This is a genomic window from Blastococcus sp. SYSU D01042 (genome assembly GCF_054050515.1).
On the sequence record NZ_JBJGZM010000004.1, the window covers coordinates 111735 to 339242 of the forward strand.

Genomic DNA, 227508 nt, shown 5'->3' on the forward strand with positions numbered 1-227508 from the left:
GGCGATCGTGGCCGCGGTCGAGGGCGGCGAGGTGCTCGAGCACGAGCCCCCGATCCCCGACGACGACGAGGACCCGGACGCCCAGCCCGACCCCGCGCTGCGCACGCTCTCGCTGGCCCGCTTCGGCATGGCCGAGGAGGCCGTGGCCGAGAACGTGGCCCGCCTGGCCGCCGCCGCCGAGCGGATCGCGGACCCCGCGTCGGTGCGCTCGGTGGCCAAGGGGCTGGACGAGGCGCAGAAGCAGGCCGTCGCGCAGGTCCTCGGCGCGGGCGTCAGCCTGCTCACCGGCGGCCCCGGCACCGGCAAGAGCCGTACGGTCGCGGCGATCGTCAAGCTGCTGCGGACCAAGGGCACCGAGGTGGCGCTGGCCGCGCCCACGGGCCGGGCGGCCAAGAGGCTGGAGGAGCTGACCGACCACCCGGCGGTGACCGTCCACCGGCTGCTCGGGGCGCAGGGCATGACCGGCGGCTTCTCCCGCAACGAGGAGTGGCCGCTGGACGCCGACGTGGTCGTCGTCGACGAGGCCTCGATGCTCGACGTCGAGCTGACCGCGGCCCTGCTGGAGGCGTGCTCGGACGGCACCCACCTGCTGCTGGTCGGCGACCCGGCGCAGCTGCCCTCCATCGGCCCCGGCCACGTGCTGGGGGACCTGATCGACTCGGGCGCCGTCCCGGTCACGGAGCTGACCACGCTGTACCGGCAGGCCGAGGGCGGGGCCATCGCCCGGCTGGCGACCGGGGTGCGCGGCGGCGAGCTGCCGCCGGTCGACTCCCCCGACCGCGAGGTCGTGGTGGTCCCGGCGACCGGCTCGGCCGAGGCCGCGCGGCGGGTGGTCCAGCTGGTCACCGACTCCATCCCGCGGGCGCTGGGCATCGAGGCCGGTGCGGTGCAGGTCGTGACGCCGGTGCACCGCGGGCCGGCCGGCACGATCGAGCTGAACAAGGCGCTCAAGGCGGTGCTCAACCCCGGCGAGGGCACGGTCTTCGGCTTCGACCCCGGCGACCGCGTCGTCGCCACCGCCAACCACCTCGACCTGGAGCCGATCGGCTTCGCGAACGGCGAGGTCGGCACCGTGACCAAGGCCGGCGACGGATCGCTGGACGTCGCGTTCGCCTCCGGGCCGGTCACCGTGAACGGCTCGGCGCTGTCGGACCTGCGGCACGGCTGGGCGATCACCGTGCACCGCGCGCAGGGTTCGGAGTGGCCCGGCGTCGTCGTCGTGCTGCCGCCCGAGGCCGGCGGGATGCTGTCCCGGCCGCTGGTCTACACCGCGCTGACCCGCGCGCAGAAGCACCTGTCGATCGTGCACGCCAGCGGGGCGGCGCTGTCGCGGGCGGTCCGCGAGGTCGACGTCCGCCCTCGCCGCACCCGGCTGGCCGCACTGCTGGCCGAGTACGCCGCGGCCCTGGCCGGCTGACTCCGCGAGATCTGCACACTCGGGGCTTTCAGGCCGCTGAAGACCCCGAGTGTGCAGATCTCGCGCCGGGCGGCCCAGGTGCTCAGCCGGGGAGGTCGTCCTCGTCGGCGGGCACGTCGGCCTCCTGCTCGAGGACGTCGGCCTCGTTCGCCTCGCGGTCGCCGACCGGGCGGAGCGGGCTGCCGGCCTCACCGGGGCGGGCGGCGAGCTGCTGCTCCAGGGCGTCGGCCTCGGGCACGGTGTCCGGCGGCGCCGTCGCCTCCCCCGCCACGGACACCGCCGGCGGGTCGACGAGCGCCTCCTGCTCGGCGCGGTCGGCGTCGTTCGCGGTGCCGGGATCGGTCACGTCGTCCTCCGTCGGGCTGGTGATCGGGTCGGCTCCATCCTGCCGTCCGGGCGAGGGTCCGGCAGGGCGGCGAGGTGGACGGCAGGAGGCGACGGCGTGACCGGTGGGCGTCCGCCGGGCACAATCGGCCCGATGGAGGCGTCACCCGATTACGAGTTCGCGCCGCTGCGGATCCCACCGGGCACGTCCCGGTCCGCGGCGGCGACCATGCTGAGCCTGCAGTCCGACGTCGGCGGGTGGGAGCTCGCCCGGCTGCAGCTGCACCCCGACGGCACGCGCAAGGTGATCCTGCGGCGCCGGTCGCGGCTCTCCTACCTGCCCGGCCCGGTCATCTAGGCCCCGGTCATCTAGGCCCCGGTCATCCAGGCCCCGGTCATCTAGGCGTAGTGCTCCGGGCGGCGCAGCCCGGACGGGAGCAGCGTGGCGGCGTCGCCGCGGGCGGCCTGCACCTGCGGCACGGTCAGGAACAGGCACGCCGAGAGGTCGGTGCCTCGGACGTCGGCGGCGCGCAGATCGGCGCCGAGCAGGTCCGCCGGGCCGAGGTCCACGCCCCGGAGGTCGGCACCGATCAGGTAGGCGCCCCGCAGGCTCGCCCCGCGCAACCGCATCCGGCGCAGGTCCCGGCCCATCAGGTCGGCCCCGCGCCGGTCCGGGCCCCCACCGCGGACGGCGTCGCTCACCCGTTGCAGCAGAGCCCCCACCGCCGCCCGGTGCGCGCCGATGTCCAGACCGCGCAGCGCGCCGGCGTCCAGCCCGGCCAGCCGCTGCGTCTCCGCGCGGGCCTCCTCGACCGCCGGGTGCAGCGCCGGCACCGGGAGCGCCGCGGCCTCGGCCAGGTACCAGAGGACCTCGTGCAGCTGGCGCACCACCGGCAGGACGGCGAACTGCGCCGCGGCCAGCTCCGGTGAGTCCCGCCAGCTGCGCCCGCCGAAGGTCTCCTGCGTGATCCGCTGCCCGGCGCCGAAGCAGTCAAAGACGGTGCAGCCCGGGAAGCCCTCGGGCCGCAGCCGGTCGTGGATGCCGCAGCGGAAGTCGTCCTGGAGGTGCCGGCAGGGCGTGCCCGCGGGCTTGTCGACCGCGAAGTCCGCCGACGCGCCGAACGCCGGCGCCACGCAGCACAGCCCCGCGCACCGCGAGCAGTCGGCCGAAAGCTCCTCCCGCGCCGGGACGATCGGGAGCTGGCGGGGCGTCATGACCGGTCCAGCCTAGGTCGACCCGCGTCAGGCGGGTCCGCGCGCGGAGTCCTTGGCCCCGGGCGCGGACCGGAGCACGCTCGCCCTCCCGACGCGCTCCACCCCGAGGAGGTCGCCGTGAACCTGCTGTTCGCCCTCTGGGACGGCGGGGGCACCGTCCCCGTCGAGCTCGGCGTGGTCCGCCGCGCGTCGGCCGCCGGGCACACCGCCACGGTCCTCGGCGACCCCAGCTTCGCCGCCGACGTCGCCGCCACCGGCGCGGAGTTCCGCAGCTGGGACCGCGCGCCGCACCGCCGCTCGTCGGCGCGCGAGGACGACTTCATCCGCGACTGGGAGGTCCGCACTCCCCCGGCGCTGCTCGCCCGGCTGTGCGAGCGGGTCATCACCGGCCCCGCCGCCGCCTACGCCGCCGATGTCCGTGCCGCCGTGCAGGACCGGCCCGCCGAGCTCGTCGTGGCCAGCGGGCCCCTCCTCGGCGCGCTGGCCGGCGCCGAGTCCGCGGGGGTACCGGGGGTGGCCCTGTGCTCCAACGTCTACTCCCGGCCGGCGCCCGGGCTCCCGCCGTTCGGTGCCGGCCTGGCCCCGGCGCGGGGCCGCGCCGGACGGCTCCGGGACCGCGCGCTCAACGGCCTCGCGGAGAGGATGTGGAACCGGCACCGGGCGCCGCTGGACGCCGCCCGCGCGGAGCTGGGCCTGGACCCGCTGACCGACGTGTGGTCGCAGTGGGACCGCGCCGCGCGGGTGCTCGTCCTGACCTCGCGCGCCTTCGACCTGCCCGCCCAGGTGCCGGAGAACGTCCGGTACGTGGGCCCGGTGCTCGACGACCCGCCGTGGACTGAGCCGTACGAACCGCCCGCGGGCGACGAGCCGCTGGTCGTCGTGGGCCTGTCCAGCACGTGGATGGGGCAGGCCGACGCGCTGCGCAGGATCGTCGCCGCGCTCGACACGCTCCCGGTGCGGGCGGTGGTGACGACGGGCCCGGCCGTGGACCCGGCGGAGATCCCCGGGACGGCGCGGGTCGACGTCCGGCGATCGGCTCCGCACGCCGTCCTCTTCCCGCAGGCGGCGGTCGTGGTCACCCACGCCGGGCACGGCACCCTGGTCAAGGCGCTGGCCGCGGGTGTGCCGACGCTGTGCCTGCCCATGGGGCGGGACCAGGGCGACAACGTCGTCCGCGCGGCCCGGCACGGGGCGGTCATCGGGCTGCGCCGCTCGGCGTCGCCGGCCCGCATCGCCGGCGCGGTCCGCCGCCTGCTGGAGGACCCGGCCTACCGGCGCGCCGCGCAGCCCCTGGGCGCACGACTGCGGGCCGACGCCGCAGGTCCGGCGCTGGTCGAGGAGCTAGAGGCGGCCGCGCGGAGCCGCGCGCGGCACCCCTAGGGCTTCAGGGGACGAGCACGACCTTGCCGACGGTGCCGCGGTCCCCCAAGCGGGCCAGCGCCTGCGGCGCCTGGTCCAGCGGCAGCTCCTCGCCCACCAGCGGGTCGAGGTACCCGTCGGTGACGCCGCGCAGCAGCTCCGCGTGCACCGCGGCGGCCAACGAGGGCTCGTGCTTGCGGTACAGCCCCCAGTGCAGCCCGACCACGCTGTAGTTCTTGACGAGGACGTGGTTGGCCGGGGCCTGCGGGTGCGTGCCGCTGGTGAAGCCGATGACCAGGAGCCGGCCCTCGAAGGCGATGCACCGGCGGGACTTGTCGAACACCTCGCCGCCGACCGGGTCGTAGACGACGTCGGCGCCGTGCCCGCCGGTGATCTCCTTGACCGCGGGGACGAAGTCCTCGGCGGTGTAGTCGATGACGTGGTCGGCCCCCAGCTCGCGGCAGATTGCGGTCTTGCGGGCTCCGCCGGCCGTGGCGATGACCCGCGCGCCGGCCGCCTTGCCGAGCTGGATCGCAGCCGAGCCGACGCCGCCGGCGCCGGCGTGGACCAGCAGCCACTCCCCCGGCTGCAGGTGCGCCCGGCGGTGCAGGCCGGCGTGGCCGGTGGCGTAGGTGACGTTGAGCGCGGCGGCTTTCGCATCGGACAGCTCCGCGGGAGCGGCGAAGGCACCGGCGTCCATCAGCGCGTACTCGGCGAAGGCGCCCGACCCGCCGACGGGCCCGCCGATGACCCGCTGCCCGGTCTCCACCACCTCGCCGCAGAGCTCGACTCCCGGCGTGTAGGGCAGCGGCGGCTTCTCCTGGTAGAGCCCCTGGGCCATGAGGATGTCGGGGAAGTTGAGGGCCGCGGCCTTCACCTTCACCAGCACCTGACCCTCGCCCGGGGTCGGGACGTCGACCTCGTCGAAGCTCATGACCTCCGCAGGATCGCCGAGCTCGTGGACCCGCCATGCGCGCATGCGGCGACCTTGCCAGACGCACCGTGACGGCCGTCACCTGGCCCCGGCCCCGGCGCGCAGGCCCCCGGTGGCCGTGGCAGGGTGCCGAGGACGACGTCGTCCAGCCGGTGAGGACCGCATGAGACAGCACCTGACGGACCCGTTGCGCTTCTTCGCGGCGTTCATCGCCCATCCCCGACAGGTCGGCGCCGTGCTGCCGACCTCGCGGACGGCGGTGCGCGACATGCTCGACCTGGCGGACGTGCCCGCCGCCGGCCTCGTGGTGGAGCTGGGCGCCGGCACCGGCGTGCAGACCGGCGAGATCCTGGCCCGGCTCGCGCCCGGTGCCCGCCTGGTGGCGGTCGAGATCGACCCGAAGCTGGCCGCCCTCCTGCGGGACCGCTACGCCGGCGACGACCGGCTGGAGGTCCTCGCCGACTCGGCGGAGAACGTCGAGGCCCACCTCGACGGGCAGCGGGCCGACGTGCTGGTGTCCGCCCTGCCGTTCACCTCGCTGGACGGCGACCTGCGGCGGCGCATCCTCGACGGGCTCCCGCGTCTGCTCGCCCCGCGCGGCGTGATGGTGGTGATCCAGTACTCGCCGCTCATGCTCGGCGAGTTCCGCAAGCGCTTCCGGTCGGTGCGCTGGCGGATCACCCCCTGGAACGTGCCGCCGGCCTTCCTCTACGCCTGCTCGCAGGAGGACCCGGCCTGATCAGGCTCCCGGCCCGAGCACCCGGGCCCGCAGGGCGTCGTTCATCGCTCGGAAGCCGGCCAGCGTGCCGCCGTCCAGGAACCCGCGCAGCGGCCGGACCAGCAGGCCGCTGAACGCCTCGCTCTGCACCAGGCGGGTGCCCTGCCGTGTCGGGGTCAGCTCGAAGCGGTGCCGGCCGTCGAACACCCCTGGCGCGCCGAGGTGCCCCAGCCACTCGAGGACCGCGCCGGGCACGACCTCGGTGACCGTCGGCCTGATCGGCAGCGCACGCCCGCCCGGCGGCTGCAGGCGCAGCGCGAGGCGCTCGCCGACCGCGACCGTGCCGGTCGCCGACGGGATGAACGGGTTCCACGCCGCGTAGCCGGGCAGGTCGGTCAGCCGCTCCCAGACGGCCTGCGGCGGCGCCGCGATCTCGATCTCCGCGCTGATCCGGTGCCGCACCGCCGCGCCCCGATCAGGTGGCCGAACCGGGGCGCAGCGCCCCGGGCACACCGGCGGTCTCGCCGCTGGGCGTCTTGGCCGCGGGCACGCCCTTGAACTTGTAGGGCACCGCGCCGATGCCCGGCTGCACGATGTAGGCCGCGCCCGGCTCGCCCGAGGTCCAGGCGGCGATCATCGCGTCGGCGACCTCCTCCGCGGAGAGGATCGGGAAGTTGTTGTCGAGGAAGGTCTGGCGGATGCCGTCGATGATCGCGGTGTCCGCGAACCCGGGGCAGATCGCGGTCATGGTGATGCCCTCGTCGACGACCCGCGCGGCCATGGAGCGGACGAAGGTGATCGCACCGCCCTTGGCCACGCTGTAGCCGGGGTCGGTGGCCAGGGGGGCGAGACCGGCCAGCGAGGCGGTCACGACGATCGAGCCGCCACCCGCCCGGCGCAGCGCCGGCAGGGCGGCCTCGGTGCCGTAGACGACGCCGAAGAGGTCGATGTCCACGACCTTGAGGAACTCGTCGACGTCGAGGGCCTGGCGCGACTTGCCGGCGATGCCGGCGTTGAGGAACGCGGCGTCCAGTCGGCCGTGGTCGGCCTCGACCTGGGCGACGACGGCGGCGTTGGCGGCGCGGTCGGCGACGTCGAGGACGACGAAGGGGCAGCCGAGCTCGTCGGCGACCTGCCGGTTGCGCTCGCTGTCCAGGTCGGCCAGGACGACGGTGACGTCCAGCGCCTTCAGCTTCGTGGCGAGGGCGCGGCCGAAGCCACCGGTACCTCCCGTGACGAGCGCGACGGATCCGGACTTCGGGGCAGGCGTGGTGGAGGTCACGGACGCATCAGATCACGCCGAGCGCAGGAAGCGGTCGAGCACCCGGACGCCGAATCGCAGGGACTCGACCGGCACCCGCTCGTCGATGCCGTGGAAGAGCGAGGCGAAGTCCAGGTCGGCGGGCAGCCGCAGCGGTGAGAAGCCGAAGCACCGCATGCCCAGGCGCTGGAAGCTCTTGGCGTCGGTGCCCCCGCTCATGGTGAAGGGCACCGGCCTCGCGCCGTCGTCCTCGGCCTTGAGGGCGGTCACCATCTGGTCGACCAGCGGGCCGTCGAACGTCGTCTCGACCGCCTGGTCGTGCACCAGCCACTCGCGCTGGACGCCCTCGCCGATCAGCGCGGCGAGCTGGCGCTCGAACTCCTCCTCCTCCCCGTAGAGGAAGCGCCCGTCGACGGTCGCGCTCGCCGTGCCCGGGATGACGTTGGCCTTGTAGCCGGCGTCGAGCATCGTCGGGTTGGCGGTGTTGCGCAGGGCCGCGCCGATCATCCGGCTGATGCTGCCGAGCCGGGCCAGGGCGAGCTCGGGCTCGGCCGGGTCGATCTCGATGCCGTAGGCGTCCTCGACCGCGGCCATGAACTCGCGCATCGGCGGGGTGAGGGTCAGCGGGAAGCGGTGGCTGCCGATGCGGGCGACCGCCTCGCACAGCCGGGTGACGGCGTTGTCGTCGTGCACGAAAGACCCGTGGCCGGGCTTGCCGCCCGCGGTCAGCCGCATCCAGGCCAGGCCCTTCTCGGCGGTCTGCACCAGGTAGAGGCGCAGGTCGTCGCGGACGGTGATGCTGAAGCCGCCGACCTCGCTGATCGCCTCGGTGCAGCCCTCGAGCAGGTCGGGGTGCTCGTCGACGAGGTGGTGGGCGCCCAGCACGCCGCCGGCCTCCTCGTCGGCGACGAAGGCCAGCACGATGTCGCGGTCGGGCTGCACGCCGGTGCGGGCCCAGTCGCGGACCAGCGCGAGCACCATCGCGTCCATGTCCTTCATGTCCACTGCGCCGCGCCCCCAGATGTAGCCGTCGCGCTCCTCGCCGGAGAACGGGTGCACGCTCCACTCGGCCGGGTCGGCGGGGACGACGTCGAGGTGCCCGTGCACCAGCAGCGCCGGCCGGCTGCGGTCGGCGCCCGGGATGCGCGCCACGAGGCTGGCCCGGCCGGGCTCGGACTCGACGATGGTGGAGTCGATGCCGACCTCGCCCAGGGTGCCGGCGACCCACTCGGCGGCCGCCCGCTCGCCCGCGCTCGTGGCGGTCGAGCCGGTGTTGGTGGTGTCGATCCGGATGAGGTCGGAGAGGAGCTCGGCGACCTCGTCCTGGGCCCGGGCCAGTGGCTGCGTCGCGTCGTCGCTCATGGGGTGATCGTGCCATCGGCGCCCGGCTCATCCCACAGGGTGAAACGATCCTGAACCGTCCGATGATCCGGGTCGTACAGGGGTCATGGGCATCGTGACGGCGCTGCGGGCGCGGGATCCTCGGGCGGCGGCGCACAGCGCGGCGCTGATCCTCGCCGCCAGCGCCGTCGTCCTCGCGCTGCTGCTCCTGCTCGAGCTCGGCCAGGGCGTGACCGCCGACGTCGGACTGCTCTCCACCTCCGTCCTCGGCCTGGCCGCGGCGGCCGCCGCCTGCCGGCTGACGCCGGCCCGGCTGCTCGACCGCTGGGCCGTCACCTCCCTCATCGCGCTGTCCGGCGTGGGGCTGATCTGCGTGCTGAACCTGGTCACCCGCGACACCTCGGCCGGCGCCCAGGCCTTCTACGCGCTCCCGGTGCTCTGGGCCGCCACGCACCTGCGCTCCCCCGCCGTCGTCCTGGTGACCACCTCGGCCCTCGTCGCGGACGGCGTGACGTTGTTCCTCCTGCTGCCCGTCGCCGACGCCGTCACGGACTTCGCCTTCTTCGGGACGGTGCTCGCTGTCATGGCGGTGCTGCTGGTCCGCCTCATCGGGGTCCAGGAGCGGCTGGTGGCCGCGCTGCGCGAGCAGCTCACCGTCGACTCGCTGACCGGCCTGACCACGCGCCGGGAGTTCGACCGCGTGCTGGCCGGGACGCTGCGGCGCCCGGTCCCGGGCGGGACCGCCCTGGTGCTCATCGACGTCGACTCGTTCAAGACGATCAACGACAGCCACGGCCACCCGGTCGGCGACGACGTCCTCGTGCACCTGGCGAGCGTGCTGCGCGGGCGCGTCCGGGCCGCGGACGCGGTGCTGTCGCGGCTGGGCGGCGACGAGCTCGCCGTCCTCATGCCGGGGTGCGGGCGGACGACGGCCGTCCAGCGGGCCGAGGAGCTCCTGGACGCCGTCCGGTCGACGCCGATGACGCTCGCCGACGGCCAGCTGCTGGCGCTGTCGATCAGCGTCGGAGTGGCCCACGTGCCGCAGCACTCGAGCGACCGGCGCGAGCTGTACACGGCCGCCGACGCGGCGCTGTACGAGGCCAAGCGGGCCGGCCGCGGGCGGGTCTCGGTCGCCGGGAACTGACCGGTGGGGGGTGCTCCGGAGGTCGGACCCGGTCCGGTAGTCTGGCTCCGCACTCGTCCGGGTGGCGGAATGGCAGACGCGCTAGCTTGAGGTGCTAGTGCCCTTTATCGGGCGTGGGGGTTCAAGTCCCCCCTCGGACACGTCAGTCGAACCCCCAGCGGCCTCGGGCCGGTGGGGGTTCTCCTGTTCGTGACCAGCCACGTCCGCTCGAGGCTTCGAGGACTGGCTCGTCCGTCTGGATCTCCCGGCCTCCACCGGGACCGCTGTTCGCCGTGGTGTGCCAGGGTCGAGCATGGCCGCTTCTCCCCCGCGTCGGGCTGCCGAGGTGGTCGCCGAGCTGGGGCGGCTGCTGCTCGGGACCCCCGTCCCGCTGTCGGTGCGGTGCTGGGACGGCTCGGCGTCCGTCGTCGACGGCGCACCGACCCTCGTCGTGCGCCACCCGCGGGCGCTGCGCCGGCTGGTCTACGCGCCGGGAGAGCTGGGCCTGGCGCGCGCCTACGTCAGCGGTGACCTCGACATCGAGGGGGACATCTACTCGGCGCTGAGCCTCCCCGACCGGATGCCGGCGCGCCCGGAGCTGCGCCTGGACCGGCGGGCTCTCGCCCGGCTGGCCGGCCCGCTCCTGCGTCTCGGGGTTCTCGGACCGCCCCCGGCACCGCCGCCGGAAGAGGCCCGACTGGCCGGGATCCGGCATTCGCTCGGGCGGGATCGGAGCGCCATCAGCCACCACTACGACGTCGGGAACGACTTCTACCGGCTGTTGCTGGGACCCTCGCTCGTGTACAGCTGTGCCTACTTCCCCGAGCCGACGGCCACGCTGGAGCAGGCGCAGGAGGCCAAGCTCGACGTCGTCTGCCGCAAGCTGGACCTGCAGCCCGGGATGCGGCTGCTCGACGTCGGCTGCGGGTGGGGCTCGCTCGCCCTGCACGCCGCAGCCAGGTACGGGGTATCGGTGACCGGGGTGACCATCTCCGCCGCCCAGGCCGAGCTGGCCACCCGGCGCGTGGCCGAGGCCGGCCTCTCCGAGCGCGTCGAGATCCGTCTGCAGGACTACCGCGAGGTCGTCGACGGACCCTTCGACGCGATCGCCTCGGTCGGGATGGCCGAGCACGTGGGCCTCGACCAGTTGCCGCTCTACGCCGCCAGGCTGCAGGCCCTGCTGCACCCAGGCGGTCGGCTGCTCAACCATGCCATCGCACGCGGCCCCGCGGCCGGCCCCGACCGTCCGGATCCCGGCTCCTTCCTCACGCGCTACGTCTTCCCGGACGGCGAGCTGCAGCCCCTGGCCACCCACGTCCGCGTGCTGGAGGAGGCGGGCCTCGAGGTCGTCGATGTCGAAGCGCTGCGCCGGCACTACGCGCTCACCTGCCGGGCGTGGGTGAGCAACCTCGAGGAGCAGTGGGACGAGGCCGTGCGGCTGTCCTCCCCCGGCCGGGCCCGGGTGTGGCGGCTGTACCTCGCCGGCTCGGCGCTGGCGTTCGACGGCCACCGGGTCGGGGTGAACCAGGTGCTGGCGATCAGACCGGGCCCCGGGCACGATCGCCTCCCGCTGACCCGGTCGTGAGGGCTCCGGGTCGGGCCTGCGGAGGCGGGATGTCCGCAGCCGGCTCAGCGTCCACGGATGTCGTGCACCGGCGCACGATGCGCTCGCCGCGGTGGCCCGCCGCCGGCGAGTGCCAGGCGGATCACGCGGTAGCGGTGCGGACGGTACGGCTCGAGCAGCTGGCGCATGCGCTGGTCGTCCGCCCGTCGCTCGCCCGCGAGCAGCCAGGCGACCATGGAGGGGATGCCGGCGTCGCCGGTGATGACCGTGTCCGGGAAGCCCCACGTGAACGCCGACAGGCAGCTCGTGGTCCACGGGCCCACCCCTCGCACGGCACCGAGTGCCGCCAGAGCGGTGGCCCTGTCGAGTATGGGGTTGCGGAGCAGCCGGTGAGCGCAGCGTGCAGCGGCGATGAGCCGCTCGGCGCGCTGACGCTCGATGCCCAGGCGGTGCAGCTCCCCGTAGGTCAGGCGGGCCACGGCCTCCGGTAGAGGTGGGACGACGAGGTCGTTCGCTCCCGGCGCGGGTGACCCCAGCGCGGAGACCAGGCGCGACCACTGCGCAGCCGCCGCGTGGCGTGCGATCCGCTGTTGGACGATGAACCAGGCGAGGTCGTGCCACAGGCTTCCCGACGCGGCGACGCGGTCCCCCCGGTAGCGGCTCCAGCGCGCCCGGAGCGGGCCGGCTGCGGGAGCGAAGCCGCTGACGTCGTCGAGGAGTCCCAGCATCCCCGGGGCCTGGCGGACCAGCCAGTCGGCTCCGTCGCCGTACGTGCCGACGACGGCCTCCGGGCGGCGACCGTCCCACGTCACCACGATCGTCCCCGGTCCTTCCGGGGTCGGGCTGGCCCGCGCGAACCGACCGGGCCTCATCTGCACGGCAGGGTCGCCGGCCAGCATGAGGAAGGGCGCCAGGGTGAGTCCGAGGTCGACGTCCCCGGTGGGGAGGACCAGCGCGGTCATCCGCGGCGGGTCCGGGGCGGGACGGCAGCGGCCGCCGGCGACGGCCGACGTGCGGACGCCGTCCGGCCCTGGACGACCTGGCGATCGTCCAGCAGGGCGTCACGGCCGACACGTCGCGGCACGGACCGGAGCCTAGTCGGGACGCACGGGCGCGTCAGGTCGATCCGGTTCAGGATGGCGCTGTGGCCCCCCTGCTCAGCGAGCTGACCGCCCGCACCCGGGCGGTGTTCCGCGCCCGTGTCTCCGGTGACCCGGACGGCGCGCCGGACTGGGTGCGCGACATCGCGCGAGTGGGGGCGGGGCCGGGCTGGTTCGAGCCCGACGGGATCGTCTGGCGGGTGCACGGTGACCTCTCGACCCTGGTCGGCGGCGTCGCGGCACTCCTCGGTCAGGGCGCGCACCCCCTGGCGCTGGCGGGAGTGCAACGGCACTCCGCCTACCGCGAGGACCCCTGGAAGCGGCTGGCCGGCACCGCCCGCTGGCTGGTCGTGACCACGTTCGGGTCCGCCGAGCTGGCCGAACGGGAGGCGGCGCGGGTCCGCGGCATGCACCGCACGGTCCGCGGCAGCACCGACGACGGGCGGCCCTACTCCGCGGGCGAGCCGGAGCTGCTGCGCTGGGTGCACCTGGCCTTCACCGACGCCTTCCTGGCCGCGCAGACCGCCGTCGGCCGGGACATGAGCCGTTTCGGCCCGCGTTGGGGCGATGCCTATGTCAGCGAGTGGTCCCGCAGCGCCCGGGCACTGGGGGCGACCGACCTCCCCACCACCGAGTCGGAGCTCGCCGAGGCCCTGGCGGGGTACGCCCCGGTGCTGGAACCGGTACCGGCGGACCTGCTGGCCTTCCTCGCCGCGCCGCCGGGTCTGAGCCTGCCCGAGCGGGTCGTCTACTCCGGGTTCTCCGGCGCCGCTGCGCTCCTGGTCTCCCCCACCATCGCATCTCTCGCCGGCGTCCCCGGTCGCTCCGGACGGACGCTCGCCGACCGCGGCCAGCTCACGGTGAGCCGACTCCAGCTGCGCGCGATGAGCCTGGCGTTGGGCGGGTCCAGCCCCTCTGAGCAAGCCGGTCGATGGCGCCTGGGACTGGGCCCAACACCCGACTGGGCCGACTGATCCGCTCCGCGTCACGTGCCTCTCGCCGGCTGAGCGTCCCCTTCCCCTGACGCCGTCAGGTCCCGCGTGGCGGTCCCGGCCGGGATCGTCAGCGGAGCTCGGCGGCCTCCTGTTCCACCGCCTCGGCGAGCAGGTCGAGGTCGCCGACGACCGACGGGTCGGCCACCAGCCCGAAGCCCAGCCGGTCGGCGACCGACAGCACCGCCACCCGCAGCGCGTGGTGCTGTGCGACCTCCACCAAGGGCTGGACGGCGCCGACCGGCTCGCCGAGCACCGTGACCGACCGGTGCGGGCCACGCACGTCGGACACGTTGAGCGCGAACGACCGCCCGCTGCGCTGCAGCCGCTGGGCCAGACCCGCCAGCCGAGGCGAGAACCGGGCCATCCTGTCTCCGAGCTCGTCCAGCTCCTGGGCATCGTGGCGAGCCTTCCGCAGAGCCGTCTCCCGGCGGACCACGGCGAGTCGCGCGATCGGATCCGGCTCGTCCACCGGCAGGTCCACCCGGAACCAGGAGTCGCGGTTGCCTGCCTGGTCACCGTCGTGGTGCAGGGTCACCGGCACCTTGACCCTCAGCCCGTGGACCGGCCCGTGCCGGTGCTCCAGCCAGCGGCGCAGCGCACCCGCCACCACGGCGAGCACGGCGTCGTTCAGCGTCGCCCCGGCCAGCCTGCCGGCGGCCTCGTGCAACGCCGACACCGAGGTCACGGCCAGGGCGACCGTGCGCTGGCGCCCCACCTCCGCGTCGAACGGGGAGCGTCGCAGCCCGGGCACGAGTTCACCGGTCAGCACCCCGGCGAGAGACGAGCGCTGGAGGTCCCCGCCGGGACTCCTCGATCTCGGCACTCCGGGGCCGTTCCCGCCGATTCCGGCGGTGGCCGGCGCGGGGTCCCAGAGCACGTCCTCGGCCAGGCGCATGACGGTCCCGCCGTCGGCCAGCGCGTGGTGCACCCGCCACACCAGCACCGCGCCGCCGCCCACCACCGGGCCCACCACGTCCATCCGCCACAACGGCCGGCTCCGGTCCAGGGGCTCGCGGAACAATCGCACCAGTTCGGAGCGCAGGCCGGCCTCGTCGAACGGACCGGCCGCATCGACGGCCCGGACGTGCGCGGCGACGTCGACCTCCGTCGAGCGCCACACCGGCGCGTCCGACGGTCCGCTCAGCCGCCAGGTCAGCCTCGGCGCCTGCGGCAGCCGGCGGGCGATCCCGGCGCGCAACTGCCGCAGGTCGGGCGAGCCCCCGCCCAGGTGGACGACCGTGGCGGTGTGCCCGACCAGCCTGGCGTCCTCGAGGTCGAGGATCGCCCGGTCCTCGACGGTCAGCGGGACCTCCATGGCGGCAGCCTGCCGAGGAGCGGCGGCTGCCGGCAAGCGCCTCCCGCGCAACCGGCACAGGGGGCGGCCGTGGCGTCGACCGCGGGCGATCGCCTTGACGCCGCGCGACCGCCGGGATGCGATGAGCACCCGGTCCGGGTCGGCAGGCGGAGGGGACAGCGTGCGCCGGGTGACGCACGTGTCGGCCTCCGACGGGGCCGGACGGGTCGGGCGGGTCGAGCAGGACGAGGTCCACGCCCTCCGCCCCGCTGACCAGCAGGGCTGAGGGGGCCAGGTGTCCGGACACGGCGACGACGCAGCGGGCGTGCCCGACCCCCGGGTCGAGGAGGTCGCCGACGGCGTCTTCGCCTACATCCAGCCCGACGGCAGCTGGTGGATCAACAACACCGGCTTCGTCGTCGGGAGCTCCCGGGTGTTCGCCGTCGACGCCTGCTCCACCGAACGGCGCACCCGCGGCCTCGTGCAGGCGATCGGGCGGGTGACCGCCGCCCCGGTGCGCACGCTGCTCAACACCCACCACCACGGCGACCACACGTTCGGCAACGGCTGGTTCCCCGAGGCGACGATCCTCGGCCACGAGGAGACCCGGCGGCTGGTGATCGGGCAGCAGCCCCCACCGGACGGCGTCTTCTTCGAGCCGGTCGAGTGGGGCGAGCTGCCCCCGGCCCCGCCCTTCGTCACCTACCGCGACGGCGTTGACGTCTGGGTCGACGACCGCCGGGTGGAGGTGCGGCACGTCGGGACGGCGGCGCACACCACCAACGACTCGATCGCCTGGCTGCCCGACGACGGCGTGCTGTTCACCGGCGACCTGGTCTTCGACGGGGGCACGCCCTTCCTGCTCGCCGGGTCGATCGCCGGAGCCCTCGAGGCTCTGGACCGGCTCCGGGCGCTGGCACCCCGGGTCGTCGTCCCGGGGCACGGCGGGGTGTGCGGGCCCGATGTCCTGGAGCGGACCGAGGGCTACCTGCGGTTCGTCCAGCGCACCGCCGAGCAGGCGCACGCTGCCGGGCTGTCCCCGCTGGAGGCCGCCCGCGAGACCGACCTGGGCGAGTACGCCGGGTGGCTCGACGCCGAGCGCATCGTCGGGAACCTGCACCGCGCCCTCCTGGAGGTCGATGGCGGCGGGCGTGGCGCTCCCCTGGACCAGCTCGCCGCGCTGCGCGACATGGTCACCTTCCACGGCGGCCCGCTCCGCTGCTACGCCTGACGGCTCCGGGCCACGACCCCCCGCGGCCACGACCTGGCGGTCCTGGCGCGCCTCACCACGCGGCTGTATGGTGAGTGGGCACTCACTCACGTCCAGGGATGCCCCGATGAACGCCACAGCGATACGCACGACGTCTCTGATCCGCCGCTTCGGGCCGCTCGTCGCGGTCGACGACCTCAGCATGGCCATCCCCTCGCACGGGGTGATCGGCCTCGTCGGGCCCAATGGGTCGGGGAAGTCCACCCTGATCCGGATGCTGCTCGGGCTGGTCGCACCGAGCAGTGGGAGCGCAGAGGTGCTGGGCCGGCCGGCGACCGACCCCTCCACCTACGCGGGCGCGGTCGGCGCGCTCATCGAGAGCCCCGCCTTCGTGCCCGGCCTCTCCGCGCGAGCCAACCTCATCTCCCTGGCCCTGCTCCGCGGCATCCCCCGAGGACGGGTCGACGAGGTGCTCGACATCGTCGGCCTCCTCGGGCGGGAGACCGAACCGGTCAAGCGCTACTCCCTCGGCATGAAGCAACGGCTCGGCATCGCCGCCGCCCTCCTCCCGGACCCCGCCCTGCTCATCCTCGACGAGCCGACCAACGGCCTGGACCCGGCGGGCATCGTCGAGATCCGCGCCCTCCTGCAGCGGCTGGGCGAGTCCGGCCGCACGGTGATCGTGTCCTCGCACCTGCTCTCGGAGATCGAGAGCGTCTGCACGCACCTGGTCGTCATCCGCTTCGGGGTGCTGCTCTTCAACGGCCCCATCGACGAGCTGCTCGACCGCGCCACCACCCACGTGGACATGGCGCCGGAACACGCCGAGGACCTCGGACGGCTCATGCAGGTCCTGATCGATGCGGGGTGGAGCGTCAGCCCGGACGAGGGGCGCCTCCGCGTGGTCGGCGAAGGGGATGCCGCCGCGTCGCTCAACCGTGCGGCCGCGCGGGCCGGCATCACGCTGCGCTCGCTGTCCGTGAGCCGGGACAGCCTCGAGTCGATCTTCCTCGAACTCACCGGCGGCGACGACGGCGAGTTGTCCAGATCGCGAGCGGCCGCATCGTCCGGCCGCCGCGACCCCGTCCAGGAGCCGGCCCGATGATCGCCGTCGTCCGGAGCGAGCTCGTGCGGCTCCGCCGGCCGGGGATCCTCCTCGGCTGGGCGGCCTTGACGGCGCTGTTCGCGGTGCTGATCAACGTCGTGATGTTCCAGGTGGTCGAACAGGGCGCGCAACCGGTCGAGAACGGACCGGGCGTCGCCTTCCCGAGCGCCGAGGAATTGCTGGGCGTCTCCGGCATCGTCTCCGGCCTGTCCGCGGCGGCGTCCTTCTTCGGCGTCGTGGCGCTGGCCTTCTGGGCGCTCGCGACGGCGTCGGACTACTCCAGCGGGCTGGTGCGCGTGCTCGCCGCGGCCGAGCCGCGGCGCTGGCGGCTCGTGGCCGGCAAGTGGCTCGCACTCGCCGTCATGACCGCCGGCGCGACGCTGGTCGCCCTCGTGGTGAACCTGATGACCGCCCCCGTCGCCGCCTCGGCCGGTGGGTTCGAGCCCACCGCGTGGGGCGAGGACCTGCTACCGATCGCGCTGAGCGCGACGGTGAACCTCTACCTCTCCCTTCTGGTCTGGGGCACCATCGGCCTGGCGCTGGCTGTCGTCACCCGCTCCGCCGGCGTGGCGATCGGTGCGGGCGTCGGCTACGTCCTGCTCCTGGAGGCGGTCATCACCGCCGCCCTCGCCTCGGTGGCCGAGTGGCTGCCCGGCACGACCATCAGCGCGCTGGCCGACGGCGGCACCGCCGAGCTCGGCTACCACGGCGCCCTAGGCTTGGGGCTCGCGTACATCGCGCTCGCCGCCGTCGTGTCCTTCGCCGTCTTCCGACGACGCGACATCACGGACTGACCCGCCGTTTCCGCACGGCATGCGACAGAGGGAGCCTTCGCCATGCCACGTGGCACCGACACCCGGGCCGCCCTCATCCGGGCGACCACGGAGCTGGTCGCGGAGGTCGGCTACCACGACGCCACCACCCGGGTCATCGCCGAGCGGGCCGGCGTCGCGGAGGGTTCCATCTACCGGCACTTCCCCGACAAGCGCGCTCTCTTCACGGCCGCCCTCCTCGAGGGCCAGCGGGAAGTGAGCGGCTGGATGGCCGGGCTGCCCGCGCTGGCGGGCAGCCGGCCGGTCGAGGAGGTCCTCGCCGACACGTTCCGCCAGCTGTCCCGCCTGCGCGAGAGCGTCGTGCCGCTGGAGCTGGCCATGGCGGCGATGCCGGAACTCCAGCGCCATCTGGCCGGCGACGAGCTCCGGCAGGCGATCGAGGGCCTCGGCGGGCCCCCGCACCTGCTGGCGGAGTACCTCCGCGCCGAGCAGGCCCTGGGGCGGGTCCGGCCCGATCTGGACCCCGTCCGCATGGCGATGATGCTGCTGGCGAGCCTCTTCGGGGTGCAGACCAGTCCGCTCGCCTCACCGGACGGCATCGACCAGGACGGCCTGCTCGAGCTCGTGGCACTCATGGTCCACGGACTGACGCCGCCCTGAGCGGCACCGCCGGGCTCGACGTCCTCCCCGCGGTCGCCCCGACCCAGCACTGCGTCCACGGGGGCGAGTGGCGCGGCCGGTCAGCCCGCGTCGGCGGGATCGGGCTGCGACGCGGTCAGCGCGGCACCGAACACGACGATCCACAGGACCACCGGGTAGACGATCCAGCGCTCGACGCCTCCCTCGCCGAGCCGGTCGAAGACCGCGAGGTCCCCGAGGAACGTGTAGCCGAGCAGGAAGGCCAGCGCCACGGCCCCGAGCAGCACGTGCACCGGGCGCAGCACCCGGACCGTCAGCCGGGCGGTCAGGATCGCCGCGAGCCCGCCGGAGAGGAACGTGGCGATCGAGACCAGCTGGTGGACGGCCATCACCGTGTTGCCCGGGAAGACCCCGACGCCGATCATCCCGATGCCCAGCGCCGCGACCGGGAGCACCGCCCGGAGGCCGGCGCGGGACCGGTGCAGCAGGAAGGCGGCGACCGCGATCAGCACACCGCAGACGATCATCGTGGTGTTGAAGATGGCCGCCGAGGGCTGCCGCACGAGGTCGTCGGGACGCATCGCCGCCAGGTCGCTGACGGTGTTGTCGTGCAGGTCGTAGGCGACCGGGTACAGGGCCTCGGCGGTCATGATGCCCAGGACGACCGCCGAGCCGGCGAGGAGCAGGAGCAGGCCCGCGATGCTGCGGTCCCGTGAGCGCGGAGCCACGCCGGCGGCGGAGCTGCGCGTACGCGTCGTGGTCATGGCGGGCGCTCCTGGTCGGTTGAGGTACCGGTGCGCGTCCACCGTGGCCGGTGCCGTCGCGCGGACGCAGAGCCGGACGTCCCCCGTCCACGGGACGTCCGGCGTCCACGCCGGAGCGCATCGCCGCACGCGATCAGCGGGGAGGCGTGCCCGACCGCTCGCCGTACATGGAGTCCAGGAGCTCCGCGTACCTCGCCTCGACGGCCTTCCGCTTCAGCTTCATGCTCGGGGTCAGCTCCCCGGCCTCGACCGTCAGGTCGTGGTCGAGGATCCGGAAGTCCTTGATCGTCTCCCAGCGGTTGAGCCGGGCGTTGAGCTCGTCGATGGAGTGCCGCACGTACTCGCCGACGGCCTCGTCCGCGACGAGAGCCGCGTAGTCGACCTGCGTCCGCCCCTGCGCCTCGGCCCAGCGGGCCAGCGCGTCGGCATCGAGGGCGATCAGCGCGGTCGCGTAGCGGCGACCCTCGCCGTGCACCACCATCTGGCTCGCCAGCGGGCAGACGGCCTTGAACGCGCTCTCGACGCCCTGCGGAGCGATGTACTTGCCGCCCGACGTCTTGATCAGGTCCTTCTTCCGGTCGGTGACCCGCAGCCTGCCCTCCGCGTCGAGCTCGCCGACATCGCCGGTGGCCAGCCAACCGTCCGGGTCCAGCGCCTCGGCGGTGGCGTCCGGCCGGCCGTGGTAGCCCCGCATGACCAGCGGGCCGCGGATCAGGATCTCGCCGTCGTCGGCGATCCGGACCTCGGTGCCGGCCAGCGGCGCCCCGACGAGTCCGGGGACGGGCCGGTCGAGATCGGCGACGCACGCGCCACCCGCGGTCTCGGTCAGCCCGTACCCCTCGAGGATCGGCATGCCGACCGCGCCGAACCACGCCGCGACGTCCGGGGAGAGCGCGGCGCTGCCCGAGACGAGGAAGCGGATCCGCCCGCCGAGCCGGGCCCGGATCCTCGACAGCACCAACCGGTCGGCCAGGGCGTGCTGCGCCCGCAGCACCGGTCCGGTGCGACGGCCGTCCAGCCGAGCCCGCCAGAACCGGCCTCCGACGGCGATCGCCCTGGTGTAGAGCCGCAGCCGGAGACCGCCCTCCCCCTGGACGGTCTGCTCGACGCCCGCGTGGACCTTCTCGAAGATCCGCGGCGGGCCGGCCATGAACGTGGAGCGGACGACGGGAAGGTTGGCCACGATGCGATCGATGCGGCCGTCGACGGCGGTGGGGAAGCCGATCTGCAGCTGCACCGCCTCCAGCATCTTGCCGAACGAGTGCGCCAGCGGGAGCCACAGGTACTGCAGGTCGTCAGCGCGGAGCGTGCCGAGGGCCTCGGCCGCGGCGGCGATGTAGGTCCAGCAGCGGTGCGGCAGTTCCACGCCCTTGGGTCGCCCCGTCGTGCCCGAGGTGTAGATGAGGGTGGCCAGGTGGTCGGGGCCGACGGCGGCCACCGCGTCGTCCACGGCGGCAGGGGACGTGCTGAGCAGTTCCGCGCCCAGGCCGCGGAGGTCGGCGAGGCCGATCACCCAGTCGCCGTCGGTCGAGCCGTCGAAGGTGACCACCCGCATCACGTCGGGCAGCCGGGCGCGCTGAGCACGCAGCTTGGCGACCTGGACGTCGTCCTCCGCGAAGACGATCCGCGACCCGCTGTCGGCGAGGATGAAGCCGACGTCCTCGGCGCTGCTGGAGGGGTAGACCGCCGTCGTCGCGCCACCGGCGCACATGATCGCCAGGTCGGCGTGGATCCACTCGATCCGGGTGGTGCCGGCGATGGCGACCCGGTCCTCGGGGTGGATCCCCAGCGCCAGCAGCCCGGCTGCCAGCGCCTGCACCGTCCCCGCGGTGTCGCGCCAGGTCTCCGACGTCCAGCCCGTCGCGGCGGGGAACCGGAACGCCTCTTCGTCCCCGCTGGCCGCGACCCGGTCGTAGAACAACCGGGCGACCGAGGCCGCAGGCGTCAGGTGGCTACCGGTCTCGGCAACTGCGCTGGTCGTGGCCATGTCACTCGCACCTCTGGTCGTCCCGGCCCAGCGGTCGGGTGCGTGCTCCTCCATCGTCGCCACCCGTGGCTGGAGGGACAACCCCCTGGCGCCCGCGGCGCAGCTGCCACGTGGCGCCCACGGGGTCCCGGAACCCCGGGCCCGGACGACGGCGCGGGGCTAGCGCTCCTCGCCCTTCCTGCGCCGCGCCAACCCCTGCCACAGGATCTGCGCGGCGGTGGCGAGGACCACGACGTTGAAGATCATCTGCGTGCTGACGACCAGGCGGGCGAGCTGCCCCGCGGCGTGGACGTCGCCGAACCCCACCGTCGTGAGCGTCGCCAGGGAGAAGTAGAGCGCGTCGGTCCGCGTCTCCAGACCGACGAACTGGCCCTCCCCGGCGTGCGCGACGGTGTGGTCCACGAGGGCGAAGACCAGGACTCCCCCGACGAGCGCGACCAGCAGCCGGCCCAGCCGGGCCCCTGGATCGCGGCTCCGAGCGGCGCGCAGGACCTCCCGCCCGACCGACCACACGGCCAGGCCCAGCACCGCCACGGTGGCTCCCGCTCGGACCAGGGTGGTGGGTTCGACCGTGGATCCGGAGATCGGGACCAGGTAGTAGGCGGCCAGGGCGAGCAGGACGGCCACCACCGGCCGCAGCAGCGGGTGCCGGGGCGCCGGCGCCGGTTCTCCGGCGGCGGCGCCGGTCAGGATGCGTCCGCGACTTCGAGGACGACCCGTGCCGGGCCTTCCAGGAGGTACACCCGGAACGGCGTCTCCGACTCCGTGCCGACCAGGGCCACCGTGACACCCTCGAACGTCCCGTCGAAGAAGACCTCCGTCACCACCTCCGTGCCGTCGCCGGACAGACGCTGCGGACCGGCGTACTCCTCGATGCCGGTGTCGGGCGGGTAGCCCACGCCCGTGATCGTGACCTGGAGCGCCGCGTCCCCGGCCAGGTCGACGACCTCGCCGCTGCCCTGCCGCGACGGCTGGTCGGTGTACCGGACGTCCCAGCCCGGCGTCCCCGCGCCGTCGAACTCGAACACGACCCGGTCGTAGCCCTCGTGCCGGCCGACGCGGATCTCCGTGACGTTCCCCAGCGCGTCGGCCGAGGCCTGCTGGGTGTCCGGCTGCGTGTTCGCCGGGAAGGGCGGCCGCGGCGAAGCGGTGCTGCCCCCGCCGTCCCCGTCCCCGCCGTCCCCTCCGTCCGACGGCGAGGGGGACGGCGTGGACTGCGAGGCGCCCGTCTGCGCCGCCCCGCCGCCGGGGTCGTCGCCGTCGTCACCGCAGCCGGTGAGCAGGCCGGTGAGCAGGAGCAGGGCGGTGAGCACGGTGCGGCGCATGTCCAGCTCCTCGTCAGCGGAGGACGGCGACCTTCAACGCACCCGAGGCCACCGGGTCGTCGAACAGGTCGTAGGCCTCGGGGGCCTGGTCGAAGCCGAAGCGGTGGGTGACCATGCGGCCCGCGTCGAGCTTCCCCGCCTGGAGCATCCGCAGCAGCATCGGCGTGGACACCGTGTCGACCAGCCCCGTGGTGATCGTGACGTCCCGGATCCACAGCTGCTCGAGGTGCAGCGTCGTGGGCTTGCCGTGCACGCCGATGTTGGCCACCCGGCCTCCCGGGCGCACGACGTCGACGGCGAGGTCGAATGCCGCAGGCACGCCGACGGCCTCGATCCCGACGTCGGCTCCGAGCCCGCCGGTGAGCTCGCGCACCGCCGCGACGACGTCGTCGTCGGGCGACAGCGCGAGGTCCGCACCGAACGCGGTCGCCGCGGCCCGCCGGGACTCCACCGGATCGACGACGACGATCCGCTGCGGCGTGTACAGGCCCGCGGTCATGACCGCGGCCAGCCCGATGGGGCCCGCCCCCACGACGACGACGGTGTCGCCGGGCCGCACCTGCCCGTTGAGCGCCCCCACCTCGTAGGAGGTGGGGAGGATGTCGGCCAGCATCAGCGCCGCCTCGTCGGCCACCCCCTCCGGCAGCCGGTGCACCGACCCGTCGGCGTAGGGCACCCGCACGGCCTCGGCCTGCACCCCGTGGATGGTGTGCCCCAGGAGCCAGCCGCCGCCGCCCTGGCACTGCCCGTAGCGCCCCTCGCGGCAGTAGGAGCAGCGACCGCACGCGGTGATGCACGAGACGAGGACCCGGTCCCCGGTCGTCACGGTCCGGACGCCGGGCCCGACCTCGGTCACGGTGCCGACGGCCTCGTGCCCCAGGATCGTCCCGGGCGGGAACTCCGGGACGTCGCCCCGCAGGATGTGCAGGTCGGTGCCGCAGATGGTGAAGCCGTCCACCTGCACGACGACGTCCTCCGGGTCCTGGATCCGCGGGGCGGGCACGTCCTCCCAGCTCCGCTTGCCCGGGCCGTAGCAGACCATCGCCTCCATGGCTGACCTCCCAGTCGTCGGTGCCCCCAGTCCAGCGCCGGCGCCACGGTGGACCCAGACGCCGAAGGTCCTGGCTGCAGGGGCCGCTGGGCCCGCGCGGCCGCAGCGGTCAGCGGGGCCCGTCCCACAGGTCGCTCGCGGCCGCCCACGGGTCCTCCGAATCACGCGCGGCTCGACGTCCAGCCGCACCACGGCGCGCCGGCCCACGTCGTAGCGCGGCCACCCGGGGTCCCGGTCGCGACGAAGTCGGCCCAGAACCGGTGCACGGTGTCCGCCAGCGCCTGCGGTGGGTCGTCACCACCGTCTTCCGCACTGCTGTGCCGTCTCCCGCCCTCCTGTCCCCTGCCGGCGGGTGGCGACCGGGGTGGGGCAGGCCGCCGAAGGTCCCCTCGAGAGGGGCCGCTCGGCCCGGGGCCACGCGGCTCCCACGACCTAGCGTCCGAGGGGTCCCCTCCCTGCGGCGTCCGGACGGCGATCGTGCACCCCCTCCCCCTCCTCCAGGTCGTGGCGCTGATCGGCGTCGCCGTGGCGCTGGTGGACGCCCTCCGCGACTCCGACGGCGACCTCGCCCTCCTGATGGCAGCAGTGGCGGCCGTGCAGCTCGCGGCGCTCGCCGCGGGCCTCCGCGGCCGGTCCGCCGTCGCGCTGCGCCGGGACCTCGCCACGTGGTTGCGGCGGCAGAGCACGGCCACCGGTGAGCCGCTCGACCGGCTCGCCGACCGCTGCGTCGCCGCCTACCGCGCCGGTCTGGTCGGCGAGCCGCGGGATCCGGCGTGACGTCCGCTCCCGCGACCACCTCCTCGGCGGTCCTCCCGCTCCGCCGGGGCGTCCCCGCCCCACCGGATCAGCTCGGCGGCAAGGGTGCGTCGCTCGACCGCCTGGTCCAGGCCGGATTCCCGGTGCCGCCCACGGCAGTCGTCACCGCGTCCACCTACCGGGCGGTCGCCGGACACCCCGACCTGCACGGGCTGCTGTCGCGGTTGCGGGCCGGCGAGGTCGTGCCCGCCGCCGAGGTGGACGCGGCCTTCCTGGCCGTCCCGGTGCCCGACGCCATCGCCGCGGAGATCGTCGGAGCCGTCACGGCGACCGGCGGCGACCAGCCCGTGGCCGTCCGCTCGTCGGCCACGGTGGAGGACATGGCCGGCGCGTCGTTCGCCGGCCAGTACCGCTCCAGCCTCGACATCGGCCCGGAGTCTGCCCTGCGCGCCGTCCGCCTGACGTGGGCCTCCCTGTGGCATCCCGCGCCGTGCGCCTACCGGCGCGCCTGGGGCATCCGCGAGGACGACATCGCCATGCCCGCCGTCCTGATGCGGATGGTGCCGGCGCGCTCCGCCGGGGTGGTGTTCACCGTCGACCCGGGCGGCGCAGCCGGCCGGATGCGGGTGGAGGCGGTCCCCGAGCTCGGCGAGTCCCTGGTCTCCGGTGCCCGGACACCCGACGTGTGGCTGCTCCCCCGCGACGGCTGGGCCGACGAGGTCGCGCCCGCGCAGGTCCGCGAGGCGGGGGCGCTGGCGCTGGAGGTGGAGCGGACGGAGGGCGGCCGGCCGCAGGACGTCGAGTGGGCCTGGGACGGCGATCGGACGTGGCTGGTGCAGGCGCGGCCGATCACGACGGGCCCGGCCCGGGCGGACGACGGCTGCGACACCGCGCCGGACGACGCGGAGCTCACCACCGCCGCGATCGGCGAGACCCTCCCCGGGGTGCTCCCGCCGCTGGTGTGGGACGTCTCCTCCTTCCTGGTGGAGGAGGCCTTCCGCGAGGTGCTCGGCCGCCTGTGGGGCCTGGGCGACGGGCGCGACGGCCCCCACGACCTGATCCGTCGGGTCCGCGGTCGCGCCGCGCTCGACCTCGACGCGCTGCGCGCTGCGGCGCGCCGCATCCCCGGCGGCTCGGAGGCCGAGCTGGAGCGGCAGTACTTCGGCGCCGCGCTGCCGGGCGCCGCCGACGGTTCCCCCGCACCGTGGTGGCGCACGGTCCCGCTGCAGCTGCGCGCCGGCACGGCCCGCCGCCGTTCCACGACCGAGGCCGGGGTCCTGCTCGCCGCCGTCCCGGCGCTGCTGGACGACCCGCCGCACCTCGCGGACCTGACCGACGCCCAGCTGCTGGCCTACCGGCGCCGGCTGGTCGACCTCGGGGCCCGGGCGATGACCGTGGAGCTGGCGGTCGCCTCCGCGGCGGTGGCGGCGTACCAGCAGCTCGAGGCGCGCCTCGCCGGGTACCTGGGCGAGGGAGGCGCGGCGGCCGTTGCGCAGCGGGTCACCGCGGGTGCCGGCGCCCGGCGGGGCCCGCGTCCCCTGGACAGCAGGTCGGTCTTCGCTGGTGCCACCTGGGCCGAGACCGGTGGGCTCCCGGAGCCGCGGCAGGGCACGGCCCGGCCCGACCCCGACGGGGCCCGCCGCGAGCTGGAGGAGGCGCTCACCGGTGAGCGGCGCTGGCGGCGGGTCCGGATCCTGACCGGTCAGCTGGTGGACGTCCGGCTGCACGTGCTGCGCCGCGAGATCGCCGACGCCGCCGAGGGGCTGGCGCGGCGGGAGGAGGTCAAGTCGGCGGTCCTCGCCGTCGGCGGGGAGGTGCGCCGCGTGCACCTCGAGCTGGGCGGACGGCTGACGGCCGGCGGAGTGCTCCCCGGGGCTGCGGACGTCGACCTGCTGCGGGACGCCGAGCTCGCGCCCGCCCTGGCCGGCGCGCCGCCCGCGCCGGCCGTGCTGGCCCGCCGGCGACGGTGGCTGGAACAGCGGGCGACGGATCCGCCGCTGCCGCTGCGCTTCACCGGGGCACCGGCCGCCCCCGCGCCCGTCGCGCCCACCGGGGCGCGGCTCACCGGGTGGGCCGCGGCGCCGGGGCGGCACACGGGGCGGGCCCGCACGCTCACGGCACCGGAGCCGGACCTCCTCGCGCCGGGTGAGATCCTCGTGGCCGCGGCGACCGACGCCGGCTGGTCCCCGGTGTTCCTCCGGGCGGGCGCCATCGTCGTCGAGCGCGGCGGGCCGCTGTCGCACGCGGCGATCGTCGCCCGGGAGCTCGGTCTGCCGGCCGTCCTGAACGTCGCCGGGGCGAGCGGGGCGCTGGACGGCCGCCTGGTCTCCGTCGACGGCGACGCGGGCACCGTCGAGGTCCAGCCCGAGGAGGACCGGTGAGGCGCCGTCGCGTCCGCGAGGACTGGTGGGCCGACGCCGACATCGACCGCGCGCAGATCTTCGTGCCGGCCATCATGGGCGCGGGACTCCTCGTCTCCGGGTTCACGCTCGTGCGCGACGCCCTGCACGGCCGCCGGCGGCGCGGCCGGACCCGCGCGACCGCGCTGGAGGCCGCCGCGGTGGCGGGCTTCGTCCGGACCGGGGAGCCGCCGGACACCGCGCTCGCCGCAGGACTGCGCCCGCGCGTGCACTACGTGCTGCTGGCCCTGGTCACCGGCGCGCTGGCCGTCTACGGGGCGCGCGGAGCGACCAAGAACTACGCCCCCGCGCGCGGCGGCATGTTCGAGGGGCTGGCGTGGATGTACGCGGCGCTGCTGCTGGTCGTCGCCGGCATGGCCGCGGTCGCGGTGCTCTCCACCGCCGCGGCCGTCACCTGGCCGTCCCCACCGCGGTGGCTGCGGCCGCTGCTGGCCAGCACTCCCCTGGGCCAGGTCCCCGAGGACGGAGGCCGACGTGGGGTCCTGATCCTCGGCTGGGCCGCGGTCCTCTCCGCCGTGGCGGCGACGCAGTTCGTCTTCACCACCGCCGGCGCGCCTCAGCTGCTCGCCGAGATCGACGACGAGATCTCCGCACCCGTGGACCCGGTCCTGCCGTGGGCGCAGCTGGGCACCGTGCCGGTGGCGATCGTGCTCTCCGTCGTCGTCGGCCTCGTGGGGCTGCGCTGCGTGACGTTCGCGCTCGGACAGCTGACCGTCGTGGTGGCGGCCCTGGTCGGCACCGCCGTGCTCGCTGATCGGCTCGAGCGCGCGTTCCCGCCCGACGGGGCGATGGCCGGCCTGACCGGGTCGCTGCCCAGCGCGCCGGTGCTCCAAGCCACGCTGTTCGCCGGCCTGCTGCCCCTGGCCGTCTTCGTCCGCACCCGACGCCGCGGCCCGGCGCTGGCCACCCTCGCTCTGACCGGTACGGGCGCCGTCGTGGTCGCCGTCGAGGTCGTGCGGGCCCGGCTGACCTGGCCCTCGGACGCCGTGGCCGGGGTCCTGGTGGGGCTGGCGCTGGTGCTGGCGACCTGGTGGGCGCTGGAGCAGCCGCGCCGGCACCGGCGCTGCTCGGCCTGCCCCTGGGAGGCTCCCGGCGATGCTGCGGCCGGACCGGGGCTGCTGCCGGTCACGCCGGCCGAGGAGCGCGCTCTGCGCCGCGCCGCCCGCTGGCTGATGGCCGCCACCGTGCTCGTGTTCCTCGGGCTGGCGGTGGTCGAGGGCCTGCCGGTCAGCCCGGAGGGCGAGGCCATCGGGCCGGCCCTGACGCGGCAGCTGCAGCTGGGCCTGCTCGGCCTGGCGGCGATCGCGGGGCTCGTGGCGCTGCGCTGGCACGCCACCGGCGCCGCGCTGGCCGCGCTGGCCGGGACCGTCCTGGCCGTCTTCGCGGCCACCACCTACCAGCCGTGGGTCAGCCTGCTGGTCGCCGCGGCGTTCCTGCTCCCGGCGTTCCTGATGTGGGTCGCCTGGCAGCACCGCCGCTCGATGCGCTCGGTGGTGGTCCTGGCGATGACCACGGCACTGCTGCTCGCGGGCACCTTCGCCGGGGCCACGGCGACCAGCGACTTCTTCTTCGGGCCGCTGCACCCCCGCTCGGCCACCCTCGCCCTGCCCGTCGACTCCGTCGAGTGGGCGTGGTCGGGCGGGGTCACCGCCCGGTCGGCCCAGGTGGTCGCGGGCCTGGATCGGCCCGGTGGGACGGCGCGCCTGGTGGTCGCACCCGCCGCCGGCGGCGACGTGGTGCGGTCGGCACCCGCGGAACCGTCGGACGAGGGGGTCGTGCGCCTCGAGGTGGGCGGCCTGGAACCCGGGACGAGGTACCGCTGGACCGTCGAGGTGGACGGTGTCCCGGACGGCTCCCGGGGACGCGGCCGCCTGACGACGGCGCCGGAGGGGCCCGCATCCTTCACCCTCGCCGTCGCCTCGTGCGCCCGCACCGGGTCCAGCGGCGCGGTCTTCGACGCCATCCGCGCCGTCGACCCGCTGCTGTTCCTGCACACCGGCGACCTGCACTACGCCAACATCGAGCGCGACGACCCGGCCGCCTTCGGCGATCGGTACGAGGACGTGGTCACCGCGCCGGCCCAGGCCGCCCTGTACCGCAGCGTGCCGGTCGACTACGTGTGGGACGACCACGACTACGGGCCGGAGAACGCCGATGCGTCGTCGCCCGCGCGGTCGGCCGCCCGGGAGGCCTACCGCACCTACGTCCCCCACCACGCGCTGGCCGAGGGGCCCGGCGGCGCCATCCACCGCGCCTTCACGCTCGGCCGGGTCCGCGTGGTGGTGACCGACACCCGCTCGGAGCGCACCGGTAGCACCATGCTGGGAGCCCGGCAGCTGGCCTGGCTGGAGGAGGAGCTGGTCACCGCGAGCCGCACCCACGCCCTCGTGCTGTGGGTGAACCCCACCCCGTGGATCGCCCCCGACTCCCCGGGAGCCGACACGTGGGGTGGCCACGCCGACGAGCGCCGCCGCATCGCGGACACGCTGGCCGCCGCGAGGGTGGACGACCTGGTGATGGTGAGCGGGGACGCCCACATGGTCGCCATCGACGACGGCAGCGGCACCGGCTACAGCACCGGGGGCGGCGCCGGCTTCCCGCTGCTCCAGGCCGCGGCCCTGGACTCGCGCGGCGACGTGAAGGGCGGCCCGTACAGCGAGGGCACCTTCCCCGGGGCCGGGCAGTTCGGCACCGTCACCGTCACCGACGACGGCGGGGCGAGCGTGCGTGTCGACCTCGCCGGCCGGACCTGGACCGGCGAGGTGCTGACCAGCCTCACGGTGACGCTGCCGGTCCCGGCTGCCTGACGAGGGCCTCGAACTGCGCCTCCAGCGCGGCGGTGAGCACGGCCAGGTCGGGCACGCGACCGGCGTCGGCGATCGCCGTCACGGTCAGCGTGCCGGCGTAGGACAGCGCGTCGAAGGCGACGGTCACGTTGCCGGCCTCCCCCACGGCGACCGGCCAGATCGCCTCGATCGTCCGTCCGCCCAGCGCCAGGGGCCGGTCAGGTCCGGGCACGTTGCTCACCAGGGTGTGGAAGCGGCGCTGGTGGCGGAGGTACCAGCGGTAGGCGCCCGCTGCGGCGAGCACCCGGAACAGCGGCCCCAGCAGGGCGGGCAGCGAGGGGCCGGTCGCCGCGTCCCGCGCGGCCCGCACCGTGCCGGCCAAGGAGCGCAGCCGCCCCGCCGGGTCCCCGGCCACCGGGACGGCGACCACCAGCGGGGTGGTGGCGTTGCCCAGCCGGTCGGCGCCCGCGGTCCGCCGCGCGGTGACCACCACCGTGACCAGGACCGGGTCGACCTCTTCCCCGCGCGCGGCCAGCAGGTCGCCCAGGGCCCCGGCGACCGCGACCAGCAGGGCGTCGTTGACCGTGCCGCCCGCGCGGTGCGCCGCGGCACGCAGCCGCGCCAGGTCCACCTGCACGGCGGCTGCACGGCTGCGTGCACCCGTGGGGGCGAGCAGCGAGCAGTCGGTGGCCCGCGGCGCACGCGTCCCGCCGGCCGAGCGCACGGCGTCCCGCAGCTCCCGCACGCCGGCCCGCCAGCGGCCCAGTGCCAGCCGGCGGCCGCACCAGGCATCGGCGACCAGGACGCGGTAGGACGGGCGCGGGGCGGGAGCCGCCGGCCGGGACGGGGGTGCCCCGTCCACCAGCGCCGCGAGCAGCGCCAGACCCCCGATGCCGTCGGCCAGGACGTGGGACAGCACCACGACGACGCCGGTCCGCCCGCCCGCCATCCCGGGGACCACGGTCGCAGCCCACCCCGGGCGGTCCGCGGGCAGCGGCTCGCTCACGGCCGAGGTGGCGAGATCGAGGAGCGCCTGCTCGTCCTCCGGCGGAGGGCAGGGCAGGAGCCGGACGTGCCCTGCGGGGTCGGCGTCCGGGTCGTCCACCCACACCGGCCGGCCGGCACCCGGGGGCGTGCGGACCAGCCGCTGGCGCAGCCGCCGCACCCGTCCCAGCCGGTCGGCGACCAGGAGTGCGACCTCGTCCGGCCCCGCTCCACCGGGAGCGAGCACGAGCACGGCGGCCAGCTGCATCGGCAGGCCGCGCCGGCCCAGGGAACGCACGGCCAGGTCGGCCGGCCCGGCGCGGTCGACGGCATCGCGATCATCTGCTGTCCCGGCCATGGCCTCTCCCGTGGTCGTCGGTCCCGGCGGTCATGATCGGTCCGATCCGCCGGAACCGGCCGCGGTTCCAACGTCCTGGCTACCGGAGTCCAGGGGCTCTGGGCCCGGTGCCGCTGTGCCGCGCACGCTTCTATGACGGTCCGGCGCCCGACCAGGGTGGTCGCGGCGCCCCCGCCGGGAGGTGGTCCCCGTGCCGGTCCGGCGTCGTCGACTCGTGATGGTCCTGCTGATCGCCCTGCTCACCGCGGGGCTCGTCCACATCCCGCCCGCGGCGGCCGCCCCGGTGTGCACGCAGGCCGACCCGGTGGTGCGCCGGCACTGCGAGCTCGGTGGGGCGAGCGGGTTCCTCGGAGCTCCGACCACCGCGGTGCTGCCCACCCCCGACCGGTCCGGCCTCTTCCAGTACTACACCGGCGGCGCCATCTACTGGACCGCCGCCACGGGCGCCCGCGAGGTGCACGGCGACATCCTGGCGAAGTGGGGCTCGCTGGGCTGGGAGCGGAGCTTCCTCGGCTACCCGGTCAGCGACGAACTCCCCACGCCCGACGGCGTAGGCCGCGGCTCCTTCTTCCAGGGCGGCTTCGTCTACTGGACCCCGGCCACGGGAGCGCACGAGGTGCACGGCGCCATCCTCGCGAAGTGGCGGTCGATGGGGCTGGAGCGCAGCGTGCTCGGCTACCCGGTCACCGACGAGTTCCCCATGCCCGACGGGATCGGCCGTTCGAGCTTCTTCCAGGGCGGGGCGATCTACTGGACCCCGGCGACCGGCGCGCACGAGGTGCACGGCTCCATCCTCGCGACGTGGGGGGCGATGGGCTGGGAGCGCAGCCGTCTCGGCTACCCCATCAGCGACGAGTACGACGTGAACGCCGGACGGCAGAGCGACTTCCAGGGCGGCTTCCTGCGCTGGACGGCGGCCACCGGGACCGTGCGCACCGCGGTGCTGGACCCCTACGACCGCTCGGGCACCTGGGTGTCCCGCTACGGGTTCAGCCGGGAGTTCGGCGGGCCGAACCCGCCGATCGCGCCATCGGCGGTCGACGCGATGGCGGCCGCCGGGGTGGACACCCTCTACCTGCAGGCAGCCTCCAAGGACCCGCGCTTCCCGGATCTCCTCAGCCCCGACCTGCTCGGCCAGTTCCTCACCCGCGCCCACGCGCGCGGCCTGCAGGTGGTGGCCTGGTACCTGCCGGAGCTCACCGACGTGGAGGCCGACCTGCGCCGGCTGCGGGCCGTGGTCGACTTCCGCGCCTCCGGGCAGGCCTTCGACGCCGTCGCGGTGGACATCGAGGACCTGACGGTGACCGACGTCGACCTCCGGAACGCCCGCCTCGTCGACCTCTCGACCCGCCTGGCCGCCTACGCGCCGACCACCACGCTCGGCGCCATCGTGCTCCCACCCGTGGTCACCGATGTGCTCAACACCGCGTACTGGCCGCGCTTCCCGTGGCGGCAGCTCGCGCCCCTGTACCAGGTGTGGCTGCCCATGGCGTACTGGAGCAACCGGACGGCGGCGTCGGGCTGGCGTGACGCCTACCGGTACACCAGCGAGAACATCGCCCGCGTGCGCGGCAACCTCGGGGAGCCGTGCGCCGCGGTGTCGGTCGTCGGGGGCTTCGGCGTCGGCATCCCCGCCGGCGACTACGCGTCCATGGCGCGGGCCGCGGCCGACCAGGGCGCCGTCGGCGTGTCGATCTGGGACTGGGGCACCACCCCGCCGGCGTCCTGGCCCCCGGTGCGGGACTACGCCGTCCGCGGCTGCTGAATGAGCCACCTCGACCTCGCCAGGGGCACGGGCCACAGCCATGCGGAAGCCCGATCAGGCCATGCCTCCACCGGTCCCGCCGCCGAAGAAGAAGCCCGGCGGGATGGTCACGGGGTCGTCCTGCTTGCCGCACCGACGGCACACGAGGTGGTCGGGCCCCTCGTACCTCTCGTCCGGCGGGTGCCGCCGGACCCACGAGTGCAGGCCCAGCAGACAGCGCACGTGCGGCCGCCGGCTCACCGGACGCGCTCCGCGGCCCGCATGCGGGCCAGTGACACCAGCGCCGCCACCACACCGATCGCAGCGCCGACGATCCCGACGACGAGCACCACGCGCGCGACGGTCCCCCAGCCGCCGGGCAGGTCGAACGGGAAGACCTGGAGGACCCGCGCAGACACGGCGACGCCGAACCCCGAGGTCACGACGAGGCCGGCCGGAGCCAGCCAGCCGGGGCCGCCGGCCAGCTGCACGAGGTGGACGGCGATGCCTGCGACCAGCGCGGCGTCGACCAGCCCGAGCACCCGAGGGGTGTCTCCGGTCAGGAGAGGCAGGGCGTCCCACCCGGGCCGGACGTGGATCGCCAGGAGCAGCAGCCCGTTCACGACGGCTCCCAGCAGGTGGCCCAGGGCGCGCCCGGCGGCGGTGGGCACGGGAGCGGTGCGGAGCTCGGTCATGGTTCCTCTCCGGATCGTCTGATCGACGTCGACGCTAGGAGTGGCCCGAGGCCCCAGCCCGGGGCGGAGGTCCGCCGGGACCGGGCCGGAAGGCCTCCGGTACCGGCAGCTCCCCGACGGCGCGACACCGGACGACATCTGGGCCGACCATCGAAGCGGCCTCCTCGAGGTCCGGCGCGGGTCGTTCCCCGGCGGGCTCGCAGGGCCCCTCGACCCGCGGGGGGAGAGCCGTCCGGCCGTAGCCGGGACACCGTCCGCCTCGCCAGGGTCACCGCATGGACCGAGCGAACGCCCTGGGCCGGCCCGGGGGCGCCGTCGGGCGCCACGGTGCGAGCGGGATGCGGGGTGACCCGGTGCCGCCGGCCCCCGCTCGGGGAGAGTCGACCGTCGTGCGCCCGGACAGCGACTGGGTGCTGCGCTACGAAGGGCTCGACCCCGCTGCCGAGCCGCTGCGCGAGGCCCTCTGCGCCCTGGGCAACGGCCGGTTCGTCACACGCGGGGCCGCACCGGAGTCACGCGCCGACGGCGTGCACTACCCCGGGACCTACGCCGCCGGCGTGTACGACCGGTCCGTCGACCAGGTCGCCGGTCACGTCCTCGAGCACGAGAGCATCGTCAACCTCCCCGACTGGCAGTCCCTCACGTTCCGCATCGACGACGGCCCGTGGCTCGACCTCGCGGCCTCGACGGTGGTGGAGCACGTGCAGGAACTCGACGTGCGCCGCGGGGTGCTCACCCGCCGGTTCGTGGTCGAGGACGCCGCCGGCCGGCGCACCAGGGTCAGCCAGCGGCGCCTGGTGTCCATGGCGGATCCCCTGCTGGCGGCGCTTGAGTGCACCGTGGTGGCGGAGAACTGGTCCGGGCGGCTGACCGTCCGGTCCGCGCTGGACGGGGACGTGGCCAACCGGGGTGTCGCCCGGTACCGGGGGTTGGCCGACCGTCACCTGTCCCTCGAGTCCGCGACCTACCGGGCCGGGATCCTCGGCCTCGTCGTCCGGACGCGGCAGTCGCACGTCCGGATCGCCCTGGCCGCCCGGCACCGCCTCCTCGTGGACGGCGTGGACCGGGCGACGGTTCACCGGTCGACCACCGGCGGCGCGCGGCCGGCCGTCGACCTCGTCGTCGACAGCGTGCCCGGCCGGGTGGTGACCGTGGAGAAGGTCGTCGCGCTGTGCACGTCGCGGGACCGGGGCATCGGGGAACCGGCCGAGGAGGCGGTACGGGCCGTCCGGGACGCGCCGGTGTTCGACGTCGTCCTCACCCGGCACGTGCAGGAGTGGTCCGACCTGTGGGAGCGGTGCGACGTGGAGGTCGAGGGGCAGGCCCGGACCTCCCTCGTCCTCCGGCTGCACGTCTTCCACCTGCTGCAGACCGTGTCCCGCCACAGCATCGACCTCGACGTCGGCCTGCCGGCGCGGGGACTGCACGGCGAGGCCTACCGCGGTCACGTGTTCTGGGACGAGGTGTTCGTCCTGCCCTTCCTGGTCCTGCGCCTGCCCGCCGTCGCCCGGGCCATGCTGATGTACCGCTGGCGGCGGCTCCCGCGCGCACGGGCCGCGGCACGGGCCGCCGGGCGTCGCGGCGCGCTGTACCCGTGGCAGAGCGGGTCCAGCGGCCGCGAGGAGTCGCCGACGGTCCACCTGAACCCCCGATCCGGGCGCTGGGTCCCGGACAACTCGGCTCTGCAGCGGCACATCGGCCTGGTGGTCGCCTACAACACGTGGCGGTACCACGAGGCCACCGGGGACACGGCCTTCCTGGTGGAGCACGGTGCCGAGATCATCCTGGAGGTCGCGGCCTACTGGGCGGACCTGGCGAGCTACGACCGGGTCGCCGACCGGTACGACCTGTGCGCCGTGATGGGGCCGGACGAGTACCACGACGCGCTGCCCGACGCCGAGCACCCGGGGTTGGACGACAACGCGTACACGAACGTGATGGCGTCCTGGACGCTGGCACGCGCGCTGGAGTGCCTGGCGATGCTGCCGCCCCGCCGCCGCACCGTTCTCCTGGCCCGGCTCGGCATCACCGAGCCGGACCTGCGCCGGTGGGAGCACGTGAGCCGCCGGCTGCGCCTGGTCTGGCACGCCGACGGGGTGCTCAGCCAGTTCCGCGGCTACGAGCAGCTGGACGAGTTCGACTGGACGGGCTACCGGGAGCGGTACGGCGACATCAGCCGGCTGGACCGCATCCTCGAGGCGGAGGGGGACTCGCCCAACCGGTACAAGCTCTCGAAGCAGGCCGACGTCCTGATGCTGTTCCACCTCTTGAGCGCCGACGAGTTCTACGCCGTGCTGGACCGGCTCGGCTACGGCCACGACCGGACCACGATCCCCCGGACCGTCGCCTACTACACGGCCCGGACGTGCCACGGGTCCACGCTCTCGCGCGTCGTGCACTCGTGGGTCCTCGCGCGCGGTGACCGCCCCCGGGCCTGGGCCTTCTTCCTGGAGGCGCTGGACAGCGACATCGCCGACGTCCAAGGCGGGACGACCGGTGAGGGGATCCACCTCGGCGCCATGGCCGGGACGGTCGACCTCCTGCAACGGGGATTCACCGGGCTCGAGACGCGGGACGGGGCGCTGGGCTTCGACCCCTACCTCCCGGAAGCCCTCACCGGCATGCGCTTCCGCCTGCAGTACCGGCAGCACGCGGAGCTCGCCGTGGAGATCACGCAGGGCACGCTGACCGTCGGCACCGACGGTCAGGTGCACCCCGACCTCCCGGTGCGCGTCCGCGACGAGGAGTTCCACCTCGAACCGGGCGGCGGCCTCCGGGTGGAGCTGCGCCGCCGACCCCGGCTCGTCGAGGAGGGCGCGGCATGGACCGCATGAGCCCCCTGGACGCCGCGTTCCTGCAGCTGGAGGACGCCCAGCCCGGAGCGTCTCTGGCCATCGGCTCGGTCGCGGTGTTCGACGGGCCGGCACCGGGCCCCGGGGAGGTGCGCAGCGCCATCGCAGGCCGGCTGCCGCTGATCCCCCGCTACCGGCAACGGGTGCGGGAGGTGCCGCTGGACCTCGGGCCGCCGGTCTGGGTCGACGCCGCCGACTTCGCCCTCGAGGACCACGTGCGCACGATGACCCTGCCCGCCCCCGGAGGCGACCGTGAGCTGGCCGAGCTGATGGGACGGTTCATGGCCGCGCGGCTGGACCGCAGCCGGCCCCTGTGGGAGTACTGGCTGGTCGACGGTCTGGCGGAGGGACGCTGGGCGCTCCTCTCCAAGGTCCACCACTGCATGGTCGACGGGGTGTCCGGCACCGATCTGTACCGGGTCGTGTTCGACCCGACGGCCGAGCCGGGGCCAGCCGTGCCGGACGACTGGCGCCCCGGACCGCTCCCCTCGACGGCCGGGCTCGCCCTGCTGGCCGTCCGTGACCTGGCGCAGCTGCCGGTGGGTGGAGCACGAGCCCTGGTGGGTGCCGCCCGGCACCCCGGGACGCTCGGCCGGACCGTGGCGAGCACGGTCCGCGGCACGGCCGGCCTGGCGAGGGCGCTGCTCCCGACGCGCGCGTCCTCCCTGACCGGCCCTCTCTCGGCCGGCCGTCGCTTCGCGGTCGCCCGGGGCACCGTCGCCGACGTCTCCGCCGTCCGGCACCGGCTCGGGGGCACGTTCAACGACGTGGTGATGGCCGCGGTGACCGGCGGGCTGCGGGAGCTGCTCCTCGCCCGCCGCGAGCAGCCCACGCCGCACCGCATCCGCTCCTTGGTCCCGGTGGACGTCCGGGCGCCCGGCGAGGCCGCCATCCGGGACAACCGGGTGTCGTGCATGCTCGCCGACCTGCCGGTGGACATCGCCGACCCGGAGCGACGCCTGGCCGCCGTCCGGGAGCTCTTCCGCGGGCTGAAGGCCGAGCACGAGGCCGAGGCCGGCGCGGTCCTGGTCCGGCTGGCCGGGCTCGAGCCCTTCCCGCTGGTCGCACCGGCGCTGCGACTGGTCTGGCACCTGCCGCAGCGCAGCATCACCACCGTCACCACCGATGTCCGCGGGCCGGCCGATCCGCTGTACGCGCTGGGCCGGCGCTGCGTCGAGATCCTCCCGTACGTGCCGATCGCCAGCCGGCTGCGCATCGGGATCGCCGTCTTCACCTACGCCGGGCGGCTGACCTTCGGCATCACCGGCGACGCCGAGGCGGCCCCCGACGTCGAGCTCCTGGCGCGGGCCATCGAGGGCGGCCTGGCCGAGCTGGTCGCGCTCGTCGGCCCCTCCCGTGGCGACGGGGACGCGGCGTCATGAGCCGGCGTCCCATGTCCGTCGAGGACTCGTTCTGGCTCACCCTCGACCGGCCGGAGAACCCGATGGCGGTCACCTCCCTGCTGTGGACCACCCGCGAGGTCGACCCGGACCGGTTCCGCGCTCTGGTCCGCACGCGGCTGCTCGGCCGCCACCCGGTGCTGCGGCAACGGCCCGTCGTGCACGGAGGTCTCCTCCGTCGGGCCGAGTGGGAGGACGACCCGCACTTCGACCTGGGCCGGCACGTGCTGGTCGGACCGGCCCCGGGTGGCGGGGACCGGGCGGCGCTGCGGCGGTTCGTGGGCGAGCAGCGCGGCCTCCTGCTCGGCCGGGCGCACCCGATGTGGCGGGTTCACCTGCTGCAGGGCTACGGGAGCGGCAGCGCCGTGGTCGTGCGCTTCCACCACTCGATCGCCGACGGCATCCGCTCGACGCAGGCGCTGCTGGGCCTGCTCGACCCACTGGATGCGCGACCGCGCGAGCTGGCTGCGCGCGTCGGCCGGGCCGGCCGGCCGCGCGTCGGCCGGCAGGCCGGGCCCGCGGCCCTGCTGCTCAACACGGCGGTGGCAGCGCTGACCGTGGGGTTGTGGACCAACCCGCGGACCGCGCTGGAGGGCCGCCCCGGAGGCGCCAAGGACGCCGCCTGGAGCGATCCGCTGCCGCTCCCGGCCCTCGAGGAGGTGGCGCACCGGACGGGCACGACGCTGAACGACGTCTGCACGGCGCTGGTGTGCGGTGCGCTGGCCCGTCACCTCGAGCGGGGAGGACGGGGACAGGTGCTACCGCCGGACGACGACCGGGTCGCCTGGATGGTGCCGGTCAACCGGGAGCGCCCGGGGACGCACGCCCCGCCGGGGCTGGGCAACCACTTCGCGCTCGTGCTCGTCCCGCTGCCGCACGGCCGGGCGGGTTTCCGCGACCGGCTGGCCGCCGTGCACCGGGCGACGACGCGCATCCGCGACTCGTGGGAGCCGGAGGTGACCTCCGTCCTCAGCCGGGCCATCGCCCTGAGCCCTCCTCCGGTCGGGACGGCGGTCAACCGGTTCTTCGGGGCCAAGGCCGTCGGTGTGCTCACCAACGTTCCCGGTCCCCGCACGGCGATGGCCCTGGCCGGGGTCCCCGTCGCCGGCGTGGTGGGCTGGGCGCCGACCAGCATGCGCCAGGCCCTGACGATCACGATCTTCAGCTATGCGGGCGGGGTGACGATCGGCTTCGGGACCGACCAGGCCGTGGTAGCGGATCCCGAGTCCCTGGTCGCTGCGCTGGAGACCGAGTTCTCCGCCGCGCTGGCGGAGGTCGGCGTCCCCGGTCCGTGACCGAGGGCTCCGGGGCGCGCGACCAAGGCCACTGTCGTTGCCGGTCCTGGGCGGCCGACGCTGGTCCCGCTGAGCGTGCTCCCGCACGCCGCTCGAGGCGCCCCCCCGAGGAGACGGACGTGCAGGCACGGGTCGGTAACCGGCCGGTCGTCGTCGGTGTCGACGGCTCCCGCCCCTCCCACGCGGCTGTGCCCGTGGCCGCGCGGGAAGCGCAGCTCCGCGGAGCCCCGCTGCGGCTGGTGGTGGCGCTCCCCGCGGGTGCCGGCGAGGACCTGCCGGCGCCCGAAGGGCTGGACGGGACGACGGTGCTCCGGGTCGCCGCCGACCTGGTGCTCGAGGGGCTCGAGGCCGAGGTCGCCCGCCACTTCCCCGGTCTGCCGGTGTCCTCCGCGCTGCTGGACGGGCCCGCGTCGGACGTGCTCGTGCGGGAGAGCGCCCACGCGCAGCTGATCACCGTCGGGTCGGCCTCGGCAGGCGCCCTCGAGGACGTGCTGCTCGGGTCGACCGCGGCGGCCCTGGCGCGCCGCGCCCGCTGCCCTCTGCTGGTCGTCCCCGTGCGTCCCACGACCGCCATCCCGGATGCCTCCGGCGTCGTGGTCGGCCTCCCGGGCGATGGCGGCGACGACGAGCTCCTCGCCTTCGCCGTGCGGGCGGCCGCCGACCGGGGCAGCGCGGTGACCGCGGTGCACACGTGGCGGCACACCGCGCCGGGCGTGCTGCACCTGGCTCTGGAGCCGCTGGGCTCCGCGGTCGCCGCCGAGCGTCGCGAGGAGGCCGTGCTCTACGACGTCATCGACCGCGCCGGGGACCTGCCGGTGCCGGTGCACCCGGTGGTCCGGCGCGCCGGTGCCGCCGAGACGCTGCTCGCCGCAGCCCTCACGGCGGAGCTGCTCGTCGTGGGGCACCGCCACGACGGCGGGGGGCACCTGCGGTCCGTGACCTCCGCCGTCCTGCACCGCTCCACGTGCCCGGTCGCCGTCCTCCCCCTGGGCGCTCCCACCGGTGACCGGGCCGGGGCCGGTCGGACGAGGCGCGGGGCGTCCGGGTCCGGCGTCACAGCAGGCCCCCCGCCCGCAGGTTGAGCGCGATCAGGCCGGCGACCAGGAGCGCTCCCCCGACCGTCCCGACGGCCAGCAGGACCCGTCGGGCACTCCAGCGCTGCACGCTGATGCGGGGGTGCTCGGGGAGGCGGCAGCGGAACTCGGCCACCAGGTCGCCATCCCTGGCCTCCACCATCCGACGCAGCTGCCGCGGCACGGTGAGCGAGCTGGTCGTGGCGAAGGCCTCCGCGAGCTCCAGCGGCGTGAAGCTGCGCAGGGCGCGGTCGAGCACCCGCTCCGGGCCGGCAGCGAGCGCGCAGACCAGGAGCACGTTGGCCAGGTCCACGGCCTGTCGCCAGCGCGAGGGCCGCAGCTCGCCGAAGGAGACGTCGACCAGCACGACGCGGTCCCCCTGGACCAGGACGTTGGACGGCTTCACGTCCCGGTGGGCCGCGCCTGCTGCCCACAGCTGCCGTACCTGGTGCAGCGCGTCGTCGACGATGGCGTCGCTCATGCCGGACTCCAGGATCTCGACCGCGTCCGGGACCAGCTCGGTGACGAGGAGGTACTCCTCCCCCGGCAGCACCTCCACCACCCCGACCGGCGCGGGGACGCGCACGCCGCCGTCGCGCAGCAGCCGCAGCATGTAGTCCTCGTGCTCGACCAGCCGGCGCACCGAGGAGAACGGTGCCTCGTCCTCGACGCGTCCGTAGCGCAGGACGCGGAACAGCTTGTACCAGCGGTCGGAGCGCAGGTGCGTGCGCGAGTACAGCTTGCCGAACAGCACGTCGTCCGGGCCGCCGGCGAGGTGGAGCCGGCACGGGGTCGAGCCGGCGGAGCCGTCCAGGCGGTAGGGCTCGATCGACGCCAGCTCGAGCCCGAGCTGGTCCCGGACAGCGGCGCGGATGCGCTCGGTCCGCTGCGCGTCCAGCGCCAGATGGGCCTTGACCCGCCGGCGGTAGGTGACCGGGAAGGCATCCTCCGGGGCGAGCACCGAGAAGACGACGACGGCGGCGCCGGAGCCGAGGACGGCACTGGCGGCGGCGGTGGAGGCGTCGTCCAGGCCGAGCGCGATGCGGGGGGCGGTGCAGGCGACGAGCAGGAGCACGACAGCTGCCCACCCCCAGCGACGGACCGGGCCGGACGGCGTGAGGACGTGCAGCGTGGCGACCGCCACGGTGGCCAGCACGACGTCGGGCCAGGCCGACAGGGCGAAGGCGGCGTCGGAACCGGTCAGCCCCTCCCGGACGGCCCGCACCAGCACGGCCTCCCCGGCGGCCACCTGCGCCACGGCGGCGACCACCGAGACGGTGCCCAGGTAGACCAGCAGGTGCCGCCACCGCGCCGTCCACACCAGCAGCAGAGCGGTGGGCACCCAGAGCGCCCGGTAGCCGAGCTCGGCGCCGAGCCTGGTCAGGTCGGCGGCCAGCCCTCCGTCACGCCCGTCGGGAGCCAGCAGATCGCTGACGGCGCGGTCGAGCGCCGGCAGCCCACCCGGCCGTCCGGACCACAGGACGAGCAGCACCGTGGCCGCCGCCATGGCCGCGCTCCAGGCCCACACCCGCGGTGGGACCGGCCGCCGCAGCAGCCGATCCCGGCCCGAGGGGCGCCGGCCGTCCCCGCCGTCCGGCCACGACGGCCGGCGGATGCCAGGACCCGGCAGCCCGGGGCGGAGATCCCTCACCTCCCCATCCTGGTGCCCCACGAGCCACCCGGCCCGGGACGCGGGGCCCTCCCCACCGGGTCCTTGGTCCTCGCGCCCCGGGTCCGTGGTCGGCAGACCCGGGGAGGGCCCAGCCGCTGCACTGTCCGGGTGACCACTCGCCTCGCTCCCGCTCCGCCGGCGGTCGACGCGGCCGCCCCGTCCACGGTCGGGCCCGCGCGTGTCGTGCGGCTGGGGACCGACCTCGTCCGCGTCGGCCTCGGCCTGACCGTCCTCGGCGTCGGGTTCCTGCTCACCCAGCAGGGCGAGCTCTCGGCGATCGAGCGCGACGCCTTCCGTCTCGTCAACGACCTGCCCGGGCTGGTCCTGCCGGCCGTCTGGGTCGTCATGCAGCTCGGCAACGTGGTCGCGGTACCGGTGGTCGCTGCCGTCGCGGCGCTGTTCCGACGATTCCGCACCGCCCGGGACCTGCTGGTGTCGGGGCTGCTGGCCTACGTCGCGGCCGACCTGGTGAAGTCGGTGGTCGGCCGCGAGCGGCCGGGCGGCCTCCCGGTCGGGGCCGTCCTCCACGAGGGCCCGATCGGCGGCATCGGCTTCGTCTCCGGCCACTCCGCCGTCGCGGCGGCCCTGGCCACGGCCGTCGCGCCCTACCTCTCCCGCCGCGGACGGCGGATCGTGTGGTCCCTGGCCTGGAGCGTGGCGCTGGCCCGCGTCTACGTCGGCGCCCACCTCCCGCTGGACATCCTCGGAGGCCTCGCGCTGGGGTGGGCCATCGGCTCTGCCGTGCACCTGCTGTTCGGGATACCGCGCCCGACCGTGCGCCCGAGCCGGGTCGAGACGCTGCTCGGCGCCGTCGGCCTGGGCGGCACCCGGGTGCGGCCGGCGCCCGTCCGCGCCCGCAGCTCCCACCCGTTCATCGGCGTCGCCCCCGACGGTGTCCTCCTGTACGTGAAGTACCTGGAGCCCGACCGTGCGGAGCGCGACTGGCTGCACCGGCTGTGGCGGCTGCTGTGGGTCCGCGACGTCAAGGACGACGACGCCCTCGCCCCGCTCGGGCACCAGGCCGAGCACGAGGCCGTCGCGGCCATGGCCGCGCGAGCCCGGGGGGTCCGGGTACCGCAGGTGATCGTGGCCACCGGCACCGACCGGCAGGCGGTCGTCGTCCAGGAGCACGTGGCCGGCCGTCCGCTGGACACCCTGGAGCCGGCCGAGGTGACGCCTGCCCTGCTGCGGGAGGTCTGGCACCAGGTGCGCCTGCTGCACGCCGCCCGCGTCGCGCACCACGATCTGGTGGCGTCCAGCGTCCTGGTCGACGAGGACGGCCGGCCGTGCCTGGTGGACTTCGGCAACGCCCGGACCGGCGCCGCGGACGACGCCATGGCTGACGACGTCGCCGAGCTGCTCGCCTCCCTCGCCGTCCGCCTGGACCCCCACCTGGTGCTGGACGGCGCAGTCGCCGTGCTCGGGGCGGAGGCGGTCGCCGCGGCGCTGCCCTCCCTCGCTCCGCTGACGCTGTCCGCGGAGACCCGCGAGCGGCTGCGCGACCAGCCGGACCGGCTGACCGCGCTGCGGGCAGCCGTGCGGACCCGGTTGGGCCTGCCCGATCCGGGCCGCCCGGCGTGGCCACGCCCCGGCACGGCGGCCGTGGCCGCGGTCGCGGCCGGCAGCGCCGCCGTCCTCGGGCTCCTCCTGGTCGAGTCCGGCGGCGCGGTGCTGGAGACGATCGAGCGCGGCGGCTGGCGCTGGCTCGGCGGTGCCGCGGTGCTCGCGGGGTTCGCCCGGGTGGCGGCCGCCGCATCCGCGCTCGCCACCGTCGACCGGCGGATCGCCGTCGGCCGCGTCCTGGGCCTCCGGTCGGTCCAGGACAGCGCCTCCCTGCTGCACGGTCGCGATGGCCGGCGCCGGGCCGCCGAGCGGTTCCTCGAGAGCGCCGGTGTGCTGCCGGAGGCGGCCGCGGTGGCGGTGCGGCGGGCCCGCGCCGGCACCGTGGCGGGCGCGGCCGTCGTTGTCGCCACCGCGCTCGCCCTGGGGCTCGCCCAGCCGGGGCTCGGCGACTGGCAGGCCCCCGCCGACGCCGTGCGCCCGGCGCTGATCGCCCTCGGCTCGGCCTGCCTCGTGGCGGCCGGCCAGGTGCTCGCCGGCCGGGGTGGTCGCGCGCGGGAGGAGCGGCAGCCGCGCGGGCGCCGTCCCGACGCCGCGCCCGGGCGCTGGGCCCTGCAGATCGGGTGGGCTGCGCTCGGGACCGCGCTGGAGGCGGCTGCGCTGGCCTGCGCGGTGCAGGCGGCCGGCGGACAGGCCGCCGTCCTCCCTGTGGCCGCCGGCTATGCCGCCCTGCGCCTGCTCTGGACCGCGGTCCCGCTCACCGCACTGCCCGGTGCTGCCGAGGCCGCACTCGTCGCCCTGCTGGTCGCGCTCGGCGTGCCGCTGGCCGACGCGTGCGCTGCCGTGCTGATCGCCCGGGCGCTCACCTTCTGGATCCCCGCGGCCCTGGGCGCCGTGACGGCCCGGCGGGGCCCGGCCTGGTGACGTGGATCCGACCGTTCGTCCACGGGTCGGAGGTCCCGCGCCGCGGCGGCGCCCCGGGACGAAGGGCTCACCGGCGCAGGACCTCGGGCCACCGCGCGGGGCCCGGGCACGTCGGAGGGTGGACGGGGCGGGCCGGAGGAGCCGGCCGGCGCACGAGGGAGCGAGTCATGCCCGAGCAGGTGGAGCACGCGGACCCCCGTGCCGAGGCGCGCGGCACGACGCCGGGACCGCGGTGAGCGCCGGCTCCGGCGCCCTGTCCCGGGCCGACGTCGCACCCACGGGCCTGACCGCCGCGGAAGCGGCGGCCCGCAGACCGCCGGACGGCAACCGGCTGCCGGTCGAGCGACCCCCCTCGCCCGTGCGCCTGCTGCTCGCCCAGCTGGTGCACTTCTTCGCGCTCCTGCTCTGGGCGGCGTCGGTGCTCGCGTTCTTCGGCGGCATGCCGCAGCTCGCGGTCGCCATCGCCGTCATCGTCGTCCTCAACGGCGTCTTCGCCTTCGTGCAGGAGTACCGCGCCGACCGGGCGGCCGAGGCACTCCGGGACCTGGTCCCACACCGCGTCACCGTGATCCGGGACGGGGCGCGCCAGGAGATCGACGCGGTCGACCTGGTGGTCGGCGACCTGGTGCTCCCCGAAGCCGGGGACCGGGTGGCCGCCGCCCTGCGGTTGCTCGACGTGCACGGCGTCCGGGTGGACGAGGCGATGCTCACCGGGGAGAGCGAGCCGGTGGGCAAGGACCCCGGCGACGACGTGGCGGCCGGCTGCTTCGTCGTGGAGGGCGAGGGCACCGCCGTCGTCACCGCGATCGCCGGGGACACCCGGCTGGCGTCCATCGCCTCGATGACCCGGTCGGTGGAGCGCGCCAAGACCCCCCTGGCCAGGGAGCTGGACCGGCTGGTCCGGACGATCACCGTGCTCGCCCTCGGCATCGGAGCCGTCTGCTTCCTCGCCGGCGTCCTGCTCGGCCTGCCGCTGAGCGACGGCTTCCTCTTCGCCGTGGGCGTCACGGTCGCGCTCGTGCCCGAGGGGCTCCTCCCCACGGTGACCCTCTCGCTGGCCCGCAGTGCCCAGCTGCTGGCCGGCCGGCACGCGCTGGTGCGCCGGCTGGAGTCGGTGGAGACGCTGGGTGCCACGACCTTCATCTGCACCGACAAGACCGGCACGCTGACCCAGAACCGGATGGCGGTGCTCGAGGTCTGGACCCCGGCCGGCAGGGTGCGCGTCCGCGGCGAGGGTTACCAACCGGTCGCCGAGGTCGACGGCCCGCCCGAGGCCGTCGGCGCCGGTCAGGTCCTCGCCCGCACCGCCGCCGTCTGCTCGACCGGGCACGTCCGCCAGGACGGGTCCACCTGGTCGGCGGTCGGTGACCCGATGGAGGCCGCCATCGACGCCCTCGCCCGCCGGCTGGGCGTGCCCGGCGCCGTGACGGGCGCGCCCGAGGCGGCGCGACGGTTCCCCTTCGATCCCCGACGGCGCCGGATGTCCGTCTGGGACGACGGGGTCCTCTCGCTCAAGGGCGCTCCCGACAGCGTGCTCCCCCTGTGCGCTCCGGATCCCGCCGCCGCGGAGGAGGCGGCACGCATGTCGGCGCGCGGGCTGCGCGTCCTGGCGGTCGCCCGGCGGACCGGTCCGCTGCCGGTCGATGCCGACGCCGACACCGCGGAGCGCGACCTCGAGCTGCTGGGCCTCATCGGCCTGGAGGACCCGCCGCGCCCGAGCGTGCACGACGCCCTGGCCGAGTGCCGCCGGGCCGGCATCGCGGTCGCCATGGTCACCGGGGACTCCGGCGCCACCGCCGAGGCGATCGCCCGGCAGACCGGCCTGTGGCGCGAGGGCAGCAGCCGGGTCGTGCACGGCGCCGACCTGCCGGAGGACGACGCTGCGCTGGGCGCGCTCCTCGATGCCGACGGCATGGTGCTCTGCCGGGTGCAGCCGGAGGACAAGCTGCGCATCGCCGGCGCGCTGCGCGCGCGAGGGCACGTGGTCGCCATGACCGGTGACGGGGTCAACGACGGGCCGGCGCTGCGTGCCGCCGACATCGGGGTCGCGATGGGCCTGACGGGCACCGACGTGGCGCGGCAGGCCGCGGACCTGGTGCTCCTGGACGACGACTTCGCGACGATCGTCGCCGCCGTCCGCCAGGGCCGGACGACGTTCGCGAACATCCGCCGCTTCCTCACCTACCACCTGACCGACAACGTGGCCGAGCTCGCGCCCTTCGTGGTCTTCACGGCCACGGGTGGCGCCGTGCCGCTGGCGCTCTCGGTGCTCCAGGTCCTCAGCCTGGACATCGCCACCGACCTGCTGCCGGCGCTCGCGCTGGGCGCCGAGCCGTCCTCGCCCCGGGTGCTGGACGGGCCGCCGCCGCGCCGGCGCCTGGTGGACGGCGGGTTGCTGCGCCGGGCGCTGGGGCTCCTCGGCCCGGTCGAGGCCACCGTGGCGATGGGGGCGTTCCTGACCGTGCTGCTGGGGGCGGGCTGGTCCTACGGGGAGGACGTCTCCTCCACGACGCTGGCGGGCGCCTCCGGAGCGGCGTTCACCGCCGTCGTCCTCGGGCAGTTCGCCAACGCCTTCGCGTGCCGGAGCACCAGCCGGGCGGCATGGCGGCTCCCGTGGCGCGGCAACCGGCTGCTCGTCTGGGCCGTGGGCGTCGAACTGCTCGTCCTGGTCGCCGTGCTGGCCGTCCCCGCCGTCGCGGACCTGCTGGGTCACCGTCCCCCGCCGCTGGCGGGCCTGCTGGTCGCGGTGCTGGCCATCCCGGCCGTGCTCCTCGCCGACGCGTTCGGCAAGCGCCTCGCCGGTCGCCGCCGGACCGGCCGCACGGCCTGACCGGCGCCGCAGAGCACCTGTCCGGCGCGCGCCGCGGTGTCCGCGGCAGCACCGGTCGGATCCCCCCTCGCCGGTGGAACGGCCGGTGGTCGGAGCCGGGCCGGCCGCGGGTCAGCACCACCAGCGCCACGGCGGCGACCTGCAGCACCCGGCGATGACGGCGTCGACCAGCAGGGTGTCCGTCACGAGGACCAGGTGCTCCAGCGCAGTGCCCGCCCGTGGACCGGCAAGTGCGACAACCCCGGAACAGCCGAGCAGAGCGGTCGCGGCCAATGGCGAGGGCGGGGCCCGGAGCCCGTAAGGCGCGGAGGCACGCTCCCGGATCTCCTCCTGCCCGCCCCTACGAGGCCACCACGACGGCGGTCGCAGGTCGTCACCGGCCGGACAGCCGCCCGGCCGGCCGGCTGTGCTCGGCGGGCCGGGCGGCGGAGGCGCCGCTCACGAGCGGCTCATGCCCCTCCCGTCGATCCGGTTGCGCCGAGGTCGTCGCCGCGGACGCCGACGGCCGGCTCGCTGCCGGCCGGGCCGCGGGGCTGCGGCACCTGCTGGACCGCCCACCCGGTCGGCGGAGGCACCGGCCGGGGTCGGTGCACGGCGAGCGCGACGAGGAGAGCACCGGCTCCCGCCAGCACGGCTCCGATGCCCAGCAGCAGTGCGGAGAACCAGGACAGCCCCGGCAGGGTCGCCCCGACCCGGACCTCGCCGGAGACACCCGCGCCGCCGTCGGCGCGCATCACCACGACTGTCCAGTCGCCCTCGGTGGGCCGCCAGTCCAGCACCTGGGTGCCGCTACCGCTGGACGACGCGGTCCACACGTCGGCATCCACCGGCGGCGTGGCCGGCGGTCCGCCGGCGACGTCGACCAGGCCGCGCAACACCTCGTCGTCCCCGTCGGCACGCACGGCGACGTCGCTCACCTCGCTGCGGCCCACTCCGTCCAGGTAGCGCGACACGTCCGCGGTGCGCCCGAGCCCGATGAAGAGCCCGTCGTCGGCACCGGCCGGGGTGACCTCGATGCGCGCCGTGCCCAGGAGCTGGTCGACCGCCCAGTCGAGACCATCGCCCTCGAGCCGGATCCCCTCGGTGGTGACGGCGTACCGCGCGCTGTCGAGGGCGGCGTCCGGGGACACCAGCCAGCCGTCCTCTCGCTGCGTCCGGTCCGCCCACAGCAGCGTGCTGCCACCGCCGAAGAAGCCGGTGGACGTCGCGAGCAGCAACGCGCCGGCGACGAGCGCGACGACCCGCCCGGCGGACCATCCGCCGGACGCCGCCTCGGTACCCACGCCTGCCGCACCCGTCGGAGCCGGACCGGCCGGCGCGGGCCCGGCCGGGACCGACCCGGGGTCGGCACCGCCCATGTCCATCCGGAACGGGGGGTAGGCATCGGTCATGAGGCCGGCGTAGGCGGCGACGCGCAGGGCCCACCGGTCCATGCCCAGCACGAAGTCGTAGAGGGGCCGCGGGTAGCGGCCGGTGAACAGCAGGACCACCCCGGCGACGAGGACGAGCAGGGACACCAGCCCGCCGAACCCCCAGTCGTCGTCCCAGATCCCGTCCGCGCCGGTCCCCAGCCAGAGGCCACCGCCCACGAAGACGGCCACCACGACGTAGTGGGGCAGGGCCAGCAGCCACCACTTGACCAGCACGAGCCCGCGGGAGAGCCGCTCCGGGTACGGCACGTCGAGGTGGGCCGGGTAGTCCGGCACCTCGGCGAGGGTGAAGGGCGGGTACCGGTCGGTGCCCAGAGCGCCGTAGCCGTAGTAGTGCACCCGCCAGGTCCAGCGGAGCACGCCGACGTTGTAGTCGAAGAGCGCTCGCGGATAGCGGCCGGTCAGCAGGATCGCGAAGAACGCGATGACGCCGACCACCGTGAAGCCCAGCCACAGGAAGGCCAGCACGACGTAGTGCGGGATCAGCAGCAGCCACTTGACCAGCCACAGCCCGCGCGACAGGGAGTCGTCCAGAGACGCGTCCACCCGCACGGGGTACGGCGTCCGGTTCTCGGTCACGCCGTCCTCCTCTCCGCGCCGATCGGGCGGCGAGGTGCTCGTCACCCCGCGGACCGGCGGTCAGGTCGAGCGTCGCCGTCCGAGCCCGGGACGGGTACGGCCGGGAGGCACACGAGGCGGGGACCTGCGTCGCCGGCGCACAGGGCCTTCCGGCGTCCCGGGGAGCGCGGAGGACGTTCGACCTCGGGCGGGGTGACCGCAGCCCCGGGTGCGGGACCGCCGGCGCGTCCGACGCTGGACCAGCGCCATCGCACCGAGGAGCAGTCATGCCGCCCACCAGCCCTCCCCCGCCATCGTCCGCCGGCCAGGCGGTCCGACCCACCCCCGCCGACGCGCTCGAGGATGCCGCCGACCTGGCGCGACTCGCCCCGTCGGTCCACAACACGCAGCCCTGGCGGCTGGTGCTGCACGGTGAGCGGCTGGAGCTGCACGCCGACCGCACCCGGCAGCTGCCGGCGCTCGATCCGGTCGGCCGCGCCCTCGCCCAGAGCGTCGGCGCCGCGCTCCTCAACGCCCGGGTCTCGCTGGCCGCGGCCGGATGGGCCGCCGTCGTCGAGCGGCTCCCGGATCCGGCCGACCCGGATCTCATGGCCGTGCTGCGACCCGTGGAGGGAGCACCGGACACCGCCCTCGCCGGCCTCGGCCAGGCAGCGCACCTCCGGCACACCAACCGCCGGGCGTTCGACGACGAGAGGCTCCCGGAGGACCTGCTGCGCCACCTCGCGGGCACGGTCGCGGCCGAGGGCGCCCAGCTGGTCCCCGTTCACCAGGAAGGGCACCGGCGGCTCGTGGCGCGGTTGACGCAGCAGGCCGACGCCGTCCAGAACGCCGATCCCGCGTACCGGGCCGAGGTGCGGCGCTGGACCACCCGTCTCCGCGGCAGCGGTGACGGCGTGCCCGCCGCGGTCGTCCCGCACGTCGACGGCCGTCAACGCGACGACGTACCGCTGCGCGACTTCGACAGCGCGGGGAGCGGGTCACTGCCCCCGGCGACGCACTCGACCTCGCGTCAGACGCTGGTCGTCCTCGCCACCCCCCGCGACGACCAGATCTCGTGGCTGCGGGCCGGCGAGGCGCTGGAGCGCCTGCTGCTCGAGCTCACCCTCCGCGGATGGGTCGCCAGTCCGGTGACCCAGGCGATCGAGGTGCCCCTCACGCGGACGCAGCTCCGCTCGGCGCTGACCTGGGACGCCCACCCTCAGATGCTGGTCCGCATCGGCCGTGCCGCGCCGACCCCCGCGCCCCCGCACCGCCGGCGGGACGACGTGGTGGAGAACAGCACCCGGCCGGCCGAGCCCGCGTCACCGCCGCTGCCCGGCCGACCGGGGTGGCCGAGCCCCTCGACGCCGCCCGACGAGGGGACGACGGCGAACCGCCCCGTCTCGGACGGCCGCGGGGGGACGACCTGGGCGTGACCGGTCCTCAGCAGCCCATCGCCGCGGACCCCTGCCGTCAGGACGAACGGCCCATGACGGCGCCGCGCCCGCGCGGGCCCGCCCGGCAGCTGCTGACCGGTCCCGTGGGGCGCACCCTCCTGACGCTGGTGGTCGTCGGCGCCGTCTTCGTCGGCGCGCTGCCGAGGACGGCCGACTACGCCGACGCCTGGGAGCTGGTCCGTGACCTCACCGGCGCGGAGACGGCGCTGGTGATCGGAGCGGCGCTGGTCAACCTGCTCACCTACGCACCCGTGTGGATGGCTGCGCTGCCGGGACTGCGGTTCGGGCAGGCCGTGCTCAGCGACCAGGCGTCGACGGCCGTGTCCAACACCGTGCCGGCCGGGTTCGCCCTCGGGGTCGGGACCAACGCCGCGATGTTCCACTCCTTCGGCTTCTCCGCCGCGCAGATCACGCGCGCCGTCGCGATCACCGGGATCTGGAACAACCTCGTCAAGCTCGGCCTCCCGGCGCTGGCCCTGGGCGGGGTGGCGCTGATCGCGGACGTGCCGCCCGGGCTCGCTGTCGCTGCGGGCGTCGGCAGCGTCCTGCTGCTCGTCGTGGTGGCCGCGCTGGTCGCCGTGGTCGCCCGGCAGGCGGCCGGCGCGATGGTCGCCCGGCTCGCCGAGCGGGCCGTCGGTGCGTTCGCCCGAGCGGCCGGCCGTCGTCCGCCGGCGGGGTGGCCGGAGCGCGCCGAGCGGTTCCGCAGCGGCTCCGTGCAGCTGGTGCGCGACCGGTGGGCCCGGCTCACCGCCGCCGTCGTGATCAGCCACGCGGCACTCTTCACCTTGCTGCTGGTCTGCCTGCACACCGTGGACGGCGGTGGTACCGAGGTGCACTGGCCGGCGGTGCTCGCGGTCTTCGCCGTGACCCGGCTGGTCACCGCGATACCCCTCACCCCGGGCGCCCTGGGCGTGGCGGAGCCCAGCTACGTGGCCGGGTTGACCACGGTCGGCATGAGCGCCACGAGCGCCGCGGCGGCCGTCCTGGTCTTCCGCCTGCTGACGTGGTTCGTCCCCATCCCGTGCGGATCGATCGCGTGGCTCGCCTGGCGGCACGGCGCCGGGCGGACCCGCAGCGGAGCTCCGTGACCGGCTCCGCAACGGCCCGGGCGTACCGCCGGCGGTGGCGCGACGCCCTCGTCGCCGCCGCCGCGGCCGTGGTCGCGGTGGGCTGCTCCGCGTCGGTGGCGTCCGGCCGCGTGGGCAGCGCCGAGGCCGCGGTCTTCCGGTTCCTCAACGGCTGGGCGGACGCGCTGCAGCAACCGCTCTGGCTGTTCCAGCTCCTCGGGGTCCTCGGCATGCCGCTCCTGGTCGCGGTCCCGGCGCTGGTGCTGCACAGGTGGCGGCTGGCGCTCGCGCTCTGCGCGCTCGTGCCCCTGAAACTGCTGCTGCACGGTGGACTGGTGAAGGCACTGGTGCAGCGGCCGCGGCCGGGCAGCACCATCGACGGGGCGATCCTCCGCGACGTCCCCTCCGCCGGCGTCGCGTACCCCTCCGGGCACGCGCTGATCGCCTTCGGCATCGCCGTCCTGCTGTGGCCGTACCTGCGCCATCGGTGGCGTCTCGTCGTCCTGGCACTGGCGCTCCTCAACTCGCTGGCGCGGGTCTACCTCGGCGCGCACGCACCGCTGGACGTGGTCGGTGGCGCAGCCCTGGGGGTGCTCCTGGGCGCGATGCTGTGCCTGCTGGCCGGTGTCCCCGCCGCTCAGGTGTGCAGCACGGCCGCGCCGCCGAACCGGCCGGCGGCGAGGTCGGTGAGGGCCAGCGGCGCGTCGTCCAGCGAGTAGGACGTCGTGGTGGCCCGCACGCCGAGGCGGATGGCGAGGCGGAGGAACTCCTCACCGTCGCGGCGGGTGTTCGCGGTGACGCTGCGCAACCGCCGTTCCCGGAAGAGCTCGGCGTCGTAGTCCAGCGCCGGGATGGACGACAACCAGATCCCCGCGACGGCGAGGGTCCCGCCGGCGTCGAGCGCCCGCAGCGCCGGCGGCACCAGCTCCCCGGCGGGCGCGAAGAGGATCGCACCGTCCAGGGGCTCCGGCGGGGCGTCGGCGGCGCCGCCCACGGAGTCGACGCCGAGCTGGTGCGCCAGGCGCCGGTCGTGCTCCCCGCGGGTCAGCACGTGCACCCGCAGGCCCTGCGCGAGCGCGACCTGCGCGGCGAGGTGGGCGCTGCCGCCGAAGCCGTAGATGCCCAGCCGGCCGCCTGGCGGGACCTCGGCGAGACGGAGCGCGCGGTAGCCGATGATGCCGGCGCACAGGAGCGGTGCGGCCTGCTCGTCGGGCAGCCCATCGGGCAGCCGGTAGGCGAACCGTTCGTCCACCAGGCAGGCATCGGCGTAGCCGCCGTCGAGGTCCCAGCCGGTGAACTGCGGCGCGGTGCAGAGGTTCTCGTCGCCGCGGCGGCAGAACCGGCACGTGCCGTCCGTGCGCCCCAACCACGGCACGCCCACCCGGTCCCCCAGCCGGAGGCGGGTCACCCCGATGCCGGTGGCCCCGACGCGGCCGACCACCTCGTGCCCCGGTGTGACCCCCTGCCCGTGCGGTGGCAGGTCGCCCTCGGCGAGGTGGAGGTCGGTGCGGCACACGCCGCAGCAGACGACGTCGACACGGACCTGTCCCGGGCCGGGTTCGGGCACCGGACGTTCGACCCGGACGAGGGGCCCGGCGTCGATGGGCGCCGGCGTGCCGACCACCCAGGCGCGCATCCGCCGGTCAGCCGGCTGCCGCGGCGGCCGGCTCCTCCGCCGGATGCCCCGCCGCACGCGGCGGCTCGGGCCGCACGACCATGACGGGGCACGGCGCGTGCACCGCGCAGTGCAGCGCGACCGACCCGAGCAGCATGCCCCCGATGCTGCTCCGGCTGTGGCTGCCGACGACGAGGAGGGCCGCACCGTCGGCCGCACGGGTCAGGACCTGGGCCGGCGCGCCCTCCTCCACGCGCAGCCGCGCCGAGGTCCCCTGGCCCAGCACCTCGGCGACGGTCTCCTCGGCGCGCTCCCTGACCTGCTGGCGGACCTCGGCCATCGGAGCCATGGCGGCGGCCTGCACCTCGCTCCAGTAGGCCACCGGCTGCAGCGCCGCCACGACGTCGAGCTCGGCACCCAGCCCGGCCGCCTCGTCGGCGGCCCGGGCCAGGGCGGCCCGGGACATCGCGGAGTCGTCGATCCCCACGACCACGCGGAGCGGCGGTTGCACCGCTCCCGGGTGGACGACGACGACCGCGGTCGGCGCATGTGCCACGCAGTGCAGAGCGACCGAACCGAGCAGGGTGCTGCGCACGCCGCCGCGTCCCCGGCTGCCCACCACCAGCAGGCGCGCCCCCTCCGCCCGGGACACCAGGTGCTGCGCCGGCGTTCCTGCGGCGACGACCACCTCGGCCTCGACCTCGGCGGCACCGGGCACGGCCGTGACGGCCGGGTCCTGGCGGGCCTCGGCCAGGAAGCCGCGGACGCGGGTCGCGGTGTCCTCCCGGACCTCGTCGAGCCGGCGCCGGTCCAGCAGGTAGGGATCGGCCCAGTAGAAGTCGACCGGGAAGGAGCTCACCAGCTCCAGCGTCGCCCCCGCCCGGGCGGCCGCGGGCAGGGCCCAGAGCAGGGCTGCGCGGGAGCCGGGAGAGCCGTCCACGCCGACCACCCATCGCGGCGGGTGGGCGCCCGCACCTGCGTGCCCTTCGCCCACCACAGGGGCCTGGTCCGTCGTCACCGTCGTCCTCGGCTCTCCGCCCGGGCACGCGCCGGGCCACGGGCCGACCCTGCCTGCCCGCACGCCTGGCGGATGCGGGCCGACGTCCCCGGTGCCGGGGACCTTCGGCCCCCGGCGGCCGGGCCCTCCAGCCGCCGCGCTGCGCAGCCTGCCGACCTAGCGTCGCCGGGGAGCCGGCAGCAGTGCCGGCCGGTCGGGAGGACACCCATGGGCACGACCCTGCGCCGCTCGCGACAACCCGTGGCCGCGGTGGGCGCCGCCGGCCGTCCCCCGCGCGCGTTCGTCCGCGGCGTGGCAGCCGCCGGGCTGTCCGACATCCCCCGGATCGCCGACGTCGTGACGGACGACGACATCGCCGACCTCCCGCAGCCCGTGCGCCGGTACCTGCACGCCATGGGCGTCGTGGGTCGGCCGCGCACCCGTTCGTTCCGGGCTCATCTGCGCGGCAGGTTCCGACGAGGCCCGGACGGACGCTGGATGCCGTGCGACGCCTGGCAGTTCAACGGCGTCGAGGAGATCGCGCGCCTGTTCCGCATGCGGCTGCTGGTCGCCGGCGCGGTACCCATGTGGGGCTGGGACACCTACCGCGGCGGTCACGGGCGCATGCGGGGGAAGCTGCTCGGCCTCGTCCCCGTGGCCGACGGCTCAGGCCCGGAGTTCGACAGCAGCGAGCTCGTCACCTGGCTCGACGACGCCGTCCTGATGGCCCCAGGCATGCTCCTGGACCCGCGCGTCTCCTGGACGGCGACGGGCGAGGACTCCTTCCGCGTCGCGCTGGCCGACGCCGGCCGCACGGTGGTCGCGGAGGTCCTGCTCGACGCCGACGGCCTCCCCCGCGACGTCCGCACCGAGGACCGCTGGGCCGATCTCCCGGGCGGCCTCGTGCGCGCCGTCTGGAGCACCCCCGTCCTGCACTGGGTCACCGTGGACGGCCGGCCCCGGCTGGGTCGCGCCTGCGCCGTCTGGCACCTGCCCGACGGCAGCACGCTGACTTACGGCGAGATGACCCTGGTCGACCTCGACCTGGACGTGCCACCCGGGAGGACCGACGGATGATCCGCGCGGTCACGACGACGATCGCGACGGCGGCTCTGGCCGCCCAGGTGCTGCACACCACCAGGAACTGGGGTGCGACGCCCGACGAGGTGGCACGGGTGCTCCCCGGTGACGAGCTGGTACCCGATCCGGCCGAGCAGACGACGCTCGCCGTGGATGTCGGCGCCCCTGCGGAGGCCGCCTGGCCGTGGCTGGTGCAGATCGGGAAGGGCCGCGGTGGCATGTACAGCTACGACTGGCTGGAGAACCTCATCGGTCTGGACATCCACTCCACCGACGAGATCCGCGAGGAGTGGCAGCACCTGGTCCCTGGGGACCGGGTCGTCGTGGTCCCCTCCGGCTACGGCCCGATGCCGGACGGGTACTCGTTCCCCGTGGCCCAGGTCCACCCCGGCCGCGCGCTCGTGCTGCGCCAGGCTCCTCCGGAGCACCCGTGGAACTCGGTGTGGTCCTTCCACCTCGTCCCGTCCGGCGTCGGCAGGTGCCGGCTGCTCTCCCGGTCCCGCACCGAGCCGCCGCAGGAGCTCGGGCTGCGCATCGCCACCCGCCTCATGGAGCCGGTCACCCTCGTCATGACCCGCCGGATGCTGCGCGGGATCGCCGAGCGCGCCGCACGCCCCACCGGCGGGCGCACGCCCGTGGCCGCCGTGACTAACGGCGAGCGGTGATCACGGCGGCATCGTCGTGCTCACCCTCGTCGTAGTCGCCGTCGACCGGCGCCGGTGCTCCGGCGTGCCGGTGCAGCGCACGGACGAGGGCGCGCACCTCGCGGACGGTCGCAGCGCTCTCCACGTCGGCCGCGTAGTCGTGCGCGGCCAGCTCCGACGAGATGGAGTCGGCTCGTTTCGCCGCGATCAGCAGGATCGCCCCCTGCATGGCAGCCAGACAGCTCAGCACCAGGTTCAGCAGGATGAACGGGTACGGGTCGAAGCCCGAACCGCGGTTGCCCAGCATCCAGCCCGCCAGGAAGAGCAGCGAGCCGAACACGAAGGTCCACGAGCCCATCCCGTTGCGCAGGCGGTCGGCCGCGCGTTCCCCGAGGGTCAGCTGGTCCCCGGACCGGACAGCCGGGTGACGCTGCCAGACGCCGGGCCGGGTGCGGTGACGCCGGTGCGGACGGCGCCTCACTCCTCGCACGGCTGCAACCTCCCTCGTTGTCAGCCGGCGGATGTCGCGGCTGCGGAACGAAGCGACGGCGACCCCGCCCAGGACCGCTGCCGTGCCGAGAGCGACCAGGACGCCCGACGTCACGCCCGCGCCCGCTGGCGGACGGTTTCCTCGGGCGCGTCCGTGGACGCGGGGTGCACGACCAGCACCGGGCAGGGAGCGTTCATCGCGCAGTGCAGGGCCACCGACCCCAGGAGCGCGGCCCGGACGGCCCCCCGCCCGCTGCTCCCGACGACCAGCAGCGCTGCCCCGCGGGCCCGCTCCACCAGCACGTCGGACGGTGCGCCCTGGACGACCTCCAGGTGCACCTCCGGTACGGGCGCGTCCTGCGGGCGGTCGGCCAGGACCGCCGTCACCTGCTCCTGGGCCTCTCTCCGCACGTCCTCGCGGATCTCGTCGGAAGACGGCACGAGGTCCGGGTAGAGGGCGGCCCAGTACGAGTCGAAGGCGAAGCAGGCGACCAGGTCGAGGTCGGCGCCCAGCCGGACGGCCTCGTCCACCGCCGCCACCAGAGCGGCACGTCCGGTCGGGGACCCGTCCACCCCGACGACCACGCGCGGGGCACCCGTTCCGGCAGGGGTCAGCTCCGCCGGGTCGGGGTGCACGACCACCACGGGGCAGGCGGCGTGCGTGGCCACGTGCAGCGCCGCGGAACCGAGGAGGGCGCTCCGGACTGCCCCGTGACCACGGCTGCCGACGACGACGAGCGCAGCACCCCGCGAGTGCCGCACCAGCTCCGGCGCCGCCGGCTCCACCGTGACGCACACCTCCAGCGGGACGTCCGCCGCCTCGGGTACGTCGCCGCTGACCGCGGCGACCGCGTCCAGGGCGCGGGCCAGCGTGGCCTCGCGCACCGTGAGCACGTCCGGGACCGCCAGCGGGGCGGCGGCCGCCCAGTGCAGCTCCGGTGCGCACCCGGTGAGGATCTCGAGCCCGGCGCCACGGACCGCCGCCGCGGCCAAGGCGTACCGGAGGGCCGCCTGCGCGCCGTCGGACCCGTCCACGCCCACCACGACCCGGGGTCGGGACGTGTCGCGCTGGTCGATCGTGGCCACGGATCCGCTCCTGTCGGTCAGGTCCCGGCTGGATGCCGGCGTCGCCTCGAGCGTGTCGTCCGATGTGCACCCCGTCGTCGGGCCGGACGTCCCGCCCAGCAGGGCCCTGCGTCGTGCGACCACCGGTCCGTCGACCCTGGGAGCCCACGGTGCCCCTGCCTAGCGTCGGCTGCGAGACCGGACCGAGGAGGAACCGTGCAGGTCAGAGACGTCATGACGCGCGATGTGGTCACCGTGGGACCGGACACCTCGGCGAAGTACGCCGGGGAGCTGCTGGCCGAGCGCGGTTTCGCGGCGCTGCCGGTGGTGGACGACGACGGCCGGCTGGTGGGCATCGTCGCCGAGGCCGACGTGCTCCGCGACCGGCTGCCGCGGGATCCGCGGCTCCACCTGCGCCGGGACGGGGAGCCGGAACAGGTGGTCCCCCTGCTCGTCCGCGGCGTGATGACCGCGCACGTCCGCTGCGTGGAGGACAGGTCCGACGTGGCCGACGTCGCGCGGCTGTTCGTCGACGAACGGCTGCGCAGCGCACCGGTCCTCGACGGGGAGCGCCTGGTCGGCATCGTCAGCCGCCGCGACCTGCTCCGCGTCCTCGTGCGGACCGACCGCCAGATCCGGCTGGACCTCCTGGACCTGGTCGAGCGGTACACCGAGGAGCCGGGGGCGTGGGACGTCACCGTCACCGAGGGGATCGCCACCATCCGCCGCACCCGCGGTCGGTCGCAGGACCGGCCGGGGGTCGAGGAGCGCGCCCTGACGGCTCTGGCCCGGACCGTGGGCGGCGTCGTCAGCGTCCACGTCGTGTCGCCCGCCCCGGCGGATGCCGTCGACCCGCTCCCCACCCACGGCTGACGGTCCGGTGACGCCGCACCGCGTGCTCGTCGCCGTGGCCAGCAGGCACGGCGCCACCCACGAGATCGCCGCAGCGCTGGCACGGGACCTGACGGGCAACCCGGCGGCCACGGGGCTGGACCTGCAGGCCTCCGTCGTCCCCGTCGAGCACCAGCCCGACCCGCACCGGTACGACGCCGTGGTGCTCGGCAGCGCTGTGTACAACGGCCACTGGCTCCCCGGCGCCCGGCAGTTCGCGACGGCGTCGGCCGCCGCCCTGCGCACCCGCCCGCTCTGGCTGTTCTCCAGCGGCCCCATCGGGCGACCGCCCTTCCCGGAGTCCGAGCCGTACGACATCGCCACGCTGACCGCCCTGCTCCACCCCCGTGCCTCGCGGGTGCTGCCCGGCCGGCTGGACCCGACCCTGCTCGGCTTCGCCGAACGAGCCGTCGTCACCGCGATGCGCGCGCCGGCCGGCGACGCCCGCGACTGGACGCAGGTGCGGGCGTGGGCCGACGAGATCGCCGCGGACCTGGCCGGGCAGCCGGTTGCGGGACCCGCCCCGGTGCCCACGGGCACGCCTCCGGTCGCCGGCTGAGCCTCCGGGGTGGACCGTTGTGCGCCATCCGGCGGAGGACGATCGGCAGGTTTCCCGGGACCTTCGGCCCCGTGCCGTGCCCTCGCCCGGGAGCGAGAGTCGGCGGCGCGCTGTCGCGCAGGAGCCACCGGCGCGAGGAGACACGAGGAAACGCATGCCCATGTCGGAGGAACCGGTGCTCGTCGCTCTCGCGGACGCCGAGTGCCGGCACCTGCTCGCTTCGGTGCCGATCGGGCGGCTCGCCTTCACCGTCGGCGCCCTGCCGACGATCCAGCCCGTGCACTTCACCGTGCGGGGGGACGAGGTGCTCATCCCCGCGCGCCGTGGCGGCAAGGTCGAGGCCGCGAGCCGGGGCGCGGTCGTCGCCTTCGAGGTGGACGAGTACGACGCCCACACCCGGTCGGGGTGGAGCGTGACCGTCGTCGGGCCCTCCCGGGTCCTGGGCGACGCCGTCGAGGTGGCCGCCCTCCAGCGGGCCGGCCTGGCGTCGTGGGCACCCGCCCCGGACGCCTGCGTGGTGGCGGTCCGCATCAGCAAGATCAGCGGGCGACGGGTGTCCCCGGCAGGGACGACGTCCGACGTCGCGACCCCATCGGCCGCTGTGCCCGGCGAGGTCGCAAGGTCGTGACGAGCGTCCCCCTCGTGCGCCACCGCCGGGTGGCGATCGGTTGACCGAGCAGGGCGACGGTGCGAGCGTCACGGGTGCACGGGAGGACGACACAGGGAACGGCGTGATGCACGGCGACTTCTCGCACGGTACGGCCCCTACACGGGACCTGCTGTCGGGCATGCGGCTGACCGAACTGCTCGACGAGGTGCAGGAACGGCTGCAGACCGTGGCCCGCACCCAGGAGCGGGTGCAGGGGCTGCTCGACGCCTTCATGAGCGTCTCCACCGGGCTGGACCTCGACTCGACCCTCCGCCGGATCGTGGAGGCCGCGATCGGCCTGGTCGACGCCCGCTACGGCGCGCTCGGTGTGCTCGGCGCGAACGGGGGTCTCTCCGCCTTCATCCACGTCGGGATGGACGACGACGTGGCGGCCCGCCTACCCCACCTCCCGGAAGGGAAAGGCGTGCTGGGTCAGGTCACCGCCGAGCCCTACCCGCTGCGGATCGCCGACCTGTCCACCCACCCGTCCTCCGTGGGCTTCCCCGAGGGGCACCCACCGATGCGCAGCTTCCTCGGCGTCCCCGTCCTCGTCCGCGGTGCGGTCTACGGCAACCTCTACCTCACCGAGAAGCGCGACGGGGACTTCACCGCCGAGGACGAGGCCGTGCTGACCGCCCTGGCCGGCGCTGCCGGCATCGCCATCGACAACGCCCGCCTGTTCGAGGAGGGCGAGGTCCGGCGGAGGTGGACGGCGGCGGCCGGGGACGTCCGCGAGCGCCTGCTCGGGGACGGTCCGCCGGGAGCGGCACTGGACCTCATCGTCGACCGCGTGCGGGAGCTGACCGACGCGGACGCCGTGTGGCTCCTCGTCGGGCCGGACCCGGTCGACGGTCGCTACGAGTTCCGCGCCCAGGCCGGGGCCGGTCTCGAGGACGTCGAGGGCAGCCGGATCCTCCCGTCGGAGGCTCCACTCCTGGCGGCCGTCGCCGAGACCCGGTCGGTCGTCGTCCTGGACATGAGCGGCTTGGCGTACGAGGGCCCCAATGCACACGTCGGTTGGGGTCCCTGCATCGCCGTGCCACTACCGGGGGGCCAGGCGGAGGATGCGCTGCTCGTCGCAGGGCGGCACGTCGGCGGGCAGCCGTTCGACCCGACGTTGTCCTCGCTCATGAGGACCTTCGCCGACCAGATGGCCGTGGCGCTGGACCTGGCCGCCCAGCAGCGCACCGCCCGCCGGCTCGACGTCTTCGAGGACCGCGACCGCATCGCCCAGGACCTGCACGACCTCGTCATCCAGCGGGTGTTCGCCGCGGGCCTGAGCCTGCAATCGGTGCTGCCGCGGGTCGCCGATCCGCAGGCCCAGCGGCGCATCCGCGACGTCATCCAGCAGCTGGACGGGACCGTCCGCGACATCCGGACGACGATCTTCGACCTCCACACCACGGAGGACGCCGGAGCCGGCAGCAGCCTGCGCCGCCGGGTGCTCGACATCGTCACCGAGACGGTCGGCAGCGACCTCTCCCCCACGGTGCGCATGTCCGGGGCCGTGGACAACCTGGTCACGGGCGAGCTCGCGGCGGACGTCGAGGCGGTGACCCGCGAGGCGGTCAGCAACGCCGCCCGGCACTCCGGGGCCGGGCACGTGACCGTCACCCTGGACGTGACGGACGAAGTGGTCCTCGAGGTCCTCGACGACGGCCGCGGCATCGATCCCCGTGCGGCGCGCAGCGGGCTGCGCAACGTCATCGGCCGTGCCGAACGACGTGGTGGCGGGGCCACGGTCGAGGCACTGCCCGAGGGCGGCACCCGGCTGCGCTGGTGGGCGCCCCTCGGCTGAGCGCGCCGATCAGCGCTGCGGCTGGGCCGCACCTGTCGACCCGCGCAGCTCGGTGGCCAGGACCGCGGCCTGGGTGCGGCGCTCCAGGCCGAGCTTGGCCAGCAGGTGCGACACGTAGTTCTTCACCGTCTTCTCGGCGAGGAACATGCGCTCGCCGATCTGCCGGTTGGTCAGGCCCTCCCCGATCAAGGCCAGGACGGTCCGCTCCTGCTCGCTCAGCTTGGACAGGGGACCTGACGGCTCGGCCGCCCTCCGCATGCGCTCGAGGACCGCCGTCGTGGCGGTGGGATCCAGCAGCGAGCCGCCGGCTGCGACCGTCCGGACACCGTTCAGCAGGTCCTGGCCCAGGATCTGCTTCAGCAGGTAGCCCGACGCGCCGGCCATGATGGCCTCGAAGAGGGCCTCGTCGTCGCTGTAGCTGGTCAGCATGATGACCTTGAGCTCCGGCATGACCGAGCGGACGTCGCGGCAGACCGAGACACCGTCGCCGTCCGGCAGCCGCACGTCCAGGATCGCGACGTCCGGCCGCAGGGCGGGGATGCGGGCGACCGCCTCCTTGGCGTTCTTCGCCTCGCCCACCACGGTGATCGCGGGGTCGCTCTCGAGGAGGTCGGCGACACCGCGGCGGACGATCTCGTGGTCGTCCAGGAGGAAGACCCGGATGGCGTCCGTCTCGGACCCGTCGTCGACTGCGCTCACCGAATCTGCTCCGTCCCCGCCGCCGTCCGCGCGGCCTCCGACCACCGGGACGCGCCCGTGGCGTCCCACGCCCGAGGCTAGGCGCACACCGGCGTCCCGCACTCAGAGTCGAAGGTCCCGTCCTCGTGCGTGCCCGGTGCGACGTCGGTCTCCGCCGACGAGGGCCTCCGGCCCTCGTCACCGCGGCTGCGACGCCGCCACGGTGACGGCATGGCAGAGAGCAGCAGGCGCGTCCTCGTGGCCTACGCGACCGCGTCCGGTTCCACCGGGGAGATCGCCGAGCGCATCGGCGATCGCCTACGGGTCGTCGCCGACGTGGAGGTGCAGCCGGTCGGCGCGGACCTGGACCTCGATCGCTTCGACGCCTTCGTGATCGGCAGCGCCGTGCACGACATGGCCTGGCTCCCCGACGCGCGCGAGTTCGCGGGACGCCTCGCCGGAACGCTGCACGGCCGTCCGGTCTGGCTCTTCAGCGTGGCCGGTATCGACCCCCGCGGCAGGGTGCGCCGGTGGATGGCCCGCCAGGAGGTGGTCCGCGTCGCGCGGGGGCTCCCCCGGGAGCTCCGGCCCGAGGACCACCCGCTCTTCGGTGGCGTCGTCCACATGGACGGGGTGCCCCTCTGGGGTCGGCTGTTCTACGCGCTCGCGCGGCAGCGGCCCGGCGACCACCGCGACTGGGCGGGGATCGAGGCGTGGGCCGACCAGGTCGCTGCCACCCTCGTGTCCCCGGTCCGGGACGCAGGGGCGCGGTGACCACCGCGTCGGTGGGCCCCGCGGGAACGGGACCTCCGCCACTGCTGCCCACCGCGCCCACCGCGGCACGCTCGGCGCGTCCCGACCCCACCCAGGAGGAACCGTGCTGACGACCCACGTGGACCCGACCACCGCGCGCGCCGCCGTGGCACTGGCGAACCGCGCTCCCTCGGTGCACAACTCGCAGCCGTGGCGGTGGCGGATCGGTCCCTCCAGCATCCACCTGTTCGGCGACCCCGACCGCGCCCTGCCCGCCACCGACCCGGAGGGCCGCGGGCTGCTGATCAGCTGCGGGGCGGCGCTGCACCACCTCCGGGTCTCGCTGCTCGCCGCCGGAGCCGCGAGCCGGGTGCACCGGATGCCCGATCCGGCCCACCCGCAGCACCTGGCAGCGGTGGAGCTCTCCCCGGCCCAGCCGACCGCCGACGACCTCGCGCTGGCGCAGGCGATCGAGAGGCGGCGGAGCGACCGGCGCGTGTTCTCCACCTGGCCGGTACCCGCCGGGTTCGTGGACCGCCTGCGCGGGGCTGCGACGGCCGAGGGTGCCGCGCTCGTCGTCCTCGACCCCGTCCGCCAGTGGGAGGTGGCCCGGCTGGTCGAGCGAGCAGGGGTCGAGCAGGCGCTCACGCCCGGGCTCGCGGAGGAGGTCGCCGCCTGGTCGGGCCGGAGCCGCGGCTCGGTCGACGGCGTGCCCGCGGCCAACGTGCCGGCGGAGACGACCGCAGCGGTGCCCGTGCGGCACTTCGCCGGCCGCCGGATGCCGCAGAACGTCCTGGGACACGGCGAGTCCGACGGCACCCTGGTCGCCGTCCTCGCCACCGAGGGCGACGGTGCGGTGGAACGCCTGCGCGCCGGCGAGGCGCTGAGCGCGGTGCTGCTGGCCGCGACAGCGCTCGGGCTGGCGACCGATCCGATCAGCCAGCCTCTCGAGGTGCCCGCGACCCGTGCCCGGCTCGCCGCCGACTGCCTGCCGTCCGGGCGCTCCCCGCAGGTGCTCCTGCGGCTGGGCTGGGCACCGATCAGCGCCACCCCGGTGCCCCCCACCGGTCGCCGTCCGGTCGACGACACCATCGACCGCCTCGACGCACCCTGGTGACGCCCGACCCGCCGCGGCAGCGACGTCACCAGGTGGTCCGCTGACCACCTGGTGCCCGTGGGACGTGCACGAGCACTCAGCCGGGGGCGACCCGCGCGCGGACATCGAGGGCGAGACAGCCGTCGGCGTCCACCCGGAGGGGGTTGGCCTCCACCTCCGCCAGCTCCGGCAGCACGTCGGCCAGCCAGCCGATCCGCCGCAGGCAGTCAGCGGCACCGGCACGGTCCAGCGCCCCGCCGTGGGCGGTGCCGAACAGGCCCGTCGCGGTCAGCGCGTCGTCCGCCTCGGCGGCCGACAGGGGCGCCAGCCGGTGCACCCGGTGCCCGAGCGCATCGGTCGCCCGTCCTCCCGGCCCGACCGCGACGACCGCGCCGGCCGACGCGTCCCGCACCGCGCCGACGAGCAGTTCGTCGCCGGGCGGCACCACCGGTTGCACGACCGCGCCCTGCCAGTCGGCTCCCGCCTGCCGGACCCAGCCGGCCACGACCGCGGTCACCTCCGCGGGCGAGCCCACGGGGAGCCGCAGGAGCCCGGCGTCCGCCTTGTGCACGATGCCGCGGACCACGCCCTTGACGGCGACGGGTCCACCGATCCGTGCAGCCGCCGCAGCTGCCTCCTCCGGAGTCCCTGCCCAGGCCGTGCGGACCAGCGGGATCCCGGCCGCCGCGCAGAGCCGGCCCACCTCCCCGGGCCGCAACCAGTCACCCCCGGGCTCCCGCCCGAGGACCGCGGCGACGACGTCGCGCGCGGCCCGGACGTCGACGCCGCCGGGTGCCGCCGGCACCGCCGCCTGCCGGTCGAGGCGGCACCGGCGTGCCACAGCGGCCGCGAGCGCCCGGGCGGCCGTCGTCGGGTCCGCCACGGACACGAGGAAGCGTCCGTCCGGGAGCTCGAGCCGCTCCAGCACCGTGCTGCGCCCGAGCCTGAGGTCGAGGACGGGCGCGCCCGCGTCCGCGGTGGCCGCGCCGGCCACCACCCCCGGACCGGGATCGCCGACGCCGGTGGGCAGCGTCGCGGTGACCACCGCAGCGACCGCCGGATGACCCCGCAGGCAGGCCAGGGCGGCCGCGAACGCCTCCGCGGACACCGCTGCCCCGGTGTCCACCGGATTGCCGGTCTCGGCCAGTGACGGGAGGACTGCGCGCAGGCGCTGCCGGAGGTCCGGCGGCAGCGGGTCCACCGGCAGTCCCGCTGCGGCGCAGGCATCGGCCAGGAGCACACCGACCCCGCCGGCGTTGGTCAGCACGGCGACCGTCCCGGCTCGCGGCAGGGGCTGTCCCCGCATCAACGCCGCAGCCGCGGCGAGCGAGGACACGTCGGGCACCGTCTGCACCCCCGCGGCGCGAGCAGCGGCGTCGCGCACGACCGCGGGGGTGGCGGCCCGGGCGGTGTGCGAGCTCGCCGCCCGCTCGCCCGCTCCGGAGGTGCCCGAGGCCACGACGAGGACCGGCACACGCCGGGTGAGGTGCTCGGCCGTGCGCACCAGCCCGCGCAGATCCGGCTCCGACTCGACGTACAGCACGACCAGTTCGGTGTCGGGGTCCTCGTCGAACCAGGCCAGCAGGTCACGCGCCCCCACGTCGTAGGAGTCCCCGATGGCCACCCCGGTGGAGAGCCCGAGGCCGAGGCGCGGCCAGGAGGAGAGCGTCGCGATGGCGATCCCACCCGACTGCGCGACCAGGCCGACGTCGCCCGCGGGTGGGAGCCGGCCGGCGAAGGACGCCATGAGCGACTCCGCCGGCCCGGGCACGGCCACGCCGAGGCTGTTGGGACCCAGCAGCCGCATGCCGTACCGGTGCCCGAGGGCGCGGAGCTCCTCGCGGGCACCGGGCACGGCCCCGAGCCCCCCGCTGAGGACGAGCACGCCGCCCACGCCGGCCTCCCCGCAGCCGGCCACCACCCCGGGGACCGCAGGCGCCGGTACGCACACGACGGCCAGGTCCACCGGTGGGGGGACCGCCCCGATCCCCGGGAGGCACGGGAACCCCTCCAGCTCCGCGGCCGCGGGGTTGACGGCGTGCACCGGGCCTGCGAAGCCGGCCTCGCGCAGGTTCCGCAGCACGGCCCGACCCACGGAGCCCTCGCCCCGGCCCGCCCCGACCACGGCGACCGAGCGCGGGCGCAGCAGCGGGCGCAGGCTGGCGACCGCGGCGGTCCGGAACCGCTGCTCGGCGGCGTCCAGGTACCGCTGCCCCGGGTGGAGGTCGACGTCGACCTGCAGAGCGGTTCCCTGGCGCCGCGTCACCACCGGCATGCCGAGGTCGCCGAGGACCTGCAGCATCGGACCGTTCTCGGCCAGGATCTCGGCCCTCAGCCGGTCGATGCCCAACCGGCCCGCCAGGCCGGCGAGGTGCTCCAGCAGCAGGGTGGCGACTCCTTCGTGCCGTGCTGCCGCGTCGACGACGGCGGCGATCTCCGCCGCGCCCCCGCCGAGCGGCAGGAGCTGCCCCACGCCGACCAGCCGCCCTCGGACACGGGCGCCGAGGGTGTGGTCGCCCGAGAGCGGGGACAGCGTGCGCCGCACGTACTCACCGAGCCCCGCGGGGTGCAGCGTGGCGAAACGCAGGTAGGTGTCCCGCTCGCCGAGCCGGCGGTGCAGGTCCAGCACCTCGTCCGCGTCCTCGGCGCCCAGTTCCACCAGCACGGCGGGCGTGCCGCTGCGCAGCAGGACGTGCTCCGCCTGGTAGGTCTCCGGCACGCGACCAGGCTCGGGCACCCGGAGCCGGGACGATCAGGGCCGAAGGGCCCGAGGAGGCCGGACCGTCGACCTCCGGCCCTCCACGACGGGCCCTTCGTCCGTCCCCCTCACCGGCGGCCCCGCCCTAGCGTCGGTGCGACAGCAGCAGACCTGCGAGGGAGTGAGCAACCGTGAACCGTGCCCTGGTCGTCTACGAGTCCGTGTTCGGCGACGCCCGCACGATCGCGCACGCCATCGCCGACGGGCTGTCCGCGAGCATCCCGGTCGACGTCGTCGCGGCGAGCGAGGGTCCCACCGAGGTCGGTGCGGACGTGGCGCTGGTGGTCGTCGGCGGACCGAACCACGCCTTCTCGATGCCCCGTCCCTCCACCCGCGACGGGGCTGTGACGCAGCACGGTGCGGAGATCGCCGACACCAGCCGCGGCCTGCACGAGTGGCTCGACGCGGTGCGGATCCAGGGTGACGGCACGCGCGCCGCTGCTTTCGACACCCGGAGCGACCACCCCAAGCTGCTGGTGAAGATGGACCACGCGGCCAGGACGGAGGAGAAGCTGCTCCGCGGCCACGGCATGACGATCCTGGCGCCCGCCGAGCACTTCTACGTGACCGACACCAAGGGCCCGCTCGCCCCCGGTGAGGAGGACCGCGCCCGGCTGTGGGGAGCGGCGCTGGCTCAGGCGCTGGCGGCGCAGCCGGTGGGGCGCCGCTGAGGCGGCACGCGCTCGCGGCCCGTGTCGAGAACGCCGTCGACCGGCACTCGGTCCGGCTCGGTGCGTGGCTGCTCCGGCGTACCCGCGGCCGGATCGTCCGCCTGTGGCGGCGGCGGGCCCTGGTGCTCACGACGCGCGGGCGCCGGTCCGGACTGCCCCGGACCGTGGTGGTCCAGTACTTCCCCGACGGGGAGGACGTGGTCGTCGTCGCGGCCAACAGCGGGATGCCGGCCCACCCCGCCTGGTACCTGAACCTCATCGCCGACCCACGGGCGACCGTCGAGCTCGAGGGCCGCACCGTGCAGGTCCGCGCGGTCCCTATGACAGCCGAGGAAGCCGCGGCGTGGTGGCCGCGCGTCCTGGCCGCGGCCCCCGACTACGCGCGGTACAGGCAGCGCACCGACCGCCGCATCCCCCTGCTGCGACTGGTCCCCGTGACGGACCCGGGCACCGGGACCGCTCCGCCGCCCGCATGAGAGCCGACGGGGGTTCTGCCGCCACCGGTACGTCGAGCAGGCTCCTCGAGCCCCTGCGCGACGGGCCGCTGACCGCGTACGTGCTGCTCGCCGTCGTCCTGTCCTGGGCATGGTGGGTGCCCGTCGCCCTCGCCGGCGGCACGGCCAGCCACGTCCCCGGTCTGCTGGGCCCGCTCGTGGCCGCGGTCCTGGTGTCCGCGGCCACCGGCGGCAGGGAGGCGCTGCGCCGGCTGCGGGGGCGGTTCGGCGCGTTCCGCTGGTGGCTCCTGGCCCTCACCCCGGCGCTCGTCGGCGCGCTCGCGGCCGTCGTCGCGCAGCTGGTCGGCCACCGGCCCTCGTGGGGCGACTTCGCGGTCATGCCCGGCGTGCCGGAGTGGCCGTGGCCGGTGGTCGTGCTGGTCCTCCTGGTCGTCGGTGGCCTCGGGGAGGAGGTGGGGTGGCGTGGATCGGCGTGGACCCGGCTGCGCCGGCATCTCGACCTGCGCGACGCCGCGCTGGTGCTCACCATCCCGTGGGCGGTGTGGCATCTCCCGCTGTTCTGGATCGACAGCGGTCTGGCCGGCCTGTCCCCCCTCGTCGTCCCCGGGTGGCTGCTGGGCCTGGCGAGCGGTTCTGTCGTGCTCGGCTGGTTGTACGAACGCAGCGGCAGCCTCCTGGTGGTGGCGCTCGCGCACACCGCGGTGAACGTCGCCAGTGGCACCCGGGGCGGCGAGGGGCCGGTCGCGGCCGCCGTCACGGTGGGCGTCATCGCCGCGGCGACGGCCGTGCTGGCAGCGGCACGTCGGGGCGGGCGCACGGGCAGTCCGGGGAGCGGCGCGCCGTGACCCCGGAGGAGTTCTTCGCCGGCTCCGACCTGGGACTGGCCGTCCTGGCCCGCGTGCGGGCCGCGGTCGATGCGGCCGGCGGTGCGCAGCTGCGGGTGTCCCGGAGCCAGGTGGCTTTCCGGCGACGCCGCGGTTTCGCCTACCTCTGGCGACCGGGGCGCTACCTGCGGCGGCCGGCGGCTGACGTGGTGCTCTCCATCGCGCTCGCCCGCCGGGACGGCTCGAACCGCTGGAAGGAGGTGGCCCACCCCGCCCCAGCCACCTGGATGCACCACCTGGAGGTGCACGACCCCTCCGACATCGACGACGCGGTCGCCGCGTGGTTGCGCGAGGCTGCCGACGGGGCCGGACCAGCGGCCTGACGCCTCGCGGGCCGTCGGCCGGTCAGCGGCCGGTCAGCGGCCGGTCAGCGGCCGGCCGCCTCCCGCACCCGGCGACGCACGTCGCGCTCGACGAGGATCGGCAGGAACTGCCTGACCGTGGCGTCCGCGAACCGGGCACGGGCGGCCGCCAGGTGCGACCTCACGGCCGTCGCTGCCGCCGGGTCGCCCGCGACCTCCGCCAGGAGGCGCGCCTCGACCCTCGCCAGGTGCTCGTCGACCGGATCGGTGCTCGCCCCGCTGCGCGGCGCCGGGAGGACCGTGGTCATCCCCGCTCTTCCCGAGTGCGCAGGAGCCGGCGCAGCAGACCGCGGGTCCGCGGTGCGCGGGTGCCCGAGGGGGTGGGCCGCTCCGGCTGCGGGGTCCCGGCGGCACGTGTCGGTGCAGGCTGCGCCGGGTGCGCCCCTGCCCCCTCGGCCAGGCGCTCGTGCACCAGGCGCTCGTGGGCGAGGTAGTGCTGCAGGGCGTCCGGCGCCGACCGGTGGCCACGTGCGGCCACGTCGTGCCGGGCCTCCCACTCGGCCATCCGCTTCTCGGCTTCGGTCATCCGGAGCGGGTCACGGCCCTCCTCCGCCCGTCCGGCGGCGGACGTACCCGGGCTGCGGTCCTCGGTGGTCATCAGCCCCTCCTCGCTTCGACTGCCCCTCCACCCTCGCGCTCGCCTCCCCCGGCGCCGAGGGCTCTAGGTCCTGTCGTGGAGGGACTCCCGCCCCGCGGGCCACGGCGCCCCTCGCCGACCCGCCCGGCACGGCCCTCCGCGCTGCCCTGACCAGCACCAGGAGAACCGAGGGCACGAGCGCCGCGGCGGCGGGGACCGACAGCTCGGTCAGGGTCAGCGGCTCGGTGCGGAGCAGGTCGGAGAGGCCCGGCAGGTAGACGCCGGCCAGCAGGAGCGCGACGTTCCCGACCGCCGCCGCAGGCACCCACCCCCCACCGTCCGAGAACCCCCGGCGCCAGGCACCCGCCGGCCGCAGCGCCAGGGCGAGCAGCAGCTGCGCGGCGGTCAACGTCACGAACAACTGCGTCTGCCACGGCCCGCCGGCCGACCGGGACCAGGTGGCCACGCCGAGGCACGCACCCGCGATCGCCGCGGACAGCCCCGCGACCTGCCACACCAGCCGGCGGTCGAGCACCCCGTCGTCGGGACGGCGCGGCGGCCGGCGGAGCACATCCGGAGCGGCCGGCTCGGCGCCCATGGCCACGCCGATCGGTCCGTGGGTGAGCAGGTTGACCCACAGCACCTGGGCGGGGACGAGGGGGAGCGCCAAGCCCACGAAGGGGCCCAGGAGCATGACCAGCACCTCGCTGACCCCGCCGGCGACCCCGTAGCCGACGAACCGCCGCACGTTGTCGAACACCCGCCGGCCCTCGCCGATCGCGGCGGTCACCGTGGCCAGGCTGTCGTCGGCGAGCACCAGGTCGGCTGCCTCCTTGGCCACCTCGGTGCCGCGCCGGCCCATCGCGACGCCGATGTCGGCGGCGCGCAGCGCGGGCGCGTCGTTCACGCCGTCGCCCGTCATGGCCACCACGTGCCCCTCGGCCTGCCGGCCGAGGACGAACCGGAGCTTGCCCTCGGGCTCGACCCTCGACAGCACGTTCCCCTCCACCGGGTGCCGGTCGTCGACGAGGCCGACCGCCCGGGCCACGGCCTCGGCCGTCCCGGCGTGGTCACCGGTGACCAGGACCGGACGGATGCCGGCCCGGTGGCAGGCGGCGATGGCGTCGGCGGCCTCCGGGCGGACCGGGTCGTCCAGGGCGATCAGGCCGAGCAGCGCACCGTCCTGCGCGACGGCGAGCACGCGGCGTCCCTCTCCTGCCCACCGCGCGGCCACGGCTCCGGCGTCGTCGCCACCGCGGAGCCCGGGCAGGACGGATTCCGGTGCGCCCTTGATCACCGCCGTGGTCGCCCCGTCCGGACCGCGGTGGTCCGTGCGCATGCGGCGCACCCGCGCGTCGAAGGGTTCCTCGCGCAGCCGAGGATGCGCCGCCCGCACCGCCACCACGTCGATCCCCGACGCCAGGGCGGCGCGCACGAGCGAGGTCTCGGTGTCGGCGGACCCCGCGGAACCTGCCGCGCCCGCGCCGAGCGGGTCGGCGTCGTTGCACAGCACCGCAGCCTCGAGCAGTGCCCGGGTCGCCCCGTCGGCCGGCCCGTCGAGCTCGCGGTCGCCGGCGGCCGGGGTCCACACCCGGTCGGCGACCATCGCACCGCGGGTCAGCGTCCCGGTCTTGTCGGTGGCGAGCAGGGTGACCGACCCCAGGGTTTCCACCGACGGGAGCGTCCGCGCGATGGCACCGCGGCGCGTCATCCGTGCGGCACCGCCCGCGAGGGCCAGGGTCACGACGGCGGGCAGGGAGTCGGGCACCGCGGCGGCGGCCAGGGCGGCGGCCGTCACGGCCGTGGTGCCCCAGGGCTGGCCGCGGAGCAACCCGGAGACCACGAACACGAGGCAGGCGAGGGCCACACCCACGGCGATCTGCCGGCCCAGCCGGTCCAGTCGCCTCTGCAGCGGCGTGGCCGGGGACGCCTCCGCCTGCACGAGCGCCGTGACACGGCCCGATGCGCTCCCTGCACCCGTCGCGACCACGAGGGCCTCGCCGGTGCCCCGGACGACGCGGCTGCCGGCGTGCACCATGCCGGCGCGGTCGCCCAGCGGGCCCTCCTCCGCGGTGACCGCTTCCGCCGCACGATCCACCGGGAGCGACTCACCGGTCAGCAGCGCCTCGTCCACCTGCAGCCGGGCCGCGCGCAGCAGACGGGCGTCCGCGCCGACCACGTCCCCCGCCGTGAGCCGGAGGACGTCGCCGCGGACCAGCTCGCGCGTGGGCAGCCAGAGGTCCCGCCCTCCTCGCACCACGCGGGCGCTGGGCGCCACCAGCGTGTCCAGACCGCGGACCGCGCGCAGCGCCTTGCGCTCCTGGACCACCCCCAACGTGCTGTTGACCACGATGACCAGCACGATGACGGCGCAGTCGACGAGGTCGCCGATGAGCGCCGTCAGCACCGCGGCTCCGAGGAGCACCAGGATCAACGTGTCGGTCAGCTGGCCGAGCACGGATCTCCAGACCGGCAGCGGGCGGCGGATCTCGACCTCGTTGGGTCCGTCGAGGGCGAGCCGGGCGGCCGCGGTGGCCTCGTCGAGGCCGGTCAGCGGATCGACGTCCAGCTCGGCGGCCACGTCGGCCGCGGGGCGGGTCCAGGGCGCGTGCGGCACGGCCGTCGTGGAGCCCGCCCGACCCGACAGGGCGGGGACGGCACCGGGGTTCACCCGTGCAGCGTTCGACGCCCGTCCGCACGCCACCCAGGGGCAGAGGTCCGCGGGGGCGCGCCATCCGGCCCTCGTGGTCATGACCAATTCCTCCACCTGCGGGAGCGCACCTCCGCGACGCTGGCCGCGGACGGATGAGGGATCGAGACACGAGCCGCGGTCATGGACGCCGACCGCGGCGCACGAGGAGTTGCGGTGACCGGATCGACCACCTCCCAGACCCCGAGCCCCCGGCCGGCGGTCGAGGCCCCCCCGACGCCCGGCGCCGACCGGTTCGTGGCGCGATTGGGCGACCTGCGGTCGGCAGACGTCGACCGGGCCGGCGGCAAGGGCGCCAACCTCGGCGAGATGACCGGCGCCGGGTTCCCGGTCCCCGGTGGCTTCGTGGTGCTGGCCGGGGCGTTCCGCCGCGCGCTCGAGGAGGTACGGGCCGCCGTCACCGATCTCAACGACGCGGCTCTGGGCGCCGCGAGGGAGCGCGCATCCGGTGCGACGGAGGACCGCCTGGCCTCCGCCTGCGCACGGCTCCAGGCGAGCATCCGGTCGGCGGGCATGCCCGCCGACGTGGCCGGCGCCATCAGGGACGAGCACGCGCGGCTGCAACCCGGTGCCGCGGTCGCGGTCCGCTCGTCGGCCGTCGGCGAGGACAGCGCGGACACGTCCTACGCAGGCATGAACGCCACGTTCACGAATGTCCGCGGGGCCGACGCGCTGGTGGACGCGGTCGTGGAGTGCTGGGCGTCCGCCTTCACGCCTCGGGTCGTGGCGTACCGGGCCGAGCACGCCCGAGGAGGCCTGCCCGACATCGCCGTCGTCGTCCAGGTGATGGCACCTGCCGAGAAGGCCGGCGTCGCCTTCACGGCCGACCCGGTCACCGGCCGGCGCGACCGGGTGGTCGTGGAGGCGGCCTGGGGGCAGGGCGAGGTCGTCGTCAGCGGCCGGACGGAACCCGACACGTACGTGCTCGACACCGGGGGGCCGGCGCTGCTCGAGGTTCACCGGGGAACCCAGAGCCAGAAGATCGTGGCCGCCCCGGGAGGCGGCGACCGGGTGGTGTCCGTCGGGGAGGACGAGGCCGGCCCGGTGCTCTCCCGGGCGGAGGCCGAGCGGATCGCCGCCCTGGCCCTCCGGGTCCAGCAGCACTACGGCTGCCCGCAGGACGTCGAGTGGGTGCTCAGCCACGGCATCCTGTCCCTGGTGCAGACGCGGCCCATCACCACCCTGGGCACCGCTGTCGACGTGCCGGTCGCCGAGGCGGCCGCCGCGGACCGGACCGAGCCGCTCCTCCGTGGCCTGGCGGCCTCGCCCGGTCGCGCGTCCGGACGGGTCCGCGTCCTGCTCTCCCCCGCCGACGGCGTCCGCATGCTCGACGGGGAGGTGCTCGTGGCCCCGCTGACCAACCCCGACTGGATGCCGGCCGTGCGCCGTGCGGCGGCGCTGGTCACCGACACCGGAGGCGTCACCTGCCACGCGGCCATCGTGGCCCGCGAGCTCGGCGTCCCGGCCGTCGTCGGCACGCGCAGCGGCACGCGCACGCTGACCGACGGGGACGTCGTGACGGTCGACGGGGCCACCGGCCGGGTCTGGGCCGGTCGGCACGACGAGCCCGTGGCCGCCACCCCGGCGAGCTCGCCGTCCCTGCCGGCCACGGCCGAGAACGGTCCGGCCGAGGTGATCGGGACAGGCCTGCACGTCAACCTCGCCGATGCCGCCCAGGCGTCCGCGGTCGCCGAGCTGCCGGTCGACGGGGTCGGCCTGCTGCGCGCCGAGCTCCTCCTGACCCGGGCGCTCCGAGGGCAGCACCCCTCGGCCCTGATCGCGGCCGGGGAGTCCGAGCGGGTTGTCGCCGACCTCGCCACCTCGATCGCCACGATCGCCCGGGCCTTCGCGCCCCGCCCGGTGACCTACCGCGCCGCCGACCTGCGCAGCAACGAGTTCCGCGGGCTCGTCGGCGGAGAGGACCACGAGCCGGTGGAGGACAACCCGATGATCGGCTACCGCGGCTGCTACCGGTACGTGCACGACCCGTCGTTCTTCCGCCTCGAGCTGGCCGCCCTCGCCCGGGTCCGGGAGGAGTTCCCCGCCGTCGCGCTGATGATCCCGTTCGTGCGCACGAAGTGGGAGCTGGAGGCCTGCCTGGCGCTGGTCGACGACTCGCCCCTCGGCCGGCAGCGCGGTCTGCGCCGCTGGGTGATGGCGGAGGTCCCCTCGGTCGCCCACTGGCTGCCGGAGTACGTCGGCCTGGGCGTCGACGGGGTCTCCATCGGGAGCAACGACCTCACCCAGCTGGTCCTCGGGGTGGACCGGGACTCCGGCGACCTGGCCGAGCTCTTCGACGAGGCCGACCCCGCGGTGCTCGAGGTGATCGACCGGGTGATCGCGACGGCCCGCCGGATGGGCATCCCGTCGTCCCTGTGCGGGCAGGCACCGTCGCGCCGCCCCGCGTTCGTCGAGCACCTCGTGCGCGCGGGCATCACGTCGGTCTCGGTGGAGCCCTCCGCCGTGCCCGCCACCCGGCGCGCGCTGGCCACCGCGGAGCGGCGCCTGCTGCTGGAGGCGGCCCACGGCGCGACGCCGGCCCCCGGGCTCCTGCGGTGACCGGGCAGCTCTCGCCGCTCGACGACCGGATGGCCGCCCTGGAGGCCGCCGCCACCCGGGCCACGCACACCTCCGCGTTCTGCGAGGTCCCGCCGTGCGCCCTCGTCCTGCACCGGGACCGCCTCGAGCTCCGCCTCGACCGGCCGGCGCCGGGTGCCGGGGCACCCGCCCGCCGCAGCGTGCAGGGCGCCGGGGCCGTGGTGCTGGCCGCCCGGGTCGCCCTGGCCGGCCAGGGGTGGACGGCGGAGGTCGAGCGGCTGCCCCGTCCCGACGACAGGGAGCTGGTCGCCGTCCTGCGACCCGTGGCCGGGCGGCCCGAGGCGGGGCTCGCGCCGCTCGCCGCCGTCGCCGCCGCCGGGCCGCTCCGTCGTCGCACCCCCGGGACGCGGCTGCCCTCGCCGGCCCTGCTGCAGCTGGCGGGCCGTGCGGCGGCGATGGAGGACGCCGTGCTGATCCCGGTGACCTCCGACCCCGGCCACCGCCTGCTCGACGACCTCGACCGGGAGGCCCGCGCCGTCCTGGGCCACGACCTGCCGGCCGGGCCGGCAGCCCACCCGGGACAGGGCAGCTCCGGCCGGGGGGTGTTCCTGCTGCTGGCCACGGACGGCGACGACGAGCTCGCCTGGCTCCGGTCGGGTGAGGCCCTGGAACGCGTCCTGCTCGTGCTGGCCGCCCGCGGATGGCCACCGACCGTGCTCCCGCACGTGTTCGACGTCCCGCTCCTCCGCGCCCGCGTGCGCTCGGACCTGTGCTGGGACGACCACCCGCAGGCCCTGGTCAGGGTCGGCTGAGCCGCGGGCCCGGCGTCAGGTCCGGCCGTGTGGGGCTCGCGCCTCCTGGGACGCGCCTTCAACGAAAGTTGACGGATGACGGCCATCAACCTAGGTTGATGCCCATGGTCGAACTGGGCCCCCTGCCGGCGCCGGAGCAGCCGGAGGCGGCGCTGGCCGCGGTGGTGGCCCTGCGCCGGCTGGCGGCCCGGTTGGAGGTCGCCGCGGTGGTCGAGGCAATCGCTCAGGGCTGGACGTGGGCCCACGTCGGCGAAGCACTGGGCATCAGCACCCAGGCCGCGCACAAGAAATTCGCATCCGAGGTTCGCGCCCGGCGCGGCCGGTGATCAGGAGGAATGACCGATGGGGATCGTCACCGCGGTGCGGGACGTGCGCACGATCAAGCGGCTGCTCACGCAGGCCGAAGCCGAGGCGCGCAGCGGCGGGGAGCAGACGCCCGGACCGGAGCATCTGCTGCTGGCCGCCACGGCCCTGCCCGACGGCAGCGCCGCCCGTGCCCTGCAGCGCGTCGGGGTCGACCCGCAGCGGCTGCGCACCGCGATCGAGGAGGCGCACGAGGATGCGCTGGCCGCAGTGGGGATCGAGGTCGAGCACCGCTCCGACGGAGCAGCCGGACTGCACAGCCCGGCCACCGGCGCCTTCCGCTCGACGCCCCAGGCGCAGCAGGTCTTCCAGGAGGCCGTCACCCTGTCGAAGTCGACCAAGCCGTCCGGGCTGACGGGCGCGCACGTCGTCGCGGCGACCACCCGTCTGGAGCACGGGACCGCGGCCCGGGCCCTCGCTGCCCTCGGCGTGGACCGCGACCGCCTCCGCGAGGCCGCGTGCGCCGAGGCCGGGATCAGCTGATGCTCGACCTCCTCGGAGATCTGATGAGTGGCGTGACCGGAGGACTGATCGGCGGCTGGCTGCGCAAGCGGCGCGCAGAGCGGTCCCGGAGGAGCACCACGGGCGAGGAACCCGTACCGCTCACCTCGGGCTGAGGACGTCGAGCACGTGCCGCCGGATCTCGAGGTCCTCCCGGGCGGTGACAACGACGGTGCGCACCGGACCGCCCGGCTCGCTGATGTCCGCGTCGGTGCTCGCGCACCGGTTGCGCTCGCCCTCGACCGCCACGCCCAGGTGGGCGAGGCCGTCGGCCAGGGCCTGGCGCACCTCCCAGGAGTGCTCCCCCACCCCGCCGGTGACGACGAGGAGGTCCAGCCCACCGGTGGCCGCCGTGAGGGCCGCCGCCTCCCGGACGAGCCGGTGCCGGTAGACGTCGAAGGCGAGCACGCACGCCGGGTCGCCTGCGGCCCGGCCGGCCAGCACGTCCCGCAGGTCCCCGTCGGTGCCGGACAGACCCTTGAGGCCCGAGTGGTGCTCGAGCACGTCGGTCAGCTCCGCCAGCGGGACCCCGCCGTGCTCGAGCAGCCACAGCACGAGCCCGGGGTCCAGCGTCCCCGGCCGGGTGTTCATGACCAGGCCGGCCAGTGGCGTGAAGCCCATGGTGGTGTCCACCGAGCGCCCGCCCACGACGGCTGCCAGGGAGGCCCCGGCACCCAGGTGGCAGGTGACGGTCCGGAGGTCGGCGACCTCCCGGCCGACCAGTTCGGCGCCGCGACGGGCGGCGTAGGCGTGCGACAGACCGTGGAACCCGTACCGGCGCAGCCCCCACCGCTCGTTCCACTCCGCGGGGAGGGGGTAGGTGGCCGCGGCGGCCGGCATGGTCGCGTGGAAGCCGGTGTCGAAGCAGGCCACCGCCGGCACGTCCGGCAGCAGCTCCCGCACCGACCGCACCCCGGCCAGCGCGCGCGGCTGGTGGAGCGGTGCGAGGTGGCTGACCGAGTACAGGTAGGCGACGAGCACGTCGTCGACGACCACGGGATCCCGGTGCCGCGCACCGCCGTGCACGATCCGGTGTCCCACGGCGTCCACCGGGCCGCACGCGGCGAGGAAGTCCTCCAGCGGCTGCAGGTCCCCCTCCCCCCGCCAGCGCTGGACCGTCGTGGCCGCGGTCGCGCTGCCGTCGTCGTCCAGGCGGGTGAGCTTCAGGCTGCTGGAGCCTGCGTTCACGACGAGGACGTTCATCCCGCCTCCGGCTCGCGCAGCGGGCCCCCGCCGGAGGTGGCGGGCCCGGCCGCGCCGCTCCACTGCCAGTCGCGGATCCCGGGCAGGTCCTCGCCGTGGATGCGCACGTACTGGCGGTGCTCGGTGAGCTGGTCCCGCAGCCGATCCCGCGCGTGCGCACCGATGCTGGCGAGCCGGGGCACGCGGTCGATGACGTCGATGGCCAGGTTGTACCGGTCGATCCGGTTCATCACGCAGATGTCGAAGGGCGTCGTGGTCGTGCCCTCCTCGACGTAGCCCCGCACGTGGAAGTTCTCGTGGTTGCTGCGCCGGTAGGTGAGCCGGTGGATCAGCCAGGGATAGCCGTGGTAGGCGAAGATCACCGGCTTGTCGGTGGTGAAGTACGAGTCGAACTCGCGGTCGGAGAGGCCGTGGGGGTGCTGACGGTCGTCCTGCAGCCGCATCAGGTCGACCACGTTGACGACCCGGATCCGCAGGTCGGGGAAGAACCCCCGCAGGATCTCCACGGCCGCGAGGGTCTCCATGGTGGGGACGTCGCCGGCGCAGCCGAGGACGACGTCGGGGTCCTCCCCCGCGTCGGTGCTCGCCCACGGCCAGATGCCGATGCCCTTGGTGCAGTGCTCGACCGCGGCGTCGACGTCCAGGTACTGCAGCGCCGGCTGCTTGCCCGCGACGATGACGTTCACGTACTGCCGGGTGCGCAGGCAGTGGTCGGCCACCGACAGCAGGGTGTTCGCGTCCGGTGGCAGGTAGACGCGGATGACGTCGGCCTTCTTGTTCACGACGTGGTCGATGAAGCCGGGGTCCTGGTGCGAGAACCCGTTGTGGTCCTGCCGCCACACGTGCGAGGTGAGCAGGTAGTTCAGCGAGGCGATCGGCCGCCGCCACGGGATGCCGTTGGTGGTCTTCAGCCACTTGGCGTGCTGGTTGAACATCGAGTCGACGACGTGGATGAAGGCCTCGTAGCAGGAGAAGAACCCGTGCCGCCCGGTGAGCAGGTAGCCCTCCAGCCAGCCCTGGCACAGGTGCTCGGAGAGCACCTCCATGACCCGGCCGTCGGGGGCCAGGTGGTCGTCGCCGGGCCGGCGCTCGGCCATCCAGGCGCGGTCGGTGACGTCGAGCACGGCACCGAGCCGGTTGGAGTTGTTCTCGTCCGGCGAGAACAACCGGAAGGAGGTCGTGTTCTCCCGCATCACCTCGCGGAGGAACGTGCCCAGGACGCGGGTCGCCTCGACCGCCCCGGTGCCCGGGGCGGGCACCGGCACGGCGTGCTGCCGGAAGTCCGGCATGCGCAGGGGACGCAGCAGCTCACCACCGTTGGCGTGCGGGTTGGCGCTCATCCGCCTCGCGCCGGCCGGGTGGAGGTCCCGGACGGCGGGGACCGGGCTGCCGTTGTCGTCGAACAGCTCGTGGGGGCGGTAGCTGCGCAGCCACTGCTCCAGGACGGCGCGGTGGCCGTCGTCCTCGCGGGCGTTCTTGAACGGGACCTGGTGCGAGCGCCACGTCCCCTCCACCTGCAGCCCGTCGACGACCTCCGGGCCGGTCCACCCCTTGGGTGAGGCGAGCACGATCATCGGCCACCGCGGCCGGTCGGTGACGCCCTCCTCCCGGGCCCGTCGCTGGATCCCGGCGATCTCGTCGAGGCACCGGTCGAGCGTCGCGGCGAACTGCTGGTGCATCGCCGCTGGGTCGTCGCCCTCCACCAGGTAGGGCGCGTGGCCGTAGCCGCGCAGCAGCTCGAGCAGCTCCTCGCGCGGGATGCGGGCCAGCACCGTCGGATTGGCGATCTTGTATCCGTTGAGGTGCAGGATCGGCAGCACCGCCCCGTCGGTGCGCGGGTCGGCGAACTTGTTGGAGTGCCAGCTCGCGGCCAGCGGGCCGGTCTCGGCCTCCCCGTCGCCGATGACGGCGGCCACCACCAGGTCCGGGTTGTCGAACGCGGCCCCGTAGGCGTGCACGAGGGCGTAGCCGAGCTCGCCGCCCTCGTGGATCGAGCCCGGCGTCTCGGGCGCCACGTGGCTGGGGATGCCGCCGGGGAAGGAGAACTGCGTGAACAGACGCCGCAGGCCTGCCTCGTCCTGCGAGACGTCGGGGTACACCTCGCTGTACGTCCCCTCCAGCCACGCCGCGGCGACCGGTCCGGGCCCGCCGTGCCCCGGACCCATCACGTAGACCATGTCCAGGTCGCGCGCGGCTATGGCCCGGTTGAGGTGCGCGTAGACGAAGTTCAGCCCGGGCGTCGTCCCCCAGTGGCCGAGCAGCCGTGGCTTGATGTGCTCCGGTCGCAGCGCCTCGCGCAGCAGCGGGTTGCCCATCAGGTAGATCTGGCCGACGGACAGGTAGTTCGCCGCCCGCCACCAGGCGTCGACCGCCTGCAGTTCCCGCTCGTCGAGCGGACCGGTCAACGGCGCGGTGTCCTGCAGCAGCGAGTCCACTGACTTCGAGTCTCCGTCCCCTGGGATGACGTCCCGACGTGAGGTCGTGCCGGTCATGCGGTGCCCGTCTGCGACGCCGGCCACGCCTGGTTCCCGCCGGTTCCGCTGCGGACGACCGTCACCGGGCAGGGCGCGTGCCGGACGCACTGGTCGCTGACCGACCCGAGCAGCAGCCCGGCGAACCCGCCCAGCCCCCGGGCACCGACGACGAGGAGGTCCGCTCCCCCCGCTGCCTGCAGCAACCGGCGGGCCGCCGGCCCGTGCGTCACGTGGCAGGTGACGGTCAGCCCCTCAGGGAGGTCCTCCGCGGCGACGTGCGCGCGCAGCTCGTCGCGCACGGCCGTCTCGAAGTCGCGCAGCGGTGGGACGTACCCCGGTTCCCAGGACGGCGGCCGTGGGGCGGTCGTCAGGTGCCACGCCCGGACGACGTGCAGCTCCATGCCTGCTCGCGCGGCGAGCCGGGCGGCCCACACGACAGCCTCCTGGGCGCACCGGGATCCGTCGTGCCCGACCACGACCCCGCCGTCGACCGTGACCGACTCGGCGACCTCGTCCACCAGCGCCACGCTCCCCGCTCCTCCGCACCCGGGGACGCGTCGAGCGACCCTCTCCGCCACTGTGTCCGGTCACGGCCGTGGCGTCTCCGGGACCAAGGTCCCGTCCTCGCCGTCATCGGTCACGCGGAGGGCCGGCCTCGCCGGCGCGCCGGCCCGCGGCCCGGTGAGGGACGAGGAGGAGCACGGGCGCCGCCGGCTCGACCCCGGACCGCGGGAACGTCCGACGGTAGGACGCCACGGCCTCGTCGTAGCCGGGTTCACCGGCTGCGAGCCGTCGAGCGCTCGCGTCCCGCACCCGCCCACCGGATCGCACCGTGACCTGCTGCGGCGTCGTCGTGAAGTTCCGCCACCACGTCTTGGCGTCGTGCTGACCCGCCCTGACCACCAGGTCCGTGCCGGCTGGAGCCGCCATGACCGGCAGTTCGTACGCACGACCGGTCCGGCGGCCGGTGTAGCCGAGGAGCACCAGGTGCGACCCGAGCACCGCATGGGCCCTGCTCCGGCTGATGGCGCGGACGACGGGGTTGGCGACGTGGTTGCGCAGCCACACGTGAGCTCCTCGGTCGGCAGATCCGGTCGAGCGGCGGCATGGAGGTCCACCCCCGCGCGCGCACCGGCAGCTGTGCCGGTCCGAGGCACATGCTGGGCGGCCGACGGAGGCACCGGGGCGGGTCGGAGGTCCCGTGTCGTCCGACCTCCGACACCGGAGCCGTCAGCCACACGTGGCGGTCGCACGGTCGGGCTGCTCCCCCGGGTCTCCGCAGCTCGGGGGCCCGGGAGGCATCACGCCGAGGGTCCGGCGGCCGTGCGCGGCGGTGCGCGGCCCCCGTCACCCGCGGCGCCTGCGTGAGACCGTGCAGAACGGGTACGCAGGCTCCGGGTGCCTTCCCGCGCGTCGGCCCTCCCGCACCGGTTCTCAGCACGGGGAGACAGCAGCCTTGCACCGCACCGACACCTCGCAGCCGCACGGAGGCCTCGACCGGGCCCCCGATGGCGCCTCGCCGGGCTTCCGGCACGACGCCCTGGTGTACGCGGACGTCGACGAGCTGGTCGCCGTCGCCGCCCCGTGGCTGCTCGACGGCCTGGCGTGCGGCGACGGCGCGCTGATCGCGGCCGGGCCCGGGACCACCGGGCCGCTGTGCGACGCCGTCGGCGACGACCCGCGGGTGCTCGTCGTGGAGAGGCACGCCCTCTACCGGGCCCGCACACCCGCCGCGATCACCGCGTTCCGCCGCTTCGCCGACGAGCACGCAGCACCCGGCCGCCGGCTGCGCGTCGTCGGCGAGACCGACTACGGGACCACGGCCGCGGACTGGCGGGAGTGGCAGGCCTACGAAGCGGTGATCAACTCGGCCCTCGGTCCCTGGCCGCTGTGGGGCCTGTGCGTGTTCGACGCCGCGCTCCCCGAGCCGATCCTGTCCTCGGTGCGGCAGACCCACCCCCGGCTGGTCTCCGCCGCCGGCCGGGCCCCCAACGCCGACTTCCTCGACCCGGCCACCTACCTGCGCGGCCTCCCGGTGCCCGACGAGCCGCTCGAGGCCACGCCTCCGGACCTGGCCGACGACGACATCAGCGACCAGGCCGCGGTGCGCCGGGCCGTGCGCGGTCTGCTGGCCGGCGTCGACGGCCCGGCGGACCTGCTCGAGGACTTCCTCATGGCCGTCGACGAGATGACCTCCAACGCCGTCCGGCACGGCACCCCGCCGGCAGGGCTGCGGATGTGGACCGCGCCCGGCCGGCTGGTGGCCACCATCCGGGACTCCGGTTCCGGCCTCGAGGACCCGTTCGCCGGCTACGGGCCCGCGCACGGCGAGGACCTCTCGCACGGCGGCATGGGTCTGTGGCTGGCCCGGCAGCTGTGCGACCACGTCGCCATCCGCCGCGAGGCCGACGGCGTCACCGTCCGGCTGTCCACCGGCTGGAGCTGAGCGGCCGCCGCGTCCGGCCCCGGCTTGGAGCGCCGTTGGAGGGGGCCGGCGCACGGTCACCGGACCGGGCCCGCGCACGAGCGGGCCCAGCTCCGGAGGGACGACGATGACCCCGACCATCCCCGCAGCGCGCACGGGCGACGACGCGACGACCGGCGAGCGGCCCCCGGTGCTGGTCGTCGGCGCCGGCCCCGTCGGCCTCACCGCGGCCTGCGAGCTGGTGCGCCAGGGCGCCCGCGTCCGGGTGATCGACGCCGCGACCGCACCGACCGACCAGTCGCGCGCGGTCACGGTGCACGTGCGCACGCAGGAGCACCTCGCCGCGATGGGGGTGCTGGACCGGGTCGCGGCCGAGGCCGTCGCCATCGGCGCCTTCGAGCTGCACACCGGCCGCGACGCCGTGCAACGCGTCCGGGCGACCACCGAGCACCTGGACTCCCGGTACCGCGCCATGCTGGATCTGGCCCAGCCGCGCACCGAGGCGGTCCTGACCGACCTCGCCGGCGCGCTCGGCATCCGTCTCGAGCGCGGGGTCGTGCTGGACGACCTGACCCAGGACGAGGACGGCGTCACCGTCACCCTCACCTCGGCGGCCGGCACCACCGAGGAGCGCTACGCCTGGGTGGTGGGCACCGACGGCGGCCACAGCCGCGTCCGGTCGGCCGTCGGGACCCGCATCGAGGGCGTCTTCCAGGGACAGCACTTCCTCTTCGCCGACGTCGCCGCCGTCTCCGGGCCGTCCGCCGACACGGTCCGCATGTTCGTGCACCCCGACGGCATCTGCGGGGTGTTCCCGCTCCCCGAGGGGCGCACCCGGGTGGTCGCGCAGGTCGCGGCGCCCGGGCCGGGGCCGGCCCCGACGCTCGAGCTGACCCAGCGGCTCGTCGACGAGCGGACCGGCGGCCGGTGGCGGCTCGGCGACCCGCGGTGGCTCATCTGGTTCGAGGTGCACCACGGCCAGGTGCCGCAGTACCGCCACGGCCGGGTGCTCCTCGCCGGGGACGCGGCGCACATCCACAGCCCCGCCGCCGGCCAGGGCATGAACACCGGCATGCAGGACGCCGTCAACCTGGCCTGGAAGCTGGCCCTCGTCAGCACCGGCCGGGCGGACGCGCGGCTGCTCGACAGCTACCACGCCGAGCGGCACCCGGTCGGGGCCGCCGTCGTCCGCCAGACCGACCGGCTGACCAACGCCATGACCGCGTCGGGCCCCCTGGCCGCCGTCCGCGACGCCGCGCTGTTCCTCCTGGGCCACGTGCCCGCGGCCGGGGACCGGTTGGTGGCCACCCTGTCCGAGACCGGCATCGCCTACCGGGGCAGCCCGCTGGTCGAGGGCTCCGGCGCGCGCGGGGGGCACCTGCGGCCCGGCGACCACGCGCCCGACGTCCCCGGGCTCACCCGCCCCGACGGCAGCGCAGCCTGGATCGGCGACCTGCTGCGGCGGCCCGGGCACCTGCTGCTGACGACGACGAGCGATCCCGGTCTGGTGGACCGGCTGCGCACGGTGCTCGGCACCCTGGGCACCGTCGTGCCGGTCACCCGCAGCGCCGCCGGGGCGCCCGTGGACGCCCTCGTCGACGTCGACGGCGCGATCGCCCGGCGCTACGGCACCGGCCCGGCCGGCATGGCGCTCGTCCGGCCCGACGGCTACGTCGGGCTGCTCGCGGCGACGTCCGACCCGCGCACCCTCGCCGCCCACCTGACCGGCGCCCTCGCCGTCCGCACCGGAATCCCTGCGACGGCGTGAGAGGTGTGGCACGGTCCGGGGACGCCGCGCAGGTGCCGGCACCCGGCAGGACGGAGCTCATCGATGTGGTCGCAGGCGCTCAGCGGACCGTTCCGGTTCGAGCAGGTCGAGGTCCCCGCCCCCGACCCGGCCGCCCTGGCGCCCCGGCACGTGCTGCTGGCGACCCGCGCCGGTGCCATCTGCGGCAGCGACCTGCCCAACTTCCGGGGCGGGCTGTGGCCCCACCCGGCCGCCGAGGACGGCTGGGGCGCCACGCGGGCCCCGGGCTTCCCGCTGCACGAGATCGTCGGGGAGGTCGTCGCCAGCCGGCACCCCGACCACTCCCCCGGTGACCTCGTCGTCGGGTGGGCCTCGATGTTCGACGGCATCTCCGAGCTGGTGGTCACCGACGGCGACGGCCTGGCCGGCTACGACACGGGACTGCCGGCCACGACCGCCGTGATGCTGCAGCCGCTGGCCTGCGTGCTCTACGCCGTCGAGCAGCTCGGCGACGTCACGGGCAAGGCGGCCGCGGTGATCGGCCAGGGTCCCATCGGCCTGCTGTTCAGCCACGTGCTGAAGGCCCGCGGCGCCTCCCGGGTGACCGGCGTCGACCCGGTGGACCGCGCCGACGTCGCGCAGGTCTTCGGCGTGGAGGAGGTCGTGACCGCGCGCGCCGAGCGGTGGGCGAGCCGCATCTCCGACGCCGACCGGCCGTCGGTGGTCGTGGAGGCGGTGGGACACCAGATCTCCACGCTCCAGCCGGCGCTGGACGCCGTCCGCTTCGGCGGTCAGGTCTTCTACTTCGGCGTGCCCGACGACCCGATCTACCCGTTCGACATGATGACGTTCCTGCGCAAGAACCTGACCCTGCGCTCGGGCGTGGCCCTCGAGCGCCGCCGGGTCCTCGCCGACGCCGGCGCCTACCTGGCCGAGCACCCCGAGCTGCGGGAGGGCTACGTGAGCCACGTGCACCCGGTCGCCGACGTGCAGGCTGCCTTCTCCGCCGCCCTCTCCCCTCGCCCCGGGCAGCTGAAGATCGCCGTCGACATGACCTGACCCGGCGCGACGCTCGCGGACCGGTGTCCCGCACGCCCTCCGCTGGGTACGGTCGCGCGCGGAGGACGACCAGTGGACGGCACATCCCGGATCGACGCCCCGCCAGGGTCGGTGCCGCGCGTCCGATCGAACGGCGGCGCCCGCGTCGCCGTCTGGGTGCTGCACCTCGCCCTCCCGCTGCTGGGCTTGTGGCTGTTCCTCGCCCGCCCGGCCACGGACCTGCACTGGGAGCACCACTCGGGCCACTTCGGCCTGGTGGCCGGGACCGCGGGCCTCGCGGTGGTGCTGGGGTCGCTGGTCGGGGGTGCGGCCCGGCGCCGCGGCGACGCCCGGCTGCTGCTGGTGGCCCTCGTCTTCCAGGTGACCGCGGCCTTCCTCGGCCTGCACGCGCTGGCGACGCCGGCCGTGCTGGTCGACGCCCCCACGCCTGCCTTCACCGCCGCGACACCGGTCGGCCTGCTGCTGGGCGGGGTCGTGGCGGTGGTCTCGGCGGTCGAGTTCTCCCCCGCCGGCGCGGAGCGGCTCGTCCGGCGGCGGCGGGAGCTGGCCGCCCTGCCGTGGGTGCTGGTCGCGGCGTTCGCGGTGCTGTCGGCGACCTCGCTGCCCGCCGTGGACGCGCTGGTCGAGCGCCCGGACGCCGCGGCCACGCAGGTGCTCTTCGGAGTCGTGACGCCGGCGCTGTACCTGGCCGCGGCCGGGCTCTACCTGCGCGTCTACCGGCGCCGGCCCCGGGTGGTCCTGCTGTCGGTGCTCACCGCCTTCGCCCTGCTCGCCGAGGCCTCGGTCGCGGTCGTCTTCGGCCGCAACTGGCAGCTGTCCTGGTGGGAGTGGCACCTGCTGATGACCGCGGCGTTCGGCTTCATCGCCTACAGCGCCTGGGTGCAGTTCCGGCGCGAGGGCTCCGGCGGCGGCCTGTTCGACGCGGTCGCGCTGGACGGGACCGTGGCCGACCTCCGGCGGGACTACAGCTCGGCGCTGGAGGCCGTGGTCGAGGCCCTGCACGAGCGGGAGTCCGGCGGTGCGGGCAGCGAACGACCCCTGGGGGCGGTCACCGCGCGGCTGGCCGAGCGCTTCGACGTCACCGAGCAGCAGCTGGCCGTGCTCGAGCGCAGCGCCGAGGCGCTCCGCCACGAGCGCGAGCAGGCCCGACGGCTGGCCGCCCTCACCGACGTCGGCCGGGAGGCCCGGGTCATCCGCGAGGAGGCCGACCTGCTGGAACGGGTGCAGGCGCACACCCGGCGCGCGTTCGCCGCCGACGACATCTGGCTGGAGCTGCTGCGCGACGGGCAGCTGGTCGCCCTGGACGACGCGTGCGCGACGACGTCGGAGGGCCGCCGGCGCTCGGTCGAGGCGGCGGACCGGCTGGAGACGGTCCTCTCGCCCGACGGCGCCGACCTGGCGCTGCCGCTCGCCGTCAAGGAGCGGGCGGCCGGGGTGCTGCGCGCCCGGCGGTCGCGCGGCGCATTCCCCGAGGGCGACCGCGCGCTGCTGGCGTCCTTCGCCGGGCAGGCGGCGATCGCGCTGGAGAACGCGCGGCTCTACCACCAGCTCGACGGCCTGTTCCGGTCCTACATGTCCCCGGCGGTCGCCACGTCGCTCATCGCGGACCCGGACGCCGCGGGGCTGGGCGGCCGGACCGCCGAGGTGACCGTCCTCATGGCCGATCTGCGCGGCTTCACCTCCTTCGCGGAGCAGCACCCGCCGCACGAGGTCGTCGGGATGCTGAACACCTCCTACGGCGTCGTCGTGCCGGTGATCCTCGCCGCCGGGGGCACGGTCGTGCAGTTCGTCGGCGACGAGGTCATGGCGCTGTTCGGGGCGCCGGCGCGGCAGCCCGACCACGCGGTGCGGGCCGCCCGGGCCGCGCTGGACCTGCAGGACGCAGTCAGGACGGCGACCGCCGGCCGGCCCGACTGGCCGCGCTTCGGCGTCGGCGTCAACACCGGGCCCGCGCTGGTCGGCAACATCGGGGCCGAGCAGATGCGCACCTTCACCGCCATCGGCGACACGACCAACCTGGCGTCCCGGCTCCAGGGCCTCGCCGGACCGGGCGAGGTCGTCGTGGGACAGCGGACGGCCGACGCGCTCGGCGGGCGCGCGGTCGTGGAGGCCCGGGATCCGGTGCCGGTCAAGGGCAAGCGGGAGCCGGTGCCCTCGTGGCTGCTCCGCGGGCTGACCGGCTGACGGACGGCACGTCCGACGGGTGCTACCTGCTCCACCGCAGCGCGACGAGGACCGTGTCGTCCTTCCCACCGTCGGCCGTCAGCGCCTGCACGAGCTCGCCGACGTACTCGTCGAGCGGTTCCCCGTCGGCCGCGGTCGCGGCGTCGCGCAGCCGGTCCAGTCCCGTGTCGATCACCTCACGGCGACGCTCCACCAGCCCGTCGGTGAAGGCCAGCAGCGTGCCCCGCACCGGGAGCTGCACCTCGCTGACCGCCGGCGGGACCGGGGATTCGACACCGACCGGCGTCCCCACCCGGCAGTCCAGCCAGGTCGCCTGGCCGGCAGTGACGAGCAGCGGCGGGAAGTGCCCGGCGGAGACCAGCCGGAGCCGGCCGGCCGGCGCGTCGAGCTCCCCGATCAGCACGGTGGCGAACTGGTGGTCCGTGTCCACGTGCAGCAGCCGCTGCAGGTTCACCACCACCGCCGCGATGTCCTCGCCCTCGGACAGGTAGGCGCGCACGGCGAACCGCAGCGCGGCCATCGTGGTCGCCGCCGGCAGCCCACGGCCCGAGACGTCGCCGACGACGAAGACGCAGCAGCCGGGCGCCCGCGGGATCACGTCGAACCAGTCACCGCCGACGTCGAGCTCGTCGACGCCCGCGACGTAGCGCGCGGCGACCTCGAGACCGTCCAGGGCGGGCACGGCGGGCAGCAGCGCCTTCTGCAGGCTGCCGGCGATGCTCCGCTGCTGCTGGTACAGCCGGTCGTTGTCCACGGCCAGGCGCTCGGCGACCGCTCGTCTCCGCGACAGGGTCGCCACGCCGACGCCGCTCGCCAGTGCCAGCACGCCGCCGGAAGCGAGCACCAGCCACGGCAGCGCCGTGGAGAGCCCGCTGGTCAGCGACCGGGGTGCGGCGCCGACGACGGTGAGGACCGTGTCGCCGAACGGTACGGCGGCGGTCTCGGTGTCCCCGCCGATCGGCGCCGGCGTGGTGGACAGGAGCAGGCGGTCGCTCGCGACGGTCCCGCCCAGGTACACCGCGAAGCCCAGCCCTCCGAAGGCTCGGTCGTCCGGCGGGCTGGGCTGCGGGTCCGGCTGCACGACCGTCTCCGCGTAGACCACGAGTTCCGACCTGCCGTCTCCCGTGGCCAGCGCGAACGCCAGCCGAGCGGGTTCCCCGGGCAGGATCCCGGCCACCCTCAACCGCCCGTCCGGGGCGACCCCGGCGAAGAAGGGCGACGCCAGACCGCCTTCGGGCAGCCGTGGTTCCGCGCCCCCGGTCGCCAGCAGCTCGGCCGGCCCGTCGCCGACCCGCAGGAGGGACAGGGACGCGAACGGGCCGTCCGGGCCGGTCCGTGCCGCAGCGAAGCGCTGGAACGGCTCCGCGGCGGCATCGGTGGCCACGGCGAGCTGACCGGCGTCGTCCAGCTGCACCCGGAGCACGGACACGCCGGTCTCCAGCACCGTCGCCGCCTGCTCCACCTGCCGGTCCAGCAGCTCCCTGGCGGCGCTGGTCTCCACCCGCCAGGCCGCCCACGCCAGCACGGTCGTGACCACGAGCACGCCCACCGCGACGAGGGCGCCGAGCCGGCGAGGGGTGCGGATCATGGCGGACGGAGGCTACCGCTCCCGGTACCGCCGCGGTCGTGTCCGCGAGGGCCCGTCGCCCCCGGCCCCGGACGGCCGGTCGCGAGGAGCGAGCCGCGGACGGTGGCGGCGCCTGCCGGCGAGCGCGTACACGGCGACGACGGCGACCACCCCGGCGCCCATCCCGCCGAGCGTCCAGCGCAGGCCGACCTGGTCGGCGAGCAGGCCCAGCGGGAGCGCGGCGATGCCGAAGGCGCCGAAGCTGAGCATGACCAGGCCCTGCACCCGCCCCTGGTACTCCGGGTCGGTCAGGGCGAGGAGCTGGGACTGGTTGCTGGTCTGGAAGGCGAGCATGGCCGCGCCGACGGCGAGCAGCACGACCACCGCGACCCAGGCCTCGGGCGCGACCGCCAGCGAGCAGATGGCCAGGCCGAACAGGAGGCCGGCTCCCACGAAGACCCGCCTCCGCCGGACCCACTCGCCGCGCCGCCCCAGGAACAGGCCGGCCGCGACCCCGCCGACCGCCGACGTCGCCGACAGGACGCCGTAGCCGGCCGAGCCCAGCCCGAAGAGGTCGCTCGCGACCGTGGGCATGAAGGCCAGGTACGGCATCCCGAGCATCGTGACGCCGACGCCGCACCACACGAGGGCGTTCAGCTGGGCGTGCCCGCCGACGTAGCGCACGCCGTCGGCCAGCTCGCCGAGCGGGGACCGGCCCGAGGGCTCCCCCGGCCGCCCGGGCGGGAGGGCGGCGGTGAGGACCAGCCCCGCGACCGCCAGCACGGCGCTGAACAGGAAGATCGCCTCGATGCCCCAGGTCACCGCCCCGATCACCACGCCGGCCAGCGCGGGCCCGACCACCCGGTTCACCTCGGCGTTGACCAGCAGCAGCGAGACGGCCTGGGGCATCGACCCGCGCGGCACCAGCTCGGCGAGGAACGCCATCCGGCCCGGCCCGAACAGCGCGAAGCCCACGGCCTGCAGCACGCTGGCGGCGAGCAGCATCCAGTAGGCGATGACGTCGAGGACGACGGCCAGCCCGATCCCGGCGCTCGACACGGCCAGCAGGAGCACCGAGAGCTGGAGCACCAGCCGCTTGGGCAACCGGTCGGCGGCCACCCCGCCCCACGGCGTGGCCAGGAGGAGGGCCACCCCGAACGCCAGGAGGATCCCGCCGAGCGCGGCGTTGGACCCGGTCAGCTCGAAGGCCAGCCAGCCGCGGGCGATCGCCTGCGCCATGACGCCCAGGAAGACGGCGGCGGAGTTGAGGTAGAGGACCAGGAAGCTGCCGGTCCGCAGGACCGCCATCGCGCCGAGCGGTGCCAGGGGCTCCGCCGGCACCGGGGGGACGGTCCCGCCGGGGACCGGGACCGCGGGCACCGGTACCTCGGGCGATACCGGCGGCTGCACCGCAGCGGGCGCGCCCTGCCGGGCATGGGCGTCCGCGCTCACGACTCCTCTCGCCCGGCGCCCGACGCCAGCCCGGCCCGGAGCTCGTCGAGCGCCTTGCCGAGGCCGACGCGCGGCGCCCACCCCCACCGCTGCGCGCGGTCGGCGCGGAGCCGCCCGGTCCAGACCGGCTCGTCGGTCCACTCGGGCTCGACGCCCAGCGCGCCGGTCACCGTGCCGAGGTAGTCCCGCCACGTCGCCGGCTCGCCGGCCACGATGACCGCGGTCGTGCTCCCGGCCACCGGGCCCTGCTCGGGGTCGTCGGCCGTGGCGATCGCGCCCGTGGCGACGTCGGCGATCAGGGCCGCGAGGTCCTCGACGTGCACCCAGCTCCAGCTCTGCGCCGGGTTCGCCCGGCGCGCCCGCGCACCGGCGGCCACCGCCTTCGGCCGCAGGGTGTTCCACACCGAGGTGTCGCTCGCGCCCAGGATCGCAGGCGGGCGGACCAGCACGGTCGTCAGGCCGCCGACCTGCGCGAGCGCGGCGTCGGTGGCGTTCTTCGTGTCGGGGTAGTCGCCGCTGCCCTCGGGCGCCAGGGCGCCGTCCTCCGCGACGTCGCCGAGCCCCGGCGAACGGTCGTAGACCGCCGCGGTGGAGACGTGCACCAGCCGGGCCACCCCGGCGTCCCGCGCCGCGCGGGCCATGACGGAGGTGCCCTCGACGCCCACCCGGTGCTGCACCTCCCGGGAGGAGCCCATCGGGTGCACCGTCGTGACGACGGCGTCCGCACCCCGGGTCACCTCCCGGGCGACCTGCTCGTCGGCGAAGTCGCCGACGACCTCGGTCACCCCCTCGAGCACGGGGGCGGTACCGGCACGGCGGACGACGGCGCGCACCCGCGCCGAGCGGTCGGCGAGGGCACGGCACACCGCGCTGCCCACGAGGCCGTTGGCACCGGTCACGACGACGAGAGGAGTGGAGTCGGTCACAGGGGTCACCCTGCCAGCCCGACGCCCGGTCACGCCCCTCCGGCGCCCACCCGGTTGCCGCGGTCGGTCGCCCGGACGCGCACGGACTGCCCGATCGGGTCCCCGGCCGACAGCAGGTCGAGCAGCTCGTCGTCCCCGTCGTCGGTCCGGGCGAGGAACCGCCGGCCGTCGTCGGCGAGCCGGCCGACGACGATGCCGGTCCGCTCCCCCGCGCGGCCGTGCTTCACCGTGAACGTCTCGATCGTCGCCGCACCGTCGGCCCGCTCGGCCTGCGGCGGGGCCGGCCAGGCGTCGACCTGCGCCTGCAGCTCGCGGCTGCGGTCGGGCCGCCACCCGGCCGGCGTCGTCGAGTAGAGCCCGGCCGAGTACTTGCTGAGCATCCCGCCGTTGGCGCCGACGAACCCGTAGCTGCCCGGCGCCGTGCGCGCCCGCTGCACCGTCTCGGCGATGGCGTGCATGGAGTAGTTGTTCCCGGCACCGCCGAAGAAGGGCAGCCCGCCGGTGAGGGTGAGACCCCTCGGGTCGTCGGCCGACAGCCCGAGGCCGTCGGCGACGTTGCTGACCGCCACCGGGAAGCAGCTGTACAGGTCGAAGGTCGCGACCTCGTCGAGGTGCACGCCGGCCACCTCCAGCGCGTGCTGCGCGGCGAGCACCGAGGCCGGGCTGCTGCCGAGGTCGGCGCGGTCCAGCGGGTCCCGCTCGCGCAGGTCGGCGTGCCCGTGCAGGAACACCCAACGCTCCCGCGCGACGCCGAGCCGTTGCGCGGCCGCCACCGACATGAGCAGCACCGCCGCCCCCTGGTTCACCTGGTCCCGGGAGACCAGGTAGCGGGGGTAGGGATCGGCGATCGGCCGGTTCGCCGGGGTGGGGGTGACCAGTTCGACGGCGTCCCGCTCCACCGGCGCCGCGGCGTGCGGGTTGCCCGCGGCCACCCGGGTGAACGGGGCGAACAGCTCCCCCATCGCCCGGGCGTACTCCCCCCGCGGGACGCCGAGGCGCGCCCGGCGCGCGTTCTCGTACAGCGCGTACATCTCGGGCGCACCGGTGATCCCGTGGTCGGCCGCGTGCGGCGGGAACAACCCGTCGAGCGCGTAGCCGCGGTCCTCCAGGTCGCCCTCGACGTGCTCGGTGAAGTCGGGGCGGCCCTCCGCTCCGGCGAGGTGCCGGGCCGTGGAGATCGCCTCCGAGCCGAACAGGAGGACGACGTCGGCGCCACCGGCGGCGATCGTGGCTGCGAACTCGGTGACGAGGTGCTGCGGAGACTGGCCGCCGACCACCTCCAGGACGGCGCGGCGCGGTGCGGCGCCGATCCGGCCCGCGACCGAGCGGGGGTAGTTGTCCGACCTGCCCAGCGGGGCCCGCGCCCCGGGCGAGGAGATCTCGAACTGCCGCACGCCGGCGACCGTGTCCACGGCCGCGGCGACGGCGCCGGGTGCCACCCCGGTGTCGGCGAGCGCCTCGCGCGCGGCCTCGGCGGCCAGGTCGACCGGGGACAGGCCGCGGTAGCCCGGGGCGTCGATCCGCTCGGAGGACTGCCCCACGCCGACCAGCACCGGGGTCCGCGGGTCGAGCCCGCCGGGGGTCATCGCTGCTCGCCGGCCAGCAGCCGGCCCATCTGCTCGTGCACGGCCTGGATCGCCTGCAGCGGGCGGATCATGACCCGGAACTCGACGATCCGGCCGTCGTCGTCGCACCGGATGATGTCGACGCCGTTGACGTGCTTGCCGTCGACGCTCGTCTCGAACTCGAGCACCGCCGTGTCCCCGGAGAGGACCTGCTTCGTGTAGGTGAACGCCTCCCCCCCGCCGCCGAGCACCTGCGCGGCGCCCTGCAGGTACAGCGTCGTGACGGCCTTGCCGCGCTGCGGCGTGAAGACCACCGGCGAGTGGAAGACGACGTCCTCGGCGAGCAGGTCGTCCAGCCCACCGGGCAGCTCGCCTCGCACGAACCGGTGCCAGCGGGCGATCACGTCGTCGATCACGGAGCCTCCTCGTCGTCCCCGGCAGGCGCGGGCGCGCGCCCCCGGGACGGATCCTGCCCGCCGGGCCGGCTCCGCGGTGCACGGCCCCGTGCCAGCGGGCCGTGCCAGTGCCGGCGCAGGGCGAGGACCCGCACGACGAAGACCAGCCCCGCGACGACGGCCCCGACCGCCGGCCCGCGGACGTCGATCGTCCAGGCGACCCCGAACACCAGGGCGCCGGCCACCGCCGGGAGCGCGTAGAGCTCGGAGTCGGGGCGGACCAGCGCCGGCGGCTCGCGTGCGATGACGTCGCGCAGCACCCCGCCGCCGACGGCCGTCGTGACCCCGAGCAGGGCGGCCGCGACGGGTGCGAGACCGGCCTCGAGCGCCTTCTCCGTGCCGGCCACGCAGAACAGGCCCAGGCCGGCGGCGTCGAAGACGAGCAGCGGCCGCTCCAGCCGGGTGAAGCCGCGGTGCGCGACGGCGGTCAGCACGGCCGCGGTCAGGGCCACCACCAGGTAGGGCCACCGGGTGAACGCCGGTGGCGGTGTGTCGCCGAGCACCAGGTCGCGGAGGATGCCCCCACCCAGCGCGGTCACGACCGCGAGGACGGCGATCCCCACGACGTCGAAGTCGCGGCGGACCGCCATCAGCGCGCCGGAGACCGCGAAGGCGAAGACGCCGACCAGGTCGAGGATCTGCACGGGTCCTCCCGCCGGGGGGGCCGGGCGGCTCCGCCCCGGTACCGGGGCGGAGCCGTCCGGCGGACGGTGTCCGGTCAGCCGGCCGTCGCGCGGGCGGCCTCGTCGATCAGCCGCGCGACCGCCTCGGGCTGCGACACGGTGACGGCGTGCGAGGCGTCCACCTCGACGGCCTGCGACGACGCCCGCTGGGCCATGAACCGCTGGGCCTCGGCCGGGACGGCCAGGTCCTGCAGCGTGACGAGCGTCCAGGAGGGGATGGTCCTCCACGCCGCCCGCGTCGCCTTGTCCGCGAGGGCGTCGCCGGTGATGGGCCGCTGCGTGACGGCCATCAGCGCGGCGACGTCGGCCGGGACGTCGGCGGCGAAGATCGGCCCGAACTTCTCCTGGTCGATGTACAGGTCGTCCGCCATCTGCCCGTCGGCGCCGCGGACGGGCACCGGCTCCAGCGCCGTCCCCAGCTCGTTGCCCGGGTACTTCCCGGCCAGCTCGCCGGTGCTCTCCCCCTCGTCCAGCAGGAAGCTGGCCACGAAGACCAGCGCCCGGACCCGCGGGTGGCCGGCGGCCGCCTCGCTCAGGACGCTGCCGCCGTACGAGTGGCCCGCCAGGACGATCGGCCCGTCCACGCCGTCCAGGACGTCGCGCAGGTAGGCGGCGTCGCCGGCCAGGGACCGGAGCGGGTTGGCCACCCCGATCACCGGATAGCCCTCGGCCCGGAGCCGGGTGATCACGCCGTTCCAGCTCGACGAGTCGGCGAAGGCCCCGTGCACGAGCACGACGGTGGGCGTGTCCGTGCGGGGCGCTTGCGTGCTGCTGGTCATCGGTTCTTCCTCTCGGTCAGCGGGCGATCCGCATCGCCCGTCGGGGTGGGCATCGCTGCCGCTCGGCTGCAACGGATCCGATGTGCGATATATTGCATCCAGGCATACCGGTCCGGAGATCCTGAACCGTCCTTCCTCGTTCCGCTGACCCACCCGACCCAGGAGGCCGTCCCGTGCCCATCCCACCGACGGCTCCCGGGCTCGACCGCGGTCTGCTCCGCGACGACGTCTACCGCCGGCTGAGGGACGCGATCGTGGACGGGACGTTCGCCCCCGGGGAGCAGCTCAAGGACCTCGAGCTCGCGGCGTGGCTCGGGGTGAGCCGGACCCCCGTCCGCGAGGCCCTGCTGCGCCTGGCCCAGGGCGGTCTCGTCCTGTCCCGGCCGGGCCGGTCGACGGTCGTGAGCACGCTCGACGCCCGCGGGGTGCGGGACGCCCGCGACGTCGTCGCCGCCATGCACGAGCTCGCCGTCCGGGAGGCGGTCGCGTCCCTGGTCGACGAGGACCTGGCGGCGATGCGCGAGGCGAACACCCGGTTCGCCGCGGCGCTCGGCTCCGGCGACGTCGAGGCCGCGGTCCGGGCCGACGACGAGCTGCACGGCGTGCTCGTGCGCCTGGCCGGCAACCGCGCGCTGGAGACGGTGCTCGAGCAGTTCACGCCCACGGTGCGCCGGGCCGAGCGGTTGCGCTTCGCCTCCCTCACCGGCCGGGACTCGGTCCGGCAGCACGAGGAGCTGATCCGGCTGTGCGCCGCCGGCGACGTCGACGGCGCGGCCGCCGTCGCCTACGACACCTGGCACAGCCTCCCGAGCGACGGGGTCTGACGCCGCCTCAGCCGGCGGCGGCCTTCTCCAGCGCGCGCCGGGTGAGCAGCCGGGCGAGGTGGCGGCGGTACTCGGCGTCGGCGTGCATGTCCGCTCCCGGCGACGTCCCCTCGTCGGCGAGCGCCGCGGCCTCGGCGATCGAGGCGCCGCGCGCCAGCGCCTCCTCGGTCGCGGTCGCGCGGAGCACCGTCCCGGCCATGTTGGCCAGCGCGACCCGCCCGTCCACAGCGGCGGCCGCCACGATCGGCCAGTCGTTCTCCCGGCGGGTGAACTTCTCGTACCCCCACCCCGTGCTCCCGGTGCGCGGTACCCGCAGCTCCACGACCATCTCGTCCGGCTGCATCGCCGTCTCGAAGAAGCCGGTCCAGAACTCCGTCACCGGCACCTCGCGCCGCCCGCCGGGTCCCTGCAGGACGACCGTGCCGCCCAGCGCGAGCAGCGCGGTGGGCAAGTCGGAGGCGGGGTCGCTGTGCGCCGTCGTCCCACCGAGCGTGCCGCGGTGGCGGACCTGCGGGTCGCCGACCCGGCCGGCCACGTGCGGCAGCAGCGGCACCTCGGCGCGGGCCACCTCGTTGCGCTCGAGCTCGAAGTGCCGGGTACCGGCGCCGATGGCCACCTGGTCGCCCTCCACGCGCACGTAGGACAGCTCCGGGATGCCGCTGATGTCGACGAGCACGGCGGGCACGGCCAGCCGCAGCTTCATGATGGGCAGCAGCGAGTGCCCGCCGGCCAGCAGCTTGGCGTCCTCGCCGTGCTCGGTGAGCGCGGCCAGCGCCTCGTCCACGGAGCGGGCCCGCAGGTAGTCGAACGGCGCGGGGATCACGCGTCGGTCCCCCGCGGCAGCCGGCCCGCCGCCGGCCCGGCCTGGGCCGCGACCTGCACCGCCCGGACGATGTTGTGGTAGCCGGTGCACCGGCAGAGGTTGCCCTCCAGCCCCTCACGGACCTCGCGGTCGCTCGGCTCGGGGTTGCCGGCCAGGACGCCGATCGCCGCCATGACCATGCCGGGCGTGCAGAACCCGCACTGGAGCCCGTGCTCGGCGCGGAAGGCCGCCTGCACCGGGTGCAGCTCGCCATCGGGACCGGCCAGCCCCTCCAGCGTGGTCACCTGCGCAGCGTCGGTCTGGACGGCCAGCACCGTGCAGCTCTTGACGGTGAGCCCGTCGACCGCGACCGTGCACGCCCCGCAGGAGGTCGTGTCGCAGCCGATGTTGGTCGCCTTCAGCCCGCACACCTCCCGCAGGTAGTGCGCGAGCAGCAGCCGGGGCTCGACGTCGTCGGTGCGCTGCTCACCGTTGACGGTGATGGAGACCTGCATGGGACGCCCCTCTGCCTGACGGTGGTGATCGAGGTCTACACCGTGCGGGCTGCCCACACCACGGGACACCCCCGTGCCGGAGCCGTCCCGCGTGTCCTGCCTTGCACCTCGGCACGATGGGTGCCACGTTCCGGTCATGGCGATCACGGGCACGACGAGCGACGCGCTGCCCGGCGGCAGCATCCTGGGCACGCGGGTGCTGCGCAGCGAGGACCCCGGCTTCCTGACCACCGGCGCGGTGTACACCGACGACCTGGTCGACGAGCGGCTGGCCGGCGCGGTGCACGTGACGTTCGTGCGCTCGCCGGTGGCGCACGCCCGCATCACGTCGATCGACACGTCGGGGGCCGCCGGGATGCCGGGCGTGGTCGCCGTCCTCACCGCCGACGACCTCGACGCGCCGGAGCAGCGGCCGGCCATGCCGATGTACCCGAAGCCCATGGTGCAGCCGCTGCTGGCCCGCGACGTCGTGCGCTTCGTCGGCGAACCGGTCGCCGTCGTCCTCACCGAGGAGGCCTACCAGGGCGAGGACGCCGCGGAGCTGGTGTCGGTCGACTACGACCCGCTGCCTGCCGTCGTCGACCCCGAGGAGGCGCTGGCCGGCGACGTCCTGCTCTTCCCGGAGGCCGGCACCAACGTCTGCTTCGCCCGGCCGGCGGCCGCCGTGGCCGCCGCCCCGGGAGAGGACCTCGACGCCGCCGAGGGGGCCACCGACGACGGTGCCGCCGCGGCCGCGGACGCCTTCGCCGACTGCGAGGTCGTGGTCTCGCAGCGGGTGCTCAACCAGCGCGTGGCGGTGGCGCCGCTGGAGGTGCGCGCCGCTGCGGCCGCCTGGGGCGAGGACGGCCGCCTCACGCTGTGGATGCCCAACCAGGGTGCGCAGGGCAGCAAGCGCGCGGCGCGCCGGATGCTGGGTCTGAAGGACCCCGACCTGCGGCTGATCACCCCGGACGTCGGCGGGGCGTTCGGCGCGAAGTTCGGCGCCGACCCGGAGCACGTCGTGGTCGCGCTGGCCGCCCGCGCCGTCGGCCGGCCGGCCACCTGGGTGGAGACGCGCTCGGAGAACATGGTCGCGATGACCCACGGGCGGGGTCAGGTGCAGACGGTCACCATCGGCGGGGACCGGGACGGCCGGATCCGGGCCTACCGGCTGCACGTCCTCCAGGACAGCGGCGCCTACCCGAAGATGGGCGCGCTGCTGCCCTCGCTGACCCTGCTGATGGCGCCGGGCGTCTACGACATCCCGGTGCTCGAGACCTCGTTCGAGAGCGTGGTCACCAACACGACGCCGATCGGCGCCTACCGCGGGGCGGGCCGGCCGGAGGCGACGGCGGCGATCGAGCGGGCCGTGGACCTGTTCGCGGCCGAGATCGGGATGGACCCCGCCGAGGTGCGGCGGAGGAACCTGGTGGCCCCCTTCACCGAGCCGTGGATGAGCAAGGGCGGCGCGCTCTACGACTCCGGCGACTACCCGGCCGCCCTGGATGCGGTGCTCGAGGCGGCCGGCTACGCGGAGCTGCGCGCGGAGCAGGCGGCCCGGCGCCAGCGGGGCGACGTCCGCCAGCTGGGCATCGGGTTGTCGGTGTACGTGGAGATCACCGGAGCGGGCTCGGAGGCCGGGGACCCGCACGAGAACGCGACGATCGAGGTCCACCCGGACGGCTCGGCGACCATCCTCACCGGCACCTCGCCGCACGGCCAGGGCCACGCGACGGCGTGGGCGATGCTGGCCAGCGAGGAGCTGGGCATCCCGGTCGAGCGGATCACCGTCCGGTGGGGCGACACCGACCTCGTGCCCGAGGGTGGCGGCACCGGCGGCTCGCGGAGCCTCCAGCAGGGCGGCTCGGCGGTGCGGCAGGCCGCCGGTGAGCTGGTCGAGCTGGCCCGGCAGCGGGCCGCCGAGGCGCTGGAGGTGGACCCCGCCGACCTGGTGGTCGACAGGGAGAACGCCGGCCTCCGCGTCGCCGGCGTCCCGGGCGCGGGCGTCACCTTCGCGGCGCTCGCCGAGCAGGAGCGGCTGTTCGTCCGCAGCGTCTTCACCGCACCGGGCGCCACCTACCCGTTCGGCGCCCACGTCGCCGTCGTCGAGGTGGACGTCGAGTCGGGCAAGGCCGACCTCGTGCGGCTGGTCGCGCTCGACGACGCCGGGGTGATCATCAACCCGCTGCTCGCCGAGGGCCAGCGCCACGGCGGGCTGGCCCAGGGCGCGGCGCAGGCGCTGCTGGAGGAGGTCCTCTACGACCCCGACGGCAACCCGACGACGTCGACCTTCGCCGACTACCCGATCGTCTCGGCCACCGAGCTGCCCTCGTTCGAGCTGGTGCCCAGCGAGACGCCGACCAGCTACAACCCGCTCGGCGCCAAGGGCATCGGCGAGGCGGGGACCATCGGCGCCACCCCGGCGGTGCACAACGCCGTCGTCGACGCCGTGTCCCACCTCGGCGTCCGGCACGTCGACATGCCCACCACCCCGATGCGCATCTGGCGGGAGCTGCAGCGGGTCGGCGGCGCGGGCTGACCGGTCAGCGCAGCCGGTAGCTCCAGCGGTAGGTGCCCGGCCCGATGCGGTGCGGTGCGCTGACGTCGGGCCCGACCGCACCGGTGCCGACGCCCCGGTGCCGGGCGTCGATCCACAGGTAGGCGTGGTCCCGCGCCGGCAGGTCCTCGAGGTGACCGGCCGCGGCCAGCTCCTCGTCGGTCCAGCGGCTCACGGTGACGTCGAGGTCGTCGAGCCCGTCGACGGTGAGCACGACCGCGCCGTCGGCGTCCAGGAAGCGCAACCAGCGCACGCCGGTCCGGTTGCCGCTGGCCTGCGGGTGCACGTAGGGCACCGGCCAGTCGTCGACCGCCGTCCGCCAGCGCCCGACCGTCGTCCCGGCCCGGCGGTCGCTGTAGTTCTCGTGCGGCCCCCGGCCCAGCCAGTCGACCGCCACGACCTCGGGCGGCAGCTCGAGCCGGACCCCGACGCGCGGGATGTCGTCCCACCCGTCGGGGACGGTCACCTCGTGGGTGATCCGGTCACCCTCGGTCTGCGTGCGCAGCTCGATGCGCTCGTGCGCCGTGGGCAGCCCCAGCTCCTCCCACCGCGCGGCGTGCCGCGGCCCGAAGGTCTCGTTGTCGATCGGCGCCCGCCACAGCGCGAGCCGGGTCGGCAGGCTCACCCGCGACGGCGGCCCGGGCAGCGCGGCGTCCTCCGAGCGGGCCATCTCCACCTGCCACGACGCGACCTCCCCGACCCGGAGCCCGAGGTGGGCGACCTGGCGGCCGTGCAGCCGGAGCGGCGGCACGGGCACCCGGACCTCCGCCGTCGCACCGGGGGCGAGCGGGATGCGGCCGAGCGTGCCGGACGCGATCTCCTCGCCGTCGACGGAGACCGCCCAGTCGACGTCCGCGACGTCGGCCAGATCGGTGAAGTCGTGCTCGTTCGTGAGCCGGACTCCCCCTCCCCCGGTCCACGCGAAGCGCACCGGCTGCAGCACGTGCGCGAGCTCGAGCAGGGACGGGTGCGGGGTGCGGTCGGCGGCGACCACGCCGTTGAGGCAGAAGGGCCCGTCGTGCGGCTCGTCGCCGAAGTCACCGCCGTAGGCCAGCCGCTCGGTGCCGTCGGGCAGCCGCTGGACCAGCGCCTGGTCGACCCAGTCCCAGACGAAGCCGCCCTGGAGTCCGGGATGCTGCCGGATCGCCGCCCAGTACCGGTCCAGGTCGCCGCCGGAGTTGTTCATCGCGTGCGCGTACTCGCACATGACCAGCGGCCGCTCGGGCAGCGCGGCCGTCGCCCACTCCTCCAGGTCCTCGACCGAGGGGTACATGGGCGGGACGACATCGGTCTCCCGGCGCGGGGTGCGCCAGGACTGCGGCGGGGTCAGCCCGGCCGTGAGCGCGCCGTCGAGGTAGCCGTTCTCGTAGTGCACCGGACGCGTGGGGTCGTAGGCCCGCAGCCATGCGGCGGCGGCGTCCAGGATCGGCGCCCAGCCGCTCTCGTTGCCCAGCGACCACATGACGACGCTCGGGTGGTTCTTGTCGCGCAGCGCCATGCGCGAGACCCGCTCCAGGACCGCCGGGCCCCACTCGCTCGACGTCAGCAGGGAGCGCATCCACGCGTGCGTCTCGAGGTTCGCCTCGTCGACGACGTACATGCCGAGCTCGTCGCAGACGTCGTAGAGGTAGGGGTCGTTCGGGTAGTGCGAGGTCCGCACCGCGTTGAGGTTGTGCGCCTTCATCAGCTCGACGTCCCGGCGCATCGACTCCCGGCTGACGGTCTTGCCGGTGCGCGGGTCGTGGTCGTGCCGGTTGACGCCCTTGATCAGCACGGCCTTCCCGTTGACCAGCAGCTCGTGACCGCGCACCTCCACCCGGCGGAAGCCGACGCGCAGGCGCACGGCGTCCAGCAGGCCACCGTCGGCGTCCACCAGCTCGACCCGGAGGTCGTGCAGGTGCGGGTGCTCGGCCGACCACGCCGCCACCTCACCGACGTCGGCGGACACCGTCGCCCCGCGGCCGGTGAACCGGTAGGCATTGACCACGACGTCGGTCCGGTGCTCCCAGCGGGCCGGGGCCTGCCCGACCGGCGCCCCGTCCAGGTGCACCCGGATCTGGGCGCCGTCGCTGCGCGCCTCGCCGGTCGTGGCGTGCACGGTGAGCCGGCCGGCGCCGGTCGCGGGGTCGAGGTCGGCGACGGCGCGGACGTCGGAGAGGTGGACCTGCGGGGTGCGGTAGAGCAGCACGGAGCGGTGCAGCCCGGCGTGGTACCAGTGGTCCTGGTCCTCCAGGTAGCTCGCCGCCGACCACCGGACGACGGTGAGCACCAGCTCGGCCGGCCGGCCGGGGGTGACGACGTCGGTGAGGTCGAACTCCTGGCCCAGCCGGGAGTCGGTGCCCATGCCCACCGCCACGCCGTCGACCGCGACGTACAGCACGGAGTCCGCGCCGCCCACGTGCAGCACGACCCGCGACCCCTGCCAGTCCGCCGGCACGTCCACCCGCCGCCGGTAGACCCCGGTCGGGTTCGCCACCGGGACCTGCGGCGGCGGGCCGGGGAAGGGCATCTGGATGTTGGTGTACTGCGGCGGGTCGCCGACGTCCTGCATCGTCCAGCACCCGGGCACCTCCACGGTTGCCTCGTGGCGGACGCCGCCGCCGGGGCGGTCCAGCAGGGTGAACGACCACGGCCCGTCCAGCGGCAGCACGTCGGCGCCCTCGCGGAGGAAGGTCGTCATCGGCAGCCGGTTGAGGGCCACCGCCTCCGGACGGGTCCAGCTGCGCGCGGGGAACACCGTGCCGGGATGCGTCATGGCGGGACGGTATCCACCGGAGGTGCCCTGCCGGCACGGAGGCGGCGCTACAGCGGTATCCGCACGCCGGCGTTCCACGTGTCGAGGATCCGGTCGATGCGCGCCCGGCACTCCGCGACCTCGCGGCGCGCCGCGGGCGTGTCCTTCCGGCGCAGGACGGCGAGGGCCGCCGACAGGTCCGACCGGGCCAGGGCGAACTCCCCGAGCAGTGCGTCGGGGGCTGCAAGCGTGCGGAGGGCGTCCATGCCCCGTCTTCGTCACCGGGCTCCGGCCCGGATGCGCCCGCACCGGTTCGCGCTCGCGCCACCGGGTAGCGCACGACCCATGTCGTCGGACCGCCGACGGCCATCCCCGACGCCCGAGGAGATCGCTGCCATGAGCATGACCGACGCAGACGCCGCCACCGGCTCCCGCGACATCAAGAACCACGAGACGACGAGCTTCGCCGACCTCGGCAAGGAGATGTGGGCCTACCTCACGGGCAAGGGCGCGGCCATCAACTACGAGTTCGTCGACATGACCGTCGAGGTCCCCCGGGAGACCGGGGCGGACGCCCCCCGCGCGACCTGGAAGCTCAACGGCACGCTGCGGATCACGACCGCCGAGAACGCCAGCCGGGGATGACCGGTCCGCGCGCTCCGCTGAACCTCTCCGGCGAGCTCTCGCTGGAGGTGGACGGGGTGGGCGTGGAGGTGCACGCCGACGGCGCCGACGTCCGGATCGTCACCGAGGACGTCGGCGCCTTCGTGGCCCGGGTCCGCGAGGCGGCGACCGCCCGCAGCGGCGTGGCGCCCGGCCGCCGCGACCTGCGTGGGCTGGCCGAGAGGCTGGCCCGGGCCGGCATCACCGCGCACCTCTCCTCCCCCACGCGCCCGGTGGCCGTGGCCGGCGCCGGGGTCGACTCGCCGGCCGGGGGTCTGCTCCTGGGCACCCGGCGGGTCCGCCCCGGCGCCGCCGTCGTGGTGATCGCCGCCGCCCGCGGCCGCCGGCTGCTGCTGGCCGGGGCCGCGGTCGGGGCGGTCGGCCTGCTCCTGGCCCGCCGCCGCAGCTAGGCGGGCGCCATGTGCCGGGGTCACGCCTCAGTCCGTGCCGCTGATCCGCTCCTCGGCGAGCCGGCGGGTGAACAGCGGGGGCAGGTAGCGCAGCATCAGGGCCGACCACACGACGTGGGTGAGCATCGGTGCCTGGATGCCGCCGGTGATCCGGCGCTGCTGCGCGAAGATCAGGCCCATCGGCACGCTCGCCAGCACGAGGGCCGGATTGCGGGTCGTGGTGGTGGCCAGCCCGTAGACGACCGTCGAGACCAGGACCGGCCGGTCGGCCGCTGCCGCGTAGAGGGCGCCGCGGAAGAACACCTCCTCCGCCAGGCCGTTGGCCAGCGTGGTGGTGAGCACCAGCGGTGCCGACCCCTGGTCGGCGTAGCTGAGCACCGAACCGATCGCCCGCTCCAGCACCGGGATCCGCCGGGCCACCAGCGCCGCGGCGTAGAAGGCCCCGAACGCACCGACCCCGGACAGGACCGGCGTGACCACCGGCCGGCGGAGCTGCTCGCCCCGCCCGAACATCCGCCCCAGGTGCAGCGGCCCGGACGCGAGGCCCCCGGCCACCCAGGTGCCCGCGACCCCCAGGGTCAGCCCGATGAACCGCGGGGAACCGGGCGGCGTCGACAGCGACACCCCGAGCAGCGACGCGCCGGTGACCGCGGTGGCGGCGGTGACGCGCCGGCGGCGCCGGAAGGCCTCGTCGGTCTGCCAGTGGTCGCGGGGCACCCTCCGCAGCAGCGGACCGGCCGCCCGGCGGACCCGGGCGGTGAGGGCGCGGCCGCGGGTCACCGGCGCGCTCCGCGGCTCAGCCAGCCGCCGCGCCGCTCCCGGGCCCGCTGCCGGCGTTCCCGGGCGCGTTCGACCAGGGCGGTCATCACCATCTCGTCGTAGTCCGACGGGTCGAAGGGCACGACCGTGCGGATCGCGTCGTCGGTGACGACGACCTCGTTGGTCATGGAGTCGATGAGCGAGCGCCCCGTCGCCAGGTCGACGTCGGTGACCAGGGCCAGCCAACGGGAGGACAGCTGCGGGCTGAGCAGCGGCACGGGGACGACGAACAGGTGCCGGTTCTGGATGTCGGCGACCCGGATGAGCATCTGCAGGTAGGTGAGCACCTCCGGGCCGCCCACCTCGAACACCCGCCCGGTGGCCTCGGGCGCCTCGAGGACGCCGACCAGGTACCGGACGACGTCGGCGACGGCGATCGGCTGCGTGCGGGTGCTGACCCACCGGGGGGTGATCATGGCCGGCAGGTGCGCCACGAGCTGGCGGGTCATCTCCCACGACACGCCGCCGTGCCCGACCACGATGCCCGCGCGCAGCACGGTCACCGGCACCCCGGTGCTCCCCAGCAGCCGTTCGACCTCACGGCGGCTGCGCAGGTGCTTCGACAAGCGGTCGCCGTCCTTGCCCAGCCCACCGAGGTAGATGATCCGGCCGACCCCGGCCGCGGCGGCCGCCCGGGCGAAGGCGCGCGCCGCCTCGGCGTCCTTGCGCTCGAAGTCCGGGTCGTCCAGGGAGTGCACGAGGTAGTAGGCGGCCTCGCAGCCGGCGAGCGCCGCCCGCAGCGACTCCTCGTCCCCGACGTCCCCGGCGACGGGCGTGCCGGGCCCGTCGTACCGCTCGGGCCGCCGGGTCATCGCCCGGACCTCGTGCCCCGCCTGCTCCAGCGCGGCCGCCAGCCGGCTGCCCACGAACCCGGACGCCCCGGTGACCAGTACCTGCACCGGCCCAGCCTGACGCCCGCGGGCGTCCACCGCGACCGGTCGAGGGCGGGGAGGGCCGCCGCTCAGTGGACGGGGCGGGCTCCGTCCGACCCGGCGCGCGACAGCGTCCGCGCCACACCCCGGACGCCGGCGTACAGCGCGCCGGCCGCGGCGATCCACGGACCGGCGACGATGATCGGGTCCAGCGGCAGGTGCTTGAGGTCCGCGCGGTTCTGACCCACTCGCGACTTCAGGCCGTTGCGGGTGAACTCGGCCTTGACGCCGGTCTCGGTGATCGGGTTGTCCGGGCGCAGGGTGAGGAACGACTTCAGGTGGTGCTCCCATGCGTCCACCCGGTCGCCGAGGACGAGCAGCAGCCAGTGCGCCATCCGCCCCTCGCTGTAGTGGTAGGCGTACCGGCGGATGGCGCCCGCGACGCCCGACAGCGGCTGGGCGGTCCCGAACACCGGGGTGAGCATCCCGTGCTCGGGCGAGCGCTCCCTCGGGTAGGTCTCGGGCTGACGGTCCGGGATCTCCCAGTGCGCGCCGGTGAGGTCCTCCTGGAACTGCAGCTTCGGTACCGACGGGCGGTCCGCGGGGTCGAGGTCCACGCCCCAGCCCGGGATGCGCTGCCGGAGCTGGTCGGACGACTCCGCGATCGGTGGCTTCTGCGGTGTGTAGGTCATCGGAACTCCCCTGCTCACGCTGCGGTCGGGACGACGAGGGGCTTGATGACGCCGTCGAGCTTGGCCGAGAACAGGTGGTAGCCCTCGGCGATGTCCTCGAGCGGGATGCGGTGCGTGACCAGCTCGCTGGGCTTGAGGTAGCCGTTGCGCACGTGCTCGAACAGCCGCGGCCACTGCCGCTTCACCGGGCACTGGTTGGTGTGGATCGTCAGGCCCTTGTTCATCGCGTCGCCGAACTTCACGGCGCTGAAGAGGGGGCCGAAGGCGCCCATGACCGAGATCGTCGCCCCCTTCCGGACGGAGTCGATCGCCCAGTTGAGCGCGACCGGGGAACCGCCCTGCAGCTTGAGCTTGGACGAGGTGACGTGCTGGAGGAGGTTGCCGTCGGCCTCGGCGCCCACGCACTCGATGGCGACGTCGGCCCCGAGCCAGTCGGTGGCCTTCTTCATCTCGAGCACGATGTCGCCGTACCGGGTGAAGTTGTACGTCTCCGCGTGGGCGAACGTCCGTGCCTTCTCCAGCCGGTGGTCCAGGTGGTCGATCACGATGACCCGGCCGGCGCCCATCAACCAGGCCGACTTCGCCGCGATCAGGCCGACCGGCCCGGCGCCGAACACGACGACGACGTCGCCCTCGACGATGTCACCGAGTTGCGCTCCGAAGTAGCCGGTCGCGGTCATGTCGGTGAGCAGGACGGCGTCCTCGTCGGCCATCCAGTCCGGGATCTTGGACGGGCCCACGTCGGCGAACGGCACCCGCACGTACTCCGACTGCCCGCCGTCGTACCCACCGGTGGTGTGCGAGTAGCCGTAGATGCCGCCGACGGCGGTGGCGTTCGGGTTCACGTTGTGGCAGTTCGAGTACAGGCCCCGGGCGCAGTACCAGCACGTGCCGCAGAAGACGTTGAACGGCACCATCACCCGGTCGCCCACCTGGAGGTTCTGCACCGACGACCCGACCTCGTCCACCACGCCGATGAACTCGTGGCCGAAGGTGTGCCCGATCCGGGTGTCCGGCATCATGCCGTGGTAGAGGTGCAGGTCGGAGCCGCAGATCGCCGCGAGCTGCACCCGGACGATCGCGTCGTTGGGATGCTCGATCCTCGGCCGGTCCTTCTCCTCCACCCGGACCTTGTAGGGCCCTCGGTAGGTCATCGCCCGCATCGAACCGCCTCCTGGATCGCCGGCCCCGGGCTCGTGACGGCACACGGGGCGTCCCACCACCGGTGCCGCGCACCGGTCCGTCGACACTGCGCCGGTCGGGCGCTGCGGGGAATCGGCAGATCGACCGATACCCGAGGTGGTCGCACCCGGGTCGGATGAGGCGGTCGCCGAGGAGGTCCGATGAGCCTGACCCGCGCCGTCCACGTCGTGCGGACCAGTCTCTGGCTGATCCCGCTCCTGGGTGTGCTGGCGGGCGTGCTGCTCTGCACGGCCACGCTCTGGCTCGACCGCCGCTCGGGTTACACCCTGGTTCCGCAAGTCCTGACCGGCACGCCCACCGACGTGCAGACGACGCTGTCGATCTTCGCCACCGCGACCGGGTCGCTGATCAGCCTCGTGCTCACCGTGACGCTCGTGGTCGTGCAGCTGGCGATGGCCCAGTTCTCCCCGCGGATCGTGGGCGCGCTCCTGTCGGACCGGTTCAGCCAGGTGGCGATCGGCCTGTTCGGGGCGACCTTCGTCGTCGCCGTGGTCGCCCTGCGGGAGGTGCGCGGATCGGACACCGGCACGGTCCCCGGCCTGTCGGTGCTGCTGAGCTACCTGCTCATGACCGCCAGCCTGGTGACCCTCGTCCTGTTCGTGCACCACTCCGGGCAGAGCATGCGCGCAGCGGGCCTGATCGACCTGGTCGGCGACCGGACCCGCGATCTCGTCGTGTCGTCCTTCCCGGCCCCCGACCAGCCGGTTCCGGGAGCGGAGGGCGACCCGCTCGTCGTGCCGGCCCCCGAGCCGGGGAACGTGGTGCGGGTCGACCGTGCGGGACTGGTCGCGGCCGCGCAGCACGCGGGCTGCGTCCTCGAGCTGGTGCCCGTCATGGGCGAGTTCGTGGCGGGCGGAGCACCGCTGTGCCGCGTCCACGCCGGGCCCGCGCCGTCCGGGGACGTGGCCGTGGCGGCCGCGCGGCTCCGGGACCGGGACGTCGCGCGGCTGGTCGTGGTCGGTCCCGAACGGGTGCACACGGAGGACGCCGCCTACGGGCTGCGCAAGCTCGTCGACATCGCGGAGCGGTCGATAGCCCAGCCGTTCGACGACCCCACGACGACCCTGCAGGCGCTGCACCGGCTGCACGACCTGCTGCGCCAGCTCGCCGTCCGACCCCTGCCCTCGGGCGAGCACCGCGACGCCGCCGGCGTGGTCCGGCTCGTGGAGCGGACGCTGTCGTGGGAGGGCTACGTCCGGCTGGCGTTCGACGAGATCCGCCTCGCCGGCGCCGCCACGCCGCAGGTGACCCGGCGGCTGTGCGCGGCCCTGGCGGACCTGAAGGAGGTGGCACCGCCCGACCGGCAGGCACCGCTGGATCGCCAGCTCCGGCTGCTGACCGCCGCCGTCCACCGGGCCTACGAGGACGACGAGGACGTGGTGGCGGCCCTGACACCGGACACCGAGGGCCTCGGCTCGGGAGCCGACGTCACGGTCCCCGTGCGCCTCGGCGGCCCCCGGCCGGACGGCGTCGTCCGGCCGGGTGCGCGCGTCGCGGGTTAGCGCCCGTTCCCTGCCGCAGGTCTCATGCGCCCGGGGGCCGCGACACGCTGGGGTGCAACCCGCTCCGCCACCGGAACGACGCCTCGGAGGGGATCGTCAGAGGCAGGTGCTCGGGGGCCGAGGGCCGGGCGAGCAGGTACCCGCACGCCGAGTCCACCCCCAGCGCGCTGAGCGCGGTCAGCTGCGGCAGCGTCTCGACCCCCTCGGCGATCACGTGGGCGTCGATGGCCCGGGCCAGCGTCACGATGCCGGACACGAAGGCCTCTCCGCGAGGCGTGGCCAGGTCGTGGACGAAGGACTTGTCGATCTTGACGACGTCGACCGGGAACTCGTTCAGCCGGGCCAGCGAGCTGTAGCCCGTGCCGAAGTCGTCGACGGCGATCGCCACCCCGAGATCGTGCAGCCGGCAGAGGACCTGCCCCGCCCCGGAGCCGTCCGCGAGGGCCGACTCGGTCACCTCGATGCCCAGGCGCTCGGCCGGAAGCCCGGCACGGTCGAGCTCGGCGGCGATCCGGTCGGGGAGGCTCCGGTCGACCAGCTGCTGCGGGGACACGTTGACCCAGACCCGGAGCCCCGGCAGGTGCCGCCACCGGCGGGCCTGCTCGACGGCGCGGGCCAGCACCTGCTCGCCGACGCGGCCGACGAGGCCGGTCTCCTCCGCCACCGGGATGAAGTCCTGCGGGCCGACCAGGCCACGGAGGGGGTGCCGCCAGCGGACCAGGGCCTCCACGTGGCAGATCCGCTCCTGCCGGAGATCGAAGGCGGGCTGGTACTCGACGAAGAGCTCGTCCCGGTCGAGGGCCTGGCGCAGGTCGCTCTCGAGCTCGACCCGGCGCACCGACTCGACGTGCATCTGCTCGTCGAACCAGACGACCCGGTCCCGCCCGTCGGCCTTGGCCCGGTGCACCGCCGCGCCGGCCTCCCGGAGCAGGATGTCGAGATCCGGCGCGCCCGCCGCGGCCAGGCCCACGCTGGCGGTGACCAGCAGGCGGGCCCCCACGTCGACCACCTCCCGGCCGATGGCGACGACCTGGTCGGCGAAGCGGCCGGCCTCCGCGGTGGACCGGTCCACGAGCAGCGCGACGAACTCGTCGCCGCCGAAGCGGGCCAGCGCATCGGCCGGTCCGGTCACGGCGGCCAACCGCCGGGCGAACCCGACCAGCACCCGATCACCGGCGGCGTGCCCGAGGCTGTCGTTGACCAGCGTGAACCGGTCGAGGTCGACGAAGGCCAGGGTGAGCCGGGCGTCCGGGCGCTCCGCGAGCACCCGTTCCACCTCCAGCCGCAGACCGGCGCGGCTCAGCAGGCCCGTGAGCTCGTCCCTCGTCGCCCGGTGCGCGAGGACGCGCTGCGCCCGGTCGGCAGCCTCGCGGGCGACCCGCTCCGCCTCGAGCAGGCGCTCCCGCTCCCGCTCCCGGGCCCGCCGTTCGGAGATGTCGCGGAAGTAGATGGCGATCCCGCCACGGCGCAGGGGGTACACGCGGGCCTCGCACCACAGGTCCGCCGCGTCGTAGCGCGCCTCCAGGGTGGCGGGACGGCCGGAGCGGGCCACCTGCCGGTAGACCGCCTCGAAGTCGGAACCGACGAGCGAGGGGAAGCGCACCCAGATGTCCTGCCCCACGACGTCCTCGCGGGCGACGCCGAGGCGGGCCTCGGCCTTCGCGTTGAGGTAGGTCATCCGCCATGCGGCGTCGACGCCGATGTACATGTCGCTGATGGACTCGAGGCTGTCCAGCATCTCGTCCGCCGATCGCGTGGTGGCCTCCGCCCGCTCCGCCGCCGCCTCCTCCGCGGTGCCCACGTCCCGCAGGGAGACGTAGACCCCGGGGCGGTCGCCGTCGAGGAAGGTCCCCGTGGTCACCTCGGTGGCGACGGTCGATCCGTCGCCACGGACGAACTGGACGACGCCCCGGAACGCGCTGGTGCGGTCCCTCAGGCCGAGCACCTCGCTCCAGCGCCGGTCGGCGCCCCCGGTGAGTCCCGCGAGACCGAGCTCCACGAGCTCGTGCTCCGTCCGGCCGAGGAGTTCGCACGCCCGGGCGTTCGCGGCGAGGACCTGCCCCTCGGCGGTACCGATGAGCATCCCGTCCAGGCTGTGGACGACCAACGCCTCGTAGACGCCGTTGCGGAGCGTCGGGGTCACCGGGTGGGACGTCATACCCCGCGTATCGGCGCCCGGATCATTCCGGTTGACCCGGTTCCGCAATTTGGGTGAGCAACCGCACCGGACGGGCGGCCGCTTCAGCCACCCGGGCGGAAGACCGCCCGCACGCAGCCGTCCTCCTTGTCCTTGAACATCCGGTAGCCCTTCGGCCCGTCGTCGAGCGGCATCACGTGGGTGGCGAGGTGCTCGGTCCTGACCTCGTCCCGGCTCATCAGGTCGAGGATCTCGGGCACGTAGCGCTGTCCGTGCTGCTGGGCGCCGCGCAGGGTCAGCGCCTTGTTCATCACCGCGCCCATCGGGAACTTGTCGACCAGGCCGCCGAACACACCGAGCGCGAACACCGTCCCGCCCTTGCGGCAGGCGTAGATGGCCTCCCGGAGGGCGGTGGGCCGGTCCGACTGCAGCCGCATCTGCTGCTTCACCTGGTCGTACAGGTACTGCGGGCCCGGGCTGTGCGCCTCCATGCCCACCGCCTCGATGCACACGTCCGGCCCCCGGCCGCCGGTCATCTCCCGGAGCTCCCCGGGGACGTCGACCTCCTCGTAGTCGAGCGTCTCCGCCCCGACGTGCGTCCGGACCTGGGCGAGCCGGTTGTCGAACCGGTCGATGACCACGACCCGCTCGGCGCCCATCAGGATCGCCTTGCGCGCTGCCATCTGCCCCACACCGCCGGCTCCCCACACCGCGACGACGTCCCCGGGCTGCACACCGGCCTGGTCCGCCCCCGTCCAGCCGGTGGGGGCCGCGTCGGAGGCGAACAGCGCCCGCTCGTCGGAGACGCCGTCGGGGATCGCGAACGCCCCGTTGTCGGCGTACGGCACCCGGATGTAGGGCGCGTGGCTGCCCGCCCAGCCGCCCATGGCGTGGGAGTACCCGAAGCAGCCGCCTATCGACTGGCCCCACAGGCCCTCGGTGATCCCCGGGTTGGGATTGCCGTTGTCGCACAGCGACCACAGCCCCTGCGTGCAGTACCAGCACTGCCCGCAACCGATGAACGAGACCACCACCACGCGGTCGCCCACCTTGTGCTTCGTCACCCCCCGCCCGACCTCGGCGACCCGGCCCATGAACTCGTGCCCGAGCACGTCACCGGCGCGCATCGCGGGGATGTAGCCGCCCACGAGGTGCAGGTCCGAGCCGCAGGTCACCGACAGGCCGACCTCGAGGATGATGTCGTGGTCGTTGAGGATCTTCGGTTCCGGGACGTCCTCCACGCCGATCTCGTTGACGCCCCGCCAGGTGATCGCCTTCATCGCACACCTGCCTTGGGCGCCACCTTGGTCCAGGCCTCCAGCAACATGCCACCGGGGGTCGCCGACCGCTTGCCGTGCGGTGCGGGATCGACCGCGAGCACCTCACCCACCTCGATCAGCTGTTTCGCCCGGCGCAACGCGGAGCGCAGGTCGGCCTGCGGGTCGCTGCCGCTGAGCCGGCCGAGGGGGCCCGCCGACGACCGGTCGGGCAGCCGGGCGGCCAGCTCGGCGCCCTTGCCGCCCGGGGCCGGCCGGACCCGGACCTCGATCCGGTCGCCGAGCTCGGCCAGCGGTGCCGGCAGCCGGGTGGGGTCGACGTCGGACGGCTCGCGGAACACCGTCACCGCAAGCCACCCCGACGCCGGCCGCGCGCCGTCGGCCGGCCGGGTGGCCGAGGGGTCGATCGCCGACCGCACCTGGCGGACGACGCTGCCACCCGCGCGGGCGGCGAGGGAGGCCACGGTGCCGAACGAGGAAGTCACGCGGCACCTCCCGCGGCGGCGGGCTGCGGCGCACGGGAGAACTCCTGCACGATCCGCGCGCAGAACGCCGGCAGGTCGTCGGGCGACCGGCTGGTGGTGATGTTGCCGTCGGTGACGACCTCCTCGTCCACCACCTCGGCCCCTGCGTTGCGCAGGTCCGTGCGGATGCTCGAGAACGACGTCAGCCGCCGTCCCCGCGCGACGTCGGCCTCGACGAAGGTCCACGGCCCGTGGCAGATGCTGGCCACAGGCTTCCCCGACCGGACGAAGTCCCGCACGAAGTCCACCGCCGCCGGCTGCATGCGCAGCTGGTCCGGGTTCACGGTGCCACCCGGCAGGAGCAACGCGTCGTACTCGTCCACCGACGCTGCGCCGACCAGCCGGTCGACCGCGAAGGTGCCGGCGTCCTGCAGGTCGTTGTTGCGTGCCTGGATCTCACCGTCGTGGATCGACAGCACCTCGGTGCGCGCACCCGCGTCGTCCAGCGCCCGCCGGGGCTGCTCGAGCTCGACCCGCTCCACCCCGTCGGCCGCGAGGATCGCGACCCGCCGTCCGTTCAGCTCCCCTGCCATCTCAGGCGCCCGCCATCGCCGGGTGGAGCACGACCTTGGTCCAGCCCTCGTCCCGGTTGTCGAAGTGCTCGTAGGCCTCCGGCGCCTGGTCCAGGGGCAGCTCGTGGCTCACGATGAACGACGGCTCGGCCTTGCCCGCGGCGATGAGGTCGCGCAGCTGGCGGTTGTACTTCTTGACCGGCGCCTGGCCGCTGCCGATCTTCTGGCCCTTGAACCAGAACATGCCGAAGTCGAAGGCGAGCTTCCCCTGCTGGGCCAGCTCGTCGGCGGCCCCGGGGTCCTGGGGGATGTACACCCCGACGACGCCGATGGTCCCGGTGAACCGCACGGAGGCCACCAACCGGTTCATCGTGAGGTTGGCCTGCTCCTGCCCGTCGGGTTCGTGCGCCTGGTAGCCGACGCACTCGCAGCCGTTGTCGGCGCCCAGCCCCATCGTCTGGTCGAGGACGGCCTGCACCGGGTCGACCTTCGAGTCGTCGATGGCGATCGCGCCGATCGACTCGGCCAGCCGCAGCCGGTCGGGGTGCCGGTCCACGACCATCACCTTGCCGGCGCCGCGGATGGTCGCCGAGAGCGCGGCCATGAGGCCGACCGGGCCCGCCCCGTAGATGACCGTCTGGTCGCCGGGCTTCACGTCGGCCATCTCGGTGGCGTGGTAGCCGGTCGGGAAGATGTCGGCGAGCATCACGTAGTCGGTCTGGCGCTGCTCGGCGTCCTCACCGAGCCGCAGGCAGTTGAAGTCGCCCCAGGGCACGCGCAGCAGCTCTGCCTGTCCCCCGGCCCAGGGGCCCATGTCGGCGAAGCCGTACGCGGCGCCGGCCATCTTCGGCTCCGGCTGGGCGGTCAGGCAGTAGTTCGTGAGCTGCCGCTCGCAGTTCTTGCAGTGCCCGCAGGCGATGTTGAACGGCAGCACGACCCAGTCGCCGACCCGGACCTTGTCGACCCCGTCGCCGACCTCGATCACCTGGCCGAGGTTCTCGTGGCCGAACCAGCGGCCGGTCTCGAAGTCGGTCCGGCCCTCGTACATGTGCAGGTCCGAGCCGCAGATGTTCGCCGAGGTGATCCGCACCAGGACGTCGGTCGGCCGCTCGATGCGCGCATCGGGTACGTCCGTGACGCTGACCTGTCGCGGACCCTCGTACACCACTGCCTTCACGTTCACTCCTCCGTCGCGGCGGCCCCCGGCGCACCGGGCGCGGGGTCGGACCCTGATCGAACGCGCGACGGGCGGGGGCGGGTATCGGCAGACATGCCGATACCGGGCGGCGGTCGGTGGGCGGGCCGGCCTCAGACGCCGGCGGCACCCTCCACCGGACGCCGCCGGGCGGCCGTGACGAGGACCTCCGGTTCGTCCGCTGCCGCGACGAGGTGGTCGACGAGATGACGGACAGCGGCACGGGCCGGTCGGCGCCAGACGATCTCCAGGTCGAGGAGCAGGGGCGGATCCAGCGGTCGCACGGCGATCCCGTCGACGTGCAGCTGCTCGGCCACCCCGAGGATCGCAGGGGCGACGCCGGAACCGGATGCGACGGCACGCAGCATCGCCTCGGGACTGTTGATGAGGTCGGGCTCGATGACGACCTGTCCCGGCCGCACTCCTCCCGGCAGCAGGTGGTCCAGGGACCGCTGCCAGACGCCCGCGAACGGCGAGAACGGGAACATCACCACCCGCTCGCGGCCGACCGCGGCGGCCGGGATCCGCGCGCGCTCGGCGAGCGGGTGCCCGGTCGGCAGGGCGATCCCCCACTGCACCGTGCCGAGGACGACGGCGTCGAGGTCACGGTGCTCCGGCGGGCGGTTCCAGACCACCGCCGCATCCGCCCGCCCCTGGCGGACGGACTCGACGGCGTCGTCCCCGGGGCTGGAGGACACGGTGACCTCGACTCCCGGGACGGCCGTGCCCACGAGCCGCAGCGGGCCGTCGAGGACCCGCTCGGCCATGGTGCAGACCCGGAGCGCCACCTGCTCCCGACGGTCGGGGCCCGCCGAGCGGACGTCCTGGCGGGCCCGGTCCAGCTCGCTGAGGATGACCCTGGCCCGCTCGGCGAGGACGCGCCCCGCCGGCGTCAGCTCGGCTCCGCGGGACGTGCGGTCGAAGAGCGTGACGCGCAGGTCGCGTTCCAGCGCCTGGATCTGCTGGGACAGCGAGGGAGCGGCGATGTGCAACCGGCGCGCGGCCGCGGCGAAGCGCCGCTCCTCGGCCACGGTGAGGAAGTACCTGAGCTGCCGGAGTTCCACGGGGCAGGCTATCCCCGGCGACCTGAGGCGAACCACCCGCGGGGCGCGGTGCCACCGTCCCGTCGGCCGTCCGCGGCCGGGGGTCGGGTTGCGCCTCACGGGCCTGCGGTTCTACGTCACGCCACGCGTGGTGGACCAGCGGGTCCGGCGGTAACCCTGACGCATCGACGTCCACCGATCGAGCAGCCGGTGCGGGTCGGGGCGGCGGACGGCCCGCCCGGGCCGACGTCCGAGGGAGCCGGTATGAGCGCACACCAGCACGCGGAGTTGGTTCTCGCCGGGACAGCCGCCTCGGCGGGCAGCACGTCCGAGCGCGGCGAGGCCCTGCTCGAGGTCCTCCGCCGGGTCGTCCCGTTCGACGGTGCCTGGCTGGCGCTCGTCGACCCGTTCGGGTCCGGGTACCGCCCCCTGGCCAGCGCCAACCTGGACCGCCCGGTCGTGGACTTCCTCTCCGGCCCCTTGATGGCCGCCGACATCGCGATGACCGGGACCGACCGGGCGCGCCCCCCGTTGAGCCCGTCCGACCTGCCTTACCCGGCCGCAGAGCTGCCGACCTGGGCGGAGTGCCTCTACCCGGCAGGGATCCAGGAGGCGCTGGCCGTCGCCCTGTTCTGCCCCGAGGGCCGCCACGTCGGCTTCCTCGCCCTGCTCTCGGGCGGGCGTCAGCCCCCGGCCCCGGAGGTGCGTCGCCGGCTCGCGCGCGTGGCGCCGGCCCTCGCGCACGGCATCGACCCCATGCGGTCGCTCCTGACCGCCGCACGCCTGGTGCGGGGAGCCATGGCCGGCGTGGTGCTGTGCGCGGACGGCGGCACCTCTCCGCTGCCGGGCCTGCCGGCCGATCCCTTGCTGGGTCCCTCCTCCCCCGTACTGATCGCAGCGCGGGAGCGGATCGATGACGGGGCCATCTGCTCGTCGTTCCTCTGGCCGAGGGGCGGCCCGCACGCCCCGGACGGGCACGTGCGCATCAGTGTGCTGGCTGCGCCCGACGACGTGCCACCGGGATGGGCCGCCGTCGCGCTGCTGTCGCCGCCAACCGATCTGCACGAGCTGACGCCGCGGGAGCTGGAGGTCCTGGGCCTCCTGGTCGAGGGGTGCTCGAACCAGGAGATCGCCCGCGCGCTCGTCGTCGCCCCGCGGACGGTGGCCGCCCACCTCGAGCACATCCTGGTCAAGCTCCAGGCACCCACCAGGACCCTCGCCGCGGTCCGCGCCGAGCGCGACGGGCTCTACGTCCCGCACCTGCCCCACCGGGCGTGAGGCGGACCGTCCGCCCGGTGCGGCCGCCGACTCCCTCAGCGGGCGCGGTGGTCCTGGGGCGTGGTCAGCCGGAGGCTCTCGGGCAGCGCCCGCAGCGCCTCGAGCAGCCCGGCCGGCAGCTCGGCGTTGACGTCGGTGAGGACGTAGCCGAGCTCCCCGCGCGTGGCCAGCACCTGGCCGTCGACGTTGAGGCCGTGCTCGCCGACGAGGGCGTCGACCCGGGCCAGGACGCCGGGCACGTTCCGGTGCAGCAGCGCGAACCTCGCGGCCGACTGCCCGTGCAGCACGACGACGGGCAGGTTGACGCTGAGCGTCGTCGTCCCGGCCCGTGAGTAGTCGACGAGCTTGCCGGCGACGAAGCGTCCGATGTCGTGCTGCGCCTCCTGCGTGGACCCGCCGACGTGCGGCGTGAGGACGACGTTGGGCAGCCCGCGGAGCACCGAGTCGAAGGGGTCCCCCTGCTCCCGCGGCTCCTCGGGGAACACGTCGACGGCGGCACCGGCGATGTGGCCGCTGACGATGTGGTCGCGCAGCGCCTCGTGGTCCACGACGAACCCGCGGGAGAGGTTGAGGAACAGGCTGCGGGGGCGCATCCGGGCGAACTGCTCGGCACCGAAGAGGCCGGCATTCCCACCGCGGCCGTCCACGTGCAGCGTGACCGCCTCCGCCCGCTCGAGCAGCTCGTCCAGGGTGTCGCACCGCTCGGCGTTGCCGAGGGCGAGCTTGTCCTCGAGGTCGTAGTAGACGACCCGCATGCCCAGCGCCTCGGCCAGCACCGACAGCTGGCTGCCGATGTTGCCGTAGCCCACGATGCCCAGCGTCCGCCCGCGGATCTCGTGGCTGCCGGCCGCCGACTTGTCCCAGGTGCCGGAGTGCAGCGCCCGGTCCCGGTCGACCAGCCGCCGGGCCAGGATGATGATCTCGGCCAGCGCCATCTCGACCACGCTGCGCGTGTTGGAGAACGGCGCGTTGAACACCGCGACCCCGGCCCGCGCGGCGGCCCCCAGGTCGATCTGGTTGGTGCCGATGCAGAAGGCGCCCACGGCCTGCAGCTCGGGGCGTGCCCGCACCACCTCGGCGGTCACCTGGGTCTTCGACCGGATCCCCAGCACCGTGACGCCCTCGAGCGCGGCGATCAGATCGGCCTCGTCCAGGGCTCCGCGCAGTGACTGCACCTCGAACCCGGCGGTGGAGAGGAGCTCCACCGCCACCGGGTCGATGTTCTCCAGCAGCAGGGCTTTCGGCACGGCGACGTCCTCCTCGACCGCAGGACCAGCGGCGGTCTGCGGCAGGTCGAGTATCCGGATCCGCCGAGGCGTCGGTGAGCCCGGGCACCGCAGAAGGCCGGTTCGCCGGCACCCGGCCCGCCGCCGGGTGCCTCCAGTGCCGGCTCCCGACGGGGTGCAGGTCGTCCCCCGCTGTCCGCGAGCGCCCCTCGGCGACCAGCCCGGTCCGGTGCGCCGGCTCGGCTACGGAGCGGACGCCCCCGTGTGGTTGCCAGGCGTCGTCCAGGCTCCGTCCAGCCGGAGCGCAGCCGATCCGACGACCGTGGCGGCATGCCCGCCACCTCCGCTCCGCCCGCGGCGCCCACCCGGGGCGCCCTGCGGGTCGCGCTGGTCTGCGCCGGTGCCGTCGTCGTCGCGCTCACGCTGACGCCGCAGGGCACCGGCTGGGCCTGGGCGCCGCCGGTGTCCGAGGCGCGGTGGTACGCGACCGGTCTGGACTCCGCCCCGACGCTGCTGCAGCTGCTCGGCAACCTGGGCCTGCTCGTCGTGCCGGCCGCGCTCGCGGTGCTGCTCTGGCCGTCGCTGCGCTCGCCGATCCGGCTGGCCGGCGCAGCGCTCGCCGCGGGCGGGAGCATCGAGCTGCTGCAGTGGGCGCTGTCCGTGGGGCGCGTAATCTCGCCGCTGGACGCCGCGCTCAACGCCACGGGCGCCGTCGTCGCCGGCCTGCTCGTCGCCGCCACCCGGTCCGCCGGGCACCCGGTCTCTGAGCGGAGCCGCACCTCCGGGTGACGGGAGCGCCGCAGGCCGTGCCCGCCGTGGCACCCGGGCCGTAGCGTGACCGGCGTGTCCGCGGCCCCCGCTCCCGGCAGCGAGGGCTGGTGGCGCGGGCACGAGGAGCGGCTGGCCCGCCGCCGCCCGCACACCGACGGCCTCACCCTGGAGCTGGTGCTGGCCGAGGCGCTCGCGCTGGTCGACGCCGAGGGGATGGACGCGCTGACCGTCCGGGCGCTGGCCACCCGGCTGGGCACCGGCAGCTCCACGCTGTACCGGCACGTCGCCAGCCGGGACGAGCTGCTCGTGCTGCTGGTCGACGCGGTGCTCGGCGAGGTGCGCCTCCCGGACCCGGAGCTGCCCGGCCGGGAGCGCGTCGAGCGGCTGTCGACCGAGCTGCGCCGGGTGCTGCGCAGCCACCCGCACGTCGTCCCGGCCCTCGGCACCGCGCCGCTGCGCGGGCCCAACGCGCTCCGCGCCTCCGCCTGCGGGCTGGACAACCTGCTCGCCGCCGGCCACCCGCCCGACCGCGCCCGGGCTGCCTACCTGGCGCTGCTGGACTACGTGCTCGGCTCGGTCGCCTTCGGCGCCGCGGCGGAGACGGCCGGCCGCGCCCACGAGGGACGCGGCGACAGCGACGAGGTGTTCGCGTTCGGGCTGGCGACCTTCCTGGACGGCCTCGAGAGGGGCTGACAGACGCGAGCGGCGCTCGCTAGTGTCCCGGGTCACACCCCGAGGAGGCACCGTGGCCCGTCCCACCCCCGCCGACGAGCAGCTCGTCCACCAGCTGCCCGAGCTGCTGCCGGCCATCGCGACACCGCACCCGCACTGGCGCGAGAGCCACTTCTTCGACATCCACGACCCGTCGGGCGACGGGGACGCCGTCTTCTTCACGATGGCCGTGCGCCCCACCCAGGACACGATGGACAGCCTGCAGATGGGCCGGGTCGGCGGGCAGCAGATCCTGCACGGCAGCGCCCGGCCGCTGGGTGAGGACCCGCAGACCCCCGAGGTGCCCGGCGCCCGCGTCGAGATCGTGAAGCCGTGGCAGGAGGTCCGGCTCTGGGCCGATCCGGAGGTCAGCCCGATCGGCGTCGACCTGCTGTTCACCGCCCGCACCCAGCCCTACGGCCTGCGCCGCGGCACGATGCGGGCGACCGACGGCGTGGTCTGGGACCAGAGCCACGTCCTGCAGTCCGGGACCTTCACCGGCACCTACACCGTCGAGGGCGTCGAGCACCGCGTCGATGGCTGGACCGGCCAGCGCGACCACTCGTGGGGCATCCGCGACCACGGCCGCTGCCCGCTGTGGATCTGGTTCCAGATCCAGCTCGAGGACGGGATGCTCGGCGTCTGGCACTGGGAGCTGGCCAACGGCGCGCGGATCTACACCGACGGCTGCTGGGCCGGCGCCGACGGCAGCGAGCCGGTCCCGGTGGTCGGGTTCGACTACGACGTCGACTGGCGGGACGCCGGCGGGTCCGTGGTCGCGTACGGGAAGCACGGCGAGCAGGTGGCCGGCCTCGCGGGCAGCTGCCGGTTCACCCTCGCCGACGGCCGGACGATCGACGTCGAGGCCGAGGGCGACTTCGTCCGGCCCTACGAGCCGTTCCACCGGGGCGGGCTCAACGTGGTCCGGGTGCGCACCGGCGACGGGCGGAGCGGCACCGCGGTCTACGAGGTGACCGGCGCCCGGCACCACCGCTTCTTCCCCGACACCGACGTCGACGGGATCCTGCCGTGCTGAGCATCGCCGACACCCCCGAGGCCCTCACCCCGGAGTGGCTGACCGCCGCCCTCACCGCGTCGGGCGCCCTCGCCGGGGCGCGCGTCGTCACCGCCGCGCCCGAGCCCCTGGGCACCGGCCAGATGTGCGACAGCGTGCGGATCCGCCTCTCCTACGACGAGCCGGGTGCGGGGCCGGCGACGCTGGTCGCCAAGCTGCCCGCCGCCGACGAGGGCAGCCGCGCCACCGCCAAGGCGTTCCGCTCCTACGAGAAGGAGGTGCGCTTCTACCAGCAGCTGGCCGACCGGCTGCCGGTGCGCACCGCGCGCGTGCACCACGCCGACCTCGACACGGAGACGGCGTCGTTCGTGCTGCTCCTGGAGGACCTCGACCCCGCCCGCCCCGGCGACCAGCTGCGGGGCTGCGACGTCGAGGTGGCGGCCGCCGCCGTCGCCGAGCTGGTCAAGCTGCACGCGCCGCTGTGGGACGACCCCTCGCTGGCGCAGCTGGACTGGCTGCACGGCGACCCGGAGGGCCGGGGCGCGCTGCTCAAGGAGGTCCTGCCGCTGCTGTGGTCGGGCTTCCAGGAGCGGTACGCAGCCGAGCTCCTGCCGCACGTGAAGCAGGCCGGGGACATCTACTTCGGCCGGCTGGACGCCGGGCCGGCGGGCGACCGCGCCCGGACGATCACGCACACCGACTACCGGCTGGACAACCTGCTCATCGCCCCGGACGGCACGGTGACCGTGGTCGACTGGCAGACCTGCGGCACCGGCGTGGGGCCCAGCGACGTCGCGTACTTCCTCGGCGCCGGCCTGGCCCCCGACGAGCGGCGCGAGGCCGAGGACCGGCTGGTCCGCGAGTACCACGACGGCCTGCTCGCCGCGGGCGTCACGGGCTACGACTGGGCGGACTGCTGGCTGGACTACCGGCGCGGCACCTGGTCGGGCCTGTCGATGGCCGTGCTCGCCTCGATGAGCGTGAAGCGCACCGACCGCGGCGACGCGATGTTTCTCGCCATGGCCGACCGGCACGCCCGGCACGCCCTCGACCTCGACGCCGCCGACGTCCTCGCCTGACCCCCGCTCCCCCACCCCCGAGGAGAAGCCCACCGTGACCGAGCACCGCATGACCATCAACGGGGAGCAGCACTCCTCCCCCGACACCTTCGAGGTGATCAACCCCGCGACGGGTGAGCCGTTCGCGCGCGCCCCGGAGGCCACCGCCCAGCAGCTGGATGACGCCATGGCCGGCGCCGACCGGGCCTTCCGCTCCTGGAAGCGCGACGACGACGCGCGCCGCGACGCGCTGCGGCTGGCCGCCAAGGCGCTGGGCGACGCCACGCCGCAGATCGCCACGCTGCTCACCCAGGAGCAGGGCAAGCCTCTCCCCGAGGCCATGTTCGAGGTCATGGGCGTCGGCATGTGGCTGCAGTACTACGCCGACCTCGAGGTCGAGCGGGAGATCCTCCAGGACGACGACGCCGCCTTCGTCGAGGTCGTGCGCCGGCCGATCGGCGTCGTCGCCGCCATCGCGCCCTGGAACTTCCCGCTGCTGCTGTCGTCCTGGAAGATCGCCCCGGCCCTGCGCGCCGGCAACACCGTCGTCCTCAAGCCCTCCCCGTACACGCCGCTGTCGTCGCTGGCGATGGTGGAGGTGCTGAACCAGGCCCTGCCGCCGGGCGTCCTCAACATCGTCACCGGCGGGGACTCCCTCGGCGCGGCGATGACCGCGCACCCGACGCCGCGCAAGGTGAGCTTCACCGGCTCGATCAGCGCCGGCAAGAAGGTCGCGGTCGCCTCGGCCGCGGACCTCAAGCGGGTCACCCTCGAGCTCGGCGGCAACGACCCCGCGATCGTGCTCGACGACGCCGACCCCGCCGTCGTCGGCAAGCAGCTGTTCCACGCGGCGTTCCAGAACAACGGCCAGACCTGCGTCGCGGTGAAGCGCGTCTACGTGCCGGAGAGCCTGCACGACGCGGTGGTCGACGCCCTCGTCGCCGAGGCGAGCAGCGTCGTCGTGGGCGACGGGATGGACGAGGCGACCAAGCTCGGCCCGATCCAGAACCGGCCGCAGTTCGACCGGGTCGCGAGCCTGGTCGACGGCGCGCTCTCCTCCGGTGCGCGCGCCGCCGCCGGCGGGGCGGCGCTGGACCGGCCGGGCTACTTCTTCGCCCCGACCATCCTCACCGACGCCGCGGACGGCACCGCGATCGTGGACGAGGAGCAGTTCGGTCCCGCGCTCCCGGTCATCGCCTACCGGGACCTCGACGACGCGATCGAGCGCGCGAACGCCACCACGTTCGGCCTCGGCGCCTCGGTGTGGGCCACCGACACCGAGCGCGGCGAGACCGTCGCCCGCCAGCTCGACGCAGGCTCCGCGTGGGTGAACACGCACGCCGCGCTCGCCCCGAACCTGCCCTTCGGCGGGCTGAAGTGGAGCGGCGTCGGGGTGGAGAACGGCCCGTGGGGCCTCAAGGGCTTCACGGACATGCAGCTGCTCAACCGCCGCAAGAAGTAGGCCCGCGCCGTGCGCCCCGACCTCCGTCTGCTCCTGCCACGTCAGGTCGACCGGTACCGGGGCGCACGGTGGGCCCTCGTCGTCCTGGTGGTCTACGCGGTGCTGACGACGGCGCGCAGCCTGGTGCACGTGCTCGCGCCGGACAGCGGTGCGGGGTCGATCGCGACCATCGACCTCGACGTCGAGGGCGGGACCAACGCCGTCGCGCTGCTCGGGCAGTGGGGCGGCGCGCAGCTGCTGCTGGCGCTGCTGGCGTGGGTGGTCCTCGTGCGCTACCGCGGGCTGGTCCCGCTGGTGCTGGCCGGAGCTGTGCTGGAGGCGCTGCTCCGGCTGCTCGTCGGGGCGCTCAAGCCGCTGGAGACCACCGGCACGCCGCCCGGGGCCCCCGGCACCTGGGTGGCGCTGGTCGTGTGCGGGGCGGCGACGGTCGCCGCGCTCACCCCCCGCCGTGAGGTGACCGTCGGCTAGCGGCCGGTGTGCCCGTCCCGCATCGCCAGGGCGAAGGGGACGGCGAGCAGCGCGCAGGCCGCGGTGAGCAGGTAGACGACGACGAACGGGCCCTCGGTCGTGGCGTCGCCGGCCAGAGCCGTGAACAACCCGATGCCGACCACCGCCCCGATCTGGTTGGCCGTCTGCTGCAGCGACGTCGCGAGCCCGAAGTCCTGCTCGTCCACCGCGTGCCCCATGGCCGAGACCAGGCCCGGTTGCGCGTGGCCGAAGGCCCATCCGGAGAACGGCAGCGCGATCGCGATGGCGACCACCGAGGTGGTGAGCGCCCCGAGCGACATCGACGCCATGACCAGCCCGAGCCCGGCCGCGGCGGCGACCACCATCCGCCGCTCGCCGAAGCGCTGGCCCCACCGCGACGCCGTCGGCGCCGCCGCCACGATGAACACCGCCCGCGGCACGCTCAGCAGCGAGGTCAGGCCGGCCGAGAGCCCCATCACCGACTGCATGAGCAACGGGGTGAGCACGAAGTTGCCCATCCACCCCGCGCCCAGCAGGAAGCTCGCGGCGGTGACCACGCGCGTGTTGCGCGAGGAGAGCACCCGCAGCGGCAGCAACGGCGAGGAGGCGCGGCGCTCGATCCGCACCAGCGCCCACAGGGCGAACGGCGCGACGGCCAGGCACGCCAGGGGCAGCGGCGACCAGCCCCACACCCCGAGCCGGTTGATGCCGAACGTCAGGCACAGGGTGAGCAGCGCCAGGGCCAGGGCACCGGGGACGTCGAGCGGCACCCGGACCCGGTCGCGCGGGTCCTTCGGCAGGACGGGCAGGGCCGCGAGCAGCGCCCCGGCGCAGACGGCCGCCTGGACGACGAAGATGACCCGCCACCCGACGAGGTCGACCAGCGGGCCACCGATGACCACACCGACGACGGCGGCGCCGGCGAGCACGGCCGAGGCGAGCGAGGAGACGCGCACCCGCTCATGGGGCGGGAACGCGCGGAAGAGCATCGCGAACGAGCTCGGGATGGTGGCCGCCGAGCCCAGCTGCGAGATGGTCCGCGCGGCGATCAGGCTGCCGGCGTTCCACGCGAGCGCCGTCGCCACCGCGAACGTCGCGGCGACGAGCATGCCGGTGAGGAACAGCCGCCGGTGCCCGCGCAGGTCGCCGAGCCGGCCCAGCAGCGGCGTGGAGACCGCGGCGGCCAGCAGCGGCGCCGTCGTCACCCAGAGCACCGTCGAGGGCGTGGAGCCCAGGTCGACCGCGATCGGCTGGACGGCGATGGTGAGGATCGTCGCCGGGAAGGTCGTGGCGAACATGCCGGACTGGCAGGCCAGCAGGATCCAGCGGCGCCGACCGGGATCGGGGACGTCGGGTCGCTCGTCGGCCGCTCCGCCGTCGTCCATCGTCCCCGCTCTCCCGTCCCTGCCGTCGCGTCGCTGCCCCCGGTCGCCCGGACGGCCCCACCGGAGCACCGGTGGGGCCGTCGGGTGTGCAGAGGTCGATCAGTGCATGAGCACCGGCGCCGGGGTGGCGCCCTCCTCGTCGTCCAGCAGGTGCGAGGGCTCCTTCTTCCGCGGCAGGAAGGCCACCGGGATGAGCGCGAGCAGCACCAGCACGAACGCGACGGTGAACGTCGTCCCGAAGCCCTCGGCCATGGCCTGCAGGGGGTCGGGCGACCCGGGGACCCGCGAGGTGAGCTGGTTGGTCAGGACCACCGAGAGCACCGCGGTGCCGATGGAGCCACCGATCTGCTGGACGATGTTCACCAGCGTCGAGCCGCGGGCGACCTCGTGGTTGGTCAGCGACTTCAGCGCCGAGGTCATGATCGGCATCATCGTGCCGCCCATGCCCAGGCCCATGACGAACAGCGCGCCGCAGAGCACCCAGTAGGAGGTGTCCGCGCCGACCTGGGTGAAGACGAAGAAGCCGCTGGCCATCACGAGCAGCGCGACCGGCACGGTGCGGCCGATCGGCACCTTGTCGGCGAGCACGCCGGCGATCGGCATCGTGACCATGGCGCCCAGGCCCTGCGGGGCGATCAGCAGACCGGCCATGAGGGTCGTCTCACCGCGCACCTGCAGGAAGTAGGACGGGAACAGCAGCCCCGCGCCCATGAAGGCGATGACGAAGACGAACATCGACACCGTCGCGATCGTCAGCCGGCGGTTCGTGAACAGCCGCAGGTCGATCAGCGGCTTCTCGGTCCGCAGCGCGTGCGCCACGAAGGTGAGGATCAGCGCGACGCCGATGGTCGCCGAGATCCACACCCGCGGGCCGAAGGACGCACCCTCGCCGCCCTCGGCGATCGAGGAGACGCCGAAGAGGAACAACGCGAGGCCGGGCGAGAGAAGCAGCATGCCCAGGAAGTCGAACGGCTCGGTCGTGCTCGGCTCGTCCTTGGGGAGCACCGTCCAGGAGTACACGAGCGCCGCGAGGCCGATCGGCAGGTTGATCAGGAAGATCCAGTGCCACGAGGCGACGTCGATCAGCCAGCCGCCGAGGATCGGGCCGGTGATCGGGCCCAGCAGCATCGGGATGCCCAGCACGGCCATGAGCCGGCCGATCCGGTCCGGGCCCGCGGCGCGGGTCAGGATCGTCATGCCCAGCGGCATCAGCATGCCGCCGCCCAGGCCCTGCAGGACGCGGAAGGCGATGAGCATCTCGATCGAGGTGGCCACCGCGCAGAGCACGGAGCCGGCGGTGAACAGCGTCAGCGCGGCCAGGTACAGGCGCTTGGTGCCGAAGCGGTCGGCGGCCCAGCCGGTCAGCGGGATGACGGTGGCCAGGGCCAGCGTGTAGGCCGTCATGGTCCAGGCGACCGTCGCGTAGGTCGCGTCGAAGACGTCCTGGAAGGTCGGCAGCGCGACGCTCACCACGGTGATGTCGAGGATCGACATGATCGCGCCGAGGACGACGACGCCGGCGATCTTGAGGACCGCGCCGTCGATCTTCTCGGGGTACACCGGCGGCAGCGGTGGAGCGGACTCGGTCACAGGCAGTTCTCCTGGTCTGGTCGCGGGGCGAGGACGCCGCCCGCGAGGATGTCGGTGAGCACCCGGTGCAGCTGGTCGCGCTGCTCCGGGGGGAGGGCGTGCGTGAACGCCTCGAGCGAGCCGTGCTTGGCCTGGATGTGCTCGGCCGCCAGCTTCTCCCCGAGCGGGGACAGCGACACGAGCTTCACCCGGCGGTCGTTCGGGCTCTCGCGCCGCTCGACCATCGCCAGCCCGACCAGCTGGTCGACGTTGCGGCCGGCGGCGGCCATCGAGAGGCCGAGCGCGTCGGCGATCGCGTGGATGGGCAGGGGCTCCGCCCTCCTGGTCAGCAGGAAGAGCGTGCGGGCCTGCGAGAACGACAGGTCGCTCTCGGCCAGCGCGTCCAGACCGTCGGACTCGCCGGCGCTCATCAGACGCTTCACGAACTCCACGAGCACGCCCAGGAGGTCGTCGGGGTCGGCAGGCACCCGGAGATGCTAACGCCGATGCAACCTTTGACCGAGTGAAACGTTTTTGAACGCGCGATGACCTTGGCCACACGCTGCGACGACGGATCGTCAGGCGGTGAGGACCGCCCACCCCCGGGCCGGGAGCGAGACCCGGCCGCCGGCCAGCCGCCCGTTCCCGCAGGCGACGGCGGTCGCGTCGGCGGCCGGCAGCTCGACGGGCGCGCTGCCGAGATTCAGGGCCACCACGACCGCCTCCCCGGCGGTGCCCGTCCGGAGGACGACCTGCTCGTTCACCAGCTGAACGACGTCGGTGTGCGCCCGCACCAGCCACGGGTGGCGGCGGCGCAGCGCGATCAGCTCGCGGTGCGCCTCGAGCAGGGAGCGGGCGCCGGCGTCCAGGTCCCCGGGGTCCGGCGGGCGGGGTGGGAACTCGGGGCGCACGGCGTCGTCCCCGCCGACCCGCTGCTCCTTGACGCCGGTCCAGCCGTACTCGTCGCCGGCGTACACGCTCGGCACGCCGGCCACGGTGAACAGGACCGCAAGGGCGTGCGGCACCAGGTCCGGGCGCACGGCGGAGGCGATCCGGGTGACGTCGTGGTTGCCGACGAACGTGGAGGGCACGAACGTCGCCAGGAGGCCGTTGTGCCGCTCCAGCGCGTGGGCCGTCTCGAAGAAGTTGCGCTCGGCGAGGCCGTGCCAGACCCCCTGCCACAGCTCGTACTGGGTGAGCGAGTCCATCGTCGAGGCCCGCACGACCGCGGCGGCGTCGCCGTGGATGACCTCGCCGGTGAACCAGGCCCCGGGGTGGGTGCGCCGCACCTCGGGCAGCACCCGCGCCCAGAACTCCGGCGGCACCGCGTAGGCGGCGTCCAGGCGCCAGCCGTCGACGCCGCGGTCCAGCCAGTGCCGCATGACCGCGACCACCAGGTCGGCCACCGCGGGCGAGGAGTGGTCCAGGGCGACGAGCTGCTCGTGGCCCTCGAACACGTCGGCGCGCACCGGGTCACCGGGGCGCCAGCCGGACCAGTCGACGCGGAACAGCTCCGCGGTCGGCGCCGCGGGGCCCTCGGCCTCGAGCTGCGCGAACGCGGGGTGGCCGCGGCCCACGTGGTTGAACACACCGTCCAGCAGCACGCGGACGCCGCGCGACCGTGCCGCGGCGAGCAGCCGGTCCAGGTCGCCGTCGTCCCCGAGCCGGGGGTCGAGGCGGAAGTGGTCGACCGTGTCGTATCCGTGCGTCTGCGACGCGAAGACCGGTCCGAGCGCGAGGCCGTTCAGGCCCAGCCCGACGAGGTGGTCCAGCCAGGCCTCCACCCGGTCGAGCCGGTGGACGACCGCCTGCCCGTCACCGGCGGTGGCCGGCCGCACGGGGGCGCCGGTGAAGCCGAGCGGGTAGACGTGCCACCACATGACCGTGTCGGCCCAGCCTGCGCTCACGAGGCGTCGGTGACGAAGTGCCGCCAGTTGCGCATGTACTCGACGAACACCGGCGACAGGCCTTCGCCGGCCAGGTGCTCCGGGCTGACCGGCGTCCTCACCGGCAGGAAGTCACCGTCGCGCCGCACCTGGTCCGGGAAGTCGTGGTGCAGGATCGCGGCGCGGCCGACCATGACGAAGTCCGCGCCCCGCTCGAGCGTCTCGGCGGCGCCCCGGCCGGTGCGCACCTTGCCGGCCACGCCCAGGCGCGTGCTGCCGCGGTCGAGGTCGGTGAACCAGTCCATGAGCGGGCGGGAGGCGTACGCCTCCTCGACCGGCTGCTTGGCGACGTCCCACAGCGACATGTCCAGGTAGTCGACGTCGCCCCTGCCCATCAGCTCGGCGGCGACGTCCCGGATCTCGCCGAGCCGCAGGCCGAAGCGCTCGGGCGACAGCCGCACGCCCACCTGGAAGTCGGGGCTGCACCGCTCGCGGACGGCGCGCAGGATCTCCCACAGCAGGCGCGCGCGGTTCTCCAGGGAACCCCCGTAGCCGTCGGTGCGACGGTTGCTCTCCGGCGACAGGAACTGGGCGACGACGTAGCCGTGCGCGCCGTGGACCTCGATGCCGTCGAAGCCCGCCTGTTGGGCGCGCAGCGCGGCGACCGCGAAGTCCTCGACGAGCTGCCCCACCTCCTCACCGGTCATCGCCCGGGCGCCGGTCTCCTCGTCCTCCGACGGACCGACCGGCTGCCCGACCAGCTCCTGCGGCGACCGGATGCCCGCGTGGTGCAGCTGCAGCGAGGCCAGGGAGCCCTCCGCCTTCACCGCGGCGGCCAGCCGGGTCAGCCCCGGCAGGTGGTCGTCGGAGAAGACACCGAGCTGCCCGGGGAACCCCTGCCCCCCGGCCTGGACGTGCGCGGCGCACGTCATGGTCAGCCCGTGCCCGCCGCGCGCCCGCAGCGCCAGCCAGTGCAGCTCCTCGTCGGAGAGCTGCCCGTCGGGGTGGCTCTGCGTGTTGGTCAGCGGGGCCAGCCACAGCCGGTTCGGCGCGGCCGGGCCGGAGGCCAGCGTCAGGGGCGTGAAGAGGTCGGACACCCGGCCGAGCGTACGGAGGGGGCGCCCACCGGCTCCGTGCGGTGCGGATCAGGCCGTGGCGGCGGTGATCGTCGTCCGGGAGCGGTACTCCAGGTCGCCGAAGGCGTCGGCGTGCCGCTGCACGTAGGCGGCGACGAAGGGGCACAGCGGCAGCACCTTGAGCTCCTGCCGCCGCACGTCGTCCAGCGCCTGGCGGACCAGCTCCGACGAGATCCCCCGGCCCTCGTGCCCGGGGAGGACCTCCGTGTGGGTGAAGACGACCAGCTCGGGGGTCCGGATGTACTCCGCGATCGCCGCCAGCTCGCCGTCCACGCGCCCTTCGTAGCGGCGCTGGTCGGATGCGTCGGTCATCTGCACCTGCACGGGGAACCCCTCTCCGGGCGGCCGGGATCTGCTCGACGAGTCAACACGCCGGAGCGCCCCGTTGACCAGCCCCGGCTCACCGGGCGGCGGTCGCGCGGTCGCTCCGGGCGCCGGTGACGCGGTCGGGGTAGGAGCCGGTGAAGGAGACCAGCCACCAGATCACCGCGATCGGCACCACCCAGTTCAGCGCCAGGTCGCCCAGGTGCGCCGAATCGCGTCCGGTGGGGTGCTCGTCGAGGAGGGTCACCAGCACCCCGGCGAGGCCGATCACGACCAGGCCGGCGCCCCACGCCGCGCTGATCACGCGGTTGATCGACCGGAAGGTCGGCGAGGACCACAGCTCGCGCGGCGTCGTCTGCCGCGCGTACTCCTCGGTGAACGGCCGCACCGAGGCGGTCGCCAGCACGTAGCCGCCGAGCAGCACGCCGACCAGCGGCCGGCCCCAGGTCCAGAGCCAGTCGTCCACGTCGCCGCCACCCGCGAAGCCGACGACGGCGATGGCGCCGAACAGGACCAGCGAGACCAGGTTCAGCGTCACCGGCCCGTGGGTGCGGGCCGCGAGGGCGAGCGCCACCAGGGTCATCGCCACGGCGAGCAGAGCGCTCCAGGCGACGGCGTCGGCTGCCATCCGGTTGGCCACGAACGAGAAGGCGATCCAGGGCAGGAAGCCGAGGACGAAGGAGAGCTTGTTCATGCCCCGGACCGTGCCGAGGGGGCGTCCAACCCCGGTCCAACCCCGGTCCGCCTCACCGGGCGTGCTCGTCGAGCCAGCGGGCGAGGGCCGGCTGGGCGAGGTAGGCGATCGTGGCGTGGGTGGCCTCCGGCACCACCTCGAGGTGGATGTCGTCCCCCTGCGCGCGGGCGGCCTGCACGAACGCGTCGGTGTCGGCCGGCAGCACGAGCTCGTCGTCGGCGCCCTGGGCGATGAACACCGGCGCGGCGATGCGCTGCGAGCCGGCCGAGTTCTCCTTGAGCAGCGTCGCCCACGGCTCGGTCGTCGTGGGGTCGACGGCGAAGAAGTGCCCGACCAGCGGCTGCCCGATGCGGTGCAGCTCGCCGAGGTGCGAGAGCAGGCACAACCGGTTCATCCCGGGCAGCGCGGCCACCGCGTCGGGCGTGAGCACCGCGTCCAGCCGCGCGCCCGGGACGGTCGGTCCGTACACGTCGACGAACGCCGGGAAGGCGTAGGAGCCGATGGTGACCCCGGAGATGTCGTCCAGGTGCGAGCGCATGAGCGCGGTCAGGTCGGCGGCGGGAGCGGCGGCGGCCACCGCGACGACGTCGAGCTCCGGGGCGTACTGCGGCTGCGCCTCGGCGGCCAGGAGGACGGCCTGCCCGCCCTGCGAGTGACCCCAGAGCACCACGCGCTCCCCCGCCTCCGCCCCGTCGACGTGCTGGGCCGCCCGGACGGCGTCCAGCACGGTGTGCGCCGCGGTGGCCCCCACCAGGTAGGAGTCCGGGCCGTCGGTGCCCATCCCGGCGTAGTCGGTGGCGACGACGGTGTACCCGCGGTCCAGCATCAGCCGCAGCCCCTCGATGCCGAGGAAGGGGTCGAAGCCGCGGGAGGGCGCGCAGGTGGCGGCCGTCCCGGTCGTCGGGTGGCCCCACGCCAGCACCGTGCGGCCGCCCGACGGGGCGGGCGTCCGCGGGGTGACGACCACCCCGGTGACCACCACCGGCTTCCCGTCGAGGTCCGTCGACCGGTACATGATCCGCCACGCGCGAGCACCGGCCGGCGTGCCCTCGAGCGCCTCGCTCCTCACCAGGGTGCCCGGGTCCCCGTCGGCCGCGCCGGCGGGCTGGGCGTAGAAGGCGTCGATCCCGGAGCGCTCGGCGGCGTCGCCGACCACCCGCGGGCCCTCCAGGACGACGAGGCCGCCGACCAGGACGAGGACGCCCACCGCGGCGATCCGGAACGCCCGCCGTAGCCGGTGCCGGCCCCGACGCCGCACCGCGCCCGGGTGCCCGAGAGTGCCGTCTCCGTCGCGCTGCGCCGTGCTCATCGAGGCCGCTCCAGGTCCGCCGGTCGTGCTGGGGTCGCGGCGGACCCTCCCCGCCGCGGCTCCAACGGCGCTCCAAGCGCACGGGCCCGTCGCGGGCGTTGGAGCACGGTTGGACGACCGGCCCGCACGCTGGCCCCCGCACGCGGAGCGGGAGGGAAGCCGGTGGACGACGTCGTCTCGATCGACACGCTCGCGCTCGCGGCGGCGGTCGCGCTGGTCGCGGCCGTGCTCGTCGGGCTGCTGCCCCGCCTGCCGGTGCCGCAGGTCGTCCTGCTGCTGGCCGGCGGCATGCTGATCGGCCCCGACGTCCTGGACCTGGGGGCGCCCGGGGACGTGCGCGTGCTCGCGGACGTCGGGCTGGGCTTCGTCTTCCTGCTGGCCGGCTACGAGATCGACCTGCGGATGTTCCGCGAGGACCCCGGCCGGCGGGCGCTGCTGTCCTGGGCCATCTCGTTCGGCCTGGCCGGGATCGTCGTCACCGTGCTCGCCGCCGGGGACGTGCTGGAGGGTTCCCTCCCGGTGGCGCTGGGCCTCACCACCACGGCGCTGGGAACGCTGCTGCCGGTGCTCCGCGAGGCGGGGCTGCTCGCCGGCCCGCTCGGGCGCCACCTGCTGGCCACCGGCGGGGTCGGCGAGCTGCTGCCCGTGCTGGTCATCGCGGTGTTCCTCGGCAGCCAGGGCCGGCTCACCGCGCTGGTCGCGCTCGGCGGCGTCGCCCTCGTCGCCCTGGTGCTCGCCCTGCTGCGGCACGGCGTCCGAGAAGGCAGCCGGCTGGCCGAGGTCGTGCGGGCCGGGCAGCACGAGACCGCCCAGATCACGCTGCGCGGCACGGTCCTGCTGCTGCTCTCCCTCGTCGCGCTCACCGACCGGTTCCACCTCGACGCCGTGCTCGGCGCCTTCCTCGCCGGCATGGTGCTCCGGCACTGGGTGGGCACCGCCGCCCCCGCGCTCGAGTCCAAGCTGGACGCCGTCGGCTACGGATTCTTCGTCCCCCTGTTCTTCGTCTACTCCGGGATGAGCCTGGACCTGGGCGCCATCGGCGAGGCGCCGCTGCTCCTGGGGCTGCTGCTGGTCTGCCTGCTGGCCGTGCGCGGTGGACCGGTGCTGCTGGTCTACCGCCGCGTGCTGGCCCGCCGGGAGCGCGTGCAGACCGCACTGGTCAGCGCCACCGCCCTGCCGGTGCTCGTCGCGCTCACCGAGGTCGCCGTGCGCAGCGGCACGATGACGACCGACGAGGCCGCCGCGCTGGTCGGCGCCGGCGTGGTCACCGTGCTGGTGCTGCCGGCCCTCGTCGTCACCCTGGCGCGCCGCGCCGGGGCACCGGCCGCAGCGGGGGGCGCACCGGTCGGCCGCGGGACGAGCACGCCGTGACCTCGGTCCTCGACGCCGGTTGGGAGGTCTGGGCAGCCGGCCTGCTGGCGCTGCTCGCCGCGGCGTTGTTCGCCTTGGCCTCGGCGGTGGAGCAGCGGTCCGCTGCATCCGTGCCGGACGAGCACGCCCGGGGGCTGGACCTGGCGCGGCTCCTCCTGCGCTCCCGTCTCTGGTGGAGCGGCTGGCTGGCCGATGCGAGCGGGTACTTCGTGCAGGCCGCCGCCCTCGGCCTGGGCTCGCTGCTCCTCGTCCAACCACTGCTGGTGACCACGGTGCTGTTCGCCCTGCCGCTGGCGGCCCGGTGGTCGGGGCGCCGGTTGCGCCGCTCGGACCGGGCGTGGTCGGCGGTGCTGGTGGCCGCGCTCGGGATCTTCATGGTCATCGGCAACCCGACCGCGGGGGCGGACTCCGCCGGCTGGCGTGCGTGGCTGCCGTCACTGACCGTGCTCGCCGCCGCGTGCGCGGTGTGCTTCGTCGGCGCGGCGGTGCGCCGAGGGACCGCACGCGCGGTGCTCCTCGCGGTGGCCACCGGCATGATCAACGGCACGAGCGCCGCCCTGACGAAGGGCGTCGTCGACCTGCTCGGCGACGGGCCCGCCGCCGTGCTCGGCCACTGGAGCTCCTGGCTGCTGGCCACCACGCTCCTGCTCGGCGCGTTCGTGCAGCAGTCCGCCTACCAGGCGGGTCCCCTGGAGGCGTCGCTGCCGGCCACCACGGTCTTCGAGCCGGTCGTGGCCGCGGTGCTGGGCGTCGTCGTCCTCGGTGAGCGGCTGCAGGCCGACGGGGTGGAGTGGGTGCTCATCGCCGTGCTGGTCGTCGCCATGGCGGCGGCGACGGCGGCCCTGGCCCGGGCGTCCGTGGAGGACGTGCGCGCGCCGGCGCCGACCTGATCCGCTCAGGACGACGCCGCGGCGGCGATCGCCCGGCCGCGGCGCCGCTCCAGGAGGGCGAAGGCGAACGGCGGCAGGGACAGCACGACGGTCGCCGCCGCCAGCAGCAGCACGTAGACCGCGGTGCTGCCGGTGGCCAGCTGGCTGGGCGGCACGAACCCGAGCAGGAACGAGAACAGGCAGCCCAGCAGGCCCACCCCGCCGACCAGCCAGACGCCGGTCAGCCCGCCGGGGATGCGGTAGGGCCGCGGCACGTCGGGGCGGGTGTACCGCAGCCGGATCACCGAGGCGAAGACCAGCGCGTACATCGCCACGATGACCTGCGCGGTCACCGCGGAGAGCATCCAGTAGGACGTGCTCACGCTGGGCACGACGACGAACAGCAGGGCGAACAGCGACCCGGCGACGCCCTGGGCGACCAGCAGCGCGACGGGGACGCCGTTGCGGTTCGTCCGGCCCAGCCGCTCGGGCGCCAGCCCCTCCCGGGCGACGACGGAGACGCCCGTCGCGGGGCCGAGGATCCACGGCGTGAGGTGCGCGATCCCGCCGATGGCGACCACCAGCGCCAGCGGCGCCAGCAGCCAGTCCGCGGAGAAGGTGTGCAGCACGCTGGAGAACAGCTCCATCGTCCCCGACACCAGGCTGATCTCGTGCTGCGGCAGCACGAAGGCCATGAACAGCGAGCCGAGCACGGAGAACGCCACGGTGATGGCCACCGCCAGGGCGATCGCCCGCGGCACGGTGCGGCCCGGGTCGCGGGTGTCCCGGGCGTGGAAGCCGGCCATCTCCATGCCGGTGAACAGCAGGATGATGCCGCCGAGGAACGCCATGTCGCCCAGGTGCACGTCCGGCACGAGGGCACCGGCGGAGAACCGGATCTGCGATGCGTCACCGCGCAGCAGGAACGCCGCGCCCAGCCCGACGACCAGCAGCGCCGGCAGGATCGAGCCGGCCACCGTCCCGACCGCCCCGATCACCGAGGACGCCCGCACCCCGCCCAGCGCGGCCGCCGTCGTCCCCCAGAAGAAGACCAGCATGACGACGACCAGCCAGACCTTGTTCGTGGCCAGCGACGGGTCGACCGCGTACGCCAGCGACGCCGCGATGAACGAGAGCACGGTCGGGAACCAGGCGACGTTCTCGGCGTAGTCGCACCACACGGCCAGGAAGCCGGTGCGCCCGCCGAAGGCCTCCTTGACCCAGGCGTAGACGCCGCCGTCGCGCGGGAACGCCGTGCCGAGCTCGGCGGCGGCCATCGAGATCGGCACCAGGAACACCAGGATGGACAGCGCGAACAGCGCCAGCATCGACCAGCCGTACTCGGCCATCACCGGCAGGTTCCGCGCGCTCACGATCGAGGCGACGTTGATCATCGCCAGCGCGAGCACGCCCAGCCGGGCGGTCCGCGCCGGTGCGCTCACCGGGCGCCCTGCGCGCGCAGCGCGGGGACCAGCCGCTCGCGGACCTCGCCGTCCCCGGCGCCCTGCAGCAGCACGGTGCCGTCGCCCAGGGTGAGGACGGCGCCGCTCCCGCGCGGTCGCACCTGCGACTCGAACCGCCGCGCCGCGGCGTCGCGCCCGGCGGCCGAGCCGAACCGGTCGACGACCACGGTGGCTGCGTCCCCCGGGCAGTCCGCCGCGACCGCGTGGGCCCGGCCGGACACCGCCCCGGCCGACCAGCCCTCGTCGTCCTCCGCGGTGGAGCAGACCTGGAGGCCCGCGGCCCGCACGGCGCGCTCCACCAGCTCGTCCGCGTCGTCCCCGAACGGGGCGCGGCCGCCGCCGGCCCACAGCACGAGGCCGAGCACGGCGAGCAGCGGCGCCAGCACGACGGCGGTCCCGAGGACGGTGCCCGGCCTCACGCCGCCGTCCGCCCCGCGGGTGCCGACGGCGACGGCGCACCGCCGACCGCCCGCGGGACGAGCAGGTCGCCGAGCCCGGGGACGGCGAGGAAGCCCTCCGCGCCGGCGTACCGCAACCCCACCCGCGGCAGGTCGGCGACCGAACGGACCGCCAGCACCCGCGGCAGCCACTCCGGGTCGAACCGGGCGTTGAAGTCGCGCAGCGACCGGATCTGGAAGAACGGGTTGAGCACTCCGACCGCCCACCGCGCCATCCGCTGCGCCGGGGTGAAGGGGACGTCGTCGGCGAACAGCCGCCCCCACATGGCGAAGTTCATGGACAGCCGCCGCACGCCACGGTCCCGCAGCGCGCCGGCCGTCGAGGCGATGAGGAACTCGGTCATGCCGTTCGGCGAGTCCGGGTCGTGGCGCATCAGGTCGAGCGTGTAGCCGAACGAGGGACCGTAGGCGGGCACCAGCCGGAGGAAGCCACCGGGCACGCCGTCGGGGCCGACGGCCACGCAGAGCAGGAACTCGGGGTTGGCGCCGGCGCCGCGCACGTCCTGCGACAGCGACATGGTGAACCCGCGCTCGGGGTGCTTGCCCCGCCAGCGGGCGCTGATCCCGTTGAGCTGGTCGACCAGGCCTTGCGGGGCGTCGGACTCGGCGAGCAGCCGGAACTCGTGGGTGCGGCCCACCCGGCGGACCGCGGCCCGCAGGCCCTTGCGTGCCGCGCCGTCCAGGGTGAAGCGGCGGCAGTCGATGATCGCCTCGTCCCCGAGGTAGACCGAGGTGAAGCCGCGGGAGGAGTACAGCGGCATGCTCGCCTCCCGCGCCGCGAGCAGCGCCGGCGTCCAGCCCCGCTCCTCGCACATGGCGAGGAACTCGTCGAGCACCCGGACCACCGAGTCCCGGGCCCCGACCGGGTCGCCGGAGACCAGCGCGTAGCCGCCGACGTAGGTGTAGGCGAGGAACGCCTCGCCGTCCTGCGAGAAGAAGAAGCTCTTGTCGTCGCGCAGCGAGAAGTAGGCCAGCGTGTCCCACCCGTAGGTGCGCACCAGCCGGGTGGCCCGCTCCCAGTCGGTCTCGGTGTGCGGCCGGGCCGCGACCACCGGGCGCAGCAGCAGGACGGCGAGCAGCACCGCCCCGGTGATCCCGAGGGCGAGCAGCGCGTCGGGCAGGAAGCGGGCGACGAACGGTGACTCGTACTCGTAGGGGCCGTCCAGCCCGATCAGCCCGCCGAACACCGTCGCGAGCGCCCCGCCGAGGGTGAGCGCGGGCTCGAGGTGGTCGCGCTCGGCCCACAGGGTGGTGAGGCCGAACAGCAGCACGCCGCCCAGGTAGAGCGGCACGAACCGGACGACGCGCAGCAGCGACGGCGGGTCGACCGGCGCCCGGAACGCCGACCGGTTGCGCACCAGCGCGGCCAGCATCGCGGCGCACAGGACCGCGGCGACCGGGTGCGGGCCCTTGAGGACGTGCAGGACGGCGGCCGCGCCGAAGACCGCGACCGCCACCTGCCAGGCCCGTTCCCGGTGCCGGGCGAGCGAGTCGGCGATCACGAGCAGCAGCAGCCCGGCGACGACCGAGCCGACCGCCCCGGCGACCGGCAGCCAGAGCGGGTCGAGGTCGGTCGCGCCACCGCCGACGCGGTCGTGCACCACCGGCAGGCGGACCAGGAGCTGGAGGACGCCGCACACCGCGGTGAGGCCCGCGAGCACGCGGACGGCGAGCGGGTGGGCGCCCGCCCGCGGCGGCCCGGCCGGCACGGGGGGCACCGCGTGCGCCGAGGGCGCCACCTCCGGCAGGGCGACCACCGACGCCCCGTCGTCCGCCGGCCCGTCGGTGACGGCCGGTGCAGCCGGCCGGGCGCCCCCCGGTCCGCCACCGGGCGGCGGGGCGAACTCCGGGCGCAGGGTCGGGAAGAGGATGACCTCGCGGATGGAGTCGACGCTGGCCAGCAGCATCACCAGCCGGTCGATGCCGATGCCCAGGCCCCCGGTGCAGGGCATGCCGCGCTCGAGCGCGCGCACGTAGTCCAGGTCGACGTCGCCGGCCTCGGGGTCCCCGTGCTGCTTGGCCCGCGCCTCGGCCTCGAACGCGGCGAGCTGCTCGACGGGGTCGTTCTGCTCCGAGTACGCGTTGCTCAGCTCGAAGCCGGCCACGATCAGCTCGAAGCGCTCGACGTAGGCGGGGTCGTCCCGGTGGGTGCGCGCCAGCGGCGAGACCTCGCGCGGGTAGTCGATGCAGAAGACCGGGCCGACGACCGAGTGCTGGACGCGCTCGTCGTAGACCTCCTTCATGAGCCGGCCGGCGCCCCAGCCCGCCTCGTAGGCCAGGCCGAGCCGGTCGAGCACCGCCCGGGCCTGCTCGATCGGCATCGCCGGGTGCATGGTGGCGCCGGTCGTCTCGGCGATCATGTCGGCGAAGCGCCTGCGCGGCCACGGCGTCGCGCCCAGGTCGATGGCGTGCCCGCCGTAGTGCACGACGAGGTCCTCCCCCAGCGCGGCGCGCGCGGCGCTGGTCACCATGCCCTCGACCAGGTCCATCATGTCGCCGTAGTCGGCGAAGGCCTGGTAGGCCTCGAGCATCGTGAACTCGGGGTTGTGCCGGGTGTCGATGCCCTCGTTGCGGAACACCCGGCCGATCTCGAAGACCCGCTCCAGGCCACCCACGATCAGCCGCTTGAGGTGCAGCTCCAGCGCGATGCGCAGGTAGAGGTCCAGGTCCAGCGCGTTGTGGTGGGTGATGAACGGCCGGGCGCTCGCCCCGCCCTGGATGGTCTGCAGCACCGGCCCCTCGACCTCGGTGAAGCCCGCGTCCTCGAGGTGCCGGCGGATGGCGCGCACGGCCGCGTGCCGGATCCGGAAGATCGCGCGGGTGCGCTCGTTGACCTCGAGGTCGGCGTAGCGCTGCCGGTAGCGGGTCTCGACGTCGGTCAGGCCGGCGTGCTTGTCCGGCGGCTCGAGGAGTGCCTTCCCGAGGACGGCGAAGTCCTCGACGCACACCGACAGCTCGCCGCGGTGGGTGCGCATCACGGTGCCCTCGACCCCGAGCCAGTCGCCGCGGTCGACGTCGTCGAACTCGGTGTGCCGTTCGGCGCCCAGCACCGAGGTGTCGACGAACAGCTGGACCGCGCCGGTGCGGTCGCGCAGCGTCGCGAAGCTCAGGTACCCCTGCCGCCGGATCAGCTCCACCCGCCCGGCCAGGCGCACGGTGTCGGCCGTCCGCTCGTCGGGGGCCAGGTCGGCGTGCCGGGCGACGACGTCGGCGGCCGTGGCGTCGGTCGGGAAGCGGTAGGGGTAGGCCGCGACGCCGCGGGCCTTGAGCGCCTGCAGCTTCGCCAGGCGCCGCGCCCGCTGGTCGGCGGCTCGGTCGACGGTCATCGGTGCGGGGTCGCCTCTCCGGAGTGCCGGCCGCGCGGCCGGCGGTCCTGCGGTGCCGTGCAGCCCGGACTCTCGGGGCCGCCGCTCCAACGGCGCTCCAATCCGGTGCGCGCCCGCCGGCCGGTGGGCGGCCCGGCCCCGGTTGGCGTGATCTTGGAGCGCCGGGCCGGATCCTCGGTGCCGTGGACTGGGAGGGCGAGCTGCTGCCGGAGCTGACCGGTCGGCGCGGGGTGGTGGGCTGGCTGGTGCTGGGCTTCCTGACCACGTTCCTGGTCACCCGGTTCGTCACCCACGCGATCCGCACCGGGCGCGGCCCCTTCCGCGACGCCAGCGTCGGCGGCGTGCACGTGCACCACGAGGTCTACGGCATCTTCCTGCTGCTCGGCACCGGCACCGCCGAGTTCGCCTACCGCCCCGACGGCGGCTGGGTCATCGCGCTCGCCGTCCTCTTCGGCGCCGGGGCCGCGCTCACGCTCGACGAGTTCGCGCTCTGGCTGCACCTGGAGGACGTCTACTGGTCGCGCGAGGGCCGCAGCTCGGTGGACGCCGTCCTCATCGCCGCCGTGGTGGGGCTGCTGCTGCTGGTGGGCGCCAACCCCTTCGACGCCGACCGGGCGCAGGGCGAGGCAGCGGTGGCCCTGACCGTGCTGCTGCACCTGTGCTTCGCCGTCGCGGCCATCCTCAAGGGGCGGGTCGTCCTGGGCGTGGTGGGCGTGTTCGTGCCCTTCGTCGCCCTCGCCGCGGCGGTGCGGCTGGCCCGGCCGGCCAGCTGGTGGGCCCACCGCTGGTACCCGGCGGGGAGTCACCGCGCGGCCCGGTCGCTCGCGCGCTTCCCGCCCGGGCGCCGCAACCGGTGGGACCGGCTCGTCGACCTGTTCGCCGCCGTCCCCCGCCCCGAGGCCGCGCCGGCGGACGCGCACCCGGTGGCGTAGGCCCACGACCGGCGCATCCACGCCGCGCAGACACCTTCCCCCGGGGCGCCGCATGCGGTACGCAGGCGCCCGATGCCGCTCCGGCAGCGCGGTACCGGGCGCTCAGGTGGCGCTCGCGTTCCCGGGTGGGAGGACGTCCTCCACCGCGAGGCCACGACGGGCGGCTTGCCAGGAGGCCGCCCGTGCTGCCCGAACCCGACGCCGGAGAACTGCTCATCCGCGATCTGGGGCCGCTCGAGGTCGAGCGCGCGGGGGCCCCGGTCGGGCTGGGCGGCACGCGGCTCAGCGCGGCCCTCTCGCTGCTGGTGGTCAACGCCGGCCAGCACGTCGGCGTCGACGCCCTGTCCGACGCCATGTGGGGCGCCGAGTCGCCGGCGCGGTCGCCCTCGACCCTGGACTCGCACGTGTGGCGGCTGCGCAAGGCCCTCGAGCCCCGGCGCGAGCGGGGCTCTCCCTCCACGGTGCTGCGCCACGAGCACGGCGGCTACCGGCTGGTGGTGTCGCCCTCGGCGATCGACTCGACCCGTTTCACCGCCGCGACCGACGGGACCCGGGCGCTGCTCGCCTCGGGCCGGGCTCCCGACGCCGGCCGGCACGCGGAGGAGGCGCTGCAGCTGTGGCGGGGCCGTCCCTACGCGGGGTTCACCGACGAGCCGTGGGCCGTGGCGGCGGTCGCACGCCTGACGGAGGCGCGCGACCAGCTTCGCGAGCTGCACGTGGAGGCCCTGCTCTCCGCCGGATCACCGGACCGGGCGCTGCTGACCCTGGGTCCGGTGCTGGCCGAGACCCCGCTGCGCGAGCGGCTCTGGGGCCTGCGCATGCTCGCGCAGCACCGCCTGGGCCGCGCGGAGGAGGCGCTGCGCAGCTACGCCCAGGTCCGCCGGACGATGCTCGACGAGCTCGGCCTCGAGCCGGGGGCCGAGCTGCGCGAGCTGCACGGTCGCATCCTGGCCGAGGACCCCACACTGGCCGGCCCGGCCCCCGCGCCCGTCGTCGTGACCGCTCCGCCGGTGCCCGCACCGCGACCCGCGGGCGACGACCACTCCACCGGCGAGCCCGCCCCCGACGAGGCATCCACGGCGGTGCACCTCCCCCACCGGGCGTCCCCGCTGGTCGGCAGGGAGGAGGACCTGGCCCGCCTGACCGAGCTGGTCCCCCGGACGCCGCTGACCACCCTCGTGGGCGCGCCCGGGTGCGGGAAGACACGGCTGGCCGTCGAGGTGGCGCGCACCCTCGCCGACCGGTTCCCGGGCGGCGTCTGGTTCGTCGACCTCACCGCGACGCGGGACACCGGGTCGCTGCTCTCCGCCGTCGCCTCGGCCCTGGCGTTCGCGCCCGCGGACACGGCGCGGCCCGGTGCGGCGCTGCGCGCCTTCCTCCGCGACCGGCGCGCGCTGCTGGTGCTGGACGGCTGCCAGCAGGTGCTCGACCCCGTCGCTGACCTGGTCGACGAGTGGTTCCGCGGAGCGGGCGGGTTGACGGTCCTGGCGACCAGCCAGGAACCGCTGGAGGTCGACGGCGAGGCCGTCTGGCCGGTAGGGCCCCTCCCCCTGCCCGCGGGGGACGACGACGTGACGTCCTCCCCCGCCGTCGCCCTGCTGCTGGACCGGCTCGTCGCGGCCGGTGCCGACCGCGACGACCTCGGGCTGCTCACCGCCGCGGTGCGGATCGCCACCGCGGTGGACGGCGTCCCCCTGGCCCTGGAGCTGGCCGCCGGCCGGTGCCGGGCGTTCAGCCTGGAGGAGATCGCCCACCAGGTCACCGCCGACCCCAGCTCCCTGGCGCGCGCGGGCCGGGGCAGCGACCACCACCGCACGGTCCGTGCCGCGATCCAGCAGAGCTACGCCCTGCTGCCGCCCGAGGAGGCCGCGGTGCACCGCGGCGTCTCGGCCCTGCCCGGCCCGTTCACCGTGGCCGCGGCCGCGGCCCTGCACCGCGGTCTGGACGGCGACGGGGCGGGCGAGGGCACCGCCGACGTCGTCGCCCGGCTGGTCCACCACTCGCTGCTGACCCCGCTGGGGCCATCCCGCGCGGGCGGTCCCTCGCTGTTCACCCAGCTCGCCACCGTCCGCGGGCACGCCGCGCACGTCGCGGCCGACGACGCCGCCCGGTTGCGCCGGGCCCGCGACGCCTGGGTGGCGGACCTGGTCCGGGACAAGCCACCGCTGGGCCAGGTGACCGAGAGCGCCTGGTTCGACGCGCTCGACGACGACCTGCCGGCACTGCGGGCCACCCTCCAGCACCTGCTGGTGGAGGAGCCCTCCGCCGAGGGCGTCCGGCTGGCCGCCCGCCTGGGCACCTTCTGGTACTTCCGCAGCAAGACCATCGAGGGCCGGGCGTGGGCCGAGCGGGCGCTGGAGCACGAGCACCTCGCCGATCCGCTGTCGGCCGCGCTGGTCCGCCTCGTGCTGGCCCACCACCTCGCCTCCGGGGGTCAGGCCGGGCTCGCCGAGCCGCACGTCGCCGCCGCGGCCGCGCTGCTCGACGGCAGCGGGGAGGGCTCGTCGCGGCTGGTCACCGAGATGCACGTGCTGCTGACCCACTCGCTGGTCATGTGCCGGGCCACCGGTACCGCGCGGCAGGTCGCCGACCGGGTGCGGGCCGCCGCGCCGGCCGGCGAGGACCCCGAGCTCGACCTGTTCGCCGATGTCGCTGCGACGCACGTCGACAGCCTCGAGGGCGCCGTGCGCGAGGAGGTGCTCATCGAACTGCACAACCGCGCCCACGAGCTGCGCAACGTGCACGTGGCGCTGCTCGCCGCGGGGATCGCCGTCGACGCCGCGATCGCACGGGGTGACGCCGAGCGCGGCTGGGCGTGGTCGGACCGGATGATCGCCCACCGGCTGACCCTCGGGAACACCGACGGCCCGGTCGTGTTCGAGCTGCGCGCCCTGGTGGCGGCCATGAGCGAGCGGCCCGGGGAGGCCGTCCGGCTCTTCGCGGCCGCGCGCACGCAGGCGCTGCGCAACGGCCTGCGGTGGCCGGCGACCGAGGGGACGGCGCGGGTGCTGCCGCAGGCCAGGCGGTCCCTCGATCCGGCCGAGGCGGAGCGCGCGGAGGCCGCCGGCTCCCGGCTCACCCTCGCCGACCTGGTGGACGGGCCGCGCACTGCCGAGGCGGCCGCCACCTGAGCCGCCCCGCAACGGGCCTCCATCAGCGCCGGACCGGCACCGGCCGGTTCTCGAGGACCCGGTGCAGCCACGGGTACACCGCGGCCGCCCACACCTGCTGACCGAGCCCCGCGCAGTGGCCGTCGGCGCCCCGGTCCGCGGTGAGCCGCACCAGCTCGGCCGGCGCGGTCAGCGCGTCGACGAGCTGCTGCCCGCTGCCGCCGGCGAAGTCGTGCTCGGCCTCGACCACCAGCGTCGGGCAGGTGATGCCCCCGGCCCTCGGCAGCATCGAGAAGCGCCGCAGCTCCGCGAAGTACTCCCCCACGTCGGTGAGCCCGTGCGCGGCCATGCGCGCACCGAAGAACTCGCGGCGGCGCGGATCGCGGCGCATCTGTCGCCGCACGACCGGAGCCGCGAGGCGGGCGGCCGGCCCACGCGGTAGCCGGGCGGACATCTCCGGCTGCGCCGGGTCGCAGACCAGGGCGGCGATCCGGTGCTCGACGGCCGCCGCGCGCGGAGCGAGGTAGCCGGCGAACGAGCGGCCGATCAGGACCACCCGCGCGGGATCGACCTCCGGCCGGGCGAGGAGCCGGTCGAGGACGGGGGTGAGCACCGATTCGTAGTCCGGCCGCAGGGTCAGCCCCTGCTCGATCAGCACGCCCCCCTGACCGGGACCCTCGACGACGAGCGCGTTGTACCCGCGGTCGAGCGCGGGCGGGACGTCGGCCCACCCGTACTCAGCGGTCGAGTCGTACCCGCAGGGCAGGACGACGGTCGGGCGCGCGGTACCGGAGGCGTCCGGGGCGAAGAACCAGCCGCGCAGCGAGGTGCCCTCGTACGGGATGCCCATCGGCTCCGCGGGGTGCTCCATGAGCTCCGCGGCGGCGGCGAAGTCCGCCACATGCCGTCGGTAGCCCTCCCTCAGCCGGGGATCGGCGAGGTCGGAGCGCAGGTAGTACCAGCTCTGCCGCCGGTACTCGGACGCGCGGAGGAAGGCGTGCCGGGCGCTGACCCGGTCGCCGGCCGCCGCGGCCGCGGCCGCCGTCGTCTCGGCGACCTCCGCCGCCTGTGCCCAGCTCGCGAACCACGCGTCGCGGTCGGCGGAACGGATGCGCCGGGCCGCGGCCATCGCCTCGCCGAGGTCGGCCGCGTGCACAACGGCCATCGACAGGGTGCGGGCCAGCTGGCCGTCCCGGTCGGGGTCGGCGAAGTGGATGCGGGCGGGGTCGGCCACCGCACTCACTCCCCGGTGTGCGAGCTCGGCGGACCGGACGAGGCATCGCGCCGGCGGGTGAGCAGGTACGTCGTCCCCGCTGCCGCACCGACCACGACGAGGCCGCCGGCCGTGATCCAGCCCCACGGGGTGCTGCTGCCGGTCTCCTCGTCGACGACGGTCGCCCGGCTGCCGCTGCCCGCCTCGGCGTCGGCGCCGGCGGCGGCCGTCGGTTCCGGAGCCGTCCCACCCCCCGTCCCCGCGCCCGACGTGCCGGCGCCCGAGCCGCCGGCGGGGGTGGTGCCGCTCGTCCCGCCGCCCGAGGGGGTCGGGCCGGCGGTGCTGCCCCCGGTGACCGTGACCGTGGTGGACGCCGTCCCGTTGCTGCAGGTGAGCAGCACGTCGTGGGCACCGGCGGAGGCGCCGCGGGCGATGGTGGCCGTGCCGTCGAACGCCGTCGGGTCGGTCTTCGAGAACGACTCCGGGGCGGTGAAGGCGTCGCTGGTCACCGACTGCAGCACCGGGTCGCCGGCGCCGTCGGCCGCGGTCGGGCACGTGCCGGAGATGCGCACGGAGGATCCCGGGGCGGCCGACGCGGGCGACACCTGCACGGCGCCCGGCTCCGCGACGCCGCCCGGTGAGGGAGCGGCGAGGGCGGTGCCGGTCGAGAGCGCCAGCACGAGGAGCGAGCCGGCCGCGGCGGCGGGCAGGAACGGAAACGGTGTGCGCATCGGGGGCCTCCCGGTCGGGACGCCCGGCGGGCGTCTGCGGGGACCGACCCTCGGCGGTCGCCCTCCAAGCGGCGTCCATCCCGCCTGCGGTACCGGTGCGACCGGCGTTGGAGGGGGCTTGGAGACGGCGTCCGGAGAGTGCGGGGACCAGCCGGAGCGCAGCCGCGCGCCCCGAGCCACCGGGACGGAGACCCCGCGATGCACGCCTTCTTCAAGGACGCCGACTTCCAGTTCGGCGTCGAGAACGTCCTCGGCAGCACCTACTGGCGCGCCGCCGACGTCGGTGAGGTGCTGACGACGATCGACCGGATACCGAACCGCTCCGCGCCGGCCTGGGTCGAGCAGTGGACCGTGACCGCCGAGCGGCTCGCCTCCGAGGCGCGCGACGCCGAGGCGGCCGGCCACCTGCGGACGGCGGCGGCGCGCTGGCTGCGCGCGTCGAGCTACTTCTCCGAGGCCTCGGACAAGGCCGATGCCACCGGCGGGTTCACCGAGCTGTGGGAGCGGCACCGCGACGCGTGGGACCGCTTCGTCGACCTGACGACCGCCGCCGGCGACGTCGCGATCGAGCGCCTGGAGATCACCTACGAGGACACCACGCTGCCCGGGTACTTCTTCCGCTCCCCCCGTGCCACCGGCGCGCGGCGCACGCTGGTCTACACCAACGGCAGCGACGGCTCGGTGACCGGCGCCTGGTCCCGCGGCGTCGCCGAGGCCCTGGCCCGCGGGTGGAACGCCATGACCTACGACGGCCCAGGCCAGAACGCCGCGCTGGTGCGGCAGCACCTGCCCTTCCGCCCCGACTGGGAGAACGTCCTCACCCCGGTCCTGGACCACCTCACCAAGCGGTCGGACGTCGACCCGGGCCGGATCGCGGTCATGGGCATCAGCCAGGGCGGCTACTGGGTGCCGCGGGCGGCGGCCCACGAGCACCGCATCGCCGCCGCGGTGGCCGACCCCGGCGTCGTCGACGTCTCCACGACCATGCTGCAGCAGCTGCCGCACGCCCTGGTGAAGCTGCTGGACGCGGGCAAGCGGGAGCAGTTCGACAAGGACATGGCGTGGGCGCTCAAGGTCAGCCCGGCGACCCGCACCATGCTGCAGTGGCGGATGCGGCCCTACGGGGTCACCTCGCCGTTCGACTTCTTCACCGCGGCGCGCGCCTACGCCCTGACCGACGAGCAGCTCGCCGCGATCGCCTGCCCGCTGCTGATCACCGATCCGGAGCACGAGCAGTTCTGGCCCGGGCAGTCCGCCCGGATGGCCGCGGCCCTGACCTGCCCGGTCACCGTGCTGCCCTTCACCGCCGCCGAGGGGGCCGACGGGCACTGCGAGCCGGCCGCGACCGGGTTGCGCGGCGAACGCATCTTCGACTGGCTCGACGAGCAGGTCCCGGCCTGAGCGGCGCACCGCCGGCACCGCCGCTCTGGCAGGCTGGCGCGGTGAGCTTCCCTCCCGAGGACGCCCCCGGCTACCCGCCCGTCCGGTACCGCGCCGAGGCGGGGCAGCGCAACGCCCGGCTGCGGCGCGCCGGCACCCCGCCGGACCTGGTCTCCCCCGCCACGGAGATCGGCTTCCTTGCCACCGCCCTGCAGACCGACGGCGAGTTCGGCCTGTACCGGTACACGACGACCGGCCCGCCCACCGGGCCCGGCCCGCACTTCCACCGCACGATCTCGGAGTCGTTCTACGTCCTCTCCGGCACCGTGCAGCTCTACGACGGCGGCGAGTGGTACGACGCGACGGCCGGCGACTTCCTGCACGTGCCCGTCGGCGGGGTGCACGCCTTCCGCAACACCTCCGGGCAGCCGGCCGACATGCTGCTGCTGTTCGCGCCCGGCGCCCCGCGGGAGAGCTACTTCGAGTGGAACGCGGCCCGGGCCGCGTCCGGGGAGAGCCTCACGGAGGAGGAGCGGATCGCGTTCCTGCGGGCGCACGACCAGTTCGACGCGTGAGCCGCCGGCTCACCGCCGCGGGCCTCAGGAGGCGAGCAGTCGGAGGACGCCCTCACCCCGCCGGTTGGCCTGCGCCAGCATCGCGGTCCCGGCCTGGACGAGGATCTGGTGCCTGCTGAGCGAGACGACCTCGGCGGCCACGTCCGCATCGCGGATGCGGGACTCCGCGGCCGCCACGTTCTCGACCGCCACCCCCAGCCGGGCGGCGGTGTGCTCCAGCCGGTTCTCGTAGGCACCTAGGCCGGCCCGCAGCTCCGTGACCCGGCCGATGGCCCCGTCGACCGCGCGGATGACCGCAGCCATGCCGCCGCTCCCGAGGTAGCGGGGGCTGAGGTCCACCGCGTCCTGGATCGTCGACCCGGGACCCGGCACGGCCCCGGCGGTGGTCAGCCCGGTGGCCGTGGCGGTGAACGGCGCGAAGCCCGCCCCCAGGGCCGCCTGCGCGGCCGCGTTCAGCACGTCGAGGTGGTCCTGCGCCGTCACCGCGCCCGCGTAGTCGACCCCGGTGAGGTCCAGCTGCTGCCCGCCGTACCGGACCGCGCCCACCAGCGAGCGGAAGGTGGACGCGAACTCCCCGGAGGTGAAGTCGCCGTGCAGCCGGAGCGTGCCGGCGGCCGGGATGCCCTCCTCGTCGGAGACGGCTGCATGGCGCGAGGCCGGGACGCCGACGTAGCCGACCCCCTCCTGGAGGGTGTCCGCGTCCACCCAGTGGCGGACCTGGAGGGTCGACAGCCCGAGATCGACGGCGCCCATCCCCTCACCGGGGGCTCCGAAGGCGATCCGCATCGTGTCGCCCGCCTCGGCACCGACCTGGAGGAGCTCGTCGTAGCTGCCGTCGAGCAGCACCGCCCCGTTGAACGTGGTCGTGCGGGCGATGCGGTCGATCCCCTCGCGCAGCTGCTCGAACTCCACCCGGGAGGCCGCCGTCACCTGCTCGTCCGCCTCGGGGCCCAGGTTGGCCGCCTGCACGGCCAGGTCGCGCATCCGCCGCAGGGCGGCGGAGACCTCGTCGAGAGCACCTTCGGCGGTCCGCACCACGTTGATGCCGTCGTGGACGTTGCGCACCGCCTGCGTCATCCCGCGCGAACGGCTGCGGAGCCCCTCGCTGATGCTGAGGCCGGCCGCGTCGTCGGCGGCGCTGGTGATCCGCAACCCGGTGGACAACCGTCGCAGGGACGTCGCCATCGCACCGTCGTTCTGGACGAGGACCCGGGCGGCGTTCACGGCGGCCACGTTCGTGGAGATCCGCACCGCTGCTGCACCCCCCATCGCCCGACCGGCCGCCGCCACGCCCCAGGTGGCAGCTGCAGCATCGGCACCAGCGAGACCCGCTTGACCCGAAAGGGTGAGATCGCCGCAGGCGCCGTCCGCTGCCCTTCCCGCCCCGCAGCTGCCACGATCGCGCCATGCCTGCCCTGACCGGTGCCTCGCACCTCGCCTTCACCGTCCGCGACATGGACGCCAGCGCCGCGTGGTACCGGCGCGTGCTCGGCCTGCAGGAGCTGCGCCGCTTCGGCGCGGACGAGGCCGGTTCGCCGCGGGTCCTGCTGCTCGAGCCCTCGAGCTTCTTCGTGCTCGGCCTGTGCCAGCCCCACGACCGCTCCGCCGACGCGTTCGACCACCGGCGCACCGGGCTGGACCACCTGGCGCTCAAGGTCGCCGACGAGGCGGAGCTCGACCGCTGGATCGCCCACCTCGACGAGCAGGGCGTCGCGCACTCGCCGGTCCGCGTCCTGGACCTGGGGCGGTTCGTGTCCTTCGAGGACCCCGACGGGATCCAGCTGGAGCTCTGGGTCTGAGCGCCCGGCCGGTTGCCCGGCGACCCGCCGTTCATCCGGTCCGAACGAGGCGCGCTGTGGCGGACCGGCGCGATCCTGGTTCCGGGACGGACCAGGAGGAGTGCCGTGGCGTGGTCGATCGTGATCGTCCTGACCTTGGTCGCCCGGGTAGCCCTGGTCATCGCACTCGGAAGGGCGGGGACCGGCGACTACGAGTCCGGGCAGCGGACCCCGCAGCGCGACGAGCCGGAGGCGCCCCACCCGCTCGCGGGAGCATGATCCGGCCGCGCTCCCGGCTCACGCCGACCGGGCACCGGGTCCACGTGCCCCGCGAGCGACGCGGGGACGTCGTCCGCCGTCGAGGCCCCGCCAGGTGCGCGCACCACAGACCCGCGGGCCTTCCGTCGCCCACCTGGCGAGGTGGCACCAGTGTGGACCTTTCTGGTCCGGGTCGCCGCTCAGCGCCCGGATCCGCTGATGACGCCGAGCTGCCTGGCCACCCGGACGGCCTCGGCGCGGTCGCAGGCGTCCAGCTTCCGCTGGAGGCGGCGGATCCGCGTGCGGGCCGTGTTGCCGGTGACCGACAGCGCCACGGCGACGCCTGCGGTGGACCGGCCTTCGGCCAGGTGCTCGAGCACCTGCAGGTCGCGCTGGTTGAGGGGGGCCGCCGCCGGCCGGCCCAGCGCCTGGGTGTGGAAGAGCGGATGGGCCATGACCACCTCACTGCGTACGGGTGCCGCTTGGCACCGGACGCTAGGCACGACCGGCTACCGCCGCTGTACCGATCGACCACTGCACGTGACCTTTCGCGCCGAGCCGGCGGTGGCGCTCAGCCACCCGCCCGCTCGAGGTGCCACGCCACCAGACCGACGAGCACCCCCAGCGCGTTGGTGGCCCAGTGCGCCGCGGCGCTCGCCAGGACGCTGCCGCTGCGCCGTCGGAGCTCGCCGAAGACCAGCCCGCCGACGGTCGTGACGAGCAGGGTGCCCGCGACCACGAGCAGGCCGCCGGAGGGGCCGACCGCCTCGGAGACCCCCCGGTTGCTGCCCACGCCGCCGCGGAGCGCGGGGATGAGGTGCCAGAGGCCGAACAGCACCGACGTGGTGACCAGCACCTGCCACGGCCGGCAGTGCCGGGCCAGCGCTCCCCAGAGGACGGAGCGGAACGCGAGCTCCTCGAGCAGGACCGTGCCGAGCGGGATCGCAACGAAGGCGGCGTGCAGGGCCTGGGGCAGCGCGAGGTCGTAGCGGTCGTCCTGGAAGGCCGACCGGGTCAGCGGCAACAGCACCCCGGCGCAGTAGACCCCGGCGACGACGGCGACCGCCCCGGCGCCCCACGCGCACCCCGACCGCAGCCGGGCCCGGCCCAGGCCCAGCTGCGCCCAGCTCAGCCCGGCCAGCCGCGCCGCCGCCAGCAGGCCGGCCCCCTCCAGCGCGCGGACCCACCATGGCGGGTCCAGCGTGTGGTCGGTGACGTTGACGATCACCAGCGCGAGCACGACGCCCCCGGAGAAGACCGCGGGGCGCGCGCGCCGGACAGCGGCGATCGTCACGGTGGTGCGCCCCCTCCCCCGGCGGACGTTCAGGGCTCGCTGACCAGCTGCCGCAGCCGTGCGGTGTCGTCGTCGGTCCACCCCGGCGGCCGCGCGACCTCGGCCAGCCGTCGACGTAGTCGGCCTGGTACTTGTGGCCGTGCCCGTCGGGGACACCGACGGCGAAGGCCATGTCGGCGGTGACCTGCCAGAAGCTGACGAACGGCAGCCACACCATCTCCGGGGAGACGTCGGGGCCGCGGTCGCCGCGCAACCAGTCCGGACGGTCCAGGATCAGCCGCGGCGACCACCACACGATGGGGTCCGAGGCGTTCTGCAGGTAGACCAGCCGCGGCTCCTCCCACGGCGTGGCCGGCTGCTGCAGGTCGGGGGCCTCGTCCGCGAAGCGCACCCTCCGGCCTTCCTCGTAGACCGGGAGCCACTCGGGCGACCCGGGGTCCCGCTCCTCGACGATCTCCCGCCACAGCTCGTTGAAGTTCGGCGGTCCGGCCCACAGGACGCCGTCGGTGCGGTTGGCGATGTCGGCCAGGCCGCTGAAGGCGGCCTCCCCGCCGAAGGTGCCGAGGCTCTCGCCGAAGACGTGCAGCTGCGGTCGGGACTCCGCCGGCAGCTGCGCCCAGACGCCGTAGACCGCATCGAACAGCGCCCGGCCGGCGTCGCGCGCCTTGGCCTGGTCGACCAGGAAGGACATCCAGCTGGGCAGGTAGGAGTACTGCATCGCGACGATGGCGGTGTCGCCGTTGAACTGGTACTCCAGCGCGTCGGTCGCCGCGGGGTCCACCCAGCCCGTCCCGGTGGTGGTCGCCACCACGAGGACGGCTCGGTCGAAGCCCCCCGCCCGCTGCAGGTCGCGCACGGCCAGCGCCGCGCGGTCGCCGACGTCCTCCGCCGACGCCAGCCCGGCGTAGGCGCGCACCGGCTGCTGAGCGGGCTCGCCCGAGAACGCCTCGAGCTCCTCGGGCGTGGGTCCCAGCCCGACGAAGTTCCGGCCCTGCAGGCCGAGGTCCTCCCAGGGGACCAGTGACCCGGGGCTGCCCGAGCGCTCCGGTGCCGTGGGTTCGACGGCACCTTCCTCCGTGCCGTCGTCCTTGAGGCTGAAGGCGGAGTTCATGGCCCCGACCAGACCCTGGAAGAGCACCCCGTTGAGCAGCAGGACCACCAGGACGACGGTGACGAGGACGCCGGCCGGACGGGCCACGCGGCCAGGCAGGACCCGCCCGAGCAGCCGGACCAGCCCGCGGGCGAGCGCACGGACGCCGCGACCGGCCGCGATCAGGAGGGCGGCGAGCAGCACCGCGACGAGCAGGATGCCCAGCGACGAGTACCCCTCGGGCGGGTCGACGCCGACGAGCTCGTGGATCTGCCGCTGCCAGCGCGCCCCGAGGACCAGCATCACCACCACCAGGACGCTCCCGGCGGCGGCGAGCACCATCCACGCGCGGCGCCGGGAGCGCGCCGACAGGCGCTCCTCGGTGGCCTCCGCGACGAACCAGGCGGCGGCGGCGCCCACGCCGTAGCCGATCGCCGCGGTGACGCCCGCGATGAGGCCCTGCAGCAGCCAGCCGCGCGGCAGCAGCGACGGGGTGAGCGACGCGCAGCCGAACAGGAGCGCGCCGAGCGTGCCGCTCCAGGTGTAGCGCGGCAGTCGGCGCAGCCACCGGTCGCGCCGGCGATCCGCGCCGTCCGCCGCCGGAGCGGGCGGCGCTGCCGGCGCGTCGTCCTCACGGACGCGGGCAGCCGTGCTGGTCGGTTCCGCCGTCATGCCTCGCCTCCGCCTCCGGGGACGACCGACGCTAGCTGCGGATCGCGGCCGGCGACTCCTACCAGGGGGATGACGCGGACACGCCTCACGACGGAGACCATCCCGGCATGGCACGGATGACGGCGAGGCCGGGACGGTGGGACGGGGCGGGTGCAGGGAGGGTGAGCACCGCGGCCGACGTCGGGCTCGTGCTCGCCTCGGCGATGGCCCCGGGGACGTTCGCCCCGTCGCTGTCCGCCCGGAGCGCGGTCGACCAGGGCCTGGTGACCGGCCTGTCGACCGGCCTGCACCACCTGCTGGCGGCCGAGGCGCACGACACGCTGGGCGCCGCGGCACGGTTCCTCGTCGGCGAAGGGGCGTCCCCGGCCGCGCTGCGGATCGCGCGGGTGGCGGTCGACGGCGCAGCCGTCCCGCTCGGCCTCGCCGTGCTGCGCGCTCTCCCGCCGCGCGCCGGGGCGCCGGTGCGGGGGATCGTCCGGCAGACCGCCTGGCGGTTCGGCGCCACAGGGCTCGCCGGCGCGCTCCTCACCGGGGCGCAGACAGGCGCCCAGCGGCTGGACGATCGGCTGCGGATGGGCGGGCGGCTCGCCGCCATCCCGCTGGCGGTCCCCGTCGGGCTCGCCGTCGCCTACGTCTCGGACCGGCTACGGGCGGGCGAGCACGCCGAGCACGCCGACGACGGCGCCGCTCCCCCGCCGCTCGGGTCGATCGCCGTGGCCGCCGGGATCGTGGGCTGCCTCACCGGCGCCGCCTACGTGGAGCACGCGCTCACCGGCACCGTCGCGCGCCGGCTCGCGGCGCTGCTCCCCGGCCCGCCCGAGCTGTGGCGCCTGCCCGTGCACGGCGGCCTCCTGGCCGGGGTGGGCGCCGGTGCCGCCGCGGTCTGGCACCGGGCGATGCGGCGGGTGGAGGCGATGACCTCGACCGACGTCCCGGTGCTCGAGCTCGGCGAGGCGGAGCGCTGGGTGCCGCCCACGGTGAGCGGGGGGCCGACCAGCCCGGTGTCCTGGGCGGGCATGGGACGCGACGGCCGCCTCCATGCGCTGGCCACGGTGCGGCCCCGGCCCCTCCCCGAGCGACCGCCGGACGTGCCGGACCTGTCGATCCCGACCGTCATGGGTGAGCCGGCGCGGGCCGAGCCCGTGCAGGTGTACGTGGGCCTGGACAACGCGCCGACGCCGCGGGAACGGGTCCAGCTCGCCCTGGCCGAGCTGGACCGGACGGGTGCCCTGGAACGCGAGCTGCTGGTGCTGGTCTCACCGACCGGTACCGGCTACGTCAACTACGTCGCCACCGCGGCACTGCAGTACCTCGCACTCGGCGACGTCGCCACCGCGACCCTGCAGTACTCCCGCCGGCCCTCGCCGCTGTCGCTCGGCATGGTTCGGCAGGCCCGTGAGCAGAACCGCCTGCTGTGGCTGCGGGTCCTCCAGCTCGTCCGCGAGCGCCCGGGGCACCGCCCGCGCGTGGTGCTCTTCGGCGAGAGCCTGGGGGCGCACACCAGCCAGGACGTCTTCCTCCACTGGGGGACCCTCGGCCTCGAGGCCATGGGCATCCACCGCGCCCTGTGGATCGGGACGCCCTACGGGAGCGGGTGGATGCGCCAGGTCACGCGGGGAGACCGGCTGGACGTCGACCGGTCCGCCGTCGCCGTCGTCAACGACCACGGCCGGTACGCCGCCGTGACCGGACGACGCGGCGCACCGCCGCGCTACGTCCTGCTCAGCCACGACAACGACGGGGTGACGAAGTTCGGCCCCGACCTGCTCTGGTCGCCGCCCGACTGGCTGGGCCCGGACCGGCCGCTCGTCGAGCCCGTCCCCGGGGGCAGCCCCCGGGGGATCCCGCCCGCGATGCGCTGGCGGCCCATCACGACGTTCTTCCAGAGCCTGGTCGACATGAAGAACGCGCAGACCGCCGGGGCCTACGGCGCATGGCAGCACGACTACCGCGCCGACCTGCCGCGCTTCCTCCGCGACGTGTTCGAGCTGCCCGCCACCGACGAGCAGCTTCGCCGGGTCGAGGAGAGACTCGAGCTGCGCGAGACGGTGCGGGAGCGGATGTTCGCCGTCGTCCCGGGCGCCGTCGGATGACGCGCCGGGGCGGACGCGACCTGACCGTCGGCTCTCCGGCCGGCGCGGTCCTGGTCGCGCACGTTCGCCGGCAGGTGGCCGAGGTGCGGGCCCAGGACGCGCCCGTCCGCCTCGACACGCCGGAGAGCGTGCACCAGATGCGGGTCGCCACGCGCCGCCTGCGTGGGGCGCTCAGCACCTTCCAGCCCCTCGTCGACCCGCAGGTCGCCAAGGGGCTGGGCCGCGAGCTCACGTGGCTGGCCGGCGAGCTCGGTGCCGCCCGCGACGCCGAGGTGATGCGCGAGCGGATCCGGGCCGCGGTGAGGGGCGAGACCCGGCAGCAGGAGCGAGGAGCAGCTGGTGACGAGGGGCCGGCGGGCGCGGCCAGGGTGGACGAGCACCTCGAAGCGGCCTACCGCGAGGCCCACGACCGGCTGCTCGCCGACATGGACGGCGAGCGCTACCGGCAGCTCACGACCGCGCTGGAGGCCCTCGCCGAGGACCCGCCGCTGCGGAAGCGCGCCGAGAAGCCTGCCGGGACGGTCCTCCCCGCCCTCGTGGCCCGCAGCCACGACCGCGTGCGCCGGATCGTCCTCACGGCCCGGTCGCGGCCAGCGGGCGCCGAGCGGGACGAGCTGCTGCACGACGCCCGGAAGGCGGCCAAGCAGGCCCGGTACGCAGCCGAGGCGGTCGCACCGGTGTTCGGCAAGGACGCCACCCGCTTGGCCGCAGCGATGGAGGACGTCCAGGAGGCGCTCGGGGAGGGCCAGGACTCGGCCCTCACCCGCGCCCGTCTCCGCCAGCTCGCCGCGGACGCCCCCTCGAGCGAGCTCGCCTTCCTCTACGGGCGGCTGGACGCGCAGGAGGAGGTGCGGGGCGAACGGTCGCAGCACAGCACTTCGACACCGCATGGGAGGCAGCGGAGCGGACGGCGCTGCACCGGTGGCCGGGCTAGGGGTCACCGGCCGGGGCCGGTGGCCTCCTCCAGGTCCGGCAGCGTGCCGATACCCGCCCGCCGGGCCCACAGCGGGAGGACGTACCAGGTCAGCGCTCCCGCCAGGGCGATGACCCCGCCTCCCACGACCCCCTGCCAGAAGCCGAGCACCACGTCGAGGATGAGCAGCACGGCGCTGCTGATCGCCAGGACGAGCAGCCCCAGCCCGACGATCAGCAACCGGTCCGCCACCACGACCAGCGCCACCTTCTGCCGGCGCCGGAACACCATCCGGTGGAACGAGACCGGGGCGATGAGCACGATCGTCGCCAGCGCCGTCGACATCAGCGCCACCGTGTACACGGCGCGCTCGAACTCCTCGAGCGTGGCGAACCGGTTGGTGAAGGCGAGACCGAGGAGGAAGGCGAACAGGATCTGCACCCCGGTGATGGCGACCCGCAGCTCCTGGAGCAGCTCCGCCAGGTTGCGGTCCAGGACCTGGTCCGCCGGCTCGCCGCGAGCGCGCGCGCTGGCGAGGACGGCGGCCGAGTCGAACCGCCCCGAGCGCACCGGTTCTCCCGTGCCGTCCATGCCCGAGCCCCTTCCGCGGGCCTGCCACCGCAGGCTCGGATGCGTCGGGGTCCACCTTCCCCGCTCCCCGTGCTCCCGGCACATCCCCCGCAGGGGACGACGACGACCGGCGGGAGGCAGCGGCACGCTGGGGGGATGCGGACGAGTCTGACGGCTCATCTCGGCTCGCGGCAGGTCGGCAAGGTCGTCTACGGCTCGATCATCGGCCTGGCCCTGATCGTCGCCCTCGAGAGCCACCCCCCTTCCCCGGGGGTCATGGCCGTGTGGCTCGTGGGAACGGCCGTCGCGGTCGGGCTGGCCGAGGTGTACAGCGAGATCATCGGGACCGAGACCCGCACCCGCCACCCGGTCACCAAGCAGGAGTTCCGCCTCATGGCGGAGGACGCGATCTCGGTCGGTGCCGGCGTCTCGTCACCCGCTCTCCTCTTCCTCCTCTCGGCCGTGGGCCTGTTCGCCGTGGACACCGCATTCGCGGTCGCCAAGTGGAGCGGCCTGGGGCTGATCGGCTCCTACGGCTACTGGGGCGCCCGCCTCAGCGGCGCGACGCCCCCCCGCGCCGTGCTGAAGGGCGTCCTGGTGGCCCTGGTGGGCGCGGGGCTCATCCTGCTGAAGTCGCTGGTGCACTGACCGCGCACGATCCGGTTCTGCAACGTGGAGGCGGTCACTAGCCTCCGGGGATCGCCCTCGGGAGAGGAGGCGGGGCCCGTGCGACCTCGAGTCCGGACAGCCGCTCTGACCGGGTTCGCGGAGCTGGCGGGGTCCGTGGGCCTGGACCCCGTCGGGCTGGCCCGCAGCGTGGGCCTGCACGCCTCGGACCTCCGCGCGTCCGACCGGTGGATCCCGGCCGCGGCAGCGGCCCGGCTGCTCGAGCTGTCGGCGGAGCTCTCCGGCTGCGCCGACTTCGGGCTGCGCCTGGCCGGCCTCCGGCGGCTGGGGACGCTCGGCCCGATCAGCGTGGTGGCCCGGGACGAACCCGACCTCCGCACCGCGCTCCACCTGCTGATCAGGTACGAGCACACGTACAACGAGGCGGTGCACATGCGTCTGCGCGAGGAAGGCGAGCGGACGACGCTCTCGGTGTGGATCGAGCTCGGCGAACCCGCCCCCACCTGGCAGGCGTCGGACCTGGTCATCGGCTCGCTGCTCGGCGTCATCCGCGCGCTGGTGGGTGCCGACTGGATGCCCTGGTCGGTCTCCTTCACCCACGACGCCCCGGACGACCCGGCGCCCTACCACCGGGTCTGCGGACCCGAGGTGCGGTTCGGCCGGGACGCCACCGCCCTCGTCTTCCCGACCAGCCGGCTGGGTGCGGCCGTCGTCACCTCGGACTCCTCCCTCCGCCCGTACACCCGGAGGTTCCTGCCCGCCGTCGTGCCCGACAGCCCCGGGACGGCCGTCGCCCGCACGAGGGAGGTGGTCGAGCACCTGCTGCCCCTCGGCCGGTGTTCGCTCCAGCAGGTGAGCCGGCAGCTCGGCCTCTCCACGCGCGAGCTCCAGAGACGGCTCGCCGAGGAGGGCGAGACCTTCACCTCCGTCGTCGACGCCACGCGCGCCCGGCACGCCGAGCGCCATCTGCAGGGCGCCGGCCGCTCGTTGACGGAGATCTCGCTGATGCTCGGGTTCGCCGCGCCCAGCGCCTTCTCCCGGTGGTTCTCCCAGCACTTCGGCACCAGCCCGAGCGCCTGGAGGAGGGCGGCCCGGGCCACGACGGCCGACGTGCCGGCGCCACGCCGACCAGCGCCGACCGGCGACCCCGATCGGGAACCGGCCGCGTCGTCCCCCCGAGGTGATGCGGGGCGCAGAAGGGGCGGGCAGGTTCATCGGCGCGCAGCAGGACCGTCGCTGGGAGGTTGACCGTGGCCGCACCTGTGGGGAGACGCTCGGCGGCGCGAGCAGCCTTCGCGCTGGTGGCGGTGGCCGCCGTCCTGCTGCTGGTCTCCGCCGGTCGGCGAGGCATCTGGATGGTGGTGCTCACCGCACTGGCCGCGGCCGCGGTGCTGGCAGCCGGCTTCTGGTTCCTGCGTCTGCGCGGCCCGCTCCGGTGGCTCGCGCTGGCGGTCGCCGCCGCGGTGCCCGTGGCCCTCCTGGTGCTCTTCGCGGCCAACCGGCTGCTGTGGGTGGCGCTGGTCGCTGCCGGGCTGCTCTTCGCCGCGGTGGCCGCGGCACGGACGGCGCTGCGGCCCGATGCCTCGGAGTGGACGCTGCCCGTGCACGAGGTGCCCCCGGCGCGCCACCCCTTCCTGGTGATGAACCCGCACTCCGGTGGCGGGAAGGTGGACCGCTTCGACCTCCGGCGGAAGGCGGAGGCGCTCGGTGCCGAGGTCGCGCTGCTCGACCGGCCGGGCACCGACGTCCAGCAGCTCGCCCGTGATGCCCTCGCCCGGGGGGCCGATCTGCTGGGTGCGGCCGGCGGCGACGGCACCCAGGCCCTCGTCGCGCAGGTCGCCGCCGACCACGACACGCCCTTCGTCGTCATCAGCGCCGGTACCCGCAACCACTTCGCCCTCGACCTCGGCCTGGACCGCGAGGACCCGGCCGGCTGCCTGGCAGCGCTCCGGGACGGCGTCGAGGCCCGCGTGGACCTCGGGGAGGTGAACGGGCGCCCCTTCGTCAACAACGCCTCGTTCGGCGCCTACGCCGAGATCGTGGAGAGCCCGGCCTACCGCGACGACAAGCGCGGGACGACGCTGGACACGCTGCCCGACCTCCTGGGTGGCCGGCGGGGCGCGCACCTGGTGGCGGAGGCGGCCGGGGCCACCGTCGAGGCCCCGCAGGCCCTGCTGGTCAGCAACGGCCCCTACGGGGCGAGCGACCTCGCCGGGCTGGGCCGTCGGGCGCGGCTGGACCGGGGGGTGCTCGGTGTCGTGGCGTTGCGGGTGGCCTCGGCCCGGCAGGCTGTCGCGTTGTTGAACCGGGCGCACGAGCGGGGGTTGCTCCGGCTCGAGGCCCACGAGGTGCGGGTCACCGCCGACCGGGCCGAGATCCCGGTCGGGATCGACGGCGAGACGGTGCGCCTGACCTCCCCGGTCCTCTGCACCAGCCGCCCAGGCGCCCTGCGGGTGCGTCTGCCGAGGGACCGGCCCGGGATACGCCCTCCCCGTGGCGCCCTCGACGTCGCTGCGCTGTGGGCGCTGGCATCGGGGCGCTCGCAGCACGCACGGGGTGCCGGGGTCGCCGCGGCCTGAGCGGAGCCACCGCCGTCGGATCGGATCGCCGGGTCAGGGCAGCTCGTCCCGCCGGTCCCGGTCGACGGCGGGCGGCGCGGGCTGTGGGGCCAGGTCGGCACCGGAACCGGCCGGCACGGGCGTCCACTCGGCGTGCGTCCGTGCCCGGAAGACCTCCACGGCCGCGCCGACCGTCGGGAAGAGGTGCTGCGGCTCGATCTTCTCGGTCAGTCCGTAGCCGTCGATCTTCCGCCGGACGGGGTCCTTGAGCCCCGCGAACACCAGGGCCTGCCCGCGCCCGTCGAGCAGGTGGTCCAGCTCGAACAGCACGTCCGCGGCGGTCGTGTCGACGTCGGTGATCGGCTCGGCAGCGACCACGATCCACCGGGGCGCCGGGTCGGCCCGCGCGAGGGCGACGACCTCGTCGCGGAACGCCTTCGCGTTCGCGAAGAACAGCGGTGCGTCGAACCGGTAGATGACCAGCCCCGGCAGCCGCCTGGCGGCCGGGTAGGACCGGACGTCGTGGTAACCGCGCAGGTCGTCGACGAGTCCGAGAGTGGTCTGGTACGGCCGCCAGGCCCGCCGGAACACGTTGAGGATCGACAGGCCGACGGCGATCCCGATGCCGGGCAGCACGCCCAGGACCGCCACGCCGGCGAACGCCACCAGCGCCAGCGAGAACTCCACCCGGCGCTGCTTCCACAACCGGACCATGCCCGGCAGGTCGGCCAGCGACAGGGATGCGGTGATGACGACCGCTGCCAGAGCAGGCTGCGGCAGGTCCCGGAACAGCCCGGGGAAGGCCACGATGAGCAGCACGATCAGCGCCGCCCCGGTGATGCCGGTCAGCTGCGTGCGTGCGCCGGCCCGCTCGGCCACCGCGGTCCGCGAGGCGCTGGTGCTGACCGGGAAGCCCTGGAAGAGGCCGGCGGCCAGGTTGGCGGTGCCGATGCCGATCATCTCGCCGTTGCCGCGCACCTCCTGCCCGGTCCGCTCGGCGAACGCGGTCGAGGTCGAGATCGTGTCGGCCAGCGACACCACCGCGATGGCCAGCGCGCCCGCCGCCAGGGGCAGCACGTCCGACCAGGGCACGGTCGGGAAGGTCAGCGGCGGGAATCCCTGCGGCAGGGTCCCGATGAGGTCCACGCCCCGTCCGCCCAGATCGGCGAGGCTGCTCACGGCGATGGCGAGCACGACCATGACGAGCACCGCCGGCACCTTCGGCAGCCACCGCTGCAGGGCGAGCACGAGGACGATCCCCCCGCAACCGATCGCCGCCGCGGCGGGCACGACCAGCCCGTCGGCCACACCCCGGACGACACCGGTCACCTCGTCGAGGAGCCGGTCGCCCTCTACCGAGAAACCCAGGAGCTTGGGCAGCTGCCCCAGCAGGATCGTCACCGCCAGGCCGTTGAGGTAGCCGATCATCGTCGGCTTGGAGATCAGCTCGGCGATGAAACCCAGCTTGGCCGCACCGGCCACGAGCATGATCGCGGCGACCATCAGCGCCAGCAGGGAGGCCAGCGCGACCGCACGCTGCGGATCCCCGTCGGCGGCCACGAGAGGGAAGACCGTGGCGGCGATCATCGGACCGAGCGAGGAGTCGGGGCCGAGCACCAGGATGCGCGAGGGACCGACGAGCGCGTAGCCCAGCAGGCACGTGATGGAGGTGTACAGGCCGGTGATCGGCGGCAGTCCCGCCAGCTCGGCATACGCCATCCCCTGCGGCACCAGCAGGGTGGTGAGGACCAGCCCGGCCGTGAGGTCTCTGCCGAGCCAGGCCCGGCGGTAGGACCTCATCGCACGGACGCCCGGGGGCACGAGGGACACGCGCTCCTCCTCACTCCGCGACGACGCCAGCGTCCCGCCGGGCGCCGGGCGCCGACTTCACCCTCCGCGGGTGACGGCTCCCCGGTCCCGGGCCGCCGCCCACCGCCCGTACCGGGCGGCGAGGGGTGCGGCGCTGACGCCGTGGGCCACGACGCTGAGCAGCACCGTCGCGCTGACGACCGCGACGGCCTGCTCGGCCCCGGGGCCCAGGCTCTCGAGCGCGAGGAGTGCGAAGACCAGGGAGGCCAGCCCCCGCGGACCGGCCCAGCCGACGAACAGCACCGTGCGGGCGTCCGTCGTCCCCAGCAGGGCCAGGGCGACCGGCACCATGCGGACGACCGTGAGGCTGAGGACGGCGTAGAGCAGCGTCGTCCAGTCCGCGCTGTCGAGCAGCACCGGGACGGCGATGGCGCCGAACAGGAGCCACACCAGGAGCCCCACGAGCGCTCCCGCCTGCTCGGTGAACGCCAGCTCGGCAGTCCCGCGTGGGCCCGCCGCCGCACCGAACGCCAGCCCGCCGCAGAAGGCTCCGACGAACCCGTTGCCGTGGGCGACCAGGGCGAGGGCGTACACCGCCCCGGCCAGGGCGAGGACGGCGACGCCGGCGAACGCGTCGGAGGCCCAGCCGCGTCGGCCCGCCGCGCGGAGCAGCGCTCCTCCGGCGGCGCCCACCGCGGCGCCGACACCGGTGCCGACCGCGAGCTCGGCCAGCGCCCCCAGCAGCCCGGGGGCCTCCGCCAGCCCCTCGGCCGACGCCGCACCGGCCAGCGCCACGACGACGACGGGCGTGACAATGCCGTCGTTCAGGCCGCTCTCGACGGTGTCAGCCTCCGGATGCGCGCCGGGACGGCCGGATCGGTCACCACCGGCACCCCCAGCGCGGCGTCGGTGGGCGCCAGGGACGCGCCGACCAGCAGCGCCAGCCAGCCATCCACGCCGGGCAGCACCCCGGCGGCCAGCGCCGACCCGATCAGCACCGTGAGCGGCAGCCCGAGACCCAGGAGGCGGACGCACCGGCCCGCGTCGGCCCGGAGGTCGCGCAGCCGGACGCGGACCGCGTCGGAGAACAGCACCCAGACCAGCGCGATCTCGACGAGGGGGCGCACCTGGTCGGCCTGCACCGTGCCGCCGACGGCTCCGGTGCCGACCAGAAGCGCACCGGTGAGCACGAAGACGACGGGTCCCGTGATGTCGGCGCGCGCCAGCCGCGCCGACACCAGCCCCCAGGCGAAGACGGCGGCGCAGACCGTGGCCAGCGCACCCGTGTCCACGTCGCACCCCTCCCGCCCCGGCCGGCCGGCGGCTGCCCCCGCATCACCTCCGCTGGTCCACCCCGGCGCAGCTGTTGGCGAGGCACTGCACGAGGACCCGGCGGTCCACGCGGCGGTGGAGAGCGCGCTGGCGCTCGGCACCCGAGCCGTCCCGCAGCCGCCCCGCGAGGAGCGAGCGCACGAGGGCGAGGTCCCCCGACGCGCCCAGTGCCGGGGTCACGGCGTCGACCAGGGCGGTGAGGACCCAGACGGCCGGTGCGGGACCGCCGTTCGAGGGGTCCAGGAGGTAGGTCCCGAGACCCCACCGGGCGGCCGCATGGGCGGAGGCCGTGACGACCCGGTCGGGGCACTGCGGCCGAGGTCGCCCGACCGCCTCGTCCGCGAGCGCCGTCGCCGTCAGCGCCCTGCAGAGGGCGGCGAGCAGCACGGCATCGGCCACGGTCGGGCAGGTGTCGGCGATGAGGAACTCGACCGCGTCCTGCTGGGGCGTGAGCCGCAGCCACTCGGCGGCCGGGGCGCCGCCCCCTGCGGGAGCGGTCCCGAGGAGGAACCGGGTGCTGGACCAGCCCGTGTCGCGGCCGCGCCACAGCGCGCTGTTCCCGCTGAGCGCCAGCAGCGTGGGCAGCCAGCCGCGGCAGCGCTCCAGGACGGCGGCGCCGAGGGCCGGCGAGGGCACCGCGACCGAGATGCGGCAGGCGCAGGTGGACTCGCGCACGGGGCCGACCTCCCGCCGACCGTCGAAAGGTGCCGTGCCGAGCGCCACGAGCCGGGCGCCCTGGTCGGCGGCGGCCTCCGCGAGCGCGCGCCGTGCGATCGACAGCGCGCCGGCGATCGCTCCGAGCGGCGTCCCGGCGTCGGCGGTGCTGCCCACCAGGTGGGGAGCGGAGCGCGGTCGCACCGGGAGCTCCTGGGCGACCGCGCCGAGGACCTCGGGTGCCGCGTCCGCGACCTCGCCGTCGGGAGTCAGCAGCAGGAGCTCCTCGTCGACGCGCAGCGGGAGGGGATCCCCTGCCGGTCCTGCGGCCTCGGGGCCGGCCCGGACGACCGACTCGACGGTCACGGTGCAGCTCCCCTCGGCGACGTGGTCCCGTCCGCCCTCCAGCGGTGGCCTCGGGCGGTGAGCGCGGTGCGCCGCGGTCAGGAGGCGGGCTGCGGCGTGCGCTCCTCCTCCTCGGCGAAGACCTCGCGCAGCCGGCTCTCCTGCTCGCCGCTGAGGTTGCTCTCGACGAGCACGATGTCCTGCCCCTCGAAAGCCGCCCGCACCTTGTCGACGACCGCGCCGCTCGACAGCAGGAACAGCGCCGAGGTCCCCGGCTGGATCTCGTCGCGCATCCGCTTGATGAAGGAGTCGTCGATGCCGACGTCGGTCATGCTGCCGGTCAGCGCGCCCATGCCGGCACCGATGGCCATCCCGAGCAGCGGTACGAAGAAGATGAGCCCGAACAGCATGCCCCAGAAGGCGCCGCCCAGAGCTCCGGCGCCGGCCATGCTGCGCAGCTGCTCGGTCTTCGGCTTCTTCTTGTCCGTCGGCCACGTCACGACCGCGGCGTCGTGCACCTGGATCAGTTCCTGGCGCTGCAGGTCCTTGAGGGTCGCCACCGCTCGATCCGCGCCGGCGGCGGTGGGGAACTTCCAGACGGTCAGGGTGGCCATGTGCCTCTCCTCGGGTCGTCGTCGACACCGGACGGTCCGGCGTCCAGGGCTGGAGCGTCGGTGCGGCCCGCACGTGACGGCGGCGCCGGGCCCAGGGTGGCTGGGCGCACCCGCCGGCGGCATCGTCCGGCGGGGATGACGCGACCGCTCCCCCGCCCTCCGGCGCCGCCCGGGGCGGGACCCCGCTCATCCGGTCCGGGGGATCCGGGCGGCACCGGCGGCAGGCCACGGTCGGGACATGAGTCGTGCCCGTGCCCTCGCAGCGCTGGCCGCCGGAACCTGCCTGGCGGTGTCCGGCTGCTCCGACGAGTCGTCGGCCGAGTCGTCGGCCGAGTCCTCCTCCTCGTCCTCGTCAGACGAGGACGTCTGCGCATCGGCGGACGCCCTGCGCTCCTCGATCGGGGAGCTCGACGACGTCCAGGTGGCCGAGAACGGCACGGCGGCCCTGCAGGAGGCGGTCTCGGAGGTGGGGGACGACGTGGAGCAACTGGCCGACGAGGCGCGGCGGGAGCACACCGACCAGGTGGGCGACGTCGAGGTCGCATTCCGCGAGGTGGTCACGGCCGTCGAGGAACTCGCGACCTCACCGTCCGCGGCGGCCGTGAGCGACGTCGGGACCGCCCTGCGGACGCTGGGCGGGGACGTCGCCGTCCTCCTGGACGACGTGGGGTCGTCGTGCTGACGCAGCCGGCGCCGGGCGTGCGGGAGCGCCGCGCGGTCCTGACCCCGAAGCAGCGCCGGGAGGCCGGCCGCGCGCGCCGTGAGGTCGCACCGCTCGGCTCGCACGCCGAGTTCGTCCGCCCGCCATCGGCACCGGACCCGGTCACCCTGCTCGAGGAGCAGTCGGCCGACCGGCTCGCCGAGCTGGTGCCGATCCGCTACGGGCGCATGCTGCAGACGCCGTTCACCTTCTACCGCGGTGCTGCCCGCGTCATGGCCGCGGACCTCGCGGGCACGGCCACGTCGGGGCTGACCGCGCAGCTGTGCGGCGACGCGCACGTGTCGAACTTCGGGTTCTACGGCTCCCCGGAGCGCCGCCTGGTCTTCGACGCCAACGACTTCGACGAGACCCTGCCCGGTCCGTTCGAGTTCGACGTGAAGCGGCTGGTCACCAGCCTCGTCGTCGCCGGTCGCGGCAGCGGGCTCTCCCGCAAGCGGTGCCGCGCGATCGCGGTCGCCGCGGGCGCCGGCTACCGCTCCGCGATGGGCGAGTTCGCCGAGGCACGCGACCTGGAGGTCTGGTACTCCCACATCGACGCCGACGACCTGCAGGCGCGGTTCACCACCCATCTCGACGCCGGCCGGCGCAAGCGCCTCGAGCGGGCGCTGGCGAAGTCCCGCACCAGGGACACCCTGCAGGCGTTCGGCAAGCTGACCGAGGTGGTCGACGGCAGGCTGCGCATCCGGGCGGAGCCACCGCTGGTCCTCCCGCTCCGGGATCTGCTGCCCGAGACCGAGGGGCAGGACCTCACGGACGCCTTCGACGAGCTGATCGCCGGGTACGTCGCCTCGCTGGAGCCCGACCGCCGCACGCTGCTGGAGCGCTACACGTTCGTGGACATGGCCCGGAAGGTGGTCGGCGTCGGCAGCGTCGGAACGCGCTGCTGGATCATCCTGCTGCTCGGGAGGGACGAGGACGACCCCCTGCTGCTCCAGGTCAAGGAGGCGCCACCCTCGGTGCACGCCGAGCACGTCGGTGCCAGCCGGTACGACAACCAGGGGCAGCGCGTCGTCGTCGGCCAGCGGCTCATGCAGCAGGCGAGCGACATCTTCCTCGGCTGGCAGCGGACGGCCGGCATCGACGGCGTGGAGCGGGACTTCTACGTCCGGCAGCTGCGGGACTGGAAGGGGTCCCTGGCCGTCGAGGAGCTGCGCCCGGGAGGGCTCGACCTCTGCGGCCAGGTGTGCGCCTGGTGCCTGGCACGGGCCCACGCCCGGTCCGGCGACCGCATCGCCATCGCCGGCTACCTCGGCCGCTCCGCGGCGTTCGAGGAGGCGGTGGCCGACTTCGCCGAGGCCTACGCCGACGTGAACGACGACGACCACGCCCGGCTCGCCGCGGCCGCGGCCTCCGGCCGCGTCCCGGTGGCGGCCGGCTGACGCCGACCGCGCCGCCATGGCGGACCGGTTGGCGGACGACGGGCCCGGCCGCATGGTCGTGCCCGGCCGGCGCCTGCTGGTCCTCGGCGCCGGCCGGACGCTGCTGTCCACCGCCGGCGTCCTCGTCGTCTACTACCGGCTGCCCCTCGACGGTGACTTCGGTACGCGCACGGTGGTCGGGCTCGTCCTCGGACTGGTCGCCGTCGGCCTGCTGGTCGCCTGGCAGGTTCGGGCGATCCTGCGCGCGCGCACCCCCGCCCTGCGGGCCGTGGAGGCGACGGCCCTGTCGCTCCCGCTTTTCCTCGTCCTGTTCGCCGTGACCTACGCGCTGCTCGCCGACAGCGACGCCGGTGCCTTCAGCGAGCCGCTGACCCGCACCGATGCCCTCTACTTCGTGGTGACCGTGTTCGCCACGGTCGGCTTCGGCGACATCGCCCCGGTCAGCGAGGTGGCGCGGGTGCTCACCACGGTGCAGATGGTCGGCGACCTCCTGCTGATCGGCCTGGTCCTCAAGGTGTTCCTCGCCGCCGTCGACCAGGGGCGCCGCCGGGCCGACCAGCGGGCCCGCGAGGAGCACCGCTGAGCGACGCTCCTCACACCGACATCAGGCGGCGCTTCTCCCGGTCGTACTCCTGGTCGGTGAGGACACCGCTGTCGTGCGCGGCGCCGAGTCGCACCAGGAGGTCCAGCCGCTCGTTGAGGACCGCCAGCGCCTGAGGGGTCAGCACCGCGGGGGTCAGCGACGGGGGCGCGGCGGGCTCGTCGGTGTCGCCGTGGGGCAGCGGCCGCGGCACGGGCACCGACGGCTGGCCCTCGGCTCGGGCGGGGAGCCCCGCGACGTCCGCGGCAGCGCTGTCCTGCGGAGCTGGCGCCTGGTCCCGCAGCCAGTCCAGGGCCCACAGGTACAGCACCACCAGCGCGACGATCCAGACGAGCACGGAGAGGGTCGGGTCCGGCCACATCAGCAGCAGCACGGCGCCGAGCGCGATCCCGGTCCAGCGCGCGGGGCCGTAGCGTGACCGCACGGTGGCCCCCAGCCCGGAGGCGCGGGAGCGCAGGTCGAGGCTGTCGACGAACGCGCGCGTGGCGGCCGCGACGCGCTGCCCCCACGACCCCGTCGCCACGACGGCCGGCGCCCCGTCGGCGGACGCGGCCGGCGCGGACGCCGCTCGCCGCTCGGCCATCGAGCGCCGGGCGGCCGCGGTCGCGTGCCGGACGCCGGCGACGAACCCGAGCCGCCCCCACACGAGGGTGGCCACGACGACCAGCAGCGCGCACGCGACGAGCCACAGCGTCCACACCCGCAGGCTGCCGGCCACCAGGTCGTAGACCGCTCCCAGGGCGTCCCGGTTGTCCGGCCGGGCGCCCGCCACGACCCGTCCCCTGGCCAGCCGCAGCGTGACGAGGACCAGGCAGCCGAGCACCACCGTCGTCACCGCCCAGGCGCGCAGGGTTCCCCGCCCGCGGCGGGAGACGCCGAGAGCTCCGGCCAGGCAGGCGAGCGCGAGCAGACCGAGCCACCACCAGACCGACTCCAGCAGGTCGATCGCGTCGTAGATCTCCGGTGACTCCGCCGGGGACAGCAGCGTCACGCCGACGTCGTCGGGGAGCAGCTCGAGGACCTGACCGGCGATGCCGTCCTGCAGCGACTCCGGCACCCGCTCCTTGGCCTGGCCGAGCGTGAACTCCACCGCCTCCCCCGAGACCAGCTGCTCGTGCGCAGAGGTGACCGCCGCGGTGGTCAGCGGCCGGAAGGGGTCGTTCGTGAGCAGCCGGGCGACGCCCGTGGCGACGAGCGTGCGGATGCCGTTCTCGACCGTCGGCCGGAACCGCTGCAGGCCCTCGGGGAGCGCGGTCAGCGCGTCGTCGACCGCCTGCTGCACCTCGGGGTTGTCCATCACGGTCTCGGTCACGCGCTGGGTGACACGTGCCTCCACCTCGGGCAGGTCGGCGACGTCCTCCACGGTCTGGACGAAGGCGTCGGTGTCGACGACGTTCTGCCGCGTCCACAGCGACGTGCTGGCGAGGACGAGGCTGATGGCGCTGACCAGGACCAGCAGCCCTGCGAGGAACCTGCGCATGGTGGGGCCTCCACGGCGGACGGGCGGAACCGGGCGCCCGAAGGACAGGCGGTCAGCCTGGCCCCGGCGGCGTCGGCGCTTCCTCACCCCGGCCGGATGAGGCGCCGTCCCTCCGCGGACCGGACCGTCTACCCATGACCTCCCTGGCTGCTCCCGAGACCGCCATCGCCGACCACGGGATCGTCGGCGACCTGCAGACCGCCGCGCTGATCACGACGGACGGCTCGGTCGACTGGTTCTGCTGCCCGCGGTTCGACTCCCCCAGCGTCTTCGGCGCCCTCCTGGACGCGGAGGAGGGCGGGCACTTCCGGATCCGCCCGGGCGGGGCCGGGTTCACCTCCCGGCAGATGTACTTGCCCGACACCGCCGTGCTCGTCACGCGTTTCTTCACCGAGGCGGGGATGGGCCAGGTGGTCGACTTCATGCCGCCGGCCGGGGAGACCGCCACCGGCACGCACCGGCTGGTGCGCATGGTGCAGTGCGTGCGCGGCAGGGTGGACTTCGAGATCGACGTCGCCCCCCGGTTCGACTACGGCCGCCACCCGCACGAGACGCAGCTCGGCGGGTCCGGCGTCGTCTTCCGCTCCAACGGGACGACCCTGGCCCTGCACGTGGTCCGCGAGCCCGGCGACGCTCGCCAGGCCCGGGTGGAGACCGACGGCGGCGACGTGCACGCGTCCCTGTCGCTGGAGGCCGGTGAGATGCGTGGGCTGGTGCTCGAGTCCGCACCGGCCGGCGGCGCCCGGGAGATCCGCGTCGCGGAGATCCGGCAGCTGTTCGAGGACACCGTCCGCTACTGGCGGTCCTGGGTGGCCGGGTCCACGTACACCGGCCGCTGGCGGGAGGCCGTCCAGCGGTCCGCGATCACGCTGAAGCTGATGACCTACGCGCCCACCGGGGGGCTCGTCGCCGCGCCCACCGCCGCGCTCCCCGAGCAGGTCGGCGGGGAGCGCAACTGGGACTACCGCTACACCTGGGTGCGCGACGCCTCCTTCTCCGTGCACGCGCTGCTGCGGCTCGGGATGACCGAGGAGGCCGGCCGGTTCGCCCGGTGGCTGGGCGACCGGGTGCGCGAGCGCATCGGCAGCGACAGCGGCCCGCTGAACATCATGTACCGCATCGACGGTTCCTCCGACCTCAAGGAGGACACGCTCGAGCACTGGTCGGGGTACCGCGGCTCGACTCCGGTGCACATCGGCAACGGGGCCGCCGAGCAGCTCCAGCTGGACATCTACGGCGAGGCGCTCGACAGCCTCTACGCCGCGGTGCAGGCCGGGCTCCCCCTCCCCTACCAGGGCTGGACGGCGTTGTGCGGCGTGCTCGACTGGCTGACCGACAACTGGGACCAGCCCGACGAGGGCATCTGGGAGACCCGCGGTGGGCGGCAGGCGTTCACCTACGGCCGGGTCATGTGCTGGGTGGCCTTCGACCGCGGGATCCGGCTGGCCCTCGAGCACGGGCTCCCGGCGGACGTGGCGCGGTGGACGACCGCCCGGGACGCCGTCTACCGGCAGGTCATGGACCGCGGCTTCCACGCCTCGCGGGAGGCGTTCGTGCAGCACTACGACACCGACGTGCTGGACGCCGCGCTGCTGCGGATGCCGACGGTCGGCTTCGTCGACGGGCGCGACCCGCGCTGGGAATCGACGCTCCGCGCCATGGACGGCGAGCTGGTCACCGACAGCCTCGTGTACCGGTACGACCCGGAGGCCTCCCCCGACGGCCTGCGCGGTTCGGAGGGCACCTTCTCGCTGTGTACGTTCGCCTACGTGGACGCGCTCACCCGGGCCGGACGGACGGAGGACGCCCGCACCGCCTTCGAGAAGATGCTGACCTACGGCAATCACGTGGGGCTCTACTCCGAGGAGATCGCGCTCACCGGCGAGCAGATCGGCAATTTCCCGCAGGCCTTCACCCACCTCGCGCTGATCGACGCCGCCGTCGCCCTCGACGCCGCCCTGGACGCCCGGTCGCGGCGCTGACCTGTCTCGTCCTCCACGGGGGATGCCTCGACCGCCCGGGGTGCCGAGGCTGGGTCTCCCCCACCGCGGCCCGAGGAGGAGCCATGACCCCGACCGCCCCCGAGCACACCCTCCACCGGGTGGCCGCAGGTGACAGCCCGGTCCTCGACACGGTCTTCGACATGCACGTCGACTCGCTGGAGCGCTCCGGCCTGGATCCGCGGACCTACGTGCTCGTCCGCCTGGCCGCGCTGGTCGCGCTGGACGGTCCGCCGGTCTCCTACGCGGTGACCCTCGCCGCCGCCGAGGAGGCCGGCGTGACGGTGGAGGAGGCGCAGTCCGTCCTCGTGGCGCTGGCCCCGCTGGTGGGCACCGCCCAGATCATGTCGGCCGCCGGCGGGATCGTGCGGGCCTTCGTCGGCGCGGCCGCCCTGACGGAGGGCGGCGTCGCAGAACTCCGCGCGCGCTGACCGACCGACCACGGAAGTCGGGCATGACCAGGACCGCGCCGCCCGGCCGCGTGGGGACGGGCGGCGCCGTCGTGCTCCCGCTGGCGCTCGCGCAGTTCCTCGCCAGCTATGCCGCCTCCAACATGAACGTCGCCATCAGCACGATCGCCGAGGATCTCGGGACCGACGTCGCCGGGATCCAGACCACGATCACGCTGTTCACGCTGACGATGGCGGCGCTGATGATCCCCGGGAGCAAGCTGACCGACATCTGGGGCCGCCGGCGCTGCTTCGTCCTCGGCCTGGGCGTCTACGGGACCGGAGCGCTGCTGGCAGCCCTGGCGCCGGGCCTGGGGCTGCTGACCGTGGGCTACTCGCTGTTCCAGGGCGTCGGCTCCGCGCTGCTCATCCCGCCGATCTACATCCTGGTCACGGTGTGCTTCAGCGACATGGCCCAGCGAGCCAAGTGGTTCGGGGTCGTCAGCGCCGCGGCCGGGCTCGGCAGCGCGGCCGGCCCGCTCCTCGGGGGCCTCATCACCAGTGCGATCAGCTGGCGCGCCTCGTTCCTCCTGCAGGTGCTCGTCGTCGTCGCCATCGCCGTCCTGGCCCGGCGCATCGACGACCCGCCGCTGGCCGGCGCCCGGCCCGCCTTCGACGGCACCGGTGCGGCGCTGTCCGCGGCAGGGCTGTTCTTCGTGGTGTTCGGCGTGCTGCAGTCCGGCACCTACGGCTGGGGCGCGGCGAAGCAGGCGTTCACCGTCCTCGGCGTCGAGCTGGTGCCGGAGGGTGGCATCTCGCCGGTGTACCTCCTCACCGCAGTCGGCGCCGTCTTCCTCGTCGCTTTCGCGGTGCACGTCCGGCGGCGAGAGGCGCACCGGCGGACGCCGCTGGTCTCCCCCCGCCTCGCGCACAACCGGACCTCCAACCTCGGGCTGGCCACCCAGACCGTCCAGTGGCTCGTCCTGCAGGGCTCCTTCTTCGTGATCTCGGTCTTCCTGCAGCAGGAGCGCGGCTTCTCGGCCATCCAGACCGGGTTGATGCTGGTGCCGGCCACCATCGGCATCCTGCTGTCCTCGGCGATGTCCCAGCGCCTGGCCGCCCGCCATCCGCAGCGGCTGCTGATCCGAGCCGGCTTCACCCTCACCCTCGCCGGCCTGGGCATGCTGCTCGCCCTCGCCCGTGCGGACTCGGCGCTCTGGACGTTCTGGCCGGGCCTGTTCGTCATGGCCTTCGGCGTCGGGGCGATGCTGACCGCGTCGGTCAACCTCGTGCAGTCGGCGTGGCCGGAGGAGTCGCAGGGCGACATCTCCGGGGTCTCCCGGAGCGTCTCGAACCTCGGGTCGTCGCTCGGCGTCGCCATCGCCGGCTCGGTGCTGGTGGGCGCCGCGGAGAGCGGCACCCCTCCCTTCGCCACCGCCCTCGTCGTGGTCGCCGGCTTCGCGGTGCTCGGCTGGGTGGCCGCTCTGCTGCTCCCCCGCACCTCCGCTGCCGGGGCGTCCCCGGCCGGCGAGGCCGGCCCGGGCTAGACGGGCCGGGGCCACCCCTGACCGGTGTCCGGCGGGAACACCGGGGCGGACGGGTCCTCGATCCGGTCGACCTCCGTCGTCGAGCGCACCTCGAGCAGGTCCAGGCCCAGGCTCCGCAGGCGCGCGAGCACCCCGTGCAGACCGGGCTGGTCGGTCGGCCCGGTGTGCAGGATCGTCAGCGGCGGTTCCTCGCCCAGGTCCACCGCGCCGATCTCCTCCAGCACCTCCTGCGGCACCCGGCCGCGCACCCGAAGTTCGTACACCTGACGTCGCATGGGTCGGGCTCCTCCTCGTCCGCGATGGGGTGGGTCGCATCGACCGGGGGCGCCGGCCACGCAGGGGCTTCCCGCGGTGGAGCCGCGACGGGCGACCACGGCCGTCGGGCGGGTCCCTCCCCCGACCTCGCGCCGGGACGGTCCCGTCCGATGGGGTCCCCCGAGCGTGCGCTCGCACGGTCGAGGTGCACGTCGTCCAGGAGGGATGAAGCCGCATCTGCGGCGCCCTCAGCCACAGCGGGTCACGACGAGCACGAGCGGCGGCGCGTACCGGATGACCGCGGCACGTCCCCCGGGACCGGTCGGTCGGGCGCTCGGACGCGCGCCGGCGGGCCGCGCTCGGTCGAGCGCGGCCCGCGGCACGAGAGGGGCTCAGCGGTAGCTGTTCTTGAGCGCGCCCCCGTGGACGACGATCGCGTAGATCACCACGATGTCGATGACGATGACCAGGCCCGACCAGACCGGGTAGGCGGCGAGGAACGCCAGGTTCGCCAGCGCGCTGAGGAAGGCCACCGCCACACCCACGATCCGGGCAGCCATGTTGCCGGCCATGAGGCCGAGGCCGCTGAGCACCGCGACGATCCCGATGATCAGGTGCACCCAACCCCAGGTGTTGTAGTCCACGTCGACGACGAGGCCCTCCTCGCCGACGAGGTAGAAGCCGTCGTCGAAGAGGGCCACGAGCGCCTGGATGATCTGGAACGTGCCCATCAGGATGAGCATCACCGCCCCGAAGAGGACCCAGCCGAGCCAGCCGGAGTGCTCCTCGGGATGGTCGACGCGTGACGCCTGCGCCCGGCTCTGGGAGGTGTCCGTCATGTCGCAGCCTTCCTGTGTCCGCCTCGGTCCGGCCGCCCCGGACGGTGGGAACGGCGTTCGAGGACTCGGCTCCTGGCCCCGGAAGGATCACTCCGCCACCCCCACCACGACCTCATCCGCTGCGCATGACCTCCCCTGCCCATGGCCGGGCCCGACGGCGCGTCCCCCCGGCGGGCGTCGGAGCGGTCCGGCGGGTCATCACGCCGGGGCGAGGCGGCCGGCCCGGCGCCGGCCCATGGTTGCTGCTCCGGCGCCGCTCCGGTGAAGAGCGCCGGAGCGCGCAACCCCGGAGGTCCGACCATGGCAGCGCCCGCTCACCCCGAACCCGATCTGACGACGCTGGACGAGCTCCTCGTCGGCGCTCTCGCCGAACTCCGGTCGGCCCGGGCACGTTCGGTGCGCGCCGGGGACCGGGCGTCCCTCATCGCCCGGGAACGCGCCGAAGCCCACCTCGACGCCCTGCTGGACTTCCGGTCGATCGCCCTCCGCCGTCACAGCCCGGGACGCTGACGGCCGGCCCGGCCGACGGCCGGCTGATCCGGAGCAGGTCGCGCAGCCGCCGCGCCCAGCTCTCCGGCGCCCTGTCGATCTCCGCGCCCACGCCCGCGGCGCAGACGACGATGAGGGCGAGGGAGAGCAGCCAGCCCACGAGTGCGAGCGTCACGCCGAAGAGCCCGTAGCGCAGGCTGTAGGACGCGAAGAGCGGCGGCATGTAGGCGGCTGTGACGACCCCGTACGCCGCCGTGCCGCCCGCGGCGAGCGCTCCGGTCGGCAGCAGCCGCCGCCAGAGGACGCGTCGGTCGAGCAGCAACCAGGGAACGGACGTCCACAGCAGCAGGGCCGCCACGGCCGTCGCCGGAGCGCTCAGCAGCCACCCCGACGGCAGGACGCGAGCGAGCGCACGCGTGAGGTAGAGCAGCACGACGCCTGCCAGGAGCACCGTCAGGCCGAGCAGCGCGTTCAAGGAATTGCGCACCCCGCCCTGTCGTGGCTGTTCCCAGACCTCGCCGTACAGCCGCTGCAGGCGCCGGGCGAACGACACCCCGGAGAACACGAGGAGGACCACCGAGAACGCGCCGACGGTCGCGTCCCCGGAGGCCGAGAAGACCGCGCGCACCGCATCGGCGGCATCGTCGCTGAGCCGGAACCGACGGATGACGGCTTCCGGGAGGAGGTCTTCCTGGGTCGCCGGTGCGAGGGTCCCGAGGAGGATCAGCAGCGGGATCAGCGCGGTGAACGCCTGTGCGGCCAGCGCCATGGCCCGGTCGAGGAACTGGACGCGCACGAGCAGGCCGATGCAGCGGCCCGCGAAGGTCTCGGACAGTCCCCGTCCAGCGGCTCGGAGCCCAGAACGCATCAGCGTCGCTCTCCTCGCTGCAGTGGGCCTCCGGCCGGCACGGCCGGGGGCCGCGCCGGCGGTCTCGTCCGGTGACCGACCCCGTCAGGTGAGCCGAGGCGCGTCATCCCCCGCCAGGCTCGCGTCGATCCAGAGACGGACGGGCGCCTCGACGGGCAGGTGGTCGAGAGCGTCGACCCCGACCCAGGCCGCCGCGCTGGTCTCCCGCTCGTCACCTCGCGGCACTCCGCCGACGGCCCGTGCGCGGAAGACCAGCGCGAACTGCTGCCTCACCTCGCCTTGACGGGAGCGGATGACGTGGCCGGGATCCGAGAAGACGCCGACAAGGCCGGTCACGACGACCCGCACGCCGGCTTCCTCGGCCGCCTCCCTCACGGCGGCCTGCACGGCCGTCTCACCGACGTCCACCCGACCACCCGGCAGCTCCCAGCAGCCGCTGTCGCAGCGGCGCACGAGGAGCAGTCGGCCTCCGTCCCCGACCACGGCCACGAACACCGACGGCGTGACCACGCTCGCGGTCGGCGCCGAGGCATCGTGGTAGTACACCCGCCGGGTGCCGGCCGCCTGGCTGACAGTGGTCATCCTCGACCTCTACTCGTGCTCGTCCCGGGCCGGGCGCTGCCCGACGCCGAGCGGATGGTGGGTGACAGCTCCGCCCGAGCCTCCACGGCCGGTGGCGATGCCCCATCCCCCCGACCGGATGACCGCGCCTCCGGTCGGCAGAGGTCCCCGGCCTCAGGAGTCCAGGATCCGGCTCTTCTGCATCGCGAACTCGGCGTCGTCGAGCACTCCGCTCTCGTGCAGCTGCCCGAGCTCCCGCAGCTGCGCGAGCTTCGTGCCGGTGTCCGTGCCCGCCGGGCCGGGAGCCGGTGGCGGGCTCTGCGGGAGGTCCCGTTGCTGCTGGGCTGCCCACCGCCCGGCCTGCCGCCGGGACACACGGTTCGAGACGGCGGTCGCCGTCCCGGCGACCACGGCGGTGCGGGCGATTCCTCTGAGCAGGGGCATGACGGCTCCTTCCGGACGTGGGTCAGGTGGGCGATCCGTCCGGCGCCGGCACCCGTGAGCGGCTGCGGACCGGGAGGAAGGCGGCGGCGGTGACGAACATGCCGATGGCGGCGACCTGCGCGCCCAGGACGAGGCAGAGGACGAGCACCGTCGCCTGCGGCCACACGAGGGCCAGCAGGCCGAAAAAGATGCCGAAGGCACCGGCGAGCGCTCCCCACACCCAGCCGTCGACCTGCCGGCGGAGGGCCAGGGCCAGCACGACCCGGCCGACGCCGTGCGCGATGAGGGACAGGCCCGTAACGGCGGCGACGACCCAGAGCGTGACGTCCGGCCAGGCCATCGCGAGGACGCCGCCGCCGACCAGGATGCCGCCCAGCACGACGGCGGCCCACCGGGGACCGACGTCCCAGCCGACGGCGATCTCCAGCAGTCCGCCGACGACGAAGGCGATGCCCACGAGCAGCGCGAGCGCGTTGGCGGCCCGCACCGGGTTGGCCAGCAGGACCACGCCGAGGACGAAGGTGGCCAGGCCCAGCAGGGCGACCACGATCCGGGCGCCGGCGTGCCTCCGCGGGTTCGACGGGGCGTACGAGGCGGGAGCCGAGGCGGTCATGGTGCTTCCTCTCGTCGGACGGTCAGGACGTCGTCAGCGCTCGGCCGTGCACGACGACCGCGTGGATCACCGCGATGTCGAGGCCGATCACGAGCAGCGACCAGGCCGGCTGCGCCGGGAGCCAGGCCAGCGCGACCACGGCGCTGAGCGCGGCGAGCACCACGGCGGCCACGCGGGCCACCGTGCTCCCGGCGATGAGCCCCACGCCGGCCGCGATGGCGAGCACGCCGACGACGAGGTGCGCGGTGCCCCACGCGGGGTAGTCGGCGCCGACGATCAGCCCGTCGGGCCCGACGGCGAAGGACCCGTCGTCGAGCAGCGCGACCAGGCCCTGCGCCACGTGGAAGAGCCCGACCATGGTCAGCACCAGCACCGCGAACAGTGCCCAGGAGGTGCCCGGGCGCTCGTCGCCGCGCCGGGACGGGACGTCCGCGTAGGGGCGCACGCGCTCCCGCTGCCACGCGTCGTCGGCAGCTCCGGCGGCGAAGGACATGGCCGCACCTCCTCGTTCCGGGTGTTGTCGACGGCAACGCTGCTGCACCGGTACCGGCTGATCGTCATCCCGGGCGGATGACCACCGGCGAGGGCTCAGGTCCCGTGCTCGCGGGGTGCACGGGGCGCTCCGGGGACGCACGCGGTCAGGAAGGGGCCGGCGAGCGCGGTGCGGTCGCGGGAGGCGGTCGCCACGACCAGCGGGCGGTCCTCGTCCGTGGTCAGGCGCAGGGCCACCGCCTGCCGGCCCAGTCCGCGGACCGCGTAGGGCGGGAGCCGGTGGACGGCTGCCTCCCGGTCGACCCGGGCGGGCAGCACCGTGACGCCCGTGCGCAGCACGCCGGCCTGGACCAGCAGCACGTCGTGCACCCAGACCGCGCGCGTCCTGCGCACCCGCCAGGCGGCCCGGCGGCGACCCGACGGGCCGGCCGAGAGGCGGCAGCGGAAGCTGCCGGGCCGGACGCGGAAGCGGATCCGCGCGGCGGCGGAGAGGACCAGCAGGGTGGCCACGGCCCCCGCCGCGCACGCGAGGACCACCGGCAGGGTGCTCATGGCACGCCGCGCTCGGGCAGGACCGCAGCCGGGCGGCGCCGGACCTCGAGGACCGCGACGTCGCACTCGGTGAGCCGCTGCACCACCGCGGCCAGGTCCACCGGCCGGTCGCCGTCGGGGACGAGGGCCAGCCGGCGTGCCGGTCCGCGAGGGATGACCGCCCCCTCCGGGCGCCGCGTGAGGGCGGCGGCCAGCGCCGGTCCGAGGACCGTGCGGACGCGCAGCTCGTACCGGTACCGCGGACGCCGGCGGGGCCCCCGCCGCAGAACCTCGCTCATCGTGACCTCCCCGGGGTCCCGGCGCGTCGAGCCGCTCAGCCGGCCGGCTCGGCGGCGTCCAGCGCGTCCAGCGCGTCCAGCGCGGCGACCAGCTCCTGGATCGGGATGTGCCCCGTGGCCACGATGTGCCCCCCGGCACGGCGCATGGCTGCGGCGAACGGGGCCGCCCACACGTTCTCGTACACGAGCACGCCCGCCGAGGTGCCCAGGTCCAGTGCCGAGGCCGCCTCCGCGAGGTCCTCGGGGCGGAGCATCCCGGTCGCCGCACCTTGGAGCAGGGCCGCGTCCAGGACCTCCATCCGTTCGAGGTCCACCTGCTCGAGGATCGTCACCCCACCGTCGTCGCCCTTGCGGATGAAGGCCAGGTCGAGAACGCGGATGATGCCGCGGTCGACCAGGTCCGCGAGGAGCGGGAACGCCTCACCCCGCATCCGGTCGTCGTCGAAGGCGACGACGAAGAAGTCGACCGGGCCCATCTGGTCGAGGACGGCGGCCTCGTCGAGCCGAGTGGTCATGAGCGCTCCCGAGGGGTGGGGGGGGTGCGCCGGGACGCGCACCTCGTCGGCTCGACCGTGACGCAGCGCCCCGCCCGCCCACGTCATCCGCCGCGGACGATCGGCCCGGCTCAGATGATCCCGAGCTCGCGCGCGCGGCGGACCGCCTGGTTGCGACGGGTTGCCGTGAGCTTGCGCAGGATGCTCCGGATGTGCGTGCGCACCGTGTTCACGGAGATGAACATCGTCGCGGCGATCTCCGTCGTGGACAGCATGTCCGCGAGGTGCAGCAGCACCTCGCGCTCACGCTCGCTGAGGTCCTGGACCGGGGCGGCCGGTTCCGGCGGCGCGCCGCCGCCGGCGGACCGGCGCGCGGCCCGCGGTTCCGACGCGGGGTTCAGCCACTCGACGTGGCCCCGGAGCTCCGGGTGCGAGCGCAGCAGCCGCCGGATCCGGGGCGGGGCGTCCAGGAACGGCCAGCGGAGCGTCTCCTTCGCCGCGGTGTCCAGCGCACGGGTCAGCTCGCCGACCGCTCCCGGCACCGCCCCGCGGTCCAGCTGCTGGCAGGCCCGGACGATGCCGCTCTGCACCGCCGCGACCGGCGCGGTGTCACGAGGACCGGACGGCTCGCCCGCCGGGACGCCGAGGGCACCGGTCTGGTCGAACAGCGCGGCGGTCGCCCGCCACCGCGCGGCCCACCCGGGCTCGCCGGCCGCGCCGTCCAGGAGCGCCGCGCCGTCCGCGACGCGCCCGCGCGCCAGCTCGGTGCGGATGGCCTCGGAGACCACCTCCTCGCGGATCCACCGCGGCAGGCGCACGTCCCGGAGGTGGGGGCGCAGGAGTGCCTCGGCCGCCGCGTGGTCGTGCCGGACGCGGAGCAGGCAGCTGTTCACCACCGCCGCCAGCGGAGCGGTGAGCTGGGCGTCGCGTGAGCCGGGCTCCTCCTCGTCCTGCGCGCGGTCGGTCCACCGGCGCGCCGCCTCGAGCTCGCAGCGACCGAGGTGGACCCAGGCGCGGGCCACCGCCACAGCGGGGCACGGGCTGCCGTGCCCGTGCGGGTGGTCCGGCCACCCCGCGGCGGCGTCGCGCGCGAGCCGCTCGGCGCGGTGCAGCCGCCCCGCGAGCGCCTCGAGGAGCGCGAGGTAGGCGAGGGGACGTGCCCGCAGCGACCGGGACCCGGCCGCGTTGGCCGCCACGGCCGCCGCGCCCAGATCGCCGAGCAGCACCCGCGTGGGCCGGTCGGAGGTCAGGGTGCGCATGCACCGGGCCGCGGACAGGACGGCCGCGAGCTCGCGCCGCTCCGCGTCGCGGGTCTCGGGCAGGGCCGCCACCAGCGCGTCGGCGGCGCCGTCCGTCTCAGGAGGGGGCTCGCCGGCGTCGTGGAGGACCGAGCCCACCACCGACACGACGGCCGCCGTGGCGCGCAGCGCCGGGCCGTTGGCCGGGTCCGAGGCGGCCTCGGCGGCCAGCGCCAGGTCGACCTCCGACGGCGGTTCGTCCGCCGACAGCGCGCTGGCCGCGCGCACCACCACGGCGTCCGGCGTCGTCAGGTCCGCGGGGAGCTGCACCATGCCCCGCAGGACGGGATCCGGCCGGTGGGCCAGTCCGCGCCCGACGAGGAGGTCGTCGACGAGCAACCGGGTGGCGGTGGACCAGTCCCGGGCGGCGACGGCGTGGTCGACCGCGACGGGGCCCCGCCCCGCCTCGGCGAACCACGTGGCGCAGACGCGGTGGAGCCGGGTGACCTCCGAGGGGTGCTGGTAGGCCAGCTGCGCGCGGAGCATCTCCCGGAACAGCGGGTGGATGCGGTAGCCCCCAGGCGCCCCGGGCGCGCGCTCGACGAAGGCGTTGGCGGCCGCCAGGGACGCGAGGACGCGGCGGCCGTGGGGCCGGCCCCCGAGCCGGTCGACCAGGTCGGGCCACAGCTCGTCGGTGACGCTGATCCGCAGGAGGAACCGGCGCACCCCGGCGGGCTGGTCGCGGAGGACCTCTTCGACCAGGTACTGCGCGACGCTGCCCTCGTCCTCCACCAGGGCCGCGACGAGCGCCTCGGGCGTCGTCCCCTGCCTCAGCGGCGCCACGGCCAGCCGGAGGCCCACCGCCCAGCCCTCGGTCAGCGCGCACAGGGTCGCTGCGGTGGCGGGCTCGACGGCCACGCCGGCAGCTGTGAGGAGGTCGAGCGTCTCCTCGGCGGTGAAGGCCAGGTCGGCCGAGCGGATCTCCGCGAGGGTGCCGGCCAGCCGGTACGAGTGCAGCGGCAGCTGGGGGTCCGAGCGGGCGCAGAGCACGAGGCGCAGCCGCTCCCCGGCGTTTCGGACCAGGAGGTCGATCGCGCCGGTGATCTGCCGGTCGGCGAGGTGGTCGGCGTTGTCGACGACGAGCACGACGGGCCGCGGTTCGGCCATCAGCGCCGCCGCCAGGCGGGGGACGAAGGACGGCGGCAACGACTGCCCGGGGACCGGGCGGCCGACGCCGGCCAGCTCGGCGCCGGTCCTGGCCAGCGCCTCCACCGCGTAGCTCCAGAAGGTGGCGGGATCGTCGTCGTACGCGTCGAGGGTGAGCCAGCCCACGCGACGTCCGGCCGACCGGCCGTTCCGCCAGTCCGCGGCCAGCGTGGTCTTGCCGGCACCGGCGCAGCCGCTGATCAACGTCAGCGGCGCGTCCACCACCGCTCGGCTGAGCGCCGCCAGCAGTCGTGGCCGGTGCGAGGTGGGGCGCCCGAGGGAGGCCGGGGAGAACTTGCCCGCCAGCAGATCGGGGTACGACCCCTCCAGCCCGAGACCGTCCGGTGGCGTGCGGGCCGTCGGCAGCCGCGCCGGTGCGTCATGGGCCGTGGACGCTGGTCTCGTCCGCATGGTGCCTCCGTCGGTCGGTGGTGAACCCGCCCTCGTCGGTCGGCCATCGACGGCAGCAGGTCGAACCGCCCCCGCACCCGACGACCCTGGCCCGCGCCCGGACCGGCGGTGAGAGTCTTTGGGCCCCGGCACCGGCGTGTCGGAGGGCGACGCTGCGTCAGGATCGCCCGCCGGAGGGACCCTCCGGGTCATCCGCAGCGGATGAGGCGCGGACGCCTCCCGGCCCGCTGCCGCACGGTCCGCCCGCAGGCCGACGCCGCCCGCAGCGAAAAGCCCTACCGGCTGTCGGTGGCTGCCTCTAGCGTCCTGGCCGCAGGCGGCCCCCGTCCTCCCACTCCCAGGAGCTTCCCGTGACCTCCCTCCCGCCCACCGGCACCCGCGCCCCCGGCACCCCGGCCGCCCGGGGTCGCGCCCTCACCAAGGTCTACGGCGAGGGCGACACCCGGGTGGTGGCCCTCGACGGGGTCGACGTGGACTTCGACCACGGGCGGTTCACCGCGATCATGGGGCCCTCGGGGTCGGGCAAGTCGACGCTCATGCACTGCATGGCCGGCCTGGACTCGGTGACCGGGGGGCAGGCCTGGATCGGCGACGTCGACCTGAGCACCCTCGACGACAAGGCGCTGACCGTGCTGCGCCGCGACCGGGTCGGCTTCGTCTTCCAGGCGTTCAACCTGCTGCCGACGCTCACCGCGCTGGAGAACATCACGCTGCCGATGGACATCGCCGGTCGCAAGCCCGACCGCGCCTGGCTGGACACGGTGATCGACACCGTCGGCCTCCGCGAGCGGCTGTCGCACCGGCCCACCGAGCTCTCCGGCGGCCAGCAGCAGCGGGTCGCCTGCGCCCGGGCGCTGGCCGGCCGCCCCGACATCGTGTTCGCCGACGAGCCCACCGGGAACCTGGACTCGCGCAGCGGCGCCGACGTCCTGGACTTCCTGCGCCGCTCGGTGCGCGAGATGCAGCAGACCGTCGTGATGGTGACCCACGACCCGAAGGCCGCCGGCTACGCCGACCGGGTGCTGTTCCTGGCCGACGGCCGGATCGTCGACGAGATGCTCGAGCCCACCGCCGAGCGCGTGCTGGAGCGGCTGAAGGCGTTCGACCAGGCCGACGAGCGGCCCGCCGCCGCGGCCGAGGGCGCCTCCGACGCGGCCTCCCGGGCAGGGGTGCGCTGACGTGTGGCGCACCACCTGGCGCAACCTGCTGGCGCACAAGCTGCGGCTGGCCATGTCGGGGCTGGCGATCGTGCTCGGCGTCGCCTTCGTCGTCGGCACGCTGATCTTCACCGACACCCTGGGCAAGACCTTCAACGACCTGTTCCGGAGCACCTCCGCGGACGTCAACGTCACGCGGGCCGCCGCCTTCGACCAGGGCCTGGCCGGCACCGGCGCCGGCGGGACGGCGACCTTCGTGCCGGCCGACCTCGTGGACGAGATCACGGCGGTGGACGGGGTGGCTGCCGTCGAGGGCAACGTGCAGGCCGAGGGCGTCTACATCCTCGACTCCGACGGCGAGGTGCTCGACACCGGCGGCGCGCCCGGCCTGGGCATCAACTGGGGCACCGAGGAGTCGCTGTCCCCCACCACGCTGGTCGACGGGCAGGCGCCCAGCGGCCCCGGCGAGGTCATGATCGACACCGGCGCGGCGGAGAAGACCGGGTTCGCGGTGGGCGACACCATCACCCTGCTCACGCCCGGGCCGCGCATCGAGGCCGAGCTCGTCGGCACCTTCCGCTTCGGCGAGGAGGGCGGCCTGGCCGGTGCCACGCTCACCGCCTTCGACACGACGACGGCGCAGGAGCTGCTGACTGCACCGGGGCAGTTCACCGGCATCGCCGTGGGCGCCGAGGAGGGCGTCGACCCCGGCGCGCTCTCCGACCGCGTGGCCGCCGCGATCGGCGACGACTACGACGTCCGGACCGCCGCGGAGCAGGCCGAGAGCCTGGCCTCGGACTTCTCCGAAGCCCTGCAGTTCTTCAACATCTTCCTGCTGGTCTTCGCCGGCATCGCGCTGTTCGTCGGCACCTTCATCATCCTCAACACCTTCTCGATGCTGGTGGCGCAGCGCACGCAGGAGCTGGCGCTGCTGCGGGCCCTCGGCGCCAGCAAGGGGCAGGTCACCCGGTCGGTCCTCGGCGAGGCGCTGGCGGTGGGCCTCATCGGCTCGACCGTCGGGCTCGCCGCGGGCTACGGGATCGCCGCCGGGCTCCGCGCGCTGTTCGGCTCGTTCGGCCTGACACTGGACGGCAGCCTCGTCCTCGCCGCGGACACCGTGCTGTGGGCCTACGTCGTCGGCGTGCTCGTCACCCTGGTCGCTGCCTACCTCCCGGCCCGGCGTGCCGCGGCCATGCCCCCGGTCGCGGCGATGCGCGAGGACGTCGTCACCGTGCAGCGGGGCCTGCGCCGGCGCACGGTGCTCGGCGTCGTGCTCGCCGCCCTCGGCGTCGCGGGCCTGGTCGCCGGGACGCTGGCCGAGGACGGCGGCACCGCGGCGTCGTCGGTCGGTCTCGGCGCCCTCGCGCTGATCCTGGGCGCCACGGCGCTGAGCCCGGTGCTGGCCCGCCCGTTCCTGCGCGGCATCGGCGCGGTGCTGCCCCGCCTCTGGGGCACCACGGGGCGCCTCGCGCAGGAGAACGCCGTCCGCAACCCGCGGCGCACCGCGGCCACGGCCTCGGCGCTGATGATCGGCCTGGCGCTGGTGAGCGCGTTCAGCGTCATCGGGGCCTCGACCAACGCCAGCATCGAGAAGCTCATCTCGGGCTCGGTGCGCGCCGAGTTCGTCGTCTCGAGCTCGGTGGGCCAGCCGTTCAGCCCGGACGTCGCGACGCAGCTCGCCGACGTCGACGGCGTCGACTCGGTCGCGCAGCTCCGCTGGGGGCAGGCGCAGCTCGACGGCCAGACCACCTTCCTGACCGCGATCGACCCCGAGGGGCTGAGCCGGAGCATCGAGCTCACCTGGGTGGCCGGGTCGGCCGACGCGCTCGAGGACGGGCTCGTCGTGGACGAGGCCACCGCCGGCGCCCGCGGGTGGAGCGTGGGCGACACGGTCGAGATGCTGTCCGTGGACGGCCGGGAGCAGCAGCTGGTCCTCGGCGGCGTCTTCGAGTCCAACCAGGTGGTCGGCTCCACCGTCGTCTCCCTGGGCACGCTCGCCGACGCCGGCGGCGTGGGCCAGGACCGCTTCCTCTTCGTCGACCTCGCCGACGGCGCCACGCCGGCCGACGTCCGTCCGGAGCTGGACGACGTGCTGGCCGCCTACCCGATCGCCGAGCTCAAGGACCAGTCCGAGTTCTCCGACGAGCAGAAGGCGCAGGTCGACCAGCTGCTGCTCCTCATCAACGCGATGCTGGTGCTGTCGGTGGTCATCGCGGCGCTCGGCATCGTCAACACCCTGGCCATGTCGGTGATCGAGCGGACCCGCGAGATCGGGCTGCTGCGCGCCGTGGGGCTCAGCCGGACGCAGCTGCGGCGCATGGTGCGGCTGGAGGCGGTCGTCATCTCGGTCTACGGCGCCGTGCTGGGGCTGGTCCTCGGCACGTTGTTCGGCGTCGCGCTCAGCCGGGCGCTGGCCGACCAGGGCATCACCGAGGTGGTCGTGCCGTACCTGCGCATGGTCGTGTTCCTGCTCGTCGCAGCCCTCATCGGCGTCCTGGCCGCGGTGGGTCCGGCCCGGCGGGCGGCCAAGCTCAAGGTGCTGGACGCGATCGCCCGGGCCTGACCGTCGGACCGCGCCGGGACCTCTGGACCGGGGTCCGGCCGGGTTCCACAATCGGGGCCCCGTCAGGAGGCCGCGCATGGATCTCGGCATCGATCTGGGTACCGCCACCACCGTGGTCAGCGACGTCCGCCGCGGCATCGTCTACGACGAACCGAGCGTGCTCCTGCTGCGGCAGGGCGGCGGCCGCCGGGCGAAGGTGCTGGCCGTCGGCCACGAGGCGGGTGACCTGGTCGGCCGCGCCCCGGCGCGCTTCGCGGCCGTCCGTCCGCTGCACGACGGCGTGGTCACCGACCTGGAGACCGCCCGGCTCTACCTGCGCGCGGTGCTCTCCCGTGCGGGGAGGCGGGCCTGGACGCCGACGCGGGCGGTCATCGGGGTGCCCGCCGACTCGACGTCGCTGGAGACCCGTGCTCTCCTCGAGGCGGCCGAGGAGGCCAGCATCCGCCCGGTGACCGCGCTCGACGACGCGGTCGCGGGCGCCGTCGGCTGCGGCCTGGACCCGCTGGAGCGCCGCGTCCACCTGGTCGTCGACGTGGGCGGTGGCACCGCCGCGGCGGTGGCGTTCTGCTACGGCGGGGTGCTGGCGCAGCGCACCAGCAAGCTGGGCGGGGACGAGATGAGCGTGGCCGTCGCCCGCTACCTCCGCGAGGAGCACCAGCTGATGGTCGGCGAGCTGGAGGCCGAGCGGGTCAAGACCGCACCGACCGGCGACGGCGGCCCGCTGGTCGTGCACGGCCGCGACGGCGCCACCGGCCGGCCGCGACTGGTGACCCTGCAGGCGGCCGAGGTGGGCACCGCGGTGCGGCCGGTCGTGGACGAGATCGTGCGCGCCCTCGGTGGGTGCCTGGACGACCTGCCGCCCCAGGCGCTGGCCGACGTGCTGGCCGAGGGCGTGCTCGTCTTCGGCGGGGCCTCCCTGGTGCAGGGCCTGCCGCAGCAGCTGGAGGCCGCGCTGGGCCTGCCGGTCAAGCTGGCCGAGCAGCCGCTCACCTGCGTCGCCGAGGGCGCCGCCCGCGCCCTGCGCAACCGCCCGCTCCTGGCCGCCTACGGCCGGAGCTGACCCGACGCACCCGCGCATGATCGACGCGCACCCACGGTCGTCCTGACGGTGCTCGGGACGACCCTCGGCGCGCGCTGATCATGGTCCAGCGGTCGTCACGTCAGGGCGCCGCCACCGGCCCGGTGGCGAGCACCGCGTCCCGGTTCGCGTAGTACCAGTGCAGTCCGTCGTCCACGATCGCCGAGGCGCTGTTCCCACCCGTCCCCGGCCCCTGCACCAGCGCGGTCATCACGATCTCCGGAGCGCCGGCGGGCGCGACGGCCGACATCCAGTTGTCGTACTCGTCGGCGCGCAGGCCGCCGTCCTGGGCCGTGCCGGTCTTCCCCGCGACGGGCACCGGCAGGTCGTTCAGCCGGCCCCCGGTGCCGCCGGCCACGACCGCACGCATCCCGTCGCGGACCGGCTGCAGGTCGGCGGTGAAGGGCAGCGGCCGCGGCGGCGGGAGCGGCAGCGGCGTGAACGCCCCCGGGCCGGTGCCCAGAGCCATGCCCAGCCGCGGCGTGACCAGCGAGCCGGTGGAGAGCGCGGCGGTCCAGCCCGCGTTCTGAAGCGGCGAGACCGTCAGGTCACCCTGCCCGATGCCGAGGATGACCGTGGAGCCGCCGTACCACGTGCGGCCTTCCGCCTCGGCGGTCTGCGGCGAGCCCAGGTGCCCGCTGGACTCCCCGGGCAGGTCGATGCCGGTCGGCGACCCGACGCCGAGCGCCCGCGCGGTCTCGATCAGCCGGTCGGCGCCCAGCGCCACGGCCAGCTTGTAGAAGTAGACGTCGTTGGAGACCGCGATCGACTCCACCAGGTCCATCGGCCCCATCGGCCGCCAGTTGCCGAAGGTGTGCCCGCCGTAGGTGAAGCTCGCCCCGGTCGGGATGACCTGGTCGGGCCGGTAGATCCCGTGCACCTGGTTGGCCGCGGCGGTGACCAGCTTGAACGTCGAGCCGGGCGGCGCGACCGCCTGCGTCACGTGCTCGAGCATCGGCGAGCCGGGTGCGTCCACGAGCGCCTGCAGCGCGGCGGTGTCGATCGGCGGCCCGTAGACGTTGTTGTCGAACGACGGGGCGCTGGCCATGGCCAGCACCTGCCCCGTCCGCGGGTCCATCGCCACGGCGGCGCCGATCTTGCCGCGCGGACGCGGCTGGGCGGCCAGGGCCGCGGCGACGCCGGCGTCCAGCCGGCGCTGCAGCCCCAGGTCCAGGGAGAGCCGCAGGTCCGCACCCCGCACCGGCGCGCGGTGCTCCCCCAGCGCCACCGGGACCCCGCGCGGGTCGACGTACAGGCACTGCTGCCCGTCCAGGCCGCGCAGCACCGCGTCGTACTGCCTCTCGAGCCCGGCCCGGCCGACCACCGCACCCGCCGGCAAGCCGGGCCAGCGCGCCTCGTCCTCGGGCGTGGCCACCCCGACGAACCCGAGCACCGGCCCCAGCAGCGCCCCGTGCGGGTACGCGCGGCGCGGCTCGGGGACGACGAGCACGCCCTCGATCCCCGCGGCCGCGACGGCGTCCGCCACCGGCCGGGGGACGTCGGCCACCGGTACCGACAGCGTGGTGTCCTCGACCGAGGCGAGCTGGACGTGCACGTCCAGGGCCGGCCGGCCGGTCAGCTGGGCGAGCCGGTCGACCTCGGCCGGGTCCGCGCGGAGCAGCGCCGGGACGGCGAGCACCCGGTCGACACCGGTGCCTGCGTCCCCGGCGTCCAGGGCCAGCGGCACGTCGTGCCGGTCGGTGATCACCCCGCGTGGGGCGGGCAGCCGGAGGCAGCGGGTCATCTGGTCGTCACCGGCGATCCGCAGGGCCTCGCCGCGGGTCTCCTGCAGCCGCCAGCCGTAGACCCCGAACGAGATGAGCAGCAGCGACAGCGCGGCCGCCGCCAGCCGCACCAGCCGCGGCCGCGGGTTGCGCCGCCCCGGCGCCGCCCACAGCCGGCGGCGGGCACCGTCGCGCCGGACGGCGAGGACGACGCCGATCGCCGCCAGGTGCACCACCAGCGCCGTCCCCCCGTAGCTGAGCAGCGGGAACGGGACGCCGGCCAGCGGCAGCAGCCCGAGGTTGGCCCCCACCGAGACGACCGTCTCGACGCCGAGCAGGATCGCCAGCCCGCCGGCGACCAGCGCCCCGTGCGGCGTGCGCGACGCGCGGCTGGCCAGCGCGAGCCGCCACACCAGGAGCAGCGCCGCGAGCACCACCGCGGCCCCGGCGACCAGGCCCCACTGGCCGACCAGGCTGGCCAGCGCCAGGTCGGTGTCCCGCTCGGGCAGGTACTGCGCGCGCAGCAGCCGCAGCGGGTCGTCGCTCCGCCCGAACAGCCCGCCGGAGCCGACCGAGATGTGCGCCTGGCGGATCGCCCAGCCCGACCCGGTCGGGGACTCGTGCGCGCCGACGAGGAAGCTGCCCAGCCGGGACACCTGGTAGGGCCGCAGGAAGCTGATCAGCAGCGGCGCCGACACCGCCGCGGCGGCGGCCAGCGGGAGGAGGAAGCGGGCCGGCACCCGCCCGAGCAGCAGCATGCCGGCGGTCGTGACGACCAGCAGCATCGTCGTGCTGAGGTCCGGCTGCATCAGCACGAGCCCGATGGGCAGCGCCGCCAGCACGACGGCCAGGGCGAAGCGCTGCCCGGCGGGCCGGCCCGACCCCAGCACGGCGGCGAGCACCAGCAGGAGGCCCAGCTTGGCCAGCTCGGAGGGCTGGAAGGTCAGCGGCCCGATCGCGAACCAGCGGGTGGCGCCGTTCGCCGCCAGCCCGACCGTCAGGACCCCGACGAGCAGCAGCACCGCGCTGCCGTAGGTGATCCAGGTCAGCACCCCCAGGTACCGGACCCGCACCCGCCAGAAGACGGCGAGCGCCAGCACGCCGCCCGCGGCGATGAGCGCCTGCCGCACCGCGAGCTCGCGGAAGCCGATCAGGTAGAGGTTGGCGATCCCGAGGAAGACCAGGCCGCCCGCGGCGAGCACGGCGAGCAGGTCGAAGGCGGCGCCGCGCCGCCGGCGCCGCTGCTCGCGGGTCGGCCGCCGTCCGGCCGGGGCCGTCGCGGCCGGCTGCGGGGTCGCGGTCGTCGGCACGGCGTTCCTCCTGCCCTCAGGCGTCCGGTCCGGCGGGCAGGCACGAGCCGGCGCTGACCGGCGCGGACGCCGCGACGGCGGGCGCCTCGGTGACGACCAGGACGGCGACGCCGGCGAGCGGGGGCAGCGGGACCTCACCCACGACCGCGGCCCGGTCGGCCTGGGGCGGCACCGTCACGCTGCCGCCCGGGAGGGTGGTGGAGGTCCCGGTGCAGCGGTCGACCACCCGGTAGGACCAGGTCACGACCTGCGGCTCGGGTGAGGGTGCGACCCGCACGAGCACCCGCACCGCGCACGGGGCGCCGGGTGCGCACGCGGCGAGCGGGCGGAGGTCCACCCCGGTGACGTTCCCGGCGGACGGCGGCGCGGGCGGGGTCACCGGCAGCCCGTCCGGCTCGGGCTCCGCCTCCTCCTGCTCACCGCCGCGCCCGGCGTCCAGGAGCAGGTCGATGTCGGCGGTGATGTCGTCGCCGAGGAGCACGACCTCCGCGGTGACGACGGCGCCGAGGACGACCAGCGAGAGCAGCCAGGCACCGACGCGCCGCCCGGCCGACCGGGGGCGCCGCGGGCGCCGGACCGAGGTCCTCGTGCCGGTCGGAGCCGGCCGCGGGCGGGCGACGGCCTGCCCGCCCGTACCGGTGGGCAGCCGGCCGATCGTCCGGGCCAGGGCCGCCAGCTCCGCCCGAACCGCCGGCCCGTCGACGTCCGCCCCGACCACGTGCAGAGCCCGGGCGGCGGCGGCGGGGCCGTCGGCCGCCAGGACCGCCCGCGCCCCGTCGAGGCCGGCGAGCAGCCGCTCGGCGGCGGGGGTCGACGTGGCCCCCGGGAGGCCGGCGGCGGCTGCGATGCCGGCGAGCACCGCGTCGACCGGGCGCTCGTCGGCCGGGCTCGCGTCGAGGGCCACCCGTCCGTCGGCGGTGAGCACCGGGTGCACGGCGCCGGGATCACCGTCATCGGCCACCGCGGTCAGCAGCCCGGCGGCGAGCTCCACCGCCTGCGGTGCGGTGAGCCGGGCGAGGGCCAGCAGGCGGGTCAGCTCGACGGCTGCGGCCGCGGGAGGGTTCGCCGGCGCGGTGACGGCCCGGGCCCCGGGCGCGCCGCGCTGCTCGGGGATCCCGGGGTCGGGCGCCGGCTGCTCGGGGGCCCGCGGCGTCGTCAGGTCCGTCACCGACCGTCACCCCCGCCCAACGGCTGCTGACTGGGCACTTCCCCCGCGACTCGTCGCCGCCGATGCTGCGCCGCGCAGCGCGTGCTGTCACGGGGTTCCTGCGCGGTTCCGTCCCGTCAGGGCGAGGAGACGCGGACGACGCCCTGCGGCCCGGCCCGCCACCGGACGGTCATCGGGACCGACGGCCCGTCGGCGTGCGAGTCCGTGGGCGCGTAGGCCAGCATCCGGGCGACGATCTCGCCGTCGGCCACCGCCAGGCCCGCCGGGTCGTACACCGGCGGGAGCGGCGCCTCGCCCTGCAGCGTGCGCGGGCTGGGCAGCGTCGCGAGCGGCCTGCCGGAGGCCGACAGCAGCAGGACCTCCTGCAGGATCCCGTTGGACGGCTGCGGCGAGCACTCCAGCAGGACGACGGCGTCGGCGGCACCGTCGCCGTCCACGTCGCCGCGCTCCACCGTCTCCACCCGCACCTCGTAGTACTCGTAGAAGGGTTCCCGGGTCCCGTCGGCGGGCACCCGCGCGCTGCCGTCGACCACCGCCGCCCGGAACCCGCCGGGGACGACGCCGTCGCAGGTGAGGGTGTAGGTGGTGGTGCGCCAGTCGACCGCGGCGGCCGCGGCGGCACCGGACGTGCGCGGCTCGGCGTCGCTGCCGCACCCGGTGAGCAGCAGGCCCGCCAGGCACACGTGCGCGGTCAGCCGTCGCTGGAGCACGAGCCCTCCCCCCGTACGCGCCGGGGTGCGCACCCGGCGGGGACCGTCAGCGCGAGCGGTGCAGCAGCCGGTCGAGCAGCGAGCCCGACCGCGGCCGCGGCGGAGCCGGATCGGCCGGCGCCGGGTCCGACCGGCGCTCGGCCTGCGGCCGCGCGGCCGGCGGGGGCGTGCCGGGCTGCGGCGGCGGGGTCAGCCGCGAGCGGTCGAAGTAGTGCTGCAGCGCCTCGGGGCTGCCCCGGTGGCCGCGCGCGGCCACGTCGTGGCGGGCCTCCCACTCGGCCATGACCTTCTCGGCCGCGCTCATCTGGAGGGGATCGGGCGGCGGCCTCCGGGTGGCGCCCGACCGCTGCTCAGGTGAGGTCCTGCCGTCGGTGCTCATCACGCCTCCTCGCGGGCGCCCGTGTCCTCCAGCCTCCTCGGTCGCCGGCCCGCCGCCCAGGGCCCGAGGTCCCGGTCCGGGGCGCCTCCGGGGTCGGAAGGCCCTGCTCGGCGGACGCTCGGCGCGGTGCACTCCTCTCGTGACCACGCAGCTGCGGTCCGGCCCCCGGGACGCCGGTCCGTCCGGCCCCGTGCCGGCGCGCAGCCCCCGGTCCCCGGTCGACCGGTACACCGTCGACCTGGTGCGCGTGCTGCTCGGCGCCGCGGTGCTCGGGGTCGGCTTCCTCATCGCGCGGCGGGGCCAGCTGCCGGTGCTCGAGCGGGACCTGTTCCAGCTGGTGAACGACCTGCCGCAGGGCATCTTCCCGGTCGTCTGGGTGGTGATGCAGCTCGGCAACGTGGTCGCCGTCCCGGTCGTCGCGGGTGTGGCCCTGCTCGCCCGGCAGGTCCGCCTGGCACGCGACCTGGTGGTCTCCGGGCTGCTCGCCTACGTCGCCGCCGACCTCGTCAAGAGCGTCGTCCGGCGCGAGCGGCCCGGGGGGTTCGCGGTCGAGGTCAACTTCCCGGAGGGCCCGGTGAACGGGCTCGGCTTCGTCTCCGGGCACGCGGCGGTCGCCGCCGCGCTGGCGACCGCCGCCGTCCCCTACCTGACCCGGCGGACCCGCCGGGTCGTCTGGGTGCTGGCCTGGACCGTCGGCCTGGCCCGCATCTACGTCGGCGCCCACCTGCCGCTCGACGTCGTCGGCGGCGTCGCGCTCGGGTGGGCGATCGGCTCGGGGGTGCACTGGGTGCTGGGCGTGCCGCGGCTGGAGGTCGACCCGGTCCGGCTGGGCCGGCTGCTGCGCCGGCTGGGGGTGCCGGTCGAGGAGCTGCGCCCGGCTCCCGTGCACACCCGGTCCGCGTACGCGTTCGAGGGGCCCACCGCCGAGGGCCGGCGGCTGTACGTCAAGTACCTCGGCCCCAACCGCACCGAGCGGGACTGGCTGCACCGGCTCTACCGGCTGGTCGCCGTCCGCGACGTCAAGGACGCCGACGCGGTGGCGCCGCTGGGCCGGCAGGCCGAGCACGAGGCCGTCGCCGCCATGACCGCCCGCGAGCTGGGCGTGCGCACGCCGCGGGTGCTGCTCGCCCGCGGCAGCGAGCGCGGCGCCGTCGTCGTCCAGGACCACCTCGACGGGGTCGGGCTGGACGCCGTCCCGCCCGCCGCCCTGACCGCCGAGCTGCTGGCCGAGGTCTGGGCGCAGGTCGGCCTGCTCCGGCAGGCCCGCGTGGCGCACTCCGACCTCGTGGCCGGCTGCGTGCTGGTCGACGACGTCGGCCGGCCGTGGATCGTGGACTTCGGGCACGCCGAGACCGGCGCCGACGACGACGCGCTGGCCGGGGACGTCGCCGAGCTCATGGCCTCCCTCGCGCTGGTGGCCGAGCCGTCGCTCGTGGTCGAGTCCGCGGTCTCCGTCCTCGGGCCGGAGCCGGTGGCCGACGCGCTGCCCGCCCTGGCCCCGCTCAGCCTCTCCGCGGCGACCCGGGCCGCGCTGCGCGCCCGTCCCGGTCGGCTCGCCCTGCTGCGCACCGAGGTGCGCCGCCGGCTGGGGCTGCCCGCGCTGGACCGCCCGGAGTTCCCCCCGGCCGGGTGGGCCGCCCGCCTGGCCGTCACGGCCGGCTGCGCGCTCGCCCTGGTCGGGCTGCCGCTGCTCGGCGACGCCGGCTCGTTCGCGGACGCGCTGGAGGACGGCGGGTGGCGGTGGCTCGGCGCGGCGGTGGGGCTGACGCTCCTGGCGCGCACCGCGCGGGCCGCTGCCGCGCTGCTGACGGTCGACCGGCGGATCGCCGTGGGTCGCACGTTCGGCGCCGGCATGGTCGCGGCCAGCGCCACCCTGCTGCACGGGCACGACGGCTGGCGGCGCGCGGCCGCCCGCTTCCTCGAGCGGGCGGGGGTGCTGCCCGAGGCGGCGATCGCCGGGTTGGCCCGCTTCACCGCGGGGGGCGTCGTCGGGGCGGCCCTGGTCGCGGGGGCCACCGTGGTGATCGCGCTGGCCGAGCACCGGCTGACGGGGTGGCGCACCCCCGAGGCGCTGGGGCCCGCCATCGCGCTCGGCCTCGCCGCGTGGGCCCTCGTCCTCACCGGCCAGTGGCTGGCGCTCGCCCCGTTCCGCCCGGCGCCGGTCCGCCGGGACGGCCGGGAGGTGACCCGGGCGGTGCGGGAGCTGCTGCGGGTGCGCCGCCCGGGCGGCGAGCGGCCGGCGTGGCGGCGGGGCGCGCAGCTCGCCTGGACCGTCGCGGGCATCTTCCTGGAGGCCGCCGTGCTGGCCGCCGCCCTGCACAGCGTCGGCGCGGAGATCCCGCTGCTGGCCACCGCGACGCTCTACGGGGCGCTGCACCTCGTGTGGTCGGTCCTGCCGCCGGCCGCGGCCCCCGGCGCCGCGGACCTCGCCCTGCTGCTCGCCCTGACCGGCCTCGGCGCGCCGCTGGCCGCCGCCTGCGCCGGCCTGCTCGTCTTCCGCCTGCTCACCTTCTGGCTGCCGGCCGCGGCCGGAGCCCTCCTCACCGCCCGGTTCGAGCACCGGTTCGGGATGTGAGGTGCCTGTCCGCCGCCGGTGGACCGACGCCGCGGTGGCGGCGGGAGGCGCTGCGGCCGCGGCGCTGTGCGCTCGGGCGGTCTCCTCCGGGACGGTCGGCGAGGTCGAGCGGCAGGTCTTCGCACTGGTCAACGACCGGTCCGACGCCTGGCGCGCCCCGCTGTGGGTCTTCCAGCTGCTCGGTGTGCTGGGCGTGCCGCTGCTGCTCGCCGTCGTCGCGGCGGCGCTCCGCCGGTGGCGGCTGGCGACGGCCCTGGTCCTGCTGGTGCCGCTCAAGCTGCTCGTGGAGAAGGAGGTGCTCAAGGACCTGGTGCACCGCGAACGGCCCGGGACGACGATCCCGGGTGCGGTGCTCCGCGACGTGCCCTCGGCCGGCGACTCGTTCCCGTCGGGGCACGCCGTCGTCGCGTTCGGCGTCGCCGTCCTCCTGCTGCCGTACCTGACCCGCCGGTGGCAGGTGGTGGTCGTCCTCCTCGCCGTCCTCAACTCCGTCGCGCGGGTGTACCTGGGGGCGCACGCACCGCTGGACGTGCTCGGCGGCGCCGCCGCCGGCGTGGCCGTGGCGGCCGCGCTGAACCTGGTCCTGGGTGTGCCCGGGCGCGCCCGGGACCCGCTCCCCCGGCGCCTGTCGAGACCCCCGCCTGCCCGGTGACCCCACCGGTCGCGGTCCTCCGGCGGCCGACCGGGAGGATGCGGGCCATGTGCACGGTGGTGGTGCGCCGGTCCGGCGCCGGGGCGGCCGAGGTCCTCGCCGTCCGCGACGAGATGACGACCCGGGAATTCGACGCCCCCGGGCGGTGGTGGTCGGAGTTCCCGGACGTCGTCGGTGGCCGCGACCGCGTCGCCGGCGGCACCTGGTGCGCCACCGACGTGGGCACGGGCGTGACGGCGCTGGTGCTCAACCGGTACCACGAGCGCCCGGCCGCACCCGGCGCACCGAGCCGCGGGGTGCTCCCGCTGCTGGCGGCCGTGCACGGCGCGGGCTGGGTCCCGCACGTCCGGATCGAGGGCATGGCGGGCTTCCTGCTGGTCCTGGTGGAGCCCGGCCGGCTGACCAGCTGGGAGCACGACGGCGACCGACTGGTCGAGGCCGCGCACGCCGAGGGCACCACCGTCTTCACCTCCGGGGGCCCGGAGGACCGCAAGGGCGAGCTGTGGCGCGAGCCGTTCGCGGCGGCCTCCTTCCCCGACGGCTGGCGCGGCCTGGTCCAGCAGCAGACGCCGGCACCCGAGCCCGAGGCGCTGCTCGTGCGGCGCGAGCGGGAGGGCCGGGTGTACGGCAGCGTCTTCGCCGAGACGATCGAGGCACGGCCGGGGCGGCTGCGGCTGGAGCACAGCCGGGAGCCCTGGACCGGTGCCTGGGAGACGGCGGTATTCGGCCGGGCCGGGTGATGCCGGCGCTCAGACGTACCGGCGGCGCTGCAGGTGGACGAAGGCGACCCACCCGACGGGTGCGGGCAGCCAGAAGGTGACGGTGCGGAAGGCCAGCACCGCGGCCACGCCGGCCGCGACCGGGACGCCGGTGGCGGTGAGCCCGCCGATCAGCGCGGCCTCCACGGCACCCAGACCACCCGGGGTCGGCGCGACCGAGCCCACCGCCGAGGACACCAGGTAGACGCCGATGACCGTGGGCACGGCGAGCGAGACGCCGAAGGCGCGCAGCGAGGCGTCGAGGGCCAGCACGTAGCCGGCGTTCTGCAGCAGGATGCCGCCGAGCGCCGTGACCAGGCGGCGCGGCTCGGTCGCCGCGGTGAGCAGCTGGGGCAGCGACTGGCGCAGCAGGGGCTCGAGGCGCCGCTGCAGCAGCCGCCGCACGGGAGCGATCGCCACCAGGACGCCGACCACCACCACGGCGGCGAGCAGCACGAGGATCACGTCACCGCTGGGGACCAGGGACAGCCGCGCCGTCGACACCCCGCTGGCCCAGCCGACGACGAGCAGCAGCACGACCGTCGCCGCGACGGTGGCCACCTGGCTCACCGCGACGCTGGCCGCGGCGGCCGCGACGGTCATGCCGGCGCGCTGGAGGTAGCGGATGTTGAGGCCGACGTGCCCGACCGTCGGCGGCGTCACGAGGGTGAGCCACGCCGTCGAGACCTGCACCAGCGTGGTGCGCACCAGGGACAGGGCGACCGGCACGAACGGGATCAGCGCGAGGGCCGCCCCGAGGTAGGTGAGCGCCGAGCCGCCGAGCGCGACCAGGAGCCACCAGGGGTCCGCGCGCCGCAGCTCGTCGACCACGCTCACCTGCGACAGCTGCGAGGCCAGCAGGAGCGCCGCGACGGTCGAGGCGCCGACCGTGAGGATGGCCCGCAGCGAGAACCGCTCGAGCCGGGGCGCGGCGGCGACGGTGCCGTCAGGCCCGGCCAGCCCGCGGCGCAGCTCGGCCAGGACGTCGGTGCCGCGCACCCTGCGGCGGACCGACGCGGGCAGCGCCACCGGCTGCAGCAGCGCCGGCACCCGCGGCGGGATCGGCTCCGGCGCGCGGTCGGCCCGCAGCGCCGCCACGGCCGCGTCGGCCCCGACGACGGTCGCGCCGCCGGCGAGCAGGGCGACGACGTCGAGCTCGCGCTGCAGCTCGCCGGCCGCCGGCTGGGCCGCCCGGAGGTCGCTGAAGCCCGCCGCCCCGGCCGCGTCGAGCAGCACGGTGCCCGGGGTGAGCGCGCCGTGGGCCAGCCCGACGCCGTGCAGCCGGCGCAGCGCCGCGAACGCCGCGGCGAGCCCCGCTGCGGCGTCCTCCCCGGCCTCGGGCAGCGGCGTGCCCTCGAGCGGCCGCTCCACCAGCACCAGCGCGGGGCCGACGGCGAGCAGCGCCACGACGGTGGGCACCGCCACCCCGGCCGCGCCGGCCAGGGCCGCGCTGGACACCTGCCGCTCGAGGTCGCCGCGCTGGCTCAGCGAGGGTCGGCCGACCACGGCGGCGCGGAACCGGAGCATCCGTCCCGCCCGCCGCACCAGGGGCAGGCCCCGCCCGTCGGGGTCGACGACGGTGATGCACACCGGACCGGTGCCGTCGGTGCCGGTCAGCCGCACCAGACCGGCCGCCTGCTCGACGACCTCCAGGTCGCCCACCACGACGCCGGCGCGGGCGAGCTCGGCCCGGATCACCTCGTCGGCCGGCCGGGCCGGGGCGACGCCGGTGGCGATGCGCACCGCCAGCCCCGCCACGGCGCCCAGCAGGACGCCGGCCACCGTGCCCTGCAGCGTCAGGTTGCCCAGCGCCACCCCGCAGAACAGCGCGGCGGCCACCGCCCAGCGGCTCGGTGTCCGCCAGCGGCGCCGCCGCTGCAGGTCCGCCCCCACCAGGAAGGCGATGCTGGCGACCACCGGCACCAGGGCGGCGTCGTCCCGGGGGCCGGTGAGCACGCCGGCCACCACGCCGCCCGCGGCGTCGCCGATCCGCTCCCCGGCCGCGCCGAGCCCGAGCCCGAGCAGCCCGGCGAGCAGCGCGTGGCGCAGCGCCGCACGCCGGTGCCGGGCGGCGTCGACGGCGACGGTCACCAGCACGGCCAGCACCGCCAGCGAGGACGCCACCGACAGGAGCGAGAACACCGTCCGGAGCGGGTCGCGCAGCACGGTCGGCACGGTGCGGTCCAGCGTGGCGACGGCGTCGGGCGTGGTCAGGGTGACCAGCACCAGCAGGGCCAGCCCGGCCGCGGCGGTGACCAGCTGGACGACGTCGTTGGGCCGGCGCACACGGTCGGCGGGCGTGCGCGCCCCCCCGCCGTCCCCGCTCACCGCGCGATCATCCCCGAGCGGTGCCCCCGGAGGCGGCACCGGGACACCGCGTCCCCCCTTCGGGTCGGGCGTCCGTTCTGGTCGGCACGGGCGGGCTGCGCCCCCGCCGGAGCGCTGGTTGACTGCCTGCATGGTCAGCCCGCTGCCGGAGCCGGGTCCGGAGATCGATCCGGACCAGCCCATCCCCGACGACCCGGGCGAGCTGCTGCCCGACGCGCCCGAGCAGCTGCCCCCGCCCCCGATCGAGGCGACCCCGGACGATCCGGGTGGGGACCCGGGCGGCGTCCCCGAGCCGGCCTGAGCCCCGCGTGCCCGACCCTTCGCAGCCGCTGCAGAAGCTGGGCTTCCTGACCATCGGCAGCTTCGACGGCGCCGATCCGCGGTCCGGGCACGAGACGACGCTCCGGGTCATCGAGCTCGGCGAGCGGCTCGGCTTCGACAGCGCCTGGGTGCGGCACCGCCACCTGCAGTACGGCATCTCCTCCCCCGTCGCCGTGCTCGCCGCCGCGACCCAGCGGACCAGCCGGATCGAGCTCGGCACCGCGGTGATCCCGCTGGCGTGGGAGAACCCGCTGCGGCTGGCCGAGGACCTCGCCACGGTCGACGTGCTGTCCGGTGGCCGGCTCAATCCCGGCGTGAGCGTCGGCCCGCCGATGCGGTGGGACGACGTCCGGGAGGCGCTCTACCCGGACACCGCCGAGCACGAGGACTTCTCCTACGAGCGGGTGTCCCGGCTGCTGCGCTTCGTCGCCGGTGAGCCCGCGAGCTCGTTCGCCGGGCGCGAGGGCGTCGTCGAGGAGTGGTCCGACCGGGTGCAGCCGCACGCGGCCGGCCTGCGGGAGCGGCTCTGGTACGGCGGCGGCAGCCTGGGCTCGGCCCGTTGGGCCGGCGAGCACGGCATGAACTTCCTGACCAGCAGCGTGGTCAAGGTCGAGGGCGACGCCGCGCCGGACTTTGCGGCCGTCCAGCGCTCGCACGTCGACGCGTTCCGGGCCGCCTCCCCGGCCGGGGCGGCCGCGCGGGTCTCCCAGGGGCTGGTGGTCATCCCGACCGACAGCGCGACGCCGGCGCAGCGCGAGAAGTACGAGGCGTACGTGGCGCAGCGGCTGCCGCGCACCGCCTCCCCGCAGGGCCCGGCCCGCATGCTCTTCGCGCCCGACCTGATCGGCAGTGCCGAGCAGATCGCCGAGCAGCTGCACGCGCACGCCGCGTTCCGCGCCGTCAGCGAGGTCGCGTTCGCGCTGCCCTTCAGCTTCGCCGACGTGGACTACGAGCAGATGCTCACCGACATCGCGACCCGTCTCGGCCCGGCGCTCGGCTGGCGCCCGCGGTCCTGACCGACCACCGCGCGGAGCGCCCGCGGCGGCGTGCCAGGATCGACCGTCGTGCGGCTCGTGGGGCGCGGGGACCTGCCCCGGGAGGTCGGCGTCCTCGCGATCATCGCCTTCGTCGTCGCGCTGGGCTTCGGCATCGTGGCGCCGGCGATCCCGCTGTTCGCCCGCGACTTCGGCGTCGGCCGCACGGCGGTCGGCCTGGCGGTCAGCGCCTTCGCCTTCTTCCGCTTCGTCTCGGCGTTCGGTGGCGGCTCGCTGGTCGAGCGGTTCGGCGAGCGGCTGGTGCTGGCCGCGGGCCTGCTGATCGTCGCGGTCACCACCGGGGCGGCCGGGCTGGCCGGCTCCTTCACCGTGTTCCTCGCGCTCCGCGCGGCCGGCGGCGTGGGCAGCGCGATGTTCACCGTGGCCGCGCTGTCGCTGCTTTTCCGGGTCGCGCCGCCGACCCACCGGGGTCGCGCCGCGGCCACCTGGCAGGGCGGCTTCATCCTCGGCGGCATCGCCGGGCCGGCCGCCGGCGGCCTGCTGGCCGAGCTCTCCCCGCGGCTGCCCTTCTTCCTCTACGCCGGCTCGCTGCTGGTCGCCACCGGCGTGGGGCTGGTGCTCCTGCGCACGCCGCCCGCGCAGGAGACGGCCCCGTCCCCGGGCGTGGACCTGGACCCGGGCCCGGTCGGCCTGCGCACCGCGCTGCGGTCGCGGGCGTACGTCGCGGCGCTGGTCGCCAACCTCGGGGTGGGGTGGGTGCTGTTCGGCGTCCGCAACTCCTTGATCCCGCTGTACGTGACCGAGGAGCTCGGGCGCACCGTGGCGTGGGCCGGCGCGGGTCTGCTCGCAGGGTCGCTGGCCCAGGCGATCGCGCTGCTCCGCTCCGGGCGGCTGGTGGACGAGTGGGGCCGCCGCCCCTCGCTGCTGCTGGGCTCCACCCTGGCGACGACGTCGATGCTGGTGCTGGTCGCCCCGCCGCAACTGGGCCTGTTCCTGCTGTCGATGGCGGTGTTCGGCCTCGCCGCCGCCCTGCTCGCCAGCGCCCCCGCGGCCCTGGTCGCCGACGTCAGCCCGGCGCGTGGCGGCCGGGTGGTCGCCGTCTTCCAGATGTCGGCCGACCTGGGCGCGATCACCGGGCCGCTGGTCGCGGGCTGGCTCACCGACGTCGCCTCCTTCCAGTGGGCCTTCGCGCTCAGCGCGCTGGTCCTCGCCGCCGCCCTGGTCGCGACCCTCGCCCTGCCCCGCGAGGCCGCCCAGCGCGACGCGGCGCCGGCCGGCAGGGCCTGACCGGAACAGCACCCGCCCCGCCGGTGCTGGACCCGGCGTGATCGACACCGGGGTGGGGCTCTCGCTGCTGGACCGGTCCCGCACGCGCGCCGGGGAGACCGACGCCGACGCGCTGCACGGGACGCTCGCGCGCGCGGCGGCCGCCGAGGCGCTGGGCTTCGACCGGTTCTGGGTGGCCGAGCACCACGGCGTCCCGGGCGTCGCGGGCGCCGCACCCGCCGTGCTGCTGGCCGCGGTCGCCGGGCGGACGTCGACCATCCGGATCGGCTCGGCCGGCGTGATGCTGCCGCACCACCAGCCGCTGGTGGTCGCCGAGCAGTTCGCCACACTGACCGCGCTGGCGCCCGGCCGGGTCGACCTCGGGCTGGGCCGCTCCCCCGGCTTCACCGCGCCGGTGCGCCGGGCCCTGCGGCAGACCGAGCGGGACTTCGCCGCCGACCTCGCCGAGCTGCGCGCCTTCCTGACCGGGACGGCGGAGATCACCGCGCACCCGCGACCGGCCGGCGACGTGCCGGTGCACGTGCTGGCCACCGGGCAGGGGCTGCAGGTGGCGGCCGCGTTGGGCCTGCCTGTGATCGTCGGCGGTCCGGTCCTGGGGGTCGCCGGTGATCCGGAGCCGGGGATGTCCGCGCTCGCCGCCTACCGCCGCGACTTCCGGCCCTCGGTGCAGCAGCCGGTGCCGCGCGTCTCGATCAGCCTGGACGTGCTGGTCGCCGACACCGCCGCCGAGGCGGCCGACCTGCTGCTGCCCGAGGCCTGGGCGATGGCCCGGTCCCGCTCGACGGGGGTCTTCCCGCCCCTCGAGCCGGTGGCGGCCGTGGCGGCGGCGCACCGGACCGCCCGGGAGCAGGAGTACCTCGAGCGGACCGCCGCCGCGGCGATCGCCGGGACGGCCGGCCAGGTGGCCGGCCGGCTGGCCGAGCTGCTCGACCGCACGGGCGCCGCCGAGCTGGTCGCCAGCAGCAGCACGCACGACCGCGACGCCCTGGCCGCCTCCGACGCCGCCCTGGCCGCCCTGTTCGGCCGGTCGGGTCAGCCCCGCTGAGCTGCCAGCCCGCCCCGCCGCGCGGCCAGCTCCACCAGGAGCGCGGCCGGCACCGCGACCGCCGCGGCGAGCAGCACCACCCGGGGTGAGACCTCGAGCAGGAAGACGTCCTCGGCCAGCGCCGGGACGGCCAGCACCAGCACCGCCGTCCCGGCCAGCGCGGCCACCAGGGCCACCTTCCAGGCGGTGAGCGGCCGGGCGAGCACCACGACGGTCCACAGCGCGACGACCAGCACGACCACCGTCGCCGTCGTCCGCGCTCCGGCGATCCCGGCGCCGTCGTCGAGCTCGCGCGTCAGCACGTAGCCGGTGTAGGCCGCCGCGCCGGTGAGCAGCCCCGTGGGCACGGAGAACCGCAGCACCCGGTGGAGGAAGCCCGGCACGTAGCGGCGCCGGTTGGGCAGCAGGGCGAGGAAGAACCCGGGGACGCCGATGGTGAGGGTGGAGATCAGCGTCAGGTGCACCGGCGCGAGCGGGTAGGCGGCCAGCGTGACCACGGTGATCAGCGCCATCACCAGCGAGTAGACGTTCTTGACCAGGAACAGGTTCGCCGCCCGCTCGATGTTGGCGATCACCCGCCGCCCCTCGGCCACCGCGTCGGGCAGGTGCGCGAACCGGCCGTCGAGCAGCACCAGCTGCGCCACCGCCCGGGTGGCCGGTGACCCGTTGCCCATGGCGACCCCGATGTCGGCGTCCTTGAGGGCGAGCGCGTCGTTGACCCCGTCGCCGGTCATGGCCACGACGTGCCCGGACCGCTGCAGCGCCTGCACCATGGCCCGCTTCTGGTGCGGGGTGACCCGGCCGAAGACGCTCGCCCGCTCCAGGGCGCCGGCCAGGGCGTCCGGGTCGTCGGGCAGCGTGCGCGCGTCCACCGCGTCGTCCGCCCCCGTCACGCCGGGCAGGCCCACGGCCGCCGCCACGGCGCCGACGGTGCGCGGGTTGTCCCCGGAGATGACCTTGAGCGCGACGCCCTGCTCGGTGAAGAAGCCGAGCACCTCCGCCGCGTCCTCCCGCACGTGCTCGGCCATCAGCACCAGCGCCGCGGGCACCGGCCCGGCCGGCAGCACGGCGTCGTCGCCGGAGACGCCGGGGGCCTCCGGCGAGCGGGCGAGCAGCAGCACCCGCCGGCCCTGCGCCGCCAGCTCGTCGGCGCGGTCCCGGGCCTCGGCAGGGGCACCGGGACCGGGTGCGGGCAGCACCATCTCCGGCGCGCCGAGCACCCAGGTGGTGCCCTCGTCGGTGCGCACCGCCGACCACTTGCGGGCCGAGGAGAAGGGCACCACCTGGCTCGCCGTCCCGCCGGCCGGGAACCCGGCGGCCAGGGCCGCCGCGGTCGCGTTCGCCGGGTCGGCCGCCACCAGCGTGCCCAGCCCCCGCCGCAGCTCCGCCTCGTCCGCGCCGTCCAGGAGCTCCAGCCGGTCGAAGCGCACGTCGCCGTGGGTGAGCGTGCCGGTCTTGTCGAGGCAGACGACGTCGACCCGGGCGAGCCCCTCCACCGCGGGGAGCTCCTGCACCAGCGTCTGCCGGCGGGCCAGCGTCACCGTGGCGACCATGAAGGCCAGCGTGGTGAGCAGGACCAGCCCCTCGGGGACCATCCCCACCAGGGCGGCGACGGTGCCGGTGACCGCCTCCCGCCAGCCGACGTTGTCCTCGCTGCGGAACTGGCTCCACAGCACGGCCGGGGCGACGACCAGCAGGACGACGGCGATCCAGCGCAGCAACCGGTTCGTGCCGGCCACCAGCTCGGAGAACGTGGTCGTGAAGCGTCGCGCCTCGGTCGCCAGCCGGGCGGCGTAGGCGTCGTCCCCCACGGCGGTGGTCTGCACCGTGCCGCGCCCGGCCACCACGATCGCGCCGGACCACACCGCCTCCCCCGGTTCCTTGGCCACCGCGTCGGCCTCGCCGGTCAGCAGCGACTCGTCGACGGCCAGCCCGGTGGTGGACCGCACGACGCCGTCGGCCGGCACCTGGTCCCCCGCCCGGAGCTCCAGCAGGTCGTCGAGGACCACGTCGGCCACGGGGAGCTCGGCGGTGGCGCCGTCCCGGACGACCCGGGCGGTGGGCGCGTTGAGCACCGCCAGCCGGTCCAGCGTCCGCTTGGCCCGCAGCTCCTGGACGATGCCGATGCCGGCGTTGGCCACGACCACCCCGCCGAACAGCGCGTTCTGCCACGTCCCGGTGAGCGCGGCGACGACCCACAGCGCGGCCAGCAGCCCGTTGAAGAAGGTCAGCACGTTCGCGCGCACGATCTCGCCGACCGTCCGGCTGGTCCGCACCGTGGAGGCGTTGGTCTGCCCGGCCGCGACCCGCTCGGCCACCTGCGCGGCGGTCAGGCCGGACGCCGCGGTCCCGGGGCGGTCGGCCGCTGCGGGAAGCGGCGCGACCGGCACCGGCGCCCTCCGCTCCACGGCCACCCCCCGGCCCGTCCCGTCCCCGTCCGGCGCAGCATCCCACGCCGGTACGGGTCCGCGAGCGCGGCGGGGCCTCGGTCAGCCCGGCCGGACGGCGGCCTGCTCCTCGGCGAGCCGGCGGTGGTGGTCGCGCACCATCGCCCGCGTGGCGTAGGTGGAGTACCGCGGCACCCAGCGGGCCAGCCCGACCGCGCCGAGGAGCCCGACCCCGCCCATGACGGCGATGCCCGCCCCGAGCGTGGCCACGGTGGCGATCGCCGCGGGGACGACCGGGCCGAGCGCGCTGCCCACGTCGTTGATCAGCCGGAAGATCGCCAGGAACGAGCGGCGGTCCTCGGCCGGCGAGGTGTCCGCGCCCAGGGTCATGACGATCCCGGAGCCGATCCCGTTGCCGAAGGCCATGACCATCGCGACGGCGGTGAGGGTCGCCGCGCTGCCGGTCAGCGGCAGGGCCAGGGTCCCCAGCCCCAGCACCACCATGCAGGGGACGGCGATCCACAACCGCCCGAGCCGGTCCATCACGTGCCCCGACGGGTAGAACAGCGCCATGTCGACGGCGTTGGCGATGCCGAAGATGACGCTGGTGGTGGTCGCGTCCAGCCCGATGTGCTCGGCCCACAGCGGGATCACCGCCACCCGGGCCGCGCGGATGGCGCTGATCGAGGCGACCGCGACGCCCAGGGTGAGGAACAGCCGCCGGTGCCGGCGGAACATCTCCCGGACGCCCACCGGACCGGAGTGCGCCACGGCCGCGCCGCCGCCGCCGGTGACCGGCGCGAACGCGAGGACCACCGCCGCCAGCAGCGAGGCGACGACCGCGACGGCGAAGGCCGAGCGCGTGCCCCACACCGAGATGACCGCGGCGCCCACGAACGGGCCGATGAACAGCCCGATGCGGAAGACGCCGCCCAGGGTCGACATCGCCCGCGCCCGGTGGTGCACGGCCACGACGTCGGCGACCCAGGACTGGCGGGCGAGGTGCATCGTGGCCCCGCAGGCACCGAGGACGAGCAACGCGACGGCCAGCGCCGCGACGGAGTCGGTGAGCAGCACAGAGAGCATCGCCGCGGCGGAGGCGAGCATCGCCGCGAGCATGGCGCCCTTCTCGCCCACGCGGTTCGCGAGCCACGCGGCCGGGACGTCACCGAGGATGGTGCCGATGCCGATGGCGGCGAGCATGAGGCCGGCCGTCGTCGTCGAGGCGCCCGAGTCCAGCGCCACGAGCGCGACGACCGGCATGACCGCGCCGTGGCCGATCTCGTAGACCAGCATCGGCAGCATCACCGCCGGCCCGATCTGCCGGACGACGGTGCTCATGGTCGACGTCATCTGCCGTGGTCCCTCGTCCCGCTCGGTGCCCTGCCCGGTCAAGCATCGGGCACCGGCGGTCCGGCGACGCGGGGAGGTCCGGCTCAGGGGGCGATGACCAGCTCCGCGACCAGCCCGCCGGCGGTGGTGAACCGGTAGCGCAGGTCGGCCACGCCGCCGGGGAAGTCGCCCTCGAGGTGGTTCACCGCGACCCAGTGCTCGTCGTCGATGCGCTCGGCACCGGTCAGCTCGGTCGTGTAGGTGAACTCCGCACCGGCGTGCTGCAGGAACCCCCGGATCGCCTCGTGGCCCCGGTACGTGTGCCCCTCGTCGACGACGACGGCGTCCGCGGCGAAGCTGCGCAGCGCGGCGTCGACGTCGCCGGCGAGGTGCGCGGCCAGGTAGTCGCGGATGACGGCGGGGAGGTCGGTGGGCTGGATGGTCGTGGTCTCGGTCATGCCGCCACCGTGGGCCCTCCCCCCGTGGGAGGGTCAACCGCTGGAGGCTCCCCCGGGGGGAGGGTGCAGAGTGCGCAGGTGCTCTCGATCGGCGAGTTCTCCCGGCTGACCCACCTCAGCGTGCGCACGCTGCGCCGCTACCACGAGGCCGGGCTGCTCGAGCCCGCCGTCGTCGACGGGTCCAGCGGCTACCGCTTCTACGACGCCGGGCAGATCCCGACCGCGCAGGTCATCCACCGGCTGCGCGAGCTCGACGTCCCGCTCGCCGACGTCGCGCGCATCCTCGCCGCACCCGAGCCGGGTGACCGCGCCGCGCTGGTCGCCGGGCACCTGGAGCGGCTGGAGCAGGAGCTGGAGCGGACCCGCGCGGCCGTGGTCTCCCTGCGCCGGTTGCTGCGCCCCGAGCCGGCCGGCCTGGCCGTCGAGCTGTACCGCGAACCGGCGCGCACGGTCGCCGCCGTAGAGGACGACGTGGCGCTGGACGACGTCGTGGACTGGTACGCCGGCGCGATGGCCGAGCTCGACGCCGTCGTGCCGCCCGGGGCCGGCGCCCCCGGCGGGCTGTACGACAACGCGCTGTTCGAGGAGGGCCGGGGGCACGTGCTGGTGCACCGCGCCGTCCCGGACCCGCCGCGCGCCGGCCGGGTGCACCCGGTGACCCTGCCGGCGGCCGAGCTCGCGGTGACCGTGCACGTCGGCGGCCACGAGGACATCGACGTCACCTACGGGGAGCTCGGCGGGTGGGTGGTCGGGCACCTGCTCGCCGTCGCAGGGCCCGTGCGCGAGACCTACCTGGTCGGCCCGCGGGACACCGACGACCCCTCGGCCTGGCGCACCGAGATCGGCTGGCCGGTCTTCGCCGTGGCCGGCTGAGCGCCCCGGTTACGTTGCCTGCATGGCCTCCACGGCGCTGCTGGTGCTCGACCTCGTCGGCACCTTCGCCTTCGCGCTGAACGGCGCGCTCACCGCGCTGCGCGCCACCCGGCTCGACATCGTCGGGGTGGTCACCCTCGGGATGATCACCGCGCTGGGCGGCGGCACCATCCGCGACGTCTTCCTCGACGCCCTGCCGCCGGCCACCTTCCTCGACTGGCGCTATCTCGCCGTCGCCGCGGGTGGCGGGCTGGTCGCCTTCTTCTCCTGGTCCCACCTCGCGCGCATCAACCGCGCGATCAACGTGCTCGACGCGGTGGGGCTGAGCCTGTTCGCCGTCACCGGGGCGCTGAAGGCGATCGACCTCGGCTTCGGCCCGGCGCAGTCCGCGCTCGTCGGCGCGATCACCGCGGTCGGCGGCGGCACGCTGCGCGACGTGCTGGTCCGCCAGGTCCCGTCGGTGCTCAGCAGCGGGCTGTACGCGGTCCCGGCGCTGGTCGGCGCCACCGCCGTCGTGGTCGCCGACCTGGCCGGCGTCCGCGGTCCGGTGGCCGGCGTCGGTGCCGCGGTGCTCTGCTTCGTCATCCGCATGGTCGGCGTGCACTACGACGTCGACGCCCCGCTCCCGCCGGGTGCACGGCGGCGCGACCCGGGGTAGCAGGCCCTCGGTCGAATTGTTGCGGAACTGCATGGTGGGCGACGTCACGCCGCCGGGTTGGGCCGACGGGCGGCGCGGGTACCGGACGCAGGTCACAGTCGAGTCGTCCGCAGACTCGTCAGGTTCGAACCCGCCCGACCCCGGAGACCGCCCCCGTGAGACTGACCCGTTCCTCCGTCGTGCTCGCCGTCGTCGGCGTGCTCCTGATCGTCGCCGCAGCCGTCGTCCGCTTCGTCGTCGTCCCCTCGGTCACCAAGCTGCCCGAGGACCTCGACGTCACCCTCGAGTTCGAGGGCACCTACAACGGCATCAACCCGGCGGTGCTGTCCGGCGGCGCCACCGAGGTGATCGCGACGGACGTCCCCATCACGGCGGTCCGCGAGGTGCTGTCCGAGTCCGTGGACGGCGACACGGAGATCGTCCTGCGCAGGGACACGCGGACCGTCGGTGACGCCGAACCGACGGTGACCGAGGTGCGGTTCGCCGTCGACCGCGAGACGGACGAGGCCGGTCCGGCCCCCGAGGGTGCGGACGACGTCACCGACGCCGAGGGCCTGGTCTTCACGCTGCCGATCGACCCGCGGCCCGAGGACGGCGTCTACGAGTACTGGGACCAGAACACGCTGCAGGCCGCCCCGGTGACCTTCGAGGGCGAGGAGGTCTTCGGCGGCCGCGACGTCTACCGGTACGAGTCGGTGTCCGAGGGCGAGCTGGCCAACCCTGGAGCGCTCAACCTGCCCACCTCGCTGCCCAAGGACGTGCTCGCCGCGCTGGCCCCGGGACTGGACGGCCTGGTGTCGCCGGAGCTGCTCGCCGCGCTACCCGCGGTGCTGCCCTCGCTGCCCGCCGAGATCCCGATCGCCTGGACCTCGCGCACCACGACCCTGGTGGACGCCGACCAGGAGCTCGGCGCCACGATCGCCGGCGGCAGCACGCAGGAGATCACCGGCTCGCTCGACCTGGGCGTGACCACGGTCGACGTGCCGTTCGCGACCATCGACGTCTACTCCACCGACGACTCCATCCAGGACCGCGGGAACACCGTCGCCGACGACGCCCGGCTGCTGAACCTGGTCGGGACGGTGCTGCCGATCGTCCTGACGGTGCTCGGCGTGCTGCTGCTGGTCGCGGCGCTGCTGCTGGCCCGCCGCGCGGCCACGCGGACCCGTACCGCCTGACCGACCGACGACGACGGGCCCGGCCCCGGGGGTGCTCCCCCCGGGACCGGGCCCGTCGTCGTCCGCTGCGGGCTCAGCCCACCGGTGCCGGCGCGGGCAGGTCGACGAGCTCGGCGAGCCGGGCGCGGTGCGCGGCCGGGGTGCCCAGCGCGATCTGGTCGGCCTTGGCGCGCTTGAGGTAAAGGTGGGCCGGGTGCTCCCACGTCATGCCGATCCCGCCGTGCAGCTGGACGGCCTCCTCGGCCGCCTTGACCGCGGTCTCCGAGCAGAACGACTGCGCCACCGCGGTGGCCACGGCGCTCTCGGGGTCGCCCTCGGCCGCGGCCGCCGCGGCGTAGCGGGCCGCGGCGCCCGCGGACTCCACCGCCGCGTAGAGGTCGGCCAGCCGGTGCTTGATCGCCTGGTAGCCACCCACGACGCGGCCGAACTGACGGCGGTCCTTGAGGTAGGCGATCGTCGTGGTGAGGCACCACTGCGCGACGCCGTACTGCTCGGAGGCCAGCAGCGCCGCACCGGTCTCCAGGGCCGAGCGGACCGCGCCGGCACCGGCGTCCGCGCCCAGCAGCTCCTGGCCGGCGACGCCCTCGAGGGTCACGTCGGCGAGCTGGCGGGTCATGTCGAGCGAGACGACCGGCTCCACCCGGGCGTCCGCGGCGGGCACGGCCAGCACCGCGGTGCCGCCGGCGCTGCGCACCGGCACGAGCAGGACGTCGGCCTCCAGGGCGCCGGCCACGCTGCGCGCGCTGCCGCTCACCCGGCCCTCGCCGTCCGCGGTGAAGCCGGGTGCCTCCTCCCCGGGGCCGGCGGAGAACGGCAGGACCAGCGCGGCGGTGCGCTCGCCGGCGGCCAGGCCGGCCAGCAGCTCGTCGGCCGGGCCGCCGGCCGGGGCGGCGAGCAGCACCGTCGTGGCGACGACGCTGCTGGTCAGGAACGGCACCGGCGCGACCGCCCGGCCCAGCTCCTCCAGCACCACGGCGGCCTCGCGGGCCGAGGCGCCGGCGCCACCGCGCTCCTCGGGGACCAGCAGCCCGGCCAGGCCCAGGTCACCGGCGACGGCGCGCCACAGCGGGTCGACCAGCGACCGGTCGCCGTCGTAGGCCGCGGCGACGGCGTGCGGCTCGCTGCGCGCCGCGACCAGGTCGCGCACGCTGCTGCGCAGGTCGTCCTCGACGTCGGTGTAGAGCAGGTTGAGGTCGCTCATCGGGGCAGGTCCTTCCAGGCGATGCCGGTGTCGACGCGCGGCTCGGAGGGCAGTCCGAGCACCCGCTCGGAGATGACGTTGCGCAGGATCTCCGAGGTGCCGCCCTCGATGGAGTTGCCCTTGGCGCGCAGGTAGCGGTACGTGGCGTCGCGGCCGGTGAAGTCGACGTGCTGCGGGCGCTTCATGGTCCAGTCCGACGCCCGCAGGCCGTCCTCGCCCAGCAGCTCGAGCTCCATGCCGCTGGCCTCCTGGGCGATGCGGGCGAAGGTCAGCTTCATCGCCGAGCCCTCGGGGCCCGGCTCGCCCACGGCGAGCTTCTGCCGCAGCCGCTGGCCGGTCACCCGGGCCACCTCGTTGTCCACCCAGAGGCGCATGAGCTTGTCGTGCTGGCCGGTGCCGCGGCGCTCGGGGTGCTCGCGCCAGGTCTTCGCCAGGACGCCGACCATCCCGCTCTCCCGGCCGCCGCCGCCCCCGCCGATGGCGACGCGCTCGTTGTTGAGGGTCGCCGTCGCGACCTTCCAGCCCATCCCCTCGTCACCGAGCCGCTGGCTGTCGGGGATGTGCACGTCGGTCAGGAAGACCTCGTTGAACTCGGCCTCGCCGGTGATCTGCCGCAGCGGCCGGACGTCGACGCCGGGGGCGTCCATGTTGCAGAGGAAGTAGCTGAGCCCCGCGTGCTTGGCCACCTCGGGGTTGGTGCGGGCGACCAGGATCGCCATCTGCGCCTTGTGCGCGCTCGACGTCCACACCTTCTGGCCGTTGACCACCCAGTCGGCGCCCTCGCGGACGGCGCGGGTGCTGACCGCGGCGAGGTCCGAGCCGGCACCCGGCTCGCTGAACAGCTGGCACCAGATCTGCTCGCCGGTCCACAGCGGGCGGAGGAACTTCTTCTTCTGCTCCTCCGTGCCGAACGCGAGGATCGTGGGCGCGGCCATGCCCAGGCCGATGCCGTTGCCGCGCGGGTTGTTGTCCGGGGCGCCCGCCTTGGCGAACTGGGCCTCCACCTGGGCCTGGAGGGCGCGGGGCAGGCCGAGGCCGCCGTGGCCGACCGGGAAGTTGACCCACGCCAGGCCGGCGTCGTACCGGGCCCGCAGGAAGTCCAGCCGGTCCATCGTCGTGTGGTCGTGCTCCGCGAGGAAGTCGGTGACCCGCTGGCGCAGGTCCTCCCCCACGGCTCGTGCGTCGGTCGCGGTCATGCCGGTACTCCCGTCGGATCGGTGGTGCGGTTCGGGGCGTGGTGCCTCACTGCTGGGCGGGCACCCGGTCGGCCAGGAGCTGGGAGCGCCGGACCTTGCCGGCCTCGTCGCGGAGCGGTTCGGTCACCAGCTCGAAGGTGCGCGGCTGCTTGTACCGGACCAGCCGCTCGGCCAGGTGCGCGCGGAGGTCGTCGAGGTCGACGGCGTCCAGGCCCGGAGCGGGCTGCACGATGGCGTGCACGACCTGCCCCATCTCGTCGTCCGGGAGCCCGATCACGGCGCTGGAGGCGACCTGCGGGTGCTCGTCGAGCGCGGCCTCGACCTCGGCGGGGTACACGTTGGAACCGCCGACCAGGATCATGTCGGTGCGCCGGTCGGCCAGGTACAGGTAGCCGTCCTCGTCCAGCCAGCCGATGTCGCCGAGGGACTCCCAGTCGCCGCGGGTGCGCGCCTCGGCGCCGATGTAGCGGTACGAGGGGCCCTGCCCCTCACCGCGCCGCATGTACACCTCGCCGACCTCGCCCGGGGGCAGCTGCTCGCCGTCGGGGCCGAGGATGGTGATCTCGCCGTAGAGCACCTTGCCGACCGAGCCGCGGTGCGCCAGCCACTCGGTCCCGCTGATGATCGTGCCGGCCTGCGCCTCGGTGCCGGCGTAGAGCTCCATGAGCACCTCGCCGCCGACCCAGTCGATCCAGACCTCCTTGAGCCACGGCGGGCACGGGGCGGCCAGGTGCCAGACGGTCTCCAGCGAGGAGAGGTCGTACCGGGCGCGCACCTCCTCGGGCAGCCGCCAGATGCGGCTCATCATCGCCGGGACGAGGTAGAGCCAGGTGGCGCGGTGCTGCTCCACCAGCCGCAGGACGCCCTCGGCGTCGAATCGCGGCATGAGCACCAGCGTCGAGCCGCCGAGCAGCCCCGCCATGGCGCTGGTGAAGGGCCCGTTGTGGTACAGCGGGCCGGGCATGAGCAGCGTTCCGCCGGGGCGGTGCCGCCACACCATGCCGCCGAACTGCTCGACGACGCCGGTCTGCGCGGAGACGATCAGCTTGGGCCGGCCGGTGCTGCCCCCGGAGGCCGGCGCCTTGTAGGCCGGGGAGATGACGACCGGCAGCGGGCCGTCGTCCTCCGCTTGAGCGATCAGCTCGTCGACGTCGGCGATCGGGCGGTCCAGCGGCAGCTCGCCGCGGGCGATGACCAGCGGCGGGTCCGCCAGCTCGACGATGCCCTGCAGCTCCAGCGGCGGCATGGCCGCCGAGACCGGCTGCGGGACCGCGCCGGCCTTCCAGCAGGCGACGCACGCCTCGACGAACTCGACGCTGTTCGGGATGCCGATGGTGACCAGGTCGCCCAGCGCGACGCCCCGCGCCAGCAGCGCGCGGGCGAGCCGGTTGGTGCGCCGGTCGAGCTCCGCCCAGCTGCGGGAGGTGCCCTCGCAGACGACCGCCGGGGCATCCCCGAGCTCGCGGGCCAGCTCGCCGACCCGGACCCCGATGGGGACGGCCGGAGGCGGTGGGGCGTCGGCGTCGGCGGTCTGCGCGGTCTCGGTCATCGACAGCCTCCCCGGGGACGGACGGGCCGGTGCGGCACCGCCGCCCGCCGTGAGCGGGCCCACATCGCCCGACTGGATTCGGACTGTAACGCAGGCCTCACCCGGCCCCCGCGGGGCGGACTCGTCGTCCGCGCGCGGCTACCGGTGGCCGTGCGGGACGTCCGGCCCGGCCCGCTCCGGGGCCGGCGTCCGCGCCGGTGCTCCCGGGTCGGACCGGACGCGCGAGCGGCCGTCGAGGAAGGCCTGCCACTCGTCGGACCGGCGCCGCCGGTCGGGCGCCAGCGCGCCGACGAGGAGGAAGCCGACGGCGAGGAGCAGGACGACGACCAGCGCCACCCCGAGGACCTCCCAGCCGGTGAACGGCGGGACGGTGAGGCTTCCCGGGGAGGGGACGGCGTCGGTCGGCATGGCACCGAGCCTGCGGCCCGCGGGTGGCCGACGGCGACCACGCCGCCGACCGCCTCACCCGCCCGGGCGAGGCCGGAGGTCCCCGGATCCGGCCGGTCGTCCGCACGTCCGGGTGAACGACCCAGCGTCACCGGGCAGCTACCGAGCGGTGCACCTACCGTCGGATCCGGGAGCGCGATCCAGGGGAGCAGCGGGATGAGCATCGACACCAGCACCGACGACCGGACCGTCCTCGACGTCGTCGGGCACGCCGCCGAGCTCGTGCGGCCGAACGTCTCCGGCGACCTCCCGACCGTGCTGGAGGCCGCGCCGATGTTCCGGCGTGCGGTTGCCGGCTACGACCGGTTCCAGGTCGAGTCCTACGTGCAGTGGGCCGAGGACGAGCTCGCTGCCGCCGACCGGGAACGGGCGCACCTGGTCGCCCGCCAGCTCGAGACGGCGGCTGCGCTGCAGGAGGCCCGCGAGCTGCTGTCCCACTCCCCCGGCGGCGGCGAGTACATCGGCGCCTCCCGGCGGATCGGCACGCTGCTCGCCGCGGCCGCCGACGAGGCCGCGGCGCTCCGGGCCGAGGCGGAGGCCGACCGGCAGGCGGCCGCTGCCGAGGCCGCGCGCATCGTCGCCGACGCGCGGCGCCGGGCCGCCGCCACCGAGACCGTCGCCGACCGGTCGTTGGCCGCCGCGCAGGCCGAGGCGGCCGGGATGGTCGAGCGGGCGCGGTCCACCGTCGCCGCGGCCCAGGAGGACGCGGAGCGCGTCCGGGCCGAGGCCGACGCGGTGCTCGCGGCCGCGCGGGAGACCGCCCGCCGGGCCGCCGAGGACGCCGACCGCACCCGCGAGCGCGCGACCGAGGAGGCCGCCGTCGCCCGGGCGCAGGCCCGTGCGGAGGCCCTGCGCCTGCTCGCCGTCGGCCGCGAGGAGCGCCGGCGGGCCGACACCGAGGCGGCCGTCCTCAGGGGTCAGCCGGGCGACGTGGCCCCGTCGCTCGTCACGGCCGCCACCACCGCGCGGTAGGCACCCTCGGCAGCGACGCGCAGCTCCGCGTCGGTCCGGTCCTGCACCGGGTGCGGCACGAGGACGAAGGGCGCGGGGAACCCGAGCGCGGCGCCCTGCAGCCGGGCGGCGTCGGCGAACACCTCGCTGGCGAGGAAGACCCCCACCACGCCCCGGCGCTCGAGGTCGGCGATGTCGTGCACACTGCACGACGTGCACGAGCCCTAATCGGCGAGCGCCTCGATGACCACCTCGCACTGCTCGGCGATCTCGTGCCGCAGGTCGACCGGCGCGGTCCTCGTGAACGTGGGCTTGCGGTAGCGCCGCACGATCACGCCGTCAGCGGTGAGCAGCTCCTCGAGCCGGTCGAGCACGACGTCGCCGCGGGGCTTGCTGATGTCGAGCAGGCCGACGCGCAGGCCGCGCAGCGAGGCAGGGCGGGGCAGCAGCTCACGCTCGGTGGTCCGCTGCTCGCCGGTCGGGTCCAAGACGGTTCTCATGCGCGCACCTCTCTGGTCACCGGGGCGCTCCCGGTGTCCCCGGACACCCAGCCGCCCACGACGGCGCTGAACAGGCCGGCGTCGCCCCCGGCGTGCACGACCAGCAGCCCGCCGGGGCGGAACTTGGGCAGCTCCATGCCGGCGAGCTTCTCGGGGATGCCCTCGGCGATGCCCCCGGCCCCGCGCACCAGCTCGTCCGACGGCAGGGTGAGCAGCGCCTGCAGCTCGGCGATCAGCCGCGCCCGGTCCCAGCCCGCCTCGCGGAACAGCCGGCCGTGCTCCGGGGAGACGATCAGCACCGCGTCGAAGGCCATGGGCAGCTTGGGGTGCCCGTTGACCCGCAGGCAGGCGGCGAACGTGCGGGCCAGCGAGTCGGCGGTGCGGCTGAGCTGGTCGACGACGGGCTGCACGCCGGAGCCGGCGAAGAGGGTGACCGCGTCGCCGGGCACGCCGCGGTCGGCGGCGAGCGGGGCGAAGGGGCTGCCCTCCTCGCGCTCGGCGAAGCAGAAGGTGAGCTTGCCGGGGTTGCCCAGCGTCGCGCGGTCGATCCCGCCCGGGCGGCCGCCGCCGACGTTGCGGACGACGAGCTGCAGCGCCCGGCCGATCGTGGCGTTCGCGCGGTTGCCCTGCCCGAGGGCGTTGACCCCGCTGTTCATGCCGATCCGCCGGGTGATGGGGCCGTTGACGACGATCATCGGGCCGGAGAAGTAGGTGGTCGCCAGCAGGCCGTGCAGGGCGAACTCCTCGGTGCAGGCGGCCTCCAGCGCGGCCAGCACGACCGGCAGGTGCTCGGGCAGGCAGCCGGCCATCACGGCATTGACGGCGACCTTCTCCACCGTGCACTCGACCAGGTCGGGCGGGACGACCGCGACGACGTCCTGCGGGTCGCGGGTGGTGCCGCGCAGCATCCGCAGCACCCGCTCGGGTGTCGGTGGGACGACGGGCAGCCCGTCGGTCCAGCCGCGGTCGTACATCGCCTCGTGCTCGTCCTCGAGGTCGGCCAGCTCCACCCGCCGGCTGCCCAGGCCGCTGCCGCCGTAGCGCGCCTCCAGGGCGTCGATGCGGAACGGGTCGACCGACAGCGAGCCGCAGCCCGGGCGGTGCTCGGGCAGGTCGGCGCCGAGCCCGGTCCGCCCGGTGAGGGCCTCCCACTGCTCCCGGCTCCAGCCCACGACCCGGGCGGCCTCCTGGCCGTCCTCGACGCGCACCAGCGTCGGGACGGTCTCGATGCCCAGCCGGTAGGAGAGCTCCAGCTCGGTGTCGTCGTGCTCGAACCATCCGGCGTCGTCCTGGCACCAGACCGCGGCGCCGAGCTCGCGGAGCACCGGTTCGACGAGCACGCAGGTCGGGCAGTCGCGCTTCACCACGGCCACCAGACCGTCGGGGAGACGCATGCGCCGGACCGTACCGGCCGACCGGTGGACGACGGAAGGGCGCGCTCATGTCAAGGCGTGGTCAGCGTCTGTGTACGGGCCGCTGAGCTGGGGATTCGCGCCGCGGGAACCGCCGGACAGCAGTAGTGTTCGCACATGTGTTCGACGGGCTGCACGAGTCCCCTGGCCTGCCTGTCCGGTGCGCTGGACTCGTTGGCCGGTGAGGACACGAAAGGCCTCTTCGGGCCGGCAGTGCTGGAGCGGCTGGAGCCGCTGCTGGTGGCCGCCAACCGGCTGTCGGCCGAGCTGGCGCGCACGGTGCGCGAGGGCGAGCTGACCCGGGCCCCGGAGCACGACGGCAAGGCCACGATGGCCTCCTGGTTGCGCGGTCACCACCGGCTCTCCCAGGCCACGGCGAACCGGCTGGTCCGCGCAGGGCGGGCGCTTGAACAGCTGCCCGCCCTCGCCGCAGCTGCCGCCGCAGGTGCCGTCCCGGCCGAGGCGGTGGACGCGATCGCCCCGATCGGCGCGCCGGGCACGCTCGCCGCCGCGGACGCCCAGGCCGTCGACGTCGAGCAGATCGACCAGGCCCTGACCCACGCGGCGATGACCGCGCCGCACGCCGACCTGCGCCAGGCCGTCGGGCACTACCTGGCCCGGCTCGACCCCGACGGCCCCGAACCCGACCCCACCGAGAACCGATCGCTGACCATCACCCGCGACCGGAACGGCACCGTGGTCGGCCGGTTCGTGCTCGACGCCGTGGGCGGTGAGAAGGTGCAAGCCGCGATCGAGTCGATCCGCCAAGCCTCCCGGCCCGCCGGGGACACCCGCAGCCGCGGCCAGCAGTCCGCCGACGCCCTCGTCCAGCTCGCCGACAACGCGCTCGCCTCCGGCGGCCTGCCGACCATGCGGACCGTCAAGCCGCACGTCGCGGTCACCATCGACCTCGACGACCTCGTGGACACCTCGACCGCCGGAGCAGGCGCCGGTCGCACCGGCTTCGGCGGGGTCATCTCCGCCGCCCGCGCCCGCTGGCTGGCCTGCGACGGCAACGTCACCCGCATCGTCATCGGCCCCGAAGGCCAACCCCTCGACCTCGGCCGCACCCATCGCGTCGTCCCACCCCACCTGCGCCGCGCCGTCGAGATCCGCGACCGCACGTGCGTCTTCGCCGGTTGTGATGCGCCCAGCCACTGGTGCGACGTCCACCACCTGATCCACTGGATCGACGACGGCGACACCTCGCTGGCCAACTCGGCGCTGCTGTGCGAACGGCACCACACCAAGGTCCACTCCGGCTTCCGCGTCGAACGACGACCCGACGGCCGATGGCGCACCTGGCGCCCCGACGGCAGCGAGATCCGACTGCCGGAGCCGTTCCTCCTTCCCGCCTGAGGGCGACCGACAGCTACGCCCCAGCCCGCACCGACCACCGGTGCGGGCCCGCAGGGCCGCGCTCGGTGCGATCGGGACGCGAGGGCCGGGCCCGCACCGCGGACCCGGCCCTCGCTCCACCCACCCAGGCGGTCCGGCTCAGTCGGCCGGCGTCTCCTCGGCCTCGTCCCCGCCCCGGTCACCCGGGCCGCCGTGCCCGCGCATGCCGCGCTCACCCGGCGCCGGCAGCGCGCTCTCCACCCGCTCGGTGATGCGCTCCTCCAGGTCGGCGAGCCGCTCGTCGGCCTCCTCCTGGGTGAGCCGGCCGTCCTCGACGGCGTCGGCGATGCGCTCCTCCCCCGCGGTGACCAGCGCGTCGACGAGCGCGTCGACGGCCACGCCCTGCTGCTCCGCGACGTCGGCCAGCGTGGTGCCCTCGGTCTCCAGCGCGGTGCGCAGCTCGTCCTCGGTCATGCCGAGGGCGGTCGCCGCGGTCTGCAGGTCGGGCCCGCCGCGGAAGCCGCCACCCGGCCCGTGACCCTGCCCGATCCCGGCCTCGCTCAGCGTGCTCGCCACCTCGTCGGCCTGCTCCTGGGTGATCGACCCGTCGGACACCAGGCCCGCCAGGGCGTCGGTGATCCGCTCGACCGCCGAGCCGGCGGCGCCCCCCTCATCGGCGAGCGCCGGTACGGCGACCGCCAGCCCACCCAGGCTCAGCGCTCCGGCGGTGGCGGCGATGATCAGCTTCTTGCGCATGGCGGCTCCTCGTCGTCAGCCGGTCGCTCCGGCTCTCGAGGGCAGCCTGGGGTCGCTGCCTGGGCCCGACCTGCGCCGATCCCGTGGATCACCTGGCAGCCGGCCGCCGCCGAGCACCGCGGCGGCGGGTCAGGCGGGTGTCACCTCGTAGGTGTGCCCGGCGGCGCGCAGCCGCTCGACGAGGACCTCGCCCAGCGCCGTCGCCGGCGTCAGCGAGCCCGCGCGGTCCGGGAGCCGGTCGCCGTCCAGCGCGAGGGCCAGCGCCGCCTCCCCGAGCATCACCGCCGTCGCGGCGTAACCGGGGTCGCCCTTCCCGGCGGCCACCGCGGTGTACCGGCGGCCGCTCTCCGTGCCGGCCTCGACCTCCATCCGGAACCAGCCCGTGCGCCGCACCTCCTCGCTGGGGCCCGTGCCCGGCGCCGGCAGCATTCGGTCCAGCAGGCCGCGGGTCGGCGAGAAGGACATGGCGGCCATCGTGGCCGCGAGGCCCGCGGTCACGCCGACGGCGCCCACCGCCCCGCCCGGGCCGCGCCCGACGCCCATGACCTCGCCGTAGCTCAGCTCGCGCCCGTACGCCCAGTCCTGCAGCGCGTTGCTCCGCCGCACGATGCGGGTGTTGAACGATGCCATGACGAACGGCGCGGTCCAGCGCCCGTCGGGCAGCCGGGCGGGCAGGCCGGCGTCCCTGGGCTGCTGCGTCCGCGGCTCCGCGGCGCGGTCAGGACTGAGCGCGAACGGGTGCCCGGCCACCTTGCGCAGTGCGGGCTCCTTCTCCAGCGCCTCCACCTGCGCGCGCATCGAGTCGATCGTGCCGCCGCTGAAGCCACCCTTGAGCGTGGCGACCAGCCGGACGTCGCGCAGCCCGCCCGCCCCGTCGGCGGCGGCCCGCGCCGCCAGCAGCAGCACGCTCAGGTCCGAGGGGATCGAGTCGTAGCCGCAGGCGTGCACGATCCGGGCGCCGGTGCCGCGCGCCACCACGTCGACCCGGTCGATGGCATCGCGCACGAACAGCACCTCGCCGGTGAGGTCGGCGTAGTGCGTGCCGGCCGCGGCGCAGGCCTCCACCAGCGGCAGGCCGTACCGCGCGTACGGCCCCACGGTGGTGACGACGACGCGCGTGCTGCGGGCCAGCGCGGCCATCGCCGCCGGGTCCGAGGCGTCGGCCTCGACGAGCGGCCACTCGGCCGCTGCCGCGGGCAGGGCGGCGCGGGCCTCCTCGAGCCGGGCGCGCGAGCGCCCGGCCAGCGCGATGCGCAGCCCTGCGGGTGCGTGCTCGGCGAGGTTGGCGGCGAGCAGCTTCCCGACGAAGCCGGTGGCGCCGAAGACGACGAGGTCGGAGTCGCGTGCGCTGGCGGTCATGGGGCCATGCTTACCGGGCCGGCCCCCTCCGGTGCACGCCGGGCGGCCCGGACCGTCGGTACCGGCTGCCACGATGACCCCCGTGCTGCTCGCCGAGGTCGTCGCCGCCTCCACCCGGGTCGCGTCCACCCGCGCCCGCACCGCGAAGGCGGCCACCATCGCCGAGGTGCTCCGCCGGGCCGGCGAGGACGAGGTCGAGCCGGTCACCGCCTGGCTCTCCGGCGAGACGGGCCAGGGCCGGCTCGGCGTCGGCTGGCGCACCCTGGCGCCGCGCACCGCAACCCCGGCCGCCGAGGCGTCGCTGACCGTCGCGGCGGTGGTCGCCGCCCTCACCGAGCTGGCGACGACGTCCGGTACGGGGTCGGCCACCCGCCGGGACGCCGTCCTCACAGGGCTGTTCTCCGCCGCCACCGAGGAGGAGCAGCGCTTCCTCGTCGGCCTGCTCACCGGCGAGCTGCGCCAGGGCGCGCTGGAGGGGGTCGTGCTGGACGCCGTCGCCACGGCCGCCGACGTGCCGCCCGCGACCGTCCGCCGCGCGTTCATGCTCTCCGGCCGGCTGCCCTCGACCGCCCGCGCGGCGCTGACCGGCGGGACGGCCGCCCTCGAGGCCGTGCGCCTGGAGGTGGGCCGTCCCGTGCGTCCGATGCTCGCCAGCCCGGGTGCCTCGCTGGACGACGCCCTCGCCGACCTCGGCAGCGAGGTCACCGTGGAGTTCAAGCTCGACGGCGCCCGCATCCAGGTGCACCGCGACGGCGACGTCGTCCGCGTCTGGACCCGCACGCTGCGCGAGATCACCGACGGCGTGCCCGAGCTGGTCGCGCGGGTGCGCGCCCTCCCCTGCCGCAGCGCGGTCTTGGACGGCGAGACGCTGGCGCTGGACGACGACGGCCGGCCGCGGGCGTTCCAGGACACGATGAGCCGCTTCGGCTCCGACGCGGCCGACGAGGCCGTGCTGCTCAGCCCGTTCTTCTTCGACCTGCTGCACCTCGACGGCCGCGACCTGCTCGACGAGCCGCTCGACGTCCGCCTCGACGCCCTCGCGGGCCTGCTCGCCGACGACGCGCACGCCGCGCTGCGCATGCCCGGCGTCCGCCGGCCGGAGGCCGACCAGGCCGCGCAGGTGCTGGACGACGCGCTGGCCGGCGGCCACGAGGGCGTCGTCGTCAAGGCGCTGGACGCGCCGTACGCGGCGGGCCGGCGCGGCAAGGCGTGGCAGAAGGTGAAGCCGGTGCACACCCTCGACCTCGTCGTCCTCGGCGCGGAGTGGGGCTACGGCCGGCGGACCGGGTCGCTGTCGAACATCCACCTCGGCGCGCGCGACCCCGACGGCGGCGAGCCGGTGATGGTCGGCAAGACGTTCAAGGGCATGACCGACGAGCTGCTGGCCTGGCAGACCCGCACCTTCCCCGACCTCGCCCGCGAGAGCCCGGCCTGGGGCGTGCTGCTCCGCCCCGAGCTGGTGGTGGAGATCGCCGTCGACGGCGCGCAGCGCAGCACCCGCTACCCCGGCGGCGTCGCGCTGCGGTTCGCCCGCGTGCTGCGCTACCGCCCGGACAAGACCCCGGCCGAGGCGGACACCCTGGACGCCGTCCGGGCGCTGCTCGCGACCTGACTAGAGCGTGCGGCGGATGTAGTGCTCGGTGGCCAGCAACGTGTCACGGGCGCCCGCGGGCAGCGCGGCCACCAGGGCGGGCACGCCGCCCCGCTCCACCTCGCTCCGGTGCGCCAGGATCGCGGCGACCTTCCGCTCCAGCCACGGGGTGGCGTCGAGCCGGTCGGTGATCTCCTCCTCGGCGACGCCGTGCACCGCCCGGCGCGCACCGACGACCTCCCGCAGCTGCGCGACGACGGCGTTCGGGTGGGTGGCCAGGAGGAGCGCCTGCGGCCGCCAGGGCTCCCCCGCCTCCGGGTGCAGTTGCTCGAGGCCGGCCGCCTCGACCGCGAGCACGGTGGCCCGGTAGGTGTGCACGTGGTCGGGGTGGCCGGTCATCCCGCCGTAGAAGTCGTGGGTGACCACGACGTCGGGCCGGAGCTCCCGGATGTGCGCGACCAGCCGGCGCACCACCTCGTCCAGCGGCGCGTCGACGAGGCGCGGGCTCCCGGGCGCCGACTCCGGCACGAGCGCGTCGGCGTAGCCGAGCATGCGCGGCGCACCCAGGCCGAGCAGCCGCACCGCCTCGGCCAGCTCGGGTCCGCGCACCGAGTCCTCGGCCCACGTGGTCGTCACCACCGCCGTCGGCGCGCCGGCTCCCGCGGACCGGGCGAGCAGGCCGCCCGCGGACAACGACTCGTCGTCGGGGTGGCCGAAGACGCCGAGCACGCCCGGGGCGTCGTTCCCGCCGGTCACCGCTACCGCTGCAGCGAGTCGCGCACGAACGCCACCACGTCGGCCAGGACCTCGTCGCGGTTGGTCTCGTTGAAGATCTCGTGCCGCGCACCCGGGTACAGCCGCTCGACGTAGGTCTCCCCGCGCAGGTGCGCGATGCCGGCGCGCGAGCCCTCCAGCGGCACCAGCCGGTCGTCCTCGCCGTGCGCCCACATCAGCGGCACCGCGCCCAGCGACGGCCCGTCCTGCACCGCCGCGAGCGCGCGGACGATCGCCTCGATCGTCGGCCGCTGGAACGGGCCGTGCCAGATGAGCGGGTCGGCCTCGTAGGCGCGGGCCACCTCCGGGTCCCGGGAGAGCGTGGAGGTGTCCAGCGGCGCGTCGGGCAGCTCGGGCAGGTCCAGCAGCCCCGCGCCGCCCCACTCCCCGACCAGCGGCCCGGAGAGCACCACCGCGACCAGCGAGTCGCCGTACCGCTGCGCGTAGCGCGCGGCGATCAGCCCGCCCATCGAGTGCCCGACCAGCACGACGGGCAGGCCGGGGTGCTGCGCCCGCGCCTGCTGGTCGACGAGGTGCAGGTCGTCGACGACCCGCTCGAAGTCCTGCACGACCACCCGGTCGCCGTCGCTCCGTCCGTGCCCGACGTGGTCGACGGCGTGCACGCTCGCGCCCGCGGCGACCAGGGCCGCGGCGACGTGGTCGTACCGCCCGGTGTGCTCGCCGTACCCGTGCGCCAGCAGGACGACGTGGGTCGGCTCGGCGGCCGCCCACGTCCGGCCGGCCAGCCGTCCGGCGTGCCCGTCGAGCGTCCACTCCCGCGCGGCGGTCATGCCGACGCCGCCACGCGCGGGGCGACCTCGGTGCCCAGCAGCTCGATGCCGCGCAGCAGGTCGGCGTGCGCCAGCCGCGGGTTGGTCATCTGGATCGCGACCCGGTCGACGCCACCGAGCTGGCCGGCGATGCGCACCAGCTTCTCCGCGACGGTCTCCGGGTCGCCCATGAAGAAGGCGCCGTTCGGGCCGCTGGTCGCGTCGAACTGCGCCCGGCTCGGCGGCGAGAAGCCTCGCTCGCGGGAGACCTTGTCGAACATCTCGTGCCACCCCGGGTAGATGGTGTCGGCCGCGGCCTGCGTGCTCTCGGCGACGAAGCCGAAGACGTGCAGGCCCACCTGCAGCCGCTGCGGCGGGTGGCCGGCCTGCGCCCCCGCGCGGCGGTAGAGGTCGATCAGCGGCGCGAACTGGCGCGGCTCCCCGCCGATGATCGCGACCATCAGCGGCAGGCCGAGCAGCCCGGCGCGCACGAAGGACTCCGGCGTCCCGCCCACGCCGACCCAGATCGGCAGCGGGTCCTGCAGCGGCCGCGGGTAGACGCCCTGCCCGGTCAGCGGCGGGCGGTGCTGGCCGGACCAGGTGACCCGCTCGGAGTCGCGGATCTGCAGCAGCAGGTCGAGCTTCTCGGCGAACAGCTCGTCGTAGTCGGCCAGGCTCAGCCCGAACAGCGGGAACGCCTCGGTGAACGAGCCGCGCCCCACGACGAGGTCGATCCGGCCCTTGGAGATCAGGTCGAGGGTGGCGAACTGCTGGAAGACCCGCACCGGGTCCGCGGCGCTCAGCACCGCGACGGCGCTGCCCAGCCGGATCCGCGACGTGCGGGCGGCCGCGGCGGCCAGGATCACCGGTGGGGCGGAGTCGTAGTACTCGGGCCGGTGGTGCTCGCCGATGCCGAACGAGTAGAGCCCCGACCGGTCGGCGAGCTCGATCTCCTCGAGCAGGTGCTCCATCCGCTCCTCGGGGCCGATGAGGCGGCCCGACGCCGGGTCGGTCACCGCCGAGACGAAGCTGTCGACGCCGAGGTGCATGGACCGTCCCTCCGTTGGCAGGCCGCCGTGCGGCGGACCGGCCCAGTCAAGCAGGAGCGCGCCGGTCCCCGCTCCCGCGCCGCGTGAGGGCGCCGCCGGGCGGGCATCACCACCGCCATGGCGAGAGCGCGACCCGAGCGCGCCCGGGGGCACGACGCGCACGCCCCGCACCGCATCCCGCTGCGGGGCTGGCGGCAGGTGCTCGCGCGGGCGGCGCGGCACGTCCTCGACGACCGGCTGATGGCGCTGGCCGCCGCGGTCTCGTTCTTCGCGATCCTGTCGATCGCGCCGCTGCTGGTGACGGCGCTGTCGATCTACGGCGCGGTCAACACCCCCGAGCAGGCGCTGGACCAGCTCTCCTCGATCGCGGAGGTGCTGCCGCCCGAGCTCGAACCGCTCGTCGCCGAGCAGCTGACGACCATCACGACGGCGTCCACCCAGGTGCTCACCTTCCGCGGCCTCACCGGCCTGCTGGCCGCGCTGGTGACGGCGACGACGGCGGCGACCTACCTCATCGACGCGCTCACCCTCGCCTACTCCGAGACCGAGACCCGCGGCTTCCTGCGCCGAACGGGTCTGGCCGTCGCGTTCGTGCTCGGGGGCGCGCTGGTCATCGGCGGCGTCCTCGCCGGCATGGGGGCGCTGTCGGGGCAGCTCGACCGGCTGCCCGACCTGTTGCAGCCCTTCCGGCCGGCCCTGCTCTGGCTGACCCTGGCGCTGCTGCTCACCCTCGTGCTCGCCGTCCTCTACCGGGTGGCGCCCGACCGCACGCAGGCGCGCTGGCGGTGGCTCAGCGTCGGCGCGGCCGTCGCCACGGCGCTGTGGCTGGCGACGTCGGTCGGCCTGTTCGCGTACGTGCAGAGCCTCGGGTCCTACGAGACGACCTACGGCTCGCTGGGCGGCGTGGCGATCAGCATGTTCTGGCTGTGGCTGACCGTCTTCCTGGTCATCGTCGGCGCCACGGTCAACGCGGAGAGCGAGCGCCAGACCGCCCGCGACTCCACCGTGGGCCCCGAGCGCCCGCTGGGCGAGCGCGGCGCCGTCGTCGCCGACAGCGTGCCGCCGGGCGCAGCCGACTAGGCCTGCGCGGCCGGCTGCTCGGCACGCAGGTGCGCGTCGAGGAACCGCAGGATCCGCGTCCAGGCGTGCTCGGCCGAGGGGTGGTGGTAGTCGAACCCGGCCACCTTCTCGAGCACGCTGAACGGCCCCAGGTCGTGCCGGTTCAGGAAGGAGTGCCCGGCGTCCCGGTACTCGTGGACGTCGTGCGGTACCCCGAGCCGGGTGAGGACGCCCTCCAGCTCCTCGGCCGCACCGCGGAACACCGGGTCGCGCCTGCCGTAGCTCGCCACCACGGGGCACGCGCCGGCGAGCACCTCCTCGGCGTCCTCCGGGATGGCCCCGTAGTTGGGCGCGGCCACGTCGAAGCCACGGGTGGCCGCCAGCAGCGCGAAGCCGCCGCCCATGCAGAAGCCGAGCACGCCGACCCGCCCGGTCGTGTCGGGCCGCTCGACCAGCCAGCGCCGGGTGGCCTCCAGGTCGCCGAAGGCCGCGCCCTGGCCCCGGAGCATCGCCCGGAACGTCGTCCGCAGGCAGCGCAGCAGGCCGCCGGCGGTGAACAGGTCCGGCGCCACGGCCAGGTAGCCGGCGGCGGCGAGCCGGTCGGCCTGCTGCCGCGTGTCGTCGGTCAGCCCGAGCGCCTCGTGCACGACCACGACGGCCGGCCAGGGCCCCTCCCCCACCGGCGGCACCGCCAGGTAGCCGCGCAGCTCCGGCGCGCTCGCGGCGCCGGGGATCAGGATGTCGGGCACGGGCGCTCCCAGCGGTGGTCGGTCAGCTGCCCGGGCGGAACGGGTTCTTGCCCGCCCGGAAGAGGGTCTCCTGCGTGAAGCTGGCGGCCAGCGTGCCGCCCGCGGTGAAGATCGCACCGGTGTACCAGCCGCGTCCACCCGAGACCGTGCCCGGCTCCATGTCCATGAGCACCCACTCGTCCAGGGGCGCGTGCCGGTGGAACCAGACCGCGTGGTCCAGCGTCGGGCCGGGGCTCGCCTCGTCCTGCGGCATGTTCGCCAGCCCCGTGCCGATGTCGGAGAGGTAGGTGAGCACGCAGGCGTGCACCAGGTGGTCGTCGGGCAGCGGCACCGTCGTCCGGGACCAGAAGCGGGTGGGCAGCCGCCAGCCGTCGTCGGACTGGCCGGGCCGGCGGCTCTCCATGGTGAACAACCGCGGCATGCCGTGGCTGCGCAGCCCGTCGGGCCCCTCGACCTCGGGCATCTCCTGCACCGGGATGTCCGGGCCGGCGCCGCCGGCGTGGAAGGACGCCGCCATGCTGAAGATGACCTCGCCGCCCTGGACCGCCACCACGCGGCGCGCGGAGAACGAGCCGCCGTCGCGGTCGCGCTCGACGCGGAAGACCGTCGGCCGGGCGGCGTCGCCGCTGCGCAGGAAGTAGCCGTGCAGCGAGTGCGGCAGCCGGCCCTCGGCGACCGTCAGCCCGGCCGCCAGCAGCGCCTGCGCCGCGACCTGGCCGCCGTACAGCGGGAAGGGGTCGGCGAAGACCAGCGTGCTGCGGTAGAGGTCCCGGTCGATCTCCTCGAGGTCCAGGACGTCGAGCACGGTCGGCTCGGCCTCCTGCGGCGCGCGTCCGGGCTCGCTGGGCACTGGACCTCCAGGTTCGGGGTGGGATCGACGCCGCGACGATACGGTCGCCCGAGCGCGACCGACGTCACCGGCTCGGGGGACGCGGCAGGACGATCCGGCGGCCACCGCCGACAGGAGGCAGTGCTCGATGACGGGAACGATGCGGGCCCAGCGGTTCTACAAGGCGACCGGGACCTGGGCGGTGGAGGACGTCCCGATCCCGGAGCCGGGCCCCGGTCAGGTGCTGATCAAGGTCGCCTACTGCGGCATCTGCCACTCCGACCTCAGCCTGATCGACGGCGTCTTCGGCGGCCTGGGCACCCCCGACGTCGTCACCCAGGGGCACGAGGCGTCGGGCACCATCGCCGCCCTCGGGGAGGGCGTCACCGGCTGGTCGGTCGGCGACCGGGTCATCCCCGCCGCCGGGCGGCCCTGCGGCACGTGCGCCAACTGCGTGCGCGGGCCCGTCGGGCAGTGCCTGAGCATCCAGCTGATGGCCTTCGCCTACGACGGCGCGTGGGCCGAGTACACGGTCGCCGGGGCCTTCGGCCTCACCCAGGTGCCCGACGGCGTGCCGATGGACCAGGCCGCCATCCTCGCCGACGCGGTGTCCACGCCCTTCGGCGCCGTCGTGCACACCGGCCAGGTGCGCATCGGCGAGGCGGTGGGGGTCTGGGGCGTCGGCGGCGTCGGCACGCACATCGTGCAGCTGGCCCGCCTCGTGGGCGCCAACCCGATCATCGCCCTCGACCTCGAGGAACCCGTGCGGCAGCGGGCGCTGGAGCTCGGCGCCGACTTCGCCTTCGACTCCCGGGACCCGGAGCTGCAGTCGAAGATCGCCGAGGCCACCCGGGGGAAGATGCTCGACGTCGCCTTCGACGCCGTCGGGATCAAGGCCACCTTCGAGCAGGGCCTGGCGATGCTCGCGAACGGGGGCCGGGTCGTGGTGGTCGGGCTCAGCGGCGAGGACGCCTCGCTGGGCTCGACGCTGGGCTTCGGGCTCTCCCGGAAGCAGGCGCTGGGCCACCTCGGTTACCAGGGCACCGACATCGCGATCCTCGCCGACCTGGTGGCCTCCGGCCGGCTCGACCTGTCCCGCTCGATCACCGACGTCGTCTCGCTGGAGGACGTCGGCGAGGGCATCCGCCGGCTGCAGGAGCGCGACGGCAACCCCATCCGGATCCTCGTCCAGCCCTGATCCCCCGGCCGTCGCCCGGCGCCGCACTCCCGCGCGGGTGCGGCGCCGGGCATGAACGCGCCCTCCCCGCTGTTGGGGAGGGTGATGGTCCGCCCGCGCCGGCGTCGACCCCTGTCTCCTGACGCATCCTCGAAGGAATCCTGCTTGCCCGAGTCCACCTCCACCCCTTTCCCGCAGACGGCCCGCCGCCGCGAGCGCTCCGCCGGGCGCGAGCGCGCCGCGCGGGACGGCGACCGGGCAGCAGCCGCCGCCGAGAAGCTGGCCCAGCAGAGCTGGGTCGAGGGCGCCGAGCCCGCACTGCCCACCCGCGAGACCCGGCCCGAGGACGTCGTCTTCCACCTCGGCCCCACCAACTCCGGCAAGACCTACGAGTCGCTGCAGGCCCTGGCCGAGGCCGGCTCCGGCGTCTACGCCGCGCCGCTGCGGCAGCTGGCGCACGAGGCGTACGCCAAGCTCTCCGCCCTGCTGCCCGAGGGCACGGTCGGCCTGTCCACCGGCGAGGAGGAGATCGACCCGTTCGCGCCGATCGTCTGCTGCACCGTCGAGAAGGCTCCGCCGCGCGGCGAGATGCTGGTGCTCGACGAGGCGCACTGGGTCACCGACCCCGACCGCGGGCACCACTGGGCGCGGCTGCTGCTGACCGGCGAGTACCGGACGATGCACCTGATCTCCGCCGCCGAGGCCTACCTGGTGCTCAAGCCCCTGGTGTCCGACGCCGAGCACGTCGAGGTCGTCAACCACAAGCGGCTCTCGCGCCTGGACGTGCTGCGCGCCCCGGTGCGCCCGAACGGCGTCCGGCCGCAGACCCTGGTCGTCGCCTTCTCCCGCAAGGCCGTCTACGCCGCGGCCGCCGAGCTCGACCAGCACCGGCCCGGCAAGGTCGGCGTGCTCTACGGCGCCCTCCCCCCGGCCACCCGGCGCGAGGTCATCGAGCGGTTCACCGACGGCGAGCTCGACGTGCTGGTGACCACCGACGTGATCGGCCACGGCATCAACGTGCCGGCCACCACCGTGCTGTTCGCCGAGACGACGAAGTTCGACGGCCAGGAGATGCGGCCGCTGCGCACCTGGGAGGCCGCCCAGATCGCCGGCCGGGCCGGCCGCTACGGCCTGACCGGGCACGGCACGGTGGGCATCCTCATCGGCGTCAGCGGCCTCAAGCCGGTGGGCGCGCTGGTGGCCAAGGGCGCCGCCGTGGCCCGCGGCGACGAGATGAGCGACCTGCCCAAGCGGGCGCCGCGGCTGCGGCCCGAGCTCGAGGACCTCGGCGCCATGGAGGCCGTCGACCTGCCGGAGGCGCTGGTGCGCTGGATGGCGTGGGCGCGGGCCGCCACCCGCGACCAGGCGATGACCGCCGACGACGTGACCAGCCTGGTGCTGCGGGTGCACGCCCTGCTGCCGCTGCTGCGCGGTCCGCTCGGTGCGGCCGGTGACCTGGAGACCGTCTGGCGGCTGGTCAACCTGGCCATCGACTACAACCCGCCCCGCCGCACCCGCTGGCTGGTGCTGGCCAAGGCCGCGCTCCAGCACGCCGTCGGCATCCCCGTCCCCCCGGAGACCGTGCTGCCCGACGTCC

Annotated in this window: 200 protein-coding genes, 1 tRNA gene and 3 pseudogenes (2 of these 204 running past the window's edge); 95 read left to right on the forward strand and 109 right to left on the reverse strand. The window is 75.5% G+C overall.

What is annotated here, in order from left to right; all coding sequences use genetic code 11:
• Window positions 1-1417, forward strand: the 3' portion of a protein-coding gene (locus tag ACI79H_RS09495; RefSeq protein WP_456554125.1) for an AAA family ATPase. Its footprint begins 542 nt before the window's first position; 1417 of the gene's 1959 nt are visible here — the last part of the coding sequence; its start codon lies beyond the left edge, outside the window; its stop codon occupies window positions 1415-1417.
• A gap of 82 nt (window positions 1418-1499) precedes the next feature.
• Here the strand turns inward: ACI79H_RS09495 and ACI79H_RS09500 are convergent, their stop codons facing one another.
• On the reverse strand, window positions 1500-1763 hold the full coding sequence (locus ACI79H_RS09500; protein ID WP_456554126.1) for a hypothetical protein: 264 nt from the start codon (window positions 1761-1763) through the stop codon (window positions 1500-1502).
• A 132-nt stretch (window positions 1764-1895) separates the two neighbouring features.
• Here ACI79H_RS09500 and ACI79H_RS09505 point away from each other — a divergent pair, with 132 nt between their 5' ends.
• Window positions 1896-2099, forward strand: coding sequence for a DUF5703 family protein (locus ACI79H_RS09505; RefSeq protein WP_456554127.1), 204 nt, complete (start codon window positions 1896-1898; stop codon window positions 2097-2099).
• A gap of 41 nt (window positions 2100-2140) precedes the next feature.
• On the opposite strand, the gene ACI79H_RS09510 is transcribed toward ACI79H_RS09505, so the two are convergent.
• Entirely contained in the window at window positions 2141-2956 is an 816-nt protein-coding gene (locus tag ACI79H_RS09510; RefSeq protein WP_456554128.1) for a pentapeptide repeat-containing protein, read from the reverse strand.
• Between the two features lie 117 nt (window positions 2957-3073).
• Here ACI79H_RS09510 and ACI79H_RS09515 point away from each other — a divergent pair, with 117 nt between their 5' ends.
• The gene (locus tag ACI79H_RS09515; RefSeq protein WP_456554129.1) at window positions 3074-4336 is read left to right on the forward strand and encodes a nucleotide disphospho-sugar-binding domain-containing protein; all 1263 of its coding nucleotides are present in this window, start codon (window positions 3074-3076) and stop codon (window positions 4334-4336) included.
• Between the two features lie 4 nt (window positions 4337-4340).
• Here the strand turns inward: ACI79H_RS09515 and ACI79H_RS09520 are convergent, their stop codons facing one another.
• Complete coding sequence (locus ACI79H_RS09520; RefSeq protein ID WP_456554130.1) at window positions 4341-5294, reverse strand: NADPH:quinone oxidoreductase family protein; 954 nt, start codon at window positions 5292-5294, stop codon at window positions 4341-4343.
• 118 nt (window positions 5295-5412) lie between these two features.
• Between ACI79H_RS09520 and ACI79H_RS09525 the strand changes: the two genes are divergently transcribed.
• A complete protein-coding gene (locus ACI79H_RS09525; protein ID WP_456554131.1) occupies window positions 5413-5988 on the forward strand; it encodes a class I SAM-dependent methyltransferase in 576 nt (191 codons plus the stop codon).
• On the opposite strand, the gene ACI79H_RS09530 is transcribed toward ACI79H_RS09525, so the two are convergent.
• Genes ACI79H_RS09530 through ACI79H_RS09540 form a run of 3 tightly spaced genes read right to left on the reverse strand, consistent with a single transcriptional unit; the run spans window position 5989 to window position 8590 of the window.
• Window positions 5989-6429: an SRPBCC family protein gene (locus ACI79H_RS09530; protein WP_456554132.1), complete on the reverse strand. Its 441-nt coding sequence runs from the start codon at window positions 6427-6429 to the stop codon at window positions 5989-5991.
• Between the two features lie 13 nt (window positions 6430-6442).
• Window positions 6443-7249 (reverse strand): SDR family oxidoreductase, encoded by an 807-nt coding sequence (locus ACI79H_RS09535; protein ID WP_456554133.1) that lies wholly within the window; start codon window positions 7247-7249, stop codon window positions 6443-6445.
• A gap of 12 nt (window positions 7250-7261) precedes the next feature.
• Window positions 7262-8590: a M20/M25/M40 family metallo-hydrolase gene (locus ACI79H_RS09540; protein WP_456554134.1), complete on the reverse strand. Its 1329-nt coding sequence runs from the start codon at window positions 8588-8590 to the stop codon at window positions 7262-7264.
• Between the two features lie 85 nt (window positions 8591-8675).
• Between ACI79H_RS09540 and ACI79H_RS09545 the strand changes: the two genes are divergently transcribed.
• From ACI79H_RS09545 to ACI79H_RS09555, 3 genes are all read left to right on the forward strand, one after another.
• Complete coding sequence (locus tag ACI79H_RS09545; RefSeq protein WP_456554135.1) at window positions 8676-9713, forward strand: GGDEF domain-containing protein; 1038 nt, start codon at window positions 8676-8678, stop codon at window positions 9711-9713.
• Window positions 9714-9768: 55 nt separating this feature from the next.
• Window positions 9769-9853, forward strand: a tRNA-Leu gene (locus ACI79H_RS09550).
• Between the two features lie 152 nt (window positions 9854-10005).
• On the forward strand, window positions 10006-11277 hold the full coding sequence (locus ACI79H_RS09555) for a class I SAM-dependent methyltransferase (protein ID WP_456554136.1): 1272 nt from the start codon (window positions 10006-10008) through the stop codon (window positions 11275-11277).
• Between the two features lie 44 nt (window positions 11278-11321).
• On the opposite strand, the gene ACI79H_RS09560 is transcribed toward ACI79H_RS09555, so the two are convergent.
• Window positions 11322-12218: a DNA-3-methyladenine glycosylase family protein gene (locus tag ACI79H_RS09560; RefSeq protein ID WP_456554137.1), complete on the reverse strand. Its 897-nt coding sequence runs from the start codon at window positions 12216-12218 to the stop codon at window positions 11322-11324.
• 182 nt (window positions 12219-12400) lie between these two features.
• On the opposite strand from ACI79H_RS09560, the gene ACI79H_RS09565 reads away from it, so the two are divergent.
• Window positions 12401-13330, forward strand: coding sequence for an oxygenase MpaB family protein (locus tag ACI79H_RS09565; RefSeq protein WP_456554138.1), 930 nt, complete (start codon window positions 12401-12403; stop codon window positions 13328-13330).
• Between the two features lie 88 nt (window positions 13331-13418).
• Here ACI79H_RS09565 and ACI79H_RS09570 read toward each other — a convergent pair whose 3' ends face one another.
• On the reverse strand, window positions 13419-14666 hold the full coding sequence (locus tag ACI79H_RS09570; RefSeq protein ID WP_456554139.1) for a wax ester/triacylglycerol synthase domain-containing protein: 1248 nt from the start codon (window positions 14664-14666) through the stop codon (window positions 13419-13421).
• A 304-nt stretch (window positions 14667-14970) separates the two neighbouring features.
• On the opposite strand from ACI79H_RS09570, the gene ACI79H_RS09575 reads away from it, so the two are divergent.
• The 4 genes from ACI79H_RS09575 (at window position 14971) to ACI79H_RS09590 (ending at window position 18393) form a co-directional block, all read left to right on the forward strand.
• Window positions 14971-15876 (forward strand): MBL fold metallo-hydrolase, encoded by a 906-nt coding sequence (locus ACI79H_RS09575; RefSeq protein WP_456554140.1) that lies wholly within the window; start codon window positions 14971-14973, stop codon window positions 15874-15876.
• A gap of 106 nt (window positions 15877-15982) precedes the next feature.
• Window positions 15983-16960 carry an ABC transporter ATP-binding protein gene (locus ACI79H_RS09580; RefSeq protein WP_456554141.1) on the forward strand — a complete coding sequence of 326 codons (978 nt, stop codon included), beginning with the start codon at window positions 15983-15985 and terminating at the stop codon, window positions 16958-16960.
• Window positions 16957-17754 carry an ABC transporter permease subunit gene (locus ACI79H_RS09585; protein ID WP_456554142.1) on the forward strand — a complete coding sequence of 266 codons (798 nt, stop codon included), beginning with the start codon at window positions 16957-16959 and terminating at the stop codon, window positions 17752-17754. Before ACI79H_RS09580 ends, ACI79H_RS09585 begins: the two co-directional genes overlap by 4 nt.
• Window positions 17755-17796: 42 nt before the next feature.
• Window positions 17797-18393: a TetR/AcrR family transcriptional regulator gene (locus ACI79H_RS09590; RefSeq protein ID WP_456554143.1), complete on the forward strand. Its 597-nt coding sequence runs from the start codon at window positions 17797-17799 to the stop codon at window positions 18391-18393.
• Window positions 18394-18473: 80 nt separating this feature from the next.
• On the opposite strand, the gene ACI79H_RS09595 is transcribed toward ACI79H_RS09590, so the two are convergent.
• From ACI79H_RS09595 to ACI79H_RS09615, 5 genes are all read right to left on the reverse strand, one after another.
• Window positions 18474-19136, reverse strand: coding sequence for a DUF998 domain-containing protein (locus tag ACI79H_RS09595; RefSeq protein WP_456554144.1), 663 nt, complete (start codon window positions 19134-19136; stop codon window positions 18474-18476).
• A gap of 133 nt (window positions 19137-19269) precedes the next feature.
• Window positions 19270-21123 carry an AMP-dependent synthetase/ligase gene (locus tag ACI79H_RS09600; RefSeq protein ID WP_456554145.1) on the reverse strand — a complete coding sequence of 618 codons (1854 nt, stop codon included), beginning with the start codon at window positions 21121-21123 and terminating at the stop codon, window positions 19270-19272.
• 159 nt (window positions 21124-21282) lie between these two features.
• Window positions 21283-21753: a potassium channel family protein gene (locus ACI79H_RS09605; RefSeq protein WP_456554146.1), complete on the reverse strand. Its 471-nt coding sequence runs from the start codon at window positions 21751-21753 to the stop codon at window positions 21283-21285.
• Window positions 21754-21809: 56 nt separating this feature from the next.
• Complete coding sequence (locus ACI79H_RS09610; protein ID WP_456554147.1) at window positions 21810-22448, reverse strand: AMIN-like domain-containing (lipo)protein; 639 nt, start codon at window positions 22446-22448, stop codon at window positions 21810-21812.
• Between the two features lie 13 nt (window positions 22449-22461).
• On the reverse strand, window positions 22462-23499 hold the full coding sequence (locus ACI79H_RS09615) for an alcohol dehydrogenase catalytic domain-containing protein (RefSeq protein ID WP_456554148.1): 1038 nt from the start codon (window positions 23497-23499) through the stop codon (window positions 22462-22464).
• A gap of 477 nt (window positions 23500-23976) precedes the next feature.
• On the opposite strand from ACI79H_RS09615, the gene ACI79H_RS09620 reads away from it, so the two are divergent.
• The 3 genes from ACI79H_RS09620 to ACI79H_RS09630 are packed head-to-tail and all read left to right on the forward strand — an operon-like array spanning window position 23977 to window position 29482.
• Window positions 23977-24276, forward strand: coding sequence for a hypothetical protein (locus tag ACI79H_RS09620; RefSeq protein WP_456554149.1), 300 nt, complete (start codon window positions 23977-23979; stop codon window positions 24274-24276).
• Window positions 24273-26636, forward strand: coding sequence for a PEP/pyruvate-binding domain-containing protein (locus tag ACI79H_RS09625; RefSeq protein ID WP_456554150.1), 2364 nt, complete (start codon window positions 24273-24275; stop codon window positions 26634-26636). The genes ACI79H_RS09620 and ACI79H_RS09625 overlap by 4 nt, the downstream gene beginning before the upstream one ends.
• On the forward strand, window positions 26633-29482 hold the full coding sequence (locus tag ACI79H_RS09630; protein WP_456554151.1) for an alkaline phosphatase D family protein: 2850 nt from the start codon (window positions 26633-26635) through the stop codon (window positions 29480-29482). The genes ACI79H_RS09625 and ACI79H_RS09630 overlap by 4 nt, the downstream gene beginning before the upstream one ends.
• Here the strand turns inward: ACI79H_RS09630 and ACI79H_RS09635 are convergent.
• Window positions 29451-30803 carry a wax ester/triacylglycerol synthase domain-containing protein gene (locus tag ACI79H_RS09635; protein WP_456554152.1) on the reverse strand — a complete coding sequence of 451 codons (1353 nt, stop codon included), beginning with the start codon at window positions 30801-30803 and terminating at the stop codon, window positions 29451-29453. The genes ACI79H_RS09630 and ACI79H_RS09635 overlap by 32 nt on opposite strands.
• Window positions 30804-30993: 190 nt before the next feature.
• Here ACI79H_RS09635 and ACI79H_RS09640 point away from each other — a divergent pair, with 190 nt between their 5' ends.
• Window positions 30994-32568 (forward strand): LGFP repeat-containing protein, encoded by a 1575-nt coding sequence (locus ACI79H_RS09640; protein WP_456554153.1) that lies wholly within the window; start codon window positions 30994-30996, stop codon window positions 32566-32568.
• 54 nt (window positions 32569-32622) lie between these two features.
• Here the strand turns inward: ACI79H_RS09640 and ACI79H_RS09645 are convergent, their stop codons facing one another.
• Window positions 32623-32808 carry a hypothetical protein gene (locus ACI79H_RS09645; protein WP_456554154.1) on the reverse strand — a complete coding sequence of 62 codons (186 nt, stop codon included), beginning with the start codon at window positions 32806-32808 and terminating at the stop codon, window positions 32623-32625.
• The gene (locus tag ACI79H_RS09650; protein ID WP_456554155.1) at window positions 32805-33242 is read right to left on the reverse strand and encodes a hypothetical protein; all 438 of its coding nucleotides are present in this window, start codon (window positions 33240-33242) and stop codon (window positions 32805-32807) included. Before ACI79H_RS09650 ends, ACI79H_RS09645 begins: the two co-directional genes overlap by 4 nt.
• A gap of 275 nt (window positions 33243-33517) precedes the next feature.
• Between ACI79H_RS09650 and ACI79H_RS09655 the strand changes: the two genes are divergently transcribed.
• The 4 genes from ACI79H_RS09655 to ACI79H_RS09670 all read left to right on the forward strand — a co-directional run bounded on the left by ACI79H_RS09655 (window position 33518) and on the right by ACI79H_RS09670 (window position 39871).
• Window positions 33518-36076: a glycoside hydrolase family 65 protein gene (locus tag ACI79H_RS09655; RefSeq protein WP_456554156.1), complete on the forward strand. Its 2559-nt coding sequence runs from the start codon at window positions 33518-33520 to the stop codon at window positions 36074-36076.
• Window positions 36064-37476: a wax ester/triacylglycerol synthase family O-acyltransferase gene (locus tag ACI79H_RS09660; RefSeq protein WP_456554157.1), complete on the forward strand. Its 1413-nt coding sequence runs from the start codon at window positions 36064-36066 to the stop codon at window positions 37474-37476. Before ACI79H_RS09655 ends, ACI79H_RS09660 begins: the two co-directional genes overlap by 13 nt.
• Complete coding sequence (locus tag ACI79H_RS09665; RefSeq protein WP_456554158.1) at window positions 37473-38789, forward strand: WS/DGAT domain-containing protein; 1317 nt, start codon at window positions 37473-37475, stop codon at window positions 38787-38789. Before ACI79H_RS09660 ends, ACI79H_RS09665 begins: the two co-directional genes overlap by 4 nt.
• Window positions 38790-38908: 119 nt before the next feature.
• Entirely contained in the window at window positions 38909-39871 is a 963-nt protein-coding gene (locus ACI79H_RS09670; RefSeq protein ID WP_456554159.1) for a universal stress protein, read from the forward strand.
• Here ACI79H_RS09670 and ACI79H_RS09675 read toward each other — a convergent pair.
• On the reverse strand, window positions 39843-41513 hold the full coding sequence (locus ACI79H_RS09675; protein ID WP_456554160.1) for an RIO1 family regulatory kinase/ATPase domain-containing protein: 1671 nt from the start codon (window positions 41511-41513) through the stop codon (window positions 39843-39845). The genes ACI79H_RS09670 and ACI79H_RS09675 overlap by 29 nt on opposite strands.
• Before the next feature lie 129 nt (window positions 41514-41642).
• On the opposite strand from ACI79H_RS09675, the gene ACI79H_RS09680 reads away from it, so the two are divergent.
• Both ACI79H_RS09680 and ACI79H_RS09685 read left to right on the forward strand, forming a co-directional pair.
• On the forward strand, window positions 41643-44018 hold the full coding sequence (locus tag ACI79H_RS09680) for a phosphatase PAP2 family protein (RefSeq protein ID WP_456554161.1): 2376 nt from the start codon (window positions 41643-41645) through the stop codon (window positions 44016-44018).
• Between the two features lie 232 nt (window positions 44019-44250).
• Complete coding sequence (locus ACI79H_RS09685; protein ID WP_456554162.1) at window positions 44251-46848, forward strand: cation-translocating P-type ATPase; 2598 nt, start codon at window positions 44251-44253, stop codon at window positions 46846-46848.
• 449 nt (window positions 46849-47297) lie between these two features.
• On the opposite strand, the gene ACI79H_RS09690 is transcribed toward ACI79H_RS09685, so the two are convergent.
• Window positions 47298-48857, reverse strand: coding sequence for a DUF4389 domain-containing protein (locus tag ACI79H_RS09690; RefSeq protein WP_456554163.1), 1560 nt, complete (start codon window positions 48855-48857; stop codon window positions 47298-47300).
• Window positions 48858-49123: 266 nt separating this feature from the next.
• On the opposite strand from ACI79H_RS09690, the gene ACI79H_RS09695 reads away from it, so the two are divergent.
• Genes ACI79H_RS09695 through ACI79H_RS09705 form a run of 3 tightly spaced genes read left to right on the forward strand, consistent with a single transcriptional unit; the run spans window position 49124 to window position 52079 of the window.
• Window positions 49124-50272, forward strand: a complete 1149-nt coding sequence (locus ACI79H_RS09695; RefSeq protein ID WP_456554164.1) for an Acg family FMN-binding oxidoreductase — start codon at window positions 49124-49126, stop codon at window positions 50270-50272.
• 53 nt (window positions 50273-50325) lie between these two features.
• Window positions 50326-51381 (forward strand): lysylphosphatidylglycerol synthase transmembrane domain-containing protein, encoded by a 1056-nt coding sequence (locus ACI79H_RS09700; RefSeq protein ID WP_456554165.1) that lies wholly within the window; start codon window positions 50326-50328, stop codon window positions 51379-51381.
• Window positions 51378-52079 (forward strand): phosphatase PAP2 family protein, encoded by a 702-nt coding sequence (locus ACI79H_RS09705; RefSeq protein ID WP_456554166.1) that lies wholly within the window; start codon window positions 51378-51380, stop codon window positions 52077-52079. The genes ACI79H_RS09700 and ACI79H_RS09705 overlap by 4 nt, the downstream gene beginning before the upstream one ends.
• Here ACI79H_RS09705 and ACI79H_RS09710 read toward each other — a convergent pair.
• Window positions 51998-52996 carry a zinc-dependent alcohol dehydrogenase family protein gene (locus ACI79H_RS09710; protein ID WP_456554167.1) on the reverse strand — a complete coding sequence of 333 codons (999 nt, stop codon included), beginning with the start codon at window positions 52994-52996 and terminating at the stop codon, window positions 51998-52000. The two genes, ACI79H_RS09705 and ACI79H_RS09710, sit on opposite strands and share 82 nt — an antisense overlap.
• Before the next feature lie 7 nt (window positions 52997-53003).
• Entirely contained in the window at window positions 53004-53915 is a 912-nt protein-coding gene (locus ACI79H_RS09715; RefSeq protein ID WP_456554168.1) for a universal stress protein, read from the reverse strand.
• Between the two features lie 285 nt (window positions 53916-54200).
• On the opposite strand from ACI79H_RS09715, the gene ACI79H_RS09720 reads away from it, so the two are divergent.
• Complete coding sequence (locus ACI79H_RS09720; RefSeq protein WP_456554169.1) at window positions 54201-55049, forward strand: DUF6544 family protein; 849 nt, start codon at window positions 54201-54203, stop codon at window positions 55047-55049.
• A complete protein-coding gene (locus ACI79H_RS09725; RefSeq protein WP_456554170.1) occupies window positions 55046-55717 on the forward strand; it encodes a hypothetical protein in 672 nt (223 codons plus the stop codon). Before ACI79H_RS09720 ends, ACI79H_RS09725 begins: the two co-directional genes overlap by 4 nt.
• Here ACI79H_RS09725 and ACI79H_RS09730 read toward each other — a convergent pair.
• Both ACI79H_RS09730 and ACI79H_RS09735 read right to left on the reverse strand, forming a co-directional pair.
• Window positions 55701-56186, reverse strand: a complete 486-nt coding sequence (locus tag ACI79H_RS09730; protein ID WP_456554171.1) for a DUF1003 domain-containing protein — start codon at window positions 56184-56186, stop codon at window positions 55701-55703. The genes ACI79H_RS09725 and ACI79H_RS09730 overlap by 17 nt on opposite strands.
• Window positions 56187-56296: 110 nt before the next feature.
• The gene (locus ACI79H_RS09735; RefSeq protein WP_456554172.1) at window positions 56297-57271 is read right to left on the reverse strand and encodes a universal stress protein; all 975 of its coding nucleotides are present in this window, start codon (window positions 57269-57271) and stop codon (window positions 56297-56299) included.
• Window positions 57272-57466: 195 nt separating this feature from the next.
• Here ACI79H_RS09735 and ACI79H_RS09740 point away from each other — a divergent pair, with 195 nt between their 5' ends.
• The 4 genes from ACI79H_RS09740 (at window position 57467) to ACI79H_RS09755 (ending at window position 61147) form a co-directional block, all read left to right on the forward strand.
• Window positions 57467-58123, forward strand: coding sequence for a CBS domain-containing protein (locus ACI79H_RS09740; protein ID WP_456554173.1), 657 nt, complete (start codon window positions 57467-57469; stop codon window positions 58121-58123).
• A gap of 7 nt (window positions 58124-58130) precedes the next feature.
• Window positions 58131-58700: a flavodoxin domain-containing protein gene (locus ACI79H_RS09745; protein ID WP_456554174.1), complete on the forward strand. Its 570-nt coding sequence runs from the start codon at window positions 58131-58133 to the stop codon at window positions 58698-58700.
• Window positions 58701-58854: 154 nt separating this feature from the next.
• A complete protein-coding gene (locus ACI79H_RS09750) occupies window positions 58855-59328 on the forward strand; it encodes a pyridoxamine 5'-phosphate oxidase family protein (protein ID WP_456554175.1) in 474 nt (157 codons plus the stop codon).
• A 160-nt stretch (window positions 59329-59488) separates the two neighbouring features.
• On the forward strand, window positions 59489-61147 hold the full coding sequence (locus tag ACI79H_RS09755; protein ID WP_456554176.1) for a GAF domain-containing protein: 1659 nt from the start codon (window positions 59489-59491) through the stop codon (window positions 61145-61147).
• Between the two features lie 9 nt (window positions 61148-61156).
• Here the strand turns inward: ACI79H_RS09755 and ACI79H_RS09760 are convergent, their stop codons facing one another.
• The gene (locus tag ACI79H_RS09760; protein ID WP_456554177.1) at window positions 61157-61846 is read right to left on the reverse strand and encodes a response regulator; all 690 of its coding nucleotides are present in this window, start codon (window positions 61844-61846) and stop codon (window positions 61157-61159) included.
• Window positions 61847-62056: 210 nt separating this feature from the next.
• Between ACI79H_RS09760 and ACI79H_RS09765 the strand changes: the two genes are divergently transcribed.
• Both ACI79H_RS09765 and ACI79H_RS09770 read left to right on the forward strand, forming a co-directional pair.
• The gene (locus ACI79H_RS09765) at window positions 62057-62599 is read left to right on the forward strand and encodes a flavodoxin domain-containing protein (RefSeq protein WP_456554178.1); all 543 of its coding nucleotides are present in this window, start codon (window positions 62057-62059) and stop codon (window positions 62597-62599) included.
• A 103-nt stretch (window positions 62600-62702) separates the two neighbouring features.
• Window positions 62703-63695 (forward strand): Acg family FMN-binding oxidoreductase, encoded by a 993-nt coding sequence (locus tag ACI79H_RS09770; protein WP_456554179.1) that lies wholly within the window; start codon window positions 62703-62705, stop codon window positions 63693-63695.
• A gap of 76 nt (window positions 63696-63771) precedes the next feature.
• Here the strand turns inward: ACI79H_RS09770 and ACI79H_RS09775 are convergent, their stop codons facing one another.
• Window positions 63772-66393 (reverse strand): bifunctional acetate--CoA ligase family protein/GNAT family N-acetyltransferase, encoded by a 2622-nt coding sequence (locus ACI79H_RS09775; protein WP_456554180.1) that lies wholly within the window; start codon window positions 66391-66393, stop codon window positions 63772-63774.
• Window positions 66394-66563: 170 nt separating this feature from the next.
• Between ACI79H_RS09775 and ACI79H_RS09780 the strand changes: the two genes are divergently transcribed.
• From ACI79H_RS09780 to ACI79H_RS09795, 4 genes are read left to right on the forward strand one after another with little or no spacing between them, the layout of a single operon-like run.
• A complete protein-coding gene (locus ACI79H_RS09780) occupies window positions 66564-67103 on the forward strand; it encodes a flavodoxin family protein (protein WP_456554181.1) in 540 nt (179 codons plus the stop codon).
• The gene (locus tag ACI79H_RS09785) at window positions 67049-67579 is read left to right on the forward strand and encodes a nitroreductase/quinone reductase family protein (RefSeq protein WP_456554182.1); all 531 of its coding nucleotides are present in this window, start codon (window positions 67049-67051) and stop codon (window positions 67577-67579) included. Before ACI79H_RS09780 ends, ACI79H_RS09785 begins: the two co-directional genes overlap by 55 nt.
• A complete protein-coding gene (locus ACI79H_RS09790) occupies window positions 67576-68403 on the forward strand; it encodes a CPBP family intramembrane glutamic endopeptidase (protein ID WP_456554183.1) in 828 nt (275 codons plus the stop codon). Before ACI79H_RS09785 ends, ACI79H_RS09790 begins: the two co-directional genes overlap by 4 nt.
• Window positions 68400-68765: a DUF5655 domain-containing protein gene (locus tag ACI79H_RS09795; protein WP_456554184.1), complete on the forward strand. Its 366-nt coding sequence runs from the start codon at window positions 68400-68402 to the stop codon at window positions 68763-68765. Before ACI79H_RS09790 ends, ACI79H_RS09795 begins: the two co-directional genes overlap by 4 nt.
• Before the next feature lie 44 nt (window positions 68766-68809).
• Here ACI79H_RS09795 and ACI79H_RS09800 read toward each other — a convergent pair whose 3' ends face one another.
• The 3 genes from ACI79H_RS09800 to ACI79H_RS09810 are packed head-to-tail and all read right to left on the reverse strand — an operon-like array spanning window position 68810 to window position 72052.
• Window positions 68810-69052, reverse strand: a complete 243-nt coding sequence (locus ACI79H_RS09800; RefSeq protein WP_456554185.1) for a three-helix bundle dimerization domain-containing protein — start codon at window positions 69050-69052, stop codon at window positions 68810-68812.
• Window positions 69049-69330, reverse strand: coding sequence for a hypothetical protein (locus ACI79H_RS09805; protein ID WP_456554186.1), 282 nt, complete (start codon window positions 69328-69330; stop codon window positions 69049-69051). The genes ACI79H_RS09800 and ACI79H_RS09805 overlap by 4 nt, the downstream gene beginning before the upstream one ends.
• Before the next feature lie 10 nt (window positions 69331-69340).
• The gene (locus tag ACI79H_RS09810; protein ID WP_456554187.1) at window positions 69341-72052 is read right to left on the reverse strand and encodes a cation-translocating P-type ATPase; all 2712 of its coding nucleotides are present in this window, start codon (window positions 72050-72052) and stop codon (window positions 69341-69343) included.
• A 195-nt stretch (window positions 72053-72247) separates the two neighbouring features.
• Here ACI79H_RS09810 and ppsA point away from each other — a divergent pair, with 195 nt between their 5' ends.
• The 4 genes from ppsA to ACI79H_RS09830 all read left to right on the forward strand — a co-directional run bounded on the left by ppsA (window position 72248) and on the right by ACI79H_RS09830 (window position 76287).
• Complete coding sequence (ppsA, locus tag ACI79H_RS09815) at window positions 72248-74650, forward strand: phosphoenolpyruvate synthase (RefSeq protein ID WP_456554188.1); 2403 nt, start codon at window positions 72248-72250, stop codon at window positions 74648-74650.
• On the forward strand, window positions 74647-75441 hold the full coding sequence (locus ACI79H_RS09820; RefSeq protein ID WP_456554189.1) for a hypothetical protein: 795 nt from the start codon (window positions 74647-74649) through the stop codon (window positions 75439-75441). The genes ppsA and ACI79H_RS09820 overlap by 4 nt, the downstream gene beginning before the upstream one ends.
• Before the next feature lie 104 nt (window positions 75442-75545).
• The gene (locus ACI79H_RS09825) at window positions 75546-75767 is read left to right on the forward strand and encodes an RNA polymerase subunit sigma-70 (protein ID WP_456554190.1); all 222 of its coding nucleotides are present in this window, start codon (window positions 75546-75548) and stop codon (window positions 75765-75767) included.
• Between the two features lie 16 nt (window positions 75768-75783).
• On the forward strand, window positions 75784-76287 hold the full coding sequence (locus ACI79H_RS09830; protein ID WP_456554191.1) for a Clp protease N-terminal domain-containing protein: 504 nt from the start codon (window positions 75784-75786) through the stop codon (window positions 76285-76287).
• Window positions 76288-76407: 120 nt separating this feature from the next.
• On the opposite strand, the gene ACI79H_RS09835 is transcribed toward ACI79H_RS09830, so the two are convergent.
• The 4 genes from ACI79H_RS09835 to ACI79H_RS09850 form a co-directional block, all read right to left on the reverse strand.
• Window positions 76408-77508, reverse strand: a complete 1101-nt coding sequence (locus tag ACI79H_RS09835; RefSeq protein ID WP_456554192.1) for an acetate/propionate family kinase — start codon at window positions 77506-77508, stop codon at window positions 76408-76410.
• Entirely contained in the window at window positions 77505-79943 is a 2439-nt protein-coding gene (locus ACI79H_RS09840) for a phosphoketolase family protein (RefSeq protein WP_456554193.1), read from the reverse strand. The genes ACI79H_RS09835 and ACI79H_RS09840 overlap by 4 nt, the downstream gene beginning before the upstream one ends.
• A gap of 53 nt (window positions 79944-79996) precedes the next feature.
• Window positions 79997-80509 carry a universal stress protein gene (locus tag ACI79H_RS09845; RefSeq protein ID WP_456554194.1) on the reverse strand — a complete coding sequence of 171 codons (513 nt, stop codon included), beginning with the start codon at window positions 80507-80509 and terminating at the stop codon, window positions 79997-79999.
• A gap of 103 nt (window positions 80510-80612) precedes the next feature.
• Window positions 80613-81050: a nitroreductase/quinone reductase family protein gene (locus ACI79H_RS09850; protein WP_456554195.1), complete on the reverse strand. Its 438-nt coding sequence runs from the start codon at window positions 81048-81050 to the stop codon at window positions 80613-80615.
• A gap of 388 nt (window positions 81051-81438) precedes the next feature.
• On the opposite strand from ACI79H_RS09850, the gene ACI79H_RS09855 reads away from it, so the two are divergent.
• From ACI79H_RS09855 to ACI79H_RS09870, 4 genes are all read left to right on the forward strand, one after another.
• Window positions 81439-82428 (forward strand): anti-sigma factor RsbA family regulatory protein, encoded by a 990-nt coding sequence (locus ACI79H_RS09855; protein WP_456554196.1) that lies wholly within the window; start codon window positions 81439-81441, stop codon window positions 82426-82428.
• Window positions 82429-82534: 106 nt separating this feature from the next.
• Window positions 82535-84175 carry an FAD-dependent monooxygenase gene (locus ACI79H_RS09860; RefSeq protein WP_456554197.1) on the forward strand — a complete coding sequence of 547 codons (1641 nt, stop codon included), beginning with the start codon at window positions 82535-82537 and terminating at the stop codon, window positions 84173-84175.
• A 63-nt stretch (window positions 84176-84238) separates the two neighbouring features.
• On the forward strand, window positions 84239-85213 hold the full coding sequence (locus ACI79H_RS09865; protein ID WP_456554198.1) for a zinc-binding dehydrogenase: 975 nt from the start codon (window positions 84239-84241) through the stop codon (window positions 85211-85213).
• A 111-nt stretch (window positions 85214-85324) separates the two neighbouring features.
• Entirely contained in the window at window positions 85325-87397 is a 2073-nt protein-coding gene (locus tag ACI79H_RS09870; protein WP_456554199.1) for an adenylate/guanylate cyclase domain-containing protein, read from the forward strand.
• 22 nt (window positions 87398-87419) lie between these two features.
• Here ACI79H_RS09870 and ACI79H_RS09875 read toward each other — a convergent pair whose 3' ends face one another.
• The 7 genes from ACI79H_RS09875 to ACI79H_RS09905 all read right to left on the reverse strand — a co-directional run bounded on the left by ACI79H_RS09875 (window position 87420) and on the right by ACI79H_RS09905 (window position 94824).
• On the reverse strand, window positions 87420-88985 hold the full coding sequence (locus tag ACI79H_RS09875) for a PP2C family protein-serine/threonine phosphatase (RefSeq protein ID WP_456554200.1): 1566 nt from the start codon (window positions 88983-88985) through the stop codon (window positions 87420-87422).
• Between the two features lie 12 nt (window positions 88986-88997).
• Window positions 88998-90305, reverse strand: a complete 1308-nt coding sequence (locus ACI79H_RS09880; RefSeq protein ID WP_456554201.1) for an MFS transporter — start codon at window positions 90303-90305, stop codon at window positions 88998-89000.
• A gap of 107 nt (window positions 90306-90412) precedes the next feature.
• Window positions 90413-91342 carry an NAD-dependent epimerase/dehydratase family protein gene (locus ACI79H_RS09885; RefSeq protein WP_456554202.1) on the reverse strand — a complete coding sequence of 310 codons (930 nt, stop codon included), beginning with the start codon at window positions 91340-91342 and terminating at the stop codon, window positions 90413-90415.
• Window positions 91343-91371: 29 nt separating this feature from the next.
• Complete coding sequence (locus tag ACI79H_RS09890; RefSeq protein ID WP_456554203.1) at window positions 91372-92928, reverse strand: acetyl-CoA acetyltransferase; 1557 nt, start codon at window positions 92926-92928, stop codon at window positions 91372-91374.
• Window positions 92925-93323 carry a nuclear transport factor 2 family protein gene (locus ACI79H_RS09895; protein WP_456554204.1) on the reverse strand — a complete coding sequence of 133 codons (399 nt, stop codon included), beginning with the start codon at window positions 93321-93323 and terminating at the stop codon, window positions 92925-92927. The genes ACI79H_RS09890 and ACI79H_RS09895 overlap by 4 nt, the downstream gene beginning before the upstream one ends.
• A complete protein-coding gene (locus ACI79H_RS09900; protein ID WP_456554205.1) occupies window positions 93320-94006 on the reverse strand; it encodes a trimeric intracellular cation channel family protein in 687 nt (228 codons plus the stop codon). The genes ACI79H_RS09895 and ACI79H_RS09900 overlap by 4 nt, the downstream gene beginning before the upstream one ends.
• A 74-nt stretch (window positions 94007-94080) precedes the next feature.
• Entirely contained in the window at window positions 94081-94824 is a 744-nt protein-coding gene (locus ACI79H_RS09905; protein WP_456554206.1) for an alpha/beta fold hydrolase, read from the reverse strand.
• Window positions 94825-94997: 173 nt separating this feature from the next.
• On the opposite strand from ACI79H_RS09905, the gene ACI79H_RS09910 reads away from it, so the two are divergent.
• Window positions 94998-95648, forward strand: coding sequence for a GntR family transcriptional regulator (locus tag ACI79H_RS09910; RefSeq protein WP_456554207.1), 651 nt, complete (start codon window positions 94998-95000; stop codon window positions 95646-95648).
• Window positions 95649-95655: 7 nt separating this feature from the next.
• On the opposite strand, the gene ACI79H_RS09915 is transcribed toward ACI79H_RS09910, so the two are convergent.
• A complete protein-coding gene (locus tag ACI79H_RS09915; protein WP_456554208.1) occupies window positions 95656-96471 on the reverse strand; it encodes an FAD binding domain-containing protein in 816 nt (271 codons plus the stop codon).
• Window positions 96468-96965, reverse strand: a complete 498-nt coding sequence (locus ACI79H_RS09920) for a (2Fe-2S)-binding protein (protein ID WP_456554209.1) — start codon at window positions 96963-96965, stop codon at window positions 96468-96470. The genes ACI79H_RS09915 and ACI79H_RS09920 overlap by 4 nt, the downstream gene beginning before the upstream one ends.
• A gap of 136 nt (window positions 96966-97101) precedes the next feature.
• Here ACI79H_RS09920 and ACI79H_RS09925 point away from each other — a divergent pair, with 136 nt between their 5' ends.
• Window positions 97102-99483, forward strand: a complete 2382-nt coding sequence (locus ACI79H_RS09925) for a xanthine dehydrogenase family protein molybdopterin-binding subunit (RefSeq protein ID WP_456554210.1) — start codon at window positions 97102-97104, stop codon at window positions 99481-99483.
• A 4-nt stretch (window positions 99484-99487) separates the two neighbouring features.
• Here ACI79H_RS09925 and ACI79H_RS09930 read toward each other — a convergent pair whose 3' ends face one another.
• Both ACI79H_RS09930 and ACI79H_RS09935 read right to left on the reverse strand, forming a co-directional pair.
• On the reverse strand, window positions 99488-102256 hold the full coding sequence (locus ACI79H_RS09930; RefSeq protein ID WP_456554211.1) for a glycoside hydrolase family 2 TIM barrel-domain containing protein: 2769 nt from the start codon (window positions 102254-102256) through the stop codon (window positions 99488-99490).
• 47 nt (window positions 102257-102303) lie between these two features.
• Window positions 102304-102501: a hypothetical protein gene (locus ACI79H_RS09935; protein ID WP_456554212.1), complete on the reverse strand. Its 198-nt coding sequence runs from the start codon at window positions 102499-102501 to the stop codon at window positions 102304-102306.
• A 130-nt stretch (window positions 102502-102631) separates the two neighbouring features.
• On the opposite strand from ACI79H_RS09935, the gene ACI79H_RS09940 reads away from it, so the two are divergent.
• Together ACI79H_RS09940 and ACI79H_RS09945 are read left to right on the forward strand one after the other, a co-directional pair.
• Window positions 102632-102880: a hypothetical protein gene (locus ACI79H_RS09940; RefSeq protein ID WP_456554213.1), complete on the forward strand. Its 249-nt coding sequence runs from the start codon at window positions 102632-102634 to the stop codon at window positions 102878-102880.
• The gene (locus tag ACI79H_RS09945) at window positions 102877-103308 is read left to right on the forward strand and encodes a hypothetical protein (protein WP_456554214.1); all 432 of its coding nucleotides are present in this window, start codon (window positions 102877-102879) and stop codon (window positions 103306-103308) included. Before ACI79H_RS09940 ends, ACI79H_RS09945 begins: the two co-directional genes overlap by 4 nt.
• 27 nt (window positions 103309-103335) lie before the next feature.
• Here the strand turns inward: ACI79H_RS09945 and ACI79H_RS09950 are convergent, their stop codons facing one another.
• From ACI79H_RS09950 to ACI79H_RS09965, 4 genes are all read right to left on the reverse strand, one after another.
• Window positions 103336-104088, reverse strand: a complete 753-nt coding sequence (locus ACI79H_RS09950; RefSeq protein WP_456554215.1) for a CPBP family intramembrane glutamic endopeptidase — start codon at window positions 104086-104088, stop codon at window positions 103336-103338.
• Window positions 104085-105026, reverse strand: a complete 942-nt coding sequence (locus tag ACI79H_RS09955) for an NAD(P)H-binding protein (RefSeq protein WP_456554216.1) — start codon at window positions 105024-105026, stop codon at window positions 104085-104087. Before ACI79H_RS09955 ends, ACI79H_RS09950 begins: the two co-directional genes overlap by 4 nt.
• 62 nt (window positions 105027-105088) lie before the next feature.
• On the reverse strand, window positions 105089-105691 hold the full coding sequence (locus tag ACI79H_RS09960) for a hypothetical protein (RefSeq protein ID WP_456554217.1): 603 nt from the start codon (window positions 105689-105691) through the stop codon (window positions 105089-105091).
• A gap of 14 nt (window positions 105692-105705) precedes the next feature.
• Complete coding sequence (locus ACI79H_RS09965) at window positions 105706-106845, reverse strand: zinc-dependent alcohol dehydrogenase (protein ID WP_456554218.1); 1140 nt, start codon at window positions 106843-106845, stop codon at window positions 105706-105708.
• A 189-nt stretch (window positions 106846-107034) separates the two neighbouring features.
• On the opposite strand from ACI79H_RS09965, the gene ACI79H_RS09970 reads away from it, so the two are divergent.
• Window positions 107035-108396, forward strand: coding sequence for a DUF2254 domain-containing protein (locus ACI79H_RS09970; protein ID WP_456554219.1), 1362 nt, complete (start codon window positions 107035-107037; stop codon window positions 108394-108396).
• A 22-nt stretch (window positions 108397-108418) separates the two neighbouring features.
• Here the strand turns inward: ACI79H_RS09970 and ACI79H_RS09975 are convergent, their stop codons facing one another.
• The 6 genes from ACI79H_RS09975 to ACI79H_RS10000 all read right to left on the reverse strand — a co-directional run bounded on the left by ACI79H_RS09975 (window position 108419) and on the right by ACI79H_RS10000 (window position 115105).
• Window positions 108419-110539: a putative bifunctional diguanylate cyclase/phosphodiesterase gene (locus ACI79H_RS09975; protein ID WP_456554220.1), complete on the reverse strand. Its 2121-nt coding sequence runs from the start codon at window positions 110537-110539 to the stop codon at window positions 108419-108421.
• Between the two features lie 98 nt (window positions 110540-110637).
• Window positions 110638-111813 (reverse strand): zinc-dependent alcohol dehydrogenase, encoded by a 1176-nt coding sequence (locus ACI79H_RS09980; protein WP_456554221.1) that lies wholly within the window; start codon window positions 111811-111813, stop codon window positions 110638-110640.
• Window positions 111810-112295, reverse strand: a complete 486-nt coding sequence (locus tag ACI79H_RS09985) for a hypothetical protein (protein WP_456554222.1) — start codon at window positions 112293-112295, stop codon at window positions 111810-111812. Before ACI79H_RS09985 ends, ACI79H_RS09980 begins: the two co-directional genes overlap by 4 nt.
• The gene (locus ACI79H_RS09990) at window positions 112292-112867 is read right to left on the reverse strand and encodes a type 1 glutamine amidotransferase domain-containing protein (RefSeq protein ID WP_456554223.1); all 576 of its coding nucleotides are present in this window, start codon (window positions 112865-112867) and stop codon (window positions 112292-112294) included. Before ACI79H_RS09990 ends, ACI79H_RS09985 begins: the two co-directional genes overlap by 4 nt.
• Window position 112868: 1 nt before the next feature.
• A complete protein-coding gene (locus tag ACI79H_RS09995) occupies window positions 112869-114023 on the reverse strand; it encodes a glutathione-independent formaldehyde dehydrogenase (protein WP_456554224.1) in 1155 nt (384 codons plus the stop codon).
• A gap of 131 nt (window positions 114024-114154) precedes the next feature.
• Complete coding sequence (locus ACI79H_RS10000; RefSeq protein WP_456554225.1) at window positions 114155-115105, reverse strand: LysR family transcriptional regulator; 951 nt, start codon at window positions 115103-115105, stop codon at window positions 114155-114157.
• A gap of 243 nt (window positions 115106-115348) precedes the next feature.
• On the opposite strand from ACI79H_RS10000, the gene ACI79H_RS10005 reads away from it, so the two are divergent.
• Window positions 115349-116362, forward strand: coding sequence for a response regulator transcription factor (locus ACI79H_RS10005; protein WP_456554226.1), 1014 nt, complete (start codon window positions 115349-115351; stop codon window positions 116360-116362).
• Between the two features lie 35 nt (window positions 116363-116397).
• On the opposite strand, the gene serA is transcribed toward ACI79H_RS10005, so the two are convergent.
• Entirely contained in the window at window positions 116398-117609 is a 1212-nt protein-coding gene (gene serA / locus ACI79H_RS10010) for a phosphoglycerate dehydrogenase (protein WP_456554227.1), read from the reverse strand.
• 309 nt (window positions 117610-117918) lie between these two features.
• On the opposite strand from serA, the gene ACI79H_RS10015 reads away from it, so the two are divergent.
• Genes ACI79H_RS10015 through ACI79H_RS10040 form a run of 6 tightly spaced genes read left to right on the forward strand, consistent with a single transcriptional unit; the run spans window position 117919 to window position 123073 of the window.
• Window positions 117919-118377 (forward strand): VanZ family protein, encoded by a 459-nt coding sequence (locus tag ACI79H_RS10015; protein WP_456554228.1) that lies wholly within the window; start codon window positions 117919-117921, stop codon window positions 118375-118377.
• Window positions 118378-118431: 54 nt separating this feature from the next.
• Window positions 118432-119052 carry a TetR/AcrR family transcriptional regulator gene (locus tag ACI79H_RS10020; protein WP_456554229.1) on the forward strand — a complete coding sequence of 207 codons (621 nt, stop codon included), beginning with the start codon at window positions 118432-118434 and terminating at the stop codon, window positions 119050-119052.
• A gap of 52 nt (window positions 119053-119104) precedes the next feature.
• A complete protein-coding gene (locus tag ACI79H_RS10025) occupies window positions 119105-120106 on the forward strand; it encodes a hypothetical protein (protein ID WP_456554230.1) in 1002 nt (333 codons plus the stop codon).
• Window positions 120100-121164, forward strand: coding sequence for an aminoglycoside phosphotransferase family protein (locus ACI79H_RS10030; RefSeq protein WP_456554231.1), 1065 nt, complete (start codon window positions 120100-120102; stop codon window positions 121162-121164). The genes ACI79H_RS10025 and ACI79H_RS10030 overlap by 7 nt, the downstream gene beginning before the upstream one ends.
• 34 nt (window positions 121165-121198) lie before the next feature.
• Window positions 121199-122605, forward strand: coding sequence for an aldehyde dehydrogenase family protein (locus ACI79H_RS10035; RefSeq protein ID WP_456554232.1), 1407 nt, complete (start codon window positions 121199-121201; stop codon window positions 122603-122605).
• Between the two features lie 9 nt (window positions 122606-122614).
• A complete protein-coding gene (locus ACI79H_RS10040) occupies window positions 122615-123073 on the forward strand; it encodes a hypothetical protein (RefSeq protein WP_456554233.1) in 459 nt (152 codons plus the stop codon).
• Here ACI79H_RS10040 and ACI79H_RS10045 read toward each other — a convergent pair.
• The 8 genes from ACI79H_RS10045 to ACI79H_RS10080 all read right to left on the reverse strand — a co-directional run bounded on the left by ACI79H_RS10045 (window position 123070) and on the right by ACI79H_RS10080 (window position 131376).
• A complete protein-coding gene (locus ACI79H_RS10045) occupies window positions 123070-124458 on the reverse strand; it encodes an MFS transporter (protein WP_456554234.1) in 1389 nt (462 codons plus the stop codon). The two genes, ACI79H_RS10040 and ACI79H_RS10045, sit on opposite strands and share 4 nt — an antisense overlap.
• Before the next feature lie 99 nt (window positions 124459-124557).
• Window positions 124558-126048, reverse strand: coding sequence for a DHA2 family efflux MFS transporter permease subunit (locus tag ACI79H_RS10050; protein WP_456554235.1), 1491 nt, complete (start codon window positions 126046-126048; stop codon window positions 124558-124560).
• The gene (locus ACI79H_RS10055) at window positions 126045-126515 is read right to left on the reverse strand and encodes a MarR family winged helix-turn-helix transcriptional regulator (RefSeq protein WP_456554236.1); all 471 of its coding nucleotides are present in this window, start codon (window positions 126513-126515) and stop codon (window positions 126045-126047) included. Before ACI79H_RS10055 ends, ACI79H_RS10050 begins: the two co-directional genes overlap by 4 nt.
• A 90-nt stretch (window positions 126516-126605) precedes the next feature.
• On the reverse strand, window positions 126606-127934 hold the full coding sequence (locus ACI79H_RS10060) for an alpha-amylase family glycosyl hydrolase (protein ID WP_456554237.1): 1329 nt from the start codon (window positions 127932-127934) through the stop codon (window positions 126606-126608).
• Entirely contained in the window at window positions 127931-129010 is a 1080-nt protein-coding gene (locus ACI79H_RS10065) for an NADH:flavin oxidoreductase (protein WP_456554238.1), read from the reverse strand. Before ACI79H_RS10065 ends, ACI79H_RS10060 begins: the two co-directional genes overlap by 4 nt.
• 48 nt (window positions 129011-129058) lie before the next feature.
• Window positions 129059-129361, reverse strand: coding sequence for a GNAT family N-acetyltransferase (locus ACI79H_RS10070; RefSeq protein ID WP_456554239.1), 303 nt, complete (start codon window positions 129359-129361; stop codon window positions 129059-129061).
• An 88-nt stretch (window positions 129362-129449) separates the two neighbouring features.
• On the reverse strand, window positions 129450-130067 hold the full coding sequence (locus ACI79H_RS10075) for a hypothetical protein (protein WP_456554240.1): 618 nt from the start codon (window positions 130065-130067) through the stop codon (window positions 129450-129452).
• A 52-nt stretch (window positions 130068-130119) separates the two neighbouring features.
• Window positions 130120-131376, reverse strand: a complete 1257-nt coding sequence (locus tag ACI79H_RS10080; RefSeq protein ID WP_456554241.1) for an alpha/beta fold hydrolase — start codon at window positions 131374-131376, stop codon at window positions 130120-130122.
• Window positions 131377-131538: 162 nt separating this feature from the next.
• On the opposite strand from ACI79H_RS10080, the gene ACI79H_RS10085 reads away from it, so the two are divergent.
• The gene (locus ACI79H_RS10085) at window positions 131539-132747 is read left to right on the forward strand and encodes a cation:proton antiporter (RefSeq protein ID WP_456554242.1); all 1209 of its coding nucleotides are present in this window, start codon (window positions 131539-131541) and stop codon (window positions 132745-132747) included.
• Window positions 132744-133637 (forward strand): DMT family transporter, encoded by an 894-nt coding sequence (locus ACI79H_RS10090; protein WP_456554243.1) that lies wholly within the window; start codon window positions 132744-132746, stop codon window positions 133635-133637. The genes ACI79H_RS10085 and ACI79H_RS10090 overlap by 4 nt, the downstream gene beginning before the upstream one ends.
• 5 nt (window positions 133638-133642) lie before the next feature.
• Here the strand turns inward: ACI79H_RS10090 and ACI79H_RS10095 are convergent, their stop codons facing one another.
• Genes ACI79H_RS10095 through lysS form a run of 3 tightly spaced genes read right to left on the reverse strand, consistent with a single transcriptional unit; the run spans window position 133643 to window position 138863 of the window.
• Window positions 133643-135058, reverse strand: coding sequence for an amino acid permease (locus ACI79H_RS10095; protein WP_456554244.1), 1416 nt, complete (start codon window positions 135056-135058; stop codon window positions 133643-133645).
• Window positions 135055-135498, reverse strand: a complete 444-nt coding sequence (locus ACI79H_RS10100) for a hypothetical protein (protein ID WP_456554245.1) — start codon at window positions 135496-135498, stop codon at window positions 135055-135057. Before ACI79H_RS10100 ends, ACI79H_RS10095 begins: the two co-directional genes overlap by 4 nt.
• Window positions 135495-138863, reverse strand: coding sequence for a lysine--tRNA ligase (gene lysS, locus ACI79H_RS10105; RefSeq protein WP_456554246.1), 3369 nt, complete (start codon window positions 138861-138863; stop codon window positions 135495-135497). Before lysS ends, ACI79H_RS10100 begins: the two co-directional genes overlap by 4 nt.
• Before the next feature lie 182 nt (window positions 138864-139045).
• Between lysS and ACI79H_RS10110 the strand changes: the two genes are divergently transcribed.
• Both ACI79H_RS10110 and ACI79H_RS10115 read left to right on the forward strand, forming a co-directional pair.
• The gene (locus ACI79H_RS10110; RefSeq protein WP_456554247.1) at window positions 139046-139795 is read left to right on the forward strand and encodes a hypothetical protein; all 750 of its coding nucleotides are present in this window, start codon (window positions 139046-139048) and stop codon (window positions 139793-139795) included.
• 182 nt (window positions 139796-139977) lie between these two features.
• The gene (locus tag ACI79H_RS10115; protein WP_456554248.1) at window positions 139978-142926 is read left to right on the forward strand and encodes an AfsR/SARP family transcriptional regulator; all 2949 of its coding nucleotides are present in this window, start codon (window positions 139978-139980) and stop codon (window positions 142924-142926) included.
• Between the two features lie 22 nt (window positions 142927-142948).
• On the opposite strand, the gene ACI79H_RS10120 is transcribed toward ACI79H_RS10115, so the two are convergent.
• Together ACI79H_RS10120 and ACI79H_RS10125 are read right to left on the reverse strand one after the other, a co-directional pair.
• Window positions 142949-144139 carry an alpha/beta hydrolase family protein gene (locus tag ACI79H_RS10120; RefSeq protein WP_456554249.1) on the reverse strand — a complete coding sequence of 397 codons (1191 nt, stop codon included), beginning with the start codon at window positions 144137-144139 and terminating at the stop codon, window positions 142949-142951.
• A 5-nt stretch (window positions 144140-144144) separates the two neighbouring features.
• Window positions 144145-144849: a hypothetical protein gene (locus ACI79H_RS10125; RefSeq protein ID WP_456554250.1), complete on the reverse strand. Its 705-nt coding sequence runs from the start codon at window positions 144847-144849 to the stop codon at window positions 144145-144147.
• 198 nt (window positions 144850-145047) lie between these two features.
• Here ACI79H_RS10125 and ACI79H_RS10130 point away from each other — a divergent pair, with 198 nt between their 5' ends.
• On the forward strand, window positions 145048-146250 hold the full coding sequence (locus ACI79H_RS10130; RefSeq protein WP_456554251.1) for an alpha/beta hydrolase family protein: 1203 nt from the start codon (window positions 145048-145050) through the stop codon (window positions 146248-146250).
• Window positions 146251-146291: 41 nt separating this feature from the next.
• Window positions 146292-146804 (forward strand): cupin domain-containing protein, encoded by a 513-nt coding sequence (locus ACI79H_RS10135; RefSeq protein ID WP_456554252.1) that lies wholly within the window; start codon window positions 146292-146294, stop codon window positions 146802-146804.
• A gap of 24 nt (window positions 146805-146828) precedes the next feature.
• Here the strand turns inward: ACI79H_RS10135 and ACI79H_RS10140 are convergent, their stop codons facing one another.
• The gene (locus tag ACI79H_RS10140; RefSeq protein ID WP_456554253.1) at window positions 146829-148055 is read right to left on the reverse strand and encodes a flagellin N-terminal helical domain-containing protein; all 1227 of its coding nucleotides are present in this window, start codon (window positions 148053-148055) and stop codon (window positions 146829-146831) included.
• Between the two features lie 155 nt (window positions 148056-148210).
• Between ACI79H_RS10140 and ACI79H_RS10145 the strand changes: the two genes are divergently transcribed.
• Window positions 148211-148603, forward strand: a complete 393-nt coding sequence (locus ACI79H_RS10145; RefSeq protein WP_456554254.1) for a VOC family protein — start codon at window positions 148211-148213, stop codon at window positions 148601-148603.
• 105 nt (window positions 148604-148708) lie between these two features.
• Window positions 148709-148861, forward strand: a complete 153-nt coding sequence (locus ACI79H_RS10150) for a hypothetical protein (protein WP_456554255.1) — start codon at window positions 148709-148711, stop codon at window positions 148859-148861.
• A 179-nt stretch (window positions 148862-149040) separates the two neighbouring features.
• Here the strand turns inward: ACI79H_RS10150 and ACI79H_RS10155 are convergent, their stop codons facing one another.
• From ACI79H_RS10155 to ACI79H_RS10165, 3 genes and pseudogenes are all read right to left on the reverse strand, one after another.
• On the reverse strand, window positions 149041-149295 hold the full coding sequence (locus ACI79H_RS10155) for a response regulator transcription factor (RefSeq protein WP_456554256.1): 255 nt from the start codon (window positions 149293-149295) through the stop codon (window positions 149041-149043).
• Window positions 149296-149411: 116 nt separating this feature from the next.
• Window positions 149412-150134, reverse strand: coding sequence for a CPBP family intramembrane glutamic endopeptidase (locus tag ACI79H_RS10160; RefSeq protein ID WP_456554257.1), 723 nt, complete (start codon window positions 150132-150134; stop codon window positions 149412-149414).
• Between the two features lie 160 nt (window positions 150135-150294).
• Window positions 150295-151896: pseudogene (locus tag ACI79H_RS10165) on the reverse strand (alpha/beta hydrolase); the annotation flags it as partial.
• A gap of 161 nt (window positions 151897-152057) precedes the next feature.
• Here ACI79H_RS10165 and ACI79H_RS10170 point away from each other — a divergent pair.
• Together ACI79H_RS10170 and ACI79H_RS10175 are read left to right on the forward strand one after the other, a co-directional pair.
• On the forward strand, window positions 152058-153989 hold the full coding sequence (locus ACI79H_RS10170; RefSeq protein WP_456554258.1) for an alpha/beta-hydrolase family protein: 1932 nt from the start codon (window positions 152058-152060) through the stop codon (window positions 153987-153989).
• A pseudogene (locus ACI79H_RS10175) lies at window positions 153986-154756 on the forward strand (CHAD domain-containing protein); the annotation flags it as partial. The gene ACI79H_RS10170 and the pseudogene ACI79H_RS10175, both read left to right, overlap by 4 nt.
• 170 nt (window positions 154757-154926) lie before the next feature.
• On the opposite strand, the gene ACI79H_RS10180 reads toward ACI79H_RS10175, so the two are convergent.
• Complete coding sequence (locus ACI79H_RS10180; RefSeq protein WP_456554259.1) at window positions 154927-155493, reverse strand: DUF6328 family protein; 567 nt, start codon at window positions 155491-155493, stop codon at window positions 154927-154929.
• A 135-nt stretch (window positions 155494-155628) separates the two neighbouring features.
• Between ACI79H_RS10180 and ACI79H_RS10185 the strand changes: the two genes are divergently transcribed.
• The 3 genes from ACI79H_RS10185 (at window position 155629) to ACI79H_RS10195 (ending at window position 158678) form a co-directional block, all read left to right on the forward strand.
• Window positions 155629-156120 (forward strand): hypothetical protein, encoded by a 492-nt coding sequence (locus tag ACI79H_RS10185; protein WP_456554260.1) that lies wholly within the window; start codon window positions 155629-155631, stop codon window positions 156118-156120.
• A gap of 135 nt (window positions 156121-156255) precedes the next feature.
• The gene (locus ACI79H_RS10190; protein WP_456554261.1) at window positions 156256-157347 is read left to right on the forward strand and encodes an AraC family transcriptional regulator; all 1092 of its coding nucleotides are present in this window, start codon (window positions 156256-156258) and stop codon (window positions 157345-157347) included.
• Window positions 157348-157349: 2 nt separating this feature from the next.
• Window positions 157350-158678, forward strand: coding sequence for a diacylglycerol/lipid kinase family protein (locus ACI79H_RS10195; RefSeq protein WP_456554262.1), 1329 nt, complete (start codon window positions 157350-157352; stop codon window positions 158676-158678).
• 33 nt (window positions 158679-158711) lie between these two features.
• Here ACI79H_RS10195 and ACI79H_RS10200 read toward each other — a convergent pair whose 3' ends face one another.
• From ACI79H_RS10200 to ACI79H_RS10220, 5 genes are all read right to left on the reverse strand, one after another.
• A complete protein-coding gene (locus tag ACI79H_RS10200; RefSeq protein ID WP_456554263.1) occupies window positions 158712-160487 on the reverse strand; it encodes a SulP family inorganic anion transporter in 1776 nt (591 codons plus the stop codon).
• Window positions 160488-160544: 57 nt separating this feature from the next.
• The gene (locus ACI79H_RS10205) at window positions 160545-161261 is read right to left on the reverse strand and encodes a cation:proton antiporter domain-containing protein (RefSeq protein ID WP_456554264.1); all 717 of its coding nucleotides are present in this window, start codon (window positions 161259-161261) and stop codon (window positions 160545-160547) included.
• A gap of 29 nt (window positions 161262-161290) precedes the next feature.
• Entirely contained in the window at window positions 161291-161758 is a 468-nt protein-coding gene (locus tag ACI79H_RS10210) for a cation:proton antiporter domain-containing protein (protein WP_456554265.1), read from the reverse strand.
• A 43-nt stretch (window positions 161759-161801) separates the two neighbouring features.
• On the reverse strand, window positions 161802-162818 hold the full coding sequence (locus ACI79H_RS10215; protein WP_456554266.1) for a carboxylate-amine ligase: 1017 nt from the start codon (window positions 162816-162818) through the stop codon (window positions 161802-161804).
• Between the two features lie 77 nt (window positions 162819-162895).
• The gene (locus ACI79H_RS10220; protein ID WP_456554267.1) at window positions 162896-163411 is read right to left on the reverse strand and encodes a DUF1269 domain-containing protein; all 516 of its coding nucleotides are present in this window, start codon (window positions 163409-163411) and stop codon (window positions 162896-162898) included.
• A 238-nt stretch (window positions 163412-163649) separates the two neighbouring features.
• Between ACI79H_RS10220 and ACI79H_RS10225 the strand changes: the two genes are divergently transcribed.
• Genes ACI79H_RS10225 through ACI79H_RS10235 form a run of 3 tightly spaced genes read left to right on the forward strand, consistent with a single transcriptional unit; the run spans window position 163650 to window position 166094 of the window.
• A complete protein-coding gene (locus ACI79H_RS10225) occupies window positions 163650-164093 on the forward strand; it encodes a hypothetical protein (protein WP_456554268.1) in 444 nt (147 codons plus the stop codon).
• Window positions 164087-165511, forward strand: coding sequence for a DUF2252 domain-containing protein (locus tag ACI79H_RS10230; protein ID WP_456554269.1), 1425 nt, complete (start codon window positions 164087-164089; stop codon window positions 165509-165511). Before ACI79H_RS10225 ends, ACI79H_RS10230 begins: the two co-directional genes overlap by 7 nt.
• A 16-nt stretch (window positions 165512-165527) precedes the next feature.
• Window positions 165528-166094, forward strand: coding sequence for a potassium channel family protein (locus ACI79H_RS10235; RefSeq protein WP_456554270.1), 567 nt, complete (start codon window positions 165528-165530; stop codon window positions 166092-166094).
• A 10-nt stretch (window positions 166095-166104) separates the two neighbouring features.
• On the opposite strand, the gene ACI79H_RS10240 is transcribed toward ACI79H_RS10235, so the two are convergent.
• Window positions 166105-167592, reverse strand: a complete 1488-nt coding sequence (locus ACI79H_RS10240) for an SHOCT domain-containing protein (RefSeq protein ID WP_456554271.1) — start codon at window positions 167590-167592, stop codon at window positions 166105-166107.
• Window positions 167593-167726: 134 nt separating this feature from the next.
• Here ACI79H_RS10240 and ACI79H_RS10245 point away from each other — a divergent pair, with 134 nt between their 5' ends.
• The 3 genes from ACI79H_RS10245 (at window position 167727) to ACI79H_RS10255 (ending at window position 171528) form a co-directional block, all read left to right on the forward strand.
• Complete coding sequence (locus ACI79H_RS10245) at window positions 167727-169574, forward strand: glycoside hydrolase family 15 protein (protein ID WP_456554272.1); 1848 nt, start codon at window positions 167727-167729, stop codon at window positions 169572-169574.
• A gap of 83 nt (window positions 169575-169657) precedes the next feature.
• Window positions 169658-170023 (forward strand): carboxymuconolactone decarboxylase family protein, encoded by a 366-nt coding sequence (locus ACI79H_RS10250; protein ID WP_456554273.1) that lies wholly within the window; start codon window positions 169658-169660, stop codon window positions 170021-170023.
• 23 nt (window positions 170024-170046) lie between these two features.
• Complete coding sequence (locus tag ACI79H_RS10255; RefSeq protein WP_456554274.1) at window positions 170047-171528, forward strand: MFS transporter; 1482 nt, start codon at window positions 170047-170049, stop codon at window positions 171526-171528.
• On the opposite strand, the gene ACI79H_RS10260 is transcribed toward ACI79H_RS10255, so the two are convergent.
• From ACI79H_RS10260 to ACI79H_RS10310, 11 genes are all read right to left on the reverse strand, one after another.
• Window positions 171525-171803, reverse strand: coding sequence for a hypothetical protein (locus ACI79H_RS10260; protein WP_456554275.1), 279 nt, complete (start codon window positions 171801-171803; stop codon window positions 171525-171527). The genes ACI79H_RS10255 and ACI79H_RS10260 overlap by 4 nt on opposite strands.
• A gap of 372 nt (window positions 171804-172175) precedes the next feature.
• Window positions 172176-172622, reverse strand: a complete 447-nt coding sequence (locus tag ACI79H_RS10265; protein WP_456554276.1) for a DUF7144 family membrane protein — start codon at window positions 172620-172622, stop codon at window positions 172176-172178.
• Window positions 172623-173043: 421 nt separating this feature from the next.
• Entirely contained in the window at window positions 173044-173907 is an 864-nt protein-coding gene (locus ACI79H_RS10270) for a YhjD/YihY/BrkB family envelope integrity protein (protein WP_456554277.1), read from the reverse strand.
• A gap of 156 nt (window positions 173908-174063) precedes the next feature.
• On the reverse strand, window positions 174064-174561 hold the full coding sequence (locus ACI79H_RS10275) for an NUDIX hydrolase (RefSeq protein WP_456554278.1): 498 nt from the start codon (window positions 174559-174561) through the stop codon (window positions 174064-174066).
• A gap of 153 nt (window positions 174562-174714) precedes the next feature.
• Window positions 174715-174984 carry an SHOCT domain-containing protein gene (locus tag ACI79H_RS10280; protein ID WP_456554279.1) on the reverse strand — a complete coding sequence of 90 codons (270 nt, stop codon included), beginning with the start codon at window positions 174982-174984 and terminating at the stop codon, window positions 174715-174717.
• A 22-nt stretch (window positions 174985-175006) separates the two neighbouring features.
• The gene (locus ACI79H_RS10285) at window positions 175007-175597 is read right to left on the reverse strand and encodes an HdeD family acid-resistance protein (protein ID WP_456554280.1); all 591 of its coding nucleotides are present in this window, start codon (window positions 175595-175597) and stop codon (window positions 175007-175009) included.
• A 22-nt stretch (window positions 175598-175619) separates the two neighbouring features.
• A complete protein-coding gene (locus tag ACI79H_RS10290; RefSeq protein WP_456554281.1) occupies window positions 175620-176090 on the reverse strand; it encodes a DUF7144 family membrane protein in 471 nt (156 codons plus the stop codon).
• 95 nt (window positions 176091-176185) lie between these two features.
• Window positions 176186-176641, reverse strand: a complete 456-nt coding sequence (locus ACI79H_RS10295) for a hypothetical protein (RefSeq protein WP_456554282.1) — start codon at window positions 176639-176641, stop codon at window positions 176186-176188.
• On the reverse strand, window positions 176638-176919 hold the full coding sequence (locus ACI79H_RS10300) for a hypothetical protein (RefSeq protein ID WP_456554283.1): 282 nt from the start codon (window positions 176917-176919) through the stop codon (window positions 176638-176640). Before ACI79H_RS10300 ends, ACI79H_RS10295 begins: the two co-directional genes overlap by 4 nt.
• Window positions 176920-176954: 35 nt before the next feature.
• Window positions 176955-177434 (reverse strand): DUF6325 family protein, encoded by a 480-nt coding sequence (locus tag ACI79H_RS10305; RefSeq protein WP_456554284.1) that lies wholly within the window; start codon window positions 177432-177434, stop codon window positions 176955-176957.
• Window positions 177435-177544: 110 nt separating this feature from the next.
• Complete coding sequence (locus tag ACI79H_RS10310) at window positions 177545-180268, reverse strand: LuxR C-terminal-related transcriptional regulator (RefSeq protein WP_456554285.1); 2724 nt, start codon at window positions 180266-180268, stop codon at window positions 177545-177547.
• 350 nt (window positions 180269-180618) lie between these two features.
• Here ACI79H_RS10310 and ACI79H_RS10315 point away from each other — a divergent pair, with 350 nt between their 5' ends.
• The 3 genes from ACI79H_RS10315 (at window position 180619) to ACI79H_RS10325 (ending at window position 185048) form a co-directional block, all read left to right on the forward strand.
• Window positions 180619-181446 (forward strand): ABC transporter ATP-binding protein, encoded by an 828-nt coding sequence (locus ACI79H_RS10315; protein ID WP_456554286.1) that lies wholly within the window; start codon window positions 180619-180621, stop codon window positions 181444-181446.
• Between the two features lies 1 nt (window position 181447).
• The gene (locus ACI79H_RS10320; RefSeq protein WP_456554287.1) at window positions 181448-183988 is read left to right on the forward strand and encodes an ABC transporter permease; all 2541 of its coding nucleotides are present in this window, start codon (window positions 181448-181450) and stop codon (window positions 183986-183988) included.
• A gap of 76 nt (window positions 183989-184064) precedes the next feature.
• Complete coding sequence (locus tag ACI79H_RS10325; protein ID WP_456554288.1) at window positions 184065-185048, forward strand: rod shape-determining protein; 984 nt, start codon at window positions 184065-184067, stop codon at window positions 185046-185048.
• Window positions 185049-185148: 100 nt separating this feature from the next.
• On the opposite strand, the gene ACI79H_RS10330 is transcribed toward ACI79H_RS10325, so the two are convergent.
• From ACI79H_RS10330 to ACI79H_RS10345, 4 genes are all read right to left on the reverse strand, one after another.
• The gene (locus tag ACI79H_RS10330) at window positions 185149-188100 is read right to left on the reverse strand and encodes an FtsW/RodA/SpoVE family cell cycle protein (protein ID WP_456554289.1); all 2952 of its coding nucleotides are present in this window, start codon (window positions 188098-188100) and stop codon (window positions 185149-185151) included.
• 16 nt (window positions 188101-188116) lie between these two features.
• Window positions 188117-189268: a hypothetical protein gene (locus tag ACI79H_RS10335; RefSeq protein ID WP_456554290.1), complete on the reverse strand. Its 1152-nt coding sequence runs from the start codon at window positions 189266-189268 to the stop codon at window positions 188117-188119.
• A 116-nt stretch (window positions 189269-189384) separates the two neighbouring features.
• Window positions 189385-189978, reverse strand: coding sequence for a hypothetical protein (locus tag ACI79H_RS10340; protein WP_456554291.1), 594 nt, complete (start codon window positions 189976-189978; stop codon window positions 189385-189387).
• A 46-nt stretch (window positions 189979-190024) separates the two neighbouring features.
• Entirely contained in the window at window positions 190025-190357 is a 333-nt protein-coding gene (locus tag ACI79H_RS10345; RefSeq protein ID WP_456554292.1) for a hypothetical protein, read from the reverse strand.
• A gap of 139 nt (window positions 190358-190496) precedes the next feature.
• Between ACI79H_RS10345 and ACI79H_RS10350 the strand changes: the two genes are divergently transcribed.
• Genes ACI79H_RS10350 through ACI79H_RS10360 form a run of 3 tightly spaced genes read left to right on the forward strand, consistent with a single transcriptional unit; the run spans window position 190497 to window position 194324 of the window.
• Window positions 190497-192932, forward strand: coding sequence for a phosphatase PAP2 family protein (locus tag ACI79H_RS10350; protein WP_456554293.1), 2436 nt, complete (start codon window positions 190497-190499; stop codon window positions 192930-192932).
• Window position 192933: 1 nt separating this feature from the next.
• Complete coding sequence (locus tag ACI79H_RS10355; RefSeq protein WP_456554294.1) at window positions 192934-193584, forward strand: phosphatase PAP2 family protein; 651 nt, start codon at window positions 192934-192936, stop codon at window positions 193582-193584.
• A gap of 47 nt (window positions 193585-193631) precedes the next feature.
• Entirely contained in the window at window positions 193632-194324 is a 693-nt protein-coding gene (locus ACI79H_RS10360; protein ID WP_456554295.1) for an NRDE family protein, read from the forward strand.
• Between the two features lie 9 nt (window positions 194325-194333).
• Here ACI79H_RS10360 and ACI79H_RS10365 read toward each other — a convergent pair whose 3' ends face one another.
• Window positions 194334-196670, reverse strand: a complete 2337-nt coding sequence (locus ACI79H_RS10365) for a lysylphosphatidylglycerol synthase transmembrane domain-containing protein (protein ID WP_456554296.1) — start codon at window positions 196668-196670, stop codon at window positions 194334-194336.
• Between the two features lie 130 nt (window positions 196671-196800).
• Here ACI79H_RS10365 and ACI79H_RS10370 point away from each other — a divergent pair, with 130 nt between their 5' ends.
• From ACI79H_RS10370 to ACI79H_RS10385, 4 genes are read left to right on the forward strand one after another with little or no spacing between them, the layout of a single operon-like run.
• Complete coding sequence (locus ACI79H_RS10370; RefSeq protein ID WP_456554297.1) at window positions 196801-196971, forward strand: hypothetical protein; 171 nt, start codon at window positions 196801-196803, stop codon at window positions 196969-196971.
• Window positions 196972-196978: 7 nt separating this feature from the next.
• On the forward strand, window positions 196979-198007 hold the full coding sequence (locus ACI79H_RS10375; RefSeq protein ID WP_456554298.1) for an LLM class flavin-dependent oxidoreductase: 1029 nt from the start codon (window positions 196979-196981) through the stop codon (window positions 198005-198007).
• Window positions 198008-198055: 48 nt separating this feature from the next.
• On the forward strand, window positions 198056-199273 hold the full coding sequence (locus tag ACI79H_RS10380; RefSeq protein ID WP_456554299.1) for an MFS transporter: 1218 nt from the start codon (window positions 198056-198058) through the stop codon (window positions 199271-199273).
• Window positions 199274-199310: 37 nt separating this feature from the next.
• Complete coding sequence (locus ACI79H_RS10385; protein WP_456554300.1) at window positions 199311-200318, forward strand: MsnO8 family LLM class oxidoreductase; 1008 nt, start codon at window positions 199311-199313, stop codon at window positions 200316-200318.
• Here ACI79H_RS10385 and ACI79H_RS10390 read toward each other — a convergent pair.
• From ACI79H_RS10390 to ACI79H_RS10400, 3 genes are all read right to left on the reverse strand, one after another.
• Window positions 200306-202708, reverse strand: a complete 2403-nt coding sequence (locus ACI79H_RS10390) for an HAD-IC family P-type ATPase (RefSeq protein WP_456554301.1) — start codon at window positions 202706-202708, stop codon at window positions 200306-200308. The genes ACI79H_RS10385 and ACI79H_RS10390 overlap by 13 nt on opposite strands.
• A gap of 99 nt (window positions 202709-202807) precedes the next feature.
• Complete coding sequence (locus ACI79H_RS10395; RefSeq protein ID WP_456554302.1) at window positions 202808-204058, reverse strand: MFS transporter; 1251 nt, start codon at window positions 204056-204058, stop codon at window positions 202808-202810.
• A gap of 83 nt (window positions 204059-204141) precedes the next feature.
• Window positions 204142-204495, reverse strand: a complete 354-nt coding sequence (locus ACI79H_RS10400; RefSeq protein ID WP_456554303.1) for a nuclear transport factor 2 family protein — start codon at window positions 204493-204495, stop codon at window positions 204142-204144.
• 78 nt (window positions 204496-204573) lie between these two features.
• Between ACI79H_RS10400 and ACI79H_RS10405 the strand changes: the two genes are divergently transcribed.
• The 3 genes from ACI79H_RS10405 to ACI79H_RS10415 all read left to right on the forward strand — a co-directional run bounded on the left by ACI79H_RS10405 (window position 204574) and on the right by ACI79H_RS10415 (window position 207204).
• Window positions 204574-205368, forward strand: a complete 795-nt coding sequence (locus tag ACI79H_RS10405; protein ID WP_456554304.1) for a MerR family transcriptional regulator — start codon at window positions 204574-204576, stop codon at window positions 205366-205368.
• Window positions 205369-205390: 22 nt separating this feature from the next.
• Window positions 205391-206026 (forward strand): trimeric intracellular cation channel family protein, encoded by a 636-nt coding sequence (locus ACI79H_RS10410; RefSeq protein ID WP_456554305.1) that lies wholly within the window; start codon window positions 205391-205393, stop codon window positions 206024-206026.
• Window positions 206027-206181: 155 nt separating this feature from the next.
• Window positions 206182-207204, forward strand: a complete 1023-nt coding sequence (locus tag ACI79H_RS10415; RefSeq protein ID WP_456554306.1) for a porin PorA family protein — start codon at window positions 206182-206184, stop codon at window positions 207202-207204.
• A gap of 73 nt (window positions 207205-207277) precedes the next feature.
• Here the strand turns inward: ACI79H_RS10415 and ACI79H_RS10420 are convergent, their stop codons facing one another.
• The 4 genes from ACI79H_RS10420 to ACI79H_RS10435 all read right to left on the reverse strand — a co-directional run bounded on the left by ACI79H_RS10420 (window position 207278) and on the right by ACI79H_RS10435 (window position 211558).
• Window positions 207278-208405, reverse strand: coding sequence for an acyl-CoA dehydrogenase family protein (locus tag ACI79H_RS10420; protein ID WP_456554307.1), 1128 nt, complete (start codon window positions 208403-208405; stop codon window positions 207278-207280).
• Entirely contained in the window at window positions 208402-209601 is a 1200-nt protein-coding gene (locus tag ACI79H_RS10425) for an acyl-CoA dehydrogenase family protein (RefSeq protein WP_456554308.1), read from the reverse strand. Before ACI79H_RS10425 ends, ACI79H_RS10420 begins: the two co-directional genes overlap by 4 nt.
• Before the next feature lie 46 nt (window positions 209602-209647).
• Window positions 209648-211150, reverse strand: a complete 1503-nt coding sequence (locus ACI79H_RS10430) for an AMP-binding protein (protein ID WP_456554309.1) — start codon at window positions 211148-211150, stop codon at window positions 209648-209650.
• 138 nt (window positions 211151-211288) lie between these two features.
• Window positions 211289-211558, reverse strand: a complete 270-nt coding sequence (locus ACI79H_RS10435) for a hypothetical protein (protein WP_456554310.1) — start codon at window positions 211556-211558, stop codon at window positions 211289-211291.
• 195 nt (window positions 211559-211753) lie between these two features.
• On the opposite strand from ACI79H_RS10435, the gene ACI79H_RS10440 reads away from it, so the two are divergent.
• Complete coding sequence (locus ACI79H_RS10440; RefSeq protein WP_456554311.1) at window positions 211754-212569, forward strand: hypothetical protein; 816 nt, start codon at window positions 211754-211756, stop codon at window positions 212567-212569.
• Here ACI79H_RS10440 and ACI79H_RS10445 read toward each other — a convergent pair.
• A pseudogene (locus ACI79H_RS10445) lies at window positions 212515-213048 on the reverse strand (UGSC family (seleno)protein). The gene ACI79H_RS10440 and the pseudogene ACI79H_RS10445 overlap by 55 nt on opposite strands.
• Window positions 213045-214442: a thioredoxin family protein gene (locus ACI79H_RS10450; RefSeq protein WP_456554312.1), complete on the reverse strand. Its 1398-nt coding sequence runs from the start codon at window positions 214440-214442 to the stop codon at window positions 213045-213047. The pseudogene ACI79H_RS10445 and the gene ACI79H_RS10450 overlap by 4 nt, the downstream one beginning before the upstream one ends.
• 135 nt (window positions 214443-214577) lie before the next feature.
• On the opposite strand from ACI79H_RS10450, the gene ACI79H_RS10455 reads away from it, so the two are divergent.
• On the forward strand, window positions 214578-215819 hold the full coding sequence (locus ACI79H_RS10455; RefSeq protein WP_456554313.1) for a DUF222 domain-containing protein: 1242 nt from the start codon (window positions 214578-214580) through the stop codon (window positions 215817-215819).
• A gap of 138 nt (window positions 215820-215957) precedes the next feature.
• Here ACI79H_RS10455 and ACI79H_RS10460 read toward each other — a convergent pair whose 3' ends face one another.
• Together ACI79H_RS10460 and ACI79H_RS10465 are read right to left on the reverse strand one after the other, a co-directional pair.
• A complete protein-coding gene (locus tag ACI79H_RS10460) occupies window positions 215958-216554 on the reverse strand; it encodes a hypothetical protein (RefSeq protein ID WP_456554314.1) in 597 nt (198 codons plus the stop codon).
• A gap of 129 nt (window positions 216555-216683) precedes the next feature.
• Window positions 216684-217913: a saccharopine dehydrogenase family protein gene (locus tag ACI79H_RS10465; protein WP_456554315.1), complete on the reverse strand. Its 1230-nt coding sequence runs from the start codon at window positions 217911-217913 to the stop codon at window positions 216684-216686.
• A 73-nt stretch (window positions 217914-217986) separates the two neighbouring features.
• Between ACI79H_RS10465 and ACI79H_RS10470 the strand changes: the two genes are divergently transcribed.
• Window positions 217987-219525 (forward strand): ATP-dependent DNA ligase, encoded by a 1539-nt coding sequence (locus ACI79H_RS10470; RefSeq protein WP_456554316.1) that lies wholly within the window; start codon window positions 217987-217989, stop codon window positions 219523-219525.
• On the opposite strand, the gene ACI79H_RS10475 is transcribed toward ACI79H_RS10470, so the two are convergent.
• Genes ACI79H_RS10475 through ACI79H_RS10485 form a run of 3 tightly spaced genes read right to left on the reverse strand, consistent with a single transcriptional unit; the run spans window position 219526 to window position 222097 of the window.
• On the reverse strand, window positions 219526-220260 hold the full coding sequence (locus ACI79H_RS10475; protein WP_456554317.1) for a PIG-L deacetylase family protein: 735 nt from the start codon (window positions 220258-220260) through the stop codon (window positions 219526-219528). It lies immediately after the preceding gene.
• Between the two features lie 2 nt (window positions 220261-220262).
• On the reverse strand, window positions 220263-221069 hold the full coding sequence (locus tag ACI79H_RS10480; protein WP_456554318.1) for an alpha/beta hydrolase: 807 nt from the start codon (window positions 221067-221069) through the stop codon (window positions 220263-220265).
• Window positions 221066-222097 (reverse strand): LLM class flavin-dependent oxidoreductase, encoded by a 1032-nt coding sequence (locus ACI79H_RS10485; RefSeq protein ID WP_456554319.1) that lies wholly within the window; start codon window positions 222095-222097, stop codon window positions 221066-221068. Before ACI79H_RS10485 ends, ACI79H_RS10480 begins: the two co-directional genes overlap by 4 nt.
• Before the next feature lie 117 nt (window positions 222098-222214).
• Between ACI79H_RS10485 and ACI79H_RS10490 the strand changes: the two genes are divergently transcribed.
• Window positions 222215-223177, forward strand: coding sequence for a YihY/virulence factor BrkB family protein (locus tag ACI79H_RS10490; protein WP_456554320.1), 963 nt, complete (start codon window positions 222215-222217; stop codon window positions 223175-223177).
• Here ACI79H_RS10490 and ACI79H_RS10495 read toward each other — a convergent pair.
• Window positions 223174-223905 (reverse strand): dienelactone hydrolase family protein, encoded by a 732-nt coding sequence (locus tag ACI79H_RS10495; protein WP_456554321.1) that lies wholly within the window; start codon window positions 223903-223905, stop codon window positions 223174-223176. The genes ACI79H_RS10490 and ACI79H_RS10495 overlap by 4 nt on opposite strands.
• Before the next feature lie 22 nt (window positions 223906-223927).
• On the reverse strand, window positions 223928-224755 hold the full coding sequence (locus ACI79H_RS10500; RefSeq protein WP_456554322.1) for an acyl-CoA thioesterase: 828 nt from the start codon (window positions 224753-224755) through the stop codon (window positions 223928-223930).
• A 127-nt stretch (window positions 224756-224882) separates the two neighbouring features.
• Between ACI79H_RS10500 and ACI79H_RS10505 the strand changes: the two genes are divergently transcribed.
• Together ACI79H_RS10505 and ACI79H_RS10510 are read left to right on the forward strand one after the other, a co-directional pair.
• Window positions 224883-225932, forward strand: a complete 1050-nt coding sequence (locus tag ACI79H_RS10505) for a zinc-binding dehydrogenase (protein ID WP_456554323.1) — start codon at window positions 224883-224885, stop codon at window positions 225930-225932.
• A gap of 144 nt (window positions 225933-226076) precedes the next feature.
• Window positions 226077-227508, forward strand: partial view of a helicase-related protein gene (locus tag ACI79H_RS10510; RefSeq protein WP_456554324.1) — the 5' portion only. Its footprint extends 380 nt past the window's final position; 1432 of the gene's 1812 nt are visible here — the first part of the coding sequence; the start codon lies at window positions 226077-226079; the stop codon falls past the right edge of the window.

What these genes read in the sequence shown, in the direction of transcription:
- ACI79H_RS09650 (WP_456554155.1), bottom strand. Translation starts at nt 33,242, where the DNA reads ATGACCGAGCTCCGCACCGCTCCCGTGCCCACCGCCGCCGGGCGCGCC.
- ACI79H_RS10295 (WP_456554282.1), bottom strand. Translation starts at nt 176,641, where the DNA reads ATGAGCACCCTGCCGGTGGTCCTCGCGTGCGCGGCGGGGGCCGTGGCC.
- ACI79H_RS09835 (WP_456554192.1), bottom strand. Translation starts at nt 77,508, where the DNA reads ATGAACGTCCTCGTCGTGAACGCAGGCTCCAGCAGCCTGAAGCTCACC.
- ACI79H_RS10290 (WP_456554281.1), bottom strand. Translation starts at nt 176,090, where the DNA reads ATGTCCTTCGCCGCCGGAGCTGCCGACGACGCGTGGCAGCGGGAGCGC.
- ACI79H_RS09825 (WP_456554190.1), top strand. Translation starts at nt 75,546, where the DNA reads ATGGTCGAACTGGGCCCCCTGCCGGCGCCGGAGCAGCCGGAGGCGGCG.
- ACI79H_RS09570 (WP_456554139.1), bottom strand. Translation starts at nt 14,666, where the DNA reads ATGGAGGTCCCGCTGACCGTCGAGGACCGGGCGATCCTCGACCTCGAG.
- ACI79H_RS10480 (WP_456554318.1), bottom strand. Translation starts at nt 221,069, where the DNA reads ATGACCGCCGCGCGGGAGTGGACGCTCGACGGGCACGCCGGACGGCTG.
- ACI79H_RS10130 (WP_456554251.1), top strand. Translation starts at nt 145,048, where the DNA reads ATGCACGCCTTCTTCAAGGACGCCGACTTCCAGTTCGGCGTCGAGAAC.
- ACI79H_RS10395 (WP_456554302.1), bottom strand. Translation starts at nt 204,058, where the DNA reads ATGACGTCGACCATGAGCACCGTCGTCCGGCAGATCGGGCCGGCGGTG.
- ACI79H_RS10250 (WP_456554273.1), top strand. Translation starts at nt 169,658, where the DNA reads ATGACCCCGACCGCCCCCGAGCACACCCTCCACCGGGTGGCCGCAGGT.
- ACI79H_RS10425 (WP_456554308.1), bottom strand. Translation starts at nt 209,601, where the DNA reads ATGACCGCGACCGACGCACGAGCCGTGGGGGAGGACCTGCGCCAGCGG.
- ACI79H_RS10300 (WP_456554283.1), bottom strand. Translation starts at nt 176,919, where the DNA reads ATGAGCGAGGTTCTGCGGCGGGGGCCCCGCCGGCGTCCGCGGTACCGG.
- ACI79H_RS09990 (WP_456554223.1), bottom strand. Translation starts at nt 112,867, where the DNA reads ATGGCAGGGGAGCTGAACGGACGGCGGGTCGCGATCCTCGCGGCCGAC.
- ACI79H_RS09580 (WP_456554141.1), top strand. Translation starts at nt 15,983, where the DNA reads ATGAACGCCACAGCGATACGCACGACGTCTCTGATCCGCCGCTTCGGG.
- ACI79H_RS09755 (WP_456554176.1), top strand. Translation starts at nt 59,489, where the DNA reads ATGCGGCTGACCGAACTGCTCGACGAGGTGCAGGAACGGCTGCAGACC.
- ACI79H_RS10450 (WP_456554312.1), bottom strand. Translation starts at nt 214,442, where the DNA reads ATGCGTCTCCCCGACGGTCTGGTGGCCGTGGTGAAGCGCGACTGCCCG.
- ACI79H_RS09980 (WP_456554221.1), bottom strand. Translation starts at nt 111,813, where the DNA reads ATGAAGGCGATCACCTGGCGGGGCGTCAACGAGATCGGCGTGGAGGAC.
- ACI79H_RS10225 (WP_456554268.1), top strand. Translation starts at nt 163,650, where the DNA reads ATGAGTCGTGCCCGTGCCCTCGCAGCGCTGGCCGCCGGAACCTGCCTG.
- ACI79H_RS10440 (WP_456554311.1), top strand. Translation starts at nt 211,754, where the DNA reads ATGAGCATCGACACCAGCACCGACGACCGGACCGTCCTCGACGTCGTC.
- ACI79H_RS09635 (WP_456554152.1), bottom strand. Translation starts at nt 30,803, where the DNA reads ATGGCCGGGACAGCAGATGATCGCGATGCCGTCGACCGCGCCGGGCCG.
- ACI79H_RS09505 (WP_456554127.1), top strand. Translation starts at nt 1,896, where the DNA reads ATGGAGGCGTCACCCGATTACGAGTTCGCGCCGCTGCGGATCCCACCG.
- ACI79H_RS10370 (WP_456554297.1), top strand. Translation starts at nt 196,801, where the DNA reads ATGGTCAGCCCGCTGCCGGAGCCGGGTCCGGAGATCGATCCGGACCAG.
- ACI79H_RS10235 (WP_456554270.1), top strand. Translation starts at nt 165,528, where the DNA reads ATGGCGGACCGGTTGGCGGACGACGGGCCCGGCCGCATGGTCGTGCCC.
- ACI79H_RS09905 (WP_456554206.1), bottom strand. Translation starts at nt 94,824, where the DNA reads ATGACCAGCAGCACGCAAGCGCCCCGCACGGACACGCCCACCGTCGTG.
- ACI79H_RS10420 (WP_456554307.1), bottom strand. Translation starts at nt 208,405, where the DNA reads ATGAGCGACCTCAACCTGCTCTACACCGACGTCGAGGACGACCTGCGC.
- ACI79H_RS10265 (WP_456554276.1), bottom strand. Translation starts at nt 172,622, where the DNA reads ATGACGGACACCTCCCAGAGCCGGGCGCAGGCGTCACGCGTCGACCAT.
- ACI79H_RS10435 (WP_456554310.1), bottom strand. Translation starts at nt 211,558, where the DNA reads ATGCCGACCGACGCCGTCCCCTCCCCGGGAAGCCTCACCGTCCCGCCG.
- ACI79H_RS10260 (WP_456554275.1), bottom strand. Translation starts at nt 171,803, where the DNA reads ATGCGACGTCAGGTGTACGAACTTCGGGTGCGCGGCCGGGTGCCGCAG.
- ACI79H_RS10015 (WP_456554228.1), top strand. Translation starts at nt 117,919, where the DNA reads ATGCCCGCCACCTCCGCTCCGCCCGCGGCGCCCACCCGGGGCGCCCTG.
- ACI79H_RS09595 (WP_456554144.1), bottom strand. Translation starts at nt 19,136, where the DNA reads ATGACCACGACGCGTACGCGCAGCTCCGCCGCCGGCGTGGCTCCGCGC.
- ACI79H_RS10220 (WP_456554267.1), bottom strand. Translation starts at nt 163,411, where the DNA reads ATGGCCACCCTGACCGTCTGGAAGTTCCCCACCGCCGCCGGCGCGGAT.
- ACI79H_RS09790 (WP_456554183.1), top strand. Translation starts at nt 67,576, where the DNA reads ATGAGAGCCGACGGGGGTTCTGCCGCCACCGGTACGTCGAGCAGGCTC.
- ACI79H_RS09525 (WP_456554131.1), top strand. Translation starts at nt 5,413, where the DNA reads ATGAGACAGCACCTGACGGACCCGTTGCGCTTCTTCGCGGCGTTCATC.
- ACI79H_RS09875 (WP_456554200.1), bottom strand. Translation starts at nt 88,985, where the DNA reads ATGATCCGCACCCCTCGCCGGCTCGGCGCCCTCGTCGCGGTGGGCGTG.
- ACI79H_RS10045 (WP_456554234.1), bottom strand. Translation starts at nt 124,458, where the DNA reads ATGGACGACGGCGGAGCGGCCGACGAGCGACCCGACGTCCCCGATCCC.
- ACI79H_RS10075 (WP_456554240.1), bottom strand. Translation starts at nt 130,067, where the DNA reads ATGAACAAGCTCTCCTTCGTCCTCGGCTTCCTGCCCTGGATCGCCTTC.
- ACI79H_RS09510 (WP_456554128.1), bottom strand. Translation starts at nt 2,956, where the DNA reads ATGACGCCCCGCCAGCTCCCGATCGTCCCGGCGCGGGAGGAGCTTTCG.
- ACI79H_RS09805 (WP_456554186.1), bottom strand. Translation starts at nt 69,330, where the DNA reads ATGACCGAAGCCGAGAAGCGGATGGCCGAGTGGGAGGCCCGGCACGAC.
- ACI79H_RS09750 (WP_456554175.1), top strand. Translation starts at nt 58,855, where the DNA reads ATGCCCATGTCGGAGGAACCGGTGCTCGTCGCTCTCGCGGACGCCGAG.
- ACI79H_RS09585 (WP_456554142.1), top strand. Translation starts at nt 16,957, where the DNA reads ATGATCGCCGTCGTCCGGAGCGAGCTCGTGCGGCTCCGCCGGCCGGGG.
- ACI79H_RS10080 (WP_456554241.1), bottom strand. Translation starts at nt 131,376, where the DNA reads ATGAGCACGGCGCAGCGCGACGGAGACGGCACTCTCGGGCACCCGGGC.
- ACI79H_RS09930 (WP_456554211.1), bottom strand. Translation starts at nt 102,256, where the DNA reads ATGACGCATCCCGGCACGGTGTTCCCCGCGCGCAGCTGGACCCGTCCG.
- ACI79H_RS10145 (WP_456554254.1), top strand. Translation starts at nt 148,211, where the DNA reads ATGCCTGCCCTGACCGGTGCCTCGCACCTCGCCTTCACCGTCCGCGAC.
- ACI79H_RS09970 (WP_456554219.1), top strand. Translation starts at nt 107,035, where the DNA reads ATGAGCCTGACCCGCGCCGTCCACGTCGTGCGGACCAGTCTCTGGCTG.
- ACI79H_RS10305 (WP_456554284.1), bottom strand. Translation starts at nt 177,434, where the DNA reads ATGACCACTCGGCTCGACGAGGCCGCCGTCCTCGACCAGATGGGCCCG.
- ACI79H_RS09545 (WP_456554135.1), top strand. Translation starts at nt 8,676, where the DNA reads ATGGGCATCGTGACGGCGCTGCGGGCGCGGGATCCTCGGGCGGCGGCG.
- ACI79H_RS10410 (WP_456554305.1), top strand. Translation starts at nt 205,391, where the DNA reads ATGGCCTCCACGGCGCTGCTGGTGCTCGACCTCGTCGGCACCTTCGCC.
- ACI79H_RS10125 (WP_456554250.1), bottom strand. Translation starts at nt 144,849, where the DNA reads ATGCGCACACCGTTTCCGTTCCTGCCCGCCGCCGCGGCCGGCTCGCTC.
- ACI79H_RS10275 (WP_456554278.1), bottom strand. Translation starts at nt 174,561, where the DNA reads ATGACCACTGTCAGCCAGGCGGCCGGCACCCGGCGGGTGTACTACCAC.
- lysS (WP_456554246.1), bottom strand. Translation starts at nt 138,863, where the DNA reads ATGACCGTCGACCGAGCCGCCGACCAGCGGGCGCGGCGCCTGGCGAAG.
- ACI79H_RS10505 (WP_456554323.1), top strand. Translation starts at nt 224,883, where the DNA reads ATGACGGGAACGATGCGGGCCCAGCGGTTCTACAAGGCGACCGGGACC.
- ACI79H_RS10490 (WP_456554320.1), top strand. Translation starts at nt 222,215, where the DNA reads ATGGCGAGAGCGCGACCCGAGCGCGCCCGGGGGCACGACGCGCACGCC.
- ACI79H_RS09830 (WP_456554191.1), top strand. Translation starts at nt 75,784, where the DNA reads ATGGGGATCGTCACCGCGGTGCGGGACGTGCGCACGATCAAGCGGCTG.
- ACI79H_RS10360 (WP_456554295.1), top strand. Translation starts at nt 193,632, where the DNA reads ATGTGCACGGTGGTGGTGCGCCGGTCCGGCGCCGGGGCGGCCGAGGTC.
- ACI79H_RS09700 (WP_456554165.1), top strand. Translation starts at nt 50,326, where the DNA reads ATGACGGCGCCGCGCCCGCGCGGGCCCGCCCGGCAGCTGCTGACCGGT.
- ACI79H_RS10470 (WP_456554316.1), top strand. Translation starts at nt 217,987, where the DNA reads ATGACCCCCGTGCTGCTCGCCGAGGTCGTCGCCGCCTCCACCCGGGTC.
- ACI79H_RS10310 (WP_456554285.1), bottom strand. Translation starts at nt 180,268, where the DNA reads ATGCGGACGAGACCAGCGTCCACGGCCCATGACGCACCGGCGCGGCTG.
- ACI79H_RS10180 (WP_456554259.1), bottom strand. Translation starts at nt 155,493, where the DNA reads ATGGACGGCACGGGAGAACCGGTGCGCTCGGGGCGGTTCGACTCGGCC.
- ACI79H_RS10460 (WP_456554314.1), bottom strand. Translation starts at nt 216,554, where the DNA reads ATGCGCAAGAAGCTGATCATCGCCGCCACCGCCGGAGCGCTGAGCCTG.
- ACI79H_RS10400 (WP_456554303.1), bottom strand. Translation starts at nt 204,495, where the DNA reads ATGACCGAGACCACGACCATCCAGCCCACCGACCTCCCCGCCGTCATC.
- ACI79H_RS10280 (WP_456554279.1), bottom strand. Translation starts at nt 174,984, where the DNA reads ATGCCCCTGCTCAGAGGAATCGCCCGCACCGCCGTGGTCGCCGGGACG.
- ACI79H_RS09935 (WP_456554212.1), bottom strand. Translation starts at nt 102,501, where the DNA reads ATGGACGCCCTCCGCACGCTTGCAGCCCCCGACGCACTGCTCGGGGAG.
- ACI79H_RS09960 (WP_456554217.1), bottom strand. Translation starts at nt 105,691, where the DNA reads ATGACCTACACACCGCAGAAGCCACCGATCGCGGAGTCGTCCGACCAG.
- ACI79H_RS10325 (WP_456554288.1), top strand. Translation starts at nt 184,065, where the DNA reads ATGGATCTCGGCATCGATCTGGGTACCGCCACCACCGTGGTCAGCGAC.
- ACI79H_RS09860 (WP_456554197.1), top strand. Translation starts at nt 82,535, where the DNA reads ATGACCCCGACCATCCCCGCAGCGCGCACGGGCGACGACGCGACGACC.
- ACI79H_RS09610 (WP_456554147.1), bottom strand. Translation starts at nt 22,448, where the DNA reads ATGCGCCGCACCGTGCTCACCGCCCTGCTCCTGCTCACCGGCCTGCTC.
- ACI79H_RS10485 (WP_456554319.1), bottom strand. Translation starts at nt 222,097, where the DNA reads ATGCACCTCGGCGTCGACAGCTTCGTCTCGGCGGTGACCGACCCGGCG.
- ACI79H_RS10005 (WP_456554226.1), top strand. Translation starts at nt 115,349, where the DNA reads ATGAGCGCACACCAGCACGCGGAGTTGGTTCTCGCCGGGACAGCCGCC.
- ACI79H_RS09665 (WP_456554158.1), top strand. Translation starts at nt 37,473, where the DNA reads ATGAGCCGGCGTCCCATGTCCGTCGAGGACTCGTTCTGGCTCACCCTC.
- ACI79H_RS10240 (WP_456554271.1), bottom strand. Translation starts at nt 167,592, where the DNA reads ATGCGCAGGTTCCTCGCAGGGCTGCTGGTCCTGGTCAGCGCCATCAGC.
- ACI79H_RS09560 (WP_456554137.1), bottom strand. Translation starts at nt 12,218, where the DNA reads ATGACCGCGCTGGTCCTCCCCACCGGGGACGTCGACCTCGGACTCACC.
- ACI79H_RS09695 (WP_456554164.1), top strand. Translation starts at nt 49,124, where the DNA reads ATGCCGCCCACCAGCCCTCCCCCGCCATCGTCCGCCGGCCAGGCGGTC.
- ACI79H_RS10465 (WP_456554315.1), bottom strand. Translation starts at nt 217,913, where the DNA reads ATGACCGCCAGCGCACGCGACTCCGACCTCGTCGTCTTCGGCGCCACC.
- ACI79H_RS10155 (WP_456554256.1), bottom strand. Translation starts at nt 149,295, where the DNA reads ATGGCCCATCCGCTCTTCCACACCCAGGCGCTGGGCCGGCCGGCGGCG.
- ACI79H_RS09615 (WP_456554148.1), bottom strand. Translation starts at nt 23,499, where the DNA reads ATGGAGGCGATGGTCTGCTACGGCCCGGGCAAGCGGAGCTGGGAGGAC.
- ACI79H_RS09865 (WP_456554198.1), top strand. Translation starts at nt 84,239, where the DNA reads ATGTGGTCGCAGGCGCTCAGCGGACCGTTCCGGTTCGAGCAGGTCGAG.
- ACI79H_RS09925 (WP_456554210.1), top strand. Translation starts at nt 97,102, where the DNA reads ATGGCGATCACGGGCACGACGAGCGACGCGCTGCCCGGCGGCAGCATC.
- ACI79H_RS09765 (WP_456554178.1), top strand. Translation starts at nt 62,057, where the DNA reads ATGGCAGAGAGCAGCAGGCGCGTCCTCGTGGCCTACGCGACCGCGTCC.
- ACI79H_RS10185 (WP_456554260.1), top strand. Translation starts at nt 155,629, where the DNA reads ATGCGGACGAGTCTGACGGCTCATCTCGGCTCGCGGCAGGTCGGCAAG.
- ACI79H_RS09890 (WP_456554203.1), bottom strand. Translation starts at nt 92,928, where the DNA reads ATGACCCCCGGCGGGCTCGACCCGCGGACCCCGGTGCTGGTCGGCGTG.
- ACI79H_RS10255 (WP_456554274.1), top strand. Translation starts at nt 170,047, where the DNA reads ATGACCAGGACCGCGCCGCCCGGCCGCGTGGGGACGGGCGGCGCCGTC.
- ACI79H_RS10455 (WP_456554313.1), top strand. Translation starts at nt 214,578, where the DNA reads ATGTGTTCGACGGGCTGCACGAGTCCCCTGGCCTGCCTGTCCGGTGCG.
- ACI79H_RS10070 (WP_456554239.1), bottom strand. Translation starts at nt 129,361, where the DNA reads ATGACCGACGCATCCGACCAGCGCCGCTACGAAGGGCGCGTGGACGGC.
- ACI79H_RS10245 (WP_456554272.1), top strand. Translation starts at nt 167,727, where the DNA reads ATGACCTCCCTGGCTGCTCCCGAGACCGCCATCGCCGACCACGGGATC.
- ACI79H_RS09710 (WP_456554167.1), bottom strand. Translation starts at nt 52,996, where the DNA reads ATGCGCGCCTGGGTGGTCGGCACGCCGGCGCCCATCGACGCCGGGCCC.
- ACI79H_RS09920 (WP_456554209.1), bottom strand. Translation starts at nt 96,965, where the DNA reads ATGCAGGTCTCCATCACCGTCAACGGTGAGCAGCGCACCGACGACGTC.
- ACI79H_RS09965 (WP_456554218.1), bottom strand. Translation starts at nt 106,845, where the DNA reads ATGACCTACCGAGGGCCCTACAAGGTCCGGGTGGAGGAGAAGGACCGG.
- ACI79H_RS09540 (WP_456554134.1), bottom strand. Translation starts at nt 8,590, where the DNA reads ATGAGCGACGACGCGACGCAGCCACTGGCCCGGGCCCAGGACGAGGTC.
- ACI79H_RS09555 (WP_456554136.1), top strand. Translation starts at nt 10,006, where the DNA reads ATGGCCGCTTCTCCCCCGCGTCGGGCTGCCGAGGTGGTCGCCGAGCTG.
- ACI79H_RS09945 (WP_456554214.1), top strand. Translation starts at nt 102,877, where the DNA reads ATGACCGGTCCGCGCGCTCCGCTGAACCTCTCCGGCGAGCTCTCGCTG.
- ACI79H_RS10285 (WP_456554280.1), bottom strand. Translation starts at nt 175,597, where the DNA reads ATGACCGCCTCGGCTCCCGCCTCGTACGCCCCGTCGAACCCGCGGAGG.
- ACI79H_RS09720 (WP_456554169.1), top strand. Translation starts at nt 54,201, where the DNA reads ATGGGCACGACCCTGCGCCGCTCGCGACAACCCGTGGCCGCGGTGGGC.
- ACI79H_RS09655 (WP_456554156.1), top strand. Translation starts at nt 33,518, where the DNA reads ATGGACCGAGCGAACGCCCTGGGCCGGCCCGGGGGCGCCGTCGGGCGC.
- ACI79H_RS10430 (WP_456554309.1), bottom strand. Translation starts at nt 211,150, where the DNA reads ATGACCGAGACCGCGCAGACCGCCGACGCCGACGCCCCACCGCCTCCG.
- ACI79H_RS09725 (WP_456554170.1), top strand. Translation starts at nt 55,046, where the DNA reads ATGATCCGCGCGGTCACGACGACGATCGCGACGGCGGCTCTGGCCGCC.
- ACI79H_RS09940 (WP_456554213.1), top strand. Translation starts at nt 102,632, where the DNA reads ATGAGCATGACCGACGCAGACGCCGCCACCGGCTCCCGCGACATCAAG.
- ACI79H_RS09590 (WP_456554143.1), top strand. Translation starts at nt 17,797, where the DNA reads ATGCCACGTGGCACCGACACCCGGGCCGCCCTCATCCGGGCGACCACG.
- ACI79H_RS09800 (WP_456554185.1), bottom strand. Translation starts at nt 69,052, where the DNA reads ATGACCACGGTCCTCCCGGCGCCGCGCAGCGGGGCGAGCACCGATCCG.
- ACI79H_RS09600 (WP_456554145.1), bottom strand. Translation starts at nt 21,123, where the DNA reads ATGGCCACGACCAGCGCAGTTGCCGAGACCGGTAGCCACCTGACGCCT.
- ACI79H_RS09660 (WP_456554157.1), top strand. Translation starts at nt 36,064, where the DNA reads ATGGACCGCATGAGCCCCCTGGACGCCGCGTTCCTGCAGCTGGAGGAC.
- ACI79H_RS09520 (WP_456554130.1), bottom strand. Translation starts at nt 5,294, where the DNA reads ATGCGCGCATGGCGGGTCCACGAGCTCGGCGATCCTGCGGAGGTCATG.
- ACI79H_RS10345 (WP_456554292.1), bottom strand. Translation starts at nt 190,357, where the DNA reads ATGAGCACCGACGGCAGGACCTCACCTGAGCAGCGGTCGGGCGCCACC.